Source organism: Enterococcus sp. DIV1094 (genome assembly GCF_017316305.2).
GTDB lineage: Bacteria > Bacillota > Bacilli > Lactobacillales > Enterococcaceae > Enterococcus_B > Enterococcus_B mangumiae.
The window spans coordinates 1,526,716-1,747,500 of sequence record NZ_CP147250.1 but is presented as its reverse complement, the minus strand read 5'-3'; the positions used below and the strand labels follow the sequence as shown (position 1 = coordinate 1,747,500).

The 220,785-nt window shown below is 38.8% G+C and carries 191 protein-coding genes, 1 tRNA gene, 2 rRNA genes, 3 pseudogenes and 1 other annotated feature (2 of these 198 cut by a window edge); of the genes and pseudogenes, 52 read left to right on the top strand and 145 right to left on the bottom strand.

Annotation, left to right across the window (positions count from 1 at the left end; all coding sequences use genetic code 11):
* From DOK79_RS08400 to DOK79_RS08370, 7 genes are all read right to left on the bottom strand, one after another.
* Positions 1–757 (bottom strand): 23S ribosomal RNA (locus tag DOK79_RS08400); it reaches 2,158 nt to the left of the window's first position.
* A gap of 181 nt (positions 758–938) precedes the next feature.
* Positions 939–1,011: transfer RNA gene (locus tag DOK79_RS08395), tRNA-Ala, on the bottom strand.
* Between the two features lie 77 nt (positions 1,012–1,088).
* Positions 1,089–2,648: ribosomal RNA gene (locus DOK79_RS08390) — 16S ribosomal RNA — on the bottom strand.
* Together the 16S and 23S rRNA genes with 1 tRNA gene alongside form the textbook arrangement of a ribosomal RNA operon.
* A gap of 781 nt (positions 2,649–3,429) precedes the next feature.
* A complete protein-coding gene (locus DOK79_RS08385) occupies positions 3,430–3,786 on the bottom strand; it encodes an ArsC/Spx/MgsR family protein (protein ID WP_206857697.1) in 357 nt (118 codons plus the stop codon).
* A gap of 17 nt (positions 3,787–3,803) precedes the next feature.
* Positions 3,804–4,211, bottom strand: coding sequence for a transcriptional regulator Spx (gene spx / locus DOK79_RS08380; RefSeq protein ID WP_019724106.1), 408 nt, complete (start codon positions 4,209–4,211; stop codon positions 3,804–3,806).
* 248 nt (positions 4,212–4,459) lie between these two features.
* The gene (locus DOK79_RS08375; RefSeq protein WP_206857699.1) at positions 4,460–6,664 is read right to left on the bottom strand and encodes an ATP-dependent helicase; all 2,205 of its coding nucleotides are present in this window, start codon (positions 6,662–6,664) and stop codon (positions 4,460–4,462) included.
* 279 nt (positions 6,665–6,943) lie between these two features.
* Positions 6,944–7,159, bottom strand: a complete 216-nt coding sequence (locus DOK79_RS08370) for a hypothetical protein (protein ID WP_206857701.1) — start codon at positions 7,157–7,159, stop codon at positions 6,944–6,946.
* A gap of 588 nt (positions 7,160–7,747) precedes the next feature.
* On the opposite strand from DOK79_RS08370, the gene DOK79_RS08365 reads away from it, so the two are divergent.
* The 3 genes from DOK79_RS08365 to DOK79_RS08355 all read left to right on the top strand — a co-directional run bounded on the left by DOK79_RS08365 (position 7,748) and on the right by DOK79_RS08355 (position 10,507).
* Positions 7,748–8,350: an accessory gene regulator B family protein gene (locus DOK79_RS08365; RefSeq protein ID WP_206857705.1), complete on the top strand. Its 603-nt coding sequence runs from the start codon at positions 7,748–7,750 to the stop codon at positions 8,348–8,350.
* 140 nt (positions 8,351–8,490) lie between these two features.
* Positions 8,491–9,774, top strand: a complete 1,284-nt coding sequence (locus tag DOK79_RS08360; protein ID WP_206857706.1) for a sensor histidine kinase — start codon at positions 8,491–8,493, stop codon at positions 9,772–9,774.
* Between the two features lie 4 nt (positions 9,775–9,778).
* Positions 9,779–10,507 carry a LytR/AlgR family response regulator transcription factor gene (locus DOK79_RS08355; RefSeq protein WP_206857708.1) on the top strand — a complete coding sequence of 243 codons (729 nt, stop codon included), beginning with the start codon at positions 9,779–9,781 and terminating at the stop codon, positions 10,505–10,507.
* A gap of 104 nt (positions 10,508–10,611) precedes the next feature.
* Here DOK79_RS08355 and DOK79_RS08350 read toward each other — a convergent pair whose 3' ends face one another.
* Entirely contained in the window at positions 10,612–12,300 is a 1,689-nt protein-coding gene (locus tag DOK79_RS08350) for a zinc ABC transporter substrate-binding protein AdcA (protein ID WP_242543322.1), read from the bottom strand.
* A gap of 635 nt (positions 12,301–12,935) precedes the next feature.
* On the opposite strand from DOK79_RS08350, the gene DOK79_RS08345 reads away from it, so the two are divergent.
* On the top strand, positions 12,936–14,117 hold the full coding sequence (locus DOK79_RS08345) for an AI-2E family transporter (protein ID WP_206857710.1): 1,182 nt from the start codon (positions 12,936–12,938) through the stop codon (positions 14,115–14,117).
* A 79-nt stretch (positions 14,118–14,196) separates the two neighbouring features.
* Here DOK79_RS08345 and treC read toward each other — a convergent pair whose 3' ends face one another.
* Positions 14,197–15,822 (bottom strand): alpha,alpha-phosphotrehalase, encoded by a 1,626-nt coding sequence (treC, locus tag DOK79_RS08340; protein WP_206857712.1) that lies wholly within the window; start codon positions 15,820–15,822, stop codon positions 14,197–14,199.
* A 343-nt stretch (positions 15,823–16,165) separates the two neighbouring features.
* On the opposite strand from treC, the gene DOK79_RS08335 reads away from it, so the two are divergent.
* Positions 16,166–17,254, top strand: a complete 1,089-nt coding sequence (locus DOK79_RS08335) for an AI-2E family transporter (protein WP_206857715.1) — start codon at positions 16,166–16,168, stop codon at positions 17,252–17,254.
* A 158-nt stretch (positions 17,255–17,412) separates the two neighbouring features.
* On the opposite strand, the gene DOK79_RS08330 is transcribed toward DOK79_RS08335, so the two are convergent.
* Genes DOK79_RS08330 through DOK79_RS08320 form a run of 3 tightly spaced genes read right to left on the bottom strand, consistent with a single transcriptional unit; the run spans position 17,413 to position 21,154 of the window.
* Positions 17,413–17,712 carry an antibiotic biosynthesis monooxygenase family protein gene (locus tag DOK79_RS08330; protein WP_206857722.1) on the bottom strand — a complete coding sequence of 100 codons (300 nt, stop codon included), beginning with the start codon at positions 17,710–17,712 and terminating at the stop codon, positions 17,413–17,415.
* 17 nt (positions 17,713–17,729) lie between these two features.
* The gene (locus DOK79_RS08325; protein ID WP_206857723.1) at positions 17,730–20,441 is read right to left on the bottom strand and encodes an ABC transporter permease; all 2,712 of its coding nucleotides are present in this window, start codon (positions 20,439–20,441) and stop codon (positions 17,730–17,732) included.
* 11 nt (positions 20,442–20,452) lie between these two features.
* A complete protein-coding gene (locus DOK79_RS08320) occupies positions 20,453–21,154 on the bottom strand; it encodes an ABC transporter ATP-binding protein (RefSeq protein WP_206857725.1) in 702 nt (233 codons plus the stop codon).
* Positions 21,155–21,387: 233 nt separating this feature from the next.
* Between DOK79_RS08320 and rbsR the strand changes: the two genes are divergently transcribed.
* Together rbsR and DOK79_RS08310 are read left to right on the top strand one after the other, a co-directional pair.
* Positions 21,388–22,416 carry a ribose utilization transcriptional repressor RbsR gene (gene rbsR, locus DOK79_RS08315; protein ID WP_206857727.1) on the top strand — a complete coding sequence of 343 codons (1,029 nt, stop codon included), beginning with the start codon at positions 21,388–21,390 and terminating at the stop codon, positions 22,414–22,416.
* A 405-nt stretch (positions 22,417–22,821) separates the two neighbouring features.
* Positions 22,822–24,966: a glucosaminidase domain-containing protein gene (locus DOK79_RS08310; protein ID WP_206857728.1), complete on the top strand. Its 2,145-nt coding sequence runs from the start codon at positions 22,822–22,824 to the stop codon at positions 24,964–24,966.
* Positions 24,967–25,080: 114 nt separating this feature from the next.
* Here the strand turns inward: DOK79_RS08310 and DOK79_RS08305 are convergent, their stop codons facing one another.
* From DOK79_RS08305 to DOK79_RS08285, 5 genes and pseudogenes are all read right to left on the bottom strand, one after another.
* Positions 25,081–25,431, bottom strand: coding sequence for a type II toxin-antitoxin system PemK/MazF family toxin (locus tag DOK79_RS08305; RefSeq protein WP_206857730.1), 351 nt, complete (start codon positions 25,429–25,431; stop codon positions 25,081–25,083).
* The gene (locus DOK79_RS08300; RefSeq protein ID WP_206857732.1) at positions 25,425–25,700 is read right to left on the bottom strand and encodes an AbrB/MazE/SpoVT family DNA-binding domain-containing protein; all 276 of its coding nucleotides are present in this window, start codon (positions 25,698–25,700) and stop codon (positions 25,425–25,427) included. The genes DOK79_RS08305 and DOK79_RS08300 overlap by 7 nt, the downstream gene beginning before the upstream one ends.
* 91 nt (positions 25,701–25,791) lie before the next feature.
* Positions 25,792–26,967, bottom strand: coding sequence for an MFS transporter (locus DOK79_RS08295; RefSeq protein WP_206857734.1), 1,176 nt, complete (start codon positions 26,965–26,967; stop codon positions 25,792–25,794).
* 67 nt (positions 26,968–27,034) lie between these two features.
* Positions 27,035–28,366 (bottom strand): annotated as a pseudogene (locus DOK79_RS08290) (6-phospho-alpha-glucosidase).
* Positions 28,367–28,379: 13 nt separating this feature from the next.
* Positions 28,380–29,969, bottom strand: a complete 1,590-nt coding sequence (locus DOK79_RS08285; protein ID WP_206857735.1) for an alpha-glucoside-specific PTS transporter subunit IIBC — start codon at positions 29,967–29,969, stop codon at positions 28,380–28,382.
* Between the two features lie 646 nt (positions 29,970–30,615).
* Here DOK79_RS08285 and DOK79_RS08280 point away from each other — a divergent pair.
* Positions 30,616–31,383, top strand: coding sequence for a MurR/RpiR family transcriptional regulator (locus DOK79_RS08280; protein WP_206857737.1), 768 nt, complete (start codon positions 30,616–30,618; stop codon positions 31,381–31,383).
* A 65-nt stretch (positions 31,384–31,448) separates the two neighbouring features.
* Here DOK79_RS08280 and DOK79_RS08275 read toward each other — a convergent pair whose 3' ends face one another.
* The 13 genes and pseudogenes from DOK79_RS08275 to DOK79_RS08215 all read right to left on the bottom strand — a co-directional run bounded on the left by DOK79_RS08275 (position 31,449) and on the right by DOK79_RS08215 (position 42,522).
* Positions 31,449–31,706, bottom strand: a complete 258-nt coding sequence (locus tag DOK79_RS08275; protein ID WP_206857739.1) for a DUF2087 domain-containing protein — start codon at positions 31,704–31,706, stop codon at positions 31,449–31,451.
* Between the two features lie 186 nt (positions 31,707–31,892).
* Positions 31,893–33,188: an ISL3 family transposase gene (locus tag DOK79_RS08270; protein WP_206859623.1), complete on the bottom strand. Its 1,296-nt coding sequence runs from the start codon at positions 33,186–33,188 to the stop codon at positions 31,893–31,895.
* Positions 33,189–33,368: 180 nt separating this feature from the next.
* On the bottom strand, positions 33,369–35,183 hold the full coding sequence (locus DOK79_RS08265; RefSeq protein WP_206855836.1) for an FtsX-like permease family protein: 1,815 nt from the start codon (positions 35,181–35,183) through the stop codon (positions 33,369–33,371).
* Between the two features lie 2 nt (positions 35,184–35,185).
* Positions 35,186–35,944 (bottom strand): ABC transporter ATP-binding protein, encoded by a 759-nt coding sequence (locus DOK79_RS08260; RefSeq protein WP_206855834.1) that lies wholly within the window; start codon positions 35,942–35,944, stop codon positions 35,186–35,188.
* A pseudogene (locus DOK79_RS08255) lies at positions 35,937–36,301 on the bottom strand (YxeA family protein). Before DOK79_RS08255 ends, DOK79_RS08260 begins: the two are co-directional and overlap by 8 nt.
* A 213-nt stretch (positions 36,302–36,514) precedes the next feature.
* Positions 36,515–37,378, bottom strand: a complete 864-nt coding sequence (locus DOK79_RS08250) for an SPFH domain-containing protein (RefSeq protein WP_206855831.1) — start codon at positions 37,376–37,378, stop codon at positions 36,515–36,517.
* Between the two features lie 42 nt (positions 37,379–37,420).
* Positions 37,421–37,912, bottom strand: coding sequence for a DUF5348 domain-containing protein (locus DOK79_RS08245; RefSeq protein ID WP_206855828.1), 492 nt, complete (start codon positions 37,910–37,912; stop codon positions 37,421–37,423).
* 196 nt (positions 37,913–38,108) lie between these two features.
* Entirely contained in the window at positions 38,109–38,972 is an 864-nt protein-coding gene (locus DOK79_RS08240; RefSeq protein ID WP_206855825.1) for a DUF4097 family beta strand repeat-containing protein, read from the bottom strand.
* Positions 38,973–38,975: 3 nt separating this feature from the next.
* Positions 38,976–39,590, bottom strand: a complete 615-nt coding sequence (locus tag DOK79_RS08235; RefSeq protein WP_206855823.1) for a DUF1700 domain-containing protein — start codon at positions 39,588–39,590, stop codon at positions 38,976–38,978.
* Positions 39,583–39,900 (bottom strand): PadR family transcriptional regulator, encoded by a 318-nt coding sequence (locus DOK79_RS08230; RefSeq protein ID WP_206855821.1) that lies wholly within the window; start codon positions 39,898–39,900, stop codon positions 39,583–39,585. Before DOK79_RS08230 ends, DOK79_RS08235 begins: the two co-directional genes overlap by 8 nt.
* Before the next feature lie 364 nt (positions 39,901–40,264).
* Complete coding sequence (locus tag DOK79_RS08225) at positions 40,265–40,591, bottom strand: hypothetical protein (RefSeq protein ID WP_206855818.1); 327 nt, start codon at positions 40,589–40,591, stop codon at positions 40,265–40,267.
* Positions 40,592–40,789: 198 nt separating this feature from the next.
* Complete coding sequence (locus DOK79_RS08220) at positions 40,790–41,854, bottom strand: HAMP domain-containing sensor histidine kinase (protein WP_206855815.1); 1,065 nt, start codon at positions 41,852–41,854, stop codon at positions 40,790–40,792.
* Positions 41,854–42,522 carry a response regulator transcription factor gene (locus tag DOK79_RS08215; RefSeq protein ID WP_206855812.1) on the bottom strand — a complete coding sequence of 223 codons (669 nt, stop codon included), beginning with the start codon at positions 42,520–42,522 and terminating at the stop codon, positions 41,854–41,856. Before DOK79_RS08215 ends, DOK79_RS08220 begins: the two co-directional genes overlap by 1 nt.
* A gap of 143 nt (positions 42,523–42,665) precedes the next feature.
* Here DOK79_RS08215 and DOK79_RS08210 point away from each other — a divergent pair, with 143 nt between their 5' ends.
* On the top strand, positions 42,666–45,002 hold the full coding sequence (locus tag DOK79_RS08210; RefSeq protein WP_206855809.1) for an ABC transporter ATP-binding protein/permease: 2,337 nt from the start codon (positions 42,666–42,668) through the stop codon (positions 45,000–45,002).
* Between the two features lie 185 nt (positions 45,003–45,187).
* On the opposite strand, the gene DOK79_RS08205 is transcribed toward DOK79_RS08210, so the two are convergent.
* From DOK79_RS08205 to DOK79_RS08185, 5 genes are all read right to left on the bottom strand, one after another.
* Positions 45,188–45,553 (bottom strand): type II toxin-antitoxin system PemK/MazF family toxin, encoded by a 366-nt coding sequence (locus tag DOK79_RS08205; RefSeq protein ID WP_206855806.1) that lies wholly within the window; start codon positions 45,551–45,553, stop codon positions 45,188–45,190.
* Positions 45,543–45,773 carry a type II toxin-antitoxin system PemI/MazE family antitoxin gene (mazE, locus tag DOK79_RS08200; RefSeq protein WP_206855804.1) on the bottom strand — a complete coding sequence of 77 codons (231 nt, stop codon included), beginning with the start codon at positions 45,771–45,773 and terminating at the stop codon, positions 45,543–45,545. Before mazE ends, DOK79_RS08205 begins: the two co-directional genes overlap by 11 nt.
* A 96-nt stretch (positions 45,774–45,869) precedes the next feature.
* Positions 45,870–46,142: a PbsX family transcriptional regulator gene (locus tag DOK79_RS08195; protein WP_206855801.1), complete on the bottom strand. Its 273-nt coding sequence runs from the start codon at positions 46,140–46,142 to the stop codon at positions 45,870–45,872.
* A gap of 218 nt (positions 46,143–46,360) precedes the next feature.
* Positions 46,361–47,068, bottom strand: a complete 708-nt coding sequence (locus tag DOK79_RS08190) for a DUF4811 domain-containing protein (protein WP_206855799.1) — start codon at positions 47,066–47,068, stop codon at positions 46,361–46,363.
* Entirely contained in the window at positions 47,065–48,537 is a 1,473-nt protein-coding gene (locus tag DOK79_RS08185; protein WP_206855796.1) for an MDR family MFS transporter, read from the bottom strand. The genes DOK79_RS08190 and DOK79_RS08185 overlap by 4 nt, the downstream gene beginning before the upstream one ends.
* Positions 48,538–48,671: 134 nt before the next feature.
* Between DOK79_RS08185 and DOK79_RS08180 the strand changes: the two genes are divergently transcribed.
* Positions 48,672–49,139: a MerR family transcriptional regulator gene (locus DOK79_RS08180; protein ID WP_206855793.1), complete on the top strand. Its 468-nt coding sequence runs from the start codon at positions 48,672–48,674 to the stop codon at positions 49,137–49,139.
* Between the two features lie 145 nt (positions 49,140–49,284).
* On the opposite strand, the gene DOK79_RS08175 is transcribed toward DOK79_RS08180, so the two are convergent.
* Positions 49,285–49,836 carry a PadR family transcriptional regulator gene (locus tag DOK79_RS08175; RefSeq protein WP_206855791.1) on the bottom strand — a complete coding sequence of 184 codons (552 nt, stop codon included), beginning with the start codon at positions 49,834–49,836 and terminating at the stop codon, positions 49,285–49,287.
* 102 nt (positions 49,837–49,938) lie between these two features.
* Between DOK79_RS08175 and DOK79_RS08170 the strand changes: the two genes are divergently transcribed.
* Together DOK79_RS08170 and DOK79_RS08165 are read left to right on the top strand one after the other, a co-directional pair.
* Positions 49,939–50,472: a phenolic acid decarboxylase gene (locus DOK79_RS08170; protein WP_206855788.1), complete on the top strand. Its 534-nt coding sequence runs from the start codon at positions 49,939–49,941 to the stop codon at positions 50,470–50,472.
* Positions 50,473–50,741: 269 nt separating this feature from the next.
* Positions 50,742–52,427 carry a hypothetical protein gene (locus tag DOK79_RS08165; protein ID WP_206855785.1) on the top strand — a complete coding sequence of 562 codons (1,686 nt, stop codon included), beginning with the start codon at positions 50,742–50,744 and terminating at the stop codon, positions 52,425–52,427.
* A 397-nt stretch (positions 52,428–52,824) separates the two neighbouring features.
* Here the strand turns inward: DOK79_RS08165 and DOK79_RS08160 are convergent, their stop codons facing one another.
* Together DOK79_RS08160 and DOK79_RS08155 are read right to left on the bottom strand one after the other, a co-directional pair.
* Positions 52,825–53,652: an endonuclease/exonuclease/phosphatase family protein gene (locus tag DOK79_RS08160; protein WP_206855782.1), complete on the bottom strand. Its 828-nt coding sequence runs from the start codon at positions 53,650–53,652 to the stop codon at positions 52,825–52,827.
* 126 nt (positions 53,653–53,778) lie between these two features.
* The gene (locus tag DOK79_RS08155; RefSeq protein ID WP_206855779.1) at positions 53,779–55,941 is read right to left on the bottom strand and encodes a PTS transporter subunit IIBC; all 2,163 of its coding nucleotides are present in this window, start codon (positions 55,939–55,941) and stop codon (positions 53,779–53,781) included.
* A 283-nt stretch (positions 55,942–56,224) separates the two neighbouring features.
* Between DOK79_RS08155 and DOK79_RS08150 the strand changes: the two genes are divergently transcribed.
* From DOK79_RS08150 to DOK79_RS08135, 4 genes are all read left to right on the top strand, one after another.
* The gene (locus DOK79_RS08150) at positions 56,225–58,519 is read left to right on the top strand and encodes a glycoside hydrolase family 65 protein (protein WP_206855776.1); all 2,295 of its coding nucleotides are present in this window, start codon (positions 56,225–56,227) and stop codon (positions 58,517–58,519) included.
* On the top strand, positions 58,512–59,177 hold the full coding sequence (pgmB, locus tag DOK79_RS08145) for a beta-phosphoglucomutase (protein ID WP_206855774.1): 666 nt from the start codon (positions 58,512–58,514) through the stop codon (positions 59,175–59,177). The genes DOK79_RS08150 and pgmB overlap by 8 nt, the downstream gene beginning before the upstream one ends.
* On the top strand, positions 59,170–60,180 hold the full coding sequence (locus tag DOK79_RS08140; RefSeq protein ID WP_206855771.1) for an aldose epimerase family protein: 1,011 nt from the start codon (positions 59,170–59,172) through the stop codon (positions 60,178–60,180). Before pgmB ends, DOK79_RS08140 begins: the two co-directional genes overlap by 8 nt.
* A gap of 74 nt (positions 60,181–60,254) precedes the next feature.
* Positions 60,255–61,271, top strand: coding sequence for a LacI family DNA-binding transcriptional regulator (locus tag DOK79_RS08135; protein ID WP_206855768.1), 1,017 nt, complete (start codon positions 60,255–60,257; stop codon positions 61,269–61,271).
* Positions 61,272–61,446: 175 nt separating this feature from the next.
* Here the strand turns inward: DOK79_RS08135 and tyrP are convergent, their stop codons facing one another.
* The 3 genes from tyrP to tyrS all read right to left on the bottom strand — a co-directional run bounded on the left by tyrP (position 61,447) and on the right by tyrS (position 66,533).
* Entirely contained in the window at positions 61,447–62,865 is a 1,419-nt protein-coding gene (tyrP, locus tag DOK79_RS08130; protein WP_206855765.1) for a tyrosine-tyramine antiporter, read from the bottom strand.
* Between the two features lie 245 nt (positions 62,866–63,110).
* Complete coding sequence (gene tdc, locus DOK79_RS08125) at positions 63,111–64,985, bottom strand: tyrosine decarboxylase (RefSeq protein ID WP_206855762.1); 1,875 nt, start codon at positions 64,983–64,985, stop codon at positions 63,111–63,113.
* A 291-nt stretch (positions 64,986–65,276) separates the two neighbouring features.
* Positions 65,277–66,533, bottom strand: a complete 1,257-nt coding sequence (gene tyrS, locus DOK79_RS08120) for a tyrosine--tRNA ligase (protein WP_010736393.1) — start codon at positions 66,531–66,533, stop codon at positions 65,277–65,279.
* Positions 66,534–66,616: 83 nt separating this feature from the next.
* Positions 66,617–66,820 (bottom strand) — a binding site (T-box leader).
* A 293-nt stretch (positions 66,821–67,113) separates the two neighbouring features.
* On the opposite strand from tyrS, the gene DOK79_RS08115 reads away from it, so the two are divergent.
* Positions 67,114–68,271, top strand: coding sequence for a hypothetical protein (locus tag DOK79_RS08115; RefSeq protein ID WP_242543266.1), 1,158 nt, complete (start codon positions 67,114–67,116; stop codon positions 68,269–68,271).
* A gap of 265 nt (positions 68,272–68,536) precedes the next feature.
* Here DOK79_RS08115 and DOK79_RS08110 read toward each other — a convergent pair whose 3' ends face one another.
* The 4 genes from DOK79_RS08110 to dhaM all read right to left on the bottom strand — a co-directional run bounded on the left by DOK79_RS08110 (position 68,537) and on the right by dhaM (position 71,937).
* Positions 68,537–69,292, bottom strand: coding sequence for a Fic family protein (locus tag DOK79_RS08110; RefSeq protein ID WP_206855760.1), 756 nt, complete (start codon positions 69,290–69,292; stop codon positions 68,537–68,539).
* 648 nt (positions 69,293–69,940) lie between these two features.
* Positions 69,941–70,540 carry a dihydroxyacetone kinase subunit DhaL gene (gene dhaL / locus DOK79_RS08105; protein ID WP_206855758.1) on the bottom strand — a complete coding sequence of 200 codons (600 nt, stop codon included), beginning with the start codon at positions 70,538–70,540 and terminating at the stop codon, positions 69,941–69,943.
* 13 nt (positions 70,541–70,553) lie between these two features.
* The gene (dhaK, locus tag DOK79_RS08100) at positions 70,554–71,537 is read right to left on the bottom strand and encodes a dihydroxyacetone kinase subunit DhaK (protein WP_206855756.1); all 984 of its coding nucleotides are present in this window, start codon (positions 71,535–71,537) and stop codon (positions 70,554–70,556) included.
* Between the two features lies 1 nt (position 71,538).
* Positions 71,539–71,937, bottom strand: a complete 399-nt coding sequence (gene dhaM / locus DOK79_RS08095) for a dihydroxyacetone kinase phosphoryl donor subunit DhaM (RefSeq protein ID WP_206855754.1) — start codon at positions 71,935–71,937, stop codon at positions 71,539–71,541.
* 199 nt (positions 71,938–72,136) lie between these two features.
* Here dhaM and DOK79_RS08090 point away from each other — a divergent pair, with 199 nt between their 5' ends.
* Positions 72,137–72,457: a heavy metal-binding domain-containing protein gene (locus tag DOK79_RS08090; RefSeq protein WP_206855751.1), complete on the top strand. Its 321-nt coding sequence runs from the start codon at positions 72,137–72,139 to the stop codon at positions 72,455–72,457.
* A gap of 144 nt (positions 72,458–72,601) precedes the next feature.
* Here DOK79_RS08090 and nagE read toward each other — a convergent pair whose 3' ends face one another.
* The 4 genes from nagE to DOK79_RS08070 form a co-directional block, all read right to left on the bottom strand.
* Positions 72,602–74,593: an N-acetylglucosamine-specific PTS transporter subunit IIBC gene (gene nagE, locus DOK79_RS08085; RefSeq protein ID WP_206855748.1), complete on the bottom strand. Its 1,992-nt coding sequence runs from the start codon at positions 74,591–74,593 to the stop codon at positions 72,602–72,604.
* A 319-nt stretch (positions 74,594–74,912) separates the two neighbouring features.
* A complete protein-coding gene (locus DOK79_RS08080) occupies positions 74,913–75,704 on the bottom strand; it encodes an LPXTG cell wall anchor domain-containing protein (RefSeq protein WP_206855746.1) in 792 nt (263 codons plus the stop codon).
* Between the two features lie 125 nt (positions 75,705–75,829).
* The gene (locus DOK79_RS08075; protein WP_206855743.1) at positions 75,830–77,485 is read right to left on the bottom strand and encodes an FAD-dependent oxidoreductase; all 1,656 of its coding nucleotides are present in this window, start codon (positions 77,483–77,485) and stop codon (positions 75,830–75,832) included.
* Between the two features lies 1 nt (position 77,486).
* The gene (locus tag DOK79_RS08070; RefSeq protein WP_206855740.1) at positions 77,487–77,798 is read right to left on the bottom strand and encodes a rhodanese-like domain-containing protein; all 312 of its coding nucleotides are present in this window, start codon (positions 77,796–77,798) and stop codon (positions 77,487–77,489) included.
* Positions 77,799–77,968: 170 nt separating this feature from the next.
* On the opposite strand from DOK79_RS08070, the gene DOK79_RS08065 reads away from it, so the two are divergent.
* Positions 77,969–78,229, top strand: coding sequence for a metal-sensitive transcriptional regulator (locus DOK79_RS08065; RefSeq protein WP_206855737.1), 261 nt, complete (start codon positions 77,969–77,971; stop codon positions 78,227–78,229).
* Between the two features lie 100 nt (positions 78,230–78,329).
* Here DOK79_RS08065 and DOK79_RS08060 read toward each other — a convergent pair whose 3' ends face one another.
* On the bottom strand, positions 78,330–79,139 hold the full coding sequence (locus tag DOK79_RS08060) for a Cof-type HAD-IIB family hydrolase (RefSeq protein WP_206855734.1): 810 nt from the start codon (positions 79,137–79,139) through the stop codon (positions 78,330–78,332).
* Positions 79,140–79,215: 76 nt separating this feature from the next.
* On the opposite strand from DOK79_RS08060, the gene DOK79_RS08055 reads away from it, so the two are divergent.
* Positions 79,216–80,163 (top strand): LacI family DNA-binding transcriptional regulator, encoded by a 948-nt coding sequence (locus DOK79_RS08055; RefSeq protein ID WP_206855851.1) that lies wholly within the window; start codon positions 79,216–79,218, stop codon positions 80,161–80,163.
* Positions 80,164–80,467: 304 nt separating this feature from the next.
* On the opposite strand, the gene DOK79_RS08050 is transcribed toward DOK79_RS08055, so the two are convergent.
* From DOK79_RS08050 to DOK79_RS08040, 3 genes are all read right to left on the bottom strand, one after another.
* Entirely contained in the window at positions 80,468–80,839 is a 372-nt protein-coding gene (locus DOK79_RS08050; protein ID WP_206855731.1) for a DUF7006 family protein, read from the bottom strand.
* 375 nt (positions 80,840–81,214) lie between these two features.
* Positions 81,215–81,769, bottom strand: a complete 555-nt coding sequence (locus DOK79_RS08045) for a CDP-alcohol phosphatidyltransferase family protein (protein WP_206855728.1) — start codon at positions 81,767–81,769, stop codon at positions 81,215–81,217.
* A gap of 118 nt (positions 81,770–81,887) precedes the next feature.
* Entirely contained in the window at positions 81,888–83,804 is a 1,917-nt protein-coding gene (locus tag DOK79_RS08040; RefSeq protein WP_206855725.1) for an endonuclease MutS2, read from the bottom strand.
* 416 nt (positions 83,805–84,220) lie between these two features.
* On the opposite strand from DOK79_RS08040, the gene DOK79_RS08035 reads away from it, so the two are divergent.
* Positions 84,221–84,598, top strand: a complete 378-nt coding sequence (locus DOK79_RS08035) for a DUF1093 domain-containing protein (RefSeq protein ID WP_206855711.1) — start codon at positions 84,221–84,223, stop codon at positions 84,596–84,598.
* An 84-nt stretch (positions 84,599–84,682) separates the two neighbouring features.
* Here DOK79_RS08035 and DOK79_RS08030 read toward each other — a convergent pair whose 3' ends face one another.
* On the bottom strand, positions 84,683–85,663 hold the full coding sequence (locus DOK79_RS08030) for an AraC family transcriptional regulator (RefSeq protein WP_206855708.1): 981 nt from the start codon (positions 85,661–85,663) through the stop codon (positions 84,683–84,685).
* Between the two features lie 119 nt (positions 85,664–85,782).
* On the opposite strand from DOK79_RS08030, the gene DOK79_RS08025 reads away from it, so the two are divergent.
* The 6 genes from DOK79_RS08025 (at position 85,783) to fucO (ending at position 92,720) form a co-directional block, all read left to right on the top strand.
* Complete coding sequence (locus tag DOK79_RS08025) at positions 85,783–86,961, top strand: MFS transporter (RefSeq protein WP_206855705.1); 1,179 nt, start codon at positions 85,783–85,785, stop codon at positions 86,959–86,961.
* Positions 86,962–87,001: 40 nt separating this feature from the next.
* Positions 87,002–88,450, top strand: coding sequence for a rhamnulokinase (gene rhaB / locus DOK79_RS08020; protein ID WP_422392093.1), 1,449 nt, complete (start codon positions 87,002–87,004; stop codon positions 88,448–88,450).
* A gap of 16 nt (positions 88,451–88,466) precedes the next feature.
* Positions 88,467–89,723, top strand: a complete 1,257-nt coding sequence (gene rhaA / locus DOK79_RS08015) for an L-rhamnose isomerase (RefSeq protein WP_206855700.1) — start codon at positions 88,467–88,469, stop codon at positions 89,721–89,723.
* A gap of 356 nt (positions 89,724–90,079) precedes the next feature.
* Positions 90,080–90,904 carry a rhamnulose-1-phosphate aldolase gene (rhaD, locus tag DOK79_RS08010; RefSeq protein WP_206855698.1) on the top strand — a complete coding sequence of 275 codons (825 nt, stop codon included), beginning with the start codon at positions 90,080–90,082 and terminating at the stop codon, positions 90,902–90,904.
* Between the two features lie 17 nt (positions 90,905–90,921).
* Entirely contained in the window at positions 90,922–91,563 is a 642-nt protein-coding gene (locus tag DOK79_RS08005; RefSeq protein WP_206855696.1) for a sugar O-acetyltransferase, read from the top strand.
* 5 nt (positions 91,564–91,568) lie between these two features.
* Positions 91,569–92,720, top strand: coding sequence for a lactaldehyde reductase (fucO, locus tag DOK79_RS08000; protein WP_206855694.1), 1,152 nt, complete (start codon positions 91,569–91,571; stop codon positions 92,718–92,720).
* A gap of 103 nt (positions 92,721–92,823) precedes the next feature.
* Here fucO and DOK79_RS07995 read toward each other — a convergent pair whose 3' ends face one another.
* From DOK79_RS07995 to DOK79_RS07955, 9 genes are all read right to left on the bottom strand, one after another.
* Positions 92,824–93,540: an MIP/aquaporin family protein gene (locus DOK79_RS07995; protein WP_010736418.1), complete on the bottom strand. Its 717-nt coding sequence runs from the start codon at positions 93,538–93,540 to the stop codon at positions 92,824–92,826.
* Position 93,541: 1 nt separating this feature from the next.
* On the bottom strand, positions 93,542–95,365 hold the full coding sequence (gene glpO, locus DOK79_RS07990; RefSeq protein WP_206855693.1) for a type 1 glycerol-3-phosphate oxidase: 1,824 nt from the start codon (positions 95,363–95,365) through the stop codon (positions 93,542–93,544).
* Positions 95,366–95,381: 16 nt separating this feature from the next.
* Positions 95,382–96,878, bottom strand: a complete 1,497-nt coding sequence (gene glpK, locus DOK79_RS07985; RefSeq protein ID WP_206855691.1) for a glycerol kinase GlpK — start codon at positions 96,876–96,878, stop codon at positions 95,382–95,384.
* Between the two features lie 115 nt (positions 96,879–96,993).
* Complete coding sequence (locus DOK79_RS07980; protein WP_206855687.1) at positions 96,994–98,454, bottom strand: helix-turn-helix domain-containing protein; 1,461 nt, start codon at positions 98,452–98,454, stop codon at positions 96,994–96,996.
* Positions 98,444–99,742, bottom strand: a complete 1,299-nt coding sequence (locus DOK79_RS07975; RefSeq protein WP_206855684.1) for an FAD-dependent oxidoreductase — start codon at positions 99,740–99,742, stop codon at positions 98,444–98,446. Before DOK79_RS07975 ends, DOK79_RS07980 begins: the two co-directional genes overlap by 11 nt.
* 130 nt (positions 99,743–99,872) lie before the next feature.
* Positions 99,873–100,145, bottom strand: a complete 273-nt coding sequence (locus tag DOK79_RS07970; protein ID WP_206855682.1) for a hypothetical protein — start codon at positions 100,143–100,145, stop codon at positions 99,873–99,875.
* A 37-nt stretch (positions 100,146–100,182) separates the two neighbouring features.
* Complete coding sequence (locus DOK79_RS07965; RefSeq protein WP_206855678.1) at positions 100,183–100,500, bottom strand: hypothetical protein; 318 nt, start codon at positions 100,498–100,500, stop codon at positions 100,183–100,185.
* A 414-nt stretch (positions 100,501–100,914) separates the two neighbouring features.
* A complete protein-coding gene (locus DOK79_RS07960) occupies positions 100,915–101,262 on the bottom strand; it encodes a type II toxin-antitoxin system PemK/MazF family toxin (RefSeq protein WP_206855676.1) in 348 nt (115 codons plus the stop codon).
* On the bottom strand, positions 101,249–101,533 hold the full coding sequence (locus DOK79_RS07955; protein WP_206855675.1) for a type II toxin-antitoxin system RelB/DinJ family antitoxin: 285 nt from the start codon (positions 101,531–101,533) through the stop codon (positions 101,249–101,251). Before DOK79_RS07955 ends, DOK79_RS07960 begins: the two co-directional genes overlap by 14 nt.
* A gap of 655 nt (positions 101,534–102,188) precedes the next feature.
* On the opposite strand from DOK79_RS07955, the gene DOK79_RS07950 reads away from it, so the two are divergent.
* Positions 102,189–102,788, top strand: a complete 600-nt coding sequence (locus DOK79_RS07950) for a hypothetical protein (RefSeq protein ID WP_206855674.1) — start codon at positions 102,189–102,191, stop codon at positions 102,786–102,788.
* A gap of 290 nt (positions 102,789–103,078) precedes the next feature.
* On the opposite strand, the gene DOK79_RS07945 is transcribed toward DOK79_RS07950, so the two are convergent.
* The 13 genes from DOK79_RS07945 to DOK79_RS07885 form a co-directional block, all read right to left on the bottom strand.
* Positions 103,079–103,849, bottom strand: coding sequence for a Fic family protein (locus DOK79_RS07945; protein ID WP_206855673.1), 771 nt, complete (start codon positions 103,847–103,849; stop codon positions 103,079–103,081).
* 135 nt (positions 103,850–103,984) lie between these two features.
* Complete coding sequence (locus DOK79_RS07940) at positions 103,985–104,845, bottom strand: aldo/keto reductase (RefSeq protein WP_206855846.1); 861 nt, start codon at positions 104,843–104,845, stop codon at positions 103,985–103,987.
* A gap of 26 nt (positions 104,846–104,871) precedes the next feature.
* Positions 104,872–105,549: a type 1 glutamine amidotransferase domain-containing protein gene (locus DOK79_RS07935; protein WP_206855672.1), complete on the bottom strand. Its 678-nt coding sequence runs from the start codon at positions 105,547–105,549 to the stop codon at positions 104,872–104,874.
* Between the two features lie 16 nt (positions 105,550–105,565).
* Positions 105,566–106,672 carry an NADH-dependent flavin oxidoreductase gene (locus tag DOK79_RS07930; RefSeq protein ID WP_206855671.1) on the bottom strand — a complete coding sequence of 369 codons (1,107 nt, stop codon included), beginning with the start codon at positions 106,670–106,672 and terminating at the stop codon, positions 105,566–105,568.
* Between the two features lie 95 nt (positions 106,673–106,767).
* Complete coding sequence (locus DOK79_RS07925) at positions 106,768–107,202, bottom strand: MarR family winged helix-turn-helix transcriptional regulator (RefSeq protein ID WP_206855670.1); 435 nt, start codon at positions 107,200–107,202, stop codon at positions 106,768–106,770.
* Between the two features lie 355 nt (positions 107,203–107,557).
* The gene (locus DOK79_RS07920) at positions 107,558–109,177 is read right to left on the bottom strand and encodes a glycoside hydrolase family 13 protein (RefSeq protein WP_206855669.1); all 1,620 of its coding nucleotides are present in this window, start codon (positions 109,175–109,177) and stop codon (positions 107,558–107,560) included.
* A gap of 196 nt (positions 109,178–109,373) precedes the next feature.
* A complete protein-coding gene (locus tag DOK79_RS07915; RefSeq protein WP_206855667.1) occupies positions 109,374–110,684 on the bottom strand; it encodes an NCS2 family permease in 1,311 nt (436 codons plus the stop codon).
* 226 nt (positions 110,685–110,910) lie between these two features.
* Entirely contained in the window at positions 110,911–111,171 is a 261-nt protein-coding gene (locus DOK79_RS07910) for a hypothetical protein (RefSeq protein WP_206855664.1), read from the bottom strand.
* Positions 111,152–111,562, bottom strand: coding sequence for a glyoxalase (locus DOK79_RS07905; protein WP_206855663.1), 411 nt, complete (start codon positions 111,560–111,562; stop codon positions 111,152–111,154). Before DOK79_RS07905 ends, DOK79_RS07910 begins: the two co-directional genes overlap by 20 nt.
* 197 nt (positions 111,563–111,759) lie before the next feature.
* Entirely contained in the window at positions 111,760–112,470 is a 711-nt protein-coding gene (locus DOK79_RS07900; RefSeq protein ID WP_206855661.1) for a B3/B4 domain-containing protein, read from the bottom strand.
* Positions 112,471–112,473: 3 nt separating this feature from the next.
* Positions 112,474–113,001 carry a GNAT family N-acetyltransferase gene (locus DOK79_RS07895; RefSeq protein WP_206855658.1) on the bottom strand — a complete coding sequence of 176 codons (528 nt, stop codon included), beginning with the start codon at positions 112,999–113,001 and terminating at the stop codon, positions 112,474–112,476.
* Positions 113,002–113,014: 13 nt separating this feature from the next.
* Positions 113,015–113,467, bottom strand: coding sequence for a MarR family winged helix-turn-helix transcriptional regulator (locus DOK79_RS07890; RefSeq protein ID WP_206855655.1), 453 nt, complete (start codon positions 113,465–113,467; stop codon positions 113,015–113,017).
* A 70-nt stretch (positions 113,468–113,537) separates the two neighbouring features.
* A complete protein-coding gene (locus DOK79_RS07885) occupies positions 113,538–114,137 on the bottom strand; it encodes an NUDIX hydrolase N-terminal domain-containing protein (protein WP_206855842.1) in 600 nt (199 codons plus the stop codon).
* A 113-nt stretch (positions 114,138–114,250) separates the two neighbouring features.
* Between DOK79_RS07885 and DOK79_RS07880 the strand changes: the two genes are divergently transcribed.
* Entirely contained in the window at positions 114,251–115,693 is a 1,443-nt protein-coding gene (locus tag DOK79_RS07880; protein WP_206855651.1) for a helix-turn-helix domain-containing protein, read from the top strand.
* A gap of 349 nt (positions 115,694–116,042) precedes the next feature.
* Here the strand turns inward: DOK79_RS07880 and DOK79_RS07875 are convergent, their stop codons facing one another.
* The 3 genes from DOK79_RS07875 to tdc (DOK79_RS07865) form a co-directional block, all read right to left on the bottom strand.
* On the bottom strand, positions 116,043–118,592 hold the full coding sequence (locus tag DOK79_RS07875; RefSeq protein ID WP_206855649.1) for an HAD-IC family P-type ATPase: 2,550 nt from the start codon (positions 118,590–118,592) through the stop codon (positions 116,043–116,045).
* Positions 118,593–118,744: 152 nt separating this feature from the next.
* Positions 118,745–120,199 (bottom strand): amino acid permease, encoded by a 1,455-nt coding sequence (locus DOK79_RS07870; RefSeq protein ID WP_206855646.1) that lies wholly within the window; start codon positions 120,197–120,199, stop codon positions 118,745–118,747.
* 27 nt (positions 120,200–120,226) lie between these two features.
* Positions 120,227–122,062 carry a tyrosine decarboxylase gene (gene tdc, locus DOK79_RS07865; RefSeq protein WP_206855642.1) on the bottom strand — a complete coding sequence of 612 codons (1,836 nt, stop codon included), beginning with the start codon at positions 122,060–122,062 and terminating at the stop codon, positions 120,227–120,229.
* 499 nt (positions 122,063–122,561) lie between these two features.
* On the opposite strand from tdc (DOK79_RS07865), the gene DOK79_RS07860 reads away from it, so the two are divergent.
* Entirely contained in the window at positions 122,562–123,992 is a 1,431-nt protein-coding gene (locus DOK79_RS07860) for a DNA-binding protein (RefSeq protein ID WP_206855639.1), read from the top strand.
* A 123-nt stretch (positions 123,993–124,115) separates the two neighbouring features.
* Here DOK79_RS07860 and DOK79_RS07855 read toward each other — a convergent pair whose 3' ends face one another.
* The 7 genes from DOK79_RS07855 to DOK79_RS07825 form a co-directional block, all read right to left on the bottom strand.
* Complete coding sequence (locus DOK79_RS07855) at positions 124,116–124,472, bottom strand: PTS glucitol/sorbitol transporter subunit IIA (protein ID WP_206855637.1); 357 nt, start codon at positions 124,470–124,472, stop codon at positions 124,116–124,118.
* A gap of 42 nt (positions 124,473–124,514) precedes the next feature.
* A complete protein-coding gene (gene lpdA, locus DOK79_RS07850; RefSeq protein WP_206855635.1) occupies positions 124,515–125,906 on the bottom strand; it encodes a dihydrolipoyl dehydrogenase in 1,392 nt (463 codons plus the stop codon).
* A gap of 15 nt (positions 125,907–125,921) precedes the next feature.
* On the bottom strand, positions 125,922–127,133 hold the full coding sequence (locus DOK79_RS07845) for a dihydrolipoamide acetyltransferase family protein (RefSeq protein WP_206855633.1): 1,212 nt from the start codon (positions 127,131–127,133) through the stop codon (positions 125,922–125,924).
* A 10-nt stretch (positions 127,134–127,143) separates the two neighbouring features.
* Positions 127,144–128,127, bottom strand: coding sequence for an alpha-ketoacid dehydrogenase subunit beta (locus DOK79_RS07840; RefSeq protein WP_206855631.1), 984 nt, complete (start codon positions 128,125–128,127; stop codon positions 127,144–127,146).
* Positions 128,128–128,136: 9 nt separating this feature from the next.
* The gene (locus tag DOK79_RS07835; protein ID WP_206855629.1) at positions 128,137–129,138 is read right to left on the bottom strand and encodes a thiamine pyrophosphate-dependent dehydrogenase E1 component subunit alpha; all 1,002 of its coding nucleotides are present in this window, start codon (positions 129,136–129,138) and stop codon (positions 128,137–128,139) included.
* A 31-nt stretch (positions 129,139–129,169) separates the two neighbouring features.
* On the bottom strand, positions 129,170–130,123 hold the full coding sequence (locus tag DOK79_RS07830) for a sugar-binding transcriptional regulator (RefSeq protein ID WP_206855627.1): 954 nt from the start codon (positions 130,121–130,123) through the stop codon (positions 129,170–129,172).
* Positions 130,124–130,206: 83 nt separating this feature from the next.
* Positions 130,207–131,448: an NAD(P)H-dependent oxidoreductase gene (locus DOK79_RS07825; RefSeq protein ID WP_206855625.1), complete on the bottom strand. Its 1,242-nt coding sequence runs from the start codon at positions 131,446–131,448 to the stop codon at positions 130,207–130,209.
* 264 nt (positions 131,449–131,712) lie between these two features.
* Between DOK79_RS07825 and DOK79_RS07820 the strand changes: the two genes are divergently transcribed.
* The 3 genes from DOK79_RS07820 to srlE are packed head-to-tail and all read left to right on the top strand — an operon-like array spanning position 131,713 to position 133,648.
* Positions 131,713–132,105: a transcriptional regulator GutM gene (locus DOK79_RS07820; protein WP_206855622.1), complete on the top strand. Its 393-nt coding sequence runs from the start codon at positions 131,713–131,715 to the stop codon at positions 132,103–132,105.
* On the top strand, positions 132,105–132,626 hold the full coding sequence (srlA, locus tag DOK79_RS07815) for a PTS glucitol/sorbitol transporter subunit IIC (protein ID WP_206855619.1): 522 nt from the start codon (positions 132,105–132,107) through the stop codon (positions 132,624–132,626). The genes DOK79_RS07820 and srlA overlap by 1 nt, the downstream gene beginning before the upstream one ends.
* Positions 132,627–132,652: 26 nt before the next feature.
* A complete protein-coding gene (srlE, locus tag DOK79_RS07810; RefSeq protein ID WP_206855618.1) occupies positions 132,653–133,648 on the top strand; it encodes a PTS glucitol/sorbitol transporter subunit IIB in 996 nt (331 codons plus the stop codon).
* Between the two features lie 200 nt (positions 133,649–133,848).
* Here the strand turns inward: srlE and DOK79_RS07805 are convergent, their stop codons facing one another.
* The 3 genes from DOK79_RS07805 to DOK79_RS07795 form a co-directional block, all read right to left on the bottom strand.
* On the bottom strand, positions 133,849–134,205 hold the full coding sequence (locus tag DOK79_RS07805) for a DUF1622 domain-containing protein (RefSeq protein WP_206855616.1): 357 nt from the start codon (positions 134,203–134,205) through the stop codon (positions 133,849–133,851).
* A complete protein-coding gene (locus DOK79_RS07800; RefSeq protein ID WP_206855614.1) occupies positions 134,205–134,567 on the bottom strand; it encodes a DUF1622 domain-containing protein in 363 nt (120 codons plus the stop codon). Before DOK79_RS07800 ends, DOK79_RS07805 begins: the two co-directional genes overlap by 1 nt.
* A gap of 262 nt (positions 134,568–134,829) precedes the next feature.
* The gene (locus DOK79_RS07795) at positions 134,830–135,081 is read right to left on the bottom strand and encodes an AbrB family transcriptional regulator (protein ID WP_206855612.1); all 252 of its coding nucleotides are present in this window, start codon (positions 135,079–135,081) and stop codon (positions 134,830–134,832) included.
* A gap of 224 nt (positions 135,082–135,305) precedes the next feature.
* On the opposite strand from DOK79_RS07795, the gene DOK79_RS07790 reads away from it, so the two are divergent.
* Together DOK79_RS07790 and DOK79_RS07785 are read left to right on the top strand one after the other, a co-directional pair.
* Complete coding sequence (locus DOK79_RS07790; protein ID WP_206855610.1) at positions 135,306–135,434, top strand: methanol dehydrogenase; 129 nt, start codon at positions 135,306–135,308, stop codon at positions 135,432–135,434.
* Between the two features lie 48 nt (positions 135,435–135,482).
* Positions 135,483–137,177 carry an oleate hydratase gene (locus DOK79_RS07785; protein WP_206855606.1) on the top strand — a complete coding sequence of 565 codons (1,695 nt, stop codon included), beginning with the start codon at positions 135,483–135,485 and terminating at the stop codon, positions 137,175–137,177.
* 117 nt (positions 137,178–137,294) lie between these two features.
* Here DOK79_RS07785 and DOK79_RS07780 read toward each other — a convergent pair whose 3' ends face one another.
* Positions 137,295–138,122 (bottom strand): hypothetical protein, encoded by an 828-nt coding sequence (locus DOK79_RS07780; RefSeq protein WP_206855605.1) that lies wholly within the window; start codon positions 138,120–138,122, stop codon positions 137,295–137,297.
* Between the two features lie 246 nt (positions 138,123–138,368).
* Here DOK79_RS07780 and DOK79_RS07775 point away from each other — a divergent pair, with 246 nt between their 5' ends.
* Positions 138,369–139,502 (top strand): alcohol dehydrogenase catalytic domain-containing protein, encoded by a 1,134-nt coding sequence (locus DOK79_RS07775; protein ID WP_206855600.1) that lies wholly within the window; start codon positions 138,369–138,371, stop codon positions 139,500–139,502.
* 25 nt (positions 139,503–139,527) lie between these two features.
* Positions 139,528–139,842 (top strand): YrhK family protein, encoded by a 315-nt coding sequence (locus DOK79_RS07770; protein ID WP_206855597.1) that lies wholly within the window; start codon positions 139,528–139,530, stop codon positions 139,840–139,842.
* A 160-nt stretch (positions 139,843–140,002) separates the two neighbouring features.
* Here DOK79_RS07770 and DOK79_RS07765 read toward each other — a convergent pair whose 3' ends face one another.
* Positions 140,003–140,467 (bottom strand): GNAT family N-acetyltransferase, encoded by a 465-nt coding sequence (locus DOK79_RS07765; protein WP_206855595.1) that lies wholly within the window; start codon positions 140,465–140,467, stop codon positions 140,003–140,005.
* A 195-nt stretch (positions 140,468–140,662) separates the two neighbouring features.
* On the opposite strand from DOK79_RS07765, the gene DOK79_RS07760 reads away from it, so the two are divergent.
* Positions 140,663–141,391, top strand: coding sequence for a class I SAM-dependent methyltransferase (locus DOK79_RS07760; protein ID WP_206855591.1), 729 nt, complete (start codon positions 140,663–140,665; stop codon positions 141,389–141,391).
* A gap of 124 nt (positions 141,392–141,515) precedes the next feature.
* On the opposite strand, the gene DOK79_RS07755 is transcribed toward DOK79_RS07760, so the two are convergent.
* The 4 genes from DOK79_RS07755 to DOK79_RS07740 all read right to left on the bottom strand — a co-directional run bounded on the left by DOK79_RS07755 (position 141,516) and on the right by DOK79_RS07740 (position 143,978).
* On the bottom strand, positions 141,516–141,917 hold the full coding sequence (locus tag DOK79_RS07755) for an MmcQ/YjbR family DNA-binding protein (protein ID WP_206855589.1): 402 nt from the start codon (positions 141,915–141,917) through the stop codon (positions 141,516–141,518).
* A gap of 121 nt (positions 141,918–142,038) precedes the next feature.
* The gene (locus DOK79_RS07750; protein ID WP_206855586.1) at positions 142,039–143,292 is read right to left on the bottom strand and encodes a PTS sugar transporter subunit IIC; all 1,254 of its coding nucleotides are present in this window, start codon (positions 143,290–143,292) and stop codon (positions 142,039–142,041) included.
* A 28-nt stretch (positions 143,293–143,320) separates the two neighbouring features.
* Complete coding sequence (locus tag DOK79_RS07745) at positions 143,321–143,638, bottom strand: PTS lactose/cellobiose transporter subunit IIA (RefSeq protein WP_019723249.1); 318 nt, start codon at positions 143,636–143,638, stop codon at positions 143,321–143,323.
* Between the two features lie 19 nt (positions 143,639–143,657).
* Positions 143,658–143,978 carry a PTS sugar transporter subunit IIB gene (locus DOK79_RS07740; protein ID WP_206855584.1) on the bottom strand — a complete coding sequence of 107 codons (321 nt, stop codon included), beginning with the start codon at positions 143,976–143,978 and terminating at the stop codon, positions 143,658–143,660.
* A 614-nt stretch (positions 143,979–144,592) separates the two neighbouring features.
* Here DOK79_RS07740 and DOK79_RS07735 point away from each other — a divergent pair.
* Positions 144,593–145,501: a helix-turn-helix domain-containing protein gene (locus DOK79_RS07735; RefSeq protein WP_206855581.1), complete on the top strand. Its 909-nt coding sequence runs from the start codon at positions 144,593–144,595 to the stop codon at positions 145,499–145,501.
* A 335-nt stretch (positions 145,502–145,836) separates the two neighbouring features.
* On the opposite strand, the gene DOK79_RS07730 is transcribed toward DOK79_RS07735, so the two are convergent.
* The 12 genes from DOK79_RS07730 to DOK79_RS07675 form a co-directional block, all read right to left on the bottom strand.
* Positions 145,837–146,424, bottom strand: coding sequence for a hypothetical protein (locus DOK79_RS07730; RefSeq protein WP_206855578.1), 588 nt, complete (start codon positions 146,422–146,424; stop codon positions 145,837–145,839).
* 28 nt (positions 146,425–146,452) lie between these two features.
* Entirely contained in the window at positions 146,453–146,953 is a 501-nt protein-coding gene (lepB, locus tag DOK79_RS07725) for a signal peptidase I (RefSeq protein ID WP_206855575.1), read from the bottom strand.
* Between the two features lie 38 nt (positions 146,954–146,991).
* Positions 146,992–147,309, bottom strand: a complete 318-nt coding sequence (locus DOK79_RS07720) for a hypothetical protein (RefSeq protein ID WP_206855572.1) — start codon at positions 147,307–147,309, stop codon at positions 146,992–146,994.
* A 61-nt stretch (positions 147,310–147,370) separates the two neighbouring features.
* Complete coding sequence (locus DOK79_RS07715) at positions 147,371–149,107, bottom strand: class C sortase (protein ID WP_339093274.1); 1,737 nt, start codon at positions 149,105–149,107, stop codon at positions 147,371–147,373.
* A gap of 302 nt (positions 149,108–149,409) precedes the next feature.
* Entirely contained in the window at positions 149,410–150,144 is a 735-nt protein-coding gene (locus DOK79_RS07710) for a pilin N-terminal domain-containing protein (protein WP_206855568.1), read from the bottom strand.
* A gap of 2 nt (positions 150,145–150,146) precedes the next feature.
* Positions 150,147–154,997, bottom strand: coding sequence for a SpaA isopeptide-forming pilin-related protein (locus DOK79_RS07705; RefSeq protein ID WP_206855565.1), 4,851 nt, complete (start codon positions 154,995–154,997; stop codon positions 150,147–150,149).
* Positions 154,998–155,022: 25 nt separating this feature from the next.
* Positions 155,023–156,750, bottom strand: a complete 1,728-nt coding sequence (locus DOK79_RS07700) for a SpaH/EbpB family LPXTG-anchored major pilin (protein WP_242543262.1) — start codon at positions 156,748–156,750, stop codon at positions 155,023–155,025.
* An 800-nt stretch (positions 156,751–157,550) separates the two neighbouring features.
* Positions 157,551–157,706, bottom strand: a complete 156-nt coding sequence (locus DOK79_RS07695) for a hypothetical protein (RefSeq protein WP_206855563.1) — start codon at positions 157,704–157,706, stop codon at positions 157,551–157,553.
* Between the two features lie 12 nt (positions 157,707–157,718).
* The gene (locus DOK79_RS07690; protein WP_206855560.1) at positions 157,719–158,390 is read right to left on the bottom strand and encodes a DivIVA domain-containing protein; all 672 of its coding nucleotides are present in this window, start codon (positions 158,388–158,390) and stop codon (positions 157,719–157,721) included.
* Between the two features lie 13 nt (positions 158,391–158,403).
* The gene (locus DOK79_RS07685) at positions 158,404–159,180 is read right to left on the bottom strand and encodes a DivIVA domain-containing protein (protein WP_206855557.1); all 777 of its coding nucleotides are present in this window, start codon (positions 159,178–159,180) and stop codon (positions 158,404–158,406) included.
* Between the two features lie 11 nt (positions 159,181–159,191).
* Positions 159,192–160,763 carry a peptidoglycan DD-metalloendopeptidase family protein gene (locus DOK79_RS07680; RefSeq protein ID WP_277989375.1) on the bottom strand — a complete coding sequence of 524 codons (1,572 nt, stop codon included), beginning with the start codon at positions 160,761–160,763 and terminating at the stop codon, positions 159,192–159,194.
* Between the two features lie 104 nt (positions 160,764–160,867).
* Entirely contained in the window at positions 160,868–161,779 is a 912-nt protein-coding gene (locus DOK79_RS07675; protein ID WP_206855555.1) for a helix-turn-helix domain-containing protein, read from the bottom strand.
* 644 nt (positions 161,780–162,423) lie between these two features.
* Here DOK79_RS07675 and DOK79_RS07670 point away from each other — a divergent pair.
* The 6 genes from DOK79_RS07670 to DOK79_RS07645 all read left to right on the top strand — a co-directional run bounded on the left by DOK79_RS07670 (position 162,424) and on the right by DOK79_RS07645 (position 172,137).
* Positions 162,424–163,350, top strand: coding sequence for a helix-turn-helix domain-containing protein (locus DOK79_RS07670; RefSeq protein ID WP_206855554.1), 927 nt, complete (start codon positions 162,424–162,426; stop codon positions 163,348–163,350).
* Positions 163,351–163,697: 347 nt separating this feature from the next.
* The gene (locus DOK79_RS07665; protein ID WP_339093268.1) at positions 163,698–165,419 is read left to right on the top strand and encodes a SpaH/EbpB family LPXTG-anchored major pilin; all 1,722 of its coding nucleotides are present in this window, start codon (positions 163,698–163,700) and stop codon (positions 165,417–165,419) included.
* Between the two features lie 23 nt (positions 165,420–165,442).
* Positions 165,443–170,371, top strand: coding sequence for a SpaA isopeptide-forming pilin-related protein (locus DOK79_RS07660; protein WP_206856746.1), 4,929 nt, complete (start codon positions 165,443–165,445; stop codon positions 170,369–170,371).
* On the top strand, positions 170,364–171,062 hold the full coding sequence (locus tag DOK79_RS07655) for a pilin N-terminal domain-containing protein (RefSeq protein WP_206856747.1): 699 nt from the start codon (positions 170,364–170,366) through the stop codon (positions 171,060–171,062). Before DOK79_RS07660 ends, DOK79_RS07655 begins: the two co-directional genes overlap by 8 nt.
* A 232-nt stretch (positions 171,063–171,294) precedes the next feature.
* On the top strand, positions 171,295–171,615 hold the full coding sequence (locus tag DOK79_RS07650; RefSeq protein WP_206856748.1) for a hypothetical protein: 321 nt from the start codon (positions 171,295–171,297) through the stop codon (positions 171,613–171,615).
* Positions 171,616–171,753: 138 nt separating this feature from the next.
* A complete protein-coding gene (locus DOK79_RS07645) occupies positions 171,754–172,137 on the top strand; it encodes a hypothetical protein (protein WP_206856749.1) in 384 nt (127 codons plus the stop codon).
* A gap of 120 nt (positions 172,138–172,257) precedes the next feature.
* Here the strand turns inward: DOK79_RS07645 and DOK79_RS07640 are convergent, their stop codons facing one another.
* From DOK79_RS07640 to fdrA, 10 genes are all read right to left on the bottom strand, one after another.
* On the bottom strand, positions 172,258–173,250 hold the full coding sequence (locus tag DOK79_RS07640; RefSeq protein ID WP_206856758.1) for an aldo/keto reductase: 993 nt from the start codon (positions 173,248–173,250) through the stop codon (positions 172,258–172,260).
* Positions 173,251–173,393: 143 nt separating this feature from the next.
* On the bottom strand, positions 173,394–174,209 hold the full coding sequence (gene msrA, locus DOK79_RS07635) for a peptide-methionine (S)-S-oxide reductase MsrA (RefSeq protein ID WP_206856762.1): 816 nt from the start codon (positions 174,207–174,209) through the stop codon (positions 173,394–173,396).
* A 133-nt stretch (positions 174,210–174,342) separates the two neighbouring features.
* Entirely contained in the window at positions 174,343–175,080 is a 738-nt protein-coding gene (gene truA, locus DOK79_RS07630) for a tRNA pseudouridine(38-40) synthase TruA (protein ID WP_206856764.1), read from the bottom strand.
* A gap of 143 nt (positions 175,081–175,223) precedes the next feature.
* Entirely contained in the window at positions 175,224–176,276 is a 1,053-nt protein-coding gene (locus DOK79_RS07625; protein WP_206856767.1) for a PTS sugar transporter subunit IIC, read from the bottom strand.
* Between the two features lie 13 nt (positions 176,277–176,289).
* A complete protein-coding gene (locus DOK79_RS07620; protein WP_206856769.1) occupies positions 176,290–177,228 on the bottom strand; it encodes a 2-dehydropantoate 2-reductase in 939 nt (312 codons plus the stop codon).
* 544 nt (positions 177,229–177,772) lie between these two features.
* Positions 177,773–178,987: a dicarboxylate/amino acid:cation symporter gene (locus tag DOK79_RS07615; RefSeq protein ID WP_206856771.1), complete on the bottom strand. Its 1,215-nt coding sequence runs from the start codon at positions 178,985–178,987 to the stop codon at positions 177,773–177,775.
* A gap of 6 nt (positions 178,988–178,993) precedes the next feature.
* A complete protein-coding gene (gene arcC, locus DOK79_RS07610; protein WP_206856773.1) occupies positions 178,994–179,932 on the bottom strand; it encodes a carbamate kinase in 939 nt (312 codons plus the stop codon).
* Positions 179,933–179,954: 22 nt separating this feature from the next.
* Complete coding sequence (locus DOK79_RS07605) at positions 179,955–181,199, bottom strand: MFS transporter (protein ID WP_206856851.1); 1,245 nt, start codon at positions 181,197–181,199, stop codon at positions 179,955–179,957.
* Complete coding sequence (locus tag DOK79_RS07600; RefSeq protein WP_242543298.1) at positions 181,186–182,043, bottom strand: DUF2877 domain-containing protein; 858 nt, start codon at positions 182,041–182,043, stop codon at positions 181,186–181,188. The genes DOK79_RS07605 and DOK79_RS07600 overlap by 14 nt, the downstream gene beginning before the upstream one ends.
* Positions 182,036–185,047 (bottom strand): DUF1116 domain-containing protein, encoded by a 3,012-nt coding sequence (gene fdrA / locus DOK79_RS07595; protein WP_206856776.1) that lies wholly within the window; start codon positions 185,045–185,047, stop codon positions 182,036–182,038. The genes DOK79_RS07600 and fdrA overlap by 8 nt, the downstream gene beginning before the upstream one ends.
* A gap of 121 nt (positions 185,048–185,168) precedes the next feature.
* Here fdrA and DOK79_RS07590 point away from each other — a divergent pair, with 121 nt between their 5' ends.
* Positions 185,169–186,761: a PucR family transcriptional regulator gene (locus DOK79_RS07590; protein ID WP_206856778.1), complete on the top strand. Its 1,593-nt coding sequence runs from the start codon at positions 185,169–185,171 to the stop codon at positions 186,759–186,761.
* Complete coding sequence (locus DOK79_RS07585; RefSeq protein ID WP_206856780.1) at positions 186,736–187,560, top strand: alpha/beta hydrolase; 825 nt, start codon at positions 186,736–186,738, stop codon at positions 187,558–187,560. The genes DOK79_RS07590 and DOK79_RS07585 overlap by 26 nt, the downstream gene beginning before the upstream one ends.
* Before the next feature lie 112 nt (positions 187,561–187,672).
* Here the strand turns inward: DOK79_RS07585 and DOK79_RS07580 are convergent, their stop codons facing one another.
* The 8 genes and pseudogenes from DOK79_RS07580 to DOK79_RS07545 all read right to left on the bottom strand — a co-directional run.
* Positions 187,673–188,311 carry an AAA family ATPase gene (locus DOK79_RS07580; protein ID WP_206856782.1) on the bottom strand — a complete coding sequence of 213 codons (639 nt, stop codon included), beginning with the start codon at positions 188,309–188,311 and terminating at the stop codon, positions 187,673–187,675.
* Positions 188,295–189,164 carry a class II fructose-bisphosphate aldolase gene (locus tag DOK79_RS07575; RefSeq protein WP_206856784.1) on the bottom strand — a complete coding sequence of 290 codons (870 nt, stop codon included), beginning with the start codon at positions 189,162–189,164 and terminating at the stop codon, positions 188,295–188,297. The genes DOK79_RS07580 and DOK79_RS07575 overlap by 17 nt, the downstream gene beginning before the upstream one ends.
* Positions 189,165–189,187: 23 nt before the next feature.
* The gene (locus tag DOK79_RS07570) at positions 189,188–189,580 is read right to left on the bottom strand and encodes a tetratricopeptide repeat protein (protein WP_206856852.1); all 393 of its coding nucleotides are present in this window, start codon (positions 189,578–189,580) and stop codon (positions 189,188–189,190) included.
* 19 nt (positions 189,581–189,599) lie between these two features.
* Positions 189,600–190,889, bottom strand: a complete 1,290-nt coding sequence (locus tag DOK79_RS07565) for a PTS sugar transporter subunit IIC (RefSeq protein WP_206856786.1) — start codon at positions 190,887–190,889, stop codon at positions 189,600–189,602.
* Positions 190,890–190,914: 25 nt separating this feature from the next.
* Positions 190,915–191,217, bottom strand: a complete 303-nt coding sequence (locus DOK79_RS07560; protein WP_206856788.1) for a PTS sugar transporter subunit IIB — start codon at positions 191,215–191,217, stop codon at positions 190,915–190,917.
* An 18-nt stretch (positions 191,218–191,235) separates the two neighbouring features.
* A complete protein-coding gene (locus tag DOK79_RS07555; protein WP_206856795.1) occupies positions 191,236–193,317 on the bottom strand; it encodes a BglG family transcription antiterminator in 2,082 nt (693 codons plus the stop codon).
* A gap of 270 nt (positions 193,318–193,587) precedes the next feature.
* On the bottom strand, positions 193,588–194,232 hold the full coding sequence (locus tag DOK79_RS07550) for a DUF998 domain-containing protein (RefSeq protein ID WP_206856797.1): 645 nt from the start codon (positions 194,230–194,232) through the stop codon (positions 193,588–193,590).
* Between the two features lie 193 nt (positions 194,233–194,425).
* A pseudogene (locus tag DOK79_RS07545) lies at positions 194,426–194,689 on the bottom strand (hypothetical protein); the annotation flags it as partial.
* Between the two features lie 291 nt (positions 194,690–194,980).
* Here DOK79_RS07545 and DOK79_RS07540 point away from each other — a divergent pair.
* A complete protein-coding gene (locus DOK79_RS07540; protein ID WP_242543299.1) occupies positions 194,981–197,983 on the top strand; it encodes a sulfatase-like hydrolase/transferase in 3,003 nt (1,000 codons plus the stop codon).
* Positions 197,984–198,134: 151 nt separating this feature from the next.
* On the opposite strand, the gene sstT is transcribed toward DOK79_RS07540, so the two are convergent.
* From sstT to rlmH, 9 genes are all read right to left on the bottom strand, one after another.
* Positions 198,135–199,370, bottom strand: a complete 1,236-nt coding sequence (sstT, locus tag DOK79_RS07535; protein WP_206856799.1) for a serine/threonine transporter SstT — start codon at positions 199,368–199,370, stop codon at positions 198,135–198,137.
* 262 nt (positions 199,371–199,632) lie between these two features.
* Complete coding sequence (locus DOK79_RS07530; protein ID WP_206856801.1) at positions 199,633–200,346, bottom strand: TIM44-like domain-containing protein; 714 nt, start codon at positions 200,344–200,346, stop codon at positions 199,633–199,635.
* A gap of 321 nt (positions 200,347–200,667) precedes the next feature.
* Positions 200,668–201,336, bottom strand: a complete 669-nt coding sequence (locus DOK79_RS07525; protein ID WP_206856803.1) for a hypothetical protein — start codon at positions 201,334–201,336, stop codon at positions 200,668–200,670.
* Positions 201,337–201,461: 125 nt separating this feature from the next.
* On the bottom strand, positions 201,462–201,800 hold the full coding sequence (locus DOK79_RS07520) for a DUF4176 domain-containing protein (protein ID WP_206856805.1): 339 nt from the start codon (positions 201,798–201,800) through the stop codon (positions 201,462–201,464).
* Positions 201,790–202,371 (bottom strand): hypothetical protein, encoded by a 582-nt coding sequence (locus tag DOK79_RS07515; RefSeq protein WP_206856806.1) that lies wholly within the window; start codon positions 202,369–202,371, stop codon positions 201,790–201,792. Before DOK79_RS07515 ends, DOK79_RS07520 begins: the two co-directional genes overlap by 11 nt.
* Entirely contained in the window at positions 202,368–203,663 is a 1,296-nt protein-coding gene (locus DOK79_RS07510) for a T7SS effector LXG polymorphic toxin (RefSeq protein ID WP_206856808.1), read from the bottom strand. The genes DOK79_RS07515 and DOK79_RS07510 overlap by 4 nt, the downstream gene beginning before the upstream one ends.
* Positions 203,654–204,010 (bottom strand): hypothetical protein, encoded by a 357-nt coding sequence (locus tag DOK79_RS07505; RefSeq protein ID WP_206856810.1) that lies wholly within the window; start codon positions 204,008–204,010, stop codon positions 203,654–203,656. The genes DOK79_RS07510 and DOK79_RS07505 overlap by 10 nt, the downstream gene beginning before the upstream one ends.
* Before the next feature lie 609 nt (positions 204,011–204,619).
* Positions 204,620–206,425, bottom strand: a complete 1,806-nt coding sequence (locus DOK79_RS07500; protein WP_206856812.1) for a DUF262 domain-containing protein — start codon at positions 206,423–206,425, stop codon at positions 204,620–204,622.
* Between the two features lie 126 nt (positions 206,426–206,551).
* Positions 206,552–207,031 (bottom strand): 23S rRNA (pseudouridine(1915)-N(3))-methyltransferase RlmH, encoded by a 480-nt coding sequence (gene rlmH, locus DOK79_RS07495; protein ID WP_206856814.1) that lies wholly within the window; start codon positions 207,029–207,031, stop codon positions 206,552–206,554.
* Positions 207,032–207,458: 427 nt separating this feature from the next.
* Between rlmH and DOK79_RS07490 the strand changes: the two genes are divergently transcribed.
* Positions 207,459–208,760, top strand: a complete 1,302-nt coding sequence (locus tag DOK79_RS07490; protein ID WP_206856816.1) for a S1C family serine protease — start codon at positions 207,459–207,461, stop codon at positions 208,758–208,760.
* Positions 208,761–208,813: 53 nt separating this feature from the next.
* Here the strand turns inward: DOK79_RS07490 and ytpR are convergent, their stop codons facing one another.
* The 4 genes from ytpR to pepA all read right to left on the bottom strand — a co-directional run bounded on the left by ytpR (position 208,814) and on the right by pepA (position 211,683).
* The gene (ytpR, locus tag DOK79_RS07485; protein ID WP_206856818.1) at positions 208,814–209,419 is read right to left on the bottom strand and encodes a YtpR family tRNA-binding protein; all 606 of its coding nucleotides are present in this window, start codon (positions 209,417–209,419) and stop codon (positions 208,814–208,816) included.
* Positions 209,420–209,682: 263 nt separating this feature from the next.
* Complete coding sequence (locus tag DOK79_RS07480; RefSeq protein WP_206856819.1) at positions 209,683–210,138, bottom strand: universal stress protein; 456 nt, start codon at positions 210,136–210,138, stop codon at positions 209,683–209,685.
* A gap of 24 nt (positions 210,139–210,162) precedes the next feature.
* Entirely contained in the window at positions 210,163–210,501 is a 339-nt protein-coding gene (locus DOK79_RS07475) for a thioredoxin family protein (protein ID WP_339093310.1), read from the bottom strand.
* 102 nt (positions 210,502–210,603) lie between these two features.
* On the bottom strand, positions 210,604–211,683 hold the full coding sequence (gene pepA, locus DOK79_RS07470) for a glutamyl aminopeptidase (protein WP_206856824.1): 1,080 nt from the start codon (positions 211,681–211,683) through the stop codon (positions 210,604–210,606).
* Positions 211,684–211,881: 198 nt separating this feature from the next.
* On the opposite strand from pepA, the gene DOK79_RS07465 reads away from it, so the two are divergent.
* Together DOK79_RS07465 and DOK79_RS07460 are read left to right on the top strand one after the other, a co-directional pair.
* Positions 211,882–212,232 (top strand): PepSY domain-containing protein, encoded by a 351-nt coding sequence (locus tag DOK79_RS07465; protein WP_206856830.1) that lies wholly within the window; start codon positions 211,882–211,884, stop codon positions 212,230–212,232.
* 141 nt (positions 212,233–212,373) lie between these two features.
* The gene (locus DOK79_RS07460; protein ID WP_206856833.1) at positions 212,374–213,330 is read left to right on the top strand and encodes a glycosyltransferase family 2 protein; all 957 of its coding nucleotides are present in this window, start codon (positions 212,374–212,376) and stop codon (positions 213,328–213,330) included.
* Positions 213,331–213,482: 152 nt separating this feature from the next.
* On the opposite strand, the gene DOK79_RS07455 is transcribed toward DOK79_RS07460, so the two are convergent.
* A complete protein-coding gene (locus tag DOK79_RS07455) occupies positions 213,483–214,943 on the bottom strand; it encodes an NAD-dependent succinate-semialdehyde dehydrogenase (RefSeq protein ID WP_206856835.1) in 1,461 nt (486 codons plus the stop codon).
* Between the two features lie 217 nt (positions 214,944–215,160).
* On the opposite strand from DOK79_RS07455, the gene DOK79_RS07450 reads away from it, so the two are divergent.
* Positions 215,161–215,541, top strand: coding sequence for a PH domain-containing protein (locus DOK79_RS07450; RefSeq protein WP_206856837.1), 381 nt, complete (start codon positions 215,161–215,163; stop codon positions 215,539–215,541).
* Positions 215,542–215,656: 115 nt separating this feature from the next.
* On the opposite strand, the gene DOK79_RS07445 is transcribed toward DOK79_RS07450, so the two are convergent.
* From DOK79_RS07445 to pepV, 6 genes are all read right to left on the bottom strand, one after another.
* Positions 215,657–215,842, bottom strand: coding sequence for a hypothetical protein (locus DOK79_RS07445; protein ID WP_206856838.1), 186 nt, complete (start codon positions 215,840–215,842; stop codon positions 215,657–215,659).
* Positions 215,843–215,981: 139 nt separating this feature from the next.
* Positions 215,982–216,161 carry a hypothetical protein gene (locus DOK79_RS07440; protein ID WP_206856840.1) on the bottom strand — a complete coding sequence of 60 codons (180 nt, stop codon included), beginning with the start codon at positions 216,159–216,161 and terminating at the stop codon, positions 215,982–215,984.
* Positions 216,162–216,386: 225 nt separating this feature from the next.
* Entirely contained in the window at positions 216,387–217,769 is a 1,383-nt protein-coding gene (locus DOK79_RS07435; protein ID WP_206856841.1) for a glycoside hydrolase family 1 protein, read from the bottom strand.
* Positions 217,770–217,826: 57 nt separating this feature from the next.
* A complete protein-coding gene (locus tag DOK79_RS07430; protein ID WP_206856842.1) occupies positions 217,827–219,158 on the bottom strand; it encodes a PTS sugar transporter subunit IIC in 1,332 nt (443 codons plus the stop codon).
* Positions 219,159–219,327: 169 nt separating this feature from the next.
* Positions 219,328–220,032, bottom strand: coding sequence for a GntR family transcriptional regulator (locus DOK79_RS07425; RefSeq protein WP_206856843.1), 705 nt, complete (start codon positions 220,030–220,032; stop codon positions 219,328–219,330).
* 314 nt (positions 220,033–220,346) lie between these two features.
* A protein-coding gene (pepV, locus tag DOK79_RS07420) for a dipeptidase PepV (RefSeq protein ID WP_206856848.1) crosses the window boundary here: on the bottom strand, positions 220,347–220,785 show its final stretch. It continues 980 nt past the right edge of the window; the window shows 439 of its 1,419 coding nt (coding positions 981–1,419); its start codon lies beyond the right edge, outside the window; the stop codon is at positions 220,347–220,349.

The following is a 220,785-nucleotide window of genomic DNA, read 5'->3' as shown; positions in this document are numbered from 1 at the left end:
TTTTACCGCACCTTCAACCTGGACATGGGTAGATCACATGGTTTCGGGTCTACGACTACATACTCAAACGCCCTATTCAGACTCGCTTTCGCTGCGGCTCCGTCTCATCAACTTAACCTCGCATGCAATCGTAACTCGCCGGTTCATTCTACAAAAGGCACGCCATCACCCATTAACGGGCTTTGACTTGTTGTAGGCACACGGTTTCAGGTTCTATTTCACTCCCCTTCCGGGGTGCTTTTCACCTTTCCCTCACGGTACTGGTTCACTATCGGTCACTAGGGAGTATTTAGCCTTGGGAGATGGTCCTCCCGGATTCCGACGGAATTCCTCGTGTTCCGCCGTACTCAGGATCCTCCTAGGTGCCTTCCAAATTTCGTCTACGGGGCTTTCACCCTCTTTGACTGACTTTTCCAAGTCATTCGACTATCTGAAAGAACTACCAGATCGGAGTCCTACAACCCCAATGAGCAAGCTCACTGGTTTGGGCTTTTCCCGTTTCGCTCGCCGCTACTCAGGGAATCGAATTTTCTTTCTCTTCCTGCAGGTACTTAGATGTTTCAGTTCTCTGCGTCTACCTCGTATACGCTATGTATTCACGTATACGTAACATCCTATAAAAGATGCTGGGTTCCCCCATTCGGAAATCTCTGGATCATAGCTTACGTACAGCTCCCCAAAGCATATCGGTGTTAGTCCCGTCCTTCATCGGCTCCTAGTGCCAAGGCATCCACCGTGCGCCCTTATTCACTTAACCTTATCAACCTTACGGTTGGGTTTTGATCTTTCTTCTAGCGATAGAAGTCCGATCAAGAAAAATAAGCAATTGAACTTATTAAAAAACTCATTCAACGCGGTGTTCTCGGTTTGTATTACTTACATTTTTACTTCAATATCCAGTTTTCAATGAACAAGTATATAACAACAAATGTTGTTAATGGAGCCTAGCGGGATCGAACCGCTGACCTCCTGCGTGCAAAGCAGGCGCTCTCCCAGCTGAGCTAAGGCCCCGGGTTAAATTTTGAGTAGACCTCTCAAAACTGAACAAAGTATCGACAAACGTGTGTAGTCTCCGTAATATTCCTTAGAAAGGAGGTGATCCAGCCGCACCTTCCGATACGGCTACCTTGTTACGACTTCACCCCAATCATCTATCCCACCTTAGGCGGCTGGCTCCAAAAGGTTACCTCACCGACTTCGGGTGTTACAAACTCTCGTGGTGTGACGGGCGGTGTGTACAAGGCCCGGGAACGTATTCACCGCGGCGTGCTGATCCGCGATTACTAGCGATTCCGGCTTCATGTAGGCGAGTTGCAGCCTACAATCCGAACTGAGAGAAGCTTTAAGAGATTAGCTTAGCCTCGCGACTTCGCGACTCGTTGTACTTCCCATTGTAGCACGTGTGTAGCCCAGGTCATAAGGGGCATGATGATTTGACGTCATCCCCACCTTCCTCCGGTTTGTCACCGGCAGTCTTGCTAGAGTGCCCAACTAAATGATGGCAACTAACAATAAGGGTTGCGCTCGTTGCGGGACTTAACCCAACATCTCACGACACGAGCTGACGACAACCATGCACCACCTGTCACTTTGCCCCCGAAGGGGAAGCTCTATCTCTAGAGTGGTCAAAGGATGTCAAGACCTGGTAAGGTTCTTCGCGTTGCTTCGAATTAAACCACATGCTCCACCGCTTGTGCGGGCCCCCGTCAATTCCTTTGAGTTTCAACCTTGCGGTCGTACTCCCCAGGCGGAGTGCTTAATGCGTTAGCTGCAGCACTGAAGGGCGGAAACCCTCCAACACTTAGCACTCATCGTTTACGGCGTGGACTACCAGGGTATCTAATCCTGTTTGCTCCCCACGCTTTCGAGCCTCAGCGTCAGTTACAGACCAGAGAGCCGCCTTCGCCACTGGTGTTCCTCCATATATCTACGCATTTCACCGCTACACATGGAATTCCACTCTCCTCTTCTGCACTCAAGTCTCCCAGTTTCCAATGACCCTCCCCGGTTGAGCCGGGGGCTTTCACATCAGACTTAAGAAACCGCCTGCGCTCGCTTTACGCCCAATAAATCCGGACAACGCTTGCCACCTACGTATTACCGCGGCTGCTGGCACGTAGTTAGCCGTGGCTTTCTGGTTAGATACCGTCAAGGGGTGAACAGTTACTCTCACCCTTGTTCTTCTCTAACAACAGAGTTTTACGATCCGAAAACCTTCTTCACTCACGCGGCGTTGCTCGGTCAGACTTTCGTCCATTGCCGAAGATTCCCTACTGCTGCCTCCCGTAGGAGTTTGGGCCGTGTCTCAGTCCCAATGTGGCCGATCACCCTCTCAGGTCGGCTATGCATCGTGGCCTTGGTGAGCCGTTACCTCACCAACTAGCTAATGCACCGCGGGTCCATCCATCAGCGGCACCGTAAAGCGCCTTTCAAACCGAAACCATGCGGTTTCGATTGTTATACGGTATTAGCACCTGTTTCCAAGTGTTATCCCCTTCTGATGGGCAGGTTACCCACGTGTTACTCACCCGTTCGCCACTCCTCTTTTTCCGGTGGAGCAAGCTCCGGTGGAAAAAGAAGCGTTCGACTTGCATGTATTAGGCACGCCGCCAGCGTTCGTCCTGAGCCAGGATCAAACTCTCATAATATGCTAGTTCCTCACAGCGATAGCTGATGTGGAACTGTAGTTCGAAATTTACTTTCGAACATCATAATAGTTCATTTGTTAAGCTCAATTTGTTTGCTAGCATATTGCTTGCTTGTTAAAAATGTTTGTTGTCTTGAATTGAATCAAGACGCCCTACACATTTGGTTTGTCTTACTTTGTTCAGTTTTCAAAGGTCTACGTGATAATTGAAACACGACCGCTTCGTTTATCGTTTGTGATTGCCGTAGCAACTTTTATATCTTAGCAAACCATCAATTGATTGTCAACTATTTTTTAAAAGTTTTTTGAACTCGTTTTTCACGAGGTCGTTTTAGCAACTCACTTATCATAACTTGTCGTTTGTTATTTGTCAACAACTTTTTTTGTTTTATCTTTTATAGAGTCAACATTCGTTGCCCACTATCTTAAACGACATCAGTTATATTAACATGTGTTTTTCTGTTCGTCAAGCATTATTTCAAGTTTTATTGATCATGCAAAAACTAAAAAACAACAAAAAAAAATATACCATTGATTCTATTTGATTGTCAATAACTATTTTCTCTGGTCGTACCTGAAGCATTTCTTATTCTGCCCCTCTATATAGTAGGAACCCGAAAAAAATAACTGTTTTTTCTTTGAGAAAATGTGTAGCATGCCTTTGGTAATAAGCCAAAAAATCAGAGAACAGGTGGGTGATATTTTGATTCTTTGGCTTGTTACTAAGGAAAAGCCGGTTATTCCAATTGTCTTTTTCAGTATGTAACTCAATTGGATAAAGTTTATTCATGTAAAATCAATTGTTCCATCAATCGTTGATCGTATCCAACAAACAACGTATCATCGATGATGATCAGAGGCCGTCTTAACAGATGACGTTGCGTTTTGCACAATAATAGAAGTTGTTCTTCTTTATTCTTAGGAAGTCCAGCTTTTATTTTTTTGAATTCAAACGACCATGTAGTAAATAATTGTTCAATATCTGCATTTTCAAAACTACATAGCTCTTTGACTTCTTTATTACTTAATGCTCTGCTTTCTATATCAACGAATTGGTAAGACAAACTTTGCTTTTCTAACCATTGGATCGCTTTGACGGTTATCATACAATTCGTTGAACTATAAATTTTGATTTTCACAACGCCTCCTCCTATTCTTACGAATACAAGACGCTATGTTTCATATAGATCAAGTTTCTTGCCACACCACGAATTTCTCTAGGGATGAATGCACGAATTTCATCTTCATTAAAGCCAATCAATACTCGTTTTTCATCAAGTAAAATCGGACGTCTAAGTAAAGAAGGGTATTCTTTGAACAAACGGATCATTTCTTTCAACGATAAATCATTAAAATCGATGCCTAATTTCTCATAAACTTTTGACCGAGTGGAAATAATATCTTCGACTCCACCTTCAGTCGCGGCCAATATTTGTCGGATCTCATTTTCTGATAGAGGTTCTGCAAAGATATTCTTTTCTTCAAAATCAAGGTGATTCGTTTGTAACCATGCTTTGGCCTTTCTGCAAGATGTACAGCTAGGCGAAGTGTATAGTTTTATCATTTTCTCACTCCTTTTTAATTGTAATCCCATTCTAAACGTAATATCAAAATAATGCCAGTCATACGCTATCTTCAAAATAAATAAAAATCGTTTTATTATAAAAAATAGTTATTTAAACCATTTATAAAACGTTATATTCTTTGATGAAACAACGGTTATTTATAATCAACTTAAATAAATACAGTTATTTATTTTTTTGAATAAAAAAGCAAAGTGAGTGTATTTTTACTCGCTTTGCTTTTTACGATTTATTGGATTTTTTTAACTTTACAACCCGTTTCTTTAATAAAACGAGAAGGTTTTAATTTTCTTTTCCCTTTAAATTCAGGTACACATAAATAAAGGCGATTCCTTGCTCTCGTCATCGCGACATAAAAAAGCCGTCTCTCTTCTTCAATCGTCGTTAACGGTTCTGTTTTCAACTCACTCTTTTGTCTTGTATCTTTCGCCACCGCCCCATTGTAAGGAATCATTCCTTCATTGCAACCGATCAAAAAGACGTTACGGTAACTTAATCCTTTACTTTTGTGGATACTCTGGATACACAGTGCGTCTAGTTTTCCTTTGCGATACGCAATCAGCCTTGTTTTTAGTTCTGCTGCAATCCCTTGGATCTCAAGATATAGTTTTTTCAATTGTTGGATCGTTGGATGTTTCTTGATCGTCTCCAGCAGCCATTCTTTATCGCCTTGCTCGATTTCCTTATACGGTCTTGGTAATCGGCAATATGCCTCGATCAGTGGAACGTATGAACGTTTTGTTGGTTGACTGAATGTTTCTAGGGTATTTACAAAAGCTTTTAGTTCTTTCTCTCTGGATTCTAAGTTAGGACGACGTTTTAATATATAGGCAACAATATCTTGATCATGGTTTTTAGTAGAGAAAAATTGGTCGCATTCATTTGTTTTCAGATAACAATTGATCATCAACTGTCTTAATAATTGTTGATAAGCTTGTGGTTTCAATGGTGCTGCCGCATCATACCAAACGATGAATTTTTGATAGAATTGTTGGAAAAGCTTGATTCCATATATTCCTGCATATTGCGAATCTGCTTCTAAGACAAAAGGGATATCTGTTTGTATCAAATGCTGTACTAAGGCTTGTGTTTGTGAGAGCGAACGATACAACACGATGGATTCTTTGTATTTTCCTTTGTCTGCTATGAAAGTTTTCACTTGCTGGATCAGCCAATCACTTTCCTCTTGTACCGTTTTAAATGATAGAGCCTGCAAGATACCTGCTTCTTTTTGTGCCGGCACCATTGCTTTTGGTATACGGTCTTCTTTATTGAATGTAATCAATCGATTAGCCCCTTGGACGATCGATGCACGCGAGCGATAATTGGTTAATAGAAAAAGTGTTTTTGTTGGATACTCTTTTTCAAATTGTTTGATGTAGTCCGGTTCAGAACCTCTAAAGCCATAGATACTTTGATCATCATCTCCAACAATGATCAACTTGATTGAGGAATCTTTCGTAATCAATTGCACGATTGCCCATTGCAAAGGATTCGTGTCTTGAAATTCATCGATAAATAAATAATCGTATTTTTCTCCTACATATTTTCTGACTTCTTCATTCGAGAGGGCAGCTTTCAAATTCTGTAGTACATCGTTAAACTCAAAAAGTTGCTGTCTTCGTTTTTCTTCAAATAGCTCAGTCATTAATTGATCCATGCGTGCAGAGATAGGTTGCCGTGGCTCTTTCTCGATCGAATCAAACCTTTTTTTGATCAATTGGATGATCTCTTGCTGAGACAGGTTCATATTTTGCCAATAGTCCAAACGGTTAGCGATCGTTTTTTCACCATATTGATCAAAAGAATATAGTTGATATTTTTTTATCAGCTTCTGCAGTAATATATTTACTTTGTAAGGCGTGTCTTTAGAAAATTCACCTTGAATCCCTTCACTAGACAGATGTGGAAATTGGCGCTTGATCTCACTGTACAGACGGTAAAAAATACTATGAAACGTTCCAATCGTCACACTTGTTTTTCTTTGACTGAAATTATCCACTCGTTTTTTCAGTTCATTGGCAGCATTTCTAGTAAACGTAATCATTAAAATTCTTTGTTCTTCTACTTGCTCTTCATTCATCAAGTAAACGGCTTTCGCACAAATCGTTTGCGTCTTCCCGCTCCCAGCGCCTGCAATGATACGTAAGTGTTTACTCATATCATAAGTAATCGCTGCTTTTTGCTCATTGTTAAAGCGATTATAAGAGCGCTTTTCAATATTCTCAAAAAATGATTCATTTGGCTGTTCTTCTGTTTGATGTTCTTCTACCAACCCCGGTGCTTCCCCATATGTAGCTTCATAACTGGCAATTATCTCTTCTTGCATTCGAAAAATTTGTTGGAGCTTTTTATACTTTGTTTCCCAATGGCTGATTTCTCTTTGCAATCGAAGAATTTCTTTCTCACTTTCTTGATTGATCATCTTCCCCATCTTTCTCTTATTTATTTTCTACTCCATTTATTTTCTTTATACTAACAGACCTTTACAAAAAATAAAATGGGGCTTCCCTCTTTTGAGGAGATATTCTTGAACATGAAGAAATGACTCGCTACTAGTAAAATATCTATTGATAAACTTCCAAGATAAACTGGATTTCCTTCATAAAAAGTGGAAAAAAATAGCCAATCAAATCCGAAAATGACGATTCATCATTCCCAATTTGATTGGCTATTTGTAAAAGTTTTGATTCTTATTTATGAATATCTGCTTTTAGTAGCTATATTCTTTTACAGCATTTGATTTACGAACAACTAATTGCCAATGAAGATTTTGTGCGGTTTCGTTGTCTTCATCTGCACAATTGAGAACGCGAACCATCAAACTGTTCTCATAGATTTTTTCAATCTCCGCTTCAATTGGTGAACAGAATAAATCTGATACAAAGGCATAAGTTTTACCGATTTCAAATAGATTTTCATTTTCCATACTATTTCCTCCGTTATGTTGTGCATCTCGCACAGCTTCTTCTGATAAGTTTCTCAAACCACTAAATATTTAATATAAAAACTCACCTTCATCAAGGCTTGTATTTTCACATAGGAACCTCTACTCACGTTATATCAGAAGACAACAACGAAAGGGGAAGAGTAGCTGTTGTCTTCTATACTAGAAGTTAGCAAAACAAAAATATAAGAACGTGTCACTCATATTCTCTTTCACAACCTCTATTACTTTTTAACATAAAATTCCAAACATAACACAAAAATATCATAAAAAGTACTTTTAACATCAAAACTGTTAAATAATCTCACTATTTTTTGGTTTTAGCTCACTTTTTGTTAAAAATCAGAGATCGTTCACTCGATTTTTAGCTGATTTTTCATGATTTAAAGATAAATCTTGCTTTTATTTGTTTTTTTGCACTGAAACAAAACAAAAAACACGTTCCTATATAACAAACATGTTACAAATTTCACTTTTTTAACGGTTTTGATCTTAAAACGCTCTTTTATGAGTTAAAACACTTTTTTTACGCATTTTCGATTAATATATTACTCGGAGGTACGTATAGAGATGAAAAATAAAGTGGTAAATAGAATATTGGCAATATTATTCAACGGTAAACAGGATGAAGAAGATATGACATACATCCAAGTGAAGTTCGCTCTAGAAGTTTTGCTGAACAACCTTGGAAAACTTGCTGTCGTTTTCGTATTTTCTTTATTGACAGGCACATGGGCGGAAACAGGAGTGACTTTTCTCTCCTATATCTGTATTCGCAGATACGCTTATGGTCTTCATTCCGATTCTGAATTTGTTTGCTTACTTTGGACATTGCTTTACTTGTGGGGGGTTCCCTTACTAATGAAACATTATCAATTGACGATCTCTTTTCCTATGATGGTCCTTTTGTTAATCGTTTGTTTTTTCCTTTTGCTTCGCTATGGATCAAGAGGCACAGCGCTGAACCCGATTGCACCAGAGAAACGCCCACCCCTACTAAAAAAAGCGATTTTCATGTATCTTTTATTTGCGGCATTCACATTATTTTTCTCTGCTTCTTATTTTTCTACCTATTTATTACTTGGGATTATTTTAGAAATAGCTACGTTGCTTCCAGTTACAAATTACATGATGAATATTGGAGGAATTTTTTATGAAAAAAACAATCGTTAAACAATTAACTAACCTTTCTGATTTCTTTGTATCTGGCTGCTGCTTCGGTATGAGCTCAGAATTTAAAATACCTGAAAAATTAAAAAAATAAAATCATAAGTATGCTATAATTTGGGAAAACGCAACGGGAGCTGTGCTTTATGTTTCTATGGTCCATAGCCTTGCAATACCTGATTTACACAAGTTCTATCTTACTCATCAATCCCCAAATTAAAAATAAATACCTATTTTCTACGTTTAGTCTCTTAGCAGCGACCCTGCTGGGAATGCTTTACCCGATTTTAGGTATTTTTTCTGCACTTGTTGCAATCGCCATGCTGATTCTGCTTTTCTTTTTCTTTTCATCTTCGCGCCATCATATGATCTATGCCGTACCTTGGGGGTTATTGACTTCCATTTTAGGGGATCATTTGACGAGTGTCGCAGATTTTTTAGTATTGCAGTCAGCTGTCATCGAACCTGGCGATGCGCTACAGTATTTCCATATCGCTGTATCCGCGATATTAGCTTTACTACTTGCTTATGGATTTAAAAAAATTCTAGATAATTGGTCATACATGATCGATCGTCGCATGATCGGTACGATTGGTGCGCTGATTCTACTCACTTACTACATCATTATTTTCTATACCCGTTTTTCTGGCGAAACACCAAAAGTTTTAGCACTAAATACTAGTTTTTTTATGTTGTATCTATGCATAGGTCTTATCATCTTTACTTACTATTGGAAAATATCTAATAAAAAAATGGCGGATCAATTATTAGAACAACGTATCCAGTTACAGCAAGATTACATTCGAGATCTAGAAAAGAATTATCAAGAGCTTAGAGAGTTTAAACACGATTACCAAAATCTGTTGTTTTCTCTAAATAGTTACATTTCTGAAGGCGATCTAGAAGGCTTACAAAAATATTACAATCAAACGATTTTACCTACACGTGAAATGATGAATCTCTTCCCAGCAAATCTTAGCTTACTAGATAAAATGAAAGTACCTGAAATTAGAAGTCTCTTCTCTCTAAAACTAATGATGGCCCAAGAAAAAGGTATCTCTGTCCAATTGACTGTCCCAGAAGAGATCGTTCTCGGGAAGAAATATACGATCAATTTGGTAAGAATGCTTGGGATCATCCTTGATAATGCAATCGAAGGTGCGACGGTAACCAAAAAGAAAAAAATCGAAGTCCTTATCATCAAGAAAAAGCAGTCGTTGATGATACGCGTCATCAATACGACGACTAATACTTTTCCATTGAGTAAATTAAAACAAAAAGGCTTCTCGACAAAAACAAATCCAAAGAATGAAGGATTAGGTTTGTTTATCCTTGATGAACTAACAAAAACGAATCCTTATCTTTTTCTTGAAACAACGATTGAGAATCAGCGATTTTCGCAGACAATCCATATACAATTAAAGGAGTAATTTTATGATTCCCATTTACATTTGTGAAGACGATCCGAAACAACTGGAAGTCATCTCTACAGTAATCAAGAATCGGATCATGATCGAAAATTTGGAGAGTTATGTCCATATTGCTACCTCTGATCCTGTTGAACTCCTCAATGTAGCAAGGGTACGTACGTCTTCTTTTGGTATCTACTTTTTAGATATCGAACTAAAAGACAGTGAGTTAGACGGCATTGCCATTGGCAAACGAGTACGTGACTTGGATTCGCTTGGAAAAATCATTTATGTCACTTCACATACAGATCTTTCCATGACGATTTTGAAAAGCAACATTGAGCCGACTGATTATATTATCAAAGAAGATATTTTTGATTTAAAAGAAAATGTTGAACGGATCTTAAGCAAAATATTTGAAGATTTCCAAACTGCGCCGCTGCAAAAGGATATTTTCAGAATTGAATTCAATGACGAAATCAAGTTTTTACCAATCAGAGATATCCAATACTTTTCTACTGCACAAGGCACGCCTCATAAACTTGAGGTTCACCTGACACATGCACAAATGCAGTTTTATGAGAAGATAAAAGATATCGAAAAGAAAAATCAACACTTTATTCGCTGTCACAAATCTTATGTCATCAATACTCAAAATGTCCGAACAATTAATAAGAAAACACGAGAAGTGACTCTATCCAATGGGGATGTCATCCCTGTTTCGATTCGCGGATTAAAGAAGTTGATTTCTTGAATGCCAGAAAAGGAAAGCAACTGAATCTTTCAATAAAGAAACGAAGAACGAATGAAAAGTCGTAAAGCCCTCTTTTCCATTCATCCTTCGTTTTTTAGTCTCTTTTAATGTGCGATCATTTCTTGCGCGATTTCTTTGCCAGTCATTTCTTCAGGATAGAAAGTTGGCCAATTTTCTATTTCTTCTAATAACGCTTCTTGGCTATCATTTCCTAAGTAGATATGGAAATGATCTGATTTAGTCGGCGCAATTGAATGGTCACTGAATTGTACATACTTGAACGCACCAGAATCAGGATCTTCAGCTTCGAATAAGAAGCGAACCCCACGATTACCTGCTGAATAGTTCAAGATTTCTTTACCCGCATAGCGATACTTAGATTCTTTGACCTCGCCGTTTTTAAAGGTAAAGATCATTGTATCATCTTTGATTTCGATTTTTTCGACATCCGTTTTGTACCCTACTTCATAGTACTCACGGTATTCCTCAGCTGTCATGTCTGGGTTAGTTTTTGCTTTATATTCAAACACTTGATCAAACGTTCCGTCTGCCATATACGTATCGACTGTTTGCCAAACACCGTTCCAGTCTGATAATGGACGATCTTTGACCTCTTCATCTTCAAAGTAACCGTTATAAACTGTTTTTTCTTTCTCTGGCTTCAATGTATCTTCTAATGGGTTTTCAGTATCTGTTGTTTTTTGGAGCGCTTTTAAGTTTGCTTCCATAATTGAGATATATGTTTCGCCATTGTCCATTTGTTCTTTTGTCAATCCTTCTAATGGATTCAACACTGCTAATGATACGCCAGCTTCAGTAGCTAACGTACGAGCGATACTGTCTTTGGCATTTTCTTCAAAATAGATATATTCAATACCATGTTCTTCTACAAATTCTTTTAATTCGGCAATTCTTGCAGCAGATGGTTCTTCGCTTGAAGAAAGACCGGCAATCGGTACTTGATTAAGACCATATTCTAGAGCTAAATAATTAAATGCAGCATGTTGGGTAACAAATGATTTCTGCTTTGCTTGACCCAATGTTTCTTTAAACGTGTTGTGTAGTGCTTCTAATTCTTCTAAATAAGAGGCAGCATTTTCAGTGAATGCTTCTTCTTTTTCTGGGTAAGCTTCGATCAATTGATCACGAATCGTTTCTACTTGCTTCATCGCTAGATTTGGCGCTAACCAGACATGTGGATCTAACTCGTGTGAATGACAGTGGTCTCCGTGGTCGTGATCATGGTCATGATCGTCAGCATCATCGTCGTGGTCATGATCGTGGTCATGATCATCATCAGCGTGATCGTGATCATCGTGGTCGCCATGGTCGTGGTCATGATCGTGGTCATGATCATCATCAGCGTGATCGTGATCATCGTGGTCGCCATGGTCGTGGTGATGTCCATGGTCATCACCAGGTAATAACAACATCCCTTCGGTTGCTTTGATTGGAAGGACATCTCCTTCTTCTAATGTATGTTCAATCGCTGGAACCCACGTTTCCATATTTTCATCATTATAGACAAATACATCTGCCTCTTGGATTTTTGCCATATCTCTTGCAGAAGGTTCGTAGTCATGTGAATCTGTTCCAGCCGGAATCAATAATTCAACATTTCCTTCATCTCCGACGACTTGCTTAGTGAATTCATACATTGGATAAAATGTTGTCATTACATTTAAGCTTTCATCATTTTGTGCATTTGTTTGTGTTGCAGTTTCTCCTGTGCCACAGCTTGCAAGTATCCCTGCAAACAGCAAGCCTCCTACCACCTTGATCCAACGCTTCATCTTATTCGCTCCTTCTCATCTTCTTTCTATGTTTGATTACGATTAGCAAATACAAATCGTAATAGTTACGTTTTAGCAACAGGAATTAATTTAGCATAGAATCAAACGACTCGTCAAGCATTATTGTTAAATTTATTTTATTAAAGTAATTCGCTTGATTTTTCAACTGTATTATTTTCTTTTTATACCCGTTTCAGATTATAATAACTTGGAGTAGAACAAGGTTGTGAGAAAAGCGGTTTGACCTGAACAGTAAGATGGAAAATCAGAAAATAGCTTTTCATATTTTTTGATTTTTCAGCTTAATGTTGAAGGTCAGCTTTTCGAACACCGTTTATTGAGGTTGTGAAAGAAGCGGTCAGCACTGAGTAATAAGACAGGAAAATCAAAAATGGCTTTTTCATTTTGGATTTTCTTGGCTTATTATTGAAGTGTTGCTTCTTGAACACCGTTTATCAAGGTTGTGAGAAAAGCGATTTGACCTGAACATTAAGATGGAAAATCAGAAAATAGCTTTTCATGTTTATACGGCTTGGCTGACGAGTGCAAAGCGCTCATTCGATTTCAATAGTTACTTCGTACGAATGGCTCAACCTCAAAACTAACTACTTATTTCAAGAGAAAGGAGAACTATCGTGGAAAAAAAATCAAAAGAAACTTCCCGACTGATTCGTTTTTTAGGAGGTAAAACTTCGTATTATGTACTTGGTTTACTCGTGATGATTGCGTTGGTCATTTACTTTTTCCAAAAGATTGCTTTTATATTCAGGCCACTGGTTGTCATTTTTATCACGACTTTGCCACCGGTCCTTTTTGCTTTGGTCTTATATTACTTATTAGATCCTTTGATCAAACGTCTCAGCAAGAAATTATCACGTAATCTGTCGGTCATTTTAGTCTTTCTGGTTATCTTATTGTTTATCGGTTTAGGGGCTGTCTGGCTGTTCCCGTTTTTACAACAACAAGCGACTTCACTGGTCCAACAGCTACCTGATCTATTCCAAGATTTCCAACAAACGTTGAGAGACTTTTTAGCACAGACGCCATTTTCTGATACGTTCAATCAATTCTTCGCATCGGTTGATGACTTCACCGATAACTTTACTTCATTCATCGGTAATTACTGGAAGAGTGGGGCTGAAAGTTTAGGCAATCTCTTTTCAGCTGTGACAACGACCTTTATCACATTGTTCACTGGCCCGATTATTGCGTTCTTCCTGTTAAAAGATCCACACAATTTTTATCAAGCGGTCTTAGGTATCGTGCCACCAAAATTTCGGACGGATTTTCGAACATTGACTAAAATTGCGAACCAGCAATTAGGGGCCTTCTTAAAAGGACAGATTATCGCTTCTTTCATTCTAGGGGCTGTCTATTGGGTAACGTTCTTATTGATTGGTTTAGAGTTTGCAAGTATTCTTGCTATCGCTGCTGGTTTGTTATGTATTATTCCTTACATCGGACCATTTGTGGCTTTCTTTCCCGGGCTTTTCATTGCCTTTCAAGATTCAACCTTCATGGCTGTAAAATTCGTGATCGTCTGGTTCGTTGTCCAATTGCTGCACGGAGATCTTGTCGTTCCTCGTGTCATGGGCGATCGTTTACAGATCCATCCCATCACGATTTTGATTGTTTTACTAGTCATGGGTGATCTTCTAGGAATCATGGGCGTTATTTTTGGTATTCCAATCTATACACTGGTCAAACTACTCGTTGTATTCCTCTTTAGAAAATTCAAACAACGGTACAACAAGTTTTACGGTGACCAAGGTGTCTATCAAAAAGCTGACTTTTCAGAGAAAGATTATTTTAAATAACTAAAAAAGGGATAAGAGTGTGACATTAGTCAACTCTTATCCCTTTAAACTGAATAAATAGTGTTCAAAACCCCTACTTCTACTGCAATAATAAAGCGACTGCTTGATAAGGCTTTAACTTCATTTCTTTTTCAACTGTCGTTGGATAATTACTGATCAATACTTTCGCAGCAACAAATTCTTCTGGTAATTCGACTGTCGTTTCGTCTGCGTAAAAGTTGGTCAAGACGAGTAATTTTTGATCGTCAGTTTGTCTAAGATAGCCATAGACTTGTGGATGTTCAGGTACATATGCTTGGTAATCACCGATAGCAATCACTGGATATGTTTTTCTTAATTGAATCAGCTGTTGGTAATAAGCAAAAATCGACTGTTCTTGCTTTTGTTCATTCGCTACATTGATTGTTTCATGCTTTGCTGCTAAAGGCAGCCAAGGTGTCCCAGATGTGAATCCGGCTTGTGGTTCATCTGTCCATTGCATGGGTGTTCGTGAGTTGTCTCGTGATTTTGCTTTGATTCGGCGGAAAGCTTCTTCTTGAGTGAGTCCTTGTTCTTGTAAAAGCTGGTAAGCGTTCAAACTTTCAACGTCCCGATAGTCAGAAATAGATGCAAAGTCTGGATCGATCATCCCGATTTCTTCTCCCATATAGATATATGGCGTTCCTCGATTTAGATGAATCATCGTAGCCAACATTTCTGCCCCTTGTTTGCGGTAATGTTCGACGTCGATAAAGCGATTCAAGGCGCGGGGCTGGTCGTGGTTATTTAAAAATAGAGCATTCCACCCATTTCCTGCACTCATTTCTTCTCCCCAAGTATGGAACAACCGTTTTAATTCTTCAAAATCAAATGCTGGTGTGGTCCATTTATTGCCATTCTCATAATCGACTTTCAAATGATGGAAATTAAATACCATCGACAATTCATTTCGTTCAGGCAGTGTATACAAAATACAGTTTTCGATCGTTGTTGAACTCATTTCTCCAACCGTAATGATTTCAGGATCTTGTCCGAATGTTTCTTTGTTTAGGCGTTGCAAATACGTATGAGTAATCGGCTTATCTGTGTATTCGGCTTTTCCTTCATTTTCTGCATTATCTTTCAGTTCTTCGTCTTTTCCGATCACGTTGATCACATCAAAACGAAACCCTTTGACCCCTTTTTCCATCCAAAAACGGACAACTTTGAACAATTCCTGTTGGACCGCTTCATTACGCCAATTCAAATCGGCTTGAGTTTTATCATATAGATGCAAGTAATATTTACCTGTTTCACCAAATGGTGCCCATGCGTTCCCGCCAAATTTTGACACCCAATCCGTTGGTTCATCTCTTAAAATAAAGAAATCTTGATAATACTTATCCCCGGCCAATGCTTTTTGGAACCATTCATGTTCAATAGAGACATGATTCAACACCATATCCAACATGATGTCGATCTGATATTTTTTCGCTTCAGCGACTAACTCTTCAAAATCGGTCATTGTGCCGAATAATGGATCGATTGCTTGATAATCAGAGATATCATAGCCATTATCTTTTTGCGGACTTGGATAAAAAGGATTCAACCAAATCATATCAACGCCTAATTCATTCAAATAAGGCAATTTTTCTTTAACTCCTGGTAAATCTCCAATCCCATCACCATTCGTGTCACGATATGACTTGGGATAAATCTGATAAATCACTTTTTCTGTAAATGCCATAAGCCAACCCTCCAGCTGATTTTTAACTTGTATATATAAGTTGATAATCCAATTATATCCGAAACGTAAGCGTTTGTAAATCAATGTCACAGGTAAATGAAAAAAGTCTTTTTTTAGGAATATCTCCAGTTTTTCCAGTGAGATGAACCGTTTTGGCTACGTTTGATTCAGTTAAAAACATTTATTTTTTTTAATAAATTCTTCGAAAAATAAATAAATTCTTATAGTTATGTTATATTTGAATATGAGTTGTGCCAGAAATCATCTCATGTCATCTAAAACTGGATGTACGTTTCTTTCACATTCTCAACCATAAAAAGCCACCCAGCGGAGGATCTCTACTATGACTTTTTTAAAACGCTCCAAACTATTTGCTACACTTGTTTTACTCAGTTTGACAGGAATCACTATTTTTATTTTTTCTAAGATCACTTTTATCTTCAGACCCTTAGAAGCGATCATGGCAAGCATTTTCTTGCCAATTTTGATCTCAGTTTTTCTTTTTTATATTTTCCTACCTATTTACAATCAACTCCTCAAATATATAAAATCAAGAACACTCGCTGTTACGTTGATGATGTCGCTGATTTTATTGACTATTTATTTGATCATACAAGTTGTTCTACCGATCATCATTTTAGAAATCAGTCGATTTATCGGGCAAATCCCTCAAATACTGTATGTCTTAGCGGGAAATCTGGATGGATCTTTACTGGAAGAACATTTGCTTACTTTTATTGATACATTAGAATTGAATCAATTGACGCGCTTTGTTTTACAATTTGTCTCAGGAGCAACTTCAAGTTTAGTCAATGTATTCGAAATCGTTTCACGTTCTGCGATCATTCTCTTCACGATCCCACTTTTGTTGATTTATATGTTCAAAGATGGGGATAAGATTCCTGCTACTTTGACACGTTACATGCCTAAGAAATTCCATCAGCTAGTCAGAGATTGGTGTCATGATTTCCACTTAGCTGCTTCGACCTATATCAGTGGCAAGCTATTGGTTTGTATGTATGTCGGTGTAGGAAGTTATCTTGTTTTCAAAGTATTGGGCTTGCCAAATGCGTTATTGCTTGCCTTGATTTGCGGATTGATGGATATCATCCCATATTTTGGTCCATTTATTGGTGCGGCACCTGCGTTACTCTATGCTTTGAGTCAAGACGTCAAAACAGCTTTACTCTTAGTAGCCTTCATCACCTTGATCCAATTTGGTGAGTCATACTTAGTTTCCCCTCTCGTGATGAATAAAATGATCCACATCCATCCGATTGCGACTGTTTTTCTTTTACTTGTCGCTGGGAACTTGTTTGGTTTATTAGGGATGATCCTCGTGCTGCCAACATATACGATCATCCGAGAAATGATTCGCAGCTTTATTCGTTTTAAAAAAAATGAAGGTACCATGCCAAAATTTACTGAATAAACTCGAACAATAAGAATGGATAAGCAGAATGCAATACGCTGTTTATCCATTTTTTGTGTTTGTCTCTTTTTTATTTTCCTATATTTAGCCGACAAAAAACCGCTTATTGCTCTCTTCTTTTTCAAGAATTCGCAATAAACGGATAAATATTGTTCTTTCTAATCGCTGGGTTCATCGATAAAACGCTGGACCTTCATTTTTAAGTGGTATTTTTTTCGTAATTCAGCGATTTCCACCATCATTTCTGATTGGTGATGGCGATCGATTGCTGCTTGATCCGCCCAACGATCCACTAATAAAATCGTTTCATCTTCTTCTAAAGGAATGAAATACTCATAACGTTCATTTCCTTCTTGTGCTCGAATGCGTTCAACGATTCCACGTTCGGTCATTTCTTTCGCAAATGCCTTTGCACTGCCTTCTTTTCCTGTATACAAGATATTCACAGTAATACTCATAATCATCCTCCTACTCATTATTCATTTGATTTCAAGGCATCGATCATGTCGATATGTTTCAATTTGAAATGAGTCACGATCATCACGATCACCGTGAATAAGATCGTTAAAACAGCAGATAGTGTATAAGCGACCCAAGTAATCACTAATGGGAAGATCACTGATTCCATTGATGCTTGACGTAAGATAAAATCAGTTAAAACATAGCCAATCCCAAATCCTCCAAGGATCCCTAACAAAGTAAAGATGATATTTTCTCGAACGATATACATCGTCACTTCTTTATCAAAAAAGCCTAAAACTTTGATCGTAGATAACTCGCGAACACGTTCGGAGATATTGATATTCGTTAAGTTGTATAACACGATAAATGCCAACAAGCCTGATAGAACAACGAAGATGATAACTACCGCATCTAAATTAGAAAGAGATTCTTCTTGGTTCTTGATCTGTGTTGAGATAAACGAAGTATTCGTGACTGCCCCAGTTTTCAATAATTCTTCTGATAACGTGTCTTCTTCATCCTTCGACATCTTTTCTGTTTTGATCAAGTACGCATTTGTCGTCATCGGCTGTCCAGAAATTTCTTCATAATAGGCTGGGCTCATGTAGACGAAATTCCCTAAATAATTTTGCAAAATGACCTCCACTGTACCGTGTAGCTTTTGTTGATCATCATCATACAGCTCGATCGTATCACCGACAGATAAATCAAATAGTTCTGCCGCTTTTCGGGTGATTGCAAGTCCAGAATCTGGCAAGTCGACCGCTTGATCATCCGTTGTTTTCAAATGAATAAATGTTTCTAAAGCTTGTTCCTTTTCTGGTACCATCAAAGTCAAACTCTGTGACGCTTGTCCTTTTTTGCGTAGCTCAACAGTTTGCGTATCGATTGCTAAACGGTCAGTGATCTTCGCTTGATCATCCATTGCCTCATTAACTTCCTTTTGACTCGCTTCATCGGTTTGATTAGTTGTTACGATGGCTTGGTAATCAATGATCGGGCCGAATTGTTTGTCGGAAACAGAACTAAGTGAATCTTTTAACCCTACTCCAGCGACCATCAATCCTGCACAGCCGGCAATTCCGACGATTGCCATAAACATCCGTGACTTATAGCGGAAAAGGTTACGATAACTGATTTTTTGATTAAAGCTTAGACGTGACCAAAGAGGCGTAATGTATTCTAAAAGAATTCTTTTCCCTGGTTTTGGCGCCTTAGGTTGCAATAAAGCAGCTGGTCGTTCGCGCAAATCTTTGAATAATACTAACATCGCCGCACCAAAAGCTGCGATGAAAAATGCAATTGCTGCTTGGATGATCGGTGGCCAATCATAAAAAATCACCGCACTGCCGATATCATAACGTTCATTGGAAAGTTCATAAATGATTCGCGGTAAAAGATTTGTTCCTAGTACCGTTCCTAAAATAATCCCAATGCCAGACGCGAGACAAGCATAAATGGCATATTTTTTGGCAATCTCTAATTTACTATAGCCTAAAGCTTTCAGTGTACCGATTTCTCGACGGTTTTCTTCTACCCTCCGCGTCATCGTCGTAAAAGTGATCAATGCCGCAATAAAGAAGAAAAAGACAGGAAAGACATTCGCGATAGCTGCAATTCGTTCTGCTAGATCGCCGAATTCCTGAAAGCCGACGTTTTCTGAGCGTTCTTTGAAAAGATACGTTGGCTTTTCTAACTCATTGATTGTTTCTTCATTCTCAGTAATCGTTGCTTCAGCCTCTGTCAGCTCAGCTTCTTTTGTCGTCAATTGTGCTTCTTGTTCTGATAATTGACTTTCTTGCTCAGCCAACGCACTCAACGCTGGTGTTCGTTGTGGTTCTGGTAACTGCGCCAAGGCTTGGCGTTGTTGATCGATCTGCATTCTCGCTGTTGCTAGCTGACTTTTCGCATCCGCTAATTGTGATTTTCCATCTGCAACTTCTTGTTTTGCAGGGGCTAAAGCATCCTTGCCTTCTTGCTGTAGTTGTTCTAAACGTTGCTGTGGTCGTTCTTTAAACAACTCTTCCAGCTTTTCGATATTCTTTTCCATCTCTTCTTGGTATTCTGCACTGTACGTATTCAGATCATCGACATTCGCAAAGTCAAGAGTTAAAACCGATTGGATATCCGTTGTAAAATTCGCTTGTGGGACATAGGCAAAGTAATCGATGCTCCCATTGCCGACATTTGCAAAACCTCGTTCCAAGTTATTGATGAATAAAGGCGAACGGACAAAACCGACGATTTTATAATCTGTCTCTTTCAAGTCGTCTGTTTCGATCGTATAGGTGTCACCAATGCGATACCCTTGATTTTCAGCTTTCTCATCTAACACAAGTTCGTCTTCTGCTTGAGGCAATCGACCATCGACTACCGTCAATTGATTCTGTTTCATGTCAGGATCATAAGAGAAAACTTGGACAACTTCATTTTTATTCGCATTTGCGTAAAAAAGCTGTTTCCCCGTCTCAACTGTGACACCGGAGAGCTTTTCTGCCTGAGCAACGTCCTCTTCGGTCAAGCCTGCCGTTGAAACGATCTGTAAATCAGAGAGTTTGCCTGCTCGGACATATTCATCCATCGTTTTTTGCATCACAGGACCGGCTGTCTTAACACCGACATACAGTAGCGTGCCGAGTAAAATGATCAAAATGATTGCGATGAACCGCCCTTTTGATTGGCGAATCTCACGAAACCCTGCTTTCAGGTAAGTTTTATTTTTCATTACAGACCTCCTTACCAAACAAGTTCATCAATTGATGAAGGGTGTTCATTCAATTCGACTGCTCGGACTTTTGCATCGTTGATATGGATCACTCGATCAGCGATTGGCGCTAAAGCCGAGTTATGTGTAATGATCAATACTGTATTTCCATGTTCACGGCTAGCATTTTGCAACAATTTCAATACTTGTTTTCCTGTTTCAAAGTCCAACGCGCCAGTCGGTTCATCACAAAGTAATAATTTTGGATTTTTCGCAAGTGCTCGTGCAATGGATACCCGTTGCTGCTCGCCACCGGATAATTGGGACGGAAAATTATTCAACCGATGCGCCAGTCCAACTTGCGTCAAGACTTCTACTGGGTCTAACGCATTTGGCGATACTTCTGTCGCTAACTCGACATTTTCTTTTGCGGTCAAGTTAGGAACGAGATTATAGAATTGAAAAACAAAGCCCACATCTGTGCGACGATAAGCCGTCAATTGTTTGTCATTGAATTGCGCAATATCTGTCTCATCAATGATGATCTGTCCTTCATCTGGTGTATCCATCCCACCTAAAATATTCAATACTGTTGACTTCCCAGCCCCACTAGGACCTAGGATGATCACTAATTCTCCTTTTTCAATGGAGAATGAAATATCGTCATTCGCTGTAATCGTTGTTTCGCCCATCTGGTAACGCTTAAATTCATTTTTTACTTCTACGTATTTCATATCACTTCCACCTTCATTCTCCAGTTTGCTTTTTCTATTTAATCGATCCCTTCTATTCTAACATTGAAATCAAAGGTTGTGAAAAAAACCTTTTTGAAAAAAGGAATAAAAACGATTTGACAAGTCTACCGCCGATACGCTCAAAACCTAAAAAGAGACAAAGTCATTTCTCTCATTTACTTCTTTACGTATTCATGGGAAAATGGCACTAAGAAAGAGATAGGAGTATAGCAATGGGAAAGAAAAAAGTGACGATCAAAGACGTTGCGAAACATTCAGGCGTATCCATCGCAACTGTCTCATTGATCTTGAATGGCAATGAAGCAAAGTTCCATCCAGATACAGTCAAAAAAGTGGTGAAAGCAAGAGATGAATTAGGCTACCAGCCCGATTACATTGCTCGACAAATGATCACCAAGAAAACAAAAACGATCGGTGTTCTGGTACCCGATATTACCAATCCTTTTTTCAATACATTGATGCAAGGAATTGAAGATTGTCTTTACCAACAAAATTTTGTCACGATTTTATGTAATGCAGATTTTGACCACCAAAAAGAAACCGATTATTTACTGGAGTTGACGCAACGCGGTGTCGATGGTTTTATCATTGCCTCATCAGCTGTCTCAACAAAAACACTTCAAAATTCTTTGAAAAAACAAGGCAAACCATTTATCGTATTAGATCAGAAAAAAGCAGAAGGCTACAGTGACGCAGTTTTAACCGATGACTATCACGGTGGATATTTAGCCGGTGAGCATCTATTAGGCTTAGGACATCAGGAGATTGCTTTGGTTTATCCACAGCAAACGCCCCAAAATGTCCAAAATCGGATCGATGGTTTTCTGGCGGCATGTAAAAAGGGCGAACATTCTGAGAAACAGCTCCATTGGTTCCCCGCTGAGTTTTCTAAAAAAGGCGGCTATGAGATCGTTCCTGATCTGCTTTCTTCTCCTACTACAGCGATCTTTGCATTGAATGATGAGTTAGCTTTTGGGGTCTATCGTGGTTTAGCGGAGCATGATAAAGTGATTCCCGAAGATTATAGCATTATCGGTTACGATAATATCGATATGTGTGAATACATGAAACCTAAATTAACGACCATTGCTCAACCCATTTTGGAATTAGGGAAAGCGACTGCTCGTTTACTTTTAGATCGTATCCAAAGTCCCGATAAATCATGGGAAGAACTTTTATTGCCGGTAGAGTTGGTCCAACGATCCTCCACTCAATCGCTCAACAGATCATCAAATCAATGAAACGAGCATTTCTTACGAACCAATGACGACTAATTCTGTTGTCATTGGTTTTATTTTTACGTCATGTTATTTTATCGTTTTATTTACCCTCGAAAAACCTTTTATTTGCGCCTTATTTTTCACATTAGTTATTTAACGAAATGTTTTGAAGAAATGTTAAATCTTTGGTAAACTGATAGTAAGTGTACTCATTTCCCCCAAAATTTGTGCCCCCACAAATGAAATAGGGTACATCCAATAATGAATGTTCGAACGAATGAATGACTACTCATCGCTTTTGTCCAGATGTTGAATTGTTTTTTTGTCAGTCAATAAAGCTTGATTTTATTGACGAAATCAAACAACTGACCGAACAGGTAGCGCTTTTTTAGCGCAACTGTGGAAAAAGAAAAGGAGTATTTCATTATGAAGAAAAAAACAGCAATACGCCTACTTGCAGCATCTTGGCTGATTGCTCCAACGTTGTTATCTACACAATCTGCGTTTGCAACAACTAGTCGGACCCAAACATCCAGCAGCTCTCTCATTGCTGAGCGCCCGACGTTTACGACCGAATCAAGTACGAGTGATTCGACCGTCTCAAGTTCTTCCACTGATTCTTCGGATAGTACGCAGGAATCCACAGAAGAATCTTCCGAAGCAGCAACTCGGACGCTAACGATTGCTCGAAACCTACGTGGAAAAATCAAACTGAGGATCGTTGATGAAGAGGAAGAAGAAGCCGATATCAAGACAAGAGAATATACTGAAGAGGATTTTCTAGAGATTTCTAAATCCGGAAAAGTCAAAGATTTAGAAGAAGGTACCAAAGTTACATATATGATCACACCTGCGGCAAACGAACGATTGGTTTCGGTCAAAATCGAAGGCGCGCAAGAAATAGACTATACTAAGCAAATGTTTACAGTTGGTGTGACTGATTTAACGATCACTGGCAAATTTGAATCGACGACTTCCCCTTCTGAACCATCAACGCCTGAAGAAGAAACGACAGATTCTTCTCAGCCAACCCCAGTCACGCCAGAGGTCCCAGATAATGGGAATAGTGGCAATTCTGGAAATAGCGGGAACAACAATGGAAACAATAACGGCAATTCAAATACGGGAAATACCACGAACCCTTCAAGACCGCCAAGTTCTTCGAATAATAATGGGAACTCAAATACAAACGGTTCTACCGGGTCAACGAACAATACAGGCTCATCTTCAAATCAGACAGCAAACACGAATCGTCCGTCGACGCCTGATCGAATCGAAAATCCTTCTTCAGAATCATCTGATTTTGTTGTCAAAACACCGATTGAAGCTGTTCTACCGACAAATACGACTAGTATACAACAAGCACTTGTCAAAGAAGCCTATAAGCATTTAGGGAAACCTTATGTTTGGGGTGCCAAAGGACCTGCTACTTTTGATTGCTCTGGTTTGACTTATTTTATTTACAAACAAGTCACGGGCTATTCCATTGGTGGTTGGACGGGCGAACAACAATACGCTGGAACTAAAATCCCAGTTGATCAAGCGCAACCAGGCGATTTAGTCTTCTGGGGTCCTTCTACCGGTATCACGCACCATGTCGGTATTTATATCGGTAACGGGAATTATATCCATGCGCCCCAACCGGGTGACCATGTACGGATCACTTCGCTCAAAGCATACACACCTAATTTTGCCTTACGTGTCAATTTAGCAGGCTTACCACGAGCAACGGGATCTTTAGCTAGCTCGCCGATTTTAGACGGATTGAATGAGACGTTCCACTTCACACAAAACCAGACGACTGACCAATTTTTAGAAAAAATCGCAGAGGATGCGCGAGAAATCGGTCAAGAAGAAGATATTTATGCTTCTGTCATGATGGCACAAGCTATTTTAGAGAGTGGTTCTGGGAATAGCTTGCTTTCTCGCTCACCTAACTATAATCTATTTGGGATCAAGGGTGCTTATAAAGGAAGTAGCGTTTCCTTCAATACTTTAGAACAAACATCCGCCGGTCAAAATTATCAGATTCGTGCAGCTTTTCGGAAATATCCTTCTTACAAAGAAAGCTTAGAAGATTACGCCGATTTGATCAAAAATGGTCTGTCCCATAATTCTGATTTTTATAAACCGACATGGAAATCTGAGACTAAAGATTTCCGTGAAGCAACGAAGTATTTAGAAGGACGCTATGCAACGGATCGTCAATATTCTAGAAAATTGAATGCGATCATCGAAGCCTACGATTTAACGCAATTCGATGAACCAAAAGAACAAGAGAAGAATGAGGAAGAAACAAATGAACAAAGTGATTCCTTTGTGGTTCCAATCCGTTGGCAACGCCCTTCTCCTACATTCTCACGAATGAATATTTCACTGTTCAATCAAAGAAATCCTTCACTGCTTTATTTATCAGAATTAAGATTTGCTTCATTTTGGGATCTATGGCACCATTTCTCAGTGAGAGAGATCCCACAGAAGCTTTCTGTAACCGTTAGGGAAACCGACCAGCCACTGGCTAGCCGCTTGAATCTTGATCGTGTCTTTCGGATGAAACAGTTTTTAAGATAACAACTTGGATAGACTAGAACCAGAAAGCAAAAGTTGATGGCTGACTTTTGCTTTCTGGTTCTTTTTACGTAGCTTAGTTCAACGGAATAGATGCTGGAAAGGTTTATTATTGAGTTAGAAAAAATATTTGGCAATTTCCGATAATGTTTTTTTCGTTTGAGAATCGATTTGATCAACCACCTGAAGATTACTGCGTTGAGATAAATCGATGCTTCGGATATGTTGACATAATATCGTTCCTTTGATTGTATTCATCTCTGTATCAGAAATTGTTTGAAATGCCCCTGAACGTTGATATTTTTCCTGTAAATACTTTGTGGAGCTACTAATTGGCATGACTAAAACAGTATTGAAAATCTTATTGTAATAATCATTACTGATGATGACACACGGACGTGTTTTTGCTAGTTCATTCCCTTTTGTTGGATCCAAATCTATAAAAACAATATCCCCTTGTTTTACCATTGGATTTTCTCCTCGCCAACGTCCTCACCAAAATCGACAGTTTCTGTATCATAACTCCCATATTCTTCCATCACAACCAATTCATGCTTCCAAAATTCTTCAAAATCCAGATTAGCTTTTTCACTAGTCACTTTAATTTCACCCTCAGGCGTGAATTCAAAAATAACTCTCTGATTCTCTTTCAAGCCTAATTTTTGACGAACACTCTTAGGGACAGTAATCTGATTTTTGGATGTCATTTTAGCTGATACTTGCACTTTTTTATCCATAGTTATTCCTCCCGTTTCTTTTATTATACCAAAAAAGTAAGGAAAAGTAAGGAATTATCTAACTTTTAAATCAGCTCCTGAACGTAGCATTTTAAGCTGTCCAACTATTTCTCTGATACTTTCTGTAGCAACAATAAAAAATAAAAGCACCAACCGGTAGCATACTAAAAAAGAGAAGTGCTCGATTTAATGAGAACTGTTGAACCAGTACTCCGCCTAGTAATGGAGAAATAAATGAAGAAATCCCCATATAAATACTTATAGATAGGAGTTGCCCTGAGGAAAAAACATTTTTAGGTGTAATCTCACTGATGATCATTCGACTACCGATGGTAAAAGCTGGGACAGTAAAAAACTGCATGAAGCTAGCAACAAGTAATAGGAATGGTGTGCGTGAAATTGTATAAATCAAAAATTGCAGCACCAAAAAGAAACCAGAAATAAAAATCAATCGCTCATTTTTCCATTTTGTCACTGAACGATTCAATAGAAAATATGCTGGGATTTCACAGAAAGCTTGAATCGACCACTTTGATCCTACAAATGCATGTCCACTATCCATTAAGAGCAACTTATCGATCACAATCGTATTATTTGCGACGATGGTTAAATATAAAAGAAAAAATAGCAAGGTATAAAATAAGAACTCCTTATTTTTTATAAGCAGATACATATCCGAAAGGCTGAATTCTTTGATTTCTTGCTTTTTTTGTTTATTTTTCTCGCGCTGTGCTTCCGGTAAAGATTTAGCAAAACAAAAATAAATGACTAAGAAAAACAAAAAAGGAGCTACTAACCACTGATAGTCATTATTGAAAATAAATAGCGGAACACAGATACTCATCACACTCCACCCTAAAGAACCAATTGCTTTGATTGAAGCAATCTCATTTTTCACTGCTACTTGTGATAATACCCAATTATCTAGAACTACTGCACCTGTATTGGATAACCCACCAGCAATTGCCAATACGATAAAATGTATCAACCAAGTATCTTTTCCTAACAAATAAAAACTGCTCGCAAAGCATACAAATAGTGTAGAAACGACCATGGCAATTTTTTTTATCTGTTTGCTTCGATCTGAATAATACCCAATAAAGATTTGGAAAACAATCGTGGTTACACTGTAAGAAGCTAAAAACCAACCTCTCTGTACCGTGTCATATCCTTGTCCGGTCAAAAACGGAACGATCTGTGTCATCAAAAGAGCCATCAATGCATACTGGAAAAAATAGACTGCTTGAAATTTATTTTTTACTGCCATGTCGACTTTCAAAATAATCGGCTGAAGGATATCCTACAGCCGATTCCTTTCTTTCTTTTAGTGATACTTATTTCAGTTCTGGCCAATAAGGGGCATTGACTTCAATCATTTCATCAAGTATCTTCTTAGCTACTTTTGCACTAGGTACCGTTTTGTTCATAATGAAGGCTTGCCATAACTTTTGATATGATTTTTGTTCCCATGCATCAACTGCTAACTTTTCAGATGCAATTTGTTGTTCCATCAAACCTTTTTGGAAAGTAGGAATCGCACCAATTGACACTACTTCATAACCATCTTTCCCCACGATACAAGGCAATTCAACCATCGCATCATGATCAAAATTAGAAATCGCACCATTGTTTTCAACAATCAGGATCATGCGTTCTTTTGTATTAAATGTCAACGCACAAGCTAGATCTGTAATAAATGAGGCATGTTCATTGGAGGCAAAAGTTGTGTCTTTGGCCGTTTGATTATCGATGATTCTTTGACATTCTTCAAATACATATTTCTCACGTCCATCGATAATTTCATTTGCTCTTGTATACTGTTTATCGGCATGAGCAACTGTTTCATCAGCCATTAAATAATATTTCAAATACGTATTTGATAAAAAAGTCGGTTCAATCTCATGTAACTCTTTAGCTGCTAACATGGTTTCCAATTAACTCGTTTCTTTATGTTGGCCTTGTTGCGTTTGTTCCGTATACCCATATTTTTTTACATGCGCGCTTATTTTTGGCAATAAGTCGTTTCCCTTATGATCTTTGATACTCGTCCACCACCCAAAGTGATTCAAGCCAAAATAAGATGTTTCGAAGTCTTTACGATCCTGTAAGCCCATCACTCGAGCCATGATATCTTCTAAACAAACAGGCATATCACAAATATTGATGATTTTTGAATTGGGGCGAAACCTTCTTGTTGCTTCTGCGACAACTGCTGCTGGATTGGAATAATTCAATAACCAAGCATCTGGCGAATACTTTTCCATATAATCAACTAGTTCTAAGACTGGCCCGATCGAGCGTAATCCATAGGCAAGCCCCCCTGGACCGCATGTTTCTTGTCCTACAACATTATATTTAAATGGAATTTTTTCGTCTTGTTCCCTCATCGCATATTTTCCGACTCTTAGTTGCGCCATGACAATATCAACATCTGTGAAAGCCTCTTTGGGACCCGTTGAATAGCTAAATTCTATTTCTGGCGCTCGTTCAGCGAGAATGATTGCACAGGCTTTTGCGATGACTGCTTGCCTTTGTTCATCATTATCATAAAATTTTATTTTACTGACTGGAAATCGTTCTCGGTCTTCTATTAACATCATTACTAGTGATGGTGTATATGTGCTTCCTCCGCCGGCAATCAAGATTGAACTTTTTTTCTTACTCATGGTTCTCCTCCTCTTATTTTACAATCAAGTCTTCAAACGATTCTCTCACTCTTGGAACAGTTAACCCAACGATGATTTGGATAGCACCATTGCCTGGATTGACTAGTCCTGAGGCGCCAGCTTCCTGAAAATCAATAGAACTGGCTACTTTACTTGTATCTTTCACGGTAAGTCGTAACCGTGTTGCACAATTCGTCACATCAAGTACATTCTCTTTTCCACCCACTAACACTAAATAGGCTTGTGCTTGCCTTGCATGTTTAGGTAGGTTTTTATCTTGCTCATGTTGTTGTACATTCTTTTTGTTCTCATAATCCGCTTTTGAATAAAGCTGTATCTCTGATAGATCCTCTTCACGTCCAGGAGTTTTTAGATTGAATTTTTTGATCATGAACGTAAATACCACAAACCAAATCGCAGTAAATATAAGTCCGATCATAATTTGGGTGAGGTACGTGGAACCATGGAAATTCCATAAGGGTAGCCAGTTTAGCCCGAGCCAATTGATCAAGCCACCTCCAAAGTCTCCAACAACGCCAAATGCATAAGAAACTGTAGCAATCGATGCATCTAACAGTGCATGGACTCCCCATAAAGCAGGGGCAACAAATAAGAAAGTAAACTCGATGGGTTCGGTGATTCCGGTCAAAATCGCAGTTAATGCAGCTGGTGCGATCAATGCGATGACCTTTTTCTTTTTATCTGGATTAGCAGCTTGAATAATAGCTAAGCTCAATCCAGCTGTACCAAATACTTTTGACATACCTGATAAAGAAAAACCACCAAAAGGATAAAGTTCTTTAAGCGAAAGTGCACTTGTTTGGAATTCACCAATATTTGATGCCCAATAAGCGGCCATCCCACCTTCAACTACCGCACTATCATAAGCAAATGGTGCGTACACAAAATGATGTAAGCCTGTTGGGATAAGAATTTTCTGCAAAAATTGATAGATGAATACACCAAAATTTCCCGAATTCACAAAAAATCCTTGCATGCTTCTCATTCCTTCTTGAATGATTGGCCATACGACACACATCAAAAGTGCTAAAGGAATCATGACAAGAAAAGCAATCATCGTCACGAAAACAGAACCACTAAAAATCGTTAACATCTCTGGTAATTCTTTTTCATAAAAGCGATTATGCAAATAAACCACGATACCTGAAATCAACAATGCTCCGATCATACCAGTATCTAAAGTGATGATCCCTGCAATCGATGTTAACCCGGAACCAACCGTTGTTCCTTGAGATAGATCCACAGCGAAAGAATTTGGCCATAACGTTAAGATCGCATGAACGAAATAGTTAAAAGCAATATAGATCACTAATGCTTCCATTGTTGCTCGAGCCGCATATTTTTTAGCTAAACTGATCGGTAATCCGACAACAAATAAAAGCGGTAATTGAAAAAATGGGGTCCATCCACCGGCTGCTACAACATTCCAGAACTTATACCAGAGTGTGCCTGGTGCAGCAATATCTCCCATAATCGTTTGATTCGAAAGAAGCAAAGAAAAACCAATAACGATACCGAAAAAAGAGAATAGCATGACAGGTGCTAACATTGCTCCACCAAATCTTTGAATTTTTTTCATCATAGTCTTTTTTTCCTTTATATTTTTAGGTAAGCGCTTTACCTGTTTCCAGTTTACTATTAAAACGGATTTATAAAATACTTTCAGATGATTTAAAAGTTTCTCACAACAAAAAGGTTTTTTTCACAAAAAATGTGAATCGTCACATCGTATCCTAGAGTATAAAACTAGACATATGATAACAGTTGATCAAAATAGATAAATCTTTCATTTAACCGAGAAACTATGCGTATCTTACTATTAAAGGAGCAATAATGAGGACATATCCAGTCGAAAACATCCCTCGAATAAACGTATAGGTGGTGAGAAAAGATAAAAAAATGTTGATACAAGAGAGTTGCAACAGTTAAATTTAAAATCTATAAATACCTATAAAATTTGCGGTTATATTGCCAGATATGGCGTATTGTAGTTTTGAGAGGAGAAAAAGGTCGATCGATTTAGTTGAATAATTCCTAATAAAGATGAAATAGACCGATCGACGAATTTCTTTCGTTGGAAATAAATTTTGGTATCAAAGCTTTAGCAGTTGTATCGAATGGCAGAATCAAAAAAATAGCAACTAAACAGACATAAAAATGTTGCGCATATTGATGTCTGTTACAAAGCAAAGTTCCTCAAAAATGAGAGATGAATAAGGAGTGGGAAAATGTTACAAGACCTTATTACGACGTTTCAATCAAAATTGACTGAAAACGATTTTCTTATCTGGTCCTATATCACAAATCACAAAAAGCATTCTTTAACGATGTCAATCAATGAATTAGCAAAAAAATGCAATGTTTCTCGAACAACGATTATGCGTTTTTGCCAAAAATTAGAATTTGATGGTTTCTCAGAATTTAAATATCACCTAAAAAACGAACTCACACAGGAGAATATGTGTCTATCTGAGCTGGAAGGAGAAATTCTTGAAAATCATATCCAAACAATTGAAAATCTCAAGAAAAAAGATTTTACGGATCTATGTAAAATGATGGCTAACGCTAAGCGGATCTTTATTTACGGATCTGGTGATATCCAAACTTTAGTCTCGAGTTATATGAAATTACTCTTCGTACATAATGGGTTGATCTTATACGATTTTGGTGCCGTTTCGATCAACAAACAGTTTTACCAAATCATTCAACCTGATGATTTAGTATTATTGCTCACACTGAATGGTGAATCTCCTGAAGTTGTTAAATTGGCTAAGCAATTAAAACAACGAGGGATTCAAACCATTGGTATTACAAAACTTAGAAATTCTGCTGTTTCAAAACTCTGTACCGAAACTATTTTCTTCTTGAACTCAGAACTACAAAATCCAGAAAATCCTATTGCACTTTTTGAATCCACTTCGACACTCTTCTTCGTTATTGAATATTTCTTATTGAAATATGATGCTTGGCAAAAACAAACAAATCAAAATCTCTAAAAAAACGCATCTCTTTTCACCAACTTTGCTTGGCTTTCAAAGAGATACGTTTTTGAATTTTTCACTCATGACTCTCTCACTGCCTTTTTATAAATCGAACCGTCCTTTGCTCGATCAAGATAATGATAATCAACGAGGTAGCGACGTAATATCGCATGATCAGGATAAATACTTTTTAGAATTGCGTTGACCTCGTTCTCTAAGTAATCTTTATCAAATTCAAACTTTGAATAAAGATGATCAAAAATCAAACGTTTGTTTTTTTCTTTTCTGGGGATTTGTTGCAGTTGCCCGTCTTTAAAAAATCTAGCTAGTTCACTCATGATCAATAGCCTCCAATCAAATTCAATGTTCTTTCCACTATTTTATCATGTTTCCCTAAATTATTTCGAAGGGAGCAGAAAAAGCCGAGAAGGTGATTCTTCGGCTCTTTGTCAATAAGGACTGATGAGTGCAATCAAGTGAAATCCGGAAGAAGAAGTGAACACTTCTTCTCCGGATTTTCTTCGTTATTTGACGTGAATGACTTGATTCGTCAAAAAGATTCGGATGCGCATGTTCTCAAATGATTTAAAGCCATAAGACACTCGTTTGAGTGTTTTGATGTGGGTGTTTTTTGCTTCAATTTTCCCATTAGAGTAAGGATAAATCAAAGAATGACGAATCCCTTCTTCATAGCTCAGAAGATTTTGTAGTTTTAGCCGAAATTCTTTATCTAATGTTTCTGGTAACTGATGCAAGAGAGTGAAAAATGACTCGTGGTCTTTGTCACGAAAGGCATCCGCTAGTTCATGGAACGCTTGATAGGCGACTTTCAAGGCAGTTGAAGCACTTAATAAACGGTCAAGCACCATGGCTTCTGTCAGGTAAGGATACTTTGGGGCACGAAAGCTACGCCAAGTTTTATATTCTGTGTGGTTGATATTCTTCCGATTTTTGGTGAGTAAGCGCCAATGGCTTTTTAATTTCCTTGGCATTGTCCGATTGCCCGAAGCAATCAGGCGTTTCATTTCACGGACACGAAAATCTTGGAACGCTTGATTCATGTGTTTGATCACATGAAAACGATCAATGACCAGTTTGGCATGAGGAAATACTTTTTTTGTTAGTTGAAAATACGCCGCATTCATATCAGTAACTAAATAGTCGACGTCAGATGGATTCACACATGTCTGGAAATAAGTGGTCAACCGAGACAATTTTCGAGTGGGTAAGATATCAACTAATTGCCCGGTTTCCCCATCGGCACAAATAAAACTCATCTTATCTTCTGAGGATACATGGGAACGAAATTCATCGACCATCAATACTTTGGGCAGGTGGCGCTTGGCTTGTTTTGGTAAATAGGTTTTTAACGACTTCAAAATACGCGTCACCGTTGGAATAGACACCTGGCAATGCTTTGCGATAAAAGATAAGGAGACCTTTTCGGTGAGTAAAGCAATGATTTTCATTTTTACATGCTCGGCAATCGAATGATTTGGCCGAACAAAATAGCTTTGGGCTGTCCAATGGGTATGGCAGTTTCTACAGTGATAACGTTGTTTCTTCAGCCGCATGATTAGCGGTAAATGGTTGAATTGATCGAAACGAATGCAGGTCATTTTCTTGCCATTTTTGACAATGACCGTTTTCCCCTTCGAATCTCTCACGGCAGAGCCACAAGTCAAACAAGCAGAAGTAGGAGGAGCTAACACTGCGTCAATAACTAAAGTATTGGTTTGATGGAACGTTTCGTAAGAAACATCTTGGATGGTTAAATATTTATCTGTTAATCGGAGCATTTTTTTGATAGAATTTTCCATAGAGCATATCGTCCTCTCAGTTGTTTATTTTGTGGTGATTTAATCATACTAGAGAACGATATGTTTTTTAATACCCAAAAAGAAAAAGTGGACTGACGAATCAGAATTGATTCATCAGTCCACTTTATTATAGAGCCGATTCTTCTACGAACCATCTTCTCGGTTTATCAATCTCTATTCCTAGTCTTTTTTGTTCAAAACGATTCCTGTGTACAACCAAGTGGTTACAGTATAGTAGATAAAGTAGAGAACAAAGAATATTGCAAATGGTATCCATAAGTTGTGATATGGATCATCCATCAAAACAGTAAACATTTGAAGTCCAAATAATACATGGATTGCTCCTAGAATTCCCGGTGCTAAGAAGAGAATACCGATTTCTCGACGAATCGATTGTTTTAACAATGCTTGACGAGCACCGATCTTACCGAGCATCTCATAACGAACGACATCGCTTTTACTACCTGAAAGAATCTTGAACATCAAGCAGCTTGCTAACATCGTCAAGAAGGCGATCCCTAAGAAGAAGCCCATGAATTCAAAGCCTGAGAACATGCCGTTGATCACTTGATACGCATCATATTTTTGCGTAAAGCTAAACATTCCGTCTTTTAATGATTCATTATTTTTATTGTTTTCTGCTACGAGCGCGCCAATCGGTTCAATACTCTCATGGAAATCTTTTACTTGAATCAATTGCATGTTTGTTTGCGGAAGATTCAACTGAGCAAATTCTTCTGCTGGCAGCAATTTCACTTCTTTTTCCCGTTGTTCTGGTAGTTCATAATAGCGTAACTCATCTTGATAATTGACATTCGTCGCTAATTCTTCGGCTGTTACTTTTTTCGTTTTGATGTTTCTTTCCCCAGTATTTGGTGTTTGATTTTCCATGATCAAAAATGGATTTTGTTCAAACTCACTATAATTATAGTATACTGTTTTTTCATCTTCTTTTTGTTGATAGACTACATTGATCGTTGGTGAAAGTTTTTCCACCTTCGATTGATCGATCAACTCTGAGCGATTCAATACTAGGTCATAGTTTGATACCGCATTGGTCAACTTAGTGATTTCATTTTTAAAGCCTAGTCCAACTGTCAATGCCCCTAAGGCTAACGCGAACAACATTGCGACCATTGAAAGCATTTGCGTATATTCACGGATACGGAAACTTAATTGAGACAACGTAAAGTTATTCAATTTTTTCATTGAAAGATTCTCTGTCTTCTTCAGCAAGGTCAAGAAGAAAATAATGACCGAGTGGAAAATAAAGTACGTTCCTAAAACGATTGTAACTAACGCAACTGCAATGGCCATCAACTGATATTTGCCGATATTAGCCATCATATAATAACCGACACCGATAAAGATGATTCCTAACACTACTTCAAGGAAAAATAAGAATTTGTGTTGTTTCATTTGTGTCGGTGTTTGATCGGCACGGATCAATGTCAAAATTGGTTTTTTGACAATGGAGAACGCATTAACAAATGCTGCTAATAAGAATAAAACAATGAAAAACAGCAAAGTGATCAATAAACCGTGCAAGTTAAAAGGTGTAAAATGAGTGATTTGAATATTCAACTGTGCAACTAATAGTCGATGGACGACACTTGTCAATCCAATCCCTACAGCTGAACCAACTAATGTAGCAACGGTTCCAACAACCAAGGTCTCAGAAAAGATCATCTGTGCAATTTTTCGACCTTTTGCACCTAGCATCATGAACATCGCATAATCTTTTTGACGCATCGTCATCAAAAAGGAGTTGGCATAAAGGATATAGACGAACGTAATGATCCCTAGTAATACTGAACCAAAACGGAAAATGATCACAGTCATCGCTATAGTCGAATTATTGTTCAAAAATTCTGTGTTACTTGCCATTGACTCAAACATATAAAAGATGGCTGAGGCCATAACTAAACCTGAGAATAAAACGATATAATCTCTCAAGCGGCTTTTAATTCCTGTAAGTGATAATTTCCAAAGCATGTTCAGTCCCCCTGTTCCAGATTACCTAAAATCGTTAATATTTGACGATAAAAGTCTGAACGGCTTTGCTCTCCGCGTTTTACTTCTTGGTGGATGACCCCATCTTTAATAAACAAGATTCGTTGACAATAACTTGCTGAAAAAGCATCATGTGTCACCAAAAGAATGGAAACTTTATCTTTTGTATTCAATTCTTCCATTGTGTCTAATAGGTCTTTCGCACTTTTTGAATCCAACGCACCAGTTGGTTCATCTCCTAATAGGATCGTTGGTTGTGTCACTAATGCCCGAGCTGCCGCTACCCGTTGTTTTTGTCCACCGGAGATTTTCGCTGGGTAGCTGTCTAAGATATGAGTGATCGACAAACGTTCAGCAACTGCATGGACTTTTTTCTTGATATCTTTTGGTTTCACACCTTGTAAAGAAAGCGGAACTGCAATATTTTCTTGTGCAGTCAAGTTTTCTAAAAGGTTGAAGTCTTGGAAAATAAAGCCGATTTCTTTTGCTCGAAAATCTGCTAATTGATTTCCTTTCAGCTTGGTTACATCTGCTTGATTGATATGGATCGTGCCATTTGTTGGTTTGTCCAGTGTAGATAAGATATTTAGTAATGTCGATTTACCTGACCCTGAAGCACCCATGATGCCAATAAACTCGCCTTTTTCTACACTGAAACTGATACCGTTCAATGCTTGTGTTTGTTTCTCATTGCTTTTTCCATAGACTTTCGTCACGTTATTGATTTCTACGATTTTATCCATTATCGACCGTCCCTTTACTTAATTTTTCTTTTGCTGCTGTTGGAATGTCTTTCGCTTGTACTTCCTCGTAAGAAGTAACCCCTTTGTTTTTATTCCAAGTGACTTTCAAAAACGCATCTTTCCTTAACGGTCGTTCTTGAAACCCATTGAAGTCCATTATTTTTTCGTTCCCTTCTTCTGTATATCCCGGTAGCTGGTAATCTTTTGTCCATCGCTGGATTGATCCACCTGTTTTTCACCATCCGTGGTGATTTGAACGTAATAACTTTCTCCCCCCATGATCAAATGATCTGCTAGACGGTAGCCACCAAAGACGATGATGATAACCGTACCTAACCCAATCAATAATTTTTTCATTGTTACTCCTTCTTTCGTGTTTCTGATAAATTAAGTATAGTGAACTGCCAGTGAAATGTCCTTTCTTTCTGCTATCAAAAATCTTTCACTATTGTCATATGGTGAACGAAAAAAGAATCTGGAAAGTGTCAGTCACTCCAGATTCTTTGTATTGAGCGAAAACCTCCGTTTTATCGTCAGCTTCTCAACGAACAACTGGGTTTTCTACTTCGGCTATTTTTCTTTATTGCTTCCAGTATTGATTACCGGCTGTGTTCCTTTATCGGTAATAATAGAGACAAGCAAATTATTGATCAATTGGACTTTTCGATCATCCGTAAAAGTGATGTCCTGTCCTTCTTCGATTTGTTCCAACGCCATTTGAGTCATCGACACCGCCCCTTCAACAATTGTTTGCCGAGCAGATAAGATGGCTTTAGCTTGTTGCCGTTGCAGCATCGCGCTAGCAATTTCTGTCGCATAGGCTAAGTGATTCAATCGCGTTTCCAAGACTTCAACACCTGCCACGGATAAACGTTCCTGTAATTCCTGCGCCAATTCATCAGAAATCGCTGTAGTATTCCCACGTAACGTAAGATCATCCTCTTGGAAAGTATCATAAGGATATTGACTGGCGATGTGACGAAGTGCCGTCTCACTTTGGATCTCAACAAATTGATGATAATTTGCTACATCGAAAAGTGCTTTGGCTGAATCCACTACTTTGAAGACGACGACTGCTGAAATCTCGATCGGATTTCCATCTAAATCATTGACTTTCAACAACGAACTGTTGAAATTTCGAACCTTCAAAGATAAGCCGATTTTCCGAGCAAAAGGAATCGATAAGAAAAATCCGCTCTCACGTATCGTTCCCATATATTTTCCAAAAAACAAAATGACTTTTGCCTGGTTGGGATTGACAATGGTGACGCCACTGATAAGGATAGCACCGATCAACCACAACAATATGCTAACAATTAAGACTGACGGAAGATAGACACTCATACTTGTGAAAAATAGCGCAACTGCTGCTAATACTCCTAGTGCCAAAACACCGAAATACCCATTGATGTAAAAAGCTTTTTTCTCTTTCACTATGTACTCTCCTTGCTTATTTCGTTTTATTTTATTCGTTGATTATCTATGTGTTTTGCGAATCCTTGCCATAGCTCCTTCTAATTCTAATTCTTTATCTTCCGTGATATACCAACCGTTTTCGTGTATGCCACCTGATGCTTCTGGCAAATATTCTAGACGTGTACGGACCCATTGCTTTGTTTCGGTAAAATAATCTTCTACTAAGATTTCTAAATCCATTCCAGCGGATAACTCAAGATTTTCACGCACTGACTTGAAAACAAATCGTTCGCTTGCTTGATCGTATTTTAAAATCCCCGTATCGATGATCGGCAATGAATAATAATCTAATTCCTTTTTCACTTTCAATAGATGTTTGAACATTTCATTATATACTTGCTCCAATTGTCGACCTTCAGAATTGTTTGGATATTGGATCGTTACTCTTTCTTTGTCTGTATCATAGTACTTCTCACTCAACTCTGTCAGAAAATGATGCAGTTCCCCTAATTCACTTTTTAATTCTTCTCGTTTGATGTCCTCTATTTTCATTCGTTATTCACCCTATTTTCCCCGTATATGTACGTTCTTTCCCTTTCTTTATTCTACTATATTATTGAATGATAGGCGATTATATTTCATGCAAAATAAATAAAAAAGAGTACAACGCCTTATTACATAAGGAATTGCACTCTTCTCCAACCATTTATTCGTTATTTAGAAAAAAACAGTCTTGACAGATCAACGATCAATCATACACTTCATAATCCTCATCATCCATCGGAAACTCTTCGTAATCTTCATCCGTCAAATTCACTTGACTATTGTGACCAGTCACTTTGAGATCTTTGTTACCTCGATTGTAAGTCTTCGTTGTTAATGGTTCATAATTTTTGTTGATGTAAGAATCACCATCTAGTGCCACAGACAAACCTTGATCTTCATTATCATAGAACTCAATACTACTATTTTGCAGGGTAACTTCGCCTTTTATTGCTTTTTCATTATCATTAAAATAGATACTGCCATCACTTACTTCTAGTTTCACTTGTTTCATGGATAGTTCAGTCAGATTGAGCGAACCCATTTGACTCTCTACAGTAAGAGCTTCCCCGGTTACTTCATTGATCGATGTCCAAGTGTGTGCTGTGTTCAAGTTGATTTTCTTACTACTGAATTCATCTAACATTAATTCATTGTTTCTACCTTCAACCACTAATTCGTCTAAGGTTACACTTCTAGGTATCGTGATTTTCAACATTGAGCGTGTATCTGTCATGTTGATCATTGCTGCCGGAGTTTGTCCATCAGCAGAAATATCCAATGTACCATCTTCCGCATTGATCTTTGGTTTTTGTGTTTTATCATGAGAAGTTTCGACACTAAAGCTTACGCCTCGCTGGATCACGATATTTTGGTGATCTGCTTGGATAACGACTTTGTCGATTTTATCGGACGAGAAATCTTTTGTTTCATGAGCCATTTCTATGATTCTTGGTCCACCTTCCCAAGTCAAACTCGTTTGGGCACCAGAAGCATAACTTAATCCTGCCATCAAACCACCAACGATCATTAATCCTAACCCTGCTCCTAAGATATATTTTAATTTCATTGTTTACACCCCACTATTTGTCGTATGGATTGCTCGTTTTGTGATGAAACGGCGTCCTACCCATTTGACAAAGTTCATCATCATTTGGAATAGCCATTTGGTGCCTTTTAACAGTAATGGTGCAAAGAAAACAGCACCTCCCGTGGCAAGTAAACCTAGTCCTACAAAGAACAGCCCACTAGCAATCGATTGTTGCAAAACAGCAACCCCTGAAATGATCGAAAATAAACCTGCTCCTAAAATACTGATACATACAACATAGATCCCAATAACCACGCCGATCAAACCAATCAGAATACCAAAAATCGCTAGAATAAAAGCTAATGCCAAAGGAACCAGTAACGGAGAGGCACATAAGCCGATAACGATCATCCAAATCAAACGGATTTTTCGTTTAGGACTTTGGCTGTATTCTGATTCATCGTCGTCTTGTTCCGAGTAATAATTGATTTTCACCTTCAAGGCAAATTGTTTTGGTGAGCCGTATTCATCCATGACTTCTTCCACTGTTTTTCCAGAATCTAAAAAGTATTCTTCATAATATTGAATAATATCAAAGCGGTCATCTTCAGGGATTTCTTGAAGTTCATCCAACACATCATTTAAATATTCATTCATTCGTATTCTCCTCCAGTAATCGGTTTAAGGAATCTCTAAACACGATCCATTTATCAATGATTTCTTCTAAATGTTGACGCCCTTTCGGAGTTAAGCGGTAATATCGGCGATTTCTACCTTCGAATGGTTCGTCGTATGTTTCTAAGTATTCTTCTTGTTTTAATCTGCGTAAAACTGGATACATCGTTGATTCACTGACAGATAAACTTTCTTGGACTATTTTCGTTAATGCGTAACCGTACATGTCTTCTCTGCTCAAAGCTGCTAAAACCGTACCATCGAGTAAAACTGTTGGGACTTGGATATGCATTACTTCACCTTCTTTATAGTTTGCAATATTTTATATTCACCAATATTATATCACGTATAATATTGTTTGCAAGAAAAATTTATGAATAGTTCTCTGAATCAGTGGATCATTCTTGAAAGTAAACTAGTACATCCTAAAAACCGCACGTGCAAAAAAAGGAACAAAGACCACAATGATTCTCGGTCTTTGTTCCTATTAGATGCGTGTTTTTCAATCTCCTCTAACTTAAAGCAATGCGCACACGATAAGGCTTAGCGTGATACCTAAAAAAATGGCAAGAGAGAGACGGATCAATTCTTTTTTATTTCTACTCAACCACGTTTCATTCATCTTTTGTTCCACTCCATTCTAAAGTTATCGCTTGCTAATTGGGATAAACAGAAGTGACATGATCATATTGCTGCGCATGTTTATTGGCAGCAGAAACTGCTGTTCCAGGGAATAGATGCCACTTACTATGATAGCCACAGGTATGGAATTTCCAATAATAACCGATACCACGATCGGTTTGTTTTTCATCCGCTGTACTTGATTTTGTCACGAGGGTGCCTAAGAGTGAATCCTGTTTCAATAATGCCACGGGAGTATCATGAGAATGAGTTGCTTCATCTGCAATGACGATGGGATTGGCTCCGCTTAGTCCAACACTTAACGTCAACAGTCCGAGCAATAAACCGACTTGTTTTTTCATTTCCTATCATTCCTCCAATAACGGTTATTAGAAAAATATACGAATGCTCACTTATGTACGATATGTCTTCGTACACTTTTCCAACTATATATTACTTGAAAAATACACCTTAGAGCGATTGAATCAGAAGCGGCGTTTTTTTCTTCGTTTTTGTTGGTTTATTGCTCCTATAGATCATTAACTGTTCATTTCCCTCTCTTATTCCACCGGAGAAGTTGGTAGCATGTTCTCTTTCTCTAATTGAATGATGACGGTCGTGCCAACCTTCGGAATACTGTTGTAGCTGATTTTTCCATGATGCAATTCAATGATTTTTTTGACTAAAGATAGACCTAGTCCGTTCCCAGAAAATTGGCGACTGGATTCCCCTTGATAAAATTTCTCAAAAACCCTTGCCTGTGTTTCTTGATCCATCCCCACACCGGAATCGGTCACTTCAACGATCACTTGGGTTGCACTTTGTTTTAAGCGAATCGTGATTTTCCCTTGAGGTTGATTGTACTTGATGGCATTATCCATGATATTCAACCATACTTGATATAAAAATTCTTCATTGCCCACATAGCTGACACTTTCCAGATCGATCTCTAGTTGAAGTTGTTCTTGCTCCCATTTAGGTTGTAAAAATACAATGACTTCACGGATCTGTTCATCTAAACGAAACGGTCGCTTGTCTAATTGGATCCGTTGATTTTCTAATTTATTCAGCTTCAAGGTGTTTTCTGTCAACTGTGAAAGTTGGGTGATGCTTTCAATGATCCGTTGCAAGAAAACCTGCTTCTCCTCTTCTGAAATATTCGGTGCTTGCAACAATTGGACATACCCTTGGATCGTTGCAATGGGCGTCTTAAATTCATGGGAGACATTGGAAACAAAGTCATTTCGTAATGTTTCGATACTACTCAATTCTTGGACCATCACGTTGAAATCCTTGTATAACTGCTGCACTTCTTCCACTTTTTGTTGTTCGTCCATCCGAATCGAAAAATCGCCAGTTGCTACTTTACTCATATTCATTCGCAAGTCACTGATTGGCAGTAAGATCCGCCGACCGACAAAAATCGAGATTCCTGTGCCCACCATCATACTAAATCCTGCGAAAACGACTAAAGGAAACCACGTCGCTTGTTGCTCTGACGCAGGAACTGTTTTGTGTGACAACAAGAAGATAAACCCTAAGAAACACAACAGAGTGACTAAAATGGAAACAAAAACAATACAAGCAAAATAGATCCATAATTGTGAAAATATTTTTTTACGCATCAGATCACCGCCTTGTAGCCTAAGCCACGAACGGTCACGATCTGAAAATCATCATTTTCAATAAAACGTGTACGCAATCGTTTGATATGCACATCGATCGTCCGTTCTTCCGTGTTTGTGTCCAAGCCCCAAATATCATCCATCAACTGTTGGCGGGTAAAGATTTTATTCGGGTAAGAAAGTAATTTGTACAATAATTGAAATTCTTTTTGTGGAAGCAGTGTTGCCCGATCGTGTTCGATCACTTCATAGGTTTCTTGGTTCAAACTAGTTTGACCGATGTTCAACTGATGACTATGATTGATTTTCGCTCGTCGTAACAAGGCTTCCACACGCAACACCATTTCATTGACATCCACCGGTTTGGTCATATAATCATCCGTACCTAACTGAAAGCCTTTCTTTTTGTCTTCAAAATCTGCTTTTGCTGTGATGATCAAAACAGGTGTCTCTATGCGACTGTTTCGTAACGTTGCTAACAATTCATAGCCATCCATTGCAGGCATCATGATGTCGGTAATGATCATATCCACTTGCGTACTTTCTAATTGTTTCAATGCTTCTACACCATTCGTGACTGCAAAGATCAGAAATCCTGCTCGTTCCAAAACGGATTGATAAAGCTGTTTCAACCGTTCATCATCTTCTACTAATAATATTCGATTCATTGTTTCTCCTCTTTATTTATTTGAAAAATTTCAGTTTTTTTTCTGATTGTTCATATTCAGTTAATATTCATTCATTATACTACGTTCATTGTTCTGTTATACTTTAAGTATAACCAATATTTCAAATGGAAAGAAGGGTGACAATGTTACAATTAAAAGAGATAAAGAAATATTATAAAGTTGGTGAAACAACAACAAAAGCATTAGACGGCGTATCCGTCGCTTTTAGAAAAAAAGAATTTGTAGCTATTTTAGGCCCAAGTGGTTCTGGTAAAACAACCATGTTGAACGTGATCGGCGGCTTGGATAATTACGATTCTGGCGATATGGTCATCAACGGAAAGTCCACAAAAGATTTTAAAGATAGCGATTGGGATGCTTACCGTAACAATTCCATCGGTTTTGTGTTCCAAAGCTACAACTTGATCGGTCATCTAGGAATCATTGAAAATGTCGAGCTTGGAATGACGTTAAGTGGCGTTTCGAAAGATGAGAAACGTAAAAAAGCCGAGGAATCATTACGTCGCGTTGGCTTAACTGACCATATGCACAAAAAGCCCAATCAATTATCCGGGGGACAAATGCAACGGGTCGCCATTGCACGTGCTTTAGCAAATGATCCGGATATTCTATTGTGTGATGAACCAACTGGTGCTTTAGATACCGAAACAAGCGTACAGATCATGAAGTTGATCGAAGAATTATCGAATGAAAAGCTAGTGATCATGGTTACCCATAATCCTGAATTGGCACATGAATATGCCGATCGGATCATTGAGTTCTCAGACGGACAAATCGTCTCTGACTCCAATCCGCATATCGAACGTCCGAAAGATGATCAATTCAATCTACGTCGGACAAAGATGAGCTTTTGGACCGCACTAAAATTATCTTTCAATAATATTCGCACGAAAAAAGGACGGACATTCCTGACTTCCTTTGCTTCAAGTATTGGGATTATCGGGATTGCGATCGTACTATCTTTATCTACAGGCTTCCAAAAACAAATCGATGAAACACAATCAGAAACGATGGCTCGTTTTCCAATCACGATTTCCAGAGTTACCACTAGCCCACCTTCTGGATCGGATGGTTTGAGCTCGAATACAGCCGATTATCCAGATACAAAAACTGTCACAGCCAAGATCAGCGACGAAGATCGGGCGCAACATACAAACAATATCGACCAAGAATATGTTGATTATGTAACGAATATCGATCCTAACCTAAGTAATAACATTGGTTTTACCCGCACGACTGGTATCAATTTGTTAAGAGATGTTGACGGTGACGTACAGCCTGTTAGCTTTTCGAATCAAAACCCTGATTCTGAATCATTGTCATTCTCAAGTGCGATGTCTTCAATGACTGGTGTAGGAGTTTCTAGTTTCCCAACACAATTAGACGACCAAAAAGACAATTTCTTAGAGTCGAATTACTCATTGCTTTCTGGCAGCTACCCTACTTCTGCAAATGATGTCGTATTGATCGTAGACGGCAATAATAATACAAACATCAATGCGTTGAAAAATCTAGGATTTGACGTAAAAGACGGTGAAACACTTGATTTTGACAAGATCGTCGGCACAACGTTCAAATTAGTGAACAACGATACGTACTATACAAAATTACCGACAGGAAACTTTATTCCTAATACGGATTATCAAGCAATGTATGAAGATGCAACTAGAGAAGTTAAGATTTCTGGTATTTTACGGGTCAAATCTTCTTCTACGATGAATCTGTTATCTCCTGGTATTGCTTACAGCGATCAATTAACGACAGAAATCGTCAATGAAAATAAAGATTCTGAAATTGTTCAAGCACAAAAAGACAGTGATATGAATGTATTGACGACTGAAAAAGTAGATGAATCAGCGAAACAAACACTGATCAGCTATTTGGGTGGAGATAGCTTACCTTCAAGTATTATGATCTATCCAAATAATTTCGGCGATAAAGAAGAAATTCTAAACTACTTAGATGACTTTAATAAAGGAAAATCAGATGAAGATAAAATCATCTATTCCGATCTAGCTGGTACAATGACTGAATTGACTGGTGGATTGATGGATGCTATCACATATGTCTTGATTGCTTTTGCAGGTATCTCACTTGTTACAAGTATGATCATGATCAGTATCATCACTTATACTTCTGTCATCGAACGGACAAAAGAGATCGGTGTCTTGAAAGCATTAGGTGCACGTAAGAAAGATATCACTCGCGTATTCGATGCTGAAACTTGTATTTTGGGGATTTCTTCTGGACTATTAGGTGTCCTGATCGCATGGTTAGCGACTTTCCCAATCAATAGCCTATTGTACAGCATGACTGATTTAGAAAATGTTGCTCAACTAAATCCTGTACACGCCTTGATCTTGATTGTTGTATCAACGATCTTAACGATGTTAGGCGGACACATCCCAGCTCGTATGGCAGCGAAGAAAGATGCAGCGATTGCTTTAAGAGCAGAATAGTAAAATATAATTGAAAAAAACACAGTTGATTTTGATATTACTTGTCAAAACCAACTGTGTTTTTGCTTTATTCTTTTGTTCGTACTATGTAGCTCGCGGTTTCTAAAAACGGCCTATATATCTACTTATCAAATGAAATAAGTTGATTCTTCCTAAAAATAAATTGATTCTCAACCACCTGATCTCTAAATAGGGAAAGAAAAATTTTTAAGAAATCTTTGTGCTATATCGAAAAAAGCTTCTTCCTCTAATGTATCAACGTATTTAACATTTCTTTTAGCTTTTTCGGTATAGTCAAGAGAGAATACTTGAAGCGTATTTACTTTGCTTCTCTTCACTTCATCTAGCTTGAACTTATCGCTTTGAATAGGCACAAGAAATGGTCTATTTTTATCACTTGTAGTAATTGGGCATACTATAATTAAATTTGTTGCTAAATTGTACGCATCCTTACTCATAATTAAAGCCGGTCGTCTCTTCTTAACTTCATAACCTTTTGACGGTTCAAAGTCAAGAAGAACGATATCTCGTTGGCGTGGCTTATAGCTCATCTAGTTCGCCTCCATGTGGCGTGTAATCAACCCCTAATTCTGGGAAATAAAATTCACCTTCTTTAGCGGATTCAAAAAAATCTTCAACTTTTGGAATTAAAGCAACTGTACCATTTTCTTTTTTTATAATATGAAATTCTTCACCTTCTTTTATGCCTAACTTTGCAGGAAGCGTAATCACAAGGGAATTCCCTTGTTTTCTTGTTTTTGTTGAAATCATAAGTCATTCCTCCTTTTTTTAAAAGTATACCATGTAATTACAAGGTGAAACAATGTAAGTACCTATTTTATATAAATTAATAAAATATCCCTTTATCTAGTCATTCTCGCCATTTTCATTTCCTACTGTCTCACCCAGATTCTGAAGATCTACATGAGTCCTTTCTTCTTTGTAGTTTGCAAACAATTGCTCAATTGTCCATTCATTTTCTGGAGTAGTCGCTTCGATGATCAAACGTTTTTTCCCGTTCTTCTCTTCCTGTATGATTTTCACTTTATCTTCTGTATGGATTTCAAGGTATTTCATGATATATTTTGGTAACCTAAGACCATTACTGTTTCCCCATTTTTTTATTGGCAACATCTCCATTATAAACGCCCCCCTCTATGTATATACATAATTGTCCTTGGTAGTGATTTTCTTATTCGTATTTCGTTTCCTCCTTTCTTTTACGAACTTTCTATCTACTACTCTTTAAATACGTAAAAATCTAATTTTTCTTCTTCACTCCTACTTCCATAAAAAATAGTGGATAAAGTATGTTGTCGAATACTTCATCCACTATTTTTGTCCTATTATTAAACGATTTACTTCTTCACTTCTTCAACTAATTTTGCCAATGCTTGTTTTTGATAGGCTGTCGCTAAGTCTTTTGATACTTGTTGTTGTTCTTCTTGAGTCATCGCTGGGTTTTGGGCGATGGCTTTCATCAAACCTTCTTTAACAAAATTTTGGGCATCGGCTTCCATCGTGCTTTTTTGTTCTTCGACACGTTTTGCCAATTCAGAAGCTTGGTCGGTACTTAATTCGATCCAATCAGCCGGAATTTTGAACGTATTGACACGACGCTCAAATTCATGGTTATTATCCGCTAAGTTGAACCAGAATTTGTACTGGTCATTTTTATAGACCCAGTAAGTTGTTTCACTGACTTTTTCGGCTGTACCTTCTGTTTGTTCGACTTTATTTGTTTCATTTTTCGTTCCAGTTGCCTTTGGTTCTTTTTGCTTGTCATCTGTTCGGTACAAGTAGACTTTTTCTGTTCCATCTCCAAGGGACTTGTAGAGCAACATATTGATCTCTGATTGGTCTGCACTTGAAACGATCGGTGTAGTTTTAGTTTCTGTCACTTCTTTCATACCAAAATGGTTGGTGATATTTCCTACGATCAGTCCTAATGAGAGAACAAAAAGTAAACCAAAGACGAATGAAAGAAGTGTCTGCCACATTTTTTTGGCAAAAACATTCGTCAAAGCAAAGGCAATGACACTGGCAATCAATACGAAAATAATCATGCGTTATCCCCCACTTCCATCACTACTGGTTCTTTTCTTTTTAAGAAGAAAGCAATCGTAAAACCGATCAATCCGAAAATGATTGCTACGAAGAACGCAGCATGGTATCCGGATAAAGTCGCATTTATCGCTTGATCTTTGTAGGCTAAAGGCGTACTTTTCAACACAGCATCAGTTGGTAGATTGTCTTTCGTGACGTTCGTCAACACACTGATCAAAATTGCGGTTCCGATCGAACTTGCGATTTGACGGAATGTATTGTTGACTGCTGTACCATGACTGATCAGATTGTTAGGTAAAGCATTCATCCCTGAGGTTGTCACTGGCATCATGACCATCGAGATCCCAAACATACGAATTGCGTAAAGAATAACGATATACAATACTGGTGTAGTTTCAGTCAAAAATGCAAAAGGTGCGGTTGCTGCTGTCAAGATGAACATCCCAACGATCGCAAGACGTTTTGCTCCGTGTTTATCAAAAATTGCACCAGTGATCGGCATCATTGCCCCCATGATCAATGCTCCAGGAAGTAGCATCAAACCAGAATGGAATGCAGACTCTCCACGAATGTTTTGAATATATAATGGAACGACCATTTCAGCTCCGACCATTGCCATATTCGTTACTCCAGCTAGGATTGCTGCAATCGTGAAGGTTGGTGATTTGAAGACGCGTAACTCTAAGAATGGATGTTCTAAATGTAGTTGACGCCAAGCAAATGCGGCGATGAAAATCACGCCAACGATCAAGAAGCCAATCACTTTCGCGCTTCCCCAACCGGCATCCCCAACACTTGAGAAACCATAAAGCAAGCTACCAAATCCAATCGTTGAAAGAATCGCAGAGAAAATATCGATACTTGGATTTGACAAAGGAATCACACTTCGCATCAAAAAGAATGCTAATACTAACACAAGAACGACGATTGGAATGACCATTCCAAACAAATCACGCCAATGATAATTGTCAATGATATAGCCAGAAAGTGTTGGTCCTAATGCTGGCGCTAAACCAATCACGATCCCAGACATCCCCATAGCAGAACCTCGTTTTTCTGGTGGGAAGATCGATAACATGATATTTTGCAATAATGGCATAGATACCCCAACACCACAAGCTTGAATCAAGCGTCCAATAAGTAGTGTACTAAAGTTAGGAGCGGTAAAACAGGTGATCGTTCCAATCAAAAAAATCGTCATCGCAGACAGATATAATTTTCTAGAACTAAATTTATTGATCAACCAAGCAGTGATCGGAATCATGATCCCATTCACTAATAAAAAGCCTGTAGTCAACCATTGCACATCAGAAGCTGAAATATCAAAAGCTTTCATCAATGCTGGAAAAGCAGTTGTTAATAAGGTTTGATTCAAGACGGTACAAAAGGTCCCAATCAATAAAACAACAACTAGTAGTGTACGATTGTATGGTTTTCCGTAAATATCTACGGGTTGATTCTTACTCATGTTTCTCCTTCTTTCTGAATGTTTTCTGAAATCACTAAGATACTTTATTCCTATTTTCGACTTTTGTCAACCTACTTGACACGATAGTCAACAAAAGTATAATTAAGGGAACAACCAACAAAGGAGTGTGATGAATGGTGGGGGCTTCACTAAAACAGTTATTAGAAAATGATCATTTATTAATAGGAATTAGTGAGCTAAGTGAAATTGTCGGGGTTTCACCACGACAATTGAGGTATTGGGAGCAAAAAGGCTTTATCCGATCCGTCACTGCTGACGCGAATTGTGCAAGAAAATACCGATTACCGACAGTGGTCAAAGTTGAGATCATCAAGAAATTTTTAGATGAAGGGTACACGTTGACCAAAGCCGCTGAAAAAGCTCAGGAACGTTTAAACAAAATGCACCATGTCCGAAAAGTTTTCTCAAAGTCCATCAAAGACATCGAGTTGATCGATGAACGTTACACACTCCTTTTGATTGGCGACTTCAACGATGCAGAGCAGTTATGTATTATCCACGACGAAGAAACAGACGAATTGTCTTATAAAATCATCCCCGCAGATGAAACGATCGATCCCAAAAAAATACTGGAGAAATAAAAAAGTGCGTACTTTGCTTTTTCAAATCCACTAGCACATGCCTTCAAGAGGTTACGATCAGATACTAAAAAAGTCGTCAAAGCCGAAATAGTCAACTATTTCCGGCTTTGACGGCTTTTTTGTTTAGGTATCGTAACAAACCATTTTATTTTCTTTTTGTTTCCTGTGCCAATACTTGTGTCAACCAGTTGGTATATTCGGTTTCTCGATTGATTGCGTGAGACAAAATCAAGTAGTGTCCATAGTTTTCATGCTGCTCTTTTTTGGTCGGGAAAATCACTTGTTGTCTAGCCAATAAATGCTGTCTTTTTTCTTCATGAAGCTCCTTTTGCTGTTCAAGGATCTCGATCCACGCTGGATCATTGATGTCTTTCACAAAATAAAGTTTCAAGACAAATTCATCACGGTTGACTGGCAGTTCATTTGGTGATGTATGGATCCATTCGTTTAACAAAATACGCCCTTCTTCCGTCAGCTGATAAATTTTCTTTTCTAGCTTGACGCCAGTGATCCCTACTTCATGTTTGATGATGCCTAGTTCTTCCATTTTAGCCAGTTCAGGATAGATCTGACTATGCTTTGCCTGCCAAAATTCACCGATCTCATTTTTAAATGCTTGGTTCAACTCATACCCCGTTTGATTTTTTTTGCTCAGTAGTCCCAATAAAATATAGCGTAATGTATTTTTTCTAGCCATCAAAATTTCCTCCTTGACATTCTCTCAAAATCATTCTATCATAATCACGTAATCAAAAACATGTAAATTATTACATGTTATAATTTAAAGGGGATGTTTTACATGAAAGAATTCAAAAACTTAGAAGATTTTATCGGAACTCACTTTATCTATACGTATGATAACGGTTGGGAATATGAATGGTATGCAAAAAATGACCATACCGTTGATTATCGTATTCACGGTGGAATGGTCAAAGGACGTTGGGTCAAAGACCAAGAAGCAGATATTGTAAAATTAACCGATGGTGTATTTAAAATCACTTGGACTGAACCAACTGGTACAGATGTCGCATTAGACTTTATGCCAAATGAGAAAAAACTACATGGTACGATTTTCTTCCCTAAATGGGTCGAAGAACATCCAGAGATCACTGTCACTTTCCAAAACGAACATATTGCTGAAATGGAAGCTGCTCGTGAAAAATATGAAACTTATCCTAAATTAGTCGTTCCTGAATTTGCGACAATTACTTATATGGGTGATGCGGGTGTTGATAATGAGGATGTTATTAGTGAAGAACCTTATGAAGGGATGCCTAAAGACATTCGTGAAGGACGTTACTTTGACGAAAACTACCGTCGTATCAATAAATAATCCATTTGCTTAGCTTAGGGAACAAAGCCACTCCTTCATATCGTGAAGTTCAGTGACTTTTCCCATAGTTTTTTTGGGGATCTAAAATAAAGTTTTACTAACACTTCCCTATTGATCATCAAAAATCTCGTTAAATAACTTTACCAATGATTTCTTTATGAATTACATAAATAATTTCATATTATTTTCAGTTTTTTTCTAATTCCTTGCCTCTCTTTTCATTAACCTTTATGATAAGTTTAGTTATTATATGAAAAGGAGCAGAACAGTTGAAAAAATATAGACCATATTTTTTGATTTTTATTTTCGCAATTATTTTCGTATTGCCGAATATCTTATCACAAAAATTGATTATCGGGGCCGATGCACCATTTCACTATAATCGCTTCTATGATGCAGCACAACAAATCATCCACGGTGACTTACACTACTTCCCTTCGATGTATGGCTTTCAACAAAGCGGTCGGATCGTCAATGCGATTTACGGTCCGTTATTCTCATACTTCCAAGGGTTGATCGTACTCGTTGCAAGAAGTTGGTACCATTATCAGATCTTATCAAATTTTATCCTCTTCCTTATTGCTGGTTGGTCCATGTTGACCTTGTTGCGCTACGTCAAAGTACGTGATTGGGTGAGCGTGCCGATCTCAATATTATTTATGACGACCTATTCGATCCAGTATTGGGCTGTCAATCAAGGATTTACGAGTTGGGGAACCGTTTTTTATCCTTTATGTATGATCCCTCTCGTTGATTTCATCGTGCATAAGAAATTCCCTGTACTTAAAGTGACTGCCGCGATTGCCTTGATGACACAGATCCATTTACTGTCATCCGTCATGCTAGTGTTGATGTACATTCCGTTTTACGGTTATTATTTCTTTACGCAAACGAACAAAGGAAAAGCAATTCTCCAATTAGGGAAATCCATTTTGCTTTACTTTATCCTAACAGCAAATATTTGGGTAGGTATGGCGATGGTTTACAGCGGTAACGAGATTCTTCCACCATTCGTCAACCGACGAATGACAGAAAAAGCAATCAATCTTGAGGGAAGTTACTGGTTGAATTATCCAAAGATTTTCCCTATCGTTTTGTTTGCTGGATTTTTATTTTTCTTGTTGTTCCGAAAACGCGAAGAACTGTTTCCAAAACTATTGTTACGTACAAGCGTCGTGTTCTTCCTACTTTCAACTAGTTTGATCCCTTGGAATACATTAGTTGAAAACGAAGTGCCATTTATTAGCTTGATCCAGTTCCCGTTTCGTTTCTTTGTTCCATTTACGTTGCTTTTCTTACTTTACTTTGCGATCGTCGCCAATCGCTGGGAGAAGAAGACTTGGTTACGTGTAGGTGCGACGTTACTGATTTTGTTCAGTAGTGTCCAAACCATCCAAAACTTATACCGTCACCTCGATAAATGGGAAGATGAAACCTTTGTCAGTCGTCATACGTATCTCTTCGATACACCTGATGAAGCGAGAAAAACCTTCTATAGTCATGACATGTCCAAAAGTTTGTTTGTTTTCCAAAAAACGACGCCGGATTATTTACCGATCTATGAACAAACGAAAGCAAATAAATACGATCGTTACAATGAAGAAATCTTAGAAAATGAAACTACCTTTATCAAATCACATCCAGATGGACGCTTGAGCATCAAATGGAAAAACACTGGCGAGCCAACTGTGCATGTTCCAGTTATCGTGTATGATCGAACCGTCTTGATGCAAAATGGCAAGAAATTGACAGATTTTGAATTGACCGATATCGGCACCCCAATCGTCAAACAGCATAATGGGATCAACGAGATCATTCTCTATTACGATCTTCCAATCTATTTCTACTTCGTCGTTGGTATGACTATTGCAGGATGGCTGACATTTTTAGGAATCTATCTTTCACAAAAATTTAATTTTAGGAAAGAAAAAAATGTAAAATCAGCTAAACTATAATTTTTTTAGGACGTTCAAAACATAAGCGGGGCTGTGACAGATTGACTGCCACAGCCCCGCTTATGTTTTAAAAATGTGATAGAGATTTTCCAGTTCATTTTTATTTATCCGAGCATTGGTCTTATAATCGATCATGGATTCCCCCCCTATTTATTTTAGCTTGCTCCTTTTCGTTACCTCGATTATATCAATATTCCTTCGAATCCACTTGATCTAACTGTAAATCAAGTCTACTTATCCAACTTCTTATCTAGCCATTCTAAAATTGGTTTGCAAATGTTTTTCTAGACCACCAAGAATAGTCAGCAACGCTAAAAAAAGCACACCTTCAAAACAGCTGATTGTTTTAGAAGGTGTCCTTATTTTTTATCCGCCTTTTTACATTTTTACGCTCACTTTATCGTTCCATTTCCACAGCCACTCCAAAATGATCACTAACGATTGGTCCGTTCGTGCCATCAAAGATGCGCGTGTAGGCACTGACTTTGCTATCCATTGGAACAAAAATATAGTCGATTCGCAAAGCTTCTGTGTTGTTTTCCCACCCGTCGATTTTTTTCTCGATCGTGGCTTCTTCAGATTTTTGCTCTGCTAAAAGATATGAGTCTTTGACTTTCAGTTGGTTAGCTGCCACTAAGCGATATCCTTCCTCGCCTACCGGATTATTAAAATCACCCATTAGCAAACAAGGCATTTGATACGTTAAGAGTTGTTTCTGTAAGAATTGCCACTCGTAGGCAAAGCCAGTTTCTGCATCTGACCACCAAGAAAAGTGACAACTTGCGACAACGATCGGTTGATTCTCGATCACGGACTTAGCAACGAGGATCATGCGGGTACGATAGTTTTCTTTTTCTTTTGTTTCGGATACTAGGTATGCCCGACTGTCTAAAGGGGTCTTTGATAAAATAGCATTTCCTTCTTCATATTTGTCATACCCGATATGACTCATTTCCCAACTCCAAAAATAAGCTTCTCCTGCTTCAGCTAATCTTTGGACGAGGCAATAAGCGAAATTATCTTCGTGAATCGGGGTTTGATTCATTACTGGACAAAAATCGACTAACTGTTGTTCGTTGACAATATTTGTTTGGATCAGTTGATTGACCTCTTGCAAAGCAATCACATCATATCCCTCGGCTAGAATCTTGTCAGTGAGTTCTTGAAGTTTAGTGAATGGATCTTCTTCCAACCAACTATGCGTATTCAACGTCATTACTTTCATTTTTTTGGGAACCTCTTTTCCTTTTTACATAAAAATCAGAGACTGCTACGTCAGCGCTGATCGTTGAAGAAAAAATCCCCATCGTCTTGCTTTTTCGTCACAATCTCTGAATACTTCTTTTATTTATTATAGCTTGATTTTACCGATTTCTGTACCTATTTCAACAGAACCAAGAGTGGTGATCGCAACTTCTTTCACTTTATCATCAGTAAAAATGACCATGATCGTTGTATCTTTCCCTTGTTCTTTGACTTTGGCTAGATCCATTCGTGCAATTTGGGTGCCTGGTGTGACTTCTTGTCCTTCTTTGACAGAAACTTCAAATGCAGGTTCTGCCATTTGGACAGTATCGATTCCCATGTGGATCAGTACTTCTGCACCTTCCGCTGTTTCCATACCGATTGCGTGTTTCGTTGGGAATACGCTGACGATTTTACCGGCTACTGGAGCTGTGATCGCATCTGTTTCAGGAATGACCGCAAACCCATCTCCCATCATTTTTTGTGAAAAGACTGGATCATTGACCTCTGCTAAAGCAATCACTTCACCTTTTGCCACTGCGTATAATTCTTTTTCGATCCCTAATGCTGCTGTCGCTGTTTCTTTTTCCATCACGACTTCTTTGACTTGTGGTTCAGGGATATCTGCCCCTGATTGCAATAGATCTTCGATATCTGATTTTAAAACATCCGCTTTTGGTCCATAAACCGCTTGGACGCCGTTGTCTTTTACGATCAAGCCCATTGCGCCTGCACGCTTCCATGCGTCTTCTGAACCGACTCTACCTCGATCGGCAACTGTTACACGTAACCGTGTCATACAAGCATCCACGTCTTTAATGTTTTCTTTTCCACCTAATAGATGGATGATTTGGATGATTTGTTGATCAGCAGGTCCGGCTGTCGTGCCATTTGTTGTTTCTTCGCTATCGCTGTCGTAGTTTCCGTTACGTCCTGGTGTCGCAAAGTTGAATTTCTTGATCAAGAAATTCGCTAAGAAGTAAGTCACTACACCAAAGAGAATGACACAGATGACGAAGTTGATCAAATCACCGCCAAGTCCTGCTTTGATTGCTAATGGTGTCCGCGTCAATAATTCGATGTTCCCAAATGAATGGACACGTAATGGTAAAATATCAGCCATTGCAAAAGCTGCCCCTTGGATCACTGCATAGATGGCATAAAGTGGCACTGCCGCAAACATAAACATAAATTCTAGTGGTTCTGTTACCCCTGTTAAAAAGACAGCTAAAGCAGCTGAGAAGTACATTGATTTGTATTTCGCTTTTTTATCTGGGTCGACATTGCGATACATGGCAAGTGCCATCCCCATCAAAATACCAGAAGAACCGATCATTTGACCAACTTTAAAACGAGCTGGTGTCCAGTTTTGCAACACGAATTCGTATTGTGACATGTCGCCTGCGCCTCTTAGGTTCACTAAGTCAGTTGCCCAAGCTAACCATAATGGATCTTGTCCAAATACTTGTGTCCCTGCTTGTGCACCAGATAAAATCTCGTACGTTCCACCTAATTGCGTATAGTTGATTGGAATCGTCAACATATGGTGTAACCCGAATGGTAATAATAAACGTTCCAATGTTCCATATAAAAATGGTGCTAAAATTGGCGCACTATCTTGTGACTGTGCGATCCATAAACCGAAATTGTTGATTCCTGCTTGAATTGCTGGCCAAACTGCTGCCAAAATTAGTGCAACGATCGTTGACCATAGAATCACTACAAAAGGAACAAAGCGTTTGCCGTTAAAGAAAGAAAGTGCATCTGGTAATTTACGGTAGTTATAGTATTTGTTATACGCCATCGCACCGACAAAACCGGCGATGATCCCTACGAATACCCCCATATTCAATGCAGGCGCTTCTAGTACACTCGTAAAGAATCCTTTGACCATGATCCGTGTGCCGAACAACGTATGTGTGAACGCATCTTCGTTTGCTAACATCTCTGTTGTCACACCAAAGATCGCACCTGTGATCCGATTGATCAAAACAAATGAGATACCGGCAGCAAATGCTCCGCCTGCACGTTCTTTCGCCCAGCTACCACCTATTGCTAACGCAAATAATAAATGTAAGTTTCCAATAATTGCCCAACCAATACTTTCAAGAACGCCACCCGTAGTAACAAGCGCTGCCATATCTGGGTTGATCAATGGGATCGATTTCCCGATACTGATCATCAAACCAGCAGCTGGCATCACTGCGACAACGACCATTAAAGCCTTTCCAAATTTCTGCCAAAACTCAAAACTAAATAATTTTTTCAATTTCTATCTCTCCTTTACGCAATCGGTTTCGTTAATCCGTATTATAGAGGTAATTTCTTTTTTTGTAAATGCTTTATTTTTATTTTATTTGTTTTTTCTTTTGAAAAACAAAAACTCTACAATATAGTATATACCCTTTATCAATAATAATATATTCACGATATTTTTTTCTTGCTAGTCATTTCTCAACAAAAAGATTCTCGATTTCTCACTTTGCTATTGACTAACGCAACCGGTTGCGTTTATTATAAACCTAAGAAATGAAACATTTAGGAGGAGAATCATGAAACAAATCAAACGCTTATTCCAAATCGATCCTTGGAAAATCAGTACGACAACATTAGATAAAGAAAATTTACGTTTGCAAGAGTCCTTGACAAGTATTGGAAACGGCTACATGGGGATGCGTGGGAATTTTGAAGAAACGTACTCTGGCGATCATCATCAAGGTACCTATTTAGCGGGCATCTGGTATCCCGACAAAACTCGTGTTGGTTGGTGGAAAAACGGCTATCCTGAATACTTCGGAAAAGTGATCAACGCTGTCAACTTTATTGCGATGGACATTTACATCAACGACCAACTGATTGATTTAGCTTCTCTTGATCCAGAGGATTTTCATTGGGAATTAGATATGAAAAACGGGGTCTTATCTCGTCATTTTACGATCACCACAGCAACGAATAAAGTTCGGTTCTCATTTGAGCGTTTCTTGAGTATCGTCAAAAACGAAGCAGCTTATATCCGTGTAACTGTAGAACTACTTGCCGGCACTGGCAATGTAAAATTTGTTTCCAAACTTGATGGGAATGTTCAAAATGAAGATAGCAACTACGATGAACATTTTTGGAATCAAATCGACCGCGGCACAAAAGATTCAATCGGTTATTTGACAACCAAAACGATTCCTAACGCTTTTGATATTGAACAATTCACTGTCACTGCTGGCATGCGTCATTTGATCAACGGTGAAGAAACGATACCTGTATTTGAAGAAAAGACATTAGCGTTACAAGGCGTCTTCTCATTTGACCTAACGCTAAATGAACCGATCGTCATGGACAAAGAAGTCGTGATTTTGACAAGTCGTGATATCCCTGAAGCACAACAAGCCTCAACACTTATAGAAGAATTCAAACAGTTGACTACCCATTACGATGCAGCCAAAGAAGAACAAACTACCGCTTGGGCAAAACGTTGGGAATTAGCGGATGTAGTCATAGAGGGTGATGACGAAGCGCAACAAGGGATTCGTTTCAACCTTTTCCAATTATTCTCTACTTATTATGGTGAAGATGAGCGCTTGAATATTGGACCAAAAGGCTTTACTGGTGAAAAATACGGCGGTGCCACTTATTGGGATACAGAAGCTTATGCCGTGCCACTTTATCTTGCATTAGCTGACCCAGAAGTGACGAAAAATTTATTGAAATACCGTCATAATCAATTGCCACAAGCTATTCATAATGCCCAACAACAAGGATTAAAAGGTGCCCTTTATCCAATGGTGACCTTTACTGGTGTCGAATGCCACAATGAGTGGGAAATCACCTTTGAAGAAATCCACCGGAACGGTGCAATTGCTTATGCGATTTACAACTATACAAATTATACTGGCGACACGTCTTATCTGAAAAAAGAAGGGCTTGAAGTATTGGCTGAAATCGCTCGTTTCTGGGCAGACCGTGTCCATTACTCAAAACGCCAAAACAAATATATGATCCACGGCGTGACTGGTCCAAATGAATACGAAAACAACATCAATAATAACTGGTATACGAATACGATTGCTGCTTGGGTCCTCCGTTATACACGAGAAAACTATTTAGCTTATAAAGAAGAAGCAACGATCGAGATCACTGAAGAAGAATTAAATCAATGGGCAGATATCGTTGAGAATATGTACTACCCTGTTGACGAAGAGCAAGGTATTTTTGTTCAACATGATACATTCCTAGATAAAGATTTGATGCCGGTTTCGGATTTACCGCTCAGCGAATTGCCATTGAATCAAAAATGGTCTTGGGATAAAATCTTGCGTTCTTGCTTTATTAAACAAGCGGATGTTTTACAAGGCATCTACTTCTTCAATGAAGAATTTACAACAGAGGAAAAACGACGAAACTTTGATTTCTATGAGCCAATGACTGTCCATGAGTCTTCCCTTTCCCCAAGTATCCATGCGATTTTAGCTGCTGAACTTGGTTTGGAAGAAAAAGCAGTTGAAATGTATCAACGTACTGCTCGTTTAGATTTGGATAACTATAATAACGACACGGAAGATGGCTTGCACATCACTTCGATGACAGGTAGCTGGTTAGCAATCGTCCAAGGTTTTGCTCAAATGAAAACTGCCCATGGCGAATTATCTTTTGCTCCTTTTTTACCAAACACATGGAACGCCTATTCTTTCCATATCAACTATCGTGGTCGTTTGATTTTTGTTGCTGTTTCTGACGAACAAGTAACCTTCACATTACTAAATGGTGAAGCACTAGAATTAAGTGTTTACGGACAAAAACAAGCGTTGACTGATCAATTGACGATCCCATTAAGAAAGGAAGATGCACATGTTTAAGGGTGTTCTATTCGATTTAGATGGTGTCATCACCGACACAGCAGAGTTCCATTATCGCGCTTGGAAAAAACTTGGTGAAGAAATCGGGGTTTCAATCGACCGCAACTTCAACGAACAATTGAAAGGCGTTAGCCGGGAAGATTCATTGACGTTACTTCTTGCCTATGGTAAGAAAGAAAATGATTTCTCAAACGAAGAATTCGCTGATTTAGCTAAACGCAAAAATGAGTACTATCTAGAAATGATCCAAGAAATCACACCATCAGACGTATTTCCGGGTATCGTTTCCTTATTAACGGAATTAAAAGAAGCGGGCATCAAGATCGCCTTAGCTTCCGCAAGCAAAAACGGCCCATTGTTGCTGAATAAAATGCAGTTGACTGACTACTTTGATGCAATTGCCGCCCCTGGCAAAGTAGCAAGTGGCAAACCCGCCCCTGATATCTTTTTATTAGCAGCAAAAGAAATCGGCTTAGCTGCTACTGAGTGTGTAGGTATCGAAGATGCAAAAGCAGGCATCCAAGCAATCATCGCAAGCGGTGCCTATCCTGTAGGCGTTGGGCGCAAGGAAGATCTTGGGGAGGAAATTCCGATCGTCGCTGATACGTCTGCGTTAACACTCGACTATCTGCAACAAGTTTGGCGTAAAGATGTCTGAACCAAGCATCTCTGTTCTCCCCATCAAACAAACAAACCTAAAAAAAATCACATTGAAGAACGACGAGCTAGAAGTCGTTCTTCTCAATTATGGTGCTCGTTTACACCAAGTGTTCACACCCGACAGGAATGGTCTCAAGGAAAATGTCTTACTCTCTTACGACAATCTCCAAGATGTTTTATCCGATCAAAGTTTTTTTGGTGCAACTGTTGGTCCAGTGGCAGGTAGGATCAGAAATGGCGAATGGGAAACGCATCAACTCGAAAAAAATAATGGGCATCATCATATCCATGGCGGAACAAACGGTTGGTCCTTTCAATTTTGGGAGGTAGAAGTATTCAAATCACCTCAAGCAGTTGGTGTCGTCTTTTATTTAAAAGACACTTCTTCAGGTTATCCAGGACCAATCACCGCTACTGTCACTTATCAGTTAGAGGGCAACAAATTAGTGATGATCACTAAGGCGAATAGCGTCGTTGAAACGATTTGTAATCCTACAAATCACGCCTATTTCAATCTATCAGGTAATGGAAAGCGAGATATTGATACGCATCAACTTCAAATCCAATTAGATAGCCTGTTACTTCTTGATCATGATAACTTACCTACAGGAGAAACAATCGCTAAAGAGGACTTACCCATCGATTTCCATAAATCGAATCCCTTAACGGAAATTTTGTCTAAGTATCCTATGGGGCTTGATGATGTCTTTTTATTGAATTCACCGAAACTAACAAAAAATAGTTTAACATTATCAGAAGAAACTTCCGGTCGCCAAATGAATATAGCAACTACGAACAAAAGTATGGTATTATTTTCTACAACTGGATTCGATGAAGAGCTACAAATCAATGGCAAAAAAATGCACTCTAATTTTGGTTTAGCCATCGAACCACAAGAAATACCAGATATCGTTCACTTTCCGGCGTTTGGCTCGATCACACTACGTCCTGGACAAGAACGTATCAGCCAAACAACTTATGAATTCAGTACATTCACTTGACCATTTTTGCTTTATTTGATTTTAAGAAGCCAACCAAGACGATGAACGATGAAAAAAGAAAGGTGATTTAATTTATGTCAATTACAGTGAAAGATGTTGCAAAAAAAGCAGGTGTAGCGACATCGACTGTTTCTCGCGTGATCAACGATCATCCAAGCATTTCTGAAACAACGAAAAAGAAAGTACGAAAAATCATGGATGAGCTAGGATATGTGCCAAATATCACGGCGAGAAATCTTGGTAAACGTATATCAAGCGCTGTAGGTGTCATTCTTCCACCACTCGATTCAAGAGAGCGTCTTGGCAACCCGTTTTATCTTGAGATCATGGAAGCAATCAACGAAGAAGCTCGTCATCACGGCGTGACAACAGCTATCGCTACAGCCAAAAGTTTCGACCTCTTGTTAGAGAACGTTCAGCGAATGCATTTGCAAAAACAAGTCGATGGCTTTATCCTTGTTTATTCGGATAGCGAAGACCCAGTCATCGATTATCTTTATGAACAACAGATTCCGTTCACGCTGATCGGACAACCGTATCACCATGAGAACGAAATCATCTACATTGACAATGACAATCAATTGTTAGGGAAACAAGCAACTGAATTCTTGATTGATAATGGTCATAAAAACATTCTTTTCGTGACTAATACCACCCACGAAAGTTTATATTTTGAACGCTATTTCGGGTATCAAAAAGCCATGATGTTAGCGGGGTTGAATGCCCAGCCAAGTGTCACTTTGGAACAAGCCGAAGATTACTTGGCGTTTGATTCGATTTTGAAAAATACGAAAGCGACAGCATTAGTTGTCATCGATGATATTTTCGCGCTGCGCACGATGCAACTCGCTCAAATGTATGGCTATGTCATCCCGGAAACCCTTTCGATGATCAGCTTCAATAACTCGATTTTTTCTACTTTGATGCACCCTTATTTAACGAGTATCGACATCGATATCTCTGAGTTAGGGCGAGTCGCAATGCAAAAATTACAAGAACTGATCCATGAAGAAGTGAGCAATGGCGTGCGCTTAGTGATCCCCCATCGTTTGATCAAACGAGAAACTGTTGTTCCATTGAAAGAAAAATAGGTCATTCATTCCTAGGAAGATCAAACAAAAATAAAGCATTAGAACACGTCTACTTAGCCAAAAGTTGAGACGTCTCTATTTTTTTGCTCTTGATTTTTTAAGAAAAACAACACCTACGAAGAAAACAGTTCTTCATAGGTGTTGTTTTATATTCTCTAAGAGATCGTTTTTCCTGTTATTCTTTTAAGTCTGTTTCAACTTCAGTCAACCAGGTTGCTTTCTTCACGCGATTGATGATCAACGGAATAACGAACATCACGATCGCAATGGCCCCAACAAGCAATGCATCGGCTAATGTTGAAGTTCCTAATGTTGAAACAACAACAGCGATGATTGCCAGCATCAACATACAGCTAACAAGCCAAGCAAAGCCATTTCCTTTTTTACCGATTCGATAAGGACGTGCCAATTCTGGATGGCTAGTTCTCATTTTTAATAATGATACGGCAATCAAGAAATAAACAATGCAATAAATCACGGTTGTTGCATTTGTTAATGTAAGAAAGACCGCACTTACATCATCCATTATGCCATATAGCAATGCAAAGAGTGAGATAACTACTGATTGTGTCAATACAACATTTCTCGAAACACCATATTCGTTTTCTTTATGGAAACCAAATTTTGGTGGTAAGAACCCTTCACGAGCCACTTGGATAATCGTTTTCGAAGGTCCAGTTACCCAAGCAGATAATTGTAAAAGAACACCAATAAAGACCATAAAGCTGAAGATATTACCAATGATCGTTGGCAATCCTAAAATATCACAATAGATCAATACTGGTTGTGTGATATTTGCCAATTCCATCGTTCCTTCTGGTACGACATTTGCGACAAACAAAGCGTTGATGACATTCAATAAGACAAGTCCGATCAATGCAATGAAGACCCCTTTAGTATAGTTCTTCGTTGCATCTTTCAAACGAGGCATATACACTGAACTCATTTCGATCCCTACAAAGATAAATGTGATCCCTGCCAAATATTTCAACGAGTCACTGTGTTGTAGATCAGGCAATGCTTTTGACCATGAAAAATCTCCTAGATAGCCATTTGAAACAAGTCCCACTTTGAAAAACGCTAAGATCCCCAAAACAAACATGATCACAACAGGAATATATACCCCTAGCCAAACACCAATGTTCCCACCGACTTTCGCCATGTCAAACTTCAAGTTGAGCAAGGTGATGATCCAGTAGATGACCAAGATACAGCCTAAAACAAAGTAGTGATTGTTTCCAAGAGACGCATTTCCAAATGTATTTCCTAATAATGGCCCTAAGGTAGAAGCGACCATTACCATTCCCGGAAACATTTGCACCCATAGCAACCAAGCAACGACAAATCCCCATTTACTACCTAGTGCTGTTTTTACCCAAAGTTGTGGGCCTCCTTCTTGTGGAAGCATCGTTGATAATTCACCAGAAATCATTGAAATAGGTCCAGCAAAAAACAAGACGGCAAAAATAGTGTAAAAAATCAATGTCCAACCAACAGCTGACAACGTTGGGATACTACGAACAGTGGCACATAGCGCCATAGTCAAACCAATAAATGTTCCTAGCCCCATTTTACTTACTTGAGCTTTACTCAATTTTGACACTCTCCTTATTAATGATTAAATAGGCGTGTCTTTGAAACTTTTTCATTAATAGCAAATAAAAGCAAACGTACGGACAACTTGTGCTTTGAGTATTTTTGCTTGGATCATCAAGCTTCAAAGGCACTCCAACATGAAATAAATGAGTTGAGAGAGGAAGCTCATCCTTCGTTCTTTTTGAACGAGAGATGAGCGCTCATTTCGACTCCCTTTCTCCTCACTCATCCAAAGATTTACGTTTATTTTGTTTCGTTTGCCACTAACTGATCTGCATAGATTTTTTCTAGTTTACTTTGAAGTGCTGCTTTGATTTTTTCTGCATATTCTTCAAAATGTTCTGCTTTATTCATATATGGCGTCATGACACTAGCACGTAAGACTGTGACTTTTCCAGCGCGTTCCCATTCTTCTTCTGTAAATCCTAATTGTTTTACAAATTGTAATGGGCTATTGCCATAATCTGGAATCGCAAAGTCTGTATGAGAGGTCAAGAATTCATTGCCATAGATGCTTCCTTTGACATAAGAAGAATAATCATATACATCATGGTTCAATTGATTCATTGCTACCAGATCATCATTGCCTTTTTCTTTGAATACATAATCGACCATATTGAAATCTGGATAAGTCAATGGATGAACTTCGATTTCTTTATCGCCCACTTTGAATGTTAAATTATTCAAGAAATTGAAGAAACGATGTGCACCTTCGATCGATGCCCCCATCAATTTACCGTAACCAGTCACATTCAATGGTAGTACATGATGTGCTGCCCAAACACTTGCGGCAGTTGCTCCCGCTTTTGATCCTTCTAAGATATAAGCACCAAGTAACGCTGGGATATCTGCTCCTTTTTCAAATACATACGTTGCAAAGTAAGAGATCACATCGCGCATACGAATGTCTTTGATTACGATTCCGCCAGCAGAGTAAGGAACATAGCCCATTTTATGTGGATCGATCGTTACTGATTCTGCTTCTTCAATTGCTTGATAGGCATGATGCACTTCTTTTAATAGATAATTTTTGTTTTCTGTGAAGACATGATGTTTTGCGTGTACTTCTTTTAATTGATCAAATGGAATGAACTCATTGTTTTCATCAAGGAAGATCGCACGTCCGTAACCACCGTAAGCTGCATCTACGTGTAGGTAGAAATAAATACCTTCTTTTTCTAGTGCGCGACGTAATTCAACAATTTTGTCGATTTCATCGATTGCACCTTCTTCGGTAGAACCAACGACACCAACGACACCTAAAACTGGTGTTTGTTCAGCAGCCAATTCACGAATGATCGCTTCAAGTTCATTGATATCCATGCGGTAGTTGTGATCGACAGGCACTGGGATCACTTGATCTAGACCGACACCAATGATGTCTGCTGCTTTCAACCAAGAGTAGTGTTTTGTTTGTGGTACTAACCATTTACCTAATTGTTGCAGATGTTTCCCACTGCGTGCAGAATGTGCTTTGATCTCATCGATTTTTTCTGGCACTTGATCTAATAGATCGATGATTTCACGCGTTGAAAGATTCATCAATTCCCAGTCTGTTTTTCCGGAAACCAATTCAGGTGTCACTTCTTTCATCGCAAGTGGCAATGATTTGATGTTACGTGCATACCATAGACCTTCCAAGTTAGCTAATGAACCATCTGCGACGATGTGTCCCCAGCCATTTTTGTACCCCATCAATGTAGCAAATTCCATTCCTACTTCTTCTTCCATTTGACTCGTTGCTGGAGAAGATTCATAAGCGACATTATTTCCGTTCCATAACATCGCAAAATTATAAGCCAATAATGATGGCATCAATGTTTCAGAGTTCATATGTCCCCAATAACGTCCTGCATTATGCCATGGGACAGAGTGCGTACGCATCCGCGTAGAGATTTCTGCTAACACGTCTTTTGTTTTGTTGATCGTGTGAGCGAAGCTTTCACTGCTTTTTTCTTCCGGCGTAATGATCGGCATATCTTGTGGCATATAATTTTGACGCCATCCTAAGTGTTCGTCCACTAATTCATTTAACAAATCTTTATAGATTTGGCCATTCTCTGCTTTGTCTCCAATGAATAGTGCATTTAAATTTAAATCATTTACATTTGATTCCATGAAGAAACCCTCCTAAAAATAATTATTTAAATTTTGTCGAGGCTTAGGTTACACCTGTTTTTTATTTCTGTAAATATCATTTTTTCTATTTTCCTCATTTCATTTTAATGTTTTTAATTGTTTGAATTGTTGGTACAATTGATAAAAATTAAAAAAAGGAGGGAATTTACAAATGTAAATTCTCTCCTTTTGATTGTATTAACGACAATCGGCGTAACTATTAGGATAAGTTTCAAAAATTGGAATTTTGTAATGGAATAGACCTTTTACAAGGCAAAAAATTACTAAATTCTAATCAACTACTTTGGCCAAAAAGTAGCGTTTTTTCCCTTTTCTGATCACTACGAATTTACCATCAAATTCTGTAGCTGGATCAATGACAAAATTTAAATCGGTTACGCGATCACCGTTAATACTTATAGCTCCGTTCGATACATCTTCACGTGCTTGACGTTTTGATGGCTCGATTTTTGTGGAAACAAGCAATTCCACGATATTTTCAGGGGTACTTGAAATCTCGACATTCGGCATATTTCCAAAGCCTTGTTCGATTTCTGAAGCGTTTAGTTCTTTGATATTTCCAGAGAATAATGCAGCTGTGATTTTTTGCGCTTCTTGCAAATCTTCTTCGCTGTGGACAAAACGTGTCACTTCTTCGGCTAAACGGCGTTGTGCCTCACGTTTCTCAGGTTCTGTCTCCACTTTTTTCGCTAATTCATTGATTTCTTCTTGTGATAAGAAAGTGAAGAATTTCAAGTATTTTACAACATCACGATCATCTTGGTTCAACCAGAATTGGTAGAATTCGTAAGGTGATGTTTTTTCAGGATCTAGCCAGATCGCACCGCCGGCAGTTTTCCCAAACTTCGTGCCATCCGCTTTTAGCATCAATGGGATCGTCAATCCAAAGGCTTCTGCTTCTGGTCCTTCCAATTTACGGATCAAATCTAAACCAGCAGTGATGTTCCCCCATTGGTCAGCTCCACCGATCTGTAACTGCACGTCGTACGTTCTGTGCAAGTGTAAGAAATCGATCGATTGCAAGATTTGGTAAGTGAATTCTGTGAATGAAATACCGACTTCCAAACGACTTGCTACGATATCTTTTGCTAACATCGTATTGATGTTGAAGTTTTTTCCGTAGTCTCTTAAAAATTCCAGTAAAGAGATATTTGATAACCAGTCATAGTTATTCACGAATGTGATATTTGCATCTTTCCCAAACAATTTACGCATTTGGTTCGATAAAGCATCTACATTGTGCTGTACTTGTTCCATCGTTTGTAACACACGTTCGCTCGTACGGCCACTTGGGTCACCGATGGTTCCAGTTCCCCCACCGATCAAGATATATGGATGATGTCCTGCTAATTGGAATCTTTTCATCATCATAAATGGGATCAAATGACCAATATGCATCGAATCGCCTGTTGGATCAACCCCGCAATAAAGGGAAATACTCTTTTCTTCAACAAGTTCACGAAGTCTTTCTTCGTTCGTTTGTTGGTTAATGGCATCACGCCACGTTAATTCATCAATAATATTCATCGAATCACCCTCCATAATTTTTTATCAAAGCAGAAGATCTGCTCGTTGTTTGATTGAATAAAAAAAGTCCCTTGACTAATCAGTCAAGGGACGAAAATTCGCGGTACCACCCAAATTATATGTTTGCTTCCAAAACATATCTCTCAAACATTTAACGCTGTCGCGTGGCATCAAGCCATAGACTCCTAAAATGTAATTCGCGTTAAAGCATGTACTAGTTCGCAGCAACCACTAGTTTTCTGAAACATTGGCTTTAATCACTACTTCGTTTTATTCATCGTCTAATTCTTTATTCATCTATCTATTATCTTAGAACGCACTGTTTTTTTTGTCAACCAAAAAATTTTTTGATTTTTCAAACTAAAAAAAATGAGACACGGGCATACTTGTTGAATGGATAAAAACCTTGATCCTCGCATCAGGGATGAATGATCCATTATTTCTGTCTGCATTGCTAAGCAGCGATTTTTCTGTGGGTGCCACTTTTTCTTTAATTCTATAATTATCGTTTCGTCGATAACTCGAACAGCTGTTATATTGTACTTGTTATACAATTATTTTTTAGAAAGAAGGTAAAAAAATGAAATCCATTGTTTTGAAAACCGCATTATCCGCTGGTATTTTTTTGTGTGCAATCTCTTGCTTGGGTGTCTCTCAACCTGTCGGTGCTGTACAAATGCAGCCAACAGTTAGCGACACAGATTTTATCGGAGCTTATGCGATCAGTGCATCTAATGTTGAATTAGCAGTAGGCGAAACATCTAATGAACAGATTTTAATCGCCTCTCATGCACGGATCACCAATTCGATTGGCGTAGAGATCACGCCAATCATCAAAACAAGTAATGTACAAGATCGTCCTGGTATCTACCGAGTGACGATCGGCACGACGAACATCTCTTCAGTAGAAAAAGTAATCACTGTCACAGTAGGCGACACTCTTGAAGATTGCCCGAGTTACGGTATTTATCAATTAACTGCTGAAGACGCAACTGTTCCTGTCGAGAACACAGACGAAGCGTCGATTCTTCAAGCAGCAAAAGCTCAAGCAACGACATCTTCCGGATATCCAGTAGACGTTGTTATCAAGAAATCAAATGTAGTGAGCAATACCCCCGGTACGTATCAAATCGTTTTAGGAATCAAAGAAGAACCAAAAATCCGTAAAACGATCCAAGTCACCGTGACAGACAATAAAGGCGAGGAGGAGGAGGAAGATCTTTACTTTGTTTACGCCTCTGACGCTACTGTCTCGATCGACCAACTAGACCAACAATCCCTGATCAGCATGACAAACGCCAAGGCAACTGATATTTTAGGGAATCCCTTGCCTGTAGAAATCAAATATTCCACGATCAAATTTGAACCAGGAAATTATACGGTTACTTTCGGTCTAAAAGGTGACTCAACATTCGTTACTAAAACTGTTAATATTACAGTCACTTCTGACAATTATGTTCCTTCCATGTTTTTCCTACAAGCATTCGATGCTACTGTTCAGTTGGGTGAAACGGATGACTCATCGTTGATCCAAGCAACTGGCGCAACTGCGACAACTATCCTTGGTCAAAAAGCGAACGTCTACGTGAAACGTTCCACGATTGAAGCAAACAAAACCGGCAATTTCGCTGTGACTTTTGGTGTAACAGAAGATCCAAGAGTTGAAAAAACGGTAACGGTCTCCGTCGTGAATGAAATCAACCGTCCAGGAATAGGTGGCGGCACTGGGAATATTTAGGTATCAGCAACTAGTTTAACAATCAGAGGATCGGACATAATCCATAAATGGTCTCTGCTAAAAATCGCCTTCAAAACGTAAAAATTAGTTTTGAAGGCGATCTTTTTGTATCGAACATTCTAGTGAATTTTTCCTCCCATAAAGATAAAAAGAGCAGCTGAGACAAAAGTAAAATTCACTTTTGACGTATACTTCAAAACCGAATAAACGGTGGGAGCAGAAGTAACCTCTTAGAAAGAGCACACTCTTTCCTATTCAAATTTTATTACTCTAAGTCGTGATCTTGTACTTTTTCTTTTGCAATGAATTGTTCTTGTCGTTTTTCTTCCTTAGCCATTTGTTCAAAGGCATACTTCGTTAACCCTTTAACGTTTTGTTCAGCTAATAACTCCAAATATTGGCCCTTATCTTCCGTTTGAATCACTAAAGGCGGAAATCCCTCTTTTAGTAAAGAATAATTCATGATTAATCGGCCGGCGCGACCATTCCCATCACTAAATGGGTGTATACGTTCAAACTGGATGTGAGAATCTAAAATTGCTTCAAGTTGTTCACCTTCGGTCGTTGCAGTATCTAAACGATAATTCAGATTATCAACAAGTTGTTGCATTAACAACGGCGTTTCCTGCGGTGAAGCTGTGTTAAAATCTGCACCTAATATTGCATTTTCATTCGATTTGAATCGACCACGATCAACAATCAGTTTATCCATCAACCGTTCATGGATATCCTTGATCAAAGATACTGATAACTTTTCTTTTTCTTGTACTTTTTCAAGCATTAACGCAAAAGCACCTCTATGGTTCTCAATCTCATACAACTCTCGTAGTGAAGTTCTTTCTGGAACCGTATTATACAAAATGATAGAAACAGTCTGTGGTAACGATATGGTGTTTCCTTCAATAGCACTTGAATGATAAGCGAGTCGTACTAAAATATCATCTAAGTATTCTGAAGGGAATTGTTGGTTATGGAATTGATTACGTGCGATAGAATACTCATCATAAAAATTGTACGTCATTTTCTCACCTCTTACTCTCTTTCTAAGGTACATGTTACTAGCATATATTTTTTTATTTAGGCGAATTTTCTTTTACTCCTGAGTATGACGTTCGCTTTAGCCTATGTCATTTTTTTACTCTAATCATGATCATTGTTACATGTGCATCGTAACAGATGACTTCAAGCCTTACAGTTTTGCTTGTGGTGCTAACTCACTCTCTTTAAATCAAACACCTTCACAGCGGAATTGCAGCACCATACTCAACATCACTGTAATTATAACATTTATTTTGACGGCTTTCGAGTGACCAATGATCACCCTCAGACCGAACGGCATCCATCTTCCAACTAGAGAGGATAGGTGACTTCTGCCTAATTGTGTTAATTTTTAAAACATTTATTTCCAAATGCTAATACCATGACACACAGATTTTCGGGTTCTCCATTTGTTCCAGTCGTTACATTTTCTGAAATCATTATTGACTGAGTTGTATTTGATTCCGTTAATGTTGCTTTCTTTTTTTGACACCACAGGAGAAAAGGAATCATCACAATACTGAAAAAAATCACCTTCAAAACTATTTTTCAAGCTTTGAAGGAGATTTTTATTAACAGAGACGTGTTATGTTTTCTGTCCCATTCTCTTGTTTCTAGTAATTATATCTCGTTAATCCATTACCTCTAATAGTGCAGTAAACAAGATTGCACTAGAAGCCGCACCCGGATCAATATGACCGACTGAACGTTCACCCAAGTATGAGGCACGTCCCTTTTTCGCGATCAATCCCTCGGTGTGTGCTTTTGCTTGTTCGATTATCTCTTTCGTTAGATTCCCTGATTTTAGTGCCTCTGCTACAGGAAACCAAACATCTAACATCGTTTTATCTTCTTGCTCCGCTTTCCCTCTTGTTTTGATTCCGTTAGCTCCTTCAAGAATGAGTTCCCCTAATTGTTCTTGCGAGTCGATACTTTCTAATCCTTTTGTTGCTTTCATCAAGTTCATGAATGCTGTTCCATACAACGGACCAGAAGCACCGCCAACTTTTGAGATCATCGTCATCGAAAACGTCTTGAACGTGTCGCTGATCGTTTCAGGTTGCTCTTTTTGGAAAGCTTCTTCATAAGCAGTTACGCCTCTTGCCATATTATTTCCGTGATCGCCATCACCGATCGGCGTGTCCAAATCACTCAAATAAGCTTTATTTTCTTTGATTTCTTCTGAAAAACGATCAAGCCATGCTTGAATTTCTTTTACCGTCAGTTTCATGTTTATCCACCCTTTACCAAGAGATTGTTTGTACATCACTAGTTAACGCAGTTTGCCAATTTGTGGCCGTTAAATCGATCAGTGTCAGTGACAATCCTTGCATATCTAAGGAAGTCATCAAATCACCGACTTTTTTGAAAGTCACAGATACTTCCGCTTCTTCTAATAAGCCCAACACATCATTGATGAACACAAACTGTTCCATCAACGGTGTTCCGCCCATTCCATTGACTAATACGCCGACTTCTTTCGGCTTTTCTGTATAATCACTTAGGATCTTCGTTACTAATTCTTTCGCTAGTTCTTTTGAAGGTTGCAGCTTTTCTCGACGATAGCCTGGTTCACCATGGATCCCAACACCATATTCGATCTCATCTTCTGCCAATTCAAATCCAGGTTTACCAACTTCTGGAACTGTTGCCGCTTTTAGCGCCACGCCAATCGTTTTGATTGTCGCAACGACTTGATCGCCTAATTCTTTCAATTCAGACAATGAAGCGCCATTTCTAGCTGCATCGCCTAGAATCTTATGCACAAGGATCGTACCGGCTACACCTCGTTTTCCAGCGGTGTACGTGCTATTTTCTACTGCGATATCATCGTCAACAACTACTTGTTCCACTGCGATATCGTCCATTTCTGCCAGATCTTTCGCCATATCAAAATTCAAAATATCGCCAGTATAGTTTTTAACGACCATCAAGACGCCTTCGCCTTGATCTGCTGCTTTGATCGCTGTGTGGATTTGATCGGGGGTAGGAGAAGTAAACACGTCCCCTAAAATCGCCGCACTTAGCATGCCTTCGCCAACAAAACCAGCATGAGCAGGCTCATGACCACTTCCTCCACCAGAAATAAGCCCTACTTGTTTTTGCTCTTGGTTTTTCGCAATGACACGTGAGTCTTCGACACGATGGACCAGCTCAGGATAGCTTTTCACGATCCCCTCTAACATTTCCTCTACGATCATTCCAGGTTCATTCATGATTTTCTTCATACTATTCCCACCCTTTCTTACCAGATTGTTGTGCTTCTTGAATGATTTGTTCGATATCGTCTGTATTTCCAGCAGTGATTGCTGCGGCAAAAGCGCCTTCAACAAAAGGTGCGTCGACGAGTCGATATTTTTCTTGTTGTGCTTCTTCAAGCAGATCTTTCGCTAATTCGGCATTCAAAACCGCACTTCCGATATCAGCAAACACTAAATAGGCATCAGAATCTGGCGATTGATTGATTGCCTCAACGATCTTAGTTGGATCAGAACCGATTTGATCATCTTCGATCCCACCTAGAGAATAAATGGCCACTTCCTCGGATCGTTGCATCTGTTCAATCATTTCTTTGATGCCATCTGTTACTTTTTTGCTATGTGAAAGCAGTAAAATACTTTTCTTCAACTCGTATTCCTCCTTTGCAACATCGATATGTTTTTTTGTAAGGGGTTTCTTTCGTTCTAGTTTTAGTATAGCGCATTCTTATCGGTTAATGAAATAAAGCGATATGAGCAACATCAGTTTTTTTATTATAGTCACAGCTAAAAGTACTATTTCAATTGTAACTTTGCTATACTTTGCTTAAAAGAAAGGAGTGATCAAAATGATCATTACAACAACAGGTAGTGTGGAGCACCGCCCAATCGAGGCGTATCAAGGGATTGTTTTTGGTGAAGTTATCACAGGGATCAACGTTTTAAAAGACATCGGTGCGGGATTTCGCAATGTCTTTGGTGGACGTTCAAAAAGTTATGAAGATGAATTATTAGTTGCTCGAGAAGAAGCTCTTGCAGAATTGGCGCGCCGAGCGGAAGATTTAGGTGCAGATGCTATCATCGGTATGAAAATGGATTATGAAGTATTAGGTAGCGACAATGGTATGTTGATGGTCACATGTAGCGGAACTGCTGTTAAATTGATCTAACGTATTCACGCACTCGCTCTTTCAACGTCGAACAAACAGTGTCAAAAAAGTGATTTTTCAAGAAAATAAGCCGTGAAACCCAAAATTTGAAACATCGCTTTCGGGTCTCTCGGCTTTTTTGCGGACGACTTTTGTCATCACTCTTTATTGTTCATTCGTTTTTTTTACTATTTGTCCAACTACTTCATTTGCTTGGACTGCTGAACGTTTGTCTAGTTGCAACTTATCTATTTCTTGACTATTAGTGAATACGACAAGGATATCTGATTTTTTACCTGCTTTTTCTAACATTTCCAAATCGACTACAGCAATCAATTGTCCTCGTGCTACTTTTTGCCCTTCATTGATAAATAGCGTAAATGGCTCACCTTTCAGCTCAACAGTATTGATTCCCATATGCAACAAGACTTCTGTGCCATTTTCTGTCTTGATGCCAACCGCATGTTTGGTTGAAAAAATATTGATGATCGTACCAGCAACCGGGGTGAATACTTCGGCTGTTTGCGGAATCACTGCGTAGCCATCCCCCATCATTTTTTCGGAAAATACTGGATCAGCCACTTCAGTGATTGGTACTATTTCCCCTTTGGATGGTGCATAGATCACTACCTCTTGATCAAGAAGCTCCTTTACTTCTACTGGTTCTTCTTTTTTCTTAGACACTGGTGTTATTTGCCCCTGTTGCAAGCGTAGCATTTCATCTGCGACAAATTGTACTTGTGTGCCAACGATCACTTGAACGTTGGTTTTATCGATGATTTTCATCCCAGGGACACCTGTCTGTTTGATTTTATCTGCATCGATCATTCCTGTATCTTGGACTTGTAACCTCAATCGTGTCGTACAGTTATCGATGACGGCAACATTTTCACTACCGCCTAAACCTTCATAAATCTTACTTGCTAGATGAGTAAAGTCATTTTCACTAGGAGCTAAATCTGGCGTTTCTTCTCCAAGAGAGGCTTCTCTTCCAGGCGTCATCAAGTTGAACTTACTGATTGCAAAGCGGAAACCAAAGTAATAGATCAGTGCAAAAACTATCCCTTGAAGGATCAACATCAGTGGCTGGTTAGCGACTGGATTCTTCAATGACAAAAAGTAATCGACAAAACCGGCACTAAAAGCAAAGCCAGCTGTCCAATGGAAAAAGGCACTGATTGCTAATGAGATACCCGTAAAAATGGCATGGATGACATATAATGGCCATGCGACAAACATAAATGAAAATTCTAAAGGTTCAGTCACGCCTGTGAAGAATGCGGCAAAACCCGCAGCAAGCATCAAGGAAGCAACTTGTTTTTTCTTTTCTGGGCGCGCACTTTGGTAGATAGCGAATGCTCCAGCAGGTAAACCAAACATCATGACTGGGAAAAAGCCCGCTTGATACATACCTGTTTGACCAATCACTGCTGTGCCACTATCTAAAGCTTGTTGGCCTGCTAAAAAATTACCGATATCATTGATTCCTGCCACATCAAACCAAAAAACAGAGTTCAACGCATGATGCAAGCCTGTTGGAATCAACAAACGGTTAAAGAACCCATAAAGGCCCGCACCAACAAAACCTAATTGCGAGATTCCTCGACCGAAGGAAACAAGCACATCGTAAACACTCGGCCAAATAAATAATAAAACAACAGAAATCACTAACATACTTAAAGCCGACATGATCGGCACTAATCGTTTGCCACTAAAAAATGATAAAGCCATCGGTAGTTTCACTTGACTAAATCGGTTATACATCGCAGCAGCTACTAGACCGGCGACGATCCCTACAAATACATTGTTGTCCATTGTATTGAAAGCTGGATTGACTTCAGTTATATCTCCTAACTGTAATAAACCTTGTACTGAATCTGCAGATAAAACAGTTTGTGGTATCAAGTAAGCGACCAATCCCGCCAAAGCAGCTGAACCGTCTTTATCTTTTGACATACCTAATGCCAAACCCACCGCAAATAATAAGGCAAGGTGGTTAAGAATCGCCAATCCCGCATTCATCAAGAAAGTCGTTCCTACATTACTGATACCTACCCCTACTAACCAGTTGGCAATCCCAACAAGTAAAGAAGCTGCTGGCAACACAGCTACCGGTAACATCAATGATCGACCCATTCGTTGCATATATGCTTTCATTCTCCCACTCCTATTTCTTGCTTAAAAAAGCTTTTCTTATTTTTGAAAATTTTCTAGAAAATATCTAAAAAAACAACAAAACGAGTATACCATTTATGAACAAAAATAGGAAGAAGAAATTCACACCCACTAAAAATCAAATAAAACTAGCGCAAACAACGAACAAACATATGTAAACTTATTTCCAAACCTACATTTATGATATAGACCAATAATTAAATATAAACTCTATCAAATAATTAAATATAAAAAAGAGTTCGAGATTTATGGAATCCCCCTAAAAATTAGATTTTTAGTCTAACTTTTAGGGCCACTACATTTACTCAAACTCTTTTTTATAAACTGCACCGACAAAAGCAACAAGAAGCAACATACTTCCTACTAGAGGCAAATAACCTATCTGCCGATCATTCGTTTTAGGTAATGTCTTTGCAGATTGTTGTTCCACTTCTTTGGTTTGCGTTTCAGCAACAGTTCCCGCCTGAACCGACCGTTCCCCAGCAGAACTCAAGGTCGACTTGATTCGTTGGATACTGGCAGATATATCTGCTTTTCTCGTTTCAAAATCAGCCATTGCCTCTTGAGCTTCTGTTGCTTTTTCATGGATTTCCGCACTTGCAGCTCGAATATCCGCCTGCGTTTGATCCAATGAAGTAACAGTAGCGGTTGCTAAATCTTGCAACTCGGTCTGCACTTCGTTTGCTTTTTGGGTAGCTGTCTCGATTTTCTGTTTCGCCGCTTCCGCTTTTGCGCGACTTTCAGCTAATTTTTCTTTCAATTGATCACGATCATTCTCTGCTTGTGTCGCTAGATCCTGTATTACTTGATCGATTTCCTCTTGTCTTTCGAGCAACTGTTTCTTTGCTTGATCCAATGTCTCTTCGACTTCTTTACGATGTTGTTCCAAATCCGCCAAACGACTTCTTTCCTCGGATGAAGCTTCCGGCTCAGTTTCCGCAAGAGATGCTTCTGTCGAGCTTAGGGACTGATTAGCGACATCCTGTGACTCACTCGTTTCTGCCACTTGAGGACTTTCTTCTGCACGTACCTCCTGACAGAGGCAAAAACTACTGGCAACTAACACAGTTAAAAATACTTTTGTTTTGTGCATACCTGCCTTCTCCTTTCGCTTTCACTAATTGTTTATTATAGAAAAAAACAAAGGAACGGCCTATAAACAATTGACTTGATTTGTCTAATAAATGTGAATAGGACAGATAGGCTACCAAAAAAATGCTATGCTTGAGGATAACTTAATTCTTCTGGCCGGATTGCTTGGTATAGATAAAAGGCACCATCTAGATTTTTTACAGTGAAACCATTTTGTTTCAAGATTCTTTCTGCTAAATAGCTACGCAACCCACTATGGCAGCTAACAATATATTCTTGCGCTTTGTCCAACTCGCCTAAACGATGACGTAGTTCTGATAAAGGAATATGAACTGCCTCTGGGAAATACCCTTTTTGCCACTCTTCTTTATTTCGAACATCAAGTAATTGTTTACCTTGCGCTAGTTCAGTTGGTAACTCATGCCACTGCACCATCTCACTCAATCCTTCGATGACGTTCATCGCGATATACCCTAACATATTCACTGGATCTTTCGCTGAACCAAAAGGTGGCGCATAAGATAATTCTAATTCCGGAAGATCGAAGACCGTCAAATGCCCTTTAATAGCTGTAGCAAGAATATCGATTCGTTTATCTACACCTTTTTGACCGATTCCTTGGGCACCATAAATCTCCCCAGTTTGTGGATTGAAGACCAATTTTAACAACAAGTCCGTCGCATCAGGATAATAACCAGCATGGTCTTTCCCTGAAGCATGAACTACTTGAAACGATAAACCTGCTGCTCTTGCTTGGCGCTCATTGATTCCGGTTGATGAAGCGGTTTGATCAAATGCTCGAACAATCGCAGTCCCAAGGCTTCCTTGATTGATCCTTGGATGCCCAGCCATATTATCAGCGACTTGTCTGCCTTGACGATTTGCAGGCGAAGCTAATGAGATCAATGCAGGTTCGTTCGTGATTTGATGTTTTACGAGAATCGCATCGCCTACTGCATAGATGTCAGGGTCACTCGTTTGATAATGCTCATTTACGACGATGCCCCCACGTAATCCTAGTTTCAAGCCAGCCATTTCAGCCAAACGACTCTCCGGTTGAACACCGACTGAAAGAATCGTCAAATCGGATGCTAAACTTTCACCGTTTGCTAAACGAAGCACATTTCCTTGTTCTTCAAAACGAGTAACGGAACAATCAGTCAAAACCTGAACATCATTACGTTCTAGTTCTTTTTGTATAAAACAAGCCATCTCTTCATCCAGCGTCGGTACGACTTGTGGTGTACGTTCCACGATCGTTACCTCAAGGCCACGTTTTTTTAAGTTTTCTGCAACTTCGATCCCAATAAAACCTGCACCGACAACTACTGCTTTACGGGGGTGTTCCTTTAATTTTTGCATGATGGCATCAACATCTGGAACATTTCTCACAGTAAAGACATTTCTTGCTTCAGATAAACCTGTGATTTCTGGAATAAAAGGTTTAGCTCCTGGAGAAAGCAAAAGAGCGTCATACGATTCTCTATGAGATTTTCCTCCATGAGAAACTTCTATTTCTTTTGTTTCTGGAAAAATCGCTGTCACTTCATGTTCCACGCGTACATCTAAGCGAAAGCGTGCAGCTAAACTTTCGGGGGTTTGGATCAATAAGTTTTCTCTTTCGCTGATTTCCCCAGAAAGATAATACGGAAGACCACAGTTAGCAAAAGAAACATACGAACCTTTTTCAAAAACAATGATTTCTGCATCTTCTTGCAAACGTCTTAACCGAGTAGCCGCAGACATCCCACCGGCGACACCGCCAACGATCACATATTTCATCTTATTTCCCTCCAACTCTTTGTCCAAGCCATTGATTCATTCCACCACGGACATTGATTACCTGATACCCAAGTTCTTTCAATTCTTTTGCCGCTTGTTTACTGCGGATTCCTGACTGACAAATCACATACACTGGGTCTTGTTTATTACCTTTATAGCTAGTAATTCGATATAAAGGAACATTTTTCGCTTGTTTGATATGCCCTCCCCGGTATTCTTCTGGCGATCGCACATCCACCAGTTGAATGTCCCCGTTTAATTTTTCTTGTAAATCCTTCGTTGTCACTGATTGACCAAATTGAAATAATGCCATATTAAATATTCTCCTTTTCCCACCTCGTAAATACCTTACGGGGTATATTCAACGCGAAAAAACCTGGATTGTCAACTATTTAATTTTTATCCAAAAATAAAAAACAGTCTATATTTGCAAATGATACCTATATAGGGTATTATTTAAAAAAACTAAGTTGGAGGTCCATGATGACTATTGATAATAAGACAATCCTAAATCGTTTAAAACGTACGGAAGGACAAATTCGTGGAATACAAAAAATGATTGACGACGAAAAAGAATGTATCGATATCATTACTCAATTAAGCGCTGTTCGCTCTAGCATCGATCGCGTGATGGGAATGATCGTTGCTGAAAATTTAAAAAATTGTTTGGAACATCCAGAAAACAGCGCCGACGAACAAGCAAAAAAAATGGAACAAGCCATCAATATGATTATCAAAAAATAACCACGTACTTCCAAGAAACAAGCACCACAAACCAAAATAGAAACCTATTTCGGTTTGTGGTGCTTATTTCTTGTAGTCCAGTAGACTAACAGAATATTTTTTAGCTTTCCTCTATGATTGCTTGGATCGTATCAAGAACAGCTTCTGTATTATTTGAACCAATAATCGTTGAAGCTGCTTCTTTGATCTTTGGTTGTCCATTTTCCATGGCAAAGCTGTGTTTGATTTGTTGGATCATTTCAATGTCATTCCCACTATCACCAAACGTCGCGATCTCATCATCAAGGATCCCCCATTTTTCCCCTAACAACTGCAACCCATTTAATTTATGGACACCAGGAATAATCAAATCGATATCTCCATGACCACTAGAAACTGGTATCAAGCCCTCACCTAAAGACTGTTTCAAGGCTGATAGTTTTTCTGCGGCTTCCTGCTCATCAAATGATAAAGCAAACTTGAAGATCGTATCTTTCTCTTGAGTCAACGCATATAAATCCGCTACTTTTTCTAGCTGCGGGTAGTAAAAACTTGCACGTTCAAATAATTCTTCAGACACCGTATTTGAGATATATGCACTCTGTTTTCCACATAAAATCAAGTTCATTGGCGCTAATTCCTCCAACACGTCTAACGTCTGCACGATCTTTTCGTGACTTAGTTCTGCGTTGTACACATGGTCTTCACCAATTAAAATATTTGCCCCATTTTCGGCTACGAATGCTATACTTTTATAAAGCTCAGGGAAGAAAGAACGCAACTGAAAGTACTGATTGCCACTTGCTACAACAAATCGTATGCCTTTCTCTTGTAATTGTTGAAAAAGTCGATTGAATCGAGGTTCATTGTATTTTTTTTGATCATTCAAAAATGTTCCATCCATATCTACTGCTATCATTTTGATTGACATTTTATTACCACCTTTCAAACCAAGTATACCTACTGGGACGCGTCCCAAGTCAAGAGAAAAAAGGAGGGAAATCCCCATCGTTACTATTCGAGAAATCGCAAAAATATCTGGCGTATCCAAATCAACTGTTTCAAGAGTACTCAACAATGACCGCTACGTATCCAGTGAGTTGAGAAAAAAAGTCCAAACTGTCATTGAAGACACAAAATATGTAGTGAACGGCAATGCTGTCAAGCTAAGTAAAGGAGAAACGTTTACTTTAGGAGTCACCTTACCTTACAATAGTTCTTGCTATAGTCAACTAGTGGACAGTATTTTGTATCAGGCAAAAAGTAAAGGGTATCAAGTATTATTACTCCCTACTTATTACGAAGAAGAAACAGAAAGCAATTATTACACACTCCTAGAGCAAAAAATGATCGACGGACTCATACTGACCTCACGAACAAAAAATGATCATTTACTCGAACCGCTTCGCTTCAAAGGGAAAATCGTCTCTACTGAAAAAATGGACAATGAAGAACTAACGATGATTTATCCAGACCGAAAAAAAGCCTATGATCAATTATTTTCCACTTTGCATACTCGTGGAATCTCTAAGGTCATGTTTACCACGAAACGCAGCGCTGACCAAAGCCAGACAACCAAAAATAAATTGGCTGCTTATGAAGCTTATTTTGGCAAAGCAATCGAAGGCGAACATTACTTCACTACGATCGAAAACTATGAAGACGGGCGAGCATTAGCAGCAGAAATTTCTGCTAGATCCTCTATTCCCGAGGTGATCTATGTCAATGGTGATGACACGGCGGCCGGAGTTATTTTTGGCATGAAACAAGCCGGCTTCATCCATAAAAAAGATTTCACGATCATTGGCGAAGGAAATCTACCTTATAGTGAGATCTTATCGTTTTCGACCATTGACTTCGCTCCTCAAAAAATTGGCGCCTCTGCGGTAGATTTCCTCTTATCAGAAAGCGAGAGACTCGTGCAGCCTGAAGAGCCAACGATTATTTGGCGGTAGTGATCATCGCTTTCATTACTGCTAAAAAACAAGCGATTCATATGACAAAAAGGGAGAAAGACAGAAGCAGTTCCTTCAAAAAGAAGCATGAAACTCCAAAATTTGAAGAACAATTTTCGGGTTTCATGCTTCTTTCGGGGCTAAGAACTTCTGTCATAACCTCCTATTTGTCGTTGAATCTATCTCAGAATATCTGGTGATCATCACAAGATTAGGTCGAAAACAATCGCTGATGCTATGCATTGGAGCTATGTCGGATCTACGTAGACCTGAATACCTCGAATCATATAAGTAAAATTGATTTTTATTTTTCACTCAGATAAATCAAACCACGTGGAATCGGATCTTTTTTCGTTAGGCCTACTCGTTCTCTATAATAAGATTGGCTGTCGTTCTTGATCATTTCGATGATTTTTTCTTCATTCATTTCAAATTTCAGCATTTCTATATATTCTGCCATTTCATAAAGTATCTGTAACTGGGCATCGATCACTAACAATTCGCGTAATTGGTCAAATATGGGACTGCCTTTTTTTGACGCGACAGTTAAAAAACGAGTATGTAGTTCCTTATAAAAAGAATTTAGCAGTGGATAATCAGTCGAAAAACTTTTTTCCGTAAATTCCCGATAATGTTTTAAGTATTCCTCACTCGATTGAATATCAGTTAGTTCCATCAGTCACCGTCCTTTCTAAATTTTTTCTTTTATCGTAAAACTTAACCTATGTACGTGCGATCGTTTGTTTTGAGAACTTACCTTGTAAACTACCTATTCCTCAAATAGATTACAACAAAATCATATAATCTTATCTGTCTAAATTCAACTCCACATATTGCCTAACTCCTTGAAATATTCGCTCTTGAAACCTAGCTACATCTATGCTTGGATATCTCAGTACCTAGTTTTCAACTAATTTCGCCGTTTCCTACTGGAATCAAACAAAAAAATCAATCTTAGTCAGTTTCGACCTCGATTGATTTTCTGTCTATTCTTTTACTTTGAGTTTGTTCCGACCGCAAATAATGATGCGCCATCAGTAACTTCAATACATCACTTACGCTTTAGCATTTTACGATATTCCAAGGCATACAACACAAAGGACTGAGCCAAGAAGTACGTAATGAGCCCAAATATCACCATGACCCATCCTTCAGGAATATTCGGGAAAAGTAACAGCAGGATTATTCCAATGTAAATCACCGCTGTTGCCCATTTACCATACCACTTTGCTCCATCCAATTTGATCTGTTTGCGCAACCCGACGATTCCCGCAATCAACATAAACGCTTCTTTCACAATAAACAATACTAGAACCAGCCAGATATAAGGTCGTTCCCATGCCATTGAGATGATCAGCACTAATTGTGTCAGTTTATCACCGATTGGATCAAGCACTTTTCCCAGTTCAGTGACCTGATCAAATCTTCGTGCAATAAAGCCATCTAAAAAGTCAGTAACTCCTGAAAAAATGATGATCGATCCAGCCAAATAGAAGGATTGCTTGCTCATAAAATACAAATAAAAGGGCAATAAAAGAATTCTTATAATCGATAGGATATTCGGAATTGTGCGAATCTCTTTTCGCCAATCAGATGCTCCATTCATTACTTAACAACTCCCATCATGTCATTTCATCTATTTTACCTTATTTTCTATCATGAACCAATTAATTCCCTATATGTGACTGTCCGATCATGTTCATTCAACGATCTAAATAGACGATTTACTTTTTATCCAGCGTATCATTTCGTTCAGCCTGACGCTGACGTGCTTCTTTCAATAACTTTTTCTGCGCTTTTTTTGAGCCGCGATCGATGTCTCGTTGCCATTTTCTGTCTTTGAATTCTGTAAACAAATGATCGATCTCATACCCCACAGGATACAACTCTTCTGCGCTCATTTTCAAAACGACACGTTGTCGCAGGACCGTTTCTTTTTGCTTATCGATAAAAATCACGATCGTATCTTCACCGGTATCTTCAAAGACTAGCGCTTCTTTTTGGAATTGTGTTGCATATACTCGATCGCCTTTTGAAAATAAGACTTTCTCCTCTTTTGGCGCTTCTTGATTTTTCTTTTTCTGTTTGAATAATCGTTTTTCGATTGAATAATTTTTCGTTGTAAGATACTGCTGCGCTTGCTGGATCAAGGTCTCAGACATCTTCATTTTTTTAGCGATCCACAACGCTTGGCTCTCCCCTGTTTTCCCTACTTGTAATTGGTATTTCGGTTGTAAGGCTTCACGGTCAAAGGCCATCGCTGCGGGGACAAAGTCTTCATGCTTTTCAGCAAACTCTTTGATTTCACCATAATGAGTCGTTGCGACCATTAACGCACCTTTTTCATACATGGCGGACATGATCGCAATCGCTAAAGCCGCCCCTTCAGTCGGCTCTGTCCCACTTCCGATCTCATCAAGCAGGACCAACGTGTTTCTACCCACTTTGTTCAAAATCTGCGCGACATTTTGCATATGTCCTGAAAAAGTACTTAACGCATTTGCTAGATCTTGTTGATCGCCTACATCAACGAATACTTCATCGAACACAGCAAGCTCAGTACCGTTTTTGGCTGGTACTTGTAAGCCAAACATCGCCATCAACGTCAGTAATCCAACAGTTTTCAAAACAACGGTTTTCCCGCCAGCATTAGCGCCAGTGATCACCAATCCGCGATAATCTGCTCCTAAATCAAAATCTAAGGGAACAGCCTTTTCTGACAACAATGGATGTCTCGCCTGTTTCAGGTGGATGCGCTCTGATTTGTTGACGATCGGTGTGATGCCATTGATTTCTCGGCTGTATTTTCCACGCGCGAAAATGATATCTAAAACAGTGACTGTATCAATGATTTGGTCGATCGCTTGTTCATTTTCAGCTAAAGCACCAGTCAAACTAGCTAAAATTCGGTATTCTTCAGCAATTGCTTCTGCTTTTAGTAATTGATGTTGCGCGCTTGCTTTGGCAACTGCGGTTGGTTCGATAAACACCGTCGTTCCTTTATTCGATTGCTCGATGATCGTTCCGGCTACTTTATTTTTATAACTCGCTTTGATTGGGATCGTCGCATGTTCACCCTTTTGAACGATCATTCTTTCTTGGATCATCTCTTTATTCGATGGATGACGTAAGAACTTCGTTAAACGATCTTGGATCTCTTTTTCGATCGTTTGGATCTGTTTACGTACTTTACGCAGATTTTTTGATGCTTCGTCTGCGACTTGTTGGTTTTTGATTTGCTCGTAAATCAGTTCCTCGACAGATTGTAGATCTGGTAGATACTTGCTATAAGCATAGAGTAACGGGGTCTGATATTGATTTTTTTCAAAAAAACGTGTGATCATTCGACTGCTTCGCAAAAAATCAGCGTATTCAATCAATTCAGCCGGTGTTAGTATGAACCCTTTTTTTACTTGATCCGTCAATGCAGCAATTCGCGTCAGCCCCATAAATGGCACATGCTGATTGCTCTCTAGGATCGTACGGGCTTCTTTTGTTTCTGTTTGCCTTGTTTCTACCGTCTGCAGATTGGTCGGTATGGACATCTCTGCCAGACGTTTTTTTGTGTGATCGCCGATTGCTCGAGAAATCACTTCTTTTCTGATTTGTTCAAATTGTAATTGTTCGATTGTATGATTCATATTCTCTCCTTTTCTTGAAGAGATACCTATCTCCAAAATAAATAAAGACCTAAAAATAGAATAAAAGGGCAGGACACAGCTTAAATAAGACATGTCCTCCCCTTGATTTGATTACAGGAAATTGTTTCAGACAGGTATCATCTATAAGCACACCAAATAAGCCTACTGCTTTATTGGCTATTCAACTTACTCGATTAAATACCTGCTACACTCATCAAAATACCTCGTTCATCTAGGTTTTATTTATTTTTCCTTTTTACTATAGCAAGCGTTTGCCAGATTGTCAAATGAACGCCCAATAAATAACAACCGAACTTTTTAGTGATATTTCAAAACTGTCACTTTTTTCGCTTTTCAAACGAGGAAGCAATCAGCGATAATCTGGATAGATCAATCAACAGAAAAGGGTGTATGAGATGAAAAAAATGATTGGAGCAATTGCTCTCTTATTGTTATTATTTGGTGGTTACAAAGGTTATCAATATTATGATCAAACCTACAACAGCCAAGTGGCCTATGCAAAAGTCCCAGAAACAGTACCACCATTGACCGATGCGTTGAGTGATAGCGGAGAGAAGATGTGGAATTGGAAAGCCTACGACTATGAATTGACCTTTGTCACTAAAGATGGCAAAACGATCAAATTACCTTATACGGTTGCCTCAGAAAATCCAACGCCATTAGAACCAAACAGCTTTGTCAAAGCGGAAGTGAGTCAAAAACGAGTGACCTCTGGACCAACATCGATCGATGAGAGCCAAGTACCAACCGCTGCTTTAGCTAAGTTGAAATAAATCACTTTTAACAAATAAAAAAAGCCAACTGCGATTCACGCTTTATCAGTGTTTCGCAGTTGGCTTTTTATGTATATATGATATTCAACGACGTTTCCGAACGGCAATCGGTGTGTCACCAAAGTATTCTCGATACTTTTTGTAAAAATGAGTCTTATTGGAAAAACCGACACTGGTCGCAATTTCTTCGATTGAAAAACGTGTAGATAGAATCAGATCATGCGCTTCGTGTAACCGTTGATTTGTGATCAGTTGTTTAAAAGATTTACCGGTCTGTTGCTTGATCAGATTAGACAAATAATTTGGGTTATAGCCTAATTCTTCTGCTAATTCTTTGAGGTTCAATGTTTGATATTGGCTCTCGATTCGTTGCAAAATCTTGATCATCAAATTGCTTTGTCCATCTTTTTTATAGATTTTTGCTAATTGCGAATGATACACCCTAGAAAGCTGTAAAAATAACACTTGAGAAAAAGCATTCATGATTTCATTGCCTAAATGCTTTTGGGAAAAATATTCTAAAATCATTTGATCCAGTGTGAGTTGGATCTCAGGTTCTTTTGCTAAATGTAGCAATAGATGGGTTTCGTTATAGCCGGGTTCTAAGATTGCGTTCATTAAAAAATTATAGGTCAAGCCCCCGCTCCGATTATCGATTTTTTTAAGAAGATTGATGTTGATATCATTCGTCTTGAATAAGAAATTCAGCAAGATATCTTTTTCACCTAAAGGCAATAATTCATGGCGGCTATTCGTATCTAAAAGTAATAATTGTCCTTCTTTCAACGTGATAGGCAAATCGTTGACGATCTGTTCGGAAGTACCGGAATACATATAATTGAATTCTAAAAAATGGTGAGAATGTAGTGGATAATGAGCGAAGCGTCGATGTTGTCGAATCAAAATATTGTTTTCTTGGAAAAGATGGTGGTCGTCTAATTTAAATTGTTGGTCTTGTTCGTCTAAATTTTCTCCTTCAAATTCCTTGATCCATTGTCCTGTCTTTTGTTGCTCTAACTCTTCTGCGGTAAACGGCATAAAGATTTTTTGCACGTATGGATTCATATTCCTCCCCCTCTATATGTAAATTTGACACCAATATAGTAACATACTGACATTGTTGTGAAAAGGGTTACAAGATATGATGAGTGCAACAAATACATCTTCATCTGGAGGAACAAGCTATGAGAAAGACCTGGTTGATGAAACTGTCGCTGTTGTCCATTTCCTTAGTCTTAACGTCAAATACCGCGATTGCTTCCGCTTTACCGATGATGTTGGGCTACTTCAATGACCAATCCGCTTCTTCTGTCGAACTACTGATGACGATCCCTCAACTGACCGTCGTGATTTTTATTGCTTTAAGTAGTTTGATCGCAAAAAGCATTGGACAAAAGAAAACAGTCTTGCTCGGATTACTGCTCGCTGGCGTTGCTGGCGTATTGCCTGTCTTCACAGCCAATTTTTACTTATTGATGATTTCTCGCGCAGCATTAGGCGCTGGATTTGGTCTATTCAATTCGTTGGCAGTTAGTATGATCAGTGAGTTTTTTGAAGGCGAAGAAGCCGCCACATTGATTGGTTTCCAATCCGCTTTTCAAGGTCTCGGAGCTGCGGTCATGACCTTTACTGCCGGACGTCTTCTTACTTTTGGCTGGCAAAAAGCATTCTTAGTTTACTTGATCACCATCCCGATCATCTTCTTATTTATGGCTTTTGTACCCGAACCGTCAAAGAAAAAAGAAACTACTAGTTCTGAAAAAGAAACAGCAGCAAAAGGCACACTTCGACCTACTACCGTCATGTATGGCATTTTGATTTTCTTTCTCTGCATTTTCTATATGATCGTTGTCGTCAAACTTTCTACGTTCATCGTGACTGAAAATCTCGGAACAGAATCAGATGCAGGCACACTTCTTTCCTTTATGCAGATCGCAAATATGGTCGCTGGCTTCTTATTCGGTTTGATTTACAAAGGATTGAAGCGTTGGACATTACCCATTTCTTTTTTCATCATGGCAGCAAGCTTGTTCCTCATCTTGACAGCCAATCATTTATGGATGATCGGTATAGGGGCAGCACTCAATGGTATCGCATTTGCCTTATTTGTTCCTTACATCTTCAACGATGCCACTCGTTTAGTGCCACAGTCAGCAAAAGCAAGTACCACTTCTTTTATTCTCGTTTTAGCAAATATCGGCAATTTTGTTTCGCCGTATGGTCATCAATTATTGGAAACATTTGGTATCGGTTCGGATGCCTTACAAAATATCTTTATCAATGGCTGTATTTTGATGACCGGGTTAGGTATTCTTTTTCTTCTCCTTGCTTTTAAAAAGGATCCGCTCCCAAATGAAGCCTAGCTTTCAATGATTTAGACAAAAATAAACTGGAGGAATGTTGATGAATTATCTTGCAATCGATATTGGCGCTTCTAGCGGTCGCTTGATCCATGCCAATCTGAACGAATTAGGCAATTTTGAGTTACAGGAAGTCCATCGCTTCAAAAATGGATTTGAAAAAGTCGATGGTGTCGCAAAATGGCCATTGACACATTTAGTCACAGAAATCTTAAAAGGATTTGAAAAAGCCAAGCAACAAGGAATCACCGAATGTTATGTAGGGATCGATACTTGGGGCGTTGACTATGGCTTATTAGATGCTGATGGCAATTTGCTCGAAGCACCGACGAGCTATCGGGACGACCGCACGAAAGAAGCAATTGCGCACTTTGACCAAAAGATGCCACTAGACAAACTCTATCAAAAAACAGGCATCCAACTACAACCATTCAATACAGTTTTCCAATTACTCGTTGAAGAAAAGGAAACGTTAGCAAATGTCCATCGCTTATTATTGATGCCCGATTTACTCGGCTATCTGTTCACAGGAAAAGCGGTCACTGAAAAAACAAATGCTTCGACCATGCAGCTCCTGAACTTAAAAATGCGGAAATGGGACCCCGATATTTTAGCCGTTTTAGGTATCGATGATACGCTTTTCCCGCGGATCACAGAACCAGGACAGATTCTAGGAGAATTGCAAACAGAACAATTTCCTAAATATGATCTGCCAAAAGCCACTTTTATCACGATTGCATCTCACGACACAGCTTCAGCAGTCGTCGGCACACCAGCAACTGGCAAAGATTGGGCATACATCAGTTCTGGCACTTGGTCATTGATGGGCGTGGAGATTCCTGAAGGGATTTCCACGAAAGAAGCTTTTGATGCTAATTTTACAAATGAATGGGGCGTCCAAGGAACCATTCGCTTCCTAAAAAATATCATGGGGATGTGGTTGATCCAAGAAGTAGCCCGCCTGCAAGATGGCGCCTACAGCTTTGCTGAATTAGCAGAAATGGCCGCACAAGAAGCGCCTTTCCAACAGTTGATCAATGTCAATGATCCACGCTTCTTGAACCCTAAAAATATGATTCAAGAATTACAAGATTATTGTAAAGAAACAAACCAAACAATTCCACAAACCCCTGGTCAGCTGGCTCGTTGTATCTATGACAACTTGGCTTTGTGCTACGCCGTCGAACTAGAGAACTTAGCACGAATCACCGGAAAAGAATTTCATAAATTACACATTGTCGGTGGGGGTTCAAACAACACCTTCCTCAATCAGCTGACAGCCGATATTTGCAATATCGAAGTCGAAGCAGGACCAGATGAAGCGACTGCTATTGGCAATCTCATGGTCCAAATGATTGCTACTAAGGGCTATGGCACGTTGCAACTTGCACGTGAAGCAATCAGAGATTCCGTTTCATTAACCACGTTCCACCCTCGACACACAGAGGAAATGACACAGGCACTAGCTAGATATAAAGAATTTTTAATATAAAAGGAGAGATTGAATCATGATGAATGTCAAAGAGCGTTACGAAGAAGCCAAAGCAAAATATGCGAGTATCGGTGTCGATACAGAAGCCGTCCTAAAAAAACTCGCAGAAGTAAAGATTTCGATGCACTGCTGGCAAGGCGATGATGTCAAAGGATTTTTAACACCAGATGGAGAGTTGACGGGTGGTATCATGGCGACTGGTAATTACCCAGGTGCCGCACATACGCCTGAACAATTACGACAAGATTTAGAAAAAGCATTTTCATTGATCCCCGGCAAGCACAAATTGAACTTACATGCCATGTACTTAGATACAGATGAACCAGTCGACTTGAATGAAATTGAGCCAAAACATTTCGAGAAATGGGTCGCATGGGCAAAAGAACAAGGTGTAGGACTTGATTTCAATCCAACCTTCTTCTCTCATCCAATGATGAAAGACGGATTGACACTTGCTCATCCAGACAAAGAAGTTCGAGATTACTGGATCGAGCATGGGAAACGCGCTCGTAAAATCGCCGAGTATATGGGGAAAGAAATCGGTCAAACATGTATCGATAATTTCTGGATGCCTGACGGAATGAAAGACAATCCAATCGATCGTCTGTCTCCACGCCAACGCCTGATGGAATCTTTAGATGAGATCTTCTCAGAAGAAATCAATGAAGAATATACACAAGATGCTGTCGAATCTAAATTATTTGGGCTTGGTGCAGAAGCTTACACCGTTGGTTCACATGAATTTTATATGGGCTATGGATTGACACGTAACAAACTGATTTGTCTAGATGCAGGCCACTTCCACCCAACCGAAGTCATCTCAAACAAACTGACTTCTTTAGCCCTATTTTCTAAAGGAATCATGCTTCACGTCTCTCGCCCTGTACGCTGGGATTCAGATCATGTCGTGATCATGGACGACGAGTTACAAGAAATCGGCAAAGAGTTAGTTCGCAACGACTTACTCGGAAAAACAGCCATCGGTCTTGATTTCTTCGACGCTACCATCAACCGGATCGCCGCTTGGGCAATCGGTACGAGAAATACACAAAAATCATTACTGAAAGCGATGCTTGAACCAATCGCAGAATTAAAAGAAGCCGAACGCAACTTCGACTTCACCAAACGTATAGCCTTCACCGAAGAATTAAAAGACTTCCCGTACGCAGACGTTTGGAATTACTTCTGTGAAATCAACAATGTCCCAGTAGGTATGGACTGGTACCAAGAAGTCTTACAATATGAGAAAGAGGTATTGAGTAAGAGGTTGTGAGAAAGCCGTTAAGCTCCAAGTAGTAAGACAGAACGTGAGAAAATAGCTCCTCATATTTTTTCACGTTTTGGCTTACTATTGAAGGAGCTGGCTTTCGAACACCGTTTATCTAGGTTGTAAGAGGAGCGGTCTGACCTGAACAGTAAGATAGAAAATTTAAAAATAGCTCCTCATATTTTACGATTTTTTAGCTTAATGTTGAAGGTCAGCTCCTTGCACAACACTCACCTCCATCTTCCTAACAGAAGCCTTCGCGAATCTGTTCAACGGATTCCCAAGGTTCTTCTGTTTATTTACAAGATAAAAATACGCTACGCTCCTTCTATCATAAGAATAAAAGAAAAGAGGTCTCACTCGTGAAAAAATTAGCGATGCTCCATGCTCCTTTTGTAAAAGAAATGATTCAAGCGACAACTAATATGTACCGGCTAGGCTGGGATGAACGTAATGGTGGCAATATCACCTATTTACTAGAAGAAGCACAAGTATTACCTTTTATCGATCCTACAAAAGTCTTACGGACACTGCCATTGGCTTTTGATGCCCAACAATTAGCCGGAAAGTATTTTTTAGTGACTGGATCTGGAAAGTATTTTAAAAATATGCAAGAAGCGCCCGAAGAAAATCTTGGCTTGATTCGTGTGACGGGTGACGGACATGCGATCGACATCTTATGGGGATTAGCACCTGATGCTGTTCCGACTTCTGAATTACCAAGTCATTTCATGAGCCATATCGCTCGATTAAGTGTCGATCCAGATAACCGCATCGTCATGCACTGCCATGCGACACATTTGTTAGCAATGACTTTTAGCCATCCACTTTCTGAACGAGAATTCACTCGTACCTTATGGCAAATGTGTACCGAGTGCTTAGTTGTTTTCCCTGAAGGTATTTCAGTCATTCCATGGTTAGTTCCGGGTTCAAATGAAATCGGTGAAGCAACTGCTGCAAAAATGAAAGAAACACGTTTAGTCGTTTGGCCACAACACGGGATCTATGGTTCTGGGAAAGACATGGATGAGACGTTTGGCTTGATTGAAACAGCCGAAAAAGCTGCCCAAGTCTATACGATCGTCATGGCACAAGGTGGGATCAAACAGACGTTAGAAGATGACAATTTGAAATTACTTGCTGATGCGTTTGGAGTTGTCCCACGTACTGGTTATTTGAACGATTAGCAATCGTGAGGTGACGAATGAAATCAACTGTCGAAAAAATGATTGCTGGTGAGGTCTATCGCCAAGAGGAAGAATTATTGCAGCTTCGTTTAACTACGAGAGATCTGCTTTATGAGTTCAATCATATCCATCCCCGAAAATTAGCAGAACGTCAGCAATTGATCAAAAAAATGTTTAAACAAACAGGGGATGAACTCTTTGTGGAACAACCGTTTCATTGCGATTATGGCATCAATATCACCGTCGGAGAAAATTTTTTAGCCAATAATAATTGCACATTATTAGATGTTGCGCCGATCACGATCGGCAAAGATGTCTTACTCGCGCCAAATGTGGGGATCTACACCGCAGGACATGCTTTAGATCCCGTTTTACGGCAAGAGTACAAAGCAGAGTTTGGGGCAGCAGTGACGATTGGCGATAATGTCTGGATCGGCGCAAATACATCTGTCCTTCCTGGTGTAACGATCGGTGATCATGCTGTTATCGGCGCCGGAAGTGTCGTCACGAAAGATATCCCACCCAATTCTTTAGCAGTAGGCAATCCATGCCGTGTCGTGCGGACATTTGATCAGCAAGATCGGATCTACTATTTCAAAGAACTACGTTACCCAGCGGAATATATGATTCCTGAAACCGATACACGTAAAGGAGAGTAAATCAAATGGCAAACCGAATGATTTTAAATGAAACATCCTATCATGGAAAAGGCGCAATCGCGGCTATTCCAACAGAGATCCAAGCAAGAAATTTCAAAAAAGTGGTCATCATCACTGATAAAGAATTAGTCAAAATCGGTATAGTGACCAAAGTGACGGCATTATTAGATGAGGCAGAAATCGCCTATGACATCTATGATGGTATCGTGCCTAATCCAACGATCGAGAATGTAAAAGACGGCGTGAGTTTCGTAAAAGAGGCGAAAGCCGATGTAATCCTGGCAATTGGCGGAGGTTCACCGATCGATACAGCGAAAGCGATTGGGATCATCGTGACAAATCCAACGTTTTCTGATGTCCGTAGTTTAGAAGGCGTGGCAGATACGAAACAGCCAAGTTTACCAATTTTAGCTGTTCCAACTACTTCTGGTACGGCGGCTGAAGTCACGATCAATTATGTGATCACAGACAAAGAGCGTTCACGTAAATTTGTCTGTGTCGACCCCCATGATATTCCAATCGTTGCCTTTGTTGATAGCGATCTGATGATGGGGATGCCGAAAGCCTTATGTGCGGCAACTGGTATGGATGCGATGACGCATGCAATCGAAGGTTTGATCACTAAAGGTGCGTGGGAAATGACCGATATGTTCCACCTCAAAGCAATTGAGGTCATTGGTCGTAGCTTGGCCGATTCCGTTGCGGGTGATCCAAAAGGTCGGGAAGATATGGCATTGGGGCAATACCTTGCAGGGATGGGCTTTTCAAACGTCGGCTTAGGTCTTGTCCATGGCATGGCGCATCCTTTGTCTGCATGGTATGACATTCCCCATGGAGTCGCTTGTGCTGCCTTATTGCCAACGGTCATGAAATACAATAAAGAGTTTACAGGTGATAAATATCGGGAAATTGCGAAGGCGTTGAAAATCAAGGATACAGCGTCTCGTTCAATCGAGGATATCCGTGATGCTGCGTGTGAAGCGATTGATGCTTTATCGAAAAAAGTTGGTATCCCTGCCACGATTTCTGAATTAGGTGTCAAAGAAGCGGATATTGCACAAATTGCAGAAGATGCATTCAACGATGTCTGTACTCCAGGAAATCCAAGAGAAACGAATGTGGAAGAGATCATCGCTATCTATCAAAGCTTGATGTAGCTGGCTCTCTTCTTACTTTGACTAAAAAATAAAAACGATTCTCAACTGTCCGCGAATAGCGAACGATGAGAATCGTTTTTTTTCATATAGAAAATCTAATTCATTAAACCATCAACGTGTACATACCAACTGCGACGATTGCACCAACCATTGGTCCAGCAATCGGCACCCATGAATACCCCCAGTCAGAGCCACCTTTGTTAGCGATCGGTAAAATCGCATGAGCAATACGTGGACCTAAGTCACGAGCTGGATTGATCGCATATCCTGTCGATCCACCTAATGATAGCCCGATAGCTAAAATCAATCCGCCAACAGCAAATACATTTGTTCCACCAGCAAATTCAGTTTGACCGAATGCTAATAATCCTAAAACTAACACGAACGTGCCAATCAATTCTGTGATAAAGTTAGCTGGATAGTTGCGGATTGCTGGTCCAGTCGCAAAAGTTCCTAAGATTGCCCCTTGGTCTTTTGTTGCTGACCAATGTGGCAAGTAAGATAACCAAACGAGTACCGCACCAACGATTGCACCTAGTAATTGGGCAATGATGAATGGAAAGACTAAGTTCCAACCGATTGCGCCTGTCATTGCCATTCCAAGTGTTACCGCAGGATTTAAATGAGCTGGTCCCATGAATCCTGAAATAAAGACTGCCATCGTTACAGCCATTGCCCAGCCAAATGCAATGACGATCCAGCCAGAAGCTTGCGCTTTACTTTTATTTAGATTAACTGCCGCACATACGCCGTCCCCTAAAAGGATCAAAATCATTGTTCCAATAAATTCCCCCATGATTTGGGTCATGTCTGCATTCATTTTATTTTTCTCCTTTCAGGTCGCGCAAGTCTGATTCAGCGATCAGTTGTTCTAAATGTTGCGTTTCCCGTTCTTTTTCTTCGTCTGTCCAATCAAAGTATGCAGCGATCGCATCAATGATCGGTTGTTTGATCGCATCTAACTGATCTCTTTCAAATAAGAGATGGTTCGTACGACGAATCAAGTAATCACCTGGAGCTAAGACCATTTCATTTTCTAATCCATAGCGTAAACGTGCAGATTCAGCCAAGGTCAATCCTGGATAAGGACTCATTTCTTTTGCTAATTCAAAGATATGTTTCGCATTTGTTCCGTAGAAGTCTGCGATATATGCAGCGTCTTTTTCATCCAGACCAGCTTCCATACCGATTTTTGTATATTCTTGGACCATTTCTTCTTGTTTCGTCGGATCAAAATCACCGCCTGAGATCGAATAGGTCTTCGAATCGATTTCTTTCGCTGTTACGCCATATTCTTCTTTTAATAGTTGGCGGATCAACTTCATCGCACCTTCTGCCATTTTGCGATAATCAGTGATTTTACCACCAGATAGAGTCACTAGTCCGTCTGGTTCACGTTCCAATGAGCTACCACGTGAAACTGTCGACGGTGCTTTTTCATCACGACTGCTTTCTAAATGATTCAATACATCTTCCACTTCTACACGGGATACTTTGTTTTCTTTGAAATCTGTCACTGTATCCACGACTTTACGGAAGCTTTTATCGGAAATCGAACCGTTGTCTCCTCCGTTGTAGTCAGAACCCGCATTCCCGATCAACAATGGACGTAAGCCTGCCCAACTTGATTCGATATCCGCCAAAGTGATGTTTGCTTCTGGATAACGATGATTGATCACGTCTAGTAAGTAATCCACATCTTCTTGTGTCACTTGAGGGTCCGTAAAATCACCTTGATAATCAGTATCTGTCGTTCCAAAATACGTTTTGTTTTCACGAGGGATCGCAAAGACCATGCGGCCATCTTGTTTTCCTGTGTCAAAGTAAGTTGGCTGTGGCACAGGTAATTTCTTCGCATCTACGACTAAATGTACCCCTTTTGTCGGACGCATTTTTGGTGAGATCGCCCGTTTGAAATTCAAGTTGCGGATCTTATCTACCCATGGGCCGCTTGTGTTGATCACGATTTTTGCTCGGATCTCAATCACTTCATCACTTAACAAGTCACGAGCTTTGACACCGATGATTTGATCGCCATCATAGATAAAACCAGTGGCTTTCATTTTGCTGACCAAATACGCTCCGTCTTCTGCCGCTTTTTTGATATTATCGATCACTAAACGTGCATCATTGTTACGGAAATCCAAGTAAACTCCAGCACCTGCTAACCCATCTTTTTTCAAGAATGGCTCGCGCTCTAAGACTTCTTCCGGCGTTAGCGTATAATTTTCAAATTTTGTTCCTGTCACGTTGGCTAACTTATCGTACAAGTCCATCGCAACTTTTACTGAGAACATGTTGAAGGTTGTGGCACCTTCTCCTTCATAAATCGGTAATAACATCGGATCTGGTTTAGGAATATGCGGAGCGACACTTTGTACTACTGCTCGCTCACCTACTGTGTCTGCTACTACTTCAACATCAAACGTTTTTAAATAGCGAATACCGCCATGTACTAATTTGGTTGAACGTGAAGAAGTTCCTTCCGCAAAGTCTTGCATTTCAATCAAACCGGTTTTGATACCTGAAGCAGCTGCTTGGATCGCTACACCTGCACCAGTGATTCCTCCACCGATAATCAAAAGATCTAATTCTTCTTGTTTCATGTGGTCAATGTTAGCTTGTCTTGTTTTTCTTGAAAACATCTTGTGTTCCCTCCCTTTACTCAAAAGCTTGAGTCGCTTTCACAGCTTTTTTCCAGCCAGTGTAAAGTTTTTCTCTACGCTCTTCTGGCATTTCTACTTCGAAAATTTTGCCTGCTTCATAAAATTCACGAATTTCATCTGTATCTTTCCAATAACCAACTGCTAAACCTGCAAGGAAGGCAGCGCCTAATGCTGTCGTTTCCAAGTTACCAGCACGTTGGATCGGTACATTCAAAATATCTGTTTGGAACTGCATCAAGTATTCATTGTTCGCTGCACCACCATCGACTTTTAACACAGGGATCTTGATACCTGTATCATCTTGCATCGTATCAATGATATCGCGAACTTGATAAGCAATGGATTGCAAGGTTGCTTTGATGATGTCTTCTTTCGTCGTTCCTCGTGTTAGACCAAACATTGAGCCACGTGCTGCTTGATCCCAATAAGGTGCTCCAAGCCCAACGAAGGCAGGTACAACATATACTTCATCTTCACTTATCGAACGCTTCGCTGCATCTTCTGAATCACTTGCTTTTTGTAGCATTTGTAAGCCGTCACGCAACCATTGGATGGAGGAACCAGCGACAAAGATACTTCCTTCTAACGCATAGTAAACCTTTCCATTTATTCCGTAACCAATCGTCGTCAACAAATTATTTTTAGATAATTGTGGTTTTTCCCCAGTGTTCATCACAATAAATGAACCAGTTCCATAAGTGTTTTTGACCATCCCTGGCTCAAAAGCCATCTGACCGAATAATGCGGCTTGTTGGTCTCCAGCCATACCAGAGATTGGTGCTTCACTACCATAGAAGTGATAGCCTTGTGTATAACCGTAAACTTCTGAGTTTGATGTCACTTTCGGCAACATCACTCGTGGAATATTCAATAAATCTAAGATTTCTTGATCCCAATCCAAGTCATGGATATTAAACAACATTGTACGACTTGCATTTGAGTAATCGGTTACATGCGCTTGTCCATCTGTCAATTTCCAAACAAGCCAAGAATCGATCGTTCCAAACATCAACTCGCCTTTTTCCGCTCGTTCTTGTGCGCCTTCTACGTGATCTAAGATCCAACGAATCTTAGTAGCAGAGAAATACGCATCAATGACTAAACCAGTTTTTTCATGGAAAAATTCTTGGTGTCCGTCTTCTTTTAATTTGTTGGCAATATCTGCTGATTGACGTGATTGCCAAACCACTGCATGATAGATCGGACGTCCTGTGTCTTTTTCCCAAATCACTGTCGTCTCACGTTGGTTCGTGATACCGATACCTGCGATTTGTGTTGGTTTGATACCGGATTCAATGAATGCACCAGCGATAACTGACTGTACGGAGTTCCAGATTTCATTCGCATCATGCTCTACCCAGCTTTCGCGTGGAAAATATTGAGTGAATTCTTTTTGCGAACTACCGATGTGTCTTCCTTTTTTATCAAAGATAATCGCTCGTGAGCTTGTCGTCCCTTGGTCAATTGCCATGATATACGTAGATTCTGTCATTATGATCTCCTCCATTTTTCTGCAAACGCTTTCTTTAACTACTTTTATGGTACACCCATTTAAGGAATAGAAACTGCCAAAAAAATAGCAATTTACCTTTTTTTTGACAGTTTTTTTAATTTTTAGCTTTTTTGTCACGCTCAATTTTGCGCTTCAACCTTGATATATCATAGCTTGAAGCAAATTCAGACAGATAATAATACTCCTGTCCTTTTTTTTCCTGATTAAAGGTGATCACAAAATCATAGCTTTTTTCTGGTTGGACTTCTTCGATCACGATCCCACTGATCCCCTTTAGTTCTCGAATCAAAAATTGTTGAAAAGCGATTCGATAAATCGGTAAGGATTGCAGGTCGATGCCAATGACCACAGATTTTTCAATATAGAAATCAATCATCATCAAAATATTCGCATATTGACTCATCAAGTTATCTAGAACTTGATCAGTCAATTTTTTCATAGGCAGCTGCTCAATGGTAGTCGTTTTCAAGCGATCAAGTAATTGACTCAATGAATCTCCCAACATACGCTGTTGCTGCGTGAGTAGATGTTGTTGATCATAAATCGTTAAATAGCCGGAAAAAAAGTATAATTCATTATTGATTTGTGCCAAATGATACCCGATCGTTTTTTCTTCTTTGATTTTTAGTCGTCTAGGTCGATAATGCCATAGCATCGTTTCGCGAATATACGTATCCAAAACAGCTGTTGGCAACTTTTTACTACGAGTCAAGTCATATTGATAAAATGTTTCCTCCTCCAATACAGAAAAAGAAACAAGAAAACTATAAAATAGCATAGACTCATAAGCTGTGACATCAGCGGCCGTTCGGCTGAGATACAATGAAATGACTGGATGAATCGTTTGGTACAACTGATCATTTTGGTATAAATCTTTTTTTTCTTTTGTTGCTTGAAACTTCATCTTATCTGACAGGAGTCTTTTTCTTGTAATACCGATCCATGTCGCGATTTTTATCGATGATTGGGGAGAAAAACTTGTATTGAGGACATGCGCCAATCCTACCGTCAACGGGCGTTTATCCGGTGTATCTTGTAAATATTGCGGTCTTTGTGATTCTGGGAAAAATTGAAACAAGGAATAATAAAAATAGCGGATCTGTAGCTCTTCTCCTTGGATCTGTCCATTCTTGATCTGCAAGGAGAACTCTTTCAAGAGATGATTCAATTCTTTGATCTTTCTAAAAACAGAAGATTCACTGATCGTAAAAGCTGTTGCCAAGCGCACACTGGAAGCTTGTTGATGTTCAAGTAAATACGTCAGGATCTGATATTTCACACTTTGCTGGACTAAAAAAAGCATGATTTTTTCTAGACTCGTCTGCTCGTCTAAATCAAGCACCACTTGGAATTCATTTTTTCGGACAGAAATTTTCGTTTTCATCATACGACCGATCATTTCAATGTCATCAATATACTGGTCGAAGGCAGATTTTGATAATTTCACATGAGATCGCAGTTCATTGATTGAGGCAGAACCACCTTCTAATACAAGCATTCGTAATAGTTCAATCTGAATCTGTTCTTTTTTTTCTAAAAATTCCTCAATCTTCATCGAAAGGATCAACCACCTTTACAAGAGCTGTTGGCGCTCGAAACTCAGGTTGAAAGAAGAATTCGCGCGCTTCTAGATCTGCGAGTGTCCATCCTTCCTCAACTGCTAACGTCAGTCGGTCTAAGAGATAGAAAATCACAGCTTGACTATGGCATTGCGCGCCGATCAGTTTTCCATCTTCCGTCAGCAATACTTTTATGTTGATCGATTCCTGATTCGTCGCCGAGGCTCTAGTCGTTAGATAGTGTGTTTTTATTTTGCCAGGATAAAAAATACTTTCACTTTCTGTTAACCCGACACTGCCAAAATAATGGCCAAACCAGTGATTGCCGATTGGACGATAGGTGCCTAGATCTTTCTTTAGTTGCCCGCTGATATTTTTACTAGCGATCTTCGCAGTTCGGATCGCATTGTTCACTAAAGAGACGTACATTTTTTCTTGTGTGGGTCGATAAGTCACTTGGATCGCATCGCCGATCGCATAAATATTTTCCTGTGACGTTTGAAGGTAGTCGTTGACCCAGATCGTCCCATCGTCATTCAATTGAAGTGACTCTTCCCATAATTGATTATCTGGACGAGTGTAATTCGCTAACAAAACCAAATCATACGTTTCACTTCTATTTTCCGTGAAGATTTCTGTTTGCTCTGTTTCAATGATTTCTTGTACTTGTTCATTTAAGAAAAATCGGATCCCTCGATCGTTCAGCTCACGATACAGTGGCTTGATCATTTCTGGATCAAAATAGCGGAATAAAACCGTCGATTGGCTTTCGTATAGATGAAGTTCCTTTCCTAAGTTTGCTAATCCTTCAATCAACTCCAAGCCTACTTGTCCTGCACCGATCACTGCGATTTTTTTCGATGTACTGATGCGTTGTTGGAATTCTTGCGAAGTTTTAGGATCTTTGATCGTCCAAATCGTATCATTTTCTTGCGTACTAAAACGGAAGCGTTGATGTGAGCCTGTCGCAATCACAAGATAATCAAAGTGAAGCAGCTCACCGTCTTGTAATTGGATTTGATTTTTATCGCTGTTCAAAGCAACCACTTCTGTTTCTGTTCGTACCTCTACTTGATGTTCTTGAGCCAACTGTTCTTTTGTCATCCAATAATGATGCGCTTCTTCGTGGAATTCCCCTTTCAAGATCAAATTGACACTATTCGGGATAAACCCTATCCGCCCTTGTTTTTCAATAATGATTATCTCACTTTCCGGACAGTCGTTACGCAATGAAACAGCTGCCTGAATGCCCGCAAATGAGCCACCGACGATTACGATCCTCATATGATATTCCCCTCTTTTTCATCTGTTATCCTTAGAGTATCATTTCTTAGAAAACGTTTCAATCAGTAAAGGAAACAGCGAGTATAAACAGTGTGCCAATTGCTTTATTTATATTCTGATGGTGGCTTTTTTATTCTTTCTTTAATTGCGTATAAAGCCTGTGGCTCTTTTTAAATTCGATATCTGCTAGTTTCATCACCTTTTTTATTACTTCATCTGAAGAGTCAAACTGATACTGTCTCCTTTCAAACCCATCTTCGACAATACTGTATCGTGCTTGGTCATACGTGATGCGTATCGAGCGATCTTTTTTGAAGGTAAGGATTTTTAAAGTGACACAGTCCTTTGACTTAACGTTTCTTTTCAAAAATTGTTTTAATTGCTTTTTATAAATCATGTTCATTTTACTATTTCTCTACCTTTTTCATAGATTTAGTCACTCAGTGTTTTTTGTTTGAACGAACAACTATTTTATTCACTTCTTTATCAAATCGTTCTTTTTTCAACGTTTGACTAATATAAAAAACCTGAACCTTTTTCTCATTTATCCTAAAAGCAATACGGAAATTTTCCTTTCCTAAATGGATTTTCATTTCATAAATCGATTCTTTTACAGACATCTCAACGGGTTTGATTCGATAAAAATCGTGCGTCAAATACTCATGTACTTTATAGATAATTATTTCTTGATACTTTTTTGATTGATTCGCCGTAAATACATTTCGAATTGCCTGACTGACTTCAACCTCGTATTCCATAGCTATTCCTTCTTTATTCGATTATTTATGTAGATAGAGACCTCTCTAAAAAATAGGTATGTAAATATTTATATAATACGCTTGCATTATAAACTATATTCACCCTATTTTTTATTCGTTTATTTTATATCAATTATTTTTATTTATTTTCGTTAATTCTACTAGAAGAATAGCCATCTGAAGGCGCTGGATCAATCGTGTTTCCTCTCACTTATTATTATACTTTCTTTTGTGATATTCCCTAGCTCAGCTACTTTAGTAGAAAAAATTCTGGGACATTAGTCACCTTGTATACCCTAAAACCGAATAAACGATGTTCCAGAAGTAGCTCCTACAGAAATAAGCGTGAAACCCCAAAATTTGAAGAGCAATTTTCGGGGCTTCACGCATATTTCTCGGAGTTGAGCACTTCTGTTACAACTTCTCGTTTTGTTGTAAATTTTTGATGAATTCAATCAATCGAGCCCCGTCTTCTTTCATTAGCGTACCTACCTTGGCGTATTTTATTTTTTCATTTCCTTTAGGTATTGCTCTTAGCATACCAACATCTATCCAAGAAGCCTTATGCAGACCTGACTTTTTCCAATCTTTGATAGGAAAATATACTTGTTTTATCTTTTTTGACTTATGTTCATATTGGCTAGTGATACTAAAAAATTCAATACAGTCATTTTTATCTCGTATAACCAATATAGGTCTTTTCTTTCCATCTTCTTTGTCAGCGTAAGCCACATAAACTGTGACTATTTCATTCGTATTCATTTAGCCACTCATTTAGCTTTTCATCTGTATCAAGCAATGTAACAGGCATACTTTGTGTTAATTGGCGCAACTTGATTGCTTGTCTTTCTTCTTCATTCAATTTTATTTCCATTGGAAACTCACCTCTTGATACAACTTGTTTATATAAGATGGTGATTGCTGTTGTCGCATTCAACCCAAGTTCTTCTAATATTTGTTCTGCGTTTTCTTTTAGCTCTTTATCAATTCCGACTTGTATTCTTCCTTTTTTTGCTTTCTCTTTTGTTTTCACACTATCTCCTCCTGTTGAGTGAAAGAACCTCAAAATATTTCGATATCACCATATATTTGATTATATTATACTCATAAAAGAGAAATGATGCAAAAAACAGCAGCTGATTTTCTTAACCACTTCTTTGCTATCTCTCTTACTTTGGAAGATATGATTTGTTGCTTTTTACAACCTTTAATTTAGCCGACATGCTTATTTCTAAATTTAATAGTTTTTGGGGACTAATTTTCATCATTTTTCACCTGTTCACTACTGACCTAACTTCTTGGAGTGGGAGGTTCTAAAAAAGTTTATACTTGCAAAAGCTTGCTCTGGTGATTTCTAATACTTCGATTTATTTTCTGCAAGAGTCACTTTTAGACTATCGTTTTTCTAATTTGTAAAACATAAGTATTTAACTTGAGTAATAAGGTAAGAAATTGATTTTAGCTTGGTTTGCGTATATATAATATATACAAAAAACAAGAGTTACTTTTTTGCCGAAGCAAAATAGAAGAAGACGATTATATGATTACATAGAAACAAATTCTATCGGATGAGGAACTGTTACATTAGTTTGTTCTTTCCCCGTAAAACCGTATAAAGGGTATTGTAGAAGTAGCTCCATTTACCAAGGAAATCCATAAATATATGTATAAGAAAGAGTTGATTAATTATGAATGAACTAGTTTATATCAAAGAAAATTTCAACATCGTAACCGTTGCTTTTGTAAAAAATGGAAAAATCATGAAAAAAATTTATGATTGGTATCTCCCTTATCATTATCAGAATAAGATCCATATCCATACGAATACCTCTATTCATATCAATGGTCAAAAGAAAAAAGTTTTTATTGTAAGTTTGTCTTATCATCCTAATGCACAAAAAATGTATAAACAATTTCCACTATCACACTCGCAACCTAGCTGGCAGATACAACTTATTGCTCAAATACTTAACTCTAAAAATATTCAGTATTATCGAGAGCGGACGTTCAAAAATCTTACCACAATCGAGAATCGTCCATTAAGAATTGATCTTTCCTTTCAACAAAATAATCAATGGTACTTTATTGAATACCATGGTGTTCATCACTACTTCAAGAAAAGTGCTACTACTAAACGTTTTCAAAACATATTAAGAAATATGGAAATAAAAAGACAGTGGTGTTTAGACAACAAGGTTCCTTACTTAGAAATTCCTTTTTTCAAGCAAAGTGAAATTCAAGTTTTAGTTGAATATTTTCTAAAATCTTCGTTACTTGATACTCACTAATGAAAATATTTTTGATCATGCAAGGAAATCCCTCCTTATTTGATAAATATCACACTCATACAAATCAAAGTAGTTCGGAGAGTGGGACAAAAATAAAATTCATTTTTGTTTCTAACCTTAAAACCGAATGAACGGTGTTCCAGAAGCAACTCCTTCGGAAATAAGCCGAGAAACCCAAAAATTTGAAGAACAATTTTCGAGTTTCTCGGCTTATTTCTCGGAGCTGAACACTTCTGTCACAACCTCTTGCAGTTCGTCCAAAAATTCACTACAAGTCTCTATTCTCATCTTTATTCTCTTGATACATCTGGTTTACTCAATTGCTCTTTGATGCGATACGTACTCGCATCAAAATTTTTATTTTCTTGAATAGGTGCATGTAATGCCAGTTCTCTTTCTTTAGGTGATGGTAGTGTGTCTAGCATACGTTCAAACGCTTTTTCTTCCTCTGTTGGTGTCTTTGCTTGGTAATAACGCATCAGATTCAATGTAAATTCCACTCGATCCAGATCATTGAAAGGAAGAGTGAGGTAATTTTCATTTTCTAACGTACCAAAAGCTGAGTTAGCAGCAATCAGTGCTGTTCGCTTGTTGCCGTCTTGAAACGCCTGTAATTTTGATAATTGTGCAAAGACACGCCAAGCATCTTTTTCTTCCTTTTTAGACTCATTAAATCTTTCTACGATTTGATCGATATCGACTCGCGTAACGATCTCCGGTGGCAAATAAGCTTCCTGACTTTGTTGATCGATAATAATAGCGATACGATCCTCTTCATTGTAATAAGCATTTCTCAAATGACCGGGCAAACCAGGTTGTTCATTTGATGGTGAATCAAACTGTGTATTTACTGCAATGATCCCATCTGTTGAGAATCCTATTTTTTTGATTACATCGATTCCTTTTAATGCATCTGTAAAAATCGCGATATCGTCTTTGTTTTGTCTCAGAGGTTTTGTCGATTTTTGATCAAGTGCTTTTTTCGTTTGTAAAACCGTGCTACCATAATTATTTAAACTACCTAATGAGGTAATAAATCTTGCAAGAGCTGTATTATCCATCAGCTTTCTCTCCTTGTTGTTCCAATCTTTGTGCCTCCTAGTATACTATGAAAATTAGATACACAGTAGAAAAAAACAATTTGAAGGAAATCAACGGAGTTCCTACACTCTCTTTTGAACGCATCAACATAATACTTATTTATTTGCTTGATCAATCGAGATATTATGCAGATTTTCAACTAATGTTCGATGTTCACGAGGTCCAGTTGACTCTGGTGCTTGATCGAGCTGTTCGATCAAAGTCAATTCTTCTTCTGATAATTGGAAATCAAAAATGGCGATATTTTGCTTCATACGATCCACATGGACAGATTTAGGGATCGTGATGATCCCTAGTTGTGTTTGCCAACGTAAGATGATCTGTGGAACAGTTTTATTGTATTTCTCAGCTAATTCTTTCAACACTGGTTCATCAAAGATCCCATCTTTTCCTTGATTGAACGGACTCCATGCTTCCGTCGCAACGTCAAAGTGTGTGCCTGTTTCTCTTTGTTTTTTTTGTTGACGGTACGGATGTTGTTCGATTTGATTGATGACAGGTTTGATGCGGTGATTCAAAATCAAATCGGTCAAACGACCAGTGGAAAAATTGGAGACTCCGATTGCCTTTACTTTACCTGCATCATAGAGTTCTTCCATAGCACGCCATGCGCCGTAATAATCATTGTAAGGTTGGTGGATCAAGAAAATGTCAATGTAGTCTACCCCTAATTTTTGTAAAGAACGCTCATACGCTTTATAAGCACCTTCGTAAGAAGCATCAGTGACCCATAGCTTTGTTGTAATGGTGATTTCTTCTCTGGGAATCCCACTTTTTTTGATTGCCCGACCAACTGCTTCTTCATTGTAATAAACAGCCGCAGTATCGATCAGCCGATAGCCAGCATTTAGCGCTTCTAAAACGACTTGCTCACATTCCTCTTGATCCCAGATTTGAAAGACCCCAAATCCAAGTACAGGAATCGTCAAACCATTGTTCAAGGTACGTGTTTCCATCATTGATCCCCTCTCCAAACTTCGCTTTATTTCGTCAACGCAGTAACGACTTTTTCTCCTAATAGGTGTGCAGATTGAGGGTTTTGTCCTGTTAATAAACGCCCATCTACATGAACCACTTCAGTAAAAGCTTTTCCTGCCTGATAATCTGCTCCTTTTTCTTTCAATGAATCTTCAGTCAGGAATGGTACATTATTCGTTGTACCGTTCGCTTCCTCTTCTTCATTACTGAAGCCAGTCACTTTACGTCCAGCTAAAATGGACTGACCGTTTTCGTCTACGACAGGCAATAGCCCTACGACGCCATGACAAACCGCTGATACGATGCCATTCTCTTTGTAAATCGCAGAAGCAACCTCTGCTAATTTTTCTGAGCCTGGGAAGTCCCACATCGTTCCGTGACCACCCGCATAGTAAATAGCTGCATAATCTTTTGGATTCACTTCATCAGGACGTAACGTTTGTCCTAAGGCACGGTTACGAAAATCTTCATCTTGATAATAGGCCCAATCCACTTGATCCATATCTAATATACTTTTTGGTTCCAAAGGCACATAGCCGCCATTTGGGCTAACAAAGTCAGCATCGATCTTATTTTTGACTAATACATCATAAAAATGAGTCAATTCACTTAACCATAAACCTGTTGGACGCTCGATATTGTCGTATTTCTCTACATTTGTCAAAACAATCAAAACTTTCATTTTCTCAGCTTCTTTCTTAGATATTGATGGTTGATCGATAACGTTGATCAAGGAAATTATACAATGGACTTGGTAAATACAAGTCTTTGTATGCTTCAGAAAATGGTTTCGTCACAAATTCATCATCCCGACCTTCTAATAACTTGACTGCCCATTCAGGATCTACCAACATTTGTTGGCCAACTGCCACGAGTTCAGCATGAGCTAACACAGACTCGACATCTTTACGGTTACGGACATTCCCGACACCGACTAGCGGGATTTTTCCTTGAATCGCTTCATGGACGTATTCAAGAATTGATTTTTCATTATACGTTTCAGAGCGAGCTACACGGTCATACGTGTTCAAAGAAACATGTAGATAGTCTAATTTCGTTTCACGTAATTGTTCCATCAACCAAATCGTTTCTTCAAAACGGATACCTGGTGTTTCAAATTCTTCTGGTGAAAAACGATAACCAACGATAAATGGTTTCTTAGCGTGTGTTTCAACTGCTTGAAAGACAGATTTCAATAATTCTTCAATAAAGTGGTAACGTTTCTCTAACGTTCCGCCCCATTGGTCGTCACGACGATTAGAATGAGGAGAGAAGAATTGTTGGATCAAGTAGGTATTCGCTCCATGTAATTCCACGCCGTCAAATCCGGCTTCGATCGCTCTGCGTGTTGCTTCTCCAAATGCTCGGATCGTTTCGCTGACTTCTTCCTCACTTAATGCCCGAGGTGTTTCGGCATCTGGACGTTCTGCTGGAATAGCACTAGCAGATACTGTTTGTTCTCCGGATAAAGTCGCACGACTCGTCATACGTCCGCCATGGAAGATTTGCACGATCGCCTTAGCACCTTCACCTTGGATAGCTTGTGCTAATTCACTTAAACGAGGGATCATTTCGTCGTGTGCAATACTTAATTCACCTGGCCAACCTTTTCCGATATCTTGCACATTGGCAGCACCAGTGATCACTGCACCTAATCCTTTTGATCGTTGTGCATAGTATTCGATTTCATCTTTTGTGATTACTCCATTAAAAAAGCTAAGTTCAGTAGTCATTGGTGATAGCATCAACCGATTTTTTAGCTCACTACCTGATGGAAATGTGATTGATTCATTGAATTTTACCATTCTTCTTCCTCCAATATGACGAATGTCACTTATTTTTCTCGTATTTATTTAACCATACGTTTAGTTGTACATGCAACTGTTATGTTTAAAAAATTTTATTTTTTTTGTAATTTATTGGTCGCCTCATTCAGCTCTTGTGAAAGGCGTTCGCTTTCAGCAGCGCCTAAAACAACTTTATAGGCTTGATGAAGCTCATCCCAACTACTGTCGATCTCTTTGACAAATTCACGACCTTCATCTGTTAAATAGACGAGAGAAAGACGTCCCTCTGTCACTGTTTTGACATAGCCTTTATATTCTAACTTTTCTACGAAACGTGCAATTGTGGAAGGTGCAGAATACAGCATTTGTGCAATGTCCTTTTGCGGAATCCCATTTTTTTCTTTCAGGATCAGCAAAATAAATCCATACGTTGGCGCAAGCCCAGTTTTTTTGAATGCTTCATCGGCCAATTTATTTAAGATGCGATCTAGTTTTTTTACACTGAAAAACAGACATTCTTCTAATGACCGTTCAATTGATTTCCCCATTTTTACACCTCCTGTTAGCGTACATATCATAGTATGATTTAGTTGATTTGTCAAAGAGGAGGATAGGTGTCTAGAACAAAAATAAAATTAATTTTTATTTCAAACCTTAAAACTGAATAAACGAAATTCCAAAAGCTGACCTTCAACACTCACCTAAAAATGCTTCTTTCACGATCTCCTTTGACACTATTTCCAAGGAAGTCCTTCACTAAAAAAAATGGATAGATGATCTGCTTAGATCACCCATCCACTATTACCATCTTCTGCTTGGTTTTTTCATATACATACGATAGCATATATGCCGTCAAAAAGTAATATGCGTGGTATCCATTTTCTAGATGTGACACTCAATCCATCACTCAATTTTCACCACAAACGCTTCATAAGGACGTAATTCAACTTCTCCCATAGGCACTTCTCGGTCATAGTTTGCAATGATCAGTTCCGTTGTTTCTTGTGGAACAGTCAATTCATGTGTTTGTTCAGATAAGTTACAGATGATCAACCAACGTTCTTCATTGAGTGTCCGATAATATGCGAAGACTTCATCTGGAGTTTCTGCCAACAATTCATATTCTCCCCAGACAATGATTTCATTGTGTTTGCGTAACTCGATCAAGCGTTTGTACGTATGGAAAATCGAAGATGGATCTGCCACTGCTTGTTTCGCATTGATGCTTGGATAGTTGGGATTGACGGATAGCCAAGGTGTTCCTGTCGTAAATCCGCCATGTGCTGTTTCATCCCATTGCATCGGCGTACGCGCGTTGTCACGACCTTTCGCATTGATAGACTGCAAGATGTCTTCTTTACGATAGCCAGATGCAAGACGTTCGTGATACATATTGATCGTTTCGATATCTTTTGCTTCTGAGATGTCCTGGATTGGTGCATTTGTCATGCCTAGTTCTTCCCCTTGATAAATATAAGGAGTCCCTTTCATCATGTGCAATAAAATAGCAAACATTTTCGCGCTTTCTACGCGATATTCCTGATCATTCCCCCAACGTGAAACAATTCTCGGCAGATCATGATTATTCCAAAACAAGCTGTTCCAGCCTTCATCTCCTAACGCTGTCTGCCATTTCGACAAAACTTGTTTCAGTTCAGAAACATCTAAAGCTTTTAGATCCCATTTATCCTTACCTTCTTGTTGGTCCAAACTCATATGTTCAAATTGGAAGATCATGGATAGTTCATTTCTTTTCGGGTCTGAATAAAGTTTCGCGATTTCTGTCGTTGCGCCCCACGTTTCTCCTACCGTCATCAAATCCTTATCGCCAAAGGTTGCTTGATTCATTTCTTGTAGGTATTCGTGAAGCCGAGGACCATTATTGGTGATTTCTTGATCGGGTAGTTTGCCGATCGTATCGATGACATCCATGCGGAACCCACCAATTCCTTTATCGATCCAAAAATTCATCATGTCATAGACTTCTTGTCTGACTCGCTCATTCTCCCAATTCAAATCGGGTTGTTTCTTGCTGTATAGATGCAAATAATACTGACCAGTCGCCTCATCAAATTCCCAAGCAGGGCCACTAAAGATCGAGCGTAATGAATTAGGAACGTCACCATTGACTGGATCACGCCAGATATAATAATCTCGATATGGATTGTCTTTGCTTTTGCGTGATTCGATAAACCATTGATGTTCATCTGAAGTGTGATTGACGACTAAATCTAATATGATTTTGATGCCAGATTTCTTAGCTTCCTCAATCAGTTCATCCATTTCAGCCATTGTCCCAAATTCAGCCATGATTGCTTCATAATCGCTGATATCATAGCCATTGTCATCATTTGGGGATTCATAGACCGGGGAAAGCCAAATTGTATCGATCCCTAGATACGTTAAATAATCTAATCTTGAAATAATCCCTCTCAAATCACCGATGCCATCCCCATTCGTATCTTGAAAACTACGTGGATAGACTTGATATACCACTGATTGGTGCCACCATTTTTTCTCCATATGTTCCTCCATTTGTTTTGTACTATTCTTACAGAAATTGTAACGCTTACAAAATCAAGAGTAAACAGACTTGAGCATGTTACCGATAACATTAAACTCAAGTGTCTAGAAACAAAAAAAGTGTGCACCATAAGTAAAAAATTACTTGTGACTCACACTTTAAAGCAATCAAACCCTCAAGTTCTTTCTAAATCAGTTAAACATTCAAGATCCACATAAACCCTATAAAGACAAAGAACAAAGCATACATGATTGGCGAAACTTCTTTCCCACGTTTTGCTGCTAGCATGGTGATTGGATAAAAGATGAAGCCTAATGCAATCCCATCTGAGATACTATAAGTCAATGGCATACCGATCAAAATCAAGAATGCAGGAATGGCAATCTCCATTTTTCCCCATTCGATCTGACGTAAGGATTGTGCCATCAACACCCCGACTAAAATCAGTGCAGGTGCAGTGACTTGAGAAGTCACCACTGATAATAATGGAGAGAAAAACAAGCCAAACAAGAATAAGATCCCTGTGGTGATCGCAGTTAAGCCAGAACGGCCACCGACGGCGATCCCTGCGGATGACTCAACAAAAGCTCCTACTGGTGATGTCCCTAGCAAAGAACCAGCTAACATTGCGGTAGAATCTGAAGCTAGTGCTTTCCCAACACGTGGCATTTTATTGTCTTGCATAAAACCAGCTTGGTTTGCTAACCCGACCAATGTTCCCGCTGTATCAAAGAAGGTCACTAACAAGAATGTCAAGACGACTACCCACATTTGTAAGCTATTGATATCACCGATGTGTTTCAGTGCCACTAAGAATGTAGGTTTCAAGCTCGGTGCTGCTGCTACAAGCTGTGAAGGCATAGGAATCAGTCCAGTGACTAGCCCTAAAATCGTCGTTGCCACCATACCGATAAAAATACCGCCTGGTACGCGTCGGACTAATAAAATCGCTGTGACAACTAACCCAAAAATCGTCAGCCAAGTAGAACCAACACTCAATGAACCCAAGCCAACAAGGGTCGATTCATTCGCAACGATCAATCCGCCTTCACTCAACCCTAGAAAAGCAATAAATAAGCCGATCCCACCTGAGATCGCAAACTTTAAGTCTGTTGGAATGGCATCAATGATCATTTCACGCAATTTAAAAATAGTGATCAAAATAAAAATCAATGAAGCAACAAACACCCCTGCTAACGCTGTTTCCCATGGAATCCCCATACCTAAACAGACTGAGTAAGCAAAAAAGGCATTGATTCCTAACGCAGGCGCTGTGCCAATTGGGTAGCGTGCCACGACACCCATCAAAATACAACCGATCGCACTCGCTAATGCAGTTGCAGTAAATACTGCTCCTTCATCCATTCCTGAAGCTCCAAGCACTGTTGGATTGACAAATAAGATATATGCCATAGAGATAAATGTTGTAAAACCAGCCAATATCTCCCGTTTCACTGTGGTATTCAGTGCGTCAATCTCGAAGTAGGAAAGTATTTTTCCCTTCATCATCCATCCCCCTAAAACCGAACATTTATAAAAAAGTTCTTACTATATTAGATTTATTAATAAAACAACGTGTTTAATGTTATCCCAAATCAAGAAATAAGTAAACAAAAAATTCGGATTTAATTAAAAATCCGAACATTGGCGTTTAGCTATTCCGCTTTCATTTAGAGAAGAATGTTTCGATTACTAACAAATAAAACTAAGTACACAACAGGTGGAGAGACCGCTATTTATGCGTTTCTTTCCCGATTCGCTTTTGTTCTTCCGCACGAAATTTTTGATTATCGATTTGGCTGATTGGCAAATTACTCCCTTTCCCACGATAATCCAAAGAATTTAACCCACCTAATCCTGTATCGACCATTTTATCCCATCCTTTGGCAGGATCTTTCCCAGATTTCAAATTCTTCATTCTCAATTTATCACTCTTTTTGATTCGTTGCTTTTTGAAATAATCTTCTAGTGTTTCAGTGATCGAGACTTTCATCTTCTGCCTCCCTTTCCTCTACTTTTTCTGTCGATTCTAATTTGGCAATCACAAAAAAATTTCCTTCTGGATCGGAAAAGTTAAACGTCAACAAGCCATTATTCTCCAAAATCTCACCAGCTGTTTCGATTTGTTCATAAAACTCTTCAAACTTATCGGTAAAGAAAATCATAGACGGTGGTGGGCCTAATACTTCTGGTGAGAATCGTTCAACGAATGTCCGAGGGAAAATAGCCAGCTCAAACTCTTGTGATACACGCAAGACGATACTTTGGTATTCTTCCGGCAATTCCAGTGTTTCAACTATTTCTGCCTTTAACTGCTCAACGAAAAATCGACTGACTAATGCGACATCTTCGACATATAGCATGACACGAGATTTATGGATCATTTGACAACGCCTCCTCTAAATAAAAGCTTGTTTCCATTATAGCACGAAAGCGGAAACACATTTAGTGGAACTGACTTCTATGTAAGTAGAGGAAGATCGTGCGAATGTTACTCATTTTCATGTGAACTCTATCAAGAAAAAAAGCACCCGCTATCTTCAAGTTTACCTAGTTTGAAGATGGCGGGTGCTTCCTCCACTTACAAAGTGATTTCTGGTTGTTCTTGCGTCACTGTTTGTCTATTGCTCGTCACACCAAATGTCCGTTCAATGTCCTCTTGTAAAGCAGCCATTGCTTTTTTGGCAACTTCCGCTTGTTGTTCGTTGACTGCTTCAATCACCAACACAGCATTCGTTGTTTCTTCTGTTAGCATCGTTCGCTGTGCTTCACGCCAGTTAAAGCAACGGCAGATTGCACCTTCATGATCATAGTAGATGATTTCTTCTGGTAATGCAGGAGCGTCTACTTCTGCGCCTAAAGGCAGGAAGCTTTCTCCACCTTGTGCTTTTCCTAAATGAAGATCACCGGCGATTTTTGCTAGATCTTCTCCGCCACAGGGCACGCCAAAGCGTAAAGAGATACTATTATAAATATCAACTAATGGATTGATTGGGAAAAATTCACGACTTTGACTGGCTCTTTTAAGCAGTGCTTCGATCGATGAACGTGCGCCTTTTTTTGTTTTGAACTGTGTAAATGCTTGACGCCATTGAGCGACTACTTCATTTTGACTGAAGGGTTCTTCTGTTAAATAATTTCTTGCTTCTTTAGCAGCGTTGTTCAAGCGCTCATAATACTCTCCTTCGTTTTCTTCAACCACTTGATTGTTGATGCCTTCCACAGTTAAAATTTCGATCGTAGCTTTCGGGAAGACTTCCCAAAAAGATGGATCTACTATAAATTTTTTCATTCGTTACACCTCATTGATTTTTTTTACTAGGATATGATCGATCTGTGCATCATCGCCCATATAAAACACGTGTTGTCCTTGGCGGATGAAGCCATGTTTCCGATAAAAAGCTTGAGCTGGCTCATTGTGTTCCCACACGCCTAACCACACAGCTGCTTTTTCCTGTAATTTTGCCTGATTCAATGCCCAATTCATCAAATGTGTGCCAATCCCTTTTTTCTTATAAGGAGGCCGAACATAGATCCGTTCGATTTCTAAATGATCCTCAGGCATTTCTTCAGATTGTGCCTTCCCAGTATTCAGTTTTAGATAGCCTGCAATTTCTCCATGCTCTAGTGCCCAGAAAAAAGCAGACTCTGGATTGATCAATTCTTTTGACAATCGTTGGACGTCATAAGCTTCTGCAAGATAGGCAGCCATATCTGCCTGCGTATTATATTCACCAAACGTATCTGTGTACGTTTCGATACTGATTGCTTGAAGCAGTGTCGCTTCACTCTGCGCAATCGGTCTGATCTCTAGTTTCTCCACTAAAACATCCCTCTCAATACAGGCGCTTATTGCCTTTTTTCACATAATTCCAGTCTTCACTAATATTTTTTCTTACATGTGTCAATAATCTTTCCAACTGCTTGATTTCTTCTTCAGACAACCCAGCCAAAGCGACCTGTGTAGAATAATGATGTTCTCGAATAATCATCGGATAGAGTGCTTCTCCTTGCTCTGTCGGATAACACCTTTTGTTTTTCTTGTTCTGTTCATCAGTCACTCGTCGAATCAGTCCATTGCTTTCCAGCTTCTTTAATGCTCGGGCAGTTGTCGTACGATCAACTTTGAGCATTTCTGCTATTTTTTCTTGAATGATTCCCGGATTTTCACAAATCCTCACGAGATAAAGATACTGTCCTCTTGTCAGCGCAACCTCTTTGAACTCAATATTACTGATCGAATCTAACGCTCGGGCAATCGCCCCGATCTCTCTAATGATTTCTGCCATCTTCTCTCTCCTTCGGTCGTACTTCTATTGTACTTATTTTTGTTGCATTTGCAACGAAAAAATAGCTCAATCAATCAAAATAAGGTAAAATCCCATTAGCTAAGATGGCAAGTTGTTCTTCTGTCGTCCGTTTTTGGGAAAGGGCAGGTAAATCATCTAATGCAAAAAAAGCGCTATTTGAAGTTTCGTTATTCGCGACAAAAGAACCTTCGATAACCGAACAACCGAAAATGACTTTATAGTATTGAAATGCTTGCGGGAGATCTTTTCGGGCATTTGTATCAAAAATAGCAAGCAGCTGATCCACCTTCACCGTTAGCCCAGTTTCTTCTTTGACCTCTTTTTCGATATTTTCCTTTGGCGAATAGCCAATTTCTGCAAATCCACCTGGTAATGCCCATTCTTTTGTGTGATGATCTTCCACCAGTAAGATCTTATTTTCTTGTTTGATAAACGCACGTACATCGACTTTGGGTGTTGGATAGCCTTCATTTTTCTCTAAAATAAAAGTCAATTGTTCTTCGATTTCCTTTTCGCCATCACTCAATAAAGATAAAGCAATCGATTTCAATTCTTGGTAACGTTCCTCGTCAAAGGGATCTTTCCCATAGAATAGACCGGCTTCTGCGATCGCTAATAAGCGTTTGTATTGTTCGACTTTTGTTTTGATTTTCATTCACACCTTTCAATAAAATCTCTCTGTTATCTATTGTCAAATTTATAAGAAACCGCTTATACACGTCAAGGGTTATGCTATAATTTGATTTGAAGGAGGGATGTCTGATGTACTCGCTCATGCACAAGATCATCACTGAAAAAGATTTGCAACGACAAGTCACATTGATCGAACTACTGTTAAACCATCCTAAAATCACTGTCAATGAACTTGCTGAAGAAACCAATACAACGGAACGTACGATTTTTTCCGATTTACAAGTGATCCGTTCACAATTACCTGAAGGCTGGGTGATCGATAGTGATCAGTCAGGGATCCGTTTACTTAATCAAAAAAATTTACTTGCCAATGATCTATGGGAGTTATTTCTAAAACAATCCGTCAGTGTGCAATTGATCAAGGAACTTTTGTTCACGAAAGAATGTTCGACAACAAATTTTTTAGCAGCCAACGGACTTTCTTATGAAACGTTGAAACGCCATACAAGAAAGGTCAATCGTCAACTCGTTCCTTACGGGTTACAGATCAAGCTGACAAAATATACAAGCACGATGACCGGTTCTGAAAATGCGATCCGCTTGTTCTATCATCGTCTTTTGATGCCCTTTACCCATAACAATTATTTTTTTGAAGACTATTCTATCCATGAAACGCATTATTTCCGTTTTTTAAAAAGGCTGAAACAAACCCCTTTTTATGTTGAAACAGAAGAGATTTTCGGGATATGTTGGTTTTTTATCAACACGATTCGTGTCAAAGCAAATTGTCGGATCGATGACTCTTTCTTTGAGCCTGAGGATGCCCTTTACTCTGTTTATACTACTGAACTTACTGCTCTTTATGAATTAGAAGGAGTTTATTTACAAAAAGATGAATTGATTTTTGCTTTCTTTTGCTTTTTAGAAAGCTGGAATTACAATAATCAATACCAAGAACCCGTGGCAGATATCTTACAAAGTTATCCTTTTTCAGGCAAGATCAAACAATTCGTTCAAGATTTGGCTGATACCTTGCATTTGGAAGAATTAAACGAGACGAAACTTGCGGATAACTTGATTCTTTTACTGCTGAAATACCATGAATCACCGATTTTGATTGAACAGTTGAATTTACAGTACCAGTACTTCTTAGAAGAATATGAACGACAATATCCACAGTTGTATCCATTCAAACAAGAACTACTTGCTCAATTGAAACAAGAATTGCCTGTTCAAGAAGACGAATATTTTTTACATCTTCTATCATTCTTGATCCAACAAGCGATCCTATCCGTTCGTCCGAATAAGCTGAACCTGTATTTCTTCTTTCAAGGCGAACCCTCTTGGAAAGCTTTTTTACAACAAGAGTTAAATGATTATTTTGGCAAACGAGTGCAATTGATCCCAGTAGAATTATCACAACTTTCCGATATAACGTTCCATAAAAACGACTTGTTCGTCTCGAACACCCCACTCGACCAAGTCCCGATACCAATTATCTACATCTCCACCATCCCAACCAAAAATGAGCTCGACCAATTGACCGAACTCACATTTAGAAGTTATTTGTAAGGTTGTGAAAGAAGCGCTCAGCACTGAATAATAAGCCAGAAAAATCGAAAATGGCTTTTTCATTTTTGATTTTTTTGGCTTATTATTGAAGTGTTGCTTCTTGAACACCGTTTATCATAGGTTGTGAAAAAGCCGTTCAGCTCCAAGTATTAAGGCAGAAATTGAGAAAATAGCTTCTCATATTTTTTCAATTTTTGACTTAATATTGAAGGAGCTGGCTTTTGAACACCGTTTATCTAGGTTGTGAAAGAAGCGTTTAACACTGAGTAATAAAACAGGCAGTCCTTCTCTACAGAAATATAGAGAAAGACTGCCTGTTTAGTTTTACCTATTGAACGATCGACGATTCTTAGTTGCCCGCAAATGCTTCTTGTTCTTTTCTTTTGATCCATGTTTTACTGATTCGCTTCTCGACTTCTACGATCGTAAATAATAGAAGTACGTTTGCCAGGATCGGTAAATGTTGGCTGAAACTCAAGCTCGTTGTTTCAATGACTTGTTGTGCGAAAGGTAGATAGATGACGCCAGTTTGGAGTACAAATAAAATACCTAATGAAATAAACAAGAATTTGTTTTGGAAAAAGCCTTTATTCAATGAAGCATCGACTTGCTCACGACAATTGATCATATAAACTGCTTGGGCCGCAACGATGTTTTGTAAAAGAACGGTTTGTTGCAACGCTTGTCCTTCAAAACGCATTGCCAACCAGTAAGCTGGGATAATGATCAAGAGGGACACGTAGAAAATCCGGAACACATTATACTTGGTCAAGATCCCTTGGTTAGGGTCTCTTGGCGGACGACTCATGGTATCTTTACTTGCTTGTTCAAATCCTAAAGCATAGGATAACGTGATCGTCGTGACCATATTGACCCATAAGATCTGGACTGGTGTCAAAGGCAATGGTTGGTTCACAAGTAATGCCCAGATGATCACTAACCCTTGCGCTAAGGAAGTTGGTAAGAAAAAGCTGATCGTTTTTTGTAGATTGTCTAAAATACGACGGCCTTCTTTGACTGCTTTAGCGATCGTATGGAAGTTGTCATCCCCCAAGACCATATCTGCGGCTTGTTTACTGACTTCACTTCCTTTGATCCCCATAGCGATCCCGACATCCGCACGCTTCAATGCTGGAGCATCATTGACACCATCGCCGGTCATCCCGACGATTTCGCCATTTTTTTGCAAAGCTTCTACGATCCTTAATTTATGCTCCGGTGTCGTTCGAGCAAAGACATCGACTGTTCTTACTTTTTTCGCTAACTCTTGATCAGAAAGTCGATCGATATCGATTCCTTCAAGAACGTTGCTCGTGTGCTTCAATCCGATTTGATCCGCAATCGCTTGCGCCGTGTCTTTATGGTCACCGGTAATCATTTTCACTGAGATTCCAGCTTGTTGACACTCTCTTACTGCTTGGATGGCACTCTCTTTTGGTGGATCAATGATGCCTGCAATACCGACAAATGTCAGCTGTTCCAGTTCGTTATGGACTAACTCCTGATCGATCGCTACTTGCTTATAAGCAAAGCCTAACACTCGCTGCCCTTTTTTCGCTAGTTGCGATGCTTGGTCGATCCATTGTTGCTGCTCTGACTGTGACAAGGAAGATTTTGATAATAAAACTTCTGGCGCTCCTTTGACAAACACTACTGCATGGTCCTGTTCTTCATGCATCGTTGCCATATATTTGTAGCTGGAGCTAAATGGTAGTTTGGCAAGAGCCTCTCTTAGGGGAAGATTCTTTTCAGCTGTGTAACGTAATAAAGCCAGTTCAGTTGGATTGCCACTCAAAGATGCCACTACTTGATCATCTTTTGTTTGTACTTCCTGACAGTTTTTCATGATTTCAAGTAAACGTGTCTCATCTTCTGTCATTGTCTCAACAACCGTCATTTCATTTTTAGTCAATGTACCGGTTTTATCTGAACAGATCACCGTCATTGAGCCAAGTGTCTCAACGGAAGGTAGCCCTTTGATGATGGCTTGTTCTTGCGCCATTTCATTGACACCAAGAGACAAGATCATCGTCAATACGGCTGGTAAGCCTTCTGGGATCATGGAAACGATCAATGCAATGATCGTTGAAAACAGAAAGTTCCACTCTAACCCATACCTAAATGAGGTAAAGAAAATCAAGAATAAGCTCAGAAAAACGATCCCTCTAAAAATTTGCTTATTCAACTGATGGATCTTACGAACTAAAGGTGTTGTTTGTTGTTGAACCGATTGTAGCGCTTGATTGATTTTTCCGATCTCTGTCGTATTTCCTGTTTCAACGACGACACCAAGCGCCGATCCAGCTTGAACAAGTGTGCCAGAAAAAGCCATATTGAGCTGATCCCCTGCACCTAATTCATCGACTAACGGATCACTGATTTTCTCTACCGCATCAGACTCACCGGTCAACGCAGCTTCTTCGATCATCAAGCCATATGTTTCAACTAAACGAATATCGGCTGGTACGACATCTCCGGCATTTAAACTAACGATATCTCCTTGCACGATCTCGGTTGCTGGGATACTTTTTTTGACTCCCTCAGAAAAAATCACTGCGTCTTGACTCATCAGACTTTTTAGCCCGTTGAGTGACTCTTCTGCTTTTCGTTCTTGCCAATAGCCAACAAAACTATTGATGACTACGACAAGTAAAATAATCCCACCTTCAATATAATCACCCGTTAGAAACTTCAAAACGGAAGCGACCATCAGGATGACCATCAACAAATCCGTAAAATGCTTCAAAAACTTCCGAAGCGGACTCACTTTCTTTTTTACTTCTATTTCATTTCGTCCTTGTATTTCTAAACGACTGGTACGTTCTTGATTGGCAAGACCGTCTTTGGTCGTCTTTAATGTTTTCATTGTTTGTTCAGCAGTTTCTTTGTACCACGTCATCGGCAGTCCCTCCTGTATTTCATTTGATATACTTATTATACGTAAGAAGGGTAGTTTCTCCTGTCGATTATTTCAGGCAAACATGAAATAATTAGTGTAATTTAATGTGAGACAGGCTTCAGCGTTTGTTTTTTAAACGACATTTTCTTCTTTTACTTCGATTGTTTTTGGATTTTTTGTTCACTTAATTTGTTTTTTATTTCTTGTTCCCACGAGGGTTTTCTGATTTTTTCAATACATAATGGCGCCACAAAAAGAATACCACTGATCAATGCGACAGCCACAAAGTTGATCCATGTGCCGGCTTTTAGCGTAAGTCCGACAGAAAAAACGATTGATGCGAATAAGATCAGAACGACCAGCCATGCCCCAAGATTTCCTTTTCCGTCTTTTTTGCCAATCCGAAATGGACGAGAAATCTCTGGATTTGTTTTTCTAAAATGTAAGAATGCGATGCCCATGATAATGTAGACAATACAATAAATGACTGTCGTTGCATTGACTAGCATCAAAAATGCTTGATTGACTCCAGGAATCAACAAATAGAATAATGCAAATACAGAAATGATAATGGATTGTGTCAAAATCACTGCTTTGGATACATCGAATTCATTGGTTTTCCAAAAATTGAAGCGAGGAGGATACGCTCCTTTTCTTGCGCTTTCTGTGACAGTTTTTGCTGGACCAGAAGCCCAAGCAGATAGTTGGACAGCGACACCGACAAATACGAGTAAGCTAAACAGATTGACGATCATATGTGGCAATCCAAGAATTTGGCAATCGATCGAAATCGATTGGGCAATGTTGTTCAATTCCATTTGGCCCTTTGGCACGACATTGGCGACGACTAAAGCATTCAACGTATTTACTACAAACAAAAAGACCAAGGCGGCGAAAATACCGCGGATATAAGTTTTAACTGGATGGCTCAATCGAGTGATATAAACAGAAGACATTTCGATTCCAGTAAAAATGAACATGATCGGTGCAAAATAAACGAATGATTTGGCAGTGCTTGGATTTGGAACGAGTAGATCCCACGAAAATTTTCCTAATGTTCCATTTGGCATGATACCAACTTTGATCCAAGCGGCAACACCCAACAGCAGCATCAAAGCCAATGGGATATATAACCCCAACCAGACGCCGATCTTTCCTCCGATTTTTGCCATATCGAATTTTAGGTTCAATACTGTGATGATCCAGTAAACGACTAAGATCACGAGTAACGTAAATTTACTATTCAAGCCTAATGGGACATTATTGACCATATTCCCAAACAAAGGCGCAAGTGCTGAGGCAACCATGACCATTCCGGGAAACATCTGCACCCATAAAAGCCAAGAGACGACAAATCCCCATTTTCTACCGAGAGATTGAGAGACCCATAGTTCGGGCCCTCCTTTTTGAGGAAACATTCCGGCAAATTCTCCTGAGATCAGAGAGATCGGAAACGCATAAAAAAGTACAGCAACTAACATATAAAACAACATCGTCCAACCAGTGGCAGCGACATCAGGAATATTGCGGATGCTTGCGACTAATGCGCAAGTCATCCCAATAAATGTTAACGTTGACAGCTGTTTTGTAGATTTTGAGTCTGTCATGATCGATCCTTCTTTCTATCACTAGAACTACGCAAGAACTTCTTTTAGTTTTTCTTCCATTGCGTGTTTGATGGCTTTGGTGTAATAAGCAAAGATGCTATCATCTGTTAAATAAGGGGTCATGATCGCAGCACGCAACAAAGTGACTTGTTGTTCTTTTTGCCATTCTTCTTTTGATACACCCATACTTTCGACAAATGCCACAGGAGAATCGCCATAATCAGATTGCGTGAATGTAGTATGAGAAGTGATGAAGCGTTCATCGTACACATCCCCGTCCATATAAGAGGACACATCGAACATTTTTTCATTCAAGCGATTGATTTCTTTTAGATCTGTACAGCCTTGCACTTTGAATGCCCAATCGACCATGTTGAAATCTGGATGATTCAACGGATAGACTTCAATTGTTTTCCCATTGACTGTAAAGCTTAATTGACCAAGAAATTCTCTAAAACGTTGTGCGGCTTCGATCGATGCACCAATGAGTTGACCGTAACCTGTGACGTTCAACGGTAGCACATGATGGGCTGTCCACACTGCCGCAGCTGTTGCTCCAGCTTTTGAGCCTTCTAGGATATAGGCACCTAACATATCTGGTGCTTTCACGGATTTTTCAAACACATAAGGGGCAAAATAAGAAATGATATTGCGCATGCTTTTATGTTTGATCGTGATTCCACCTGCCGCATAAGGAACGTAACCCATCTTATGGGGATCAACTGTCACTGATTCCGCTTCACTGATTGCCTTGAAGCCTTCATAGACACTTCGCTCGATTTTCACTTCGTGGTGGAAAACATGATGTTCTCGATAAAAATCTGCTAATGAGGCATAAGGAACAAATTCATACGCTTCATTCATGAACAAACAGCGCGCATAACCACCATAAGCTGCATCCACGTGGAGATAGAAATAGATTCCTTCCTCTTTCAATTTCTCTCTAAGTTCAACGATTTTATCGACACGATCGACTTGTCCTTCTTCTGTTGTACCTACAACAGCGACTACACCTAAAATAGGGATTTGTTGTTGCGCTAACTCACGAATCGTTTTCTCCAATACTTGGACATCCATTCGGTAGCAGTCATCCACGGGGATCGCAATCATTTGATCCAATCCAACACCACAAATATCCAATGCTTTCATCCATGAATAGTGTTTCGTTTGAGGGACGATCCACTTACCTAATTCTTGGATGTGTTTCCCACTTCGTGATGAAGCTGCTTTGACACGATCCAATTCTTCATCAGTAAATGTTTCGATCATTTCTAAAATTTCTTCTACAGATAAATTAAGTAATGCCCAATCTGATAAGTCTTTTACTTTTTCCGGATACGTTTCTTTGACCGCTAAAGGAATCGATTTGATGCAACGTGCATACCAGAGTCCTTCTAAATTCGCAATCGAGCCATCTGCTGTCAAATGTCCCCAGCCATTCGGCATACTGAAGAGTTTAGCAAAATCTTCACCGATCTCTGCTTCCATTTGTGACGTTGCCATTGATGATTCCAATGCCACATTATTAGGATTCCAAAGCATCGCAAAGTTATATGCCAATAAAGCTGGCATCAATGTTTCTGCATTCATTTGTCCCCAATAACGTCCGGCTGAATGCCAAGGGATTGAACCAGCGCGCATCCGTTCACTCACTTCATCTAAAACTTCCATCATATGTTGACGTGTCGCAAGATAAGATGGCTTTGATTTGTCTGCCTCACTGATTGCAGGTAGATCACCTGGTAAATAATTTTCACGCCAACCTAAATGTTCATCGACCATCTTGTTCAATAACATTTTATAAACTTGTCCATTTTCTGCTTTGTCGCCAATAAAGACGGCTTTGATATCCATATCATCCATTGTGTATTTCTCCTCTCTTGGTACCTGATCATAGGAAATAATCGGCCGGCTGTTGTTTCTTGATCAGTTTACGTGTTTGACTATACGCCCCAATTTTAAAAATTTTTTTTTAATAACATCTCTTAACGCCCCTTTCTTTGAAGATAAAAAAAATAAAGTCTGATTATTCTGTATTTTCACCTCGAAAAAACGAACGATTCAGCTAAACTTTTTAGCAAGAAATGACTTGTTTTATTGATTATAACGTTTAGCTCACGAACAAAAATAAGAAAACAAAATCATTTATTCGTCTGAAAGAAAACCGCTATCTCTTTTTCAATTCGATTTTTTCTGTTGATCAAAGCCTCATTTTTTTAGATAAAGCAGATACAATAACAACAGTAATTAAATATAGGCTTGCTTTTGCTAAGACCCATCAAATGATAGATGCACATCTACGAAAAACATGGCATAATAGCTAAGTGCTTGTGCATGAATATACAAATAGGGAGGATTCCCCATGATTGAACATTATCTCGAGAAAAATCTCTTACGCCAACTATTTCTCTGTGGACAGTTTTATATAAATAAAGAAGTCCATCTTCCAACAACAGCTACTTTGTTACATGTTTGCCAAACAACTTTGTTGAATGATATCAAATCATTAAGTAGAGAACTGAGCGACCAAATCATTTACCACTCAAAAGAAAAAGAAACCTATTCTTTATACTTCGAACCAACGACTCCTCGTTTCCAGTTGATGCAACGCATCTCTCGACCGTCTTTATTTTTAAAAACCTGCCTTCTTTACTTAGAAGATGAACCTGATTATATCCAACTGACTGAGCTTGAGTTTGTTTCCGTCAGCAAAGCCTATGCGTTGAAGAAACAAGTATTAGACTACTTTCAAGCATGTGATATCTCCATCGAATATCACTCTCCTCGCTTCACTGATATCGAAAGACGTTTGATTTTACTAAATGTGAGTTATCGAACAGGCACGTTGCCTGAGTTCTCTGTTCCTGCCTCTTTTGATGTCCAAGCGCAGGAATTTATCCAAGCGGTCACTAAAAAAAGTGGACGTATCTATGATCGCGATACTCAAGAGATCTTACAAACAGGCTTTTTGATCAGCCTATTCTATCAAAAAAATTCTCCACTATCTGTCGATCAATCCTTCATTGATGAAATCAAAAAAAGACCAATTTATGATTTTGTTCTTGTTGCTTGGGAAGAAAGTCCTTTTAGAGAATTTTTTCAGCCAAATGAATTTTATTTTATTCTGATCCTTTTCAATCTCTGTGATTATGGATTTGCTACTTATGAAGCAATCGAGCAGGATTTTGCGCAACTTCATCAAGTCTTTATTGAAAATAATCCAGAGACTAAGCAGTTGATCCAACAGTTCGAGGAACACTTTGGCCATTCTTTTCTTGGAAATAAAGCATTTGAGCGTGCTTTGATCCGCATTCTGCGTTCTGCGTGGAAAAACTACCAATTGTTCTTACCCGAAAAATTTCACTTATTGACCGACGAACAACGACAGTTATTTGAAGAAGTAAAACAGATTGTTAGCGATTGGACGAACACATTGCCTTATCAATTAAAGATCAACCCAAATTGTCTGCGCTCATTTGTGATTGAATTAACTGGTATTTTACGCTTAGATAAACAAAAATTATCTGTACGTATCGTGACGCATTCGGATATCAAATATCTGATCTATCGCGAAGCATTGGAAGGCGTGACGACGTGTGATATTTCTGTTGAACCCATGATCTACAACCGTTTAAACGAAGAAGCGATCGACTTTGCGACTGCACCGTCTCATCGCTTGTTGTGTGAACGAACCCTCTATACACCAGTTGCTTTGTCAATGGACCATGTCATTCCAATCTCCGTCGAAACAGTGGAACAAGCGATTATTCTACTCATCAAAAATAGGTCGTGAGAAAAAAGAACGAACCAACAACCCAAATAAGCCGGAATCCACAAAATTGTTCCAGATCTTGTGGATTTCGGCTTATTTAACTATGCTTATTTTTCGAATCTGTGTACTTCTCTCACAATCACGCTATCCGCCGATTTTTATCATATCACCAATCGCCAACTTGGGATAAATCGACGGTTCTACAGAAATTGCTCCTGGTAGAATTTCGTTCTCGCCTTCTTGGAAATAAATCGACACATGCCCGAGTTCGTCAAAGTTTTGATTGGCAGCATTGCCCACCTTTGTGATCTTGTAACTTGTATCGCCAAACTGGATCGCTGTACCTGGGCTAAGAACATTCTTTTTTGTATCCATCGTTTCATGGATCACACAAATCGATTTTAATTCTTCTGTGGCTGAGGGACCAAATAAAATCAAAAGCATTTCTTCTTCAAAAGCTTCTACTAATTCGCCAATTTCTTTTACTTTACTTTTTAACAATAAAATCCCTCCTAGATAATAAATGATTAGTTACTTTTCTCATTACAAATGGATTGGCAATCCTAAAGCCAATTCTGCCGCATCCATGATTGTTTCAGAAAGCGTTGGATGACCATGGATCGTCAAAGCAATATCTTCCACCGTCAAATTCGCTTCAATCGCTAAAGTGATTTCTGCGATCAAGTCACTTGCCCCTTGACCAACGATTTGTCCACCGACAATCGTATCCGTTTCTTGCTCAACGATTAATCGAACAAATCCTTCGGGTGCATTCAGAGACAATGCTCGCCCGTTTGCTTGTAAAGGAAATGTTGCTGCTTTAACAGATAAGCCTTGGCTTTTTGCTTCTGCAAGTGTCTGACCAGCCACTGCAATTTCAGGATCAGTGAAGCAGATTGCTGGAATCGCTAGATAATCTTTTTCTACCTTTTTCCCACTAATGACTTCTGCCGCCACTTTTGCATCGTAACTTGCCTTATGTGCGAGAGCTGGTCCAGCAATCACATCGCCGATCGCATAAATGTGCGCTTGACTTGTCTGGTACTGTTGGTTCACTTTCACCAACCCATTTGATTCGACGGATACACCAGCCTCTGCTAAGCCGATATCTGCGGTATTCGCCTTTCTTCCAACCGTAACTAACACATAATCAGCCGAAAGCGTTTGTTCAGCATTTTTTGTGCTAAAAGTGACATCAATACTTGTCCCATTTTCGCTTACTTCCTTTGCGAGCGCCTCCGTAAACACCTTGATGCCTTTTTTCTTAAAGGATTCCTCGACTACTTGGACTAAATCTTTTTCGTAGGTTGGCAGTAATTGATCGGTTCCTTCCAGAATGGTGACTTCTGCGCCTAGATCCGCATAGGCACTACCTAGTTCAGTCCCAATGACACCTCCGCCAATAATCACTAGTTTTTTAGGAACCGCTTCTAACGAGAGTGCCGCTGTCGAATCAAGTATCCGCCCCCCATACTTAAAGCCAGGAATTTCAATTGGTCGACTACCTGTGGCAATGATCGCATGGTCAAAGTCAATCGTTGTTTGTCCCTTTTTCCCATCAACCAATGCCCGATGAGGCGAAGTGAATCTCGCATAGCCTTCGATGATACGGATTTTATTCTTCATCAAGAGCCCTCGGATACCGGTCGTTAATGGACGAACCACTTTGTTCTCTTTCCATTGTTGCACAGCACGAAAGTCTACTTCCGTTTCTTTATTGATGATGCCAAAATACTGACTATTTTTTGACTCTTGATAGGTATGTCCCGCATGGATCAGTGCTTTCGAAGGAATGCAACCGATATTTAGGCAGACCCCACCGATATGCTTACTTTCTACAATTGTCACTTGTTGACCTAATTGGGCAGCTCTGATCGCTGCTACATAGCCACCAGGACCAGATCCTATGACTAAAGTCTCTGTTTTCTCTTTCATTTGTCCCTCCAATCCCTACAATAAAAACCCAAGCGGATTTTCTAATAAGGTGACGATTTGGGTAAGAAATGCGGAGGCTGGTGCACCATCGACTACACGATGATCAAATGACAAGCTCAATTCTACGAATGAGCGATTGGTCACTTCATTCGATGTTGGATCAAATACGACCTTATCGTAGATGCCACCTATTCCTAAAATAGCGACTTCAGGCTTGTTGATGATCGGATTGAATTGCTTGACTCTTGACCGTCCTAAAGAGCTGATCGTAAACGTACCGCCAGTCATTTCTTTAGTCGTCAAAGTGCCTTCTCGCGCCTTCTTCGTTTTTTCTTTGATTGATGTCGTCAAGTCTGCTAAGCCAAGTTGTTCTGCTGATTGGATGACTGGAACGACTAAACCATCTTCCAAAGCAACTGCGATTCCTAGATGAATGTTTGGGAAGACCGCGATTCCTTCTTCTAATGCGTGGGCGTTAAATATCGGGAAGTCGCGCAAAGCAATCATTGCCGCTTTGGCAAAAATCTCTAAATAAGAAATGCGTTCGTTGGTTTTCTGTTCGATCATCGGTAATAGCTGCTGACGTAATTCAGTCACTTTCGTCAAATCAACTTCAGCTGTCATCGTCACATGTGGAATAGCTGTTTTGCTTGCGACCATTTTATCGGCAATTGCTTTACGTAATGGTTTCCAAGGGATAAGATTACTTTCAGCAACTGGCTGTTCTTGAACAACTTGCTCTTGTTTAGGGGTGAAATTTTTAACATCACTAAGATGGATTCGCCCTCTAGGCCCTGTTCCTGTCACTTCTGCTAACGAAATGTCTCGTTCTCTTGCAAGACGTCTTGCCGATGGTGTCGCCCGGATAATCGTTGTTTCAACCTCTTTTGATGAATCCTCTGCAATCTCTGTCGATTTTGCTTCTTCAGTAGGAGTCTCCACGGTTGTTTCTGCTTGGAAGTCAGGCATCTGTGCTGGAACTTCTTCGTTTTGTTCACCAATATAAGCGATAATCGAATTGACTGGCGCACTTTCTCCATCGTTCAAATATTTCTTTAATAAATAGCCTTCTTCATACGCTTCTACCTCGATTGCTATTTTATCTGTCATCACTTCAAAGATTGGATCACCAATCGCAATGGCATCCCCTTCATTTTTCAGCCACATTGTAATCGTACCTTCGGCCATCGTTGAACTCAGTTTGGGCATCAAAACTTCATGAGCCATAATCTACCTCCTATTTTTTCACCATCATCTTTTCACAAGCTTCCACAATGTCTTCTACTTGCGGGACAGCTTTTTTCTCTAACTCAGGATGGTATGGCATCGGGATCTCCGCCCCTGCTAAGCGAACGATCGGTGCATCTAAGAAATCAAACGATTCACTTTCTGCAATCACACTTGCCAATTCTGCACTAAAGCCACTTCGCTTCACTGATTCTGTCACAACGACCGCACGTCCCGTCTTCATCACAGAACGAGTGATCGTTTTTTTATCTAACGGTACCAATGTGCGCGGATCAATTACTTCAATGCTGATTTTTTTCTCTTTCAAAATTTTCGCGGCTTCGATTGCTTTATGGACCATGATCCCGGTTGCTACTACAGTAATATCTGTCCCAACTTCTTTGATGTCTGCTACGCCGATCGGGATCGTGTATTTTTCTGCTGGCACGTCTGATGTGGTACGATAACATAATTTATGTTCATAAAACATGACTGGATTATCGTCTTCAATGGCTGCATGTAATAAGCCTTTAGCATCATACGCTGTTGCTGGCTGGATCACTTTCAATCCTGGAATATGCGCCGTCAAGTTTTCTAAGCTTTGTGAGTGTTGCGCAGCCGCGCCTGTCCCTGAGCCACCAGGTGTACGCATTACTAACGGAATTCTTGCCTTCCCTCCATACATATAGCGGATTTTTGCCGCTTGGTTCACGATTTGATCCAGTGCGATCAGAATAAAATCAGAAAATTGGATCTCAAAGATTGGGCGCATGCCAGTCATGGCTGAGCCAACAGCCGCCCCTGCGATCGCTGATTCTGAAATAGGCGTAGAACGTATGCGTTCTTCTCCAAATTCTTCAACCATCCCACGGGTTACGCCGAAAGCGCCTCCATAAACTCCGATATCTTCACCTAACATAAATACATCTTCGTTTTCTCTCATTGCCTCAGAAAGTGCCTCTTTCACAGCTTCTGCATAAGTAATTTCTCTCATGACTTCCTCCTACTCTGCATACACATCTTCATACATTGTTTCTACTGCAACCATCGGACTTGTTTCGCCAAATTTCACCGCATCAACAATCGACTGTTTTGCCTGTTTTCTGATTTCCTCAGCTTCTTCTTCAGTAAAGATACCCGCAGCAACCAAGGTGTTTTTGGTCCGCTCGATTGGATCTCTTTCTGTTCGCCACTGCTCTTCTTCTTGTTTCGTGCGGTACTTTTTAGCATCAGATTTCGAATGACCTTTCCAACGATACGTCAACGCTTCGATCAACGTAGGTCCTTCGCCACGGCGTGCTTTTTCTACCGCTTGATAGGTCGTTTCAATCACTTCAAGTAAGTTATTCCCATCAATCGTTACACCTTCGATCCCATACGCTTTAGCACGTTCAGACAAGTTTTGGACTCTTGTCATTTTTTCAATCGGGCCACTCATCCCATATTTATTGTTTTCAATGAAGAAAACGACAGGTAAATCCCAGATTGCCGCCAAATTCAACGCTTCATGGAAACTCCCTTCATTTGTCGAACCGTCGCCTCCATAAGACAAGGCAACTTGATTTGTTTTTTTCATTTTCGAGGATAAGGCAGCACCTACAGCAATCGGATAGCCACCGCCAACAATGCCATTTGCACCTAAGTTTCCGGTATCCAAATCGGCGATATGCATCGAGCCACCTTTACCGTTATTCGTTCCCGTCGTGCGGCCGAATAGCTCTGCCATCATTTCGTTCACATTAGTCCCTTTAGCAATCGTGTGACCATGCCCACGGTGCGTAGAGGTGATCCAATCCGTTTTTCTTAACACTGCCCCACTACCAGCCGCTGTCGCTTCTTGTCCTACCGCTAAATGGGTAGTACCATGAATCAGGCCACGTGCAAAAAGTTCATCTACCTTTTCATCAAAAAAACGGATCTCCCACATTTTATAAAAAATATCCTTCAAATCTTCATCTGTAAGATTTGCACTATTTTCAATAGACATCGATTTATTTTTTTCCATTTATGCTCTCCTTCTATTATGCCTATAGGGGTCAGATATATTCATTTAAAAGAAATTTTGCAGTATCTTCATCGATGATCAACACATCGATCAAACGATTCGTTAAAGCTGCTTTGATTCCTTTGATTTTATCTTTTCCTCCAGCAGCAGCAATCTTCAACGGAATCTTCTTTAAATCAGCTATTTCTAGCGACAAAACACGCTTATTCCACTCACAGTCTACGACAGAGCCTTCTTCATCGATGAAGTTATAACAAATATCGCCAATGATCTCACCGTTTGTAAAATCAACCTTCATCCCATCTTCTTTGGCTAAATACGCTTTTGTCATTGTGGAATAGACAGGCGTGCCCCCAATCCCAACTAAGGAAATATCGGCATGTTTAGCTTCTTCTAACACATTCTTGATAAAAGATTGACTTAAAAAGACCTCTTTTGCTTCCGCTGAGTCCACAGTGATCGGCGCATGGAGTTCAAGTGCGATCCCCCCACATTTATTGGCAAGCAATTCGCAAATCACATTGGATTGCAAACTGACATGCTCCCGACCCAATCCTCCTACCATAGGGATAAACCGTACATTAGGTAGATGATTTTTCACTGAAAAAATCACTGCGGCTTCGTGGAGCGTCGTGCCTGCTGAAATTGCAATCGTTGTATCCGCCTTGATGATCCTAGAAAGATATCTCGCAGTCGCAATCCCTAATCGTTTGTTTAGTGATTCTTCTCCAATCGAATGGACACAAATGACCTCTTTCAATTGATATTTCTTTTGGACCTTTTGTTCTAGACGTTGGAATGGGTGAATCAAATCATCGTGAATAATGATCTCTACTAAACCTAGACTACGTGCTTTTGCTAGATACTTGGATACAAGAGAGCGGCTGATACTGAATTTTTTAGCGATTTCTTCTTGCTTGGCTCCTTCGTTATAATACATGGATGCGAGTTCCACTAATAATCGCTTGTCATCTGAATACCCCATTTGAATCCCTCCAATAGTATGAATGCTTGATTACTATTGATTTTAACACACTTCAAATTGCTGACTATCTCCAAAACCAACGATTAGAACATGCTATCTTGTAGCTTTCTAAGTTTCCAGACCGTCGTTGATTGATCTAACTCAACATCCTCTTCTGTGATAAATGTACCTTCCTTGATCGTGCGTTTTGCTACGACTTCTCCTGAAATCAAACCGATCGGGATATGTCCTTCGCTGACCATGTCGACATGCGTCTCTAACACGCCGCGAACACTATAACCACCAATACCATCTAAGCGCTCGCCTTCTTTGATCGTCTTTTTCGCAACTGCCACAGTTTCTGAAATCGGTGCGCCAAGAGGAACGATTGCATGGTCATTTCGTAAGACCGCTTTGGCAATCGTGATAGGTGTTTCTAAACTTGCTAAATGGAACGGACGGTATAATAGATGATGATCGCCCTCTTTTTGCATCAGATAATTCAACTCATGCTTCACTCCGTCATTTTGACCTTTTACAATGACAAAGACACCAGGAGCCAAACCATCTACATATTCGACTACCCCAAATTTATCAAGGATTCCACCATTTTCTTTAATATCCAGATCTTTAACTACTGAAGTTTGATCGCCAGCGATTCCATGCATTCCCACTTTATCTGGTACAAATCCAATCGCATTTGATAATAAGTTCATTTCTGCCATTGTTTTTGTACCATCTTTAAACGCAGCTAACATATGAGGTGCCATTTTTTTCTTCAATGCTTCTTCGCGGCATGTATCCGGATTTGCAGAAATATTCAGTTTGTTGTTCTTCCCTTTACCTGCAACTAATACTTCCATCCCCATTGATTTGGCAAATTCGAAGAGTTCCGTTGTCGCAGCTGGCTCATCCCCATCTGACCCCGTGTAAACTAAATTCGCTGTCTGATACAGTTTGTGCATCAAAGAACCTACGGTAATATCAATTTCAACATTCAACAGTACTAGATGTTTCTTAGCTACCAAGGTTTCCATAGCGATTTTCGCCCCTACTTCTGGTACACCGGTTGCATCAACAATCACTTCAACATCCTCTGAATAAATAACTTCTTTAAAATCAGTGACTGTTAAAACTTTATGTTGGCGTGTGCTTGAAGCTTGGTAAGCCGCCGCCGCACTTTGTGCAAAATCTAGACGAATATCACTGATGCCTGTTACAGCCATTCCAGGAATCGTAGCGATTTGTGCAATCATACCAAAGCCCATTTGACCTGCACCGATCACTCCGATTTTAATTGGTGCTCCATGGTTCTCTCTTTCTAATAATTGTTGATAAATAGTCATTCTCAGCTCTCCCTTAACAAAATATACTTGACGTAACATTTGATACAATCCAATAGTAAAATGTTTGCTTACCAATTGTCAACGCTTACATTAAAATAAAGTGTGTACACCCTCATCTTTACCTAATGTTCCTCGAAATTCACAAAGTTCACATTTGTTCCATAATAAAGAATATGTGAATTAATGGTTGACTTTCACAATTTAGCAATTTAGTATTTTAATTATAAAGCGCTTACAAATAACACAGGGAAGGAGATTTATCTGATGCTCCAATATAAATCACTTATTTTCTTGCTCGCTGCTTGTTGGGTGATCCAGATCCTATTATCTTATTTGCAGCATATCAACTACCGTAAAGAGTTAAACGAGATCAAAAAACGCCACACTGGTTTTTTAGGCGTAGGAGTCGCAAAAGCGAAGTTTAATTTAGGAAGAGGCGTGATTCTTTTATTAGTAACGGATCAAAACGGCCTGATCCTATCCTGTAGGGAAATGTCAGGGATCACAATATTCGCTCGATTCAAAGAGAAAAAAGAGTTCATTGGAAAGAAAACAAACGAAACATTTAATTTACTTTCTAATAAGCAAAGAAAAGCAGCATTTGAACAAGCACTTCAATTGATCCAAATTGAAAAAAATAGACTGGAGGTAGTGTAATGGATTTTTTAGTATCGATTGCAGAAAATTTTATCGGAGTTTTTGATGCTGGTGGCGAGAACTTTATGGGGTTGATCACTGGTATTCTTCCAACCTTAATTGTTTTATTGACATTTGTAAATGCTCTCATCGCTCTAGTTGGTGAAGAGCGTGTATCAGCATTCGCTCAATTCTGTACGAAAAATATTATTTTACGTTATAGCGTCTTTCCCCTTTTAGCTGTCTTCTTCTTAACAAATCCAATGTGTTATTCTTTTGGACGTTTCTTAAAAGAGAAACAAAAACCCGCTTTCTATGATTCAGCTGTTTCATTGGTTCACCCGATCACTGGACTATTTCCCCACGCAAATGCTGGAGAACTCTTTGTCTGGACGGGAATCGCTTCAGGATTGACAACTTTAGGTCTATCCGTAATGCCTTTAGCTGTTCGCTACTTTTTAGTGGGAATGGTTGTCATTACGATTCGCGGTATCGTTACAGAATTATTGACAAAAATCATGTGGAAAGAAACAGATGAATAAACTGTCATCGAAAGGGAGGAAAATTTATGTCCAATAAAGTCATTGTAAGTCAAGGTACGAAAGGTTGGGGAGGTCCATTAACTTTACAACCAACAGAAGAAAAAACCGTGGTCGCGTCAGTCACTGGTGGTGGTGTCCATCCAGTTGCACAAAAAATCGCTGATTTACTAGGTGTAGAGGCCGTTGACGGTTTTAAAGAAAAAGTCGAACCTGAAAAAATGATTTGTGCGGTTGTCGACTGTGGAGGAACAGCTCGTTGTGGCGTCTATCCAAAGTTGGATGTGATGACGGTTAATTTGCATCCGACCACACCTTCTGGGCCTCTAATGAAATTCATCAACGAAAAGAACTTTGTTTCAGGTGTCACACTAGAAGATATCGTGATCGCAGGTGACGAAACCGCTACTCCTGTAGCACCTGTAGCAGAACCTGTGCCAACGAAAAAAGAACAGGTAGCTGAAGCAAAAGCTAAAGTTGCTGAAACCCAAGGCGGCTTTTTAGGTCTGATCAATAGACTCGGTCGATCCGTCGGGAATGTCGTCGGAATTTTCTATCAAGCAGGTCGTGACACGATTGATATCGTCATCAAAAATATCTTGCCTTTTATGGCATTTGTCAGTATGTTAGTAGGAATTATCAACTACACAGGTATCGGTGATATCATTGCAAGTGGTGTCAAACCTTTATCTGGCAGTGTCGTCGGTTTAGTGATTCTTTCTCTGATTTGTTCGATCCCTGTTTTATCACCCGTTCTAGGTCCTGGAGCTGTTATTGCTCAAGTCGTTGGCGTATTGCTCGGTGTGGAGATTGGCAAAGGAACGATTGCCCCTGCGATGGCCTTGCCTGCCCTTTTTGCCATCAACTCTCAAGCAGGCGCAGATTTCACACCAGTTGGTTTGACCCTTGCCGAAGCAGAACCTTATACCGTTGAAATTGGTGTACCTGCGGTTCTTTTCTCTCGATTATTAACTGGTCCTTTAGCAGTGATCCTAGCTTGGTTAGCTAGTTTTGGGTTGTATTAAGCCAAACAGATTGGAAATCCGATGCAGTGTTGAATAAGCATTAGGAGATTGTCTTAGTACTATGCAACTCCTTCAAAAAATAAGCGCTAAGTCCCGAAAATCGTTCATCTGATTTTGGGGATTTAGCGCTTATTTTTGACGCTGAACTCTTCTGTTACAGCTTTATTCTCTTGTCTTTTCTCTTCATTTGACCATTACTCTCAGACATCCGCTGGGCCGATTTCTTTATTCAAGAAATAAGAGATGATCGTACGAATCACCACTAATGCAGCCAACTGAAAAATATCCTGTAAGGTTGGTTTGATGATCGACTCAATGATTCCAGCAGAAATCAAGACTTCTAAACTCAACAAGATATAGCCACCTAACATTTTTTTGATCCCATTGTTTTGATGAACTCGTTCATTCTGTTTAAATGACCGGTTCAAGGAATCTTTCAAAAAATCTTTGATCGAAAGAAATCCTCCCCATAATAAAATCACAATAGCGAAAATATCTAAAATCAAGACGAGCCATTCAAGGTATGGATAAAGAAGCGTCATCCAGCTAATTTCCATCATACTTCCCTTCTTTCATGCGATACATGTCCTGCTATTTCTAGATTCAAGAAATAAGAGATGATTGTGCGAATGATGATGATCAATGCCAATTTCAAAATATCAGTCCAAGTTGGTTTGATCACAGATTCAATGATATCAGCGACAACCAGAACCTCTAAACTCAATAAAATATAACTAGCAAGCAGTTTTCGCGCCTCTGCATTCCGCCGATTACGTGTCGCATAATCTTTGATCCATGGACGCTCCAACATCAAATTTTTTAAAACTAAAAAAATACCTACAAGCAAGACTAAAATCGAAAACACATTCAAAATCGCAATCAACCATTCCAACAAATGGACTAACGTTTCATTAAACATCCTGACACCCCACTTTTTCTTCTACTCCTATCCTACTAAGAGTAAGGAGTTTCGTCCAGTTTAAGTAAAAAAAGAAAACACGGATGCTTGTGTTTTCTTTTTTGGCGTATAGTGTAGATTGTAGTGGTAGGTTCATTTGATATAGATCTAAAACTTGACACCCGATAGATAACTTCTATTGCTTGATAGATCGTACTGACAAAATGACTTATATTTTCTTCAGATAAAAATAATTCATTTTCCCATTCATTGATCAACTCATCTACTCACCCCAACCATATGTACTAAAAGTATCTTTCATTTCAGTCTCGGAAACTACTAAACCTTTTGAAAAATCAGCAAATGCTTTTTCTATTTCTTTACGTTCTCGGTCTCTCATCACTTCCTTTGCTTCGATCATCAAAATTGTGCCCTCTGTCGGATAACTCAAAATGTCACCCTCATGCAACTCAAGTTCCTTAGGAAAAATGACACCGACACAGTTTCCTATTTTTCTTACCTTTGGACTCTTCATCTTTTCCCACACCTTTCTTATTCAAATAGATTATAACTTGTCTTCAAAAAATTTCTTTCCTTCTCTTTCTTAAGAATCTATTACAAAACACACTGAAAAACAGACACTTCCTGCAAACTGTCAAAAATCCTTGCCACTCACTCACCCTATCATTTGGCATATTTTTTTAAACGCTCTATGCTTTTAAGTAGAAATAGTTCACAAACCAAAAGGAGGTTTTTTTGATGAACAAAAAATGGTTAAAAGTAGGCATTAGCTTAGGATTAGTCGCTTTAGGGGCTGTTTATCTTGGCAAAAAAACAGGCTTACTAGAAGATGATAGTCACCTTTATGATGAATTCGAATCAATCTAGAAGCAATGCTTGAACGCAATGAATGAGGAGATATTGGAGGAACGGACAATGCAAAAAAAGAAAGCAATTATGATTGGCGCAGGTATCGCAAATATGGCAGCGGCTGTTTATTTGATCCAAGAAGGAAAATGGCGGGGAGACCAAATCACTTTCTACTCCTTGGATGATCATGGATCAAATGATGGTGCTCCTGTTGATACTGTTACCGATGAATATTGGAACAAAAATCATCCTTTAGAAAATCAAAAAGGATACGTGGCACGTGGTGGACGTATGTTGAACTACCGGACGTATGTCGATTTGATGGACTTACTCAGTCGTATCCCTTCTGCGACAGAACCGGGCATGACTGCGGAAGAAGATACACGTGATTTTGATGCAAAACATCCGACTTTCGATAAAGCACGGTTATTGGAAGGCGGTAAAGGAATCATTGATGGCGGTAAATTAGGCTTTAACAATAAAGATCGCGTATTACTAACAAAACTGATCGCTATGCCGGATTCAGAAGAAGAAAAATTGGATAACGTGACTATCGCTGAATATTTCAAAGACGATCCTCATTTCTTTGAAACAAATTTCTGGTTTATGTGGGAAACCACTTTTGCGTTTCGGACACGTAGCTCTGCGCAAGAATTACGTCGCTATATGCACCAAATGATTTATGAATTTACTCAAATCGAGCATTTAGTCGGTGTTAATCGAACACGCTACAATCAATACGAAAGTATCATGTTACCATTGATCAACTATTTGAAAGAACAAGGCTGTAAAATCATTTTGAATCGTCGCGTGGTTGATTGGGAATTCAAAGAAACAGCGATGCAAGATGAAATCACAGTCACAGGTTTGAAAATGATCAATACGAAAACACAAGAAGAAGAACATGTCGTAGTCGACGGAGATACTGGTGTATTATTTACGAATGGTTCAATTACGGATTCTGCCACACTTGGCGACTATGAAACACCAGCAGCGGAAAATATGGATTATGGTGCTGCTTCAAGTTTATGGAAAAAAGCCAGTGAAAAATTTTATAATCTTGGTAATCCAGATAAATTTTTCGCCGACCGAGACGCAAGTGAATGGGTCAGCTTTACGTTGACAACGAAAAATCATGTATTGCTAAACGAGATCACTCGTATCACCACCCAAGAACCAGGTAATGCATTGAATTCATTTATTTCAACGACACCGATCACACCGCTTGGTCATAAAGATGTCAATATGTCGATCGTCGTGCATCACCAACCACATTTCACTTCACAAAAACCGAATGAAACAGTTATTTGGGGTTACTTCTTATACCCAAGACGTCGTGGGGAATTTGTCGATAAAGAATATATTAAAATGAACGGGAAAGAAATGCTGGAAGAATTGCTTGGCCAGCTATCAAAAGTTGATCCTGGTCCAATAAATATTCGTGAAAAAGAAACTGAGATTTATGATAGTGTCATCAATAATATCCCAGTCTACATGCCGTACGCTTCTGCTTTGTTCAACAATCGTGCGAAAAGTGATCGACCAAAAGTCATTCCTAAACATTCAACAAACCTTGCCTTTACGGGTGAGTTCGTTGAACAGCCTTATCAAATGATCTTTACTGAACAAAGTGCTGTCCGCTCGGGCGAAATTGCCGCATTCCACTTTGCAGGTATTCCTATGTCACGTTTGGTGAAAACACCCCGCTATGATAAAGATATCCCTACATTGTTGCGTGCAGCGAAAAAAATGTTTGATTGAGGGTATGGTATAGTCCGTCAAAAATAGCTATTTCAAGCCGCTTCAGCCTAAAAAGTCCGCCACCTGTTTAACTAGGTGGCGGACTTTTGGTGTTTCATCTTTTTTTCTATTGATATCTCATTGCTTCGCTTTCTTTTTTTCTCTTTTCGTAATGATCCAGGTGAAACCACCAACTAAGATCTCACTTCCACCGATGAATAATAAAACGAATGCGAAATTAGTAAGATACGTTCTCATCAAGTCTTGAAGTGAATCCATCTGCTCTTCGATCTGCAAAATTTGCGCATAGTATAAAGTGGCTGCAAACGCTAAACTTATCACCCCTGCCCCAACCAAACTAAACGAAAATTTCTTGATTCGCGAGCGGATAGAACCAGGATTCAAATAAATGAAACCTACGAAAATCAAAACACTCACACTAGCGATGACCCAAGCATAGATATGGACCTGTTCCCTCAACTCATTGATCCCTCGAATGAAAAGATACAGATAGCTTGGTTGCACACTTCGTTCAAAAATGCCGATAATCATATGTAAAGCTAATTCTTCACCTGCGACCCCTTCTTCAATATCGATGTCATGTTCTGTTTTATATGTATGGATCATCTCTTTGATGTGTTCTTCCAATTCGGTCACTTGGATCAACTCTGGCTGTCCGTCCTGATAGGTTTCTTTCACAAAATGTTCGATATTCTTTTTGACCAAGTCTTCAGACACACTGTCCGCAAGTACCTCTGGGGCAACTCGAGCTTCTTGGTGGTAGCTCTGGACACGCCCATTGATCTCTCTCGTTACTTTTTCTATGTAGTTTGCTTGTTTCATTTGTTCATTCATGAATTCTTCGTTGGCTAAAGCCGTGTAAAAACTGCCTCCGATAGATAAAAAAAACAACAGAACTGTACATATGAATCCTATAATTATTTTGATGATTCGATTATTTCTCATTTCTCTCCTTTCCTATTCCAACAAAAAAGTGTTGTTTTACGATTGATTTTACTAAAAATCAACTACTATAATTATAACTTTCACTGGATAAATCTACAACTTTCTTTTTTAAATAACAGTTATTTTACTCTTTTTTCCAAAAGCTAAAAGCGCGTATCATTGTGAAAAATAGTGAGATTCCCTTAGAATGAATTTATAAATAACTATTGTTAGCTTTATGAACGAAAACAGGAGAGGAGCACTACGATGAAAGCAGTTACTTGGCAAGGAAAGCAAAAAATGGAAATTAGAAATGTCGATGATCCAAAGATTTTAGCACCAACGGATGCAATCATCCGTATCACTGCAACAGCGATTTGTGGATCTGATCTCCATCTTTATCACCATGGGGAATCCGTAATGGAAAAAGGTTATGTCGTTGGACATGAGCCTATGGGGATCGTTGAAGAAGTTGGTTCTGAAGTGAAGAAGTTGAAAAAAGGACAACGTGTCGTTATTCCTTTTAATATTAGTTGTGGTCATTGTCATTTTTGTGTAAACCACATGGAAAGTCAGTGTGACAATTCCAATCAAGAAGAATTGTACGGTGGCTTATTCGGTTTCGGTAAATTGAATGGGAATCACTGGGGCGGGCAAGCAGAGTATCTGCGCGTACCTTTCGCCGATTCTACGTCATTTGTCGTTCCAGACAATGATTTGCCCGATGAAAAAGTCTTATTTTTATCTGATATTTTACCAACTGCCTATTGGAGTGTCGCAAATGCTGGCGTGAAAAAAGATGACACTGTTGTCGTTTTGGGTTCAGGTCCAGTCGGTTTATTTGCACAAAAATTCGCTGTTATGGCAGGAGCAAAGCGTGTCATCGCTGTTGATCCAGTCAAACATCGATTAGACAAAGCAGTTCGTTACAATCAAATCGAAACATATCTATTAGATGATATAAATCAAGCTGGAGATGACTTATATGAATTAGCTCGTGGTGGCGCAGATGTCATCATTGACTGTGTCGGAATGGATGGCTTAGAACCCACAAAAGAAAAGGCTAAAAATCTAGTCAGTCTACAAAGTGGCACGATTTCACCAATCCAAATGGCAGCGAAAGCGGTGAAAAAATTTGGTACGGTTCAAATCACAGGTGTATATATGACACCTGCTTCGTCGTATCCGCTTCAAGAATTCTTTATGCGAAATATCGATGTAAAACATGGACAAGCACCAGTCGTTCATTTGATGCCGAAAATTTATGACATGATCGCAGAAGGATTATTTGATCCAACGCAAATCATCACTCATTCTATGCCATTAGAAGAAGCGGCTCGAGCATACGAGATTTTTGATAAAAAAGAAGATAAAAACATCAAAGTTGTCTTGAAACCTTAGAACAAAAATTAGTTAGGTGATTTACATGCCAAAAATCAAACGAAATACCCATGATGTCGAGATTGGCAAAGAAGAAGATATTGAGATTCGTGGGCGGCGTTTTCGTCTGTATTTCCAAAACCGCTATACATTGATTTCCTTAGCGGTTGATTTACTCACAGGAATCTTTTATGTCTTAGGAAGTATTGCTTTGATCACGAAAATCCCTGATTATTACAGCAATTACCTATATTTGGCAGGTGCTATCTTCTTGACCACTCGTCCCATCTTGCGTATCGTGCGGAATATCTTTATTTACGATGAAAAGAAACAACGGAGAGAACAAGCAAAGAGGTTGTGACAGAAGTGCTCAACTCCGAGAAATAAGCGTGAACCCCCAAAAAATTGTTCTTCAAATTTTTGGGGGTTCACGCTTATTTCTGTAGGAGCTACTTCTGGAACACCGTTTATACGGTTATAGGAAGTACAAAGGCACTACTATTTCAGGCTCGTTTCTCTTTTTATCCAATGGTGTCACTTTGATATAAACGAGTGGATGTTCCGCCTTCTTCCTTGACCGTGGTCAAAAACGACCAATCGTATCGTTCATAAAAGGACGTATGATCTGTGATCAAATACAGTTTTTTGAATCCTAATCGATACATTTCTTTTCTGCTTTGTTCTAATATCCACTTTGCTAACCGTTGTTTTCGTTTTTCTGGCTCAACGTACAAGGCACAAAGATTAGGAGCCAAATCAGGACGATCATGGAAATCATTTTCGATGACACCGGCGCCCCCAACAATTGCTTCATTTTCATCCAGAACCACGTACCATTGTGGAATGCTGTCCTTTTTAACGATACCCGTATGAATGCTTTCTTCATAAACAGCAACAGGAATCCCCCACTTTGAAGAAAACCAGCGGGCAGTTTCTTTTAATAGTTCTGGATGTTCACTTAATCTGATCCATTTATACGTATTCAACTTTTTCACCCTCCATTCGTTATCCATGTATTCGACAAATAAATGATTCATCATTTTTTATTGATTTTGAATTTTTGCTTCTTTTTCTGAGCTAAGCTAAAATAGGGGTCAAAGGAGTGAGCGAGATGATTGCACACAAAAGAGACGAGCTCCATGTAGTTTAAGCCAATAAAAAATTACATGGAGGAATCAATCATGACTAATATTTACGACAATCAACAATTTTTTGACCAATACAAAGAAATGCCTCGCAGCAAAAAAGGATTACAAGGTGCTGGCGAATGGCCAACGCTTGCTAGTATCTTTCCAGATCTTCATGACCAAACAGTCCTTGATCTTGGATGTGGCTACGGCTGGCACTGTCGTTACGCCGCTTCACAGGGAGCAAAAAAAATCATCGGTGTCGATTTATCTGAGAAAATGCTAGAAGAAGCACGCGCTCGAACCAACGATCCCAAGATCAGTTATCGACAAGACGATATTTCAACGATTCAATTTGAGAAAGACTCGTTTGATTTCGTATTCAGCTCTTTGGCTATCCATTATGTGGCGAATTGGGCGCAACTCGTCAAACATGTCCATCATTTTCTAAAACCGCATGGACAATTTCTTTTTTCCGTTGAACATCCTATTTTTACAGCAGACGGTCGACAAGATTGGATTTATGGCGAAGAGGACCAGATCATGCACTTTCCGGTTGATCATTATTTTGACGAAAGCGAGCGCCACACGAATTTCTTAGGCTCTCCTGTAAAAAAATATCATCGAACAATCACCAGTTATCTTGAGACTTTATTGTCGAATGGCTTTCAGATCAACCATGTATTGGAACCTATGCCACCTACTCACATGCTAGATTTACCTGGGATGAAAGAGGAATTACGTCGTCCGATGATGCTGATCATTTCTGTGACAAAAATGTAGAGTCACATCATCGATATCAACTAGTCTAGCTATACCCAAATCTTATTAAGCGTCTGAAAATAGGTTTCCCCTATTTCCAGACCTTTTTTATCAACTAAAATATGATTTCTGCCGATTCAAGGATTCAATCCTCTTCTATCACTGAGTGTTTGATTTCTTCTTGTTGTTTTTTAGAGAATTTCGCTAGCACTAATTCATAAGAAATCAAAATCATTTTTTCGATTTCTTCATCTGATAGCTCATCTTTAGCTAACATGATCGAATTCCAATGTTTCTTATTCGCATAGTAACCAGGAATAATAATCTCAGGATATATCGTCCGCAATTCTTCATTTTTTTCAGGAAAATGTTTTAGCGTGATCAGTGCTTTTTCATTTGCTTCTGGGCTCATCATCCCAAACTGCTTGCCTAATAAATCAAAATAAAGGGTCTCCCAGTCTTCACGAAAATACACTTTGGCAGCCGGTAAAGAGCGTCCATATTCTTGGAATCGCTCGATCCTTTTTTGGATATCTAAAGTATTCATACACTAGCCTCCTAACGAAATAAAATGCTTACAAAAACTATACGTTGCTTTCCCAAAAATAGCAACGATAACAGTAGTAATGCAAAAAACGGAGAGCACGCATTGGCTCTCCGCATTTTTATTAAGCTTTTAATGTTTCTTTTTTCATCTCTTGGATCGTTGCTACTTTAACAAACGGTAGGTAGATCAGAATTGAGATCAATAAGTTGACCGCAGATAATACTGCACCAGATAGACTGTTTGTTGCTAAGAATCCGCCGATCACTGGTGGTGTAACCCATGGTGGCATCACTGTAGCTGCTGGCACAAGTCCTGTTGATGTCGCAAAGTACGCAACAGTTACTAAAACCATTGGTGTTAAAATAAATGGAATGAACATCACTGGATTCAAAACGATTGGTAAACCAAACATCGTTGGCTCATTGATGTTGAAAATACCCGGTGCAATCGATAAGTTTGTTACGACCATATAAGGTTTATTTCTACGTCCTACTAAGTAGATCGCAATCAATAATCCTAGTGTCGCACCTGTACCACCTAAGTTGACAAAGCTGTCAAAGAAAGGTTTGTTGACGATAAATGGTGCGTTTTGTCCATTAGCAATAGCTTCTACGTTTGCTTGGATCGCTGGCGCATTGATTGTTTGCATCAATGGATCGACCATGTTTGCTCCGTGAAGTCCGAAGAACCAAAGGAACGGTGTAATAAATGCAAGTAATAATGCAGATGGATAAGAGTTAGCAAGACCCATAAATGGTTCTTGAACTACTGTGTAGAATGCACCGACAATATCAGCAACACCAAATGCAGCGAAGATCGCAGCGACTAGTGCAAATACTGAGATCGTGATCATTGCTGGTAGCAATGAAGCAAATGCTTTCGCAACTGCTGGTGGCACGCCGTCTGGCATTTTGATGATCAATTTTTCATTTCCGCTTAAACGTACAAAAATCTCTGTTGAAATAATACCCACAATAATTGCAATAAATAATCCGTTTGAACTCATTCCTAGAGCGCCGCCTAGTGCGAAAAATGAACCTAAAGAAATCACTCCGGCAGATACGCCGTCTTTACGGTAACCATTTGCTAAATGATATGCTAATAAGAAAGCAATCAATACAGAAAGAATCGCGAACGTTCCGTTCCATGCAGCTGCACCGAATCCTTTCCATGCTTCGCCGCCAAAAATCGAATTCATCAATTCTTGGAAACCAGGAATTGGCAAGTTATTGATCATAACAGCTAAAGCGCCTAAAATCATCAATGGCATGCTGACCATAAACGCGTCACGAATTGCCACTAAATGACGTTGCGCACCGATCTTCGATGCGACTGGTATAAAATGTTTTTCCATAAATGCTACAAAGCTATCCATATCTTTCTCCTCTTTTCTTTTTTAAAATCTACGCCTCAATTCGACGATATAGATCGATGATTTCTTTCGCTAAATCAGTAAAAGCGATCGAAGTCATCAAGTGATCCTGACTGTGGACAGTCAATAATGTCACTTCCATATGTTCGCCTTGCGCTTCTTGTGTTAGTAAGCCAGTTTGTGAATGATGCGCTTGAACAAGTGACTCTTCTGCATCTTTGATTTTTGCATCTGCTAATTCAAAGTCGCCTTTTTTCGCAGCAGCAATCGCTTCCATTGCATCGCTTTTTGCGTTCCCGCCAAACATGATCAATCCCATGATGGCTTCTAGATTTTTTTGATCTTCCATTTTCTTCCCTCTTTTTCTATTATTTATTGATCAACGTTTCTGCTTGTTCTAAGACTTTGGCACCATTCATCATTCCGTAGTCTTGCATATTGATGACATCTAATGGAATTCCCTTTGGTGCTAATTTTTCAGCAAATTGACTTTGCATGAAACGTACTTGTGGGCCTAATAATAAAACGTCTACATTTTTTGATTCTAATTGGCTATCTGCTTCTGATGCTGAGACTGCAAAGATGTCTGCTTCTACGCCTTTTTCTTCTGCTGCTTTTTGCATTTTTGTCACTAATAAACTTGTACTCATTCCTGCAGAGCAGACAAGCATGATTGTTCTTTTTTCCATTTTCGAACACTTCCTTTTCTTATTCTTACACTTTTATATAAGCAATTACCGTGCCAACTTTTAAATTACTCAATTCCTTGATAAATAAAGGGTTTTCAAAGAGAACGGTTTCAACACACACTGATTTTTCCTTTGCACACTAATTTTAGTGTGCGTTTTTTTGAATCATAGAATTAGATTTCACTTATCACCTTACCTGCCTTATCTTCCTGTTTGCCCAGGCTTTTATCCTTCTTTCCTTTCTATTCGTACAAATTCTCCTTCTAACAACCGTTTTCCAGCTGTTTTTCCTAAATCTAGCGGGATTAAATTGTTTCAGAACCTTAGATTTTTTATTTTTAAAACAATTTACTCTAGACTCTCTAAGTGGCGACTTTTTGTTGATCTCACTTCGTTTGTCAAACATAACGTTCGTAACTATTGAAATACCTACCTTATTATTAATTTTTGATTAATTTTCAAGGAAAATAAGATTACTAATAGATAAGGTAAATATAATATAATTAACGGGTCATCTGTGATAAACATCGTCTATACTCGATTTTTGAATAACTTTATCATGAAAAGAAAATAACTGTGACGTAAATACAGGGATGAAAGGCAGGCTATAATCAGTGACTAACAATGGTTATAAAGATTTTACTCTCGGTGAGCTACTGAACGACATACGGAAAGAGAAAAAAATATCGACAAAAACAATCTTTTCTTCAGGAATCACACGTCCTACTTACTATCGTTTTGTTCGAGGGGAAGGTGAAATCAGTCTTGTCAATTTTTTCAAAATCACTGAAATCCTTGGAATAGAACTAACTGAATTTGAAGAGTTGATCCCCCTGATCAAACAAGGACATAAAAGTTTAGAAAATAAGTTAGCAGTGGCTGTATCAAAAAAAAATAGCTATGATGTGAAGGCAATAAAAGAGGAATCGTTGGAAATGTTCAACAAGACAGATGGATTAGGCTATCTCTATATCCATTGGCAAGCAACGTTGAATTATGCAAGTCTACTGAACGACACTGCACAGTTTGAACAAGTTGTTCAACAGATAAAAACGCATTTGGAAAGTATTGATTTATGGACAAATATTGAGTTGAGGTTGTTTTCTTCTATTGAAGAAACACTACGATTTGAAGAGTACGATCATTTTTTCAAAAATTTTTTATTAAGTCATAAAAGATTTGAAGATGAATTTGACCCATGGATTCTTGATTCATTGTTTTTTAGTTATTATGAAACAGCGCTAGACTCTAGAGACATCCTTCATGTTGAATCTGCAACAAATTTCATCCTAAATCGAAACCCTAACAGATTCAACTATCGATTTCGACTATGGCGTTTATTTCTAGTGGCCGTTACCCATGTACTTGCGGGCAGTCACGAATATGGACAAAAAAAGTATGATAAACTGAAAAAAATGATTATCTATATCTTTAAAGATGAGCACAAAATCGTTTTAGAAATCAATCGATTGAATACGTTATGGGATAAAGTATGGCGAATCGTTCTCATGCCTGTAGAATAGCGTACATTCCCATCTAACCTACAGCAGCCTATTCGATCAGTTGAGGATGGGATTGCTGTACAACAAAAAGTTACGGTAGAGTCATTTAGTTACGCATGTTCTTTATAGATATGAAAAGCACATCGTCTTTTATGACCAAGCGATTTTGATTTTAAAAGACGATGTGCTTTTTGCATATTCTATAGACATAGGAAGTCGGTATCTTTTTATACCCTAAAACTAAAGAAATAGTATTTTAAAATAAACAAAAAAATAGAAGGTTGAAATCACACGTAGGATCCTCAACCTTCTATACTATAGAAGTAACTATTCTCTTTGAGTTACTGCTGAAAAACTTATTTTTTACGATATACAAGTTTTCCATTTTGTTCTGTTAAAGAAAAGATTTCTTGCTCATGTTTGTTTCTTCTTTTTTGCCGAGTTGCTGTATCTAGACTCGCTTCAACTGATGATGTAGGCTCAACCACATGTGCTGTTGTTTGCTTTGCATCACTTGATTCATTATTAACATTTGCTTGTGCTACAACATGGCGGTCTACCCTTCTTTGGCCAAGCGGTTTATCCCCTGTTGACCGATCAATAGCCAGCAAGACCTCAAGTTTTTTATTTGTAAGGCTACTATCAACTAGTTCCTTTCCTGTTTCGCTTTTTAACGATTGATAAACCACTAAAGATTCAGCCGATACTGCTTGTTTTTTATCAATATATGTTGACTCCTCTGGTGGATTTGGCGACTCAACTTTCGAGCGTTGTAGCGACCTATTCTCTTCAGTAAAAAAAGTATATCCGATTGTTGCTTCAGTGTTGCTTTTCTGGTTTTGCTCCGTTTCTTCTGCTATCTCTTCATCTTCAATGTCGATTTGATGGATTTCATCTAATAAACTTTTCGAGAAAAACCAACCATCTTTCTTTTTTTTCGTCATGTTCAACCTTAACTCCTTTAAAATTTCTCTATTTAAAGAGAATTCGCCCCTCAAGTTCTTTACGATGTATGGGTCCAAAAATTCGACTATCCTCCGAGACACTACTGTTATCGCCTAAAACAAAAAATGTGTCCGCAGGTATATACTCGATATTTTTCATTTCCCTTGCCGATTCTGGGCTGATCAAAAAATTCAACGCAGGTGCTTTATTTGTATTTCCTTGATATAACGTTAGATTTAGATCATCTATGACAACTAGATCCCCCGGAACCCCCACGATTCGCTTCACTAGATGATCTGAGTTTTTATTTTCAAAAGCCACAATCTCATACCGACCAATCGTCGCCAACCGATCAACAATGACCATTTCGCCTGAATGAAGTGCTGTATCCATTGAGTCTCCCTGCACTTTGTGGATTCGGTAGCGCATGCTTCCATACAAAATAATCCCTAGCATCAATAGGATAATCAAAAAATAAAGTGTTCTACTTTTCTTTTCTTTCAGTTCCCCTTTTGACCAAATCAGCACCTAAACAGACCTCCTTTACAACGATCGAAGTACTATTCTCATGTATCCGTCAACTCTTTTATACGCTCTAATAAATCAACGGTCATTTTATGATCATTGATTCTGGTATTTTGTATTTCAAAATTCATGTATACACATAAAACCAATGCAATACTCATCAATAGATTAACAACTACTAAAGAAAACATGTGCTTTCTTATTAGTTGGTCTTGATAGATGCCTATCTTTTTCAGTGTAAGAGGCTGATCAGCCACACGACGTTTCAAATTCAATAATCGGATCTGCTTGATCAAGATAAACGTCAAATAAGACAAATTCCCCAGTATGATCACCAGGATCACTCCATTAATCATCATTTATTTCTCTCCTTATACTATAGGTTCAGGTCTAACAGCTCGACCTCTCCACTAAACAATATTAAATAGGATCACAGGTACAAGTAAGAAAAAAAACGATGGGGATCAACGTTTGCAATGGGTCTGAAACGACTCTGGAAGCCACGACCATACTTGTTGCATTGAATGGCTCGATCGGTGAATTTTTTACGATCGTTCCATCGATGGTTTCACTATTTTTCTCAAATCCGATTTCGTCTAACTCTGTCTCATCCATCTCATTGATGCCTCTGACACTGACCAATTCTCCTTGAACGACTCGGCGATAACGCGTACCAATATCTCCTTCACATCGCACTAATGTAATCATTGCTTTGCTTCCTGCTTTTTTCAATTCAAGCAACTCTACTTGTGTATCTTCTACCACTTCATTATAACTGACCTCGTAGATGTAAAGATCCTTGAAGTCGGTCGCATAGATTTTGTCCTTCATATTCAACTGTGAAATACGATTGAGCAAAACATCTTGATCAAATATATTATGTGCTAACAGTACATAGTTATCCATTCCCAACTGTTGCTTTTTTGTGTACGTTGCCACACCATTCATAAGATTCTCATTGTTCATTCCTGCTAAAATAGGTAAGTCGATCTGAACATTTGGTATCATCAATTTACCAATCCCCCAATCATTGACAGTCTGCTGGAAGTTGATTTTAGCATTGGAATAATTCCCAAGGTTCACACTAGCAATATCTTCTTCAGTATAGGAAGCTTCGGATATTTTTTTCAGATTATAGTCAGCTAATTCACTATTTTCTCCGATATTGATCGTTCCGATTTCTTGTTGTCTTTGAATTTGTGTATACCCATAAATTGCTACGCCTAATAAAACAGTCATTGCCAGGACTAGCGTAACGAAAAAGCCTTTTGTAAGTAAGTATAAGCGCCGTAATTTTTTACGGGCTGTTTCAACTTTTTCTGGATTATCTGAACGAAATCGTTTCACTAAGTAACGATAACGTAAAACGAGGCATGCAAATATCAGGAAACATAATGACAATGACCCTAATACAACATTTTGATAACTCCAAAAGTTTCGTTTAACGACTGGTTTGTTCAATGCTTCTTCATAAGGAACTCTTACGCCATTTACTAATAAACGATAGGTGTTGACTCCTGGTGGGGTACAAGTCAATAAAGTAACCATATCTTTGCCCGGTTGGATTTTGACTTTGTCCACTTCTGTCGGTAAAACTTCTTCGAAAGATTCGATTTGATAAGCTAATCGCTTGCCTAAAACATTGATAAAAAATAAATCTCCGACTCTTAGATTGATGATATCCGTAAAGAGCACTTGGTTTTGTACGCCACTATGACCTGTAATCACTGATCGAGTGTTTTCACCACCAATTGAAATCGAGCTTTTCTCAAAATGTCCCAAACCGCGATCCAATGTAAGATAATCTGTCCCATGATAAAAAGGCATTTTTTCGATATCCAAGGAAGGAATATCCAATGTTCCCATGACACCGGCCGAATTCACGAGTGTCTTATAGTCTAGTTCATTTAAATTGACTGCCTTTCCTTGTTGTTGTTGAAATAGTCGTTCATTATATACTTTCGCTCGTTCGAACTCATTTTCGATATCTTTTTCGGTCAACTTCTCAAGTGCGTGATCATAGCCAATCGTTGCTGAGCTACGTTCACGATTTGCAAGATAATTGCCAACAATTGGATAGAGTAACGTAAGTGTCCCACCCACAATCAAAACAATCGCTAAAATAAAGGCAACTGAGATTTTTTTCTTTTCATTCATGATTTCCCCTCCTTTTTCACCTGTTTCTATATTTTGGAAAATAAATTAGCCGCTCATTTTCTCTAATGCATTTTCAAAAACACAAAAACTAAACGATATGAATACACTGGTACTAGGTAGAGAAACACCATGAATCGATCATTCTTCGTTTTCTTTACTTAGTACCTCGTGTATACAATTTTCTTTATATGTTTACATCAGCAGTTTTCAAATCATTCTTATAGAAGTGCTGGAACCTCTATCTATCACTAGAAATCGTTGCGTAAAGCGATCCACCTAACAAATAACTATTAGCAGATTGCTCAGCCTCTTCTTTCCTTATTTACTTTTTTGTGTGGTTGGAAGTTCATTATTCCAATCAACCCTATCATCAAAGTAAATCCTAATGTTAAATAGACAGGCCATAGCTCTCCGATATTGCCACTAGTTTGCGGGATTCTTGTTTTAGTCGTTTCACTTGTTGGCGGGTTTGAACCCGGCGGATTCGCTCCCGGTGGCGTTGTACTGGTAGATGGCACAACCACACTGGATTTCGGATAAATAAACAAGTGATCGATTTGATTTCCTTCCTTTGTCACCATTGGCAATTCTACTACGACCGGCTTCGCAGGTACCGTCAACCCTTTATTACTTAATTCGGTGACTTCATATAATCCCTTTGGCAATGCAACCGTTGCTTGACCACTTGCATCAGTAGTGATTTCGACTGGTTGGAATCCTTCGACTTCAGTAAAAGGATCATCTTGCTTATTACTTGGTGTCACTTTTACGAGACGGTAACTTATCCCAGCAAATGGGTCTAAGGTACGTCCATCTTCACCTTTCACCTCTGTCGTCAATGAATCACTTGGCTCAGATGGCAATATCCCGTTATCTAGTTCCTTAGCAGAGAGTTTATATTTTACAACGGTCAGCTGATAAGTCCCTTCATCTGCAAATACAGGGGAGGTGAACCCATAGCTTAGCAAGTTGCTGAAAATCACACTTAAAAGCAAAAGTGAACGAATAGATATACGTAAGTTGCTTAATCGTTTCATGATCATTTCCTCCTTGCTTTCTTGCGATTCATTTCATCCCACTGATATTTCACACCTAAGCCTACTAAACCAACTAATGTCAAACTTGCAGAAATGATCAATAACCCTTGGATGATATCCGTGCTACCAGTAAACGGTAATTTTGTCACAACATCATCTTCTGCAAAAACATACTTCACTTGATCTTTGATCCCAACAGTTACATCGATTTTTTCTTTTAACAGCTCATACCCTTCAGGTGCTTTTGTCTCGATCAAATAATAGTCACCATAAGGAATTTTTGAAAAGTGGATTCGGCCTTTTGAATCTGTTGTATTCGTTTGGACCAATTTATCCGTTGCTTTTTCATGTAGCTCAAATTCTGCGCCGTCTAGTAAAACGCCAGAGGCTAGTTGATGCTCCCCATCAACATCTGGTTGTCCATCTTTATCTTGATCTACTGCTGTACCTGATTCATATTTGAAAAGATAAATATCACAATTCGCTTCAACGATCCCTAAGTTCAAGTAGTCTAAATGATAGATACTATCCTTTGAAGTGATCATGCCTGGTAAGTTACTCAATTGTTCCGCGACATATTCGCCCGTTCGATAGGTCGTTTGACTAGCTTTCGAATTGATGGATGGGTCGTTTCCGACCATCGGTGTCGTAACAGAAAATTCATGTTTTTCTACTTGGTCGCCAATTTGGAACTCTGCGACATATTTTCCTTCTGGTAAATACATAAATTCATACTTGCCATCAGCATCCGTTAAAACAGTTGAATTTCCTTTCTCGTCAACAAAGCTCGTTCCTTTTAAGTTATGCTCAACCAGTTGATCTGTGATTTTGTCGGGCTTTGCAAGACTCGTACGATATAATTTCACAGGAATACCGGCTTTCTTCGGTTCTTCTGAGTTATATAAGCCATTGCGATCAAGGTCTTCCCAGGCAAAACCAGTCACATTACGTCCATATACTTTAGTCATCGTTGTTTGAGATTCAACTGGCAGATCGATTTTGGCATTCATTGTCGCCGCATTTTTATAAATATCCCCTGGCAACTGATCCACCGGTCGGACATGAATAGATAATTCAACGCTCTCGCCCTGTGCCATACGATCCTTCGTTACCATAAAGCCTGTGGCATTTTTGATATTGGCAACAGCTGTCGTACCTGGCGTATATTTAGTCCAAGTACTTAGATCAATGCTATTCGGATTCGTTTTTTCATCGACTTTTTTAGTCGTATAGTAGATCTCATAGCCTGCTTTATCTACCGAAACGTCTGTTACTTCCAACGAACCGTGGAAGACTGTTCCACGAGAATCGCCATCATAAGGCAAGACATCCATCAAGCGATATTTCTGTGCCTCTTCAACTGTATTATTCGTTGAAGTAATAGAATAAGTGAAGTCAGTCTGTGCATCCTTCTCCGTTAATGGAGACATCTCAGCATTTCCTGTCTCGATAGCGGTTTTATCCACTCGTTTATCAACTGTCAAGACTTGAAGCAGTTGTTCGCTGAATTGATCTTGAGAAGATCGTGAAAATTCTGACCGCGTATCTTTGAGACTAGGGTCATCAGATATCCACATTTCACCGACTGTGACGACCTTCAACGCTTGCCCCATTCCCATCTCATTGAACGTCAGTTTGGAAATATCACTATCTGCTTTAAAATTGACTTCTGTTCCTACTGCCAGCGAAGATTTTGGAAATACCCAACGTAAGACAGTTGTGCCATCTGATTTTTGAGTGATTACAGGATCAGCCATCGGTTTCCCACTTGCATCACTTGCCGAACCCGCAATATAGTTGATTCCTTTAGGTAGGGTGGTGTTCAATGCAGTATCATAATTATTCGCGGTTGAGCCTTTCAATGAACCTCGCACTTTGACATCAATGGTCTCTGTTGTCTGGTACAAGGACTTTGCAACTTCCGTACTTGTCGTAATACCAAAATCTTGGATAAAGGCATTGGTTCCAATATTAAAGGCTAATGTGTCACCCTTAGTATTATAGGGAACCTCCACATCACTGCCATCTGCTTTCCAAACAGCAGGAATAAAAGTCGTACTATCACCATTAGGTAGATTTCGAATGATTGTATCATCGGCTTTCTTTAACGCTGCTGCATTTAAAACAACATAAGGATTCCCATTACTATCTTTTGATCCAGGGGTTCCAATCACTGTAACTGGTACACCATTCCAAGTACTAAGGGAAGTTACGTCACCAAGCGGATACTGGAATCTTACTGCACCGATCACGCCAGCTGCTTGTGCTTTTTCTACCGTAGGATACCAGGTGTATGCCTCAGCAAGTTTAGTCGTATTGGTCAACGTCAAACTAGGCATAGCATTGCCGTTTTTCCTGACACCATAAGTCAAATACGAACGTGCAGAGTTATCAGGCTCCGTTCGTTGCGTATAAGGCTGTCGGGAATTATCATACTTGTACCCATTAGTATTCCACTGAAATATTTGGTCTGATTTCGTATTTTCAGGTAGATATTGTTGAATGTGCCAACCACCAATATATGTCTTCTGCCCGCGCATCAACAAAGGTTTCCCCATATTATTGGCCCAGTCAGTAAAACCAATATCTTGATTGTAGCCCGGCGGACGGATATTAGTCACAGGGTCAGGCAAATCTAAATCAACGATATTTGGCCCAGCTGTCATCGCCCCAGGAGGGATATAATAGCTGCTGAAATTCAAGTTTGCATCGTTTGCTACTGTATTCCCATCATAGGTTATCGAAGGAATACTTAGATTCAACGTATAATGTTCCCATTGATTATCAACCATCAATTGTTTCAGCTTGGCATCATACCAATTGAAGATAAATTCAGCACTGACAAACGCTTGATTGGTATACTCATTCCCCACAGTCGTATAGGTATACGGGTTTTTGATACCAGCGTAATTCTTGACTTTCCAAGTTTCTTGATAAGATCCTAAGCTGACTGATAGATCGCCAGAATTGAATACACCGATCTTCGTGCGATCACCTGACGGTTGCGCATAGTACACTTGTTGTGTTTTTCCATGCGGTACAGCCAGTGCATTTTTCAATCTTGTAGGACTAAATGTGCTTGCATAGGCTGCTCCAGGATTTGTAGTTTGCCAACTCGCTGCCGAACGATTTGCATTTGTCACTGAATAAAAGCGGGTTTGTGCTGAATCGTACAGACTCTTATCGACTGTCGTGATTGTCCCATTTTTTGTACTCGTGACTTTTTGGTTCATGTTGAACGAAATTTCGCCTTGTGGATACGTCGAACCTCTCAAATCACCATTGCTTCGATCTTTTAAATTCGTCAGCTGGATCGTCAACCCTAGATCATAAACTAAATCAGTGTTCGTTGCTCCAGGTTTGTAAAGTTGAAAATCACTTTGTTCGCCACGAACCAAACTAGCTGATACTGATGCTTTAGATGAAACGATTGTTTCTGGTACATCTAGCACACTAAATTGCTCAACCGTGTAACTTTTATTAAACGTTTCGACTTCTCCAGTATCTTGGTTTAACGCATCCACGATCTGTAACTTGAAAGTTGGTTTGAACTTTGTCCCATTCGCAGCGCCGAATGTGTTCACCACTACAGGTACAAAAATTTGTCCTGAATCACTGATCGTCGACTCCATAACACCTTCCGAATATTTCGTTCCATCATTCGCAGCGGTATCAAGTAAATTACCATTAGCGATCTCAGCATTCATGAAGGCTTTCCCATTCACTAAAGTCACTGCGTTCGGCAACTCACTAACGACACGATACCGAATATCCGTATAATTTTTGTTTGCTAATGTTTGAACAGAAAAGCCGATTTTATACAAGATCTGGTCATTCGAGCGAACAATATTATTCGTTGCAGAGCTGTCGTAACCAGGATTATTATTTGTATCAAACGTAGCTGTCCCCGTATTTATCGCCAACTTCGCATCCGAGATGATGATTCCTTCACCTGATGTTGCTGCATCGGCTACGGTTGCTGATATTAATTTAGGCGTTACTAAAGAATCTTCAGCAGGATAAGCTTTTTCTAACAATTGATTCAAAGACATTTTCGTTGGTTTCGTATCTGCTACGATGACATTGTTGTAATCGATGTCTTCTGATACCGGTTCTGTCGCCTCTTTGTTAGTCACGCTCTCCGTATTCTCTGTTGTTGAAGAAGGGATCGTTTCTTCTTTGCTATTTGCTTGGCTACTTGCTTCGCTACTATTAGCAACTTGACTGCTTTGTTCAGTTTCAACCGTCGCTTCAATGTTCTCCACTGGTTTCAGCCATTGGAACATTGTCTGATACTCTTGCGAATAGACATCTGTCGCTATAAGGCTGAGATCTTTTTTCAAGTCTCGGAAAACAAGTGTGATTGGCTCATCTTTGACTAAACGCAAGTAGATCTCGGAATGAGTGGGATCTTCCTGTGGCACGACTGAGACGGCATCACTTGTAGTTACTTCTACTTGTCCTTCACTTGCTTGTTCAGTGGTCGATGACACTGTTTGCCCAATGCCCAAACGAAGAAGTTCATCGTTTTGATTAAACGTATCAGCTGATGTTGTCTGAAGCGGCTTTTCTTGATCGTCTTCAAACAGCGCCACTGTATAATCCCCATTCGCTGGTAAAACAAGCAAACGATTCTCATTACTTTTGATGGTGACTGTTGCCATCTCTTCTGTCAGTCGACTGTCTTTTGTCAATACGGTCTGATCATTATTGATAACTTCAACTAAATTTGCATTTTCTTTTGCTAGAAGTGGACCCCCTATAGCAATTTTAGCGACTATACTAAGTATAATCGCTAAAATGATTACCAACAGAGGAGTCTTAAATTTAAAACTAAAAAATCTAGTATTCATTGATTACTCCTTTCCATGGCGCTTACTAAACTTTTTGACGTTTTTTATCAATGACAACTACTGCAGCACCAATCACAATTGCACCTAACGCAATCGCAACTAACATCGTTGTTCCTTGTCCCCCAGTAAATGGCAACTTTGTTTTAGGCTTGTCAACGACATCTAATTCAACATTTCCATCATTTTCTGTTGTTAACGTAACTGTTACTTTTTGGGCTTCTTTTAGTAATTCGTAACCTTCTGGCGCTTTCGTTTCCACTACCCAGTAGTCACGACTTACTTCATTTTCTTCCACGTAGTTGTTGTTGTTCGCATCTACCCAATCTAACGCTAATCCGTTGAATTGTGCCTTGCCGTCTTTATCTGAAGTTGAAGTCAAATAGCTGACGCCTGCTGGTAATGTTGCATCTTCTGCATAGGATTTGCCATCGTCTGCTAAAAAGATCTTATTGTTTGCATCACTTTCAGTTAATGCGATTTTAAATTCTGCACCTGCCAAAGCCGCTTTTGTATCTTCGGCTGTTTTGTTCAAGTCAAATCCACCTGTATAGTATTTTGGATTTGTTGTTGGCGGTGGTGTAGTTGTTTTTGGTTTTTGACCAGGAATTTGGTGATGTTCCGTGAAGGTATTTTCTAAAATACCGTTCCAATTTTCCGCTACATGCGTTTCTAAGATCGTGCGGATTTGTGTATAGCCATTAGCTGCAGTTCCAACTTTTTGTAATCCCGTTTCAGTCAAAGTCGTTGTTAGCGTATTGCTTGCTTCGTCAAACGCAACAGTATAATCAGCTGCAGCTAAATCAACCCATTCGCTTGCATCATCTTTGCGTACTTGCATTTTTGCACTATCTTTCAGATAAGTTAATTGCTTGTCTAAGGTATCGACCATTGAAAAGTTTGGTTCTAATACACCTGAAGCATCGCGGTAAATGATTGGTTGGCCTTTCACCATATCAACGGTATCAACTACATTCCCATTTGCATCTAAAATATCGAGCGTGCCATCTTGGCTAGCTACTTGCCATAATCCCGCAGGAACATTTGTCGTCATTTCCCATTCAAAATCTTCTCCAGCTCGTACAGAATCACCTTTTTCATCATTGATCATCTTAACCGGCTCGATTAGATCCTCTAAAATATTTTTTGGTTCAACTTGTACATCATAAATCAATGAAGACAAATCTGTTCTGCTTGTTTGAGGCACATACACGAAAAATGGTGCTGCTGGTGTTTCTACTTTTTTACCGTTAGTTGCAGCTAGATCTGAACCTGTGCGGTCATCAGCTAGCTCTGTGACTAGGTATATGCCATCATTTGCTTTTCCTGTACCTAAATCAAGTACTGCCTGACCATTGGAATCTGTTGTGATCGTTTGGGCAGCAAAGGTACTATCGATTGTATAATCAGTGCCTAATACTTGTTTTTTTGGATCGGTCAAGGAAGCTTTCCCCGAAACATTCTTGACACGTTCCACTTTGAATTTGATCCCTGGAATAACATCTTTCTCTGGATTTTTAGCTGTCCCATCTCCTGGAGTACCTAATTCACTGTTATCTGTTACTGCGTACTTCCAAATCGTTAATGAGCGTTTTGAAGTTGTATCTGCTACTGGATTATTTACTGTTTCTGCTGCTACTATTTCTCCATCTAAAAAGTGAACTGCTCCCCCAGCAGTGACCCCGATTGATAATAATGTCGTTGCAAACAATAAACCTGATAACACTTTTCTTTTTGAATTTTTCTTCATATCCATCTTCTTCCTCCTACTTATACAAAAAAAATTTAATCGTGTTAGGTTTAGTCGCGTGTCATTTTAAGATTTTTTGATGATGCTATATTTCCTAACTGAGGTAAGAATAATATATAAAATACGTAACGTTCTTGAAAGTTTCGCAAATGATACTTTTTATAAATAAATAACTATTATATAATTGAACGAAATATTAATAATACCACCAAAACAGCTATTTTATATGGTTAAAATAATTTAAATAACAATTGTTTCTATTTGTTTAGCGCTCCAAAAAAAACACATAAAAAGCAAATAATTGAGAATTCAATTTATTTTTCATTGTATTTTCATTTATTTTTTATTCTTTTCTACATTATTTTTTCATGTTCTTCCAATAAAAAAAATACGCATGAATCAGTTATTTATATATATAATAAAACTACAGAAATTTTATTTCATTTATTTTACGTTGGCTGAGTCATTGGGCAACTTGCTAAAACTCATTTTCTGATTTTCAATCTGAGAGAATAATCTGAAGTTTCCTCAACAATCACTTCATCACTTAAAAACAAATCTTTTTTCAGATGTTTCATCCTAGTTAAAATCTGTACTTCTATAGATGTGATCTTCACTGAATAAAATAACAATGTTTCATTTTTTGGAAATTTGATTTCTTTCAGTCATTTAGGGCAAAATTAAAACCACCAATATAAACTGGTGGTTTCCTCTTTGACTGACAACAGCTTCTGTCAATTATCGATGTAAAAGGTTTCTAACATACATTCTGTTCGATTAAACTAGTTTTTGAATGAAAAGTCACTCTATTTTTCGGATTTCCTTACGTTAAGTTCAAACTCAGCCATTTTTTTCAAAAAACTTAATTCCTTTAAAATCTGTATAGATACTACTTTTCCATCCGTCAATTTTTCTAACTCTGCGACTCTTTCTTTCCAAAAAGCACTATTGGGGCTTCTCATCGTTCCTCCCTCCTATGCTTTTTTCTTGATCGTTCGTTTTTTTCCTTCAACTCGTTTTAATTCTCTGATTATCGCTTTTTTTTCAACTGTTGGTTTTCCATCTAACTTCGTGATATTGTCATTGAACTCACGCACGGCATTTTTTTGGAATTCTCCAAACTCTAGTAATGCGTCGATCAAACTATCTTTGATCCCTTTTAATCGGTCCTCTTCTTTCGCCAGTTGACGTTTTTGTTCCTCAAGTTCTTTTTCTGCTTGCGCCTGCGCTTCAACTTCTTGCGCATACATTTGCAGAAGCTCATTTTCTGCTTTCTTCAACAGTAAGTCGCGTTTTTCTTCTGCTTCTTTAATCAGCTTTTGAGCGAACAAATCAGCTTCCTCAAGCGTTTGTCTAATAATTTCTTGCGTCTTTTCAAGCTCTTTTTGCTCAGAAAGTTGTTCTTTTAAAGTCTCAATGATATTTAGTTTTTCCGTTAAAATCCCTGAAGCTATTTCATTGGCTTGCTTCAGATTTTCGATTTCTTTCGATTGTTGTTCATTTTCTGATTTTAAGTCCTCAACCTGTTTATTCCACCGGGCAACCTCTTGTTGAAAACTCTCCAAAAAAACATTGACTTCTGATTTTGCATAACCACCAAAAAGACTTGTTTTAAACGTGATATTTTTTACATTTGATCCATTCATTTCATTCTCCAAATCATTCACCTACATTATCGATCGAATTTTTTACTGAGCTCATCCAACGTTGCCACTTTTCATCTGATAAATTATTTATTGCACGTTGATATTCCGAAATGATTTGGAAACGAACATTTTTAGCATCTGTTTCAAGCCCGTCGATTTCTTTCAACATCATTTGCTTCTTTTGTTCTAAATACTCGATTTCTTTCGCGGTATCTTCAACTGCTTTAGATTTCTCCAATTCAAGCTCTTTCATTTGTTTTTTATACTGACGATCCGCATCATTTAAGTTTGCATTTGCTTCAGCTAAAAGATTAAAGGCCTCTTCTTTCACTCTAACAACTTCAATATTCGCATCTTTAACGATTCTATCTTTTTCGATCAATGCGTCTGTGACGATCTGTTTGGCTTCGACTTTCGCTTTTTGTTCAATTTTAAAAGCGACATCTTGTGCAATGATCAACGTATCTTCAAAGCTTCTTTTTTTCGAATTGATTTCGTTTTCGTCTTCACCAATCTCTTTTAACTTAGCTGACATTTGTGAGATTTCTTTATCTTTCCCAGCAAGTTCTTCTAAATAGCGTTTCTCTTTTTCTTCAAATTCTTGAGCCAGCTCTTTTTTTTGGATCTCAACAAGTTGTATTTTACTATCCAACAAGTTTTCTTCAGATTCCATTATTGTATAATCATCTGCTACATGTTTTAAAAAATCATCGACATCTTGTTTTTTGTACCCTGATAAAGATGCGGTTGGAAAAGTGATCCTTCTGACTTGTTCTGCTTTAAATTTCATAAAACACCTCTTTACTGATTAAATATTTTTAGTGGATCCACCAAATCAGATTGAGTCATATTCACACTAGTTGAAAACTCAAAATGCAAATGTGGGCCAGTGGAATTCCCTGTTGAACCAACATAGCCAATGACACTGCCTCTTGCCACTTCTTGTCCAGCTTTTACAATAAATAAGCTTTGGTGTGCGTATAAGGTGAAGTTTCCATCCTCATGAGCAATCACTACATAGTTCCCCCATGATGGATGGTATTCTGCCGTAACGATTTTTCCAGACTGACTTGCAACAATGGGCGAGCCAGCCGGCGCAGCTAAATCGATCCCACGATGAAATTCATTTCCTCGCATACCGAAATTACTAGTTACTACGTACTCTTCTAGCGGTTTCATGTAATCGCCAGCATTATCAATGGCATCCGTCGCTTCAGAATCATATTTTTCTAATTCATACATTTCGATCAACTCATTTAATTTTTCGTTATATGAAATATCGGTTGCATATCTCCCAGTTAAAAAAAGTGTCGCATCTTGATACGTTTCCGTATTGCTACGCCATGCGCCCGAATAAAATTCAGGATCATATGTCAATCCTTCTTTTAGGAGTTTCACGTAATCGACTAAGCTCTCTTTATAAGAATCATAGACTTTAAAGCTTGCTTGGATTGTTGAAAGTTCCCCATGACCATTATCTTCTTGTGTCTCAAATACGACAGAATGATTGGGTGAATCTGACTTGATCCCAAATAAATTATAATAGGGGGTACGACTTAATTGGCTTGTCCCACTACCAGATTCTAAAATCGCTTGGGCGATCATTACCGAGGCGTACAAATCATTTTCTTTGGCAATCTCGCGAGCATCTTCCCCAATTTTTTCAATAAATGATTCAGTGGTCTCACTTTTCTCAAAATCAATGGGATTTGACGTAGTCTCACTCGATAATCGATCGTTCAGCTCTGGTGTACCAGTGGTTGCTGACGATGACACCGGTGGAATGGTTTCTCTAGGTGCTTCTGGTGTTACTGGTACCGGCATTTCTTCAGGTGCTTCCGGCGTTTCTGGCGCTGGCGTTTCTTTAGGTACTTCTGGTGTTTCCGGTGCTGGCGTTTCTTTAGGTGCTTCTGGTGTTTCCGGTGCTGGCGTTTCTTTAGGTGCTTCTGGTATTACTGGTGTCGGCGTTTCTTTAGGTGCTTCTGGTGTTTCCGGTGCTGGCGTTTCTTTAGGTGCTTCTGGTATTACTGGTGTCGGCGTTTCTTTAGGTGCGTCCGGTATTACTGGTGCCGGCGTTTCTTTAGGTGTTTCCGGTGTTACTGGTACGGGGTTATCTGTCGCTACTTCTGGTGTTTCTACAGATGTTTCTCCAGGCACTTCGGTATTCACTTGATTCGATCCTTGTTCCGTCTGACTACTGATTTCACTGCCTAACTCATCTGCCAAAACAATCCCATTGCCAAAATAATTTATAAATGTACTCGCAACAATAACTGTTCCAACCATTTTTTTTGTTTTTAATAGCTTCTTTCGCTCCTTACTTCCCAACACGATCATTCGTTCATTTTTAAACAGGATTTTTTCCGTTTTCATCTCTTCACCCCTAGTTCTGTTAGCTCCACTTACTTTTTTGACTTCTGACATAACTAAAATATTCACATGAATATCGTCCTTTTAGTTACAGATTATATTGCTTTTCAGTCCAAAAATTTTGTAGGTATAGCATTGACCTTGACCCATAAGTTCTCTAAAGTTTTCAGTTCAAATTCAACAATATGTTCTTCAAAAAAAATCAACTCAACGATTCTCCGTAATTCGTTGTATTCTTCAATCGCTTGTAGATAATCTTTATTTAAATAAGTGCGTGTTACCCGAATAAAAATTTTCCATACTCTAAATCGATAGTTGTATCGATTCGTTTTACGCGCTGCTATAAACGCAAGCGCTTCTTCAAGATGTTTGATATTTTTGCTATCTAATGCGGTCTCAAAGTATCCTAAATATAATAAATCCAGTACAACAAAATCGATTTCCTCTAACTTATTTTCTCTGCGTTTGAGAAAATTTTTGAAAAAATAATCATATTCTTCAAAATCTAACGTTTCTGCAATTGCAGCAAACAATTTTAATTCTACGTTTGTCCATAGATCGATCGAATTGAGATAATCTCTGATTTGTTTAGCGATGTCCAAAAGCAATGACTTTTCATTCCTTAAATGTGTCAAGGTGACCATTCCTTGCCAATACACATATTGATACCCCAGTACATCTGTTTTTCTAAATAGGTCGAGTGCTTCATTTTTGATTCTTTCAATCTCTTTATAGTCCAACCTTGAAGTTGCTTGTGCCAAATTTTTTTCTAATGCTTTGTATCCTTCTGTAAAAATCGGAGATAGTCCTTGAAACTCGGATAATTCTAAACCCAAAATAGAAATGATTTTAAAAAAATTTGTTACAGTCAAATCATTATCGCCACGTACAAAACGATAATAAGTTGGACGAGTGATTCCTGCATTAAAAATCACCTTTGTTGAAATTTTCTTTTCTTTACGTATCTCGTTCAGCACACTACCTAAATTTAAGTCTCTATCTGAGGATTTTTTTCCCATCGCGTTCATCCTTTTTAACAGTTACATTTTCTAGTACTTTATACTCATTTTTTCCAAAAAAAGAAATTAGTATCATATTTGAAACTCCTTTTCTAAAAAAAGCAAAAGAAATCGGTTCAAACGTCAAATCAATATAAGTTTTTGTTAAGTTTTTTTATTTTTGGTATTCAGTTATTATCTGATTCAACAGCAAAAATAGTCGCTCAACGTTGAAGAAATGCTCAAAAAACATTTGATTTTATCACAACTTAAAAAGTATCAGATTTGACACTTATTATTTTTTTCTCATTTTCTCATGTATAATTAAACAAATGTTTACGCTTTCAAAAAGATACTCACAGACTGATTTTTCTTTAAAGAGATGTCTCCGGCATTCTTCATCTATCAATTTGAGCCCAAGAAATCAGTCGCTCACATCCTATAAAATATTAAATTGCCTACAAGTGATGGGGTCTATTTTTTTATCTTGATTCAAAAAGTTTATTACTCCTTGTATCACAACTCTTTTAATTTTCCTGAAAAAAACAATTTATACCTTTAGTCTCAACTCTCTATTCAAAAAAAAACGAAGGTGTTCCAGACTCAACTTCCTCAGAAAATAAGGACACTCCTCACATAATAACTACTAGAAAGGAGCGGGATCAATGCGCCAGACATCGAATAACTATGCACATGTAGGTGAAATTTTAAATACCATTCGGAAAAAGAAAAAAATATCGACTAAAACGATCTTTGCTGCTGGAATCACACGGCCAACGTATTACCGATTTGTTCGTGGCGAAGGTGAAATCAACTTGATCAATTTTCTTAAACTATTGCATATTCTTGGCATCGAATTGAGTGAGTTAGAAGCAGTGATCCCTATACTTATGCCTGAAACACGCCTCTTAGAGAACGAACTGACCGATGCAATCTCTGCAATGGATGCTACAGCCTTAAAAAAAATAAAAAAGAAGGCGTTAATAAGATTTAAAGAAACAAATGAACTGAAGTATCGATATATTTTTTTACGTGCTGAAATTATGTATAACAAGTGGACAGACAATAGCCAACAGCTCCTTCTAGTCATTAGGCAAATCAAAGATTACTTAGACAGTATTGATTTATGGACAAATGGTGAGCTCCTGCTTTTCTCCTCGATTACCGAAACTTTATCGTACGAAGAATATGAATATTTTTTCAAACAATTTTTATTACGTCGCAAAAACCACGAAGAACAACTAGATCCGATCGTATTAGATCTGCTTTATATCGGTTATTATGACACAGCATTGAATTCAAAAAATAAATTGAATGTGGATCGTGCAACTCGATTTGTTTTAAAAAGAAAACCTAACAGGCATAATTATCGCTTTAGAATTTGGCGATTATTCGTTCACGCAGCCAGAATTTCCTTAACTAAAGATTACGATCTCGGCTTAAAAAAATTTGAACAACTGCAAAAAATCATCGTCTATATTTTTAAAGAGGATTTTACAGGAGAATTTGAATTGAATGCACTGCAAGAAATGTGGAAAAAGGTGCAGATCATCGTCCATCAAGAAAACTTGTCTGAAACAGTCACCACATGAACGACTCTCCCTTTCACTCTATCGATGAATTTCTGTTCTTGAAGTACGTACTTTTTTAAGAATCGATCTAAGCGAAAACAAGCTTAGATCGATTCTTTTTTCTTGAGGGGTTTTAAATCACCACTTTATATTCATTATAATATATTTATTTACTCATGTAAAATTAATCTTTTTCTAATAATAAGAGTGTCATCTATGAAACTTTTATGAATCATTTGTCTTTATTCAACTACTCTTAAACTATGTATGGAAAAGAAAAAAGGAGTGACGTTCAATCGATACACTTATCTATAGATGCGCAAAACCGGTAACAAATATTCAATACTTACTCGTTGAGGAGGGAGAACATGAAGAAAAAATTTTTTTCAGTAAGACAATTATCTAAGCTATTATTTACCACTTTGTTATTATCCGCTGGTTTATCTTCAGGTAGCAATTTATTATTACAGGATAACCAAATCATCCATGCCGAAACCTTGGACAATGCAATAGCAAATGAAACATCCCAGCGTACATTAACGATTTGGAAATATGCAATCACTGATTTCAGCCAACTAGAGCCTCGCGGTGACGGTACCGTCACCAATCCAAGTCGAGAGTTGATCCCTGGAATCCAGTTTAAAGTAGAGCGTGTGAACAAGATAAACGGTGGCGCTTCTTTGACCGATCCAAAAGTACAAACCTTAGGAACGGATTATGAAATCGATTCCACTTTTACTGCACAGACGATCACAACAGATAGTACAGGAAAAGCCATTCTTGATTTAGGTACCGGTCGTGCCAATGATGGGATCTATTTAGTTACTGAATTGCCAGATAATCGTACAGGCGCTGATTTAGCCGCTACCGATGGGAAAAAGATTGAAACGCCTGTTTATCCATTCTTTGTGTATATTCCACAAACCAGCCGTTCAGATCTATCTTCGTTGATTTATGATGTTCAAGTTGAGCCCAAAAACATTTTGGAAGATTTGCTTCACCCAGACAAGACTATCAATGATAAAAAAGGTGATTCGGTACAAGCTGGGCAAACCTTTAGATGGGAATTAACAACGAACCTCCCTGCCGGTCTCTGGCAAATCGCAAGCCAAACAGGCACTATTGACATTTTAGATGAAACCGGGAATGCGGTGGATTCGGTTGAGATGGTCGCAGGACAACCCATCGTTTATCGTAATGGTAGCAATTTAGTACAACCAAATTTTTCGATGGTGGACGAACTGAACAGTGATCTGACCTATATTCCTGACAGCGCCAAAATGCAAGTAAGACAAGCTGGCGGAGAATGGATCGATTTAGCATCTGAGGATTACACCGTTTCATTTGAAAGTAGTACAAATACAGTAACCACTACCTTGACAGAGGCAGGGCTGAGCAAAGTGGGATCGGTAGCAAACGGTTATACGGATATTCGGACCTTATTGAGTACCCATGTTCCTGAAGGTTGGAACAATATCGTTGAAAACACCTTTACCGTCAACCACCAGATTCCTGGGCAGCGTCCAAAAAGTACGACGCCTCCAGAAACAACAAATCCAAAGTACTATACCGGTGGTTTTGATATTGAAAAAATGGAAGAAAATAGCGAAGAAGGCCTAGCTGGTGCAGAGTTCAAACTTGCCATATCAGAAAGCAATGCAAACAATAAAATTTTTATTGCCAGTAACGGAAATAGTTATGCGGAAGATGCCAATCTACCAACAGGTGTCACCTTCTTAACAACGACTTCCGATGAAAATGGCCACGCTACGTTTGATGGATTAGCCTTAGATTGGACAGATGCGAATGACAATAACTATGTGGAAAATGGTGAAGTCTCACGGGATTACTGGGTAGTCGAAACAACCGCTCCACAAGGCTACGAGTTATTAAAAGAAGCACAAAGAGTCACCGTTGACTTAACTACCGCAGATGATGCCACCATTGAGCTGACTGTCCTCAACCGGCCACAAACAAGCTTACCCTTTACAGGTGGGACGGGAAGAACTGCATTGATCTCAGTTGCACTCATCGCCATTGTGGCTGGTGCAACAGTAAGCTTTCTCTACAAAAAATGGAAGCAAGCATAAAGTCATACTGAAAGGAGATTACTATGAATTCTAGATTTTCTAGCCTCAAAGTAAAACCTCCGATGTTAATAGTCGTTGCTTTAGCGATTATCCTCGGTATAATCGTTAAACTCATTATTATAGGGGGACTACTTCGAGCCCAAGAAGACGCAACTTTAGTTGAAGTCACCAATAGTGACCAAACAATGCTGACCAAAGATAACCAAATTTCGGATGATCCTGCAATGATCACGATCAGAAGTAGCGAAAATCGCCTGCTCGTTCTTCCAGCAAGTGAAGATTATGCGATTTCCTTTTCCCAAGATGGTAGAGAGCAACCGATTCCTCTCTACCCTGCTGATTCCTTTGTGCAGGACGAAGAATTACTTCGCTTAGGCATCGGCGAACTACCGGCTGACACAGTAGAAGATGCAACGGATCAAACTACCGATGAGACAACAGAATCCACTAGCGAAACAACAGCTGAAGCAGTTGAATTAGCAACAGCCAGTGATGTCATTCAGGTGGCGTCCGCCGAAGATTCTTCACAAGCAATGACTTATTTGCGTCTAGTGAAAGATCAACCCGTCACTCTTGTCTTTCGTGAACCGACTAAAGATATGAGTATCGTCTTGACGGATGTCTACTCACAAAATTATCAAACCCTGTTCCAATGGTTGCTACCAGAAGAGCCTACGAACGAAACGGTAACGACAAACGAGCCGCCTTCTGAAGAAAGTGTGGTTGAGGAAGAACCGACTGAGGGAACAGCAGAAACTACTCAAGATGAGTCGACTGAGGGAACAGGAGAGCCTGATCAAGAAGATCCTAGTAACTCCTCTCCCCCACCCTTTGAAGCAGATACATCTTATGAAAATATCTTAGTTGTAGAAACAGAAGAAACAGACTTAGAACTAGATGAGCTTTTAGCAGGTGATTATCAGGAAGAAGATTCTTTAGTCACACCGAGGTTAGCGGCAGATGCTGCTGAAGAAATCAATGCAACAACGACGAATCCAATCACGATCTCTGATGCAAAATTAACGGTAGCGACAGGAACGGCAAGCTTCGATAACAATGACGATCCTGGCTATGATAGTTCTCCGGACAATAACATTGTCCGCTCCAATGATCAAATTTTCTATCGTCTCGGTTTTTCGATCCAAGCGTTACCGACAAGCAACTATACCAACATTCGTTACCGGGTGATCAGTACCTTGCCGAATACATCTACTTTAGTAGATGGTGCCCCTTTTATCAATGGCGAAATCAGTAACGGAACCTTTATTGATTCAGGGCAAGGCGATGGTACAGTCATTTCTCAAGGTGCGATCGAGTCGACAATCCACGAGTCTGGTCAAGTCTTTGTCCCAGTCTCTATCAACACTTTCGCAGCAAAGAACGGTACAGTTTTGAAACCGACATTTGAATTACAGCTCATTGATGCGTTCAATGAAGAGACAGGGCAAATCGAAACATTTAATCAAAGTTATACGGATGAACAATTACCTGCATTAGATGCTCCTGAAACAATCGTCTCTTCTACCGCATCAATTGCTGCTCAATTGATCCGAGGAGAAACAACCGACTATCAAATCTACGATCCTAATGCTACGGAAGATGATCTCGTTTATAATATTGGTTTGATCATCCGATTAAATAATTTATCTGATCGTATCCCAGGAGATATCCGTGGCTCTGCCTATCCAGAAGGGCCTATCAGCTTTGATCTCAAACAAAGCGTTACCAGTACAAAAAATGGAGCGATTTCTCCAGTTGATCCAAGTCTATACGACTCATCTCAAACACGATTCTTTTCGGTAACAAATGCGGATCGATCTGATGCCAATTGGCAAGCAACCTCCGCAGGCAATCCCTATGTGAGTACCTTTGATCCATCTCTACTAAGAGATTCGTTAGCTGTGCCACATGGAAAAACTGAAATGATCTATTATAACGAACCAGTAGGAGATCGAACAAAAATCGGAGTGTTTGATTCCGGAAATTTAGCAGTCAGCTTAGGAAACTACCAAGAAACTTGGCAAATCGATAATTACGTTGGAATCAAAAATCCATATACCTATACGACTGCCGGAAATACGTTTACCAATCAATCATTTGTTAGTGCTGAATTTATCTACAATTGGAATGATACTAAATTAAAGCAATTAATGGTTGACAATCAATGGGAGTATTATACGTTAAATCTAAATATCCCATCACTCACTTATGACGGGAACACAGTAACGAATAATGCCTCCTTGAACTTCAGTAGCTTTTATATCCCACCTGGAGCGATGACTGCTGGACCAAATATCGTTGATTTTAATTTGCCTGATCCTATTACTAATAGACGTACTACAGGGATGAATCAAGATATTGGTTTTGGTAGTTGGGCTGATAACATAGGGAAACCGCTGCTGATGCGTGGACAGAAGACGTATATTGGTGGGTGGCACATACAATTTAATCCACCAGAAAACACGAAATCGGATCAGATTATTCAGTGGAATACCAATGGGTACAGATACGATGATTCACGGCAACCATATAATCAACAAACAGAGCCCGATAATTCGACACGTCCATATTTGACCTATGGTGTTAGAAATAATGGTGAGGCAATGCCTAGTTTAACTGTCCCTACTACGATTCAACTTGCTGAAGCATATACTTGGTATCCTACGGTAGAAGAAGCTCAAGCAGCAGGGAAAATTGGAGCTGTTCGCTTCCAATTCCCCCTAAATGTAGAAACTGGGTTAAGCAATTGGAATGGGGTACCAGTTACCGTCATTGGGGATCCTGGTTCAAAAGATGCCAATGGAGATCCCTACGTTGTCTTAAGTTCGGCAGGGCTCAAAACAGCCGATAGTACACTTATTCGATCTCTTCCTGGCAGCGCGGGTACTACTTTTATTCCTGCTATTTGGAATGCAGATGGCAGTGACATTGCCGTTCCTTATAATACTACAACTGGAGTTCCAGCATATGTTATTGGTACCAATGCCTTCATTCAAGACTTTGGTATCACGACAAGTACGGAAGTAGAAAAATCCTTGTACCAAACAACAGAGCCTATTGCTATAAAAGTTCGAGGATCTTTGGAAGGCTCGGAAGAAATCAGCTATGATACTGCACTGAACACCACGTTACCTATAGGAATCAATTACCTAGCCGGTTCAGCCAAAGATGCTCATGACCATCCATTACCCGATCCATATATTACGGAAAATGAAGATGGCACAACAACCTTGCGCTGGGTCTTCCCAAACTCTTCCTTGGCTACGGGTACAGAGGTCAATTTCCTGGCAGAAAGCGATATGTCCAAACTCACCTTTAACGATTTAGGGATCACTCCTCCACTTGTTGTACGAACCATCGGAGAAATGTGGGTTTCTGATGAACCATCCCTACAGGACACCCGCTCAGAGTTGTCTCGTTCTTCTCAGGATCAGTTTGTCGAAGAACTGATCCAGATCCTATCACTCAATAAGCGAGTGGATAAAGTAGCCATTGAGGAAGGCAATCATGAGATGGCGCCTTTGACCTCAGCTGATGCGGAGACCGCTTTCACTTATACGATTGCATCGACCAATAGTGCCACGCAGTTGGCGCAGGATTTCCGCTTGTTGGATGTCTTACCGTATAACGGGGACTCTCGTGGCTCTTCCTTCAATGGTACATTAGAAGTTGCTTCCGTTTCTGTTGACACAACAGGTGAGTATCAAATCTACTACACAACCAGTGAAATCGACGATACGATCAATCCGAATGCAGTCGATTTATCGGGCTGGTCGCAATATATGCCCGGAAGTAGTTCACCAAATGAAATCCAGCAAGCTAGAGCGATCATGCTGACGAAAGATAATCTAGCCGTCGGAGAAACAGTGACCTTGTCAATCACTGTTCAGCCAGACGGTCAACTAGCCGGAGACCATTATGAAAATATTGCAACCATGAATGCGCTCGTTGATCTACCCGTCCATTCACAAAAAACAGTCACTCATGTGTACGGTCGTGATCTAAGCGGCATTGTTTGGGAAGATACCAATCGGGATGGTTTATTCAATAATGATGAAGTGTTATTACCAGATATTCCGGTAAAACTTTATCGCACGAGTTCATTACATCCCGATGAAATCACTGATGTTCTTGTGGAACATGATCTAAAAGGCAATGTATTGATTGACGAATTAGGGAATTCAACGGTTACAACAGATGCTGAAGGTAAATACATCTTTAAACATCTCCCAGAAGGAATCTATGTGGTTGAATTCCAAATCGAAGATAAAATCCAACGGCGAGAGATTGCAGTAACCACACCGATGGTCGGTAGTGATCCCGCAATCAATTCGAAAGCGCACCAAACGAATTTTAAGACCAATGAATATCTTGCGGAACCTTTAGAAAATCTCCCTGGAATGACTACAAGCGAAGATCCAGTCTTCCATATTCCTCATTTAAATCTAGGGATTCTTAGCACCTTAGGGGATATCTACTTGTATAAATTTGAAACAGGTACAACACAAGATGAGAACAATGATGGCCAGCCAGATATCGATGAAGAAAATCAGCTGGTCGGTGGGACGAAGCTTGCAGGCGCTGAATTCGTCTTGCAAGAAAAAGAAACAGGCGATGCTGTTCAGACGATGACAACCGATGCCAATGGCCGCATCTACTTTGAAGATATTCCATTCGGTGAGTATGAATTGATTGAAACCAAAGCACCGGAGGGTTATGAATTATTGAAACAACAAATCGATGTCACGGTGGATGCGGACAACATGGTCGTTCACCTCTTCGCTGAAGATGACTTGATCACTGAATTTCCATTTGCTGGTAACAACTCTATCATGCAGCTCCTATTGATTATCGCTGCAAGTCTATCACTCGTCGGGTTGATTGGTGTAGGCGTGAAGTATTCTCGAGAAGGAATGGAGCGAAAAAAAGGAGGAGCGAAAAAAGATGAGTAATGGAAAAAACAAATACTCTATTTTATTTATTTCTCTTTTCGTTCTACTATTTATTTTCAATGGTTTGACTACTCCTGTCTACGCCGAAGATGGCAACTTTCAACTGACTATTGTCAAATACAAACTTTCAGCACAAGATATCGACAAGGATCTCTTACCTGCTGAACCAACAGACAAATTGGAAACGGATATCACAGACGAAAGTGGTCAAGCGTTGGCGCCATTTCCTGGTATTCGTTATCGGATCGTTAAGGTTACTCCTAGTAATAACAGTTCTGACCCTTTTACTGAAATTTCAGGAGTCGAACCAATCGAAATAACTACAGGAACAAATGGTCAAGCGACTATTTCATTATCTGAAGGGTTGTACGAGATCACAGAACTGGCAAATGATGAATTAGCTTCCCCAGCTGAACCAGTCGTTGTACAATTGCCAGCCATTACAGATGAAGGAACTCGCTTAGAAGAATTATTTGTTTATCCAAAATCAAGTGTACTCGTTTCTCCTGTTGAAGGGATCGATCCCCCAACGAGTCCAGCTCGAGCGGGCCAAACTTCACCAAAAAGGATTCCACAAACAGGTGGTGCACTCAGTTCACTTTTTCCGATCTATTTAACGATTGCTCTTATTGTTTTTCTTGGTATTGTCGTAATCGTTAATTTTAGACCTAAAAGGAAAAAGAAACCTTAGACCCGCTGAAACGAAAGACTCAGCTTGAAAAATAAGCAGAAATTCACAAAAATCAATCCATGATTTTTGTGAATTTCTAACTTATTTCAACCTTCCATTCATCTTTTTTATATTTTCGAAAGCAGAAAAGATTCGTTTCTTTGCTTTTTTCAAAAATCTAAAAAATTCACAAAAAATCATGGAGATCTTTTGATGATCCATCACTATTTAGTTTAAAAAGGAGGCGTGACTTATGCTTGTGAATAGTATCTTGTCTCTTGTTGTGTTAACACTTTTAGTATTCTTAAGTATTCAGATCATCAAACAGCTTAGACTGATTTCACTGAAAAAGAATGCTGTTGATCAACCGGACTTATACAAAAAAATCAGTATTTATGAACTGAAATTATTCAAAAAACAATTTTTTTATCTCTTAGTCATCAATGGCTTGATCACTATTGCGTTAGTCTTTTGTATTTATATGTTATTTGAACTACAAAATGCTAGAATCAACGATCACCGAACCATTCTCAATTTAGTCGAACGTATCCGAGAGTTAAATGCAGTTGAATAAGCAAATATCCAATAAAAACCTATTTAGATTTGAACAACATGATCGATATTTATGAAATAGCTGATTGTAGCGCTTTGTTAGTTATCGGTGCTACCTAGGGAAAAATTATTCTTTTATTAAAAGGACGTGTGGAATAGTATGAGTAAACAAAAAAAAGACGGGTGGTTTTTTTCAAAAAGTTTATTAGATGAAATTTACCAAATCCCGATAGAAAAAGAAATCGACTTGGAAAATGAACAAGAATTACAGGAATACGTTATTGAAACCAGTGACTTGCCTACAGTGAATGATTTAGAAATACTAGAAATAAAAAAAGAAGACGATAATGCTGTCTCTTTTTTTGAAGGTTCAACAGAACCTGAAAATGCTGCACCTATTTTGTATGTTAAATCAAGTCCGCTCCAATCCGAAACAAGTGCAAAACAAGACGAAAGCAAAGAAAACTTGCAAAACAGTGAATCCTTCACCTTAGAACCACATGAAGGCAAGCTCTTATATCAGGCAAAAAATCCTAGTAAATAGCTAATACGAAAAACGTAAAATATCTGGAAATCTTCCCCGAAAAAAAGACACTAGCCAAAGTCTAAGGACTTAGGCTAGTGTCTTTTTTCTCTCTTGTTGACCGACTTCATTTTTTTCTAATTACTCTGCTAGAATTGCTTCGATTTTTGCTTCTTCTTCAGTCGAAAATCCTAGACAGTCCATCATTTTGACACTTTCCTGTAATTGGGTGAGACGGCTTGCGCCAACTAATACACTCGTAACGGATGGTTGTCGGACATTCCAAGCCAATGCCATTTGTGCCAATGTTTGTCCTCTCGCCTCTGCAATTTCTTGCAGGCGACTGATTTTTCGTAAGGTCGGCTCGATTTGTTCCTCTGAAAGAAATGGGATTTCTTTCCGGTGCGCGCGGGAGTCTTCCGGAATACCATGTAAGTAGCGATTCGTTAATAAGCCTTGTGCTAATGGACTGAACGTGATCGCTCCTAAACCATTTTCTTCAAGAACTGGCGCTAAATCGTTTTCTAACAATTCTCTTGAAAACATATTGTAGCGCATTTGATGGATGACAAATGGGGCGTCTTTCTTACGTAAAATCTCCGTCATACGTTGTGTATCAGCCCCATTATAGTTAGAGATACCGATATAAAGTGCCTTCCCTTGGCGGACCAATTGCATCAACGCCTCAGCAGTTTCTTCCAAGGGTGTTTCCGGATCTGGGCGATGATGATAGAAAATATCAACATATTCTAAGCCCATCCGTTGCAAGCTTTGATCACAGCTGGCAATGATCGATTTGCGAGAGCCCCAATCACCGTATGGTCCTTCCCACATATAATAGCCAGCTTTACTCGAAATGATCAATTCGTCACGATACGGTTTGAAGTCCTCTTTAAAAATCTGCCCAAAGTTTTTCTCCGCTGCCCCAGCTGGTCCGCCATAGTTATTGGCTAAGTCAAAATGAGTGATCCCTAAATCAAAAGCTCCTCGCAATATTTCACGTTGCTTACTGATTGGATCATAGTCGCCGAAATTTTGCCATAACCCTAATGATAGTAAGGGTAATTTCAAGCCTGATTGCCCACTCTTTCGGTACTGCATGTTTTCATAACGTGTTTTATCCGCCACGTACATCGCATTCACTCCTTTTATAATAAATCAATAAAGTACATCCCATAACTTTCTGCTATTTTATAGCTTATACGGCACAGCTTCTCTTTCAGAGACACAATCTCTCATAATTAGAAAACGCTATCATAATTGTACTACATTTTGCATCAATTCTTTGGTTTTCTCCACACCTTCGTTAATTTTTGCATAACTGCTAATTGATGGCGTGTCTGTTTTATTTTTTTGTAGCGTTTTGGTTGCTTACGATAAAATTGCTGATGATAATTTTCTGCTGGCCAAAAAGGTTGTGCTGGCAAGATAGATGTAACAATCGGCTTTGCGTACCGCCCAGATTCACTCAGTGCTTGTCTTGATGCTTCAGCAATTTTTCGTTGCTCTTCATTTTGGACAAAGATGATTGGACGATATTGGACACCACGATCTTGGAATTGACCAAATTCATCTGTAGGATCAGTCACTTGCCAATAAATCTCGACCAAGTCCTGATAGCTGATTTTTCGAGTATCAAAAATGATTTCCACAGCCTCGACATGTCCAGTGTAGCCACCACTGACTTGGTCATAATTTGGCTGTGTTACATCTCCTCCTGTGTAGCCGGATAAGACAGAAATAATCCCTTCTTGTGTCTCAAAAGGTTCCACCATGCACCAAAAACAACCGCCAGCAAATACTGCTCGTTCTTGCACAGTCGCATCGGTTATCTCATGTTGAGCAAAATCATACTGCGCCTCACCTAACGGGTCACCTACCATACGCAAATAAAAATCCATGACGTCTGGCGTCAGATTTTGTCGTAATGCCAATGGTCGGAAAGAAACTTCTAACCGGTCAAGAACTTCTTTCAAAGAACCAGAAGTTGCTAATTCTTCTTTCGCCTTGATTAGCTGTTCTCGCTCCCAGTCGCGTGTGTTAGGGTTTAAAATCAAATTATAGAGCGTCGTGATTTCCTCATCTTTCTTCATCGGGTTTCCCCCTCTCAAAGCGTACGCTATCTATCCAAGAGAGAGGTTGTGTCATTCGTCCGATTGGAAGCCCAATTGCTTGAATGGTATTCCAAATACAACCTCATCTGGCTTGAATTGCTGTTAGCTTATCTTAATAATACACTTCATCTAAAAAAAGTGCGTGTGCGGGAACTGTCTCGCCTGCTTGCTGTCTGATTTTCGTTTCAAAAACCGTATCGATCAACGACAACTCTGCTTTGCCTGAACCGATATCCAAGATTGTTCCCATCAATATCCGAACCATTTTATATAAAAAACCATCCCCTACGAATATAAAATGAAGCATATTGCCTTCTTGTTGAATCGACAGTTCTTCAATCGTACGTACCGTTGATTTTTTTGTTTTCTTCAATGCTGAAAAACCAATAAAGTCATGTTTGCCTACTAGTCTTTGACAAGCTTCTTCCATTTTTTGCAAGTCGAGCTGTTTTGGATAATCAAAGCTGTGATTCCGCTCAAAAACTGTTGGGATTGGTGCATTCCAGACATAATAGCTATATTTTTTGCCTTTTGCATTGTATCTGGCATGGAAGCGTTCAGGCACTTCTTCGACTTCTTTCACCACGATATCTCTAGGCAAGTAACGATTGAGGAAATCTAACATTTCCATTCGACTCATCGTACTCGCCGTTTTGAAATTAGCCACTTGTCCTCTTGCATGTGTGCCAGCGTCTGTACGGCCAGAACCAATGATTTCAATTGTTTCACCTGTCATTTGCGAAATAATTGCTTCAATTTTTCCTTGAATGGTTTTTTCGTCATTCCCCAGTCGTTGCCAACCAGAATATCTTTTCCCATCATATTCGATCGTTAATTTTATATTTCTCATGTATTCTCCTTCTTACTGGACCCATTCATCCATTGCTTTCATTTAGTGACAGTATAGCAGATTACAGCAGATCCTTCTCAAAAAAAAAACGCAAAGCAGAAATTTCTCTGCTTTGCGGCTTTCTTATTTGATCTTTTTTTTGATTATCCTAAGAACTTAAAGACTTCTTCACGGTCATAAAGTTTCAAGACTTTTTCACATAAAAATTGTGTGAATAATGCAGCTGCTACTGGTATAACTAACCAGCACACAAGTACCATCACGATATTCAATCCAGCATCTAAAGAAGCTAATGGTCCTACCAAGCCAACTATACCAAATCCAGCTGAAGCAGGTGTTCCTGAAACTTCAAACACTGCTACAGGGATTGCAGTAATGACCGCACTGATCAGACATGGTACTAAAATGATCGGTTTGCGGAACAAGTTAGGCATCATCATTTTCATTGCACCTAACGCAATAGCGATCGTCACGCCTGATTTGTTGACACGCCAAGAATTAACAATCAAGACAAATGTTGTTGCAGCAACACCCATCGCTGCTGCTCCGGCAGAAACGCCATTCAATTGGATCGCCAATCCGATCGCCACGGTAGAAATTGGTGAAATAATCAAGAAAGCAAATGAACAACCGATCAAAATTGACATCAAAATAGGTTGTAATGTCGTAAAGTTGTTGATTCCTTCACCAATCGCTGATGTGATAGATGTCACAAACGGGAATAAATAGAAACCAATCAGACCTGCACCTACACCAACGACGATCGGTGTTAAGACGATTGCTACTGAACCAAAGGCCGTTCCGATCAATAAGATCATCCCAACAGCGATCGAAGCAGTGATCATCGTATTGATGATATCACCAGTTCCAGAGCCGACATACACGCCAGCTTCGCCAAGATCAGGCATAAAGCGTACAACACCTGATCCGACAAACGCTGCTCCTGACACAACCATCATTTGCATCGGGTTCAATCCAAATTGTAAACCGATCAATGCGCCGATAATCAAAGGAGTCGCTAATTGGAAAATCACAGCAAGTTGTGAAATTGTTACTGCAACAGGATAATCACTAAAATACTTTAAAATTGCTCCAAGTACAGCATTCGGGATCAACCCTACGATGATTCCAGTTGCTGTTCCGGCTAATACTTTATTCAAGAAAATTTTTGGGGTTAATTTGTTTGTCGTTTCCATTCTTATGTTCCTCCTATTTCGCCTTTAAAATCTGCTCTTTTGCATGAACGAGCGCTGTTAAGAAGTCACAATAAGGAGTGGCAATTCCATATTTTTTCCCTTTACGAGAAATTGCTCCATTAATATAATCGATTTCTGTTAAACGATTGTTTTTGATCAAGTCTTGGTGCATGGATGGGAAATGCATACCAATTGTTTCAGGATCAAAACAAGTTTCGCAATGTGCGACTGCTTCTTCCACATCTAGATCAATATTTTCTGCTTTAGCTACTTGACCGAATTCGTTTACGATTGCAACAACCATCTCATGAGCGGTAGAAGTGCTGCCAAGTCCCGCCATATTGACGTCTAAAATCGTACACAAGCCATTCATCGTTCCGTTGACACATGCTTTACGGTAAATCGAGTAATGGATATTGCTTGAATACTTCGCATTCAACCCAGATTCAGCTAACGTATCAGCCAATGCTTTCGCAGCGTCTTCTTGTCCATCTCCTAAGTTTTGTAGTTCTACTGAACCACTACCGAATAATTTCACGCGACCAGGACCTTCTAAGCCTGCTGTCCACATCGTATTCCCGATGAAAATATTTTTCATTGGTACAAATTTCTCAATAATATCTTCATGGTCGATCCCGTTCAATAAACAAAGAACTTTTGTATCGTCTTTGATCATTGGGCGAATATCTTCCAGCATTTTTTCTAATTGCATTGCTTTAGTGAATAAGACGATCAAATCAACTTTTTCTGCATCATTGATTTCTGATTGAAGGACAACTGGAATATCAACAACGATGTCTTCTCCGTTAAAGTTTGCTTTCAATCCGTTCTCTTTGATCGCTTCTACGTGGTCTTTCCACCCATCGATCAACGTTACATCATTTCCACCTTTTTGCAACATGAGTCCAAAACGACTCCCCATTGCACCTGCTCCAGCAATTGCTATCTTCATTTCTTTGTTCTCCCCCTTTTTTTGACAATACAAACAATCCACAAAAAATTTTCTAAATAAAATAATTCAAACATTCACAATATCTAGTGACTATCCATGATTTATCGATTATTTAAATCATTTCCTTGCTTCATTTTCCCATTTACCTGTCGTTATTTCAAATACTCTGATTGAAAATTCACGAATAAAAGCGTTATCTTTTATTTATAGCCTGGTACTCAAGGAATCTCGTATTGCACTAAGCAACATTATACACTAAAATCCATTACTTTTTCATATATAACAGAGATTATTTTAGTTAAGTTTTTAAATTGGTACAGTTATATAATTTTGTTGATCGAGATGTGAATATTTGAACGATATTGTTTTTAATTCATGGTGGGGGTGGGGATGAACTTTATTTACGAATAAAAAGCGAGCACATACGACTCATTACAAAAATACCCCTAGGTTAGATTTTGGAACTAACGCAAGGGGTATAACTACAGAATAATTTTTTTGACATATTTATCTATTTTAATAATTTTTTATCATCTCTTTGTACTCATGTCTGTTCAAAAACCTCATAATCAATTTCATCCACTGATTTCGCCACTAAGATTGCGGAATAGACGTCAGAATTGACATTCAAGATTGTCCGCAGCATCCCTACTAGCCATTCGACGCCACCAAAAATAGCAATACTTTCGATGGGTAAACCCATTTGTGGGACAATAATGGCTAAAGAAACTAATCCTGCGCCAGGAACTACCGCATTGGCTAAGGAAATAAAAGTGGCCATGATTGCAAGATAGATCATGGTCGTCCATTTGAAATCGATTTGGTACATCTGGGCAATCGTTATTACGGTGAGCGCCATGTGCATTGCTGACCCGTTACTATTCAGTGACATCCCTAATGGCAAGACTAAGTGGCTGATTCGCTTACTCAAACCTAATTTATATTGCGATTCTTCCAGTTCGATGGGTAAAGTGATTGCTGAAGAAGTCGTTGCAAGGGCCATGATCGATATATTCTTCATATTTATTATCAGTTTTAATGGATGTAATCGACCGTAAATACTGACAATGATTAACCATACTAATAAAAACAATAGTGTGGCTAATGTGTAGACTAATAGATATTTCACCATTGGCAAAATGACTTGCGTTCCTAGTTGGCTGATACTACTACTCACTAATGCAAATATTCCAATAGGTGCAAGACGCATCACATAGTTGATAACTTTAATGATCACTTCGTTGAAATCAATAATTAGTTGAAACAACTGCGATTCAGGCTGTTTTTGTGTATAGTGATTGAGTGCCAGTCCGAAAAAAATAGCAAAAACGATGATTTGAATAATCGAACCTTGTGTAAGAGAGTCAAAAATATTGTCAGGTACAAATTGGAGGAAAGTTTCTTGCAGTGACAACTCCTGTACCTCGATTATTGGGCTTAAACGATCCGTTTGTTCCATCCCTGTTCCAGGAGCAAACAATACAGCCAATAGCACGCCCCATAAAGCTGCTAATAAAGAGGAGATACCAAAGATGAGCAATGTGCGGGTGCCAATACTTGCTAGTTCTTTCAAATCAATGCTACCTAAAGCTTGAACGATTTGACCAAGAATCAATATTGGAATCGTCATTTGCATCAATCGTAAAAATACTTCCCCAATTGGTTTTAACAAAGGACCACTCATCGGCAGAAATGTTCCAACCAGAATACCAAAAACCAACGCAAGACTAATTTGAATAATCATGGCATTTTTTTTCATCTCTATTTACCTCGTTTGTTGAATCACTGTCCCCACGCCTTCAGTCAGATGGTTCAATTGTGCAATAGAAGTGATGATCGCTTGGCACCTCACATCTTTTTCAACAAAACGAATTGCTGCCTCTACTTTCGGCAACATACTTCCAGCGGCAAAATGCCCCGCCTTCACATATTCTTTTGCTTCTTCCGGGGTTATCATCTGTAGGGCTTGTTCTTCCGGTTTCCCATAGTTGATATAGATAGAATCAACACCTGTCAAAATAATCAAACGATCAGCACCAATAGTGTCTGCTAATAAGGCAGCTGAAAAGTCTTTATCATTGACTGCTTCAACACCTTGATAATTTCCCGATTCATTGATCACCGGAATCCCACCGCCACCTGCACAAATCGTCACAACATTGGCTGCCACCAAAGCTTGTAGGGCTTCTTTTTCAACGATTTTTTGGGGTTGGGGAGAAGCGACGACTTTACGATAGCCACGTCCTGCGTCTTCAACGAATTTCCCACCATCCTGTTGTACCGCTTTTTTTGCCTCCTCTTCTGTATAAAATGGACCAATTGGTTTTGTTGGCTTCCGAAACGAGGGATCGTTTGGATCGACTTGCACTTGTGTCACAATCGAGACGACCGGTTGTTTGATTCCACGATGTATAAAAGCGTTGGTCAATGCTTGTTGCAGCCAATAGCCAATACTTCCTTGCGTCATCGCTACACATGTATCCAAATCCATCGGAGGATTTTTTTCGCTTACTGCTGCTTGTTGTTGCAACAATAAATTTCCAACTTGCGGGCCATTGCCATGACAAAGGATGACTTGTTCCCCTTGTTCAACGAAAGCCGCAATGGCTTCCGCCGCCTGTTCCACTACTGCTTTTTGTCCTTTATCGGTGGGATCTGTTTCCAAAATAGCATTTCCACCCAAAGCAATCACATTTAAACTCATCTCTTTGTTACACCTCTTTTCATTATTCTATCGTTTGTTTGTGCTCTTCTTTTGCCAATATTGCAAAGAGAATCAAACCGATAATCAACAAGACACAAGAAAGGTAAAAACCAACTTGCATCGATCCTGAAGTATCTGCTAAATAACCAGTAACGTAAGGAGCCAAAATCGAACCTGACATCCCGATAAAATTATATGCACTTAACGTCGTCCCTAATGCTGCTCTTGGTGCATGTTTTGTAACAAATGTCACCATGATCGGGTCAAGCGCCAACTTCCCAGTTAATCCATAAAGGATCAACACCGTGATCAATAACGTTCGATCAGTGACAAAAGCAATGGCAAAAACCGAAACGATTGCTAATGGCACCAGAAGAAAGACCAATTTTTTCGTTGCCCCTGTTTTATCATTGATTCGTGCAAAGAGTAAGGCTCCTGGAATCGATGCCCAAGGTACTAAAGAGGAGATAAAGCCGACACTCGCTCCAGTAAATCCACGTTCTGCAATCAAAAACTGCGGCAGCCAAGTAAGTATCACAAAATTAGCATAAATGCTGGTAAAACATAAAATAAAGGCTGCAACCAAATTGCGATTCGTAAAAATCTGCTTTAAGGAAATCTTTTCTTTTGGCCCTTCTTCCACTTCTGCTTCTTCACCCGGACGGATCACTTTTTCTTTCAGTAACACATAGAATAAAATCCCGACAATCAATGTGGGAATCGCCATAAGGTAGAAAGGGCGACTCCAATCATCCCCATTTTCCAAGACTAATTTACTTGATAGAAGATAGCCACCTGATGTTCCAAATGCCATACCGCTGTTGATGATAGCATTCCCGATCGTTCGTTTACTTTTTGGGATTGCTTCGGTTGATAACGCAAACTGTGGGCCATAATAGGCACCTTGACCAATCCCAGCGATCGCGCGAATGACTAAAAATAGAATAAAAGTTGTGGCTAATCCAGTGAAATAAGTGGCTACTGCTAAAAGCAGAAAACCTACCGTGATCACTAATTTTCTACCGATTTTGTCGCCAATGATCCCAAAAGGAATCTGGGCAATCGCATAGGTCAGAAAGAAAATACTATTTGCTAATCCTAATTGTGTATTGCTTAAACCAAATTCTTCGCCTACTACACCCATGATCGGGTTGAATATCGTCCGCGTAGCATACATCAAAACCCAACCAATAAAAAAGATTGCCACTACTTTGATCCAATAAGTATTGCTGACCCTTACTACTTGTTTCTGTTTACTCGCTTCCATGTTTTTCCCCACTTTCTTCTCCTTCGATTGCTTGTAACGCCAACCAGATGCCAAAAGCCAGATCCTTTCCCGAAGAATGTCCAATCTGCATGATTTTCTCCAACTGTTCATCTATTTTTTCTTCTTTATTTTGTGCTAAATCTGCAAATAATCCATATACTAAAGAGTTAGCATATCCTTTTATTGCACAGGTCAAGTAGGCTTGACTAATAGCGGTCGTTCCCGTTTGCACTTCTCCTAGAGCAACAGCTAACGCTGCTCCTCTAGGATCTGAAAGTGCCCCTAAAACAAGCTGATAAGCCATCAATATGTCATCACCGCTAGGCGTCAAGCCTTTCCCTCTTCCTAATAAATAGCTAACGACTTCTTGCCACTCAGTTGGTGTCCACTCTTTATCTGACTGTGCCATATTGGTAAACAAGGTACTTGCACGGTGATCCACTGGCAAACCGATTTTTGCCTGCAAGTGTTTTTTCGCCAACTTTTTTTTCAACACGAGTAATTGCTTTTTGGCTATACCTAGTGAGAATATATTTAGCGCAACCGACTGATACGGTTGAAGCGCGATTTTTTTTACACCTTGTGTGCTGTAGATCATCAACATGTCTTGACTTATTTTCACTCGATTTCCTATCTGAACAAACGGGGAAAGAGATTGGAATCGCTCCTCAGGAAGATTGATTCCAAAGCTGGACAGATAATCGTGAAAACATGCAATGTTAATCAATTGTCCATTGATTTCAAGATTGAACGAACGATCGAATACGCTGTGGATCATACCTGTTTTTCCAAATTGTTGAAGAGGGACAAGATACTCGCTCAGGTAGATTTCTTTTTTACTCAACATTGATTCCTAGTTCTTTCGCATAGGCTTCTAGTGCTTTCTCGAAACATGCCAATGGCGCTCGAACTGTCCCCGCACCAATTTGACCTACCCCAGGATTTTTATGTGCAATGCCAGTGTTTATGACCGGCGTGATTCCTGTTTCGACAACTTTTCGTATATCGATCCCTAAACAAGTGCCTTGGAAATCCCAAGTCGGTATGGAAAAAGTTGGGTTATGCCCTTCACAGATTTTGGCCATTTCATTCGATGTTGCTAATGCGTCTTCAAAGCCACCTGCGCCAACAAAGCGTGTTACTCCAGGAGCTGCCACCATAGCCATGCCACCTACACCAACCGTTTCTGTGATGGCACTGTCGCCAATATCTGGGTTACCGTCTTCTTCATTAAAACCTGTAAAATACAATCCCTTAGGTGTATTTACTGGCGCACAATGCCATGTATCGCCTGTTTCTGCGATTCGAACACCGAAGTCAACACCATTACGTGTCATCGTAGTGACGATCGTACCTTTAGTCCCTTTACGCGCACCATCAACGATTGCTTTACCAGTTGCCATCATGATATTCAAGAAGAACTGATCGGTATCTGCTAAGAACTTGATTACTTCATACTTTTGTTCTTCTGCAATCTCCGTTTTAATGATTAGTGGGGCGATTTCTTTTAAGAAATTCAGTGAGGCCGCAATGTTTCTTTGATGAAACTCATCGCCCATTGTAATCGAACGGGCAATCAAAACATTCAGATTCAATCCCTCCTCTGTTAATGCCAAGGCTTGACTGATTGTTGGACCTAAGACATCTTTGATCCAATCCAAACGATCAACGACTTCTTGTGAATACGCACCAAAACGTAAGACTTTCCCTATGCCTTCATTCAAAATACAGTATGCTTGATTCCCTTCTTTACGATTCTTAACAATAAAGACAGGCATCTCACCCGAAGTGATCCCTCCCATTGGCCCAACTGCTTGCACATGATGGCAAGGCATAAAACGGACTTCATTTGCTTCAAAAAGTGCCATTGCCTCTTCTTCCGTCTCTGCCCACCGTTCGAATAATGCCGCTCCTAGACACGCGCCACGCATCGGACCGGTCATTTCAGCCCATGAGATTGGCGGACCTGCATGTAAAAGTGTTTTTTGCTTCGGATCATTTAATTCTGGTATCACAGTTTTTGCAGGAACTACATCCGTCAGAAATGGCTGTGCATTCTTGATTTTCTCTGTCACTTTCTGATTCTCTTCTTCAATGTTGTCTTGATATTCTTCTAATGCATCCAAGATTTTGATCATTTTCTTATTTCCACTCGCACGAGGACGCCAATCCATCTGGACAGTTTGTCCACCGTAAGTATCAATCGATTCAGTGAAACTTTTCAAACCAATGTTGATAACACGTGGTTTCGTCGTCAATAATTCCATCACACGTTCACTTGGCTGAGGAACAGTTACTGTCTCCCCTTTGTATGGAATAACCTCTTTATCCTCTTCCGACAAAGTGATTCCTTTCAACAACAGCGCCAATTGAACAGCTTTTTCATTGCTTTCTGCAACAAAAACTCCCGCCTCTTTCAGACGATCGACCGATTTTTGATAGTCTTGTGGATCATTCTTCGTTCCACACACGGTCGCTACAAAATAAAGTTCACGCCCTGCCATTTCTGCTTGTGACTGCGCAGCCTTAATCGCTGGCAACAATGCACCAACCATATCCTCATGGGCACCATACCCTAAAACAACATCAAACAAAATCACACCAGTTTCTTCTTGCTTGGCATACTCTTCGATTTTATGGATACGGACTTCCGGATCAATCATTGGATGTGGTTTACCTTGCGTATAACGATCATCCCCTAAATCGATCACTTCGTATCCTTGAGATTTTAGGATGAACCCATCCGCTTTGACCAACCCACCCAAATCTAATGCTTCAGAAATCAACATTCCTGCTTCAGCAGCAAGTGTCCCACCTGAATACAAGCCTTTAACAACTTTACTTTCAGCAAGTGTGACAGTGTCTGGCTTTTCCATTGGTTCAAAATAATTCTTTTTCACTGTTGCTTCATTTGCTAGATCAACGGAAATATGTGCGGCTTCCTCTAATGTATGCGCGAGATAAACCTTTCCTTCGTGATTCGTTGGTTTTTCTCCTAAGAAAATAGCGACGACCGGCTTCGAAATACTTTGTAACAATTGCACGACTTCATCTCGTACTTCTTTTGCAGGTGGCTTAGAGATCACACAAATCACATCTGTAGGTTCATGCTTTTCAAGTGCGATGATGGCATCTTTCATGGTGATTGCCCCTACATGATCACTAAGATCTCGACCGCCTGTACCAATGGCATGGACCACGCCGCCACCAAGGCGATCAATGATCGTCGTCACTTCTTGGATTCCTGTACCAGATGCACCAACCACACCAATATTCCCTGGTGCTACAACATTTGTAAATGCAATCGGAATACTGGATAAAATTCCTGTCCCGCAATCCGGTCCCATCATCAGCAAACCTTTTTCGTGGGCTAATTTTTTTAGACGTACTTCATCCTCGATTGCGATATTATCCGTAAAGGAAAATACATGTAGATTGTTTTTCAGCGCACGTTCCATTTCTGATGCGCCGTATTCTCCTGGAATACTAAACAAAGCTACATTAGCATCTGGCAATTCTTCTAGTGCTTCTTTCCAAGTCGTTACTGACTTTTTCGTTTGTGCCGTTTCTTTTGCCGATAGATCCGCTAAAAAATCATCGATCATCGGCAGTACCTTCTCCATAATCGCCTTATCTTCACTCTCTACAACGATCATCAGATCGTTTGCAGAAGCAGTCTTGGCTTTTTCGGTTAGGAGTGACGTGTTATTCAAAATATCTTTATTGGCATCTGTTCCCATCATGATCTGACTCATATTGACTTCTTCAAGAGAATTGATTTGATTGGTCAATAGCATCAAGTTGATGGAATCTTGATAATTATTTGGTAAAACAACCGTTTCTAACATAATAGACCTCCTTAATCATTCTTACATTCTCATTGTAGAAGAATAAGAAAGTGTTTACATCGGACGTATTTCTAAAATAATGCTATACTTTTTATCCATAAAAGGAAAAAAGGAGAATACGATGAAATTAGGGGAGTTATTGTCGCTAGGGGAGCTGAAAAAAGGTAAGATCCTAACTAATGAGATTGGGTTGGATAATGAAGTTGAGACAGCGATGGTCTTGGAAGCCATTGACATCGAAAATTGGAGTAAACGAAATCAACTGATACTAACCTCGTTTTATGCATTGAATGACTTGGCAGAAAAAGAACTAGAAGATTTTTTTATCAAGATGTGTCAAATCGGAATCAGTGGACTTGTCTTAAAAACAGATCGGTTCATTAAAGTGATTCCCGAATGGTTTATTAAGTTGTGCTTCAAATATGAAATCCCCTTGATCAAGATCAGTCAAGAAATCAGCTATGAAAAAATCCTATTAACGATTTATGAACCCTTACTCAATGCACATGCCCGTACTTTGCGAACTTATTATGAAGCAAGGCAGAGATTCAATCGCTTAGAAAAACAGTTTTCTTCTTTAGAAACAATCATGCAAGAGTTTTATCAAATCATCAAACTTCCTTTTTCCTTAAAATTACTTGATAAAGAAATCGAAATCAGTGACGGTCCGATTCCTACGAATGCGATCGTACTCTCAAGGGAGATTCTTCTACAGACAGATTTCATGAAAAATGATTACTCTTTACTAACACTTTATTCTCAAACAGACTCGCGGAAATATTACGCATTAGAGATCACTATCTTCAATAACTATTCTCTCAACTGTTTGTTGCTTGTTTATCTAAACGATCAGCAAGTCAAAGAAACTGACTTAGTCATCATCGAAAATGCCATTGATGCATTACAAGAAAAATTCAATACAGAAAGTTTATTGAAGAAAGAGCGTTATACACGACTAAATAATTTGGCTGATGCCATCTTACAGAATACCCCACGCAATCCCGAAGAACTCGATAGCTTGTTGCAAGAAGCGCATATGCAGTCAAAAGATTCCTATCAAACAATTGTTTTTTCAACAAAAGAAATACCAATACAGTTGATGAAAAATCGCATCCTTACACTGTTGCGGACATTGAAAAAAGAAGCAATCTTTTTTGACCAACACCAGTATTCTGCTGTTTTATATAACTTTGATCAAACGGAAGGATCAATCACTAAAAGTCAGCTTGCACATCTAATGACAGAGATTCTTGCAGAAAATGAACAAGTAACATTTGCCATCAGCCAATCAAAGCCACGACAAGAAATCAAGGAATTGTTAATTGAGTGTTTGGATATTTTGAAATTCAACACCTCCTTCTACAACGGACCAATCGTGATATCCGAAGATATTGGTATATTCAAACATTTTATTCGAGAAAACAAGCTAGCGACATTGCAAGAAGCAATCCCTGCGAGATTAGAGCAACTAGCCCAAACAGACCACGACTTATTTGAAACTTTTTATTGTTTTTTACAACACAATCGTAACTACAAACAAACAGCAGAAGCCATGTTTTTACATGCCAAAACGATTCGTTATCGTCTCCAAAAAATTTCAGACTATTTATCCATCGATTTAACGAATCCGTTACAAATGGTCAATCATGAGATTGGTGCTTATATTATCAAGATGAGGAGACAAGCAAATGAAAGAAACCAAACAATTACTTGATGACATTACGGTAACGATCGAACACGCTCAAAGCAATACCCCAAAATATATCCTTTACCTGCACGGTGGCGGACTTATTTATGGATCAAAAACCGATTTGCCACATGCACTAAAAAATCGATTTCTAGATCAAGGCTATACGATTTTATCTCTTGATTACTTGTTGGATCCTAATACGTCGGTAGCAGAGATCATTGAAACGCTAAATAAAAGTTTTTCTGTCTTAGGAAAAATGATCATCCAAGAACAGCCCTTTGGTATTTGTGGGCGTTCTGCTGGGAGTTATTTGATGTTCCATTTAACCAAACATTTAGGTAGGAATAAAGAAATCACACCAAATTTCTTGATCAATTTTTATGGTTATACTGATTTTGAATTCTTGAAAAAAGACCCTTCTCCCACAGAGAGAACATTGACAGCTGAAGTCCTTACTGGAATCGATCAAGAAACACCACTGGCAGATGATCCATTGATGACTCGTGCCTTACTTTATCATTATGGTCAACAACAAGGTATCTTAGCCGACTACTATGGGTTACCAAAATCACAGGATTGGTCAGATTATGCCATCCGTGAAGAGGAACTCGCTGATTTCCCCCCTTGCTTTAGTACAGCCAGCACCACAGATCAAGAAGTCCCTTTTGCTTCGAGTAAAAGGCTGAGCAAACAGATCCCGGATAGTCGATTCAAACCTGTTTATGATTTAGAACATGATTTTTTGAAACAAACAAGCGAACCACAAGTCCAGACAGTCTTAAAGGAGTTATCCGATTGGTTATCCGCCAAAGAATCATTTTGACCAATTTCACATCAATCTAGGAATAAAAAAAGCCTATCCCTCAATAAACCGGATAGGCTTTCTCTTTTTACGCTTTATTTAAACCTTGTATCAATCAACTAGACATTAATTGTTATTGGTCATTCTTCACTTGCCATTCTAACTTATCTAACAACGACGTATAATCTACTTTACTAAAATCAGTCACATCGAATGTATAGAGCGTCCCCAATTCAAATTGTTCATATTGCCGTTTATCGATGATCGCGCGAAACTCTTCTTTCGTAATATGATTCGTTCCTAACGATCGATCTGCTAAGGTATCTCCGTAATGGTAATGGTCCATGATATAGCTCAAATGACGCTCTGGATCACGATCTCTTTTGTAACGTCGTTGCCATAATACATCAAAGTCTGCATGCAAACGAATCGTAATCACTTCATAACCATATTTTTCAGCTAGTGCTTGTAAGGGACCTTTTTGTTTTTCACTAAATGGATACTCAGAAGCAATCACTTTCTTTCCTGCTTCCATATATAACTCCAACGCCTGATAAAAGAATGGATACACCTTCTTTTTTTCCTGCTCTGCTCGTTCAGCTAGATCATCAAAACCAAGAGATTCGGCATAATATTCCTTGATTTCATCTAAAGTAAGACGATACATCGTCGGAAACCGTTCGAAGAGTCGTTCCATCAAATAGGTTTTCCCCGTCCCAGGACTTCCTGCCAAAAGAAGCAAGTATTTTTTCTTATTAGCTCTTTCCTGCATAAATCTCACTTCCTGTATTCAAAAACAGTCCTATCTTGTGCTTAATGATTGCTTTTACTGCTTCGTTGGCTGGGATCACATTATGTCGCAACGACTTGCTGACTTCCGTTTCACCAAAGCTTTCTTTTGCTGTTTTGGTCCAATTGACTAGCAACTCTGTCCCAACATTGAATTTGCGGATGCCATGATTGATCAACTCCGGATAATCTTCCTCTTTCACACCAGTACCGCCATGGATCACTAAAGGAACATCCACCACTGCGTTGATTTCTTTCAATAGTGGAAGATTGACTTCTGTTTTTGATTTGAATTGCCCATGATTCGTTCCAATGGCAATCGCCAATGCGTCTACCCCAGTTGCTGCCACAAATTCCACTGCATCTTCAGGCTTCGTATAGACTTTATCATCTTCTGCTACATGGATTCCTTCTTCTGTCCCACCGATCGTTCCTAGTTCTCCTTCTACTGATACACCGTGTGCATGGGCATACTCAACCACCGCTTTTGTTTTCAGGATATTCTCTTTAAAAGGCAGATGCGAACCATCATACATCACCGAAGTATATCCACTATCGATCGCTTGTTTGATATCAGAGAAATCGCGTGCATGATCCAGATGAAGAACAGCGTCAACCATTTCTTCCTCAGCAATCGTTTTAACCACATTGACTAAAACATTCATCCCAATATATTTTGCCGTATCCACGCTTGTTTGAATAATGATCGGCGCACCCATTTCTTTTGCTGCCCGTAACATTTCCGGCAACATCTCTAAATTATGGGTGTTGAATGCCCCCACTGTGAAATTCAATGCTTCTGCTGTTTTCGTTACTTCTTTTAATGTCGTATACATCTCTTATATAGCCACCTTTATTCTTATTTATTTCCAGTAATCGTTAGTTTTTTAGCGATTTGTCGCATGTCGTCCATTTTACTCATGTAGCGATCAATCCCTTGGTCATCTCCTGCTCGCGCAGCTTCTGCTCTTTTTTCATTGTATAAAGACATCAATTTCTTATAGCCGTCATTGATACTTTTTTTCAATGACAAACTTTTTTCTAATTGCTCGATTGCTTGGTCTTTGTCCCCCAACTCAGCGGATTTAAGCCCAACTTCCTCGAATAATTTAGCTAATCGGTCTATTTCTTCTGTCTGATCGATTTCTTTTTTCAATTGTTCGATTGCGGCAAGAAGCGCTTCTTTCTCTTCAATTGAAAGCTCCTCGATTTCTACTGGTTGCTCTTTTTTCTTTTTTAAGAAGCCAAACATCATGATTCCCACTTTCATTTTAGAATGCTTTTAAAATCGGACTCAAGATCCAAGCGTAAAGTAACGCTGCCACTACCGTATCGACATCCGTTGCAGTAGCACTGACAAAGCCCATCGAATTGAAGATCGTTACCAGTAAAGCTGGCAATAACGTGATAAAGAATCCATGAGCGATACCACCGATGATTGCCCCTCGTCGTCCACCAACTGCATTACCGAAAATACCTGCCGTTCCACCAGCAAAGAAATTCGTCAACATACCTGGAAGAATCATCGCTAGACCAAACATTGGTAACACAAACATTGCAATGACCGTTCCGATCGTAGTGGTAATGAATCCTAAAATCACTGCGTTCGGACTATATGGGAAAAAGACAGGACAGTCCAACGCTGGAATGGCATCAGGAACTAGTTTCATCGCAATTCCACGAAATGCTGGCACGATTTCACCTAATAATAAACGGACACCCGAAAGCAATACATAGACACCTACAACAAACTGGATGGCTTGTAAGAAGGCAAACATGATATAGTTTTGACCACCAGATAACTCCGCGGCAAACGTCTCACCCGCAAACAATACTGTCACGATATAAAGTGGCACCATCACCACCATGACCGATAAATACGTGTCCTGTAAAAATTCAAAATGAGCCGGTAACTTGATATCTTCAATCGATTTCTTGTTCTCGCCTTTTTCACCAAAGATTTTCGCTACTCCAGCCTCAAATAAATAACCGATCGTACAAAAATGCCCCAAAGCGATATCATTTGAACCAGTGACCTTACGAATGATTGGTTGAGCGATTGCTGGCATCGCCACAGCAAAAACCGCTCCAACAAAACCACCAACTAAAATCAAGACCAAGCCACGTAAGCCGGCGAAATACCCAAATACTGTAGTCATAGTTGCCATCCATAAGATTGCCTGGCCAGTCAAGAAAATATATTTCCATCGAGTAAAACGAGCAAGTAGAATATTAAAGACAAAAATAGCTAAAAATGTTAATGCGATATCTCTACCTAAGCCTAATTCATTCATCGCTTGACCGTTGATGGCTTCAATGGATGGAATGATCCCCTCCATTTGGAATCCTTCTGTAAAAATTTGTCCAAAATACGTCAAGCTACCAACAATGATACTTGAACCGGCACTTAAAACTTGAAACCCTAACAATGTTTTCAACGTACCTGAAATAATTTGACCAGTTGACTTCTTTTGTAGAATCAGCCCTAACATTGCAATCAAAGCAATCGTGATTGACGCTTGTGTCAGAATGTTCTCAATGATGAAATTGATAACGCCCATAGTCTCTCCCCCTAATTTTTCTTAATTAAATGGCTCCTTTACTTTGTAAAACGGGTGTTAATTTTTCTTCGATCTCAACTTTTGACACGATATTTTTTAAATAAACCATGGCTGTTGTCGGATCAATCGTAAATTTTTCAAATTGCGAACGGAAATTCTCAGCGGTAATGATCACATCTGGTTTCATTGAAACCGCTGAAGAAATATCGCAGTGATCCAGCTTGGCTGTTACCCCTAGTTTGTTCAATACATCCTCGGCTGACATTTGAGCCGCAAAACTACTTCCTAGTCCTGCTCCACATACAAATAAAATATTCAATTTATTCATTTCACTCTCTCCTTCTATCTACTTAAATAGTAGTTGTTTAAATGAATCCACATTCGAACTTTCGATCAAACGATTCAATTTCGTTTCATCGTTGATCAACTCGATCAGCTCTTTCATGATCGTCAGATGGGAATACGAGTCGACTGCTGCTAAACAGAAAATGATTTTTACTGGATCCATCTCGTCATTTCCAAAAGCGATAGGCTGACGGATCGTAGCGACACTCACCCCTAACTTATTGACACCATCTTCTGGTCTCGCATGCGCTAATGCCAGGTGTTTACCGATGACGATATAGGCCCCATACTCTTCCACTGCATGGACCATCGCATCGACGTAACTCGATTCAATGATGTTTTCTTTCAGTAATGGCTTAGCCACTCGTTCAATAGCTTCTTGCCAATTTTCCGCGTGTTCTTGGATCAATATATGGTTATCTGTCAAAATGTCTTTTAGCATTGGTTGGATCTCCCTTTTATTGATTTCTAAATGATTTTGCTCAAATAATGTTTCTAGTTTGGTATAGATTGGACGATCGATCTTGCCGCCGCTTTCTTCCACGATTCGTAAAACATTGGCGAATAGTTCCGTTTGTCCATTTTCTGTTGGAATCATCCGCTGGACCTTTTGATGAAGGGACAAAAATTCTGCGACGATTGGTCGATTCGCATCGGTTAAAATAGGCTCCAACACAAGCAGCGGTTTATTCTGACCAGACAATTGAAACGTACTGAAAATCAGGTCGACATCTAACTTATCGACTAACTCCGCTTCTTTTGAACTCAATACAGCAACAACTTCAATCTGCGGGAATTTCTCTTTTAAATTTTCTGCTAATAGATTGCCTGTCGCCACTCCATGGTTACAAACCACCACTGATTTATAAATATACGTAATATTCTGTTTGATCGAGCTTGCGATCGTTGAAAAATGGATGACTAGAAAAGCCAGTTCATCGTCAATCACCCGCCCACCAACTACTTCTTCGATTGTTGGCACAAATAGAGCAACGGCATCATAGATTGGACCGTAATTCACTCGGATATTTTCTTTCAATGGATTCGTCACTTGGATGCGATGTTTGATTCGAACAATCAGAGCCGTCATATGTTTATAAAGATTTTCACACAGTATTTCTTCTTTCAAATGAAACGGAATATGGGTTTGTTCCTCCACGAACTTGATCAGTTGGATCGTTAACAATTGGGCTTGGACCCATTCAAGAGAATTGTTGATATCTTTTGTGCTAAATGTCTCAATCGTAAAGCGTAGATAGTTTCGTTCAACAGGGGGAATGTCCGTCAATTCAAAGTCAACAATGACCTGCTCAATAAACTCAGAAAAACGATTTTCCTCATCAGCGAGATTTTTCCAATTGATAGCTGAGATCAATTCATGCTTTCTGACTCGTTGTATCCAAATCATCGTAAACAACAGTAACTGATTTTTATAAATATCATCTTCTTGTTTCACCATAGTGTTTGTATAGATTGCTTCTAATTTTTTGATTTCTGACAGCGGAAAATAGCGATGGAAAATTTTTTGAGCTGCTGTGACTTTCGTGTCATTTCTTGCTGAAAAATCGATTCGCCCTAGATTCTTATTGATCAAGTCATAAATCATCGTCCTGATCGAACGCTCTGCCCCTTGATAAACCAACCCTTGTTTACCATAGCTAACAATCTCAATGCCATATTTGACCAAGTCAGCTCGTAAACGTCGCATATCTTCATCCATCGTACTTTTGGAAATCATGAATGCTTCTTCCTTACGGTTCAAATAAATCGGCTGTTGTTCATAAGCAATCGCTAACACTAGATCAAAAGTACGTTCATCACGATTCAGTAACTCCTCTTGATACGCAACCAATGCGTCTGCTAATCTTTTCTCTTCCTCTTTATTTAAACGCAGTAGAAACCCCTTTTTTCGAATCGTTTGGATTTCTGCTAATTGTTGCGCCCGCAACCAACTGTTTGCATCAAGAACATCTTGGCGAATCGTCCGTTGACTTACTTGGTGTTCTAATGCTAATTGTTCCGCTTTGATCGGATAGTGATAAGATCGAAATCTTTGAAGTAATTCAACCGTTCTAGTTTTCATATGATTGATTTTCCTTTCTGAACCAAGTATATGTTTGCGCTTTCAAATAAAAAAGTAGAACTTTCTGCCAATTAAGTTGGCAGAAAAGTACGAACTCACTTGCTCCTCTTTCAAAGAAGGTATAAAAAAATCACCTACCTTTGAGAAATGAGCCGCGCAAGCCAAAAATAGAACTCCTATTTTTAGCTTGCGCGGCTCATCTCCAGAAGTTTTTTCTGGGCGATTGCTTATTCGATTGTATAGAAATAACTATTTGTTCCAACAAAATAGCTACCTCTTCACTCGTTTTAGTTGTTTGATCCCTACCAATAGAATCGCTAAATAATTGAAGAAATAACTTAATCTTTGACAAAAACCTAGTTTATCTAAAATTGGAAGATGATTCAGCACGGGTATCCTTGCCAATCCGTAAATCAACGCACTAAGCAAACTCAAAATTACTACGAGGACATAACTTCTGCCGATTGGTTGATCTGCCTCTTTTCGATAAAGCAACAAAGCAAAAACTGGAAATAAAAGAAATCCAGTATAACCTAAACTAGAACCAATATTATGCACCCACGATGAAAAATCCCATGAAGTAGCCTGTGTATTGAGACTAAACAAGCCTGTAAACAGGCAGTCTCCGATCGCATAAAAGCTTAATGAAACCACTAACCACTTCGCTAAACGAGTAGATATGTTTGCAAATGACGTATACAGTGCAGGTAAGGATAAAACAAACAAGATTCCTGAAATAACAGAAAAAATAAGAAAAGACCCTCGCACTGGACTTGCTACGTCACCAAACACGCTGATCGGCATTGTCAATTGATCTAACCCTGGGTAGAACAACCCCAGAACATAGGGTGTCGAAAAATCACTCAACACGCCTAAAAATAAAAAATATATCCCATATCGTCTCAAAAAGTCCATCTTCTCTTCCGTTCTATTTTCTATTCTCATATACAGAATAACATTTTCAATTTAATACCAAAACAAAAAAATTCTTTCTATTCTGACACATTGAGTGGTTCAGAATGTAAGAATTTTTTTGCAATACTTGTTTACTTTCTCTACTATTACGTAAGATTATCCTGCCAAAATCAATGACTCACGTCAACTTAGGTTAAGTTAATTGATAATGAATTGCTTCTTTATACGTTTCAAATAATTCGGCATTCAATTGATCCCCACCATCTATATTAGCAGAATAGAAGATCGGTGGATGTTCGATTCCTTCAGCAATCAACCGTTCACAAACTTCTACAATGATCGTATTGAGAATTGACGCACCAATGACCGTAGAAGAAGGTCCGACTTTTTGTGATAATCCGGTTAGCTCACAACAAGCATCGCCAACATCCCCATGGTTATCGATCACGACATCTGCTTTAAAAGGAATCGTTTCAGCTAGCGCTGTTCCATACCCTAACACTTATGTTTTATGAAATAAACTACTCCATGCGATTCTTCTCCTAATATCTCTCTAAAAATTCTTGGTGAAGGAGTCAACTCTCGACTTTTGTGTTTATTTTCTCAACAACCCTACAAATAACCACAGTTATCATTGATTCTATATTGAATTTCGTTATGTTCTAAGTTAGGATATTGTTATCTGCCTTTCTTTGAAAAGGCTATCATTTTTTGTTTTATGTACAATATTTGAAAGGTGTTTACGATTTTGAGAAAAAAATATAGAAAAGATTACGGCTCTCTAACTATTTTTATTGCCTGTGCGATGATCATTTTGCAAAGAGTGCTAAATTCTGCAATAACGATTCCTGCATATTCCATTAATCCCGGAAGGTTTTATCTTTATTCCTTTTTACAAGCGACTGTTGTTATTGGGACCAACTTAATTCCACTTTATCTGGGGTATCATTATAAAAAAATTGCACAGTTGAAAGTCTATCATTACTTAAGCAGGTTTTCATTCATTTATATCTTGTCTGCTTTAGTTGCGAATATCTTTTTTTATGTTCAGTCTAATGTATTGAATCTAAGAGACTATTGGTTGCTATTTACACCAATCAGTCAAAACTATTTGACCTATGCCGTATCTTGTATTTTACTTTTCATCAGCATCCCTTATGTCATCCGTTTTTTAGAAAAGCAACCTTCACCTACAATAAAAAGATTTTTATTATTTTCAACCTTGCTGCTGGTAGGTAGTTCAACACTGTTCAATAAAGATCCCTTTGCTTTACAAAATGGCAACAATATTATCTGGATTTTCTATCTATTTTTATTTGGCTATGGGCTAAAGAAATGGAAATGGGACGAAAAAATTCGTTTTAAAATCCCTCAAGCTTTTATTGCTTTACTGTTTTTAGTGGGAACGATTCTATTTATGGTTCAAATTTCATTGATCGTACGAGGAAATGCAGATACAGCTACACGGTTTATTACGCCTCATTCACTTTTTACCATGTATTACACCGTCACGTCCTTTCTGTCATTTGAACTAATATCTGAAAAATTAAAACTAAAAGCTTCGGGGACTTTTCTAGCTACGCTCTTGATCGTTACTCAAATCGTTTGTAACTGGTCCCTAGTAACCTATCGTGTCTCCGTATTCATGAAGCGGGAATTCCCCAATTCTGGAAGAGCTTGGTTACTGAACCTTGGACAATTTTTCGGCTATTATCTCTTAGCTGTCTCACTATTATGTATCGTTCTATTTTATCTACAAAAAATCCGATTCGTCCAACGACTGATCGAATTCTTTGCTTTTGATTCCCTCGATGAACTTGCTGCCAAATGTCATGGAGTTAAAAACTGGATAGTTAGTCACAAAAGCTACTTTTTCGTTGCACTCTTTTTCTATTTGTTCACATTTACACAAATATTTTTATTGGAGCAAAGAGAAACTTGGAAACAATCAATCAAAATTGCACTTGAAATTTTCACTCAACGACAAGCCCCGATGGTTTTGACCGTTTTGATTATTATGGGATTCTTTTTCTTGCTGTTACTACTTGCTAATCGATTTTGGTACGCTTTTACAGCAACCTTGATCATTAATTTACTGCTGACCATTTCAACTATCCTTAAAATGGAAATGCGTGAGGAACCTGTCTTTCCATCTGATTTAAAAATGTTGGCTGGGCTATCTGAATTGATGTCTATGGTCAGTCCGATCGTGTTCATTGCTGGTGGTCTTGTTTTGATTTTCTTGACCTTTACCAGTGTGATCATGCAGCGTCGTTTACAAAAAAAATATTCAGTGAACGTTCATTGGAAACGCCGTATCATTGGAATTCTTTTATTATCATTCTGTTTTTCTGGTGTGTTTTTTATCAATCAAAAAAATTCACCTTCATTTATTTTATTCAATTTATTTAGAGTAAACAAAACATTCCTTGATCAAAAAAGTGCCGTAAAAGACAACGGTCCGATCATTCAATTTTTAAATAATATTGATATTCAAATCATGGAAAAGCCTGAAGGATATTCAGAAGAAGCCATTAATGAAATCATGGAAAGATATAATACACGGGCACAAGAAATCAATCATACAAGAAATGAATGGTTAGCAAATCAAACCATTATATTAAATCTAAGTGAAAGTTTCAGTGATCCTGACCGTGTACCAAATCTAACCGTACACAATGATCCAATTCCTTTCGTTAAAAGTAAACTGGCAGAGGAAACAAGCGGATTGATGCTATCCGTCGGCTATGGCGGTGGAACTGCCAATATGGAATGGGAAGGGCTAACTGGTCTAAGTATCAGTAATCTATCTGCTTCCTTGGTCACTCCTTACACACAATTAGTTGAACGCCAAGATATCAGTCCAAATATTACTAATCTGTTCGATGAAAAAATCGCTATCCATCCATTTACAGCAGCTCTTTATCGCCGGAGACAAGTCTTCGACAAATTTGGATTTGATCAGTTTTATTATGTAGATGGTCCAGATGAATTAGCCTATACAGATACGATTGGAAGGAATCCCTATATTTCCGATGAATCTGCTTACAAAGATACGTTGAGAGTATTGAAAAGTAACTTGGAGTCTTCCCAATTCATCCAGTTGACCACGATGCAAAACCATATGCCTTATGATGATTATTATGATGAATTAAATTATACAGCTGAAGGGACCGCTGTTATTGCAAGCAGATATAGCGAATTACAAACATTTATGCAAGGTCTCCATTATACCGATGAAGCAGTCAAAGAATTTATTCAAGAAATCGATAAAATTGAAAAACCGATCACCTTTGTTTTTTATGGGGACCACTTACCCTCATTATACAGTGGAAATGATTCAAGAAGATATGGATTAGAGCAACGACAAACTGATTATTTTATTTATAGTAATAAATATAGTCGTGAACAAAGCAATCAATTATTTAAAGAAGTGGTTTCACCAAACAATTTCGCTCCAATGGCATTGGAACAAGCAAATATCAAAGTGACTCCTTATTATGCACTGCTTACAGATGTAGCAAATCAACTACCTGCGTTGACAATCGATCCTACACAAAGCGTGTCTAATCGTTTTAATGGAGAGCAAGTATTCGTTACAGAAGAAAAACAAATGATCCATCTTCAGGACTTGCATAAAGAACAGCAACAACTTTTTACTGATTATCAATTGATACAGTATGACCTTGTAGCTGGTGAACAATATAGTGCTTCATGGGCCGAACAAGGTATTCAAGATTATCAGAAATAGTCACTTCTTCAAAAAAGACACTAGCATCCGAAAATCATATGATTTCGGACGCTAGTGTTTTTCTTTTAACCGTGTCTTGTCAAAATTGCTTATCGCAGAATAAATTTCAGTGATAGAAAGAATCATTCAAGAATTGGTACTCTGAATCGTATCAATTCAATTCACTCAAGCGACTTTTTATCGAAACATCCTCCCCATTTCTTTTTCGAGCACCTAGTTCACCAATTGCTGTAAATAATAAATCACTTGAAGAATTTAGCGCTGTTTCAACTGAATCTTGGATGACACCTATAATAAACCCGATTCCTACAACTTGCATCGCAATGTCATTTGAGATCCCAAATAGACTACAAGCTAACGGAATCAGCAATAATGAACCACCAGCTACTCCAGAAGCACCACAAGCTGCTAAAGCCGCCAAGATGCTTAAAATCAATTTCAAACCAAAAGAAGCTTCAATACCTAGCGCTTGGACAGTCGTTAAAGTCATCACTGTAATCGTAACTGCTGCGCCCCCCATGTTGATCGTTGCTCCTAATGGAATCGAGATCGCATAAGATTCTTTTGTCAATTTCAGCTTTTCTGCCAACATCATATTGATTGGGATATTCGCCGCAGAACTACGCGTAAAGAAAGCAGAAATAGCACTTTCCTTTAGGCAAAAGAAAATCAATGGATAGGGATTTTCTTTGATAAATAAAAAAGTAAGTAATGGATATACTACCAAAGCAACAAAAAGCATCGTACCTACTAAAACAAGAACTAGTTGAAGGTACTCAGCCAAACCAGCAAGTCCTGTCGTTGCAATCGATTCATAGACTAAACCTAAAATACCGATTGGCGCAAAAGAAATAATCAGCTGAACCACGTGTGATAAGGCCACTGAAACTTGATCGACAACTTCTTTAGTTGCTTCCGTACGTGTGCGTAACGCCAACCCTAATAATACAGCCCAAAATAACACACCTAAATAATTAGAATCAATAATTGCTTGAATCGGATTTTGAGTCACGTTGGTCAGCATCGTAGATAAAACAGTGCCTATATTTTGAGGTGCTTGTTCCGAAACTGTTTCTTTTAGCGTGATCGGTACTGTAAAAATAGAGCTAGTGATCACCGCAACAAAAGCAGCTAAAAAAGTGCCCCCTAGATACAAGCCTAAAATCGGCTTCACAAATGTTTCGTTCCCCATCTTGTGTTTCGCAATCGAAGCTGCAGTCAAGAAAAACACTAACAACGGCGCGATGGCTTTTAAACAACTAACGAATAACGTTCCTAATAAAGCAATAAATCCCCAGGTCGGTAAGAAAATACCAAATATTATACCAATTAAAATACCACAACCAATACGTTGAACTAACGAAAGCTTCAAAAATTTCTCTAACAAACAATCACCCCTTTATAGTTTAACAACCATTCTAACATCTTCGTGAGAGAAACAAAAGGGTAATTTTCAGAAAATTCTTGTTATTTTACATATTTCTACACTTCACGAATAAAATAACTAATTTCTTTGTTTTATAATAAAATAAAAAAAGCCATCATTACGATTCTATACGCAGATTACAATGATGACTTTTATAACTATTTTCTTGATAAAACCATTTGTTTACCTTAAATACTAATTTAGCCCACATACATACACTCTATCAATCCAAAAATATCGGTTGAATAAAATCTGCTTGCCAACTTTTGTCTTTTTCAGAGTAGTTGAAATACCATACTTGCGAGAAATACAGCCGTTCTCGCTTATCACCCGATATCAATTGCTGATTCTTTCGATCAACTAAATAATCAAAACAACTAAAATCGATTCGAATAGAAAAACTATTTTCATTGATTTGTCGATAGTTGCCCAATTCTTGAATAGTTATTTTCGTTGTATGATTTCTTACACCTTCGTCTTTATTCTTTTGTAGCACCTGCTGATGTTCTTCAAACAATCTTGGTGTGTAACAGTTCTTGACTTTTTCAGGCGCTTCTTCTTCCCAAGCCTTTTGTATTGCATAAAATACTCTGTTGATTTCAGAAAGTAGTTTTTTCTTTTCGCGTTTTGTTCCTGGCATTCTTGATAACAAATCATTGAATTCCACGTATTGCACACGCTTTTTTTTAACTAAAGGAAATACGATTATACTTCCTAATGATAAGCCAATATAGAGAAAATTCTCTGATTCACTCATGCTAGTAGTTGATCGATCATCCCGATAATAGGAATTGGAACCGCCCCCTATCGAACCGCCACCAGAGCCACCACCTGTTGAACCACCACCATGACCGCCTGCTACAGCAAAAGCTTGAACGGGCATAAAAAATAAAAAAGCCATGATCAATAGACAAATCACCTGATAATTTTTCTTCATCTGGACCCTCTTTCCCAATCCCCCACGATGATAGCTTATCAAATAATTATTATAAGATTCCTATGGAACAATGAATGATTTCCTAATTTTTCTTTGGTTGGTAGGAATTATCGATAGATACTAAAAGATACATCATTTATACTTCTAATATTTAAAGGTGGACTAAAAAAACATACACATTCTATATAAACTGAATTTTTGGAAATTCTAGTAGTCATATTCTTTCTTTTAAATATTCCTTTTCTGTTTATTCCTATAATCGATTAAAATGCTGATTTTAAAATATATACTCATTTCAGTTGATAATCTTTTATAGAATTTTTATCTTTTTTCAATTTGGTATTTAGAAGATACATCTGGAACTTCTCCTAAATTTGATATAATTTTTCCAAATATTAACGAAATTGTAGGTGATACTAATGAAACAAAAATAACCACCCAAAAGTCACCTGACAAAATTGCGGATATAAATAAGTAGCTTACAAACATACCATATACACATGATAAAAAATTACTCAGAACCACATAAATTTTTGACTTTGTATTTTCAACAAGTACTAACTGTACAATTGTCGTATCTTTAACTATTTCTTGCACTTTTTTATTGCTATGTAATAGTCGACAGATTGATACTATTCCATATGTACTAAGAAGACTGCCAATCAATAGAGCTAAGTATATTGATTCTAGATAGCCCAAATATATAAGAAAAGGGCTAATTACAATGACTCCGAAAATCCCATAAGATTCAGGAACATAAAATTGTCTTTCAGGTATTTTTTCACCTTCAATAATTTCCTCTAATCCAGTTACTTTATAAGCAATCCAACTTTTTTTCCGAGCATTGTTATAAAAGTTACTGAACGGAAAAAAATTTCTCAACCTAATTAACTTAAAATAATCAACAATGTACAATCCATCATGTAATTCCAGTAAATAATATCTGCCATTAATTCTTTTAATATCTTGGACACAGTTGTTTTCTATCATCTAAAGCCTCCTCCAAGTTTCTCAGTTGATCCGGAAAAAATTTATCCATATAAGCTATTATTTGATTACTTTCAAAACAGCTCTATAGTATTTCATTTCTATTATTCCATATTAATAACTAAATTTTAAAAGCCAAAAGTTTCTGGTTCTTCTTCAATTTCTCTTTCAATCACTAATTTAGGATAAGGCACATTTTTCATGTTTTCTGCATAAGAATCAGCAAATGCTACTTCTTGCTCATTTCGATAACCTTCAAATAAGACTTTCTTTATATCTTCATCATTAAAAAAAGCAAAATTAGATTCCGCTATTACACCTTGCGGATAACCTAATGCAGAATAGTCAAAATAGCCAATTGTTCCTTCATTATTAAAAAGCTGTGCTCGTCCAACAATAATAAGTTTGATGTCTCCACCTTTTAACAGCACTACACTTCCCAATGGTAAAATATGTTTATTGATCATGAAATTTTCCTTCCTTCATTTGTTTTTTTAGTATTTTTATCGCTTTCTTATATGTAAATGGCCGAACAGAATCCTGTAATAAAATAATCACAAAACAACCAAGCGAAACAATTATCGCCAAATCGATGGGCAGCATCTCACTAATTAAACAGATAAAGGAACCTATTATATACCCAGTTATTAAAACTAATTGAGTCCACCAAATTATTTGTAGATCCCCTTGGTTAGCAATTATTTTTTTTACTTGTTTTCTGTCGAAATCTTTATATATTTTTTCTCCTTTTATTTTATTCATTATAGTTAAGCCTATAGCTTTAGCAGCTAAATAACCTATCGCAGAAAACAGTATGTAATTGATGATAGGTGGTATGCTAGACATGAAATCTAACTTTTTAGTAAGGAAAGGAATAACTATCATGGAACCAAATAATCCTAATAATACTACTAGCGATTTTGAATATTCTTCATGTTCCCCTGTAAATTTTTGTATAAAAAGTTTTTGATTGTTAAAATCAAAATAGATGGTTTCATTTGTTGTTCTGCGTAGTAATGGCACCACATTCTCTTTCATCCGAATACACCACCCAATGTTTTTCCAAAAAATGCAAATGTAACCCCAATATTATTTTTAAGATTTTTCAATTTGTTTTTCGCTGTAATTGTAAATTCTTCCACTACTTTTTCTGCCTTTCCCGATTCAAACCAATCATAAAATTTACTACCCAAATAGCCTACTCCTATCCCTAATACTGCTCCCGTCATAGTCCCTAAAATTGGAACAGGAATTACTGTTCCAATTGCTGCACCAATTTTTGCACCTGTAGCTTGTATAGTTGTATGCACAACTGTATTTTGTACAGCCCGTCCAACATTATTATATTTTTTCATTTGGTTATCGTACTCAAAAGCAGCTCCTACTACAGTACCTGCTACCCCTATTCCTTTCCATATTTTATTATTACTAATCACATTAATTGAGTCTAAAAAATCATCACTAACACTCTCTAATGCTTTAGCATTTCGCGTTGTACGTGAAAATGTGTAGTTTGCTACTGTTCTTGAACCCAACTTTATTGCTCTAATCTTCTGCTTCTGTCCATATATCTTTAAGCCCCTTAATGCTCCCTCAGCAATGTTATAAGCATAATCTGTCCATCCAGTAATTTGCTCTAACACTTCCTTCGTATCAGAAGAATTGTATTGGATATCTATAAACCACTTTTTATTCGTTCCCTCTGGTAACAAATATGAACCATCTGTCCTCACTTTCGTATTCTTTAATACTAATACACCCTGCATCGCCAGTTTCAATTCATCCAAACTATGACTGAATAATCCACTAGTTTGAGAATTGAAATTATGTAATTTTTTTAGCTTGTTTTGTATTTGATCAATATCTTGTTGAAAGCTCTCTGACATACGATCTAGATCTCGTTGGACATTTAGCAAAGTTTCAATAATACCGACGAACGGATTACTTTGTGCTTGGGATCGGATAAAAGCAGAAGTCGTGTCTACTGATGCTTTCATTGTCCGTGTCGTCGCCAGTTGCTGGTTCAGTTTGTTTTCATCCAAGTATCCTTCCATAGCTACGATTTGTTCCGCAACTTTATACCTCTGAAGCTCTTGTTCAATTTTTTCAATCGCATCCGTTGTTCTTGTAATTGTCGGAATGATCAATTCACTAAATAATCCTTTTCCTGCTGTATATGCTGCGCCGGATAGTTCTTTTCCATTGACAGCTGATATGATTTTTTGACTTCCTCTCTTTAGTTGATTGATCGTTTCTCTACTACTTGCTAGATTCTTTTTAAGCGCTGACATAAAGTCTGATGATTCTCCACTCACATAAACTAATCCCACTCGAATGTTCTCCTTTCTGCAAACAACTCTTCTCTTTCTCCTTCTAATACTTGTAAAGTTTTACTATAAGAAACATCCAATTCTTCATATGCCTGATGAAATCGTTGTTGAAATGCTCGTTGCTTTACTTCATACTCCTTCTGCAGCCAAATTGCATTGGACATGCCTTGTTGGATATCTTCATGATTCGTTTCAGAGAGTTGGCGAAAACCTATTTGAAGTACTTTTTCTAATTGAAAGAGTTGGTTTTCTAAGATACGTTTTCCCTTTGCTAATTCATCTTGTTGGTGTTCCACTTTCAGCATTTGTTTTTGATTCTCATAAATCCTTTCATTGTCTATTGCCATTCGTTCACCTTCCTAGAGATTTGATTGTTGGTTTCTTGAAACGTTCTTTCTTCATAAACGATAGGTGTTTGTCCTTTAGATGTTGATCTTCTTAAACTAAATACGCATTTCATAAAAAAACTTTTCTCCTTACTTAAAAGTCACATAAAATAACTTGCCAAATATTTATTAAATATTCCACACTCTTTAATTTTAATATGAAAATACCTCTAAATTATTAATATATCATAAAATATCGTTTTAGTTTCATAATCGTTTAAATAACTAAAATTAATTTTAGTTATCTTATATATATTTTTCTTCAATAAGAAAATTTGATTTTTTATAGATTAAAAAAGACTCGGAATCTGTTATAGCATACTGTCTTTCAATTATGATACTGGGCTAGAAAATACAGAAGAAATGCTTTTTTCAAAGTAAATAAGGTATTCCTATCATCAAATAGGAATACCTTATACATAGATTATTTTCTTTCTAAGGGGAAAAGCATACAACACTAGCTATGACACTTGTTATCATCTGTATAGCCAGATCAACATTTCAACTTTTAATGCCAATTTTAATAGTTGTTTGAATATTTCCTACTCCTCTTCCGTGTCTAGGGATCACCTACATCATAGTTAAAAACATTTGTCTTGTTTCATCCGAATCATCTTTATTAAATATCTTGATAAATTGTTGATAGTCACTTATCTTATCTTCAGGGATAGGAATTAGTTGTCTACTCTCTTCTGTTTCACTTTGATAAAGCCCCCACTGACTTAACAAATTGAATAATTCATCCGCAATACGTATATCTCGCTCACGAATTTCATCTAAGCCCCAATCATCATGAGAATTGGATAATTCACGCAATATACCGACTCTTGATTGATTGTAAATTTCTTTTTTCTTTGTAAAATAACCGTTACTTGCAGTGATATTCAGCTTTTTCTCGAATGGTATTTTATTTCCTATATGTTCTACTAGACTTCTTACTTCTTTATCTGATGTAGTAGGAAAATAAGTCGGTTGCCATTTTTGAGGGAAGATGTGCTCGATCTCCCATTTTTCGGGCAATAGATCTTCCTGATGTTGATAGGAAATCATCTTCAGTATCATGCGTACTGTATTACGATGGGCATCTTTTATTTTTTCCTTTAATTCTTTTTCATCTATCGGAGTAAAGTCAAACTTAGGTTTAGGTGATTTGACAATTTCCGCATTCAAATTCAAGATCCCTCTTTTTACTGCGTTAATTGTCGGAGTTACAATGTATCTAGCTGACAATGTTGCCAATAAACGACGAAGAAATGCTAAAAAATCATCCTCAAATTCAACACTTTTATGATAATGCAAATAATAAGTCACGACTGGATATTTCCAAAATTCATTAGGATAGGAAGTTAAACAATCAAGCACTTGCTTAATCTCTTTATTTTCCGACCACGGTTGACCATCGAGTGAATTTCTATTATTTACTACAATCCATAAATTAAGTATTGTATTCAGATTAGTTAATACATCATCGGAATATAATCGTTCAAAATTATTTTTTGAGTAATATTTCCTTACTCCAGGTGTTGTAGTATTACGATCATTCTCCAATGCTCTCAAATAAAACATATAATAATAAAATAGTTTTTGAATACTTTCATTAGCATTAGTAGCCTCTTCATCCAGTTGCTGCCACTTTTCTATGAAATCATTTTTCCCTTCAACATCCAAATGATTATAAATTTTTGCTTTGAAGATATCTGCGTCTGATAACGCAAGTCCTCGATCATTCAATGTGGAGAAAATAGTCAGCGCTGTATCCTGAGTATCCGCAGTGATTGGTAATAAGATAGCCTTATTCAATATATTACTAATAAAACGATAAAATGACAGTGGTTCATTCGTTGCATAATCATTTAGTAACTGTTGGATCAAAATATAATTTTTTGAATAATTACTTTTTGATTTAACATCAGCTTGACCCCTTACTAGGATATTGGCAAATTCTTCATTGCCTTCATCCCCCATTACCTTAGACCTGATTAAAATTTTATCTAACTTAACCTCGCCAGTTAGATCATCTTGTTCCCATAAGGCAGGTTCAATTTGACTCTTCAAGAATACTGCTTCTTTCTCACTACTATTTTCTAATTTACCATAGATCACTCTAAGTAATAAAAATAGCGTAGTTATCCGTTGCTGACCATCAATGATTTCTTGCTCTTGTTGTTCATTTTCATAAGCCACGATACTCCCCAAAAAATAAGTACTCTCGTTATTATTGGCAGTGTACTCTGCTAAGTCATCAAACAACACTTGAATTTGTTCGTCAGTCCAGGCATATGGACGTTGATATTCTGGAATAACAAATTTTTTGAGTTTTCCTGTTTCAAGAAATTGCCTCACACTTTGTTTGTTCACTTCGATTGTCGTTGTCATAATTCAAACCTCCGAAACGGCACTATTTTTAGGTATATATCTATTTACTTTATTCTAACATAGCTGATATAACCGCATGACTTTTTTAATAGATAACAGATTTTATAATATTTTACTTTGCGATCCTCACTTATGATACGGAGCCCCCGTATTGATCCGAAACGCACGATAAATTTGCTCAACGAGGATCAGGCGCATTAGTTGATGCGGATAGGTCATTTTGCCGAAGGAGATTTGGGCATTGCTGCGTTGCATGACATCGTCGCTTAATCCTAGTGACCCACCGATGACAAAGACGAGCTGACTTTTTCCTTGGATGCCTAATTGGTCGATTTGTTTGGCAAAGGCTTCGCTTGTAGGATTTTCTCCTTGGATTGCTAGAGCGTAGACATATTCATGATCTTTGATTTTTGAAAGAATACGTTCGCCTTCTTTTTCTTTGACTTGACGCATTTGGGCATCGCTTAGATTTTCTGGTGCTTTTTCGTCAGGTACTTCGACTAGTTCGATTTTCCCATAAGCTTTAAGTCGCTTGACGTATTCATTGATTCCTTGTATCAAATATTTCTCTTTTAATTTTCCAACTGAAATAATTTTTATATTCATAATATTTTCTTTCCCTCGTTCTTTCCTATCGAATTTTACCTTCTTATTATAATAGAGGATGCTTATTCAACAAAGAGATTTAAAAAAGTTTTCCCACATAGTTATGCACATCTTCCACAGGTTTATCCACAGTACCCGGCCTTTTTAGTGCTTATTTCGTAAGTATTTCTTAAGCAAACATATGTTTCGCACAGATTTTTCCACTTTTCCCACAAGCTGTTGATAACTTTATTCATTACTTATTCGCATTTTTTACAATTAGTTTTCCACATTCTCTGTGTATAACTATCTATTTTATTTTTTCATATGGAAACAATCATTTTTCCTAAAGTTTTTCATAAAAAGTTCACAGTCTGGAAGTAGACTAAATTTAGCAAATAAGTCTATACTTAACTTATCAAGAAAATAATAAATGGAGGCAGATCACATGGACAGAAGAGATGTGACACCAAAAATGAAAAAAAGAAAATCTAATGGCACTTGGCGTAAGCTAGGTCTTGGCGTAGTTGGCGGCGTGATTGGAGGATTACTGACTTTCGGTATTTTTTATGCAGCGACTGGGGGAGGAAATTCAGTAACAACTTCTTCTAGCGGGACACAAAATGCGTCAGGCGAAACCGTTGTAGAAAATGTGAAAGTCAATGTAGATTCAGATATCACTTCCGCAGTGGATAAAGTACAAGGGGCAGTTGTTTCTGTCATCAATTTACAAAAACAAAGTTCATCATCTGATCCGTTTGGCTCACTATTTGGTCAGCAACAAGGAAGTGGTGACGAAGACGGTGAATTGCAAGCTTATAGTGAAGGTAGCGGCGTGATCTATAAAAAAGAAGGCGATTCTGCTTATATCGTAACGAATAATCATGTGGTCGATGGACAACAGGGATTAGAAGTTTTATTAAAAGATGGTACAAAAGTGAAAGCTGAATTAGTCGGTACAGATGCTTATACTGATTTAGCCGTTTTAAAAATCAGTGCAGACAAGGTAGACACTGTTGCTTCATTTGGCGACTCTGCTTCATTGAAAGTCGGCGAACCAGCAATTGCGATTGGTTCTCCTCTAGGTTCTCAATACGCGAACTCCGTAACATCAGGAATCGTTTCTTCCTTGAATCGTCAAGTGACAAGTACAAATGAATCTGGTGAAACGGTGAATATCAATGCGATCCAAACAGATGCAGCCATCAACCCTGGGAACTCTGGTGGTCCACTAGTCAACATTGAAGGTCAAGTGATCGGTATCAATTCAAGTAAAATTGCATCAACTTCTGATTCTTCAAGTGTCAGCGTTGAGGGAATGGGCTTTGCTATCCCAAGTAATGATGTCGTAAACATTATCAACCAACTTGAAAAAGATGGAAAAGTGACGCGTCCTGCGCTAGGTATCACTATGACTGATCTTTCAGCAGTCTCTACACAACAACAGGAACAAATCTTGAAATTACCTTCTTCCGTAACAAACGGCGTGATCATCCGCTCTGTTCAACCAGCAACTCCTGCGGAAAAAGCTGGCTTAGAACAATATGATGTTATCACTAAAATTGATGATACAGAAGTTTCTTCTGGTGTTGAATTACAATCTGTGCTTTATGGTAAAAAAGTCGGTGACTCTGTGAAGATCACTTATTACCGTGGAGAAGAAGAAAAAACAGTAAACATCGAATTGACGATCGATAATACCGCATTGAATCAAGGAAATTCAAATAATTCAAACAGCTCAAATAATTAAGAAAAAGACAGGTACCTCAAATTTGATGAGGTACTTGTCTTTTTCTATACCTATTAGATTTTAAATGCTTCGCCAACGACAGCATCTTCCGGTAATACCAAGATGCCTTTTTTCTCTGGTACATTAGGGACATGCAGTTCCTTTGCAGAACAAATCATTCCGTCGCTTTTGACGCCTCTTAACTCGCCAGGCCAAATCATCATACCGTCTGGCATCATTGCACCTGGTTTTGCAACGACTACTTTTTGGCCTGCTTCAATATTTGGTGCACCACAAACGATTTGTAAAACTTCCCCACCATCTACTTCTGTTTCAGTCACTGATAAATGATCTGAATCTGGATGAGGTTCACAAGTTTTGACGTAACCGATAACGATTTTCGGTTGATTGTCTTTTTCAAGTGTTTCTTCAAAGCCGGCTTCCTTGATCAAACGATTCAGTTCAGCTAGTTGTTCTTCTGAGATCGTTACTTGGCCATTCCCTTCAATTGTTAGGTGATCTGAGATATGGAAAAAGTTCCATGCAACGATTTGTCCAGATTCATCCTTGATTTGCGCAACATTCCATTTACGTGTAACGGTGTTTTCCGTTCCTTTATCGTCGGCTACGATCACCATTAATGTGTCGCCCACATGTGCGCGATTATAAGCAAAAATCATTTTGTTTCCTCCAATATCATTTGTTGAAGTTGTTTTTATTCTTGGCAACTGAGTACTTCGCTCTTTGTAAAAAACTACGCAATCCAGTGCCAAACTCTCTTGCTTTATCTTAACAAAAAAAGGGAGTTCTTGCATGATAAATTCTCTTAGAAAGTCTTTCAACAAATTAAGGAAAGAACTCCTCACAAAAAAGACAAGAAAAGATGAGATTTTTCGTTTCCTTGTCTTTTTATGTTTGCTGTTTTAGCTCTTCATTGAATGGCTCAGGCTTCTCTTGGTTCTGAAACGACTAAAACATCGCATGGTGCTTGGCGAATCACGTAACTTGCCACACTACCTGTCATAAACCGTTCAACCGCATTCAACCCTGATTGGCCGATCATGATCAAATCGATTTGGTATTTCTTCGGCAGTTTCACTGCCATGGATTCTCTGACGGAACCATAAGCAACAACGCCTTCAATTTTCTGATAATCAACAGATTTCCCGTAATTTTTGCATTCATCAATCAATTGTCTTGCTGTTTCAGTCTGTTGATCGATCAAGGATTGGTCAATAGGCGTATATCCCATAAACTGATAAAATTGTTGGTCGATTACATTTGTCACGTATACTGTTCCTTCGTTTCTACGAGCTACCTCGACGGCTTTTTTGAATGCAGCAAAGGCTTGCTCGCTTCCGTCGATCCCAACCAATATTTTCTTATATGCTTGTTCCATTTTCGCCACTCCTCTCGTTTCTAACTACTGAATCGCTTTGGTTAAGAATTCTTCGATTTCTTCTTTCGTTTTACGGTCTTTGTTGACAAGGCGTCCTAATTCTTTGCCATCTTTGATGACAATAAAACTTGGAATACCGAAAATATTCCATTCTGCTGCTAAATCGATGTACGCATCTCGATCCATTTCTACAAACGTCCACTCTGAAAAGCGACGCTCGATTTCTGGCATTTGTGGTTTGATAAAGCGACAATCGCCACACCAATCGGCAGTAAAGAAAAAGATATGATTGCCTTTTTCGACATAACCTGCTACTTCCTCAAGACTTTTAGGAATAATCATTTGATCACACTTCTTTCTTATTCTATGTTCTACTTAAATTATACACCTTTACAAAAAACTGACCAAACTATATCTAAAAAATAAAAAACGAGTAAAAGCGGCTAGCCTTTACTCGTTGATTGATTATTTTCCGTAAACGATCGTATTTACTGTTGATTTATCTAAGCCTTTCAATGTTTGGATCAACATTTCTCTCGCTGCTTCAAAGTCACGGATACTAAACATTGTTTGATGCGTATGGATGTAACGTCCGACTACACCAATAACAGTACTTGGGATTCCTTCATTTTGTGTATGCGCTGCACCTGCGTCGGTACCGCCTTTTGATACGAAGTATTGATAAGGAATATTGTTTGTTTCAGCGATATCCAATAGGTATTCACGTAAACGTGGCAACATGATCAATCCTGGATCTTGGATACGCATCAATGTGCCTTCCCCTAGGTGGCCAAATGTTCCTTTTTTCGTCACAGTATCATCTGCAGCTGAGCAATCTACAGCAAAGAATAAATCTGGTTTGAATTTGTTCACTGAAGCTTTTGAGCCGCGTAAGCCCACTTCTTCTTGGACGTTAGCACCGGCGATCAATGTATGACCTAATGTTTCTTTTTCTAAGGCTTCTAATGCTTCCAAGACCATCGTACAACCGTAGCGGTTATCCCATGACTTACTGATGATGTTTTTACCATTCGCTGTTTTGATTGTTTCTGCAAAAGGAACGATCGTATCTCCTGGCAACACACCAAAACTCATTGCTTCTTCTTTTGATTCAAAGCCAGCATCAAATAAGATATCTGTCACTTCAACTGCTTTTTGTCCGCTTGTACCACGCAATAAATGTGGTGGCACTGAAGAAGAAATACATGGGTAATTTTTACCCGTTGATGTTTTTAATGTAAAGCGTTGGGCAGAGACCACATAAGGGTTCCAACCGCCTAATGGAACGACTTTGAACAAGCCATTGTCTTGGATCTGTGTCAACATAAAGCCAACTTCGTCCATGTGGGCAGCAACCATGACGCGAGGGGCATCTGCCTCTTGGTGATGGCGTAATCCAAAGATCCCACCTAATCCATCTAATTGTAATTCATCAACTAATGGCTCCATGTGCTGTTCCATGTAAGCACGGATATCTTGTTCAAATCCGCTGGTTCCTTGTAATTCGGTCAATTCTTTGATACGTTGAAATGTTTTGTTATCCATAATGATGATCGTCTAAAATCTAGACTTGTCTCCCTTCAATCTCAGCTTTGATTTGTCTCAAAAAAAAACTGGACAAATCTATCGTGATTATTATACCGTATTTTATTTCAAAACGGTTATTTATTTCAAAGAAAATCCGAGAGTGTGGTAAAATAAAACCAAAGAAACTTGTGAAGATGTAAAGGAGGGATTAGCAGCATGTATGAAGAAAGTGAACAGGCCTATTTCAAAGGTGGCTTAGCTGTCGGAATTGGTCTTGGATTATTAAGTGGCGTAGCAACTGCATTGTGGTACAACCGCAATAAAACATTGTCCGCTGATGAAGTCTTAGCTACCATCAAAGAAGCATTTTTAGATGAAGGATCGATTGAAGGCTCTTGGATCTCCTTTGAAAAAGAACCGACACGCAAATTCGCGATCCATTCTAAAGCCTATCGTGGTGGGATCTCTCGTATAGAAGATGGGGAAGTCGTCTACTATGAATTTTTAGCAGATGCTTATACTGGTACTGTTTTAGATATATCTAGAAAAAAAGGAACGGATGCTTGATGTCATTCTTTCTAAAAGATTCTCTTAGAAATAGGTTTTCCTATGGATAAGAGCTTCTTTTTTTGCGTAAAAACTGGTATAAACGTTCATGATAGGTTATGCTTAGTGTGAACTTTTTCAAATTACTTAGGAGAGTGAAACATGGTCCAACAAGAAAAAATTGCTGTCCTGATCCCTTGTTATAATGAAGAAGCAACGATTCCTACAGTCATTGCCGACTTTAAACGAGAGTTACCAGAAGCAGATATTTATGTATATGATAATAACTCAACAGATAAAACCTACGACTTAGCAGTTGCCGCTGGTGCAATTGTCAAAAAAGAGCCTCGTCAAGGAAAAGGAAATGTTATCCGCCAAATGTTTTTTGATATCGATGCCGACTACTATTTGATGGTAGATGGAGATGATACTTATCCGGCAGAAGCGGTACATGGACTTTTAGACAAATTGCGTTCTGGTGAAGCCGATATGGTGATCGGCGACCGTCTTTCTAATGGCACTTATTTTGAAGAAAATAAGCGTGCGTTCCATGATTTTGGCAATAATTTAGTTAAAAATACGATCACTCGTTTATATAAAACAAAAATAAGAGACGTGATGACGGGCTACCGCGGATTCAATCGTATTTTTGTCAAAAGTTTCCCGATCATGAGTGCTGGTTTCCAAATCGAAACGGAATTGACAATACACGCCTTAGATAAAAAATTCAAATTAGTTGAGCTCCCTATTGATTACCGTGACCGTCCAGAAGGCAGCGAATCAAAGCTGAATACATTTTCAGATGGATTTAAAGTCATCATGATGATCATCAAAATGTGCAAAGACTATAAACCAATCTTATTTTTCAATATCTGGACAGTCATATTCTTTTTAGCCGGCCTATTCACTGGGATTCCTGTGATTCGAGAGTTTATGTTGACGAGCTTTATTACTAAAGTTCCTTCAGCTATTCTCAGTACAGGGTTGATGATCTTAGCTTTACTTTCGCTAGTTACCGGTATGATTTTAGATACCGTCGTTACGAATGCGAAAAAAGAGTACGAACTAAATCTCTATCATGTGTACCATGAATACCACCAGAATAATAAAGAATCTTAGCTATAATATTTTACAATAAAATACCCGAACGATAAAGAGTTTGCTTCTCACCGAAAAATGGTGGTGATTTCTGCAATGGCTCAATATTCGTTCGGGTATTTTTGACTATGGTTTTAGAATGGAAGGTCTCCCACTCTTAATAAAGTGTTTTTCTATTCATTTTCTGTCGCAATCGTGACAAACTTCACTTCAACGTATTCTTCTACGCCGAATGTGCCGTTTTCACGTCCAAACCCTGAATGTTTAACCCCACCAAATGGCGTGGCAGAGTTTGAGATAGCTGTGTTGTTGACGCCAACCATACCATATTGCAATTTATTGCTTACATTGTTGATCGTATGGATATTTGTTGCAAAGAAATAGGATGCTAAACCGAAGATCGTATCATTCGCATCTTTGATCACTTGCTCTTCTTCTTCAAACGTAATGATTGGGATCACTGGACCAAATGTTTCGTTATAGAAAATGTCCATTTCCTTTTTCACACCGTCTAAAACTGTTGGTTCAAAGAAGAAGCCATTTGCATAGTCTCCGTCTGTGAGTCGGTGACCGCCCGCTAAGATCTCTGCGCCTTTAGCTACAGCATCTTTTAGCTGTTCTTCGACCTTTTCAACACCTTCTTGATTGATCAATGGTCCCGTAGTTGGATCATCCAGTCCATTGCCTACGGTCACTTCTTTGATTTTTTCCACGATCAATTTGGTTGCTTGCTCTTTGATCTCTTTATGGATAAAGATTCGATTCGGTGACGTACATACTTGCCCATTATTGATAAATTTTGTTTTGATCAGTGTATCTACGGCTAACTCTACATCCGCATCTGGGAAAATGATAAATGGCGCATGTCCACCTAACTCCATAGAAACTTTTTTCAAGGTAGGTGCTGCTTGTTCATTTAAGATTTGTCCGACTTCTGTTGAGCCAGTAAAGGTGATCTTTTGGATGTCATCCGATTCAGATAAAATCTTCCCGATCGTTGAGGAATCACCCATGACGATATTTACAACACCATCTGGAAAGCCAGCTTTATGAAATAGCTCCATTAACGCAAGTGCCGATAATGGCGTTGATTTTGCTGGTTTTAGGACAACCGTACACCCTGCGGCGATTGCCGGCGAGATTTTGCGAATGATCATGTTGGAAGGAAAGTTCCATGGTGTGATCGCACCTACGACACCGACTGGTTGTTTACGTGCTTGCCATTCTTTGCCATCAGGTGAAGGAATGATCTCTCCCATGATTCGTTGGCCTTGTGCCGCATTCCATCGAAGATTTTCGACATTTGTTTGGATCTCAGAAGAGGCTTGAGCAAGAGGTTTCCCTTGTTCCATCGTCATGATTTTTGCTAAACGTTCACGATCTTCTTCGACCAAATCAGCCATTTTGTTCATTAGTTTTGCTCGTTCACTTGGTGCTGTTCTTGACCAGCCTTCAAATGCTTTATTCGCAGCTTCGATTGCTTCTTTTGTCTCTTTTTCGCCACCTTGTTGCACACTTACTAACGTTTCTCCAGTTGCCGGATTGATAACATCGACTGTGCCCTCAGATCCTTCAATCCATTTGCCATTAATATAAAGATGCGTTTCTACTTGCGGTAAATCATACTTGCCCATAGTTTGCCTCCTTTATTCTCAATTACATAACAACCGTAACATTAATAAAGTCAAACCTCAAACCATCTGTTTAAGGATAGTTTTTTGAAATCATTCGTATGAATCATATAGTTTTTTCTTATTTTTGAATAATAAAACTATAGTTCATTCAAAAGCTTTGTTACAATGACTTTAAGAAATACTTGCTTTTTTATTCTATGACCAAAGGGGTGCTTTTATGGGACTATTTGATGGCTTGATGGGCAATGCCACTCAAAAAGATACAACGAATATTACGAGAGAAGTTCAAGAAATCTTGATTCCAACAGAACAGGTCGAGTTAGCATTCAAATTAGTACGCGATTTGATTATTTTTACGGATCGACGAATGATCATCGTTGATAAACAAGGAATGACTGGCAAAAAAAGCGAATATAAATCGATTCCTTATCGCTCGATTTCACGTTTTTCGATTGAAACAAGCGGACATTTCGATTTAGATGCCGAACTAAAGATTTGGATCTCTAGTGCAGAATTACCCGCTGAATCGCTACAATTCAGAAAAGATAAGAATATCATCGCCGTCCAACAAGCGCTAGCAGCGGCTGTTTTATCTTAATCTCACGATCAATAAAAAGAGCCTGCCCACCAAAACACTCCAAGCTTTGGTGGGTAGGCTGATTTTTAACTATTGACGACTGCTGTGAGAAACTCTTTTTTAAATAGTGAACACTTTATAATGCACGGCCTTCATTTTTTTGATCCTTTGCTCTTTTTTCTTTGAAGTTCTCTTTGTTTAGTTTAAGTTTTTTCATGTTCTTCGCTTTTATTTTACTTATTTCTGCAAAAGAACGCTGTTTCATACCTTCGATTTCTTCTTTTCTTTTCTCTTTTATTTTATCCAGCTCTTTTTCTTCCATGATCCTTCTCCTTTCTTTTGAATCGCCTTGATTCCCTAAATCCCACTACAATCATAGGGATTTAGGAAGTAGCATCAATCGACTAAGAAAATTGGACATTCAAGTATTTTCAATCCCACACATTGAATGGTTGAAAAATTTATCTCTCTTTATTTTTGTCGCTTTGCTCAACAGCTTGAGATTCCCCACTATGTAATGTTTCTTTTCTTTGTTGCTCTCCTTCTTTCTTCCTGTCCACTTCACTCATCGCTTGTTTTTTCATTGTTTCTAATTTTTGTTGTTGTCTTTCTCTAAGACTTTCTAATGTTTCGTATTCCATCGTAATCCCTCCTTTAGCAACTATTCTACTGAATAAATGTAGGCAGAACGAACGAATTTTTTTGAAAAATAAAAAAAGACTTTCCTTTATGGAAGAAAAGGAAAAATGATCTCTTACACTCAGCGACCATCTTGAGCAATGTGTCTATGTTTTAAACCGAATCAATAGATAAAAAAACTATCTATACCCACTTGATCAAGCGGATACAGACAGCTTTTTTCCATCTTATTTTACTGTTGTTTGATCATTCGATGATTTTTGTTCTTTTTCAAGAAACTCTTTGAACCAATAGAAACTTTTCTTTGGTACACGTTTCATATCACGTAAATCATGATTCCCTCTATTCACGTAAACCATTCCGTATCTTTTTTCCATATCACCTTTTGAGCTAGGTAAATCAATCAACCCCCAACCAAGGTAGCCTAGCACTTCGCAGCCGTCAATATGCATAGCATCTTGCATCGCTTTGATGTGCTGTTCATGATAAAAAATTCGGTAATCGTCTTGAATGGGTTGGTTGTCCTCCCACTTTTCCTGAGTACCTATGCCGTTTTCGACAGGAAAAATCGGCACATCATATTTTTGATACATCTTGTTAATGATATCTCTAAACCCAAGGGGATCGATTCCTAGACCCCACTCGTTCATTGAAACAAATGGATTTTCCACTTCACCATAAGTTAAATAATAATTTGGTGCAACATCTGCTGGAATATTTTTATGACTGATACTTCCAGTGCAATAGTAACTGAATGCTAAATAGTCACTTGTTACTTTACTGATTTCAGTAAGTTCTGCTTCTGTCATATCTACGTTCAAATGTTGTTTTTCAAACGTCAAAACTTGTTTTGAATAACCGCGTCCACAAAAGGCATCTAAAAGATTCTGATTGATAAATTCATCCCATTCTCTCGCAACTAATACATCTTTGGGATGATTTGTCGCAGGGTACATATTGGAATAAGCGAGCATTCCACCGATTTGTCCATCTGTCGTTTCATGGATATAGTTAGCGATTTTGGCATGTGCGACCATGATATTATGCGCGATTTGATGAATATTATCCGCTGTATCTTCCGTATTCAATGTTCCACCATATAGCAGCGCTAAAGGTGTCGAATATAAGTTTTGTTCGTTGAACGTTACCCAATACTTCACTTTATGCTTGTAGCGGTCTACCATCTTTTTCCCATATTCCACAAAAGCATCTACGACATGTTTACTCATAAACCCTTCGTGATTTTGTGCAAGATGGAGTGGCATATCAAAATGATAAAGACAAAGCATCGGTTCGATATTCCGTTTCAACATCGCATCGATATAGCGATCATAAAATAAGAGTCCTTCTTCATTGAATGCCCCATCGCCCTGTGGATTGACGCGTGACCAAGACGTTTGAAAGCGATAGAAGTTCATGCCCATTTCTTGCATCAAATCGAGATCTTCTTCATATCTGTTGTAACGATCGATCCCATGTTTCCAATCCGAAGTAGTTTCAGTGGCTTCACGAATGTCATAAACAGATGGCCCTTTGCCACCTTCGTTCCAAGCACCTTCCGTTTGCATACTTGAGGAGGAATCTCCCCAGAAAAATTTTTTCTTTCCCATCTTCTCATTCCAATCATTGTTCTATTAATCGTTCATCGATTTCTTTTAGTAATCTGTTTAAGAAAGACTCATTTCAGCATTTGTACGAGCCACCCGTTCACTGATTTTTAAGAATGGCAGATAGAAGAATACCAAGGCAACGATAATGACTGCCTGCACAACGATTGCTCGCCAATCACCGGCTGTTGCTAAAAATCCACTTAAAAATGGTGGTGTCGTCCAAGGAATTGTCACCACGCAGCGATTGACTAGATCCATCGATGTTGCTAAATAGCCAATCGTCGTACCAACGATCGGGGATAATACAAAAGGAATGATCATCGGTAAGTTGAAGACGATCGGTAACCCGAAAATCACAGGTTCATTGATGTTGAAAATATTAGGACCTAACGCTAATTTGGACAAATCTTTATATGCTTGATAACGGCTAAAAATCAAAATGGCGATCACTAAAGCAATGGTTGAACCAGTACCACCCATCAAAGCACCATATACTTGATGGAACGCTGAGTTGATGATATGAGGCGCAGCTTCCCCATTCGCAGTCGCTGCCATGTTCTCATTCATATTGACCATCAATAATGGATCTAGGATCGGGCCTGTGATGACCGATTGATGAATCCCAAAAGAAAAGAGTAAATTCCCAAAGCAAACTAAAAATAAGTAACCAAAAAATGAAGTCCCTACACCACGTAACGGTTCTTGGATGAATTGCTCAATGATCCTCATGAAATCATTTCCTGTTAGTTGGATCAAGAATGAGGCAAAAGCAAACAATGACACGACAATAATCAATGGGAACATCGTGTTAAATGATTTTCCTACTGCTGGCGGAACGCTATCACCTAAGTTGACTTGTAATTTTTTAGAACGTGTCAAACGAATATATAGCTCTGTTGCCAATAATCCAGTAATGATCGCAGCAAAAACGCCTTTTGAACCAATATTCCCATAACTGATGACCCCACCGATTTCCACAGCAGTCTCCGCACCGATCGGCGTTGTCTCGATCATTGTTGGAAGCAACGTCAAAAATGCTGGAACAACAGCGATCACGACACCAATCGGGTTATCATATTCTCTATTTTTTGATAAGAAATAGCCAATCGTGATCACAAGGATGATCCCAGTGATATTAAGGGTCGCGTTCGTAATGATCGAGCCCCAGTTTTGCCAAGAGACCATCGTATCCGCGCTGATCATATTTTGGAACCACCCCGATGGATCTAACACGACTGAATTAATTAAAATAGCAATACCCGCTAAAATGAATAAAGGCATAATAGTAGCAAATGAATCGCGTAACGTTCTTAAATAAATTTGATTACCGATTTTTTGAGCTGTTAACACAAATTTCCCCATCAAAGCTTCCCTTTTTCTCTCATCCATTTATTTGTACCTCCTAAATTGTCTATAGTTGTATACCAACTTTTAATACATAATATCACCTGTAAGCGTTTTTGTAAATACAATATTTATATTAGTGTATACTTATTTTTCGAATAAAAGAAAAAGACCTCACTTGATCGTTACAAGTAAAGTCCTTTAACTATTATTTTTAATTGATATCCGCGACGATTTTTCCAGATGTGTAAGGATATCTTGTCTTAGATAAATCAAACGGCGTGCCATCATCAAAAAAGACGATCTGATTTGTTTCCAAGATTGGCTCTCCTACTTCAATCCCAAATTCTTCGCTGTCTAGATGATTAGCTTTAGAAGCAATAATCACGCGACGGGCCGCACTGACCACATACCCCAGCTCTTCTCTGATATAGTTATAGATCGAACCCTTCAAGATTTCTTCATCCAAATCTTTGATGTACTTGAGCGGCATGATCGAACTTTCAATACTTCTAGCCTCCCCATTGACATACCTCACACGCTTGATGTCATAGACCGGATCAGTCGCTTTTATTTGCAGCTCCTCGGATTCATAAGAAGTTGGAAAACGCACATCAAAGCGAATGATTTTACTCGTCACCTCTGTACCTTCTTGCGCAGAAGTGCCAAATACACTATTGATTTGCGTGACATTCTCATTGTCCTTTTTAATGTTACTTCTAACATATGTCCCTGAGCCTCGTCTTGTGTATAGTAAAGATTCGTCAATCAACAGTTGTATCGCTTTTCTAATCGTTACTCGGCTCGTATTGTAGGTTTTTGCTAAAGCTTCTTGATTCGGTAATAGCTCGCCTTCTTTAAACACCCCTTCAATGATTTTATTTTTCAAAGAGTGCGCGATTTCTATATATTTAGGCATATTTATTTCACCTCCAAAAATTTGTATACACTTATTATAATATTAGATAAACAAACAATTGTAAACAACCTTTACAACTATAACGAATAAATAATCGATTTGTTAACCTAATGTTTATTCATTTATTCAAATAAGCAATATTCAGAGTCAAAAAAAGCCTTCAGAGAATCTCACTTCTCTGAAGGTCATTTGCCACTCAAGGCTTTATCGCTTATTACCTATTGAATTTTATCATGTTTGATCAAAAATAAACGTACAACTATTTCTGATTTTCGCAATTATTGCTTTATTACGAACAAACATGTTTTCAATTTTTACTTCGCCAAACGGTAGATGGCATCCGCATAAATCGCCGTAGCACGGAATAAGTCATCTAGACTCATAAATTCGTTTGCTTGGTGCATCGTATCTGTGTAACCTGGGAACATTGCGCCATAAGCGACCCCACGTTTCAATAAACGTCCGTATGTGCCGCCACCGATGATTTGTTCGTAGCCTTTTTCGCCAGTATGATCTTCGTAGACTTGCAACAATGTTTCAACCAATGGATCATCCATTGGTACATAATGTGGTTCCATCACACGAGCGCCACGAGTGACAGTTGCGCCTTCTGCTGCGACTGTTTCGTTCAGCTTGCTTTCCAATTCATCTGTAGTCGTGCCTTTAGGGAAACGGAAATTCATGTTGATGTAGTTATCGTCTTCTGATCCATTTTCTTTAAACGCAAACAAGCCAGCGTTCATTGTTAGTTTA

Excerpts from the sequence above, each read along its gene's own strand:
- DOK79_RS07625 (WP_206856767.1), bottom strand. The coding sequence starts at position 176,276 with ATGGAAACGACAAACAAATTAACCCCAAAAATTTTCTTGAATAAAGTA.
- DOK79_RS08050 (WP_206855731.1), bottom strand. The coding sequence starts at position 80,839 with ATGGAACTAACTGATATTCAATCGAGTGAGGAATACTTAAAACATTAT.
- DOK79_RS07800 (WP_206855614.1), bottom strand. The coding sequence starts at position 134,567 with ATGTTTAATGAAACGTTAGTCCATTTGTTGGAATGGTTGATTGCGATT.
- DOK79_RS07445 (WP_206856838.1), bottom strand. The coding sequence starts at position 215,842 with ATGGAAGAAAAAGAGCTGGATAAAATAAAAGAGAAAAGAAAAGAAGAA.
- DOK79_RS08205 (WP_206855806.1), bottom strand. The coding sequence starts at position 45,553 with ATGAGCTATAAGCCACGCCAACGAGATATCGTTCTTCTTGACTTTGAA.
- DOK79_RS08075 (WP_206855743.1), bottom strand. The coding sequence starts at position 77,485 with ATGAAATATGTGATCGTTGGCGGTGTCGCCGGTGGGATGTCTGCGGCT.
- DOK79_RS07645 (WP_206856749.1), top strand. The coding sequence starts at position 171,754 with ATGAGTAAACAAAAAAAAGACGGGTGGTTTTTTTCAAAAAGTTTATTA.
- DOK79_RS08030 (WP_206855708.1), bottom strand. The coding sequence starts at position 85,663 with ATGAATCCATACGTGCAAAAAATCTTTATGCCGTTTACCGCAGAAGAG.
- srlA (WP_206855619.1), top strand. The coding sequence starts at position 132,105 with ATGGATTTTTTAGTATCGATTGCAGAAAATTTTATCGGAGTTTTTGAT.
- rhaA (WP_206855700.1), top strand. The coding sequence starts at position 88,467 with ATGATGAATGTCAAAGAGCGTTACGAAGAAGCCAAAGCAAAATATGCG.
- DOK79_RS07665 (WP_339093268.1), top strand. The coding sequence starts at position 163,698 with ATGAAGAAAAAATTTTTTTCAGTAAGACAATTATCTAAGCTATTATTT.
- DOK79_RS08185 (WP_206855796.1), bottom strand. The coding sequence starts at position 48,537 with ATGAGTAAGAATCAACCCGTAGATATTTACGGAAAACCATACAATCGT.
- DOK79_RS08305 (WP_206857730.1), bottom strand. The coding sequence starts at position 25,431 with ATGGTAAAACAAGGGGATATTGTTTTTATAGATTTGGATCCAACAAAA.
- DOK79_RS07795 (WP_206855612.1), bottom strand. The coding sequence starts at position 135,081 with ATGAAGAGTCCAAAGGTAAGAAAAATAGGAAACTGTGTCGGTGTCATT.
- glpK (WP_206855691.1), bottom strand. The coding sequence starts at position 96,878 with ATGACAGAATCTACGTATATCATGGCAATTGACCAAGGGACGACAAGC.
- DOK79_RS08090 (WP_206855751.1), top strand. The coding sequence starts at position 72,137 with ATGATCATTACAACAACAGGTAGTGTGGAGCACCGCCCAATCGAGGCG.
- DOK79_RS08140 (WP_206855771.1), top strand. The coding sequence starts at position 59,170 with ATGTCTGAACCAAGCATCTCTGTTCTCCCCATCAAACAAACAAACCTA.
- DOK79_RS07580 (WP_206856782.1), bottom strand. The coding sequence starts at position 188,311 with ATGCAGGAAAGAGCTAATAAGAAAAAATACTTGCTTCTTTTGGCAGGA.
- DOK79_RS07520 (WP_206856805.1), bottom strand. The coding sequence starts at position 201,800 with ATGATCAATAAACATATTTTACCATTGGGAAGTGTAGTGCTGTTAAAA.
- tdc (WP_206855642.1), bottom strand. The coding sequence starts at position 122,062 with ATGGATGATATGGATATCAAAGCCGTCTTTATTGGCGACAAAGCAGAA.
- DOK79_RS07675 (WP_206855555.1), bottom strand. The coding sequence starts at position 161,779 with ATGGGAAAAAAATCCTCAGATAGAGACTTAAATTTAGGTAGTGTGCTG.
- DOK79_RS08360 (WP_206857706.1), top strand. The coding sequence starts at position 8,491 with ATGTTTCTATGGTCCATAGCCTTGCAATACCTGATTTACACAAGTTCT.
- DOK79_RS08190 (WP_206855799.1), bottom strand. The coding sequence starts at position 47,068 with ATGATTATTTTCGTATTGATTGCCAGTGTCATTGCCTTTGCTTTGACG.
- DOK79_RS07695 (WP_206855563.1), bottom strand. The coding sequence starts at position 157,706 with ATGAGAAGCCCCAATAGTGCTTTTTGGAAAGAAAGAGTCGCAGAGTTA.
- DOK79_RS07715 (WP_339093274.1), bottom strand. The coding sequence starts at position 149,107 with ATGAATGAAAAGAAAAAAATCTCAGTTGCCTTTATTTTAGCGATTGTT.
- DOK79_RS07930 (WP_206855671.1), bottom strand. The coding sequence starts at position 106,672 with ATGGTAAAATTCAATGAATCAATCACATTTCCATCAGGTAGTGAGCTA.
- DOK79_RS08300 (WP_206857732.1), bottom strand. The coding sequence starts at position 25,700 with ATGGATAAAAAAGTGCAAGTATCAGCTAAAATGACATCCAAAAATCAG.
- DOK79_RS07480 (WP_206856819.1), bottom strand. The coding sequence starts at position 210,138 with ATGGAACAAGCATATAAGAAAATATTGGTTGGGATCGACGGAAGCGAG.
- DOK79_RS07525 (WP_206856803.1), bottom strand. The coding sequence starts at position 201,336 with ATGATAGAAAACAACTGTGTCCAAGATATTAAAAGAATTAATGGCAGA.
- arcC (WP_206856773.1), bottom strand. The coding sequence starts at position 179,932 with ATGAGTTTAAATGTGATTGCTTTGGGTGGAAATGCTATTTTGGAAACA.
- DOK79_RS07940 (WP_206855846.1), bottom strand. The coding sequence starts at position 104,845 with ATGGAAACACGTACCTTGAACAATGGTTTGACGATTCCTGTACTTGGA.
- DOK79_RS07745 (WP_019723249.1), bottom strand. The coding sequence starts at position 143,638 with ATGGAAGATCAAAAAAATCTAGAAGCCATCATGGGATTGATCATGTTT.
- DOK79_RS08245 (WP_206855828.1), bottom strand. The coding sequence starts at position 37,912 with ATGAAAATAGAGGACATCAAACGAGAAGAATTAAAAAGTGAATTAGGG.
- DOK79_RS08370 (WP_206857701.1), bottom strand. The coding sequence starts at position 7,159 with ATGGAAAATGAAAATCTATTTGAAATCGGTAAAACTTATGCCTTTGTA.
- DOK79_RS08070 (WP_206855740.1), bottom strand. The coding sequence starts at position 77,798 with ATGGCATTATTTCAATTTGGTCAATCAGTGACAACGAAGGATTTACAA.
- DOK79_RS07490 (WP_206856816.1), top strand. The coding sequence starts at position 207,459 with ATGGACAGAAGAGATGTGACACCAAAAATGAAAAAAAGAAAATCTAAT.
- DOK79_RS08265 (WP_206855836.1), bottom strand. The coding sequence starts at position 35,183 with ATGCTTTGGAAATTATCACTTACAGGAATTAAAAGCCGCTTGAGAGAT.
- DOK79_RS08270 (WP_206859623.1), bottom strand. The coding sequence starts at position 33,188 with ATGGAAAATTCTATCAAAAAAATGCTCCGATTAACAGATAAATATTTA.
- DOK79_RS08365 (WP_206857705.1), top strand. The coding sequence starts at position 7,748 with ATGAAAAATAAAGTGGTAAATAGAATATTGGCAATATTATTCAACGGT.
- DOK79_RS07690 (WP_206855560.1), bottom strand. The coding sequence starts at position 158,390 with ATGAATGGATCAAATGTAAAAAATATCACGTTTAAAACAAGTCTTTTT.
- rhaB (WP_422392093.1), top strand. The coding sequence starts at position 87,002 with ATGAATTATCTTGCAATCGATATTGGCGCTTCTAGCGGTCGCTTGATC.
- DOK79_RS07605 (WP_206856851.1), bottom strand. The coding sequence starts at position 181,199 with ATGGAAGCGAGTAAACAGAAACAAGTAGTAAGGGTCAGCAATACTTAT.
- DOK79_RS07950 (WP_206855674.1), top strand. The coding sequence starts at position 102,189 with ATGAATGAACTAGTTTATATCAAAGAAAATTTCAACATCGTAACCGTT.
- DOK79_RS07995 (WP_010736418.1), bottom strand. The coding sequence starts at position 93,540 with ATGAATGCAGACATGACCCAAATCATGGGGGAATTTATTGGAACAATG.
- pgmB (WP_206855774.1), top strand. The coding sequence starts at position 58,512 with ATGTTTAAGGGTGTTCTATTCGATTTAGATGGTGTCATCACCGACACA.
- truA (WP_206856764.1), bottom strand. The coding sequence starts at position 175,080 with ATGAGAAATATAAAATTAACGATCGAATATGATGGGAAAAGATATTCT.
- DOK79_RS07685 (WP_206855557.1), bottom strand. The coding sequence starts at position 159,180 with ATGAAATTTAAAGCAGAACAAGTCAGAAGGATCACTTTTCCAACCGCA.
- DOK79_RS07500 (WP_206856812.1), bottom strand. The coding sequence starts at position 206,425 with ATGACAACGACAATCGAAGTGAACAAACAAAGTGTGAGGCAATTTCTT.
- DOK79_RS07915 (WP_206855667.1), bottom strand. The coding sequence starts at position 110,684 with ATGAAGGGAAAAATACTTTCCTACTTCGAGATTGACGCACTGAATACC.
- DOK79_RS07640 (WP_206856758.1), bottom strand. The coding sequence starts at position 173,250 with ATGTACGTGGCGGATAAAACACGTTATGAAAACATGCAGTACCGAAAG.
- fdrA (WP_206856776.1), bottom strand. The coding sequence starts at position 185,047 with ATGTTAGAAACGGTTGTTTTACCAAATAATTATCAAGATTCCATCAAC.
- DOK79_RS08215 (WP_206855812.1), bottom strand. The coding sequence starts at position 42,522 with ATGAATCGAATATTATTAGTAGAAGATGATGAACGGTTGAAACAGCTT.
- DOK79_RS07750 (WP_206855586.1), bottom strand. The coding sequence starts at position 143,292 with ATGGATAGCTTTGTAGCATTTATGGAAAAACATTTTATACCAGTCGCA.
- DOK79_RS08320 (WP_206857725.1), bottom strand. The coding sequence starts at position 21,154 with ATGAAATACGTAGAAGTAAAAAATGAATTTAAGCGTTACCAGATGGGC.
- DOK79_RS08375 (WP_206857699.1), bottom strand. The coding sequence starts at position 6,664 with ATGGGGAAGATGATCAATCAAGAAAGTGAGAAAGAAATTCTTCGATTG.
- DOK79_RS07935 (WP_206855672.1), bottom strand. The coding sequence starts at position 105,549 with ATGAAAGTTTTGATTGTTTTGACAAATGTAGAGAAATACGACAATATC.
- DOK79_RS07515 (WP_206856806.1), bottom strand. The coding sequence starts at position 202,371 with ATGAAAGAGAATGTGGTGCCATTACTACGCAGAACAACAAATGAAACC.
- DOK79_RS07430 (WP_206856842.1), bottom strand. The coding sequence starts at position 219,158 with ATGGATGAGAGAAAAAGGGAAGCTTTGATGGGGAAATTTGTGTTAACA.
- DOK79_RS07755 (WP_206855589.1), bottom strand. The coding sequence starts at position 141,917 with ATGAATACTTTAGATATCCAAAAAAGGATCGAGCGATTCCAAGAATAT.
- DOK79_RS08115 (WP_242543266.1), top strand. The coding sequence starts at position 67,114 with ATGAAATCCATTGTTTTGAAAACCGCATTATCCGCTGGTATTTTTTTG.
- DOK79_RS08080 (WP_206855746.1), bottom strand. The coding sequence starts at position 75,704 with ATGCACAAAACAAAAGTATTTTTAACTGTGTTAGTTGCCAGTAGTTTT.
- mazE (WP_206855804.1), bottom strand. The coding sequence starts at position 45,773 with ATGATTTCAACAAAAACAAGAAAACAAGGGAATTCCCTTGTGATTACG.
- DOK79_RS08240 (WP_206855825.1), bottom strand. The coding sequence starts at position 38,972 with ATGAAATTAAAATATATCTTAGGAGCAGGGTTAGGATTAATGATCGTT.
- DOK79_RS07680 (WP_277989375.1), bottom strand. The coding sequence starts at position 160,763 with ATGAAAACGGAAAAAATCCTGTTTAAAAATGAACGAATGATCGTGTTG.
- DOK79_RS07655 (WP_206856747.1), top strand. The coding sequence starts at position 170,364 with ATGAGTAATGGAAAAAACAAATACTCTATTTTATTTATTTCTCTTTTC.
- DOK79_RS07425 (WP_206856843.1), bottom strand. The coding sequence starts at position 220,032 with ATGCCTAAATATATAGAAATCGCGCACTCTTTGAAAAATAAAATCATT.
- ytpR (WP_206856818.1), bottom strand. The coding sequence starts at position 209,419 with ATGATTTTTGCTTATAATCGCGCACATGTGGGCGACACATTAATGGTG.
- DOK79_RS07465 (WP_206856830.1), top strand. The coding sequence starts at position 211,882 with ATGTATGAAGAAAGTGAACAGGCCTATTTCAAAGGTGGCTTAGCTGTC.
- DOK79_RS08275 (WP_206857739.1), bottom strand. The coding sequence starts at position 31,706 with ATGAGTGAACTAGCTAGATTTTTTAAAGACGGGCAACTGCAACAAATC.
- DOK79_RS07550 (WP_206856797.1), bottom strand. The coding sequence starts at position 194,232 with ATGGACTTTTTGAGACGATATGGGATATATTTTTTATTTTTAGGCGTG.
- msrA (WP_206856762.1), bottom strand. The coding sequence starts at position 174,209 with ATGAAGAAAGATGAGGAAATCACGACGCTCTATAATTTGATTTTAAAC.
- DOK79_RS08150 (WP_206855776.1), top strand. The coding sequence starts at position 56,225 with ATGAAACAAATCAAACGCTTATTCCAAATCGATCCTTGGAAAATCAGT.
- DOK79_RS07435 (WP_206856841.1), bottom strand. The coding sequence starts at position 217,769 with ATGGGAAAGAAAAAATTTTTCTGGGGAGATTCCTCCTCAAGTATGCAA.
- DOK79_RS07660 (WP_206856746.1), top strand. The coding sequence starts at position 165,443 with ATGAATTCTAGATTTTCTAGCCTCAAAGTAAAACCTCCGATGTTAATA.
- srlE (WP_206855618.1), top strand. The coding sequence starts at position 132,653 with ATGTCCAATAAAGTCATTGTAAGTCAAGGTACGAAAGGTTGGGGAGGT.
- DOK79_RS08220 (WP_206855815.1), bottom strand. The coding sequence starts at position 41,854 with ATGCGTAAAAAAATATTTTCACAATTATGGATCTATTTTGCTTGTATT.
- DOK79_RS07910 (WP_206855664.1), bottom strand. The coding sequence starts at position 111,171 with ATGAAAGTCTCGATCACTGAAACACTAGAAGATTATTTCAAAAAGCAA.
- DOK79_RS08060 (WP_206855734.1), bottom strand. The coding sequence starts at position 79,139 with ATGTCAATCAAAATGATAGCAGTAGATATGGATGGAACATTTTTGAAT.
- DOK79_RS08005 (WP_206855696.1), top strand. The coding sequence starts at position 90,922 with ATGAAATCAACTGTCGAAAAAATGATTGCTGGTGAGGTCTATCGCCAA.
- DOK79_RS07560 (WP_206856788.1), bottom strand. The coding sequence starts at position 191,217 with ATGAATAAATTGAATATTTTATTTGTATGTGGAGCAGGACTAGGAAGT.
- dhaK (WP_206855756.1), bottom strand. The coding sequence starts at position 71,537 with ATGAAGAAAATCATGAATGAACCTGGAATGATCGTAGAGGAAATGTTA.
- DOK79_RS07565 (WP_206856786.1), bottom strand. The coding sequence starts at position 190,889 with ATGGGCGTTATCAATTTCATCATTGAGAACATTCTGACACAAGCGTCA.
- DOK79_RS07670 (WP_206855554.1), top strand. The coding sequence starts at position 162,424 with ATGCGCCAGACATCGAATAACTATGCACATGTAGGTGAAATTTTAAAT.
- DOK79_RS08295 (WP_206857734.1), bottom strand. The coding sequence starts at position 26,967 with ATGGCAGTAAAAAATAAATTTCAAGCAGTCTATTTTTTCCAGTATGCA.
- DOK79_RS07890 (WP_206855655.1), bottom strand. The coding sequence starts at position 113,467 with ATGGCAGAAATCATTAGAGAGATCGGGGCGATTGCCCGAGCGTTAGAT.
- dhaL (WP_206855758.1), bottom strand. The coding sequence starts at position 70,540 with ATGAAACTGACGGTAAAAGAAATTCAAGCATGGCTTGATCGTTTTTCA.
- DOK79_RS07805 (WP_206855616.1), bottom strand. The coding sequence starts at position 134,205 with ATGGAAATTAGCTGGATGACGCTTCTTTATCCATACCTTGAATGGCTC.
- DOK79_RS07530 (WP_206856801.1), bottom strand. The coding sequence starts at position 200,346 with ATGAAGAAAAATTATCAGGTGATTTGTCTATTGATCATGGCTTTTTTA.
- DOK79_RS07845 (WP_206855633.1), bottom strand. The coding sequence starts at position 127,133 with ATGGCTCATGAAGTTTTGATGCCCAAACTGAGTTCAACGATGGCCGAA.
- DOK79_RS07555 (WP_206856795.1), bottom strand. The coding sequence starts at position 193,317 with ATGAAAACTAGAACGGTTGAATTACTTCAAAGATTTCGATCTTATCAC.
- nagE (WP_206855748.1), bottom strand. The coding sequence starts at position 74,593 with ATGAAAGCATATATGCAACGAATGGGTCGATCATTGATGTTACCGGTA.
- DOK79_RS07880 (WP_206855651.1), top strand. The coding sequence starts at position 114,251 with ATGTACTCGCTCATGCACAAGATCATCACTGAAAAAGATTTGCAACGA.
- DOK79_RS08355 (WP_206857708.1), top strand. The coding sequence starts at position 9,779 with ATGATTCCCATTTACATTTGTGAAGACGATCCGAAACAACTGGAAGTC.
- tdc (WP_206855762.1), bottom strand. The coding sequence starts at position 64,985 with ATGGAATCAAATGTAAATGATTTAAATTTAAATGCACTATTCATTGGA.
- DOK79_RS08210 (WP_206855809.1), top strand. The coding sequence starts at position 42,666 with ATGTTACAATTAAAAGAGATAAAGAAATATTATAAAGTTGGTGAAACA.
- DOK79_RS08065 (WP_206855737.1), top strand. The coding sequence starts at position 77,969 with ATGACTATTGATAATAAGACAATCCTAAATCGTTTAAAACGTACGGAA.
- DOK79_RS08035 (WP_206855711.1), top strand. The coding sequence starts at position 84,221 with ATGAAAAAAATGATTGGAGCAATTGCTCTCTTATTGTTATTATTTGGT.
- DOK79_RS07590 (WP_206856778.1), top strand. The coding sequence starts at position 185,169 with ATGAAATTAGGGGAGTTATTGTCGCTAGGGGAGCTGAAAAAAGGTAAG.
- DOK79_RS07615 (WP_206856771.1), bottom strand. The coding sequence starts at position 178,987 with ATGAAAAAAAATGCCATGATTATTCAAATTAGTCTTGCGTTGGTTTTT.
- DOK79_RS07585 (WP_206856780.1), top strand. The coding sequence starts at position 186,736 with ATGAAAGAAACCAAACAATTACTTGATGACATTACGGTAACGATCGAA.
- DOK79_RS07945 (WP_206855673.1), bottom strand. The coding sequence starts at position 103,849 with ATGGATAATACAGCTCTTGCAAGATTTATTACCTCATTAGGTAGTTTA.
- DOK79_RS08235 (WP_206855823.1), bottom strand. The coding sequence starts at position 39,590 with ATGAATGAATATTTAAATGATGTGTTGGATGAACTTCAAGAAATCCCT.
- DOK79_RS07965 (WP_206855678.1), bottom strand. The coding sequence starts at position 100,500 with ATGGAATACGAGGTTGAAGTCAGTCAGGCAATTCGAAATGTATTTACG.
- DOK79_RS07875 (WP_206855649.1), bottom strand. The coding sequence starts at position 118,592 with ATGACGTGGTACAAAGAAACTGCTGAACAAACAATGAAAACATTAAAG.
- spx (WP_019724106.1), bottom strand. The coding sequence starts at position 4,211 with ATGATAAAACTATACACTTCGCCTAGCTGTACATCTTGCAGAAAGGCC.
- DOK79_RS08350 (WP_242543322.1), bottom strand. The coding sequence starts at position 12,300 with ATGAAGCGTTGGATCAAGGTGGTAGGAGGCTTGCTGTTTGCAGGGATA.
- DOK79_RS07455 (WP_206856835.1), bottom strand. The coding sequence starts at position 214,943 with ATGGGCAAGTATGATTTACCGCAAGTAGAAACGCATCTTTATATTAAT.
- DOK79_RS07775 (WP_206855600.1), top strand. The coding sequence starts at position 138,369 with ATGAAAGCAGTTACTTGGCAAGGAAAGCAAAAAATGGAAATTAGAAAT.
- DOK79_RS07450 (WP_206856837.1), top strand. The coding sequence starts at position 215,161 with ATGGGACTATTTGATGGCTTGATGGGCAATGCCACTCAAAAAGATACA.
- DOK79_RS08325 (WP_206857723.1), bottom strand. The coding sequence starts at position 20,441 with ATGAAAAATAAAACTTACCTGAAAGCAGGGTTTCGTGAGATTCGCCAA.
- DOK79_RS07720 (WP_206855572.1), bottom strand. The coding sequence starts at position 147,309 with ATGATGATTAATGGAGTGATCCTGGTGATCATACTGGGGAATTTGTCT.
- DOK79_RS07980 (WP_206855687.1), bottom strand. The coding sequence starts at position 98,454 with ATGAAGATTGAGGAATTTTTAGAAAAAAAAGAACAGATTCAGATTGAA.
- DOK79_RS07970 (WP_206855682.1), bottom strand. The coding sequence starts at position 100,145 with ATGAACATGATTTATAAAAAGCAATTAAAACAATTTTTGAAAAGAAAC.
- tyrS (WP_010736393.1), bottom strand. The coding sequence starts at position 66,533 with ATGAATATTATTGATGAATTAACGTGGCGTGATGCCATTAACCAACAA.
- DOK79_RS07975 (WP_206855684.1), bottom strand. The coding sequence starts at position 99,742 with ATGAGGATCGTAATCGTCGGTGGCTCATTTGCGGGCATTCAGGCAGCT.
- DOK79_RS07960 (WP_206855676.1), bottom strand. The coding sequence starts at position 101,262 with ATGAATACGAATGAAATAGTCACAGTTTATGTGGCTTACGCTGACAAA.
- DOK79_RS07700 (WP_242543262.1), bottom strand. The coding sequence starts at position 156,750 with ATGGATATGAAGAAAAATTCAAAAAGAAAAGTGTTATCAGGTTTATTG.
- DOK79_RS08225 (WP_206855818.1), bottom strand. The coding sequence starts at position 40,591 with ATGAAAAAACAAGTCGGTTTATTGCTCGGACTGTTGACGTTAAGTGTT.
- DOK79_RS08160 (WP_206855782.1), bottom strand. The coding sequence starts at position 53,652 with ATGAAAGTAATGACGTTGAATACGCATAGTTGGTTGGAAGAAGATCCA.
- DOK79_RS07440 (WP_206856840.1), bottom strand. The coding sequence starts at position 216,161 with ATGGAATACGAAACATTAGAAAGTCTTAGAGAAAGACAACAACAAAAA.
- DOK79_RS07820 (WP_206855622.1), top strand. The coding sequence starts at position 131,713 with ATGCTCCAATATAAATCACTTATTTTCTTGCTCGCTGCTTGTTGGGTG.
- DOK79_RS08285 (WP_206857735.1), bottom strand. The coding sequence starts at position 29,969 with ATGATGAAAAAAATTCAAAGATTTGGTGGAGCAATGTTAGCACCTGTC.
- lpdA (WP_206855635.1), bottom strand. The coding sequence starts at position 125,906 with ATGAAAGAGAAAACAGAGACTTTAGTCATAGGATCTGGTCCTGGTGGC.
- DOK79_RS07835 (WP_206855629.1), bottom strand. The coding sequence starts at position 129,138 with ATGGAAAAAAATAAATCGATGTCTATTGAAAATAGTGCAAATCTTACA.
- DOK79_RS07785 (WP_206855606.1), top strand. The coding sequence starts at position 135,483 with ATGCAAAAAAAGAAAGCAATTATGATTGGCGCAGGTATCGCAAATATG.
- DOK79_RS07860 (WP_206855639.1), top strand. The coding sequence starts at position 122,562 with ATGATTGAACATTATCTCGAGAAAAATCTCTTACGCCAACTATTTCTC.
- DOK79_RS07770 (WP_206855597.1), top strand. The coding sequence starts at position 139,528 with ATGCCAAAAATCAAACGAAATACCCATGATGTCGAGATTGGCAAAGAA.
- pepA (WP_206856824.1), bottom strand. The coding sequence starts at position 211,683 with ATGGATAACAAAACATTTCAACGTATCAAAGAATTGACCGAATTACAA.
- DOK79_RS07740 (WP_206855584.1), bottom strand. The coding sequence starts at position 143,978 with ATGGAAAAAAGAACAATCATGCTTGTCTGCTCTGCAGGAATGAGTACA.
- DOK79_RS07925 (WP_206855670.1), bottom strand. The coding sequence starts at position 107,202 with ATGGGGAAATCAATTGAACGGTCATTAGAAGAATGTCTGTTTTTCAGT.
- DOK79_RS08335 (WP_206857715.1), top strand. The coding sequence starts at position 16,166 with ATGACTTTTTTAAAACGCTCCAAACTATTTGCTACACTTGTTTTACTC.
- treC (WP_206857712.1), bottom strand. The coding sequence starts at position 15,822 with ATGGCATTTACAGAAAAAGTGATTTATCAGATTTATCCCAAGTCATAT.
- DOK79_RS07790 (WP_206855610.1), top strand. The coding sequence starts at position 135,306 with ATGAACAAAAAATGGTTAAAAGTAGGCATTAGCTTAGGATTAGTCGCT.
- DOK79_RS07905 (WP_206855663.1), bottom strand. The coding sequence starts at position 111,562 with ATGATCCATAAATCTCGTGTCATGCTATATGTCGAAGATGTCGCATTA.
- DOK79_RS08045 (WP_206855728.1), bottom strand. The coding sequence starts at position 81,769 with ATGAATGGAGCATCTGATTGGCGAAAAGAGATTCGCACAATTCCGAAT.
- DOK79_RS07505 (WP_206856810.1), bottom strand. The coding sequence starts at position 204,010 with ATGGCAATAGACAATGAAAGGATTTATGAGAATCAAAAACAAATGCTG.
- DOK79_RS07730 (WP_206855578.1), bottom strand. The coding sequence starts at position 146,424 with ATGACGAAAAAAAAGAAAGATGGTTGGTTTTTCTCGAAAAGTTTATTA.
- DOK79_RS08260 (WP_206855834.1), bottom strand. The coding sequence starts at position 35,944 with ATGGATAAAATCGTAGAAATCAATAACGTGACGAAAGTCTATGGAAAA.
- DOK79_RS07870 (WP_206855646.1), bottom strand. The coding sequence starts at position 120,199 with ATGACAGACTCAAAATCTACAAAACAGCTGTCAACGTTAACATTTATT.
- DOK79_RS07760 (WP_206855591.1), top strand. The coding sequence starts at position 140,663 with ATGACTAATATTTACGACAATCAACAATTTTTTGACCAATACAAAGAA.
- fucO (WP_206855694.1), top strand. The coding sequence starts at position 91,569 with ATGGCAAACCGAATGATTTTAAATGAAACATCCTATCATGGAAAAGGC.
- DOK79_RS07830 (WP_206855627.1), bottom strand. The coding sequence starts at position 130,123 with ATGGGGTATTCAGATGACAAGCGATTATTAGTGGAACTCGCATCCATG.
- DOK79_RS08280 (WP_206857737.1), top strand. The coding sequence starts at position 30,616 with ATGTTACAAGACCTTATTACGACGTTTCAATCAAAATTGACTGAAAAC.
- DOK79_RS07780 (WP_206855605.1), bottom strand. The coding sequence starts at position 138,122 with ATGAGAAATAATCGAATCATCAAAATAATTATAGGATTCATATGTACA.
- DOK79_RS08110 (WP_206855760.1), bottom strand. The coding sequence starts at position 69,292 with ATGACGTACAATTTTTATGATGAGTATTCTATCGCACGTAATCAATTC.
- DOK79_RS08230 (WP_206855821.1), bottom strand. The coding sequence starts at position 39,900 with ATGCATATCCAAGTCCCAACAGTTTTACTCGATGGTACGGTTTTAGCA.
- DOK79_RS07460 (WP_206856833.1), top strand. The coding sequence starts at position 212,374 with ATGGTCCAACAAGAAAAAATTGCTGTCCTGATCCCTTGTTATAATGAA.
- DOK79_RS07620 (WP_206856769.1), bottom strand. The coding sequence starts at position 177,228 with ATGAAGATAGCAATTGCTGGAGCAGGTGCAATGGGGAGTCGTTTTGGA.
- DOK79_RS08330 (WP_206857722.1), bottom strand. The coding sequence starts at position 17,712 with ATGAGTATTACTGTGAATATCTTGTATACAGGAAAAGAAGGCAGTGCA.
- DOK79_RS08175 (WP_206855791.1), bottom strand. The coding sequence starts at position 49,836 with ATGGCTAGAAAAAATACATTACGCTATATTTTATTGGGACTACTGAGC.
- DOK79_RS07840 (WP_206855631.1), bottom strand. The coding sequence starts at position 128,127 with ATGAGAGAAATTACTTATGCAGAAGCTGTGAAAGAGGCACTTTCTGAG.
- DOK79_RS07710 (WP_206855568.1), bottom strand. The coding sequence starts at position 150,144 with ATGAAACGATTAAGCAACTTACGTATATCTATTCGTTCACTTTTGCTT.
- DOK79_RS07650 (WP_206856748.1), top strand. The coding sequence starts at position 171,295 with ATGCTTGTGAATAGTATCTTGTCTCTTGTTGTGTTAACACTTTTAGTA.
- DOK79_RS07575 (WP_206856784.1), bottom strand. The coding sequence starts at position 189,164 with ATGTATACGACATTAAAAGAAGTAACGAAAACAGCAGAAGCATTGAAT.
- glpO (WP_206855693.1), bottom strand. The coding sequence starts at position 95,365 with ATGTTTTCAAGAAAAACAAGACAAGCTAACATTGACCACATGAAACAA.
- rlmH (WP_206856814.1), bottom strand. The coding sequence starts at position 207,031 with ATGAATATAAAAATTATTTCAGTTGGAAAATTAAAAGAGAAATATTTG.
- DOK79_RS08025 (WP_206855705.1), top strand. The coding sequence starts at position 85,783 with ATGAGAAAGACCTGGTTGATGAAACTGTCGCTGTTGTCCATTTCCTTA.
- DOK79_RS07570 (WP_206856852.1), bottom strand. The coding sequence starts at position 189,580 with ATGTTTGGCTTCTTAAAAAAGAAAAAAGAGCAACCAGTAGAAATCGAG.
- DOK79_RS07825 (WP_206855625.1), bottom strand. The coding sequence starts at position 131,448 with ATGACTATTTATCAACAATTATTAGAAAGAGAGAACCATGGAGCACCA.
- DOK79_RS08135 (WP_206855768.1), top strand. The coding sequence starts at position 60,255 with ATGTCAATTACAGTGAAAGATGTTGCAAAAAAAGCAGGTGTAGCGACA.
- DOK79_RS08170 (WP_206855788.1), top strand. The coding sequence starts at position 49,939 with ATGAAAGAATTCAAAAACTTAGAAGATTTTATCGGAACTCACTTTATC.
- rbsR (WP_206857727.1), top strand. The coding sequence starts at position 21,388 with ATGGGAAAGAAAAAAGTGACGATCAAAGACGTTGCGAAACATTCAGGC.
- DOK79_RS07900 (WP_206855661.1), bottom strand. The coding sequence starts at position 112,470 with ATGAAAAAATTTATAGTAGATCCATCTTTTTGGGAAGTCTTCCCGAAA.
- DOK79_RS07920 (WP_206855669.1), bottom strand. The coding sequence starts at position 109,177 with ATGGAGAAAAAATGGTGGCACCAATCAGTGGTATATCAAGTCTATCCA.
- DOK79_RS08180 (WP_206855793.1), top strand. The coding sequence starts at position 48,672 with ATGGTGGGGGCTTCACTAAAACAGTTATTAGAAAATGATCATTTATTA.
- DOK79_RS08040 (WP_206855725.1), bottom strand. The coding sequence starts at position 83,804 with ATGAATCATACAATCGAACAATTACAATTTGAACAAATCAGAAAAGAA.
- DOK79_RS08195 (WP_206855801.1), bottom strand. The coding sequence starts at position 46,142 with ATGGAGATGTTGCCAATAAAAAAATGGGGAAACAGTAATGGTCTTAGG.
- DOK79_RS07705 (WP_206855565.1), bottom strand. The coding sequence starts at position 154,997 with ATGAATACTAGATTTTTTAGTTTTAAATTTAAGACTCCTCTGTTGGTA.
- DOK79_RS08310 (WP_206857728.1), top strand. The coding sequence starts at position 22,822 with ATGAAGAAAAAAACAGCAATACGCCTACTTGCAGCATCTTGGCTGATT.